The 225078-nt window shown below is 57.9% G+C and carries 237 protein-coding genes, 5 tRNA genes, 1 other RNA gene and 2 pseudogenes (1 of these 245 only partly in view); 138 read left to right on the plus strand and 107 right to left on the minus strand.

The annotated features are described in order from the left end of the window. Nucleotides 1–85 precede the first annotated feature (85 nt). Together argB and FZZ88_RS00880 are read right to left on the minus strand one after the other, a co-directional pair. Nucleotides 86–967, minus strand: coding sequence for an acetylglutamate kinase (argB, locus tag FZZ88_RS00875; protein WP_166017388.1), 882 nt, complete (start codon nt 965–967; stop codon nt 86–88). A gap of 3 nt (nt 968–970) precedes the next feature. Next, on the minus strand, nt 971–1513 hold the full coding sequence (locus FZZ88_RS00880; RefSeq protein ID WP_166017387.1) for a DUF2854 domain-containing protein: 543 nt from the start codon (nt 1511–1513) through the stop codon (nt 971–973). Between the two features lie 69 nt (nt 1514–1582). Here FZZ88_RS00880 and FZZ88_RS00885 point away from each other — a divergent pair, with 69 nt between their 5' ends. Next, nucleotides 1583–1771 carry a hypothetical protein gene (locus tag FZZ88_RS00885; protein WP_230332790.1) on the plus strand — a complete coding sequence of 63 codons (189 nt, stop codon included), beginning with the start codon at nt 1583–1585 and terminating at the stop codon, nt 1769–1771. A 29-nt stretch (nt 1772–1800) separates the two neighbouring features. Here the strand turns inward: FZZ88_RS00885 and FZZ88_RS00890 are convergent, their stop codons facing one another. After that, entirely contained in the window at nt 1801–2259 is a 459-nt protein-coding gene (locus FZZ88_RS00890; RefSeq protein ID WP_230332791.1) for a single-stranded DNA-binding protein, read from the minus strand. Nucleotides 2260–2288: 29 nt separating this feature from the next. Between FZZ88_RS00890 and FZZ88_RS00895 the strand changes: the two genes are divergently transcribed. Next, on the plus strand, nt 2289–3080 hold the full coding sequence (locus FZZ88_RS00895) for a precorrin-6A/cobalt-precorrin-6A reductase (protein WP_226426184.1): 792 nt from the start codon (nt 2289–2291) through the stop codon (nt 3078–3080). A gap of 10 nt (nt 3081–3090) precedes the next feature. Beyond that, complete coding sequence (gene cutA / locus FZZ88_RS00900) at nt 3091–3417, plus strand: divalent-cation tolerance protein CutA (RefSeq protein WP_166016968.1); 327 nt, start codon at nt 3091–3093, stop codon at nt 3415–3417. On the opposite strand, the gene FZZ88_RS00905 is transcribed toward cutA, so the two are convergent. The 4 genes from FZZ88_RS00905 to FZZ88_RS00920 form a co-directional block, all read right to left on the minus strand. Next, nucleotides 3386–4399: an adenosine kinase gene (locus FZZ88_RS00905; RefSeq protein ID WP_166016907.1), complete on the minus strand. Its 1014-nt coding sequence runs from the start codon at nt 4397–4399 to the stop codon at nt 3386–3388. The two genes, cutA and FZZ88_RS00905, sit on opposite strands and share 32 nt — an antisense overlap. A gap of 41 nt (nt 4400–4440) precedes the next feature. After that, nucleotides 4441–5760, minus strand: coding sequence for an adenylosuccinate synthase (locus tag FZZ88_RS00910; RefSeq protein WP_170952146.1), 1320 nt, complete (start codon nt 5758–5760; stop codon nt 4441–4443). A gap of 81 nt (nt 5761–5841) precedes the next feature. Then, a complete protein-coding gene (gene psb27 / locus FZZ88_RS00915) occupies nt 5842–6267 on the minus strand; it encodes a photosystem II protein Psb27 (protein ID WP_115023968.1) in 426 nt (141 codons plus the stop codon). A 24-nt stretch (nt 6268–6291) separates the two neighbouring features. After that, complete coding sequence (locus FZZ88_RS00920; protein ID WP_166016906.1) at nt 6292–8073, minus strand: proline--tRNA ligase; 1782 nt, start codon at nt 8071–8073, stop codon at nt 6292–6294. A gap of 207 nt (nt 8074–8280) precedes the next feature. On the opposite strand from FZZ88_RS00920, the gene FZZ88_RS00925 reads away from it, so the two are divergent. The 4 genes from FZZ88_RS00925 to FZZ88_RS00940 all read left to right on the plus strand — a co-directional run bounded on the left by FZZ88_RS00925 (nt 8281) and on the right by FZZ88_RS00940 (nt 10278). Further along, complete coding sequence (locus tag FZZ88_RS00925; protein WP_226423653.1) at nt 8281–8685, plus strand: resolvase; 405 nt, start codon at nt 8281–8283, stop codon at nt 8683–8685. A 289-nt stretch (nt 8686–8974) separates the two neighbouring features. Next, entirely contained in the window at nt 8975–9484 is a 510-nt protein-coding gene (locus FZZ88_RS00930; RefSeq protein WP_166016904.1) for an inorganic diphosphatase, read from the plus strand. Between the two features lie 69 nt (nt 9485–9553). Then, nucleotides 9554–9913 (plus strand): 2Fe-2S iron-sulfur cluster-binding protein, encoded by a 360-nt coding sequence (locus FZZ88_RS00935; RefSeq protein ID WP_166016903.1) that lies wholly within the window; start codon nt 9554–9556, stop codon nt 9911–9913. 2 nt (nt 9914–9915) lie between these two features. Continuing rightward, on the plus strand, nt 9916–10278 hold the full coding sequence (locus FZZ88_RS00940; RefSeq protein ID WP_166016902.1) for an arsenate reductase family protein: 363 nt from the start codon (nt 9916–9918) through the stop codon (nt 10276–10278). On the opposite strand, the gene FZZ88_RS00945 is transcribed toward FZZ88_RS00940, so the two are convergent. After that, nucleotides 10241–11746, minus strand: a complete 1506-nt coding sequence (locus FZZ88_RS00945) for a hypothetical protein (RefSeq protein ID WP_166016901.1) — start codon at nt 11744–11746, stop codon at nt 10241–10243. The two genes, FZZ88_RS00940 and FZZ88_RS00945, sit on opposite strands and share 38 nt — an antisense overlap. A 78-nt stretch (nt 11747–11824) precedes the next feature. Between FZZ88_RS00945 and lepB the strand changes: the two genes are divergently transcribed. Then, entirely contained in the window at nt 11825–12490 is a 666-nt protein-coding gene (gene lepB / locus FZZ88_RS00950; protein ID WP_166016967.1) for a signal peptidase I, read from the plus strand. On the opposite strand, the gene FZZ88_RS00955 is transcribed toward lepB, so the two are convergent. Next, nucleotides 12480–13745, minus strand: a complete 1266-nt coding sequence (locus FZZ88_RS00955) for a dihydroorotase (RefSeq protein ID WP_166016900.1) — start codon at nt 13743–13745, stop codon at nt 12480–12482. The two genes, lepB and FZZ88_RS00955, sit on opposite strands and share 11 nt — an antisense overlap. Before the next feature lie 4 nt (nt 13746–13749). Beyond that, nucleotides 13750–15078 (minus strand): histidine phosphatase family protein, encoded by a 1329-nt coding sequence (locus FZZ88_RS00960; RefSeq protein WP_166016899.1) that lies wholly within the window; start codon nt 15076–15078, stop codon nt 13750–13752. A gap of 82 nt (nt 15079–15160) precedes the next feature. Here FZZ88_RS00960 and FZZ88_RS00965 point away from each other — a divergent pair, with 82 nt between their 5' ends. The 7 genes from FZZ88_RS00965 to FZZ88_RS00995 all read left to right on the plus strand — a co-directional run bounded on the left by FZZ88_RS00965 (nt 15161) and on the right by FZZ88_RS00995 (nt 23391). After that, the gene (locus FZZ88_RS00965) at nt 15161–16423 is read left to right on the plus strand and encodes a CPBP family intramembrane glutamic endopeptidase (protein WP_166016898.1); all 1263 of its coding nucleotides are present in this window, start codon (nt 15161–15163) and stop codon (nt 16421–16423) included. 3 nt (nt 16424–16426) lie between these two features. After that, nucleotides 16427–16915, plus strand: coding sequence for a hypothetical protein (locus tag FZZ88_RS00970; RefSeq protein ID WP_115023954.1), 489 nt, complete (start codon nt 16427–16429; stop codon nt 16913–16915). After that, nucleotides 16915–18720, plus strand: a complete 1806-nt coding sequence (locus FZZ88_RS00975) for a penicillin-binding protein 2 (protein WP_166016897.1) — start codon at nt 16915–16917, stop codon at nt 18718–18720. The genes FZZ88_RS00970 and FZZ88_RS00975 overlap by 1 nt, the downstream gene beginning before the upstream one ends. Nucleotides 18721–18768: 48 nt before the next feature. After that, nucleotides 18769–19941 carry a transaldolase gene (locus tag FZZ88_RS00980; protein WP_166016896.1) on the plus strand — a complete coding sequence of 391 codons (1173 nt, stop codon included), beginning with the start codon at nt 18769–18771 and terminating at the stop codon, nt 19939–19941. Between the two features lie 87 nt (nt 19942–20028). After that, nucleotides 20029–20412 (plus strand): cyclic nucleotide-binding domain-containing protein, encoded by a 384-nt coding sequence (locus tag FZZ88_RS00985; protein ID WP_166016895.1) that lies wholly within the window; start codon nt 20029–20031, stop codon nt 20410–20412. A gap of 58 nt (nt 20413–20470) precedes the next feature. Continuing rightward, nucleotides 20471–21859 (plus strand): MFS transporter, encoded by a 1389-nt coding sequence (locus FZZ88_RS00990; protein WP_166016894.1) that lies wholly within the window; start codon nt 20471–20473, stop codon nt 21857–21859. 53 nt (nt 21860–21912) lie between these two features. Continuing rightward, nucleotides 21913–23391, plus strand: coding sequence for a deoxyribodipyrimidine photo-lyase (locus tag FZZ88_RS00995; RefSeq protein WP_166016893.1), 1479 nt, complete (start codon nt 21913–21915; stop codon nt 23389–23391). On the opposite strand, the gene FZZ88_RS01000 is transcribed toward FZZ88_RS00995, so the two are convergent. The 3 genes from FZZ88_RS01000 to pyrH are packed head-to-tail and all read right to left on the minus strand — an operon-like array spanning nt 23388 to nt 25831. Further along, a complete protein-coding gene (locus FZZ88_RS01000; protein ID WP_166016966.1) occupies nt 23388–24521 on the minus strand; it encodes an NAD(P)/FAD-dependent oxidoreductase in 1134 nt (377 codons plus the stop codon). The genes FZZ88_RS00995 and FZZ88_RS01000 overlap by 4 nt on opposite strands. Nucleotides 24522–24529: 8 nt before the next feature. Next, nucleotides 24530–25078 carry a ribosome recycling factor gene (gene frr, locus FZZ88_RS01005; protein WP_166016892.1) on the minus strand — a complete coding sequence of 183 codons (549 nt, stop codon included), beginning with the start codon at nt 25076–25078 and terminating at the stop codon, nt 24530–24532. A 39-nt stretch (nt 25079–25117) separates the two neighbouring features. Further along, nucleotides 25118–25831: a UMP kinase gene (gene pyrH, locus FZZ88_RS01010; RefSeq protein ID WP_115023942.1), complete on the minus strand. Its 714-nt coding sequence runs from the start codon at nt 25829–25831 to the stop codon at nt 25118–25120. An 83-nt stretch (nt 25832–25914) separates the two neighbouring features. Here pyrH and FZZ88_RS01015 point away from each other — a divergent pair, with 83 nt between their 5' ends. Continuing rightward, nucleotides 25915–26109 (plus strand): hypothetical protein, encoded by a 195-nt coding sequence (locus FZZ88_RS01015; RefSeq protein ID WP_166016891.1) that lies wholly within the window; start codon nt 25915–25917, stop codon nt 26107–26109. A gap of 17 nt (nt 26110–26126) precedes the next feature. Here the strand turns inward: FZZ88_RS01015 and cobO are convergent, their stop codons facing one another. The 4 genes from cobO to FZZ88_RS01035 all read right to left on the minus strand — a co-directional run bounded on the left by cobO (nt 26127) and on the right by FZZ88_RS01035 (nt 29881). After that, nucleotides 26127–26792, minus strand: coding sequence for a cob(I)yrinic acid a,c-diamide adenosyltransferase (gene cobO / locus FZZ88_RS01020; RefSeq protein ID WP_166016890.1), 666 nt, complete (start codon nt 26790–26792; stop codon nt 26127–26129). After that, on the minus strand, nt 26789–27448 hold the full coding sequence (locus FZZ88_RS01025; protein ID WP_166016889.1) for a class I SAM-dependent methyltransferase: 660 nt from the start codon (nt 27446–27448) through the stop codon (nt 26789–26791). Before FZZ88_RS01025 ends, cobO begins: the two co-directional genes overlap by 4 nt. Before the next feature lie 79 nt (nt 27449–27527). After that, nucleotides 27528–28730, minus strand: a complete 1203-nt coding sequence (locus FZZ88_RS01030) for a serine hydrolase (protein WP_166016888.1) — start codon at nt 28728–28730, stop codon at nt 27528–27530. After that, the gene (locus FZZ88_RS01035) at nt 28730–29881 is read right to left on the minus strand and encodes a site-specific integrase (RefSeq protein WP_166016965.1); all 1152 of its coding nucleotides are present in this window, start codon (nt 29879–29881) and stop codon (nt 28730–28732) included. Before FZZ88_RS01035 ends, FZZ88_RS01030 begins: the two co-directional genes overlap by 1 nt. Before the next feature lie 72 nt (nt 29882–29953). On the opposite strand from FZZ88_RS01035, the gene hemH reads away from it, so the two are divergent. From hemH to FZZ88_RS01065, 6 genes are read left to right on the plus strand one after another with little or no spacing between them, the layout of a single operon-like run. Further along, nucleotides 29954–31129, plus strand: a complete 1176-nt coding sequence (hemH, locus tag FZZ88_RS01040; RefSeq protein ID WP_166016887.1) for a ferrochelatase — start codon at nt 29954–29956, stop codon at nt 31127–31129. Between the two features lie 56 nt (nt 31130–31185). Further along, a complete protein-coding gene (gene ilvB, locus FZZ88_RS01045) occupies nt 31186–32973 on the plus strand; it encodes a biosynthetic-type acetolactate synthase large subunit (protein WP_166016886.1) in 1788 nt (595 codons plus the stop codon). Next, nucleotides 32970–33317, plus strand: coding sequence for a nuclease (locus FZZ88_RS01050; protein ID WP_166016885.1), 348 nt, complete (start codon nt 32970–32972; stop codon nt 33315–33317). The genes ilvB and FZZ88_RS01050 overlap by 4 nt, the downstream gene beginning before the upstream one ends. Beyond that, nucleotides 33310–33534, plus strand: coding sequence for a GIVxVP protein (locus FZZ88_RS01055; RefSeq protein WP_115095142.1), 225 nt, complete (start codon nt 33310–33312; stop codon nt 33532–33534). The genes FZZ88_RS01050 and FZZ88_RS01055 overlap by 8 nt, the downstream gene beginning before the upstream one ends. 33 nt (nt 33535–33567) lie before the next feature. Continuing rightward, nucleotides 33568–33858 (plus strand): hypothetical protein, encoded by a 291-nt coding sequence (locus FZZ88_RS01060; RefSeq protein ID WP_206339089.1) that lies wholly within the window; start codon nt 33568–33570, stop codon nt 33856–33858. A gap of 22 nt (nt 33859–33880) precedes the next feature. Then, a complete protein-coding gene (locus FZZ88_RS01065) occupies nt 33881–35548 on the plus strand; it encodes an NAD(P)/FAD-dependent oxidoreductase (protein WP_166016884.1) in 1668 nt (555 codons plus the stop codon). Nucleotides 35549–35692: 144 nt separating this feature from the next. Here FZZ88_RS01065 and FZZ88_RS01070 read toward each other — a convergent pair whose 3' ends face one another. The 4 genes from FZZ88_RS01070 to FZZ88_RS01085 form a co-directional block, all read right to left on the minus strand. Continuing rightward, entirely contained in the window at nt 35693–36313 is a 621-nt protein-coding gene (locus tag FZZ88_RS01070) for a hypothetical protein (protein ID WP_166016883.1), read from the minus strand. A gap of 84 nt (nt 36314–36397) precedes the next feature. Then, nucleotides 36398–37186 carry a peptidoglycan editing factor PgeF gene (pgeF, locus tag FZZ88_RS01075; protein WP_166016882.1) on the minus strand — a complete coding sequence of 263 codons (789 nt, stop codon included), beginning with the start codon at nt 37184–37186 and terminating at the stop codon, nt 36398–36400. 11 nt (nt 37187–37197) lie between these two features. Beyond that, the gene (locus tag FZZ88_RS01080) at nt 37198–38082 is read right to left on the minus strand and encodes a Tab2/Atab2 family RNA-binding protein (RefSeq protein WP_166016881.1); all 885 of its coding nucleotides are present in this window, start codon (nt 38080–38082) and stop codon (nt 37198–37200) included. Beyond that, on the minus strand, nt 38079–39326 hold the full coding sequence (locus FZZ88_RS01085; RefSeq protein ID WP_115023916.1) for a S1 RNA-binding domain-containing protein: 1248 nt from the start codon (nt 39324–39326) through the stop codon (nt 38079–38081). Before FZZ88_RS01085 ends, FZZ88_RS01080 begins: the two co-directional genes overlap by 4 nt. Nucleotides 39327–39400: 74 nt before the next feature. Here FZZ88_RS01085 and FZZ88_RS01090 point away from each other — a divergent pair, with 74 nt between their 5' ends. From FZZ88_RS01090 to folE, 6 genes are all read left to right on the plus strand, one after another. After that, nucleotides 39401–40243, plus strand: a complete 843-nt coding sequence (locus FZZ88_RS01090; protein ID WP_166016880.1) for a creatininase family protein — start codon at nt 39401–39403, stop codon at nt 40241–40243. 75 nt (nt 40244–40318) lie between these two features. Continuing rightward, a complete protein-coding gene (locus tag FZZ88_RS01095) occupies nt 40319–41038 on the plus strand; it encodes an aldehyde oxygenase (deformylating) (protein ID WP_166016879.1) in 720 nt (239 codons plus the stop codon). Nucleotides 41039–41151: 113 nt separating this feature from the next. Beyond that, entirely contained in the window at nt 41152–42192 is a 1041-nt protein-coding gene (locus FZZ88_RS01100) for a long-chain acyl-[acyl-carrier-protein] reductase (RefSeq protein WP_166016878.1), read from the plus strand. A 13-nt stretch (nt 42193–42205) separates the two neighbouring features. Next, nucleotides 42206–43195 carry an acetyl-CoA carboxylase carboxyltransferase subunit alpha gene (locus FZZ88_RS01105; RefSeq protein ID WP_115023910.1) on the plus strand — a complete coding sequence of 330 codons (990 nt, stop codon included), beginning with the start codon at nt 42206–42208 and terminating at the stop codon, nt 43193–43195. A 24-nt stretch (nt 43196–43219) separates the two neighbouring features. Next, the gene (locus FZZ88_RS01110; protein ID WP_166016877.1) at nt 43220–43927 is read left to right on the plus strand and encodes an SDR family oxidoreductase; all 708 of its coding nucleotides are present in this window, start codon (nt 43220–43222) and stop codon (nt 43925–43927) included. Nucleotides 43928–43936: 9 nt separating this feature from the next. After that, the gene (folE, locus tag FZZ88_RS01115) at nt 43937–44692 is read left to right on the plus strand and encodes a GTP cyclohydrolase I (RefSeq protein ID WP_166016876.1); all 756 of its coding nucleotides are present in this window, start codon (nt 43937–43939) and stop codon (nt 44690–44692) included. An 11-nt stretch (nt 44693–44703) separates the two neighbouring features. On the opposite strand, the gene FZZ88_RS01120 is transcribed toward folE, so the two are convergent. After that, nucleotides 44704–45366 carry a phosphoribosylanthranilate isomerase gene (locus FZZ88_RS01120; RefSeq protein WP_166016875.1) on the minus strand — a complete coding sequence of 221 codons (663 nt, stop codon included), beginning with the start codon at nt 45364–45366 and terminating at the stop codon, nt 44704–44706. A 71-nt stretch (nt 45367–45437) separates the two neighbouring features. On the opposite strand from FZZ88_RS01120, the gene FZZ88_RS01125 reads away from it, so the two are divergent. Beyond that, nucleotides 45438–46688 (plus strand): site-2 protease family protein, encoded by a 1251-nt coding sequence (locus tag FZZ88_RS01125; protein ID WP_166016963.1) that lies wholly within the window; start codon nt 45438–45440, stop codon nt 46686–46688. On the opposite strand, the gene FZZ88_RS01130 is transcribed toward FZZ88_RS01125, so the two are convergent. Then, the gene (locus FZZ88_RS01130; protein ID WP_166016964.1) at nt 46646–47362 is read right to left on the minus strand and encodes a lipoate--protein ligase family protein; all 717 of its coding nucleotides are present in this window, start codon (nt 47360–47362) and stop codon (nt 46646–46648) included. The two genes, FZZ88_RS01125 and FZZ88_RS01130, sit on opposite strands and share 43 nt — an antisense overlap. A 27-nt stretch (nt 47363–47389) precedes the next feature. Here FZZ88_RS01130 and FZZ88_RS01135 point away from each other — a divergent pair, with 27 nt between their 5' ends. Further along, complete coding sequence (locus tag FZZ88_RS01135) at nt 47390–48157, plus strand: sulfite exporter TauE/SafE family protein (RefSeq protein WP_166016874.1); 768 nt, start codon at nt 47390–47392, stop codon at nt 48155–48157. A gap of 20 nt (nt 48158–48177) precedes the next feature. On the opposite strand, the gene FZZ88_RS01140 is transcribed toward FZZ88_RS01135, so the two are convergent. Continuing rightward, nucleotides 48178–48648: a CRR6 family NdhI maturation factor gene (locus tag FZZ88_RS01140; protein ID WP_115023902.1), complete on the minus strand. Its 471-nt coding sequence runs from the start codon at nt 48646–48648 to the stop codon at nt 48178–48180. An 83-nt stretch (nt 48649–48731) separates the two neighbouring features. On the opposite strand from FZZ88_RS01140, the gene psaM reads away from it, so the two are divergent. The 3 genes from psaM (at nt 48732) to FZZ88_RS01155 (ending at nt 50302) form a co-directional block, all read left to right on the plus strand. Beyond that, entirely contained in the window at nt 48732–48836 is a 105-nt protein-coding gene (gene psaM / locus FZZ88_RS01145) for a photosystem I reaction center subunit XII (RefSeq protein WP_170951253.1), read from the plus strand. A gap of 140 nt (nt 48837–48976) precedes the next feature. Further along, complete coding sequence (locus tag FZZ88_RS01150) at nt 48977–49279, plus strand: hypothetical protein (RefSeq protein ID WP_166016962.1); 303 nt, start codon at nt 48977–48979, stop codon at nt 49277–49279. A 69-nt stretch (nt 49280–49348) separates the two neighbouring features. Further along, the gene (locus tag FZZ88_RS01155; RefSeq protein ID WP_166016961.1) at nt 49349–50302 is read left to right on the plus strand and encodes a protochlorophyllide reductase; all 954 of its coding nucleotides are present in this window, start codon (nt 49349–49351) and stop codon (nt 50300–50302) included. A gap of 217 nt (nt 50303–50519) precedes the next feature. Here the strand turns inward: FZZ88_RS01155 and bchL are convergent, their stop codons facing one another. The 4 genes from bchL to FZZ88_RS01175 all read right to left on the minus strand — a co-directional run bounded on the left by bchL (nt 50520) and on the right by FZZ88_RS01175 (nt 54906). After that, complete coding sequence (gene bchL / locus FZZ88_RS01160; RefSeq protein ID WP_115023898.1) at nt 50520–51410, minus strand: ferredoxin:protochlorophyllide reductase (ATP-dependent) iron-sulfur ATP-binding protein; 891 nt, start codon at nt 51408–51410, stop codon at nt 50520–50522. Nucleotides 51411–51560: 150 nt separating this feature from the next. After that, complete coding sequence (locus tag FZZ88_RS01165) at nt 51561–53135, minus strand: ferredoxin:protochlorophyllide reductase (ATP-dependent) subunit B (RefSeq protein ID WP_166016873.1); 1575 nt, start codon at nt 53133–53135, stop codon at nt 51561–51563. Nucleotides 53136–53139: 4 nt separating this feature from the next. Next, nucleotides 53140–54417, minus strand: a complete 1278-nt coding sequence (locus FZZ88_RS01170) for a ferredoxin:protochlorophyllide reductase (ATP-dependent) subunit N (protein ID WP_115023895.1) — start codon at nt 54415–54417, stop codon at nt 53140–53142. A 111-nt stretch (nt 54418–54528) separates the two neighbouring features. Then, complete coding sequence (locus tag FZZ88_RS01175; RefSeq protein ID WP_166016872.1) at nt 54529–54906, minus strand: hypothetical protein; 378 nt, start codon at nt 54904–54906, stop codon at nt 54529–54531. Between the two features lie 116 nt (nt 54907–55022). Between FZZ88_RS01175 and FZZ88_RS01180 the strand changes: the two genes are divergently transcribed. Beyond that, complete coding sequence (locus FZZ88_RS01180) at nt 55023–55808, plus strand: BMC domain-containing protein (protein WP_166016871.1); 786 nt, start codon at nt 55023–55025, stop codon at nt 55806–55808. Nucleotides 55809–55833: 25 nt separating this feature from the next. Here FZZ88_RS01180 and FZZ88_RS01185 read toward each other — a convergent pair whose 3' ends face one another. Continuing rightward, on the minus strand, nt 55834–56415 hold the full coding sequence (locus FZZ88_RS01185; protein WP_166016960.1) for a non-canonical purine NTP pyrophosphatase: 582 nt from the start codon (nt 56413–56415) through the stop codon (nt 55834–55836). Between the two features lie 356 nt (nt 56416–56771). Between FZZ88_RS01185 and FZZ88_RS01190 the strand changes: the two genes are divergently transcribed. The 13 genes from FZZ88_RS01190 to cbbX all read left to right on the plus strand — a co-directional run bounded on the left by FZZ88_RS01190 (nt 56772) and on the right by cbbX (nt 70125). Then, on the plus strand, nt 56772–57083 hold the full coding sequence (locus FZZ88_RS01190) for a BMC domain-containing protein (protein ID WP_006169870.1): 312 nt from the start codon (nt 56772–56774) through the stop codon (nt 57081–57083). Nucleotides 57084–57154: 71 nt separating this feature from the next. After that, nucleotides 57155–58570, plus strand: coding sequence for a form I ribulose bisphosphate carboxylase large subunit (locus FZZ88_RS01195; RefSeq protein WP_115023888.1), 1416 nt, complete (start codon nt 57155–57157; stop codon nt 58568–58570). Nucleotides 58571–58629: 59 nt separating this feature from the next. Beyond that, nucleotides 58630–58971 (plus strand): ribulose bisphosphate carboxylase small subunit, encoded by a 342-nt coding sequence (locus FZZ88_RS01200; protein WP_115023886.1) that lies wholly within the window; start codon nt 58630–58632, stop codon nt 58969–58971. 101 nt (nt 58972–59072) lie between these two features. Further along, entirely contained in the window at nt 59073–61442 is a 2370-nt protein-coding gene (locus tag FZZ88_RS01205) for a CsoS2 family carboxysome shell protein (protein WP_166016870.1), read from the plus strand. Between the two features lie 7 nt (nt 61443–61449). Further along, a complete protein-coding gene (locus FZZ88_RS01210) occupies nt 61450–63195 on the plus strand; it encodes a carboxysome shell carbonic anhydrase (RefSeq protein ID WP_166016869.1) in 1746 nt (581 codons plus the stop codon). A gap of 2 nt (nt 63196–63197) precedes the next feature. After that, a complete protein-coding gene (locus tag FZZ88_RS01215; RefSeq protein WP_166016868.1) occupies nt 63198–63512 on the plus strand; it encodes a carboxysome peptide A in 315 nt (104 codons plus the stop codon). Next, complete coding sequence (locus FZZ88_RS01220; RefSeq protein WP_115095164.1) at nt 63512–63763, plus strand: carboxysome peptide B; 252 nt, start codon at nt 63512–63514, stop codon at nt 63761–63763. The genes FZZ88_RS01215 and FZZ88_RS01220 overlap by 1 nt, the downstream gene beginning before the upstream one ends. 53 nt (nt 63764–63816) lie before the next feature. Next, nucleotides 63817–64356, plus strand: a complete 540-nt coding sequence (locus FZZ88_RS12210) for a BMC domain-containing protein (RefSeq protein WP_166016867.1) — start codon at nt 63817–63819, stop codon at nt 64354–64356. Between the two features lie 111 nt (nt 64357–64467). Then, nucleotides 64468–66312, plus strand: a complete 1845-nt coding sequence (locus FZZ88_RS01235) for an NAD(P)H-quinone oxidoreductase subunit F (RefSeq protein ID WP_166016866.1) — start codon at nt 64468–64470, stop codon at nt 66310–66312. Nucleotides 66313–66322: 10 nt separating this feature from the next. After that, nucleotides 66323–67813, plus strand: a complete 1491-nt coding sequence (locus FZZ88_RS01240; protein WP_166016865.1) for an NADH-quinone oxidoreductase subunit M — start codon at nt 66323–66325, stop codon at nt 67811–67813. Further along, the gene (locus tag FZZ88_RS01245; RefSeq protein WP_166016864.1) at nt 67810–68949 is read left to right on the plus strand and encodes a CO2 hydration protein; all 1140 of its coding nucleotides are present in this window, start codon (nt 67810–67812) and stop codon (nt 68947–68949) included. The genes FZZ88_RS01240 and FZZ88_RS01245 overlap by 4 nt, the downstream gene beginning before the upstream one ends. A 35-nt stretch (nt 68950–68984) precedes the next feature. After that, complete coding sequence (locus FZZ88_RS01250; RefSeq protein WP_166016863.1) at nt 68985–69236, plus strand: 4a-hydroxytetrahydrobiopterin dehydratase; 252 nt, start codon at nt 68985–68987, stop codon at nt 69234–69236. Further along, complete coding sequence (cbbX, locus tag FZZ88_RS01255; protein WP_166016862.1) at nt 69220–70125, plus strand: CbbX protein; 906 nt, start codon at nt 69220–69222, stop codon at nt 70123–70125. The genes FZZ88_RS01250 and cbbX overlap by 17 nt, the downstream gene beginning before the upstream one ends. Here cbbX and FZZ88_RS01260 read toward each other — a convergent pair. From FZZ88_RS01260 to FZZ88_RS01275, 4 genes are read right to left on the minus strand one after another with little or no spacing between them, the layout of a single operon-like run. Beyond that, nucleotides 70079–71302, minus strand: a complete 1224-nt coding sequence (locus FZZ88_RS01260) for a chloride channel protein (RefSeq protein WP_166016861.1) — start codon at nt 71300–71302, stop codon at nt 70079–70081. The two genes, cbbX and FZZ88_RS01260, sit on opposite strands and share 47 nt — an antisense overlap. After that, complete coding sequence (locus FZZ88_RS01265; RefSeq protein WP_166016860.1) at nt 71299–71538, minus strand: 2Fe-2S iron-sulfur cluster-binding protein; 240 nt, start codon at nt 71536–71538, stop codon at nt 71299–71301. The genes FZZ88_RS01260 and FZZ88_RS01265 overlap by 4 nt, the downstream gene beginning before the upstream one ends. Continuing rightward, the gene (locus tag FZZ88_RS01270; RefSeq protein WP_166016959.1) at nt 71535–73004 is read right to left on the minus strand and encodes a cobyric acid synthase; all 1470 of its coding nucleotides are present in this window, start codon (nt 73002–73004) and stop codon (nt 71535–71537) included. The genes FZZ88_RS01265 and FZZ88_RS01270 overlap by 4 nt, the downstream gene beginning before the upstream one ends. 23 nt (nt 73005–73027) lie before the next feature. Continuing rightward, complete coding sequence (locus tag FZZ88_RS01275) at nt 73028–73351, minus strand: Npun_F0494 family protein (protein ID WP_226423648.1); 324 nt, start codon at nt 73349–73351, stop codon at nt 73028–73030. A 112-nt stretch (nt 73352–73463) separates the two neighbouring features. Here FZZ88_RS01275 and FZZ88_RS01280 point away from each other — a divergent pair, with 112 nt between their 5' ends. From FZZ88_RS01280 to FZZ88_RS01290, 3 genes are all read left to right on the plus strand, one after another. Next, entirely contained in the window at nt 73464–74039 is a 576-nt protein-coding gene (locus FZZ88_RS01280) for a nucleoside triphosphate pyrophosphatase (RefSeq protein WP_166016957.1), read from the plus strand. Nucleotides 74040–74072: 33 nt separating this feature from the next. Continuing rightward, nucleotides 74073–75827, plus strand: coding sequence for a mechanosensitive ion channel domain-containing protein (locus tag FZZ88_RS01285; protein ID WP_226423647.1), 1755 nt, complete (start codon nt 74073–74075; stop codon nt 75825–75827). Nucleotides 75828–75929: 102 nt separating this feature from the next. Further along, nucleotides 75930–76160 carry a hypothetical protein gene (locus FZZ88_RS01290; RefSeq protein ID WP_166016859.1) on the plus strand — a complete coding sequence of 77 codons (231 nt, stop codon included), beginning with the start codon at nt 75930–75932 and terminating at the stop codon, nt 76158–76160. A 270-nt stretch (nt 76161–76430) separates the two neighbouring features. On the opposite strand, the gene FZZ88_RS01295 is transcribed toward FZZ88_RS01290, so the two are convergent. The 3 genes from FZZ88_RS01295 to rpsD all read right to left on the minus strand — a co-directional run bounded on the left by FZZ88_RS01295 (nt 76431) and on the right by rpsD (nt 78201). After that, a complete protein-coding gene (locus FZZ88_RS01295) occupies nt 76431–76565 on the minus strand; it encodes a high light inducible protein (RefSeq protein ID WP_114987765.1) in 135 nt (44 codons plus the stop codon). A 339-nt stretch (nt 76566–76904) separates the two neighbouring features. After that, nucleotides 76905–77543 (minus strand): DUF4079 domain-containing protein, encoded by a 639-nt coding sequence (locus FZZ88_RS01300; protein ID WP_226423646.1) that lies wholly within the window; start codon nt 77541–77543, stop codon nt 76905–76907. 49 nt (nt 77544–77592) lie between these two features. Beyond that, nucleotides 77593–78201: a 30S ribosomal protein S4 gene (rpsD, locus tag FZZ88_RS01305; protein ID WP_115023856.1), complete on the minus strand. Its 609-nt coding sequence runs from the start codon at nt 78199–78201 to the stop codon at nt 77593–77595. A 76-nt stretch (nt 78202–78277) separates the two neighbouring features. Here rpsD and yidD point away from each other — a divergent pair, with 76 nt between their 5' ends. From yidD to FZZ88_RS01320, 3 genes are read left to right on the plus strand one after another with little or no spacing between them, the layout of a single operon-like run. Beyond that, nucleotides 78278–78556 carry a membrane protein insertion efficiency factor YidD gene (yidD, locus tag FZZ88_RS01310; RefSeq protein WP_166016954.1) on the plus strand — a complete coding sequence of 93 codons (279 nt, stop codon included), beginning with the start codon at nt 78278–78280 and terminating at the stop codon, nt 78554–78556. Continuing rightward, complete coding sequence (locus FZZ88_RS01315) at nt 78556–78828, plus strand: glutaredoxin family protein (protein WP_166016857.1); 273 nt, start codon at nt 78556–78558, stop codon at nt 78826–78828. Before yidD ends, FZZ88_RS01315 begins: the two co-directional genes overlap by 1 nt. Nucleotides 78829–78864: 36 nt before the next feature. Then, entirely contained in the window at nt 78865–80370 is a 1506-nt protein-coding gene (locus FZZ88_RS01320) for a UDP-N-acetylmuramoyl-L-alanyl-D-glutamate--2,6-diaminopimelate ligase (protein ID WP_166016856.1), read from the plus strand. Nucleotides 80371–80389: 19 nt separating this feature from the next. On the opposite strand, the gene FZZ88_RS01325 is transcribed toward FZZ88_RS01320, so the two are convergent. The 3 genes from FZZ88_RS01325 to FZZ88_RS01330 all read right to left on the minus strand — a co-directional run bounded on the left by FZZ88_RS01325 (nt 80390) and on the right by FZZ88_RS01330 (nt 83013). Beyond that, a complete protein-coding gene (locus FZZ88_RS01325) occupies nt 80390–81556 on the minus strand; it encodes an aminotransferase class V-fold PLP-dependent enzyme (RefSeq protein ID WP_166016953.1) in 1167 nt (388 codons plus the stop codon). Nucleotides 81557–81969: 413 nt separating this feature from the next. Next, nucleotides 81970–82104, minus strand: coding sequence for a hypothetical protein (locus tag FZZ88_RS12110; RefSeq protein WP_255606422.1), 135 nt, complete (start codon nt 82102–82104; stop codon nt 81970–81972). Nucleotides 82105–82317: 213 nt separating this feature from the next. Then, nucleotides 82318–83013 carry a GAF domain-containing protein gene (locus tag FZZ88_RS01330; protein WP_115095181.1) on the minus strand — a complete coding sequence of 232 codons (696 nt, stop codon included), beginning with the start codon at nt 83011–83013 and terminating at the stop codon, nt 82318–82320. 205 nt (nt 83014–83218) lie between these two features. On the opposite strand from FZZ88_RS01330, the pseudogene FZZ88_RS01335 reads away from it, so the two are divergent. Beyond that, a pseudogene (locus tag FZZ88_RS01335) lies at nt 83219–83698 on the plus strand (DUF4079 domain-containing protein). A gap of 58 nt (nt 83699–83756) precedes the next feature. Here FZZ88_RS01335 and FZZ88_RS01340 read toward each other — a convergent pair. Together FZZ88_RS01340 and FZZ88_RS01345 are read right to left on the minus strand one after the other, a co-directional pair. Then, nucleotides 83757–84611: a hypothetical protein gene (locus FZZ88_RS01340; protein ID WP_166016854.1), complete on the minus strand. Its 855-nt coding sequence runs from the start codon at nt 84609–84611 to the stop codon at nt 83757–83759. Nucleotides 84612–84661: 50 nt separating this feature from the next. Then, nucleotides 84662–84907, minus strand: coding sequence for a NifU family protein (locus FZZ88_RS01345; protein ID WP_011128549.1), 246 nt, complete (start codon nt 84905–84907; stop codon nt 84662–84664). 80 nt (nt 84908–84987) lie between these two features. Between FZZ88_RS01345 and FZZ88_RS01350 the strand changes: the two genes are divergently transcribed. After that, entirely contained in the window at nt 84988–86496 is a 1509-nt protein-coding gene (locus FZZ88_RS01350; RefSeq protein WP_166016952.1) for a malate:quinone oxidoreductase, read from the plus strand. Nucleotides 86497–86499: 3 nt separating this feature from the next. Here FZZ88_RS01350 and FZZ88_RS01355 read toward each other — a convergent pair whose 3' ends face one another. From FZZ88_RS01355 to FZZ88_RS12215, 7 genes are read right to left on the minus strand one after another with little or no spacing between them, the layout of a single operon-like run. Further along, complete coding sequence (locus tag FZZ88_RS01355) at nt 86500–86820, minus strand: multidrug efflux SMR transporter (RefSeq protein ID WP_166016853.1); 321 nt, start codon at nt 86818–86820, stop codon at nt 86500–86502. 15 nt (nt 86821–86835) lie between these two features. Next, nucleotides 86836–88398, minus strand: a complete 1563-nt coding sequence (locus tag FZZ88_RS01360) for a vWA domain-containing protein (RefSeq protein WP_166016852.1) — start codon at nt 88396–88398, stop codon at nt 86836–86838. Between the two features lie 57 nt (nt 88399–88455). Continuing rightward, nucleotides 88456–89064 carry a prepilin-type N-terminal cleavage/methylation domain-containing protein gene (locus tag FZZ88_RS01365; RefSeq protein ID WP_226423659.1) on the minus strand — a complete coding sequence of 203 codons (609 nt, stop codon included), beginning with the start codon at nt 89062–89064 and terminating at the stop codon, nt 88456–88458. Nucleotide 89065: 1 nt separating this feature from the next. Beyond that, nucleotides 89066–89554 (minus strand): prepilin-type N-terminal cleavage/methylation domain-containing protein, encoded by a 489-nt coding sequence (locus tag FZZ88_RS01370; RefSeq protein ID WP_230332794.1) that lies wholly within the window; start codon nt 89552–89554, stop codon nt 89066–89068. A gap of 41 nt (nt 89555–89595) precedes the next feature. Further along, nucleotides 89596–91335, minus strand: coding sequence for a hypothetical protein (locus FZZ88_RS01375; RefSeq protein ID WP_166016849.1), 1740 nt, complete (start codon nt 91333–91335; stop codon nt 89596–89598). Further along, nucleotides 91332–91859: a type IV pilin protein gene (locus FZZ88_RS01380; protein ID WP_166016848.1), complete on the minus strand. Its 528-nt coding sequence runs from the start codon at nt 91857–91859 to the stop codon at nt 91332–91334. Before FZZ88_RS01380 ends, FZZ88_RS01375 begins: the two co-directional genes overlap by 4 nt. Nucleotides 91860–91895: 36 nt before the next feature. Further along, entirely contained in the window at nt 91896–92360 is a 465-nt protein-coding gene (locus FZZ88_RS12215; protein WP_166016847.1) for a type IV pilin protein, read from the minus strand. A gap of 355 nt (nt 92361–92715) precedes the next feature. On the opposite strand from FZZ88_RS12215, the gene lepA reads away from it, so the two are divergent. Further along, a complete protein-coding gene (lepA, locus tag FZZ88_RS01390; protein WP_166016846.1) occupies nt 92716–94536 on the plus strand; it encodes a translation elongation factor 4 in 1821 nt (606 codons plus the stop codon). 3 nt (nt 94537–94539) lie between these two features. Here the strand turns inward: lepA and FZZ88_RS01395 are convergent, their stop codons facing one another. The 6 genes from FZZ88_RS01395 to FZZ88_RS01420 all read right to left on the minus strand — a co-directional run bounded on the left by FZZ88_RS01395 (nt 94540) and on the right by FZZ88_RS01420 (nt 100448). After that, nucleotides 94540–96114, minus strand: coding sequence for a VWA domain-containing protein (locus FZZ88_RS01395; protein ID WP_230332795.1), 1575 nt, complete (start codon nt 96112–96114; stop codon nt 94540–94542). 112 nt (nt 96115–96226) lie between these two features. Further along, nucleotides 96227–96919, minus strand: a complete 693-nt coding sequence (locus FZZ88_RS01400) for a prepilin-type N-terminal cleavage/methylation domain-containing protein (RefSeq protein ID WP_226423645.1) — start codon at nt 96917–96919, stop codon at nt 96227–96229. Beyond that, nucleotides 96901–97401, minus strand: coding sequence for a type II secretion system protein (locus tag FZZ88_RS01405; protein ID WP_166016844.1), 501 nt, complete (start codon nt 97399–97401; stop codon nt 96901–96903). Before FZZ88_RS01405 ends, FZZ88_RS01400 begins: the two co-directional genes overlap by 19 nt. A gap of 293 nt (nt 97402–97694) precedes the next feature. Beyond that, nucleotides 97695–99278, minus strand: coding sequence for a hypothetical protein (locus tag FZZ88_RS01410; RefSeq protein WP_226423644.1), 1584 nt, complete (start codon nt 99276–99278; stop codon nt 97695–97697). A 69-nt stretch (nt 99279–99347) separates the two neighbouring features. Next, entirely contained in the window at nt 99348–99830 is a 483-nt protein-coding gene (locus tag FZZ88_RS01415) for a type II secretion system protein (RefSeq protein WP_166016842.1), read from the minus strand. Between the two features lie 171 nt (nt 99831–100001). Next, nucleotides 100002–100448: a type IV pilin protein gene (locus FZZ88_RS01420; RefSeq protein WP_166016841.1), complete on the minus strand. Its 447-nt coding sequence runs from the start codon at nt 100446–100448 to the stop codon at nt 100002–100004. A gap of 130 nt (nt 100449–100578) precedes the next feature. Between FZZ88_RS01420 and FZZ88_RS01425 the strand changes: the two genes are divergently transcribed. Continuing rightward, nucleotides 100579–101868, plus strand: a complete 1290-nt coding sequence (locus FZZ88_RS01425; protein ID WP_166016840.1) for a HAMP domain-containing sensor histidine kinase — start codon at nt 100579–100581, stop codon at nt 101866–101868. On the opposite strand, the gene FZZ88_RS01430 is transcribed toward FZZ88_RS01425, so the two are convergent. Then, a complete protein-coding gene (locus FZZ88_RS01430) occupies nt 101837–102550 on the minus strand; it encodes a response regulator transcription factor (protein WP_166016839.1) in 714 nt (237 codons plus the stop codon). The two genes, FZZ88_RS01425 and FZZ88_RS01430, sit on opposite strands and share 32 nt — an antisense overlap. 81 nt (nt 102551–102631) lie before the next feature. Between FZZ88_RS01430 and FZZ88_RS01435 the strand changes: the two genes are divergently transcribed. Genes FZZ88_RS01435 through FZZ88_RS01450 form a run of 4 tightly spaced genes read left to right on the plus strand, consistent with a single transcriptional unit; the run spans nt 102632 to nt 104498 of the window. Further along, nucleotides 102632–103039, plus strand: a complete 408-nt coding sequence (locus FZZ88_RS01435; protein ID WP_166016838.1) for a hypothetical protein — start codon at nt 102632–102634, stop codon at nt 103037–103039. After that, nucleotides 103036–103443, plus strand: a complete 408-nt coding sequence (locus FZZ88_RS01440) for a hypothetical protein (protein ID WP_166016837.1) — start codon at nt 103036–103038, stop codon at nt 103441–103443. The genes FZZ88_RS01435 and FZZ88_RS01440 overlap by 4 nt, the downstream gene beginning before the upstream one ends. Continuing rightward, entirely contained in the window at nt 103433–103960 is a 528-nt protein-coding gene (locus FZZ88_RS01445) for a Tfp pilus assembly protein FimT/FimU (RefSeq protein ID WP_166016836.1), read from the plus strand. Before FZZ88_RS01440 ends, FZZ88_RS01445 begins: the two co-directional genes overlap by 11 nt. Beyond that, entirely contained in the window at nt 103953–104498 is a 546-nt protein-coding gene (locus FZZ88_RS01450) for a type II secretion system protein J (protein ID WP_166016835.1), read from the plus strand. Before FZZ88_RS01445 ends, FZZ88_RS01450 begins: the two co-directional genes overlap by 8 nt. Here the strand turns inward: FZZ88_RS01450 and FZZ88_RS01455 are convergent. Next, on the minus strand, nt 104495–104848 hold the full coding sequence (locus tag FZZ88_RS01455) for a hypothetical protein (RefSeq protein WP_166016834.1): 354 nt from the start codon (nt 104846–104848) through the stop codon (nt 104495–104497). The two genes, FZZ88_RS01450 and FZZ88_RS01455, sit on opposite strands and share 4 nt — an antisense overlap. Further along, nucleotides 104845–106251 (minus strand): sensor histidine kinase KdpD, encoded by a 1407-nt coding sequence (locus FZZ88_RS01460; RefSeq protein ID WP_166016833.1) that lies wholly within the window; start codon nt 106249–106251, stop codon nt 104845–104847. Before FZZ88_RS01460 ends, FZZ88_RS01455 begins: the two co-directional genes overlap by 4 nt. A 29-nt stretch (nt 106252–106280) precedes the next feature. On the opposite strand from FZZ88_RS01460, the gene FZZ88_RS01465 reads away from it, so the two are divergent. Next, nucleotides 106281–107153, plus strand: coding sequence for an ABC transporter permease (locus FZZ88_RS01465; RefSeq protein WP_230332796.1), 873 nt, complete (start codon nt 106281–106283; stop codon nt 107151–107153). Nucleotides 107154–107172: 19 nt separating this feature from the next. Next, a complete protein-coding gene (locus tag FZZ88_RS01470) occupies nt 107173–107388 on the plus strand; it encodes a hypothetical protein (RefSeq protein WP_166016832.1) in 216 nt (71 codons plus the stop codon). 2 nt (nt 107389–107390) lie between these two features. Here FZZ88_RS01470 and FZZ88_RS01475 read toward each other — a convergent pair whose 3' ends face one another. Then, nucleotides 107391–107564, minus strand: a complete 174-nt coding sequence (locus FZZ88_RS01475) for a hypothetical protein (protein WP_166016831.1) — start codon at nt 107562–107564, stop codon at nt 107391–107393. A gap of 63 nt (nt 107565–107627) precedes the next feature. Next, a complete protein-coding gene (gene trmH / locus FZZ88_RS01480; RefSeq protein WP_166016830.1) occupies nt 107628–108317 on the minus strand; it encodes a tRNA (guanosine(18)-2'-O)-methyltransferase TrmH in 690 nt (229 codons plus the stop codon). A 198-nt stretch (nt 108318–108515) separates the two neighbouring features. On the opposite strand from trmH, the gene FZZ88_RS01485 reads away from it, so the two are divergent. Next, a complete protein-coding gene (locus FZZ88_RS01485; protein WP_166016829.1) occupies nt 108516–108857 on the plus strand; it encodes an MGMT family protein in 342 nt (113 codons plus the stop codon). Nucleotides 108858–108860: 3 nt separating this feature from the next. Continuing rightward, nucleotides 108861–110198 carry a 16S rRNA (cytosine(967)-C(5))-methyltransferase gene (locus FZZ88_RS01490; RefSeq protein ID WP_226423643.1) on the plus strand — a complete coding sequence of 446 codons (1338 nt, stop codon included), beginning with the start codon at nt 108861–108863 and terminating at the stop codon, nt 110196–110198. Between the two features lie 9 nt (nt 110199–110207). On the opposite strand, the gene FZZ88_RS01495 is transcribed toward FZZ88_RS01490, so the two are convergent. The 3 genes from FZZ88_RS01495 to FZZ88_RS01505 are packed head-to-tail and all read right to left on the minus strand — an operon-like array spanning nt 110208 to nt 113433. Then, nucleotides 110208–112256: a PBP1A family penicillin-binding protein gene (locus tag FZZ88_RS01495; protein ID WP_166016827.1), complete on the minus strand. Its 2049-nt coding sequence runs from the start codon at nt 112254–112256 to the stop codon at nt 110208–110210. Beyond that, nucleotides 112253–113206, minus strand: a complete 954-nt coding sequence (gene chlG, locus FZZ88_RS01500) for a chlorophyll synthase ChlG (RefSeq protein ID WP_166016826.1) — start codon at nt 113204–113206, stop codon at nt 112253–112255. Before chlG ends, FZZ88_RS01495 begins: the two co-directional genes overlap by 4 nt. Before the next feature lie 11 nt (nt 113207–113217). After that, entirely contained in the window at nt 113218–113433 is a 216-nt protein-coding gene (locus tag FZZ88_RS01505; RefSeq protein ID WP_115023814.1) for a DUF2862 domain-containing protein, read from the minus strand. 56 nt (nt 113434–113489) lie between these two features. Between FZZ88_RS01505 and hisF the strand changes: the two genes are divergently transcribed. From hisF to FZZ88_RS01560, 11 genes are all read left to right on the plus strand, one after another. Then, nucleotides 113490–114260 (plus strand): imidazole glycerol phosphate synthase subunit HisF, encoded by a 771-nt coding sequence (hisF, locus tag FZZ88_RS01510; RefSeq protein ID WP_166016825.1) that lies wholly within the window; start codon nt 113490–113492, stop codon nt 114258–114260. Next, a complete protein-coding gene (gene ubiE, locus FZZ88_RS01515) occupies nt 114257–114958 on the plus strand; it encodes a bifunctional demethylmenaquinone methyltransferase/2-methoxy-6-polyprenyl-1,4-benzoquinol methylase UbiE (protein ID WP_166016824.1) in 702 nt (233 codons plus the stop codon). The genes hisF and ubiE overlap by 4 nt, the downstream gene beginning before the upstream one ends. A gap of 79 nt (nt 114959–115037) precedes the next feature. After that, the gene (locus FZZ88_RS01520; RefSeq protein WP_166016823.1) at nt 115038–115388 is read left to right on the plus strand and encodes a hypothetical protein; all 351 of its coding nucleotides are present in this window, start codon (nt 115038–115040) and stop codon (nt 115386–115388) included. 42 nt (nt 115389–115430) lie between these two features. Then, nucleotides 115431–116321 carry a glycine--tRNA ligase subunit alpha gene (glyQ, locus tag FZZ88_RS01525; protein ID WP_166016822.1) on the plus strand — a complete coding sequence of 297 codons (891 nt, stop codon included), beginning with the start codon at nt 115431–115433 and terminating at the stop codon, nt 116319–116321. Between the two features lie 6 nt (nt 116322–116327). Further along, the gene (locus tag FZZ88_RS01530) at nt 116328–118223 is read left to right on the plus strand and encodes a ComEC/Rec2 family competence protein (protein ID WP_166016949.1); all 1896 of its coding nucleotides are present in this window, start codon (nt 116328–116330) and stop codon (nt 118221–118223) included. A gap of 25 nt (nt 118224–118248) precedes the next feature. Then, nucleotides 118249–118335: transfer RNA gene (locus FZZ88_RS01535), tRNA-Ser, on the plus strand. A gap of 718 nt (nt 118336–119053) precedes the next feature. After that, nucleotides 119054–120304 carry an MFS transporter gene (locus FZZ88_RS01540; RefSeq protein ID WP_166016821.1) on the plus strand — a complete coding sequence of 417 codons (1251 nt, stop codon included), beginning with the start codon at nt 119054–119056 and terminating at the stop codon, nt 120302–120304. A 125-nt stretch (nt 120305–120429) separates the two neighbouring features. Continuing rightward, nucleotides 120430–124812, plus strand: a complete 4383-nt coding sequence (locus FZZ88_RS01545; RefSeq protein WP_166016820.1) for a multicopper oxidase domain-containing protein — start codon at nt 120430–120432, stop codon at nt 124810–124812. Between the two features lie 84 nt (nt 124813–124896). Continuing rightward, nucleotides 124897–126444: a GMC family oxidoreductase gene (locus tag FZZ88_RS01550; protein ID WP_166016819.1), complete on the plus strand. Its 1548-nt coding sequence runs from the start codon at nt 124897–124899 to the stop codon at nt 126442–126444. Between the two features lie 40 nt (nt 126445–126484). Further along, entirely contained in the window at nt 126485–126862 is a 378-nt protein-coding gene (locus FZZ88_RS01555) for a hypothetical protein (RefSeq protein WP_226426166.1), read from the plus strand. A gap of 208 nt (nt 126863–127070) precedes the next feature. Beyond that, nucleotides 127071–127439, plus strand: a complete 369-nt coding sequence (locus tag FZZ88_RS01560) for a putative quinol monooxygenase (RefSeq protein WP_166016817.1) — start codon at nt 127071–127073, stop codon at nt 127437–127439. Nucleotides 127440–127502: 63 nt separating this feature from the next. Here the strand turns inward: FZZ88_RS01560 and FZZ88_RS01565 are convergent, their stop codons facing one another. The 3 genes from FZZ88_RS01565 to FZZ88_RS01575 all read right to left on the minus strand — a co-directional run bounded on the left by FZZ88_RS01565 (nt 127503) and on the right by FZZ88_RS01575 (nt 136421). Then, a complete protein-coding gene (locus tag FZZ88_RS01565) occupies nt 127503–131045 on the minus strand; it encodes a multicopper oxidase domain-containing protein (RefSeq protein WP_166016816.1) in 3543 nt (1180 codons plus the stop codon). A gap of 238 nt (nt 131046–131283) precedes the next feature. Further along, nucleotides 131284–134928 (minus strand): multicopper oxidase domain-containing protein, encoded by a 3645-nt coding sequence (locus FZZ88_RS01570; RefSeq protein WP_166016815.1) that lies wholly within the window; start codon nt 134926–134928, stop codon nt 131284–131286. A gap of 1223 nt (nt 134929–136151) precedes the next feature. Beyond that, entirely contained in the window at nt 136152–136421 is a 270-nt protein-coding gene (locus FZZ88_RS01575; RefSeq protein ID WP_166016948.1) for a hypothetical protein, read from the minus strand. A 65-nt stretch (nt 136422–136486) separates the two neighbouring features. Between FZZ88_RS01575 and FZZ88_RS01580 the strand changes: the two genes are divergently transcribed. Together FZZ88_RS01580 and FZZ88_RS01585 are read left to right on the plus strand one after the other, a co-directional pair. Then, nucleotides 136487–137716: a glycosyltransferase gene (locus FZZ88_RS01580; protein ID WP_166016814.1), complete on the plus strand. Its 1230-nt coding sequence runs from the start codon at nt 136487–136489 to the stop codon at nt 137714–137716. Nucleotides 137717–137747: 31 nt separating this feature from the next. Beyond that, on the plus strand, nt 137748–138506 hold the full coding sequence (locus FZZ88_RS01585; RefSeq protein WP_166016813.1) for a sugar transferase: 759 nt from the start codon (nt 137748–137750) through the stop codon (nt 138504–138506). A 7-nt stretch (nt 138507–138513) separates the two neighbouring features. Here the strand turns inward: FZZ88_RS01585 and cbiB are convergent, their stop codons facing one another. The 5 genes from cbiB to FZZ88_RS01610 form a co-directional block, all read right to left on the minus strand. After that, complete coding sequence (gene cbiB, locus FZZ88_RS01590) at nt 138514–139533, minus strand: adenosylcobinamide-phosphate synthase CbiB (RefSeq protein WP_226423642.1); 1020 nt, start codon at nt 139531–139533, stop codon at nt 138514–138516. Between the two features lie 116 nt (nt 139534–139649). After that, the gene (gene ilvC / locus FZZ88_RS01595; protein ID WP_166016812.1) at nt 139650–140645 is read right to left on the minus strand and encodes a ketol-acid reductoisomerase; all 996 of its coding nucleotides are present in this window, start codon (nt 140643–140645) and stop codon (nt 139650–139652) included. Between the two features lie 62 nt (nt 140646–140707). After that, nucleotides 140708–141310 (minus strand): ATP-dependent Clp protease proteolytic subunit, encoded by a 603-nt coding sequence (locus FZZ88_RS01600; protein WP_115023781.1) that lies wholly within the window; start codon nt 141308–141310, stop codon nt 140708–140710. 54 nt (nt 141311–141364) lie between these two features. Continuing rightward, complete coding sequence (locus FZZ88_RS01605; RefSeq protein WP_166016811.1) at nt 141365–142033, minus strand: ATP-dependent Clp protease proteolytic subunit; 669 nt, start codon at nt 142031–142033, stop codon at nt 141365–141367. 24 nt (nt 142034–142057) lie between these two features. After that, nucleotides 142058–143215 carry a PIN/TRAM domain-containing protein gene (locus tag FZZ88_RS01610; protein WP_166016810.1) on the minus strand — a complete coding sequence of 386 codons (1158 nt, stop codon included), beginning with the start codon at nt 143213–143215 and terminating at the stop codon, nt 142058–142060. 39 nt (nt 143216–143254) lie between these two features. Here FZZ88_RS01610 and hemW point away from each other — a divergent pair, with 39 nt between their 5' ends. Continuing rightward, nucleotides 143255–144466 carry a radical SAM family heme chaperone HemW gene (hemW, locus tag FZZ88_RS01615; protein ID WP_166016809.1) on the plus strand — a complete coding sequence of 404 codons (1212 nt, stop codon included), beginning with the start codon at nt 143255–143257 and terminating at the stop codon, nt 144464–144466. A gap of 475 nt (nt 144467–144941) precedes the next feature. Here hemW and FZZ88_RS01620 read toward each other — a convergent pair whose 3' ends face one another. Then, nucleotides 144942–145100: a hypothetical protein gene (locus tag FZZ88_RS01620; RefSeq protein WP_166016808.1), complete on the minus strand. Its 159-nt coding sequence runs from the start codon at nt 145098–145100 to the stop codon at nt 144942–144944. Between the two features lie 129 nt (nt 145101–145229). Between FZZ88_RS01620 and FZZ88_RS01625 the strand changes: the two genes are divergently transcribed. After that, nucleotides 145230–145520 (plus strand): DUF3104 domain-containing protein, encoded by a 291-nt coding sequence (locus FZZ88_RS01625; RefSeq protein WP_226423641.1) that lies wholly within the window; start codon nt 145230–145232, stop codon nt 145518–145520. A 482-nt stretch (nt 145521–146002) separates the two neighbouring features. Here the strand turns inward: FZZ88_RS01625 and panB are convergent, their stop codons facing one another. Next, nucleotides 146003–146812, minus strand: coding sequence for a 3-methyl-2-oxobutanoate hydroxymethyltransferase (gene panB, locus FZZ88_RS01630; protein WP_166016807.1), 810 nt, complete (start codon nt 146810–146812; stop codon nt 146003–146005). A 43-nt stretch (nt 146813–146855) separates the two neighbouring features. On the opposite strand from panB, the gene ffs reads away from it, so the two are divergent. Further along, an RNA gene (ffs, locus tag FZZ88_RS01635) (signal recognition particle sRNA small type) lies at nt 146856–146952 on the plus strand. Between the two features lie 42 nt (nt 146953–146994). Here the strand turns inward: ffs and ftsZ are convergent. The 5 genes from ftsZ to miaB all read right to left on the minus strand — a co-directional run bounded on the left by ftsZ (nt 146995) and on the right by miaB (nt 151987). Next, on the minus strand, nt 146995–148104 hold the full coding sequence (ftsZ, locus tag FZZ88_RS01640) for a cell division protein FtsZ (RefSeq protein ID WP_166016806.1): 1110 nt from the start codon (nt 148102–148104) through the stop codon (nt 146995–146997). Nucleotides 148105–148221: 117 nt separating this feature from the next. Beyond that, nucleotides 148222–149004 carry a cell division protein FtsQ/DivIB gene (locus FZZ88_RS01645; protein WP_226423640.1) on the minus strand — a complete coding sequence of 261 codons (783 nt, stop codon included), beginning with the start codon at nt 149002–149004 and terminating at the stop codon, nt 148222–148224. A 50-nt stretch (nt 149005–149054) separates the two neighbouring features. After that, nucleotides 149055–149465 carry a hypothetical protein gene (locus tag FZZ88_RS01650; protein WP_166016804.1) on the minus strand — a complete coding sequence of 137 codons (411 nt, stop codon included), beginning with the start codon at nt 149463–149465 and terminating at the stop codon, nt 149055–149057. 23 nt (nt 149466–149488) lie between these two features. Next, nucleotides 149489–150541, minus strand: a complete 1053-nt coding sequence (locus tag FZZ88_RS01655; RefSeq protein WP_166016803.1) for a D-alanine--D-alanine ligase family protein — start codon at nt 150539–150541, stop codon at nt 149489–149491. A 39-nt stretch (nt 150542–150580) separates the two neighbouring features. Next, nucleotides 150581–151987, minus strand: coding sequence for a tRNA (N6-isopentenyl adenosine(37)-C2)-methylthiotransferase MiaB (miaB, locus tag FZZ88_RS01660; RefSeq protein ID WP_166016802.1), 1407 nt, complete (start codon nt 151985–151987; stop codon nt 150581–150583). Nucleotides 151988–152061: 74 nt separating this feature from the next. On the opposite strand from miaB, the gene FZZ88_RS01665 reads away from it, so the two are divergent. Then, a complete protein-coding gene (locus FZZ88_RS01665; protein ID WP_166016945.1) occupies nt 152062–153147 on the plus strand; it encodes a dipeptide epimerase in 1086 nt (361 codons plus the stop codon). Between the two features lie 40 nt (nt 153148–153187). Next, nucleotides 153188–154270 carry a DUF1611 domain-containing protein gene (locus FZZ88_RS01670; RefSeq protein ID WP_166016801.1) on the plus strand — a complete coding sequence of 361 codons (1083 nt, stop codon included), beginning with the start codon at nt 153188–153190 and terminating at the stop codon, nt 154268–154270. A 5-nt stretch (nt 154271–154275) separates the two neighbouring features. Here FZZ88_RS01670 and FZZ88_RS01675 read toward each other — a convergent pair. Next, nucleotides 154276–154348, minus strand: a tRNA-His gene (locus FZZ88_RS01675). Nucleotides 154349–154453: 105 nt separating this feature from the next. On the opposite strand from FZZ88_RS01675, the gene FZZ88_RS01680 reads away from it, so the two are divergent. Genes FZZ88_RS01680 through FZZ88_RS01690 form a run of 3 tightly spaced genes read left to right on the plus strand, consistent with a single transcriptional unit; the run spans nt 154454 to nt 157467 of the window. Then, on the plus strand, nt 154454–154822 hold the full coding sequence (locus FZZ88_RS01680) for a DUF4359 domain-containing protein (RefSeq protein ID WP_166016944.1): 369 nt from the start codon (nt 154454–154456) through the stop codon (nt 154820–154822). Next, complete coding sequence (locus FZZ88_RS01685) at nt 154819–156099, plus strand: amidohydrolase family protein (RefSeq protein WP_166016800.1); 1281 nt, start codon at nt 154819–154821, stop codon at nt 156097–156099. The genes FZZ88_RS01680 and FZZ88_RS01685 overlap by 4 nt, the downstream gene beginning before the upstream one ends. An 18-nt stretch (nt 156100–156117) precedes the next feature. Next, entirely contained in the window at nt 156118–157467 is a 1350-nt protein-coding gene (locus tag FZZ88_RS01690; protein WP_166016799.1) for an FAD-binding oxidoreductase, read from the plus strand. Between the two features lie 3 nt (nt 157468–157470). Here FZZ88_RS01690 and FZZ88_RS01695 read toward each other — a convergent pair whose 3' ends face one another. The 5 genes from FZZ88_RS01695 to murA all read right to left on the minus strand — a co-directional run bounded on the left by FZZ88_RS01695 (nt 157471) and on the right by murA (nt 161840). Next, entirely contained in the window at nt 157471–157959 is a 489-nt protein-coding gene (locus FZZ88_RS01695) for a pentapeptide repeat-containing protein (RefSeq protein ID WP_166016798.1), read from the minus strand. A 53-nt stretch (nt 157960–158012) separates the two neighbouring features. After that, on the minus strand, nt 158013–159227 hold the full coding sequence (locus FZZ88_RS01700; RefSeq protein ID WP_166016797.1) for a Mur ligase family protein: 1215 nt from the start codon (nt 159225–159227) through the stop codon (nt 158013–158015). After that, nucleotides 159228–160409 carry an aspartate aminotransferase family protein gene (locus FZZ88_RS01705; RefSeq protein ID WP_166016796.1) on the minus strand — a complete coding sequence of 394 codons (1182 nt, stop codon included), beginning with the start codon at nt 160407–160409 and terminating at the stop codon, nt 159228–159230. 13 nt (nt 160410–160422) lie between these two features. After that, nucleotides 160423–160505, minus strand: a tRNA-Leu gene (locus FZZ88_RS01710). A gap of 33 nt (nt 160506–160538) precedes the next feature. Further along, entirely contained in the window at nt 160539–161840 is a 1302-nt protein-coding gene (gene murA, locus FZZ88_RS01715; RefSeq protein WP_166016795.1) for a UDP-N-acetylglucosamine 1-carboxyvinyltransferase, read from the minus strand. A 150-nt stretch (nt 161841–161990) separates the two neighbouring features. Here murA and FZZ88_RS01720 point away from each other — a divergent pair. From FZZ88_RS01720 to FZZ88_RS01745, 6 genes are all read left to right on the plus strand, one after another. Further along, a tRNA-Leu gene (locus FZZ88_RS01720) sits at nt 161991–162074 on the plus strand. A 35-nt stretch (nt 162075–162109) separates the two neighbouring features. Beyond that, nucleotides 162110–162358, plus strand: a complete 249-nt coding sequence (locus FZZ88_RS01725; protein ID WP_115024300.1) for a hypothetical protein — start codon at nt 162110–162112, stop codon at nt 162356–162358. Between the two features lie 50 nt (nt 162359–162408). Next, on the plus strand, nt 162409–163218 hold the full coding sequence (locus tag FZZ88_RS01730; RefSeq protein WP_226423639.1) for an RNA methyltransferase: 810 nt from the start codon (nt 162409–162411) through the stop codon (nt 163216–163218). Then, nucleotides 163215–164657 (plus strand): dihydrolipoyl dehydrogenase, encoded by a 1443-nt coding sequence (gene lpdA / locus FZZ88_RS01735; RefSeq protein WP_166016794.1) that lies wholly within the window; start codon nt 163215–163217, stop codon nt 164655–164657. The genes FZZ88_RS01730 and lpdA overlap by 4 nt, the downstream gene beginning before the upstream one ends. Nucleotides 164658–164697: 40 nt before the next feature. Then, nucleotides 164698–165582, plus strand: coding sequence for an indole-3-glycerol phosphate synthase TrpC (trpC, locus tag FZZ88_RS01740; protein ID WP_166016793.1), 885 nt, complete (start codon nt 164698–164700; stop codon nt 165580–165582). A gap of 56 nt (nt 165583–165638) precedes the next feature. Further along, entirely contained in the window at nt 165639–166307 is a 669-nt protein-coding gene (locus FZZ88_RS01745; RefSeq protein ID WP_166016792.1) for a hydantoin utilization protein A, read from the plus strand. Here the strand turns inward: FZZ88_RS01745 and sodX are convergent. From sodX to FZZ88_RS01765, 4 genes are read right to left on the minus strand one after another with little or no spacing between them, the layout of a single operon-like run. Continuing rightward, nucleotides 166290–166622, minus strand: a complete 333-nt coding sequence (sodX, locus tag FZZ88_RS01750) for a nickel-type superoxide dismutase maturation protease (protein ID WP_166016791.1) — start codon at nt 166620–166622, stop codon at nt 166290–166292. The genes FZZ88_RS01745 and sodX overlap by 18 nt on opposite strands. A gap of 50 nt (nt 166623–166672) precedes the next feature. Continuing rightward, a complete protein-coding gene (gene sodN / locus FZZ88_RS01755; protein ID WP_166016790.1) occupies nt 166673–167146 on the minus strand; it encodes a superoxide dismutase, Ni in 474 nt (157 codons plus the stop codon). A 42-nt stretch (nt 167147–167188) separates the two neighbouring features. Beyond that, nucleotides 167189–167788: an FKBP-type peptidyl-prolyl cis-trans isomerase gene (locus FZZ88_RS01760; RefSeq protein WP_166016942.1), complete on the minus strand. Its 600-nt coding sequence runs from the start codon at nt 167786–167788 to the stop codon at nt 167189–167191. Nucleotides 167789–167839: 51 nt separating this feature from the next. Beyond that, a complete protein-coding gene (locus tag FZZ88_RS01765; RefSeq protein WP_115023741.1) occupies nt 167840–168169 on the minus strand; it encodes a phasin family protein in 330 nt (109 codons plus the stop codon). 53 nt (nt 168170–168222) lie between these two features. Here FZZ88_RS01765 and lnt point away from each other — a divergent pair, with 53 nt between their 5' ends. Then, on the plus strand, nt 168223–169638 hold the full coding sequence (lnt, locus tag FZZ88_RS01770; RefSeq protein WP_166016789.1) for an apolipoprotein N-acyltransferase: 1416 nt from the start codon (nt 168223–168225) through the stop codon (nt 169636–169638). On the opposite strand, the gene mnmA is transcribed toward lnt, so the two are convergent. After that, on the minus strand, nt 169590–170741 hold the full coding sequence (mnmA, locus tag FZZ88_RS01775; protein ID WP_166016788.1) for a tRNA 2-thiouridine(34) synthase MnmA: 1152 nt from the start codon (nt 170739–170741) through the stop codon (nt 169590–169592). The two genes, lnt and mnmA, sit on opposite strands and share 49 nt — an antisense overlap. A 51-nt stretch (nt 170742–170792) precedes the next feature. On the opposite strand from mnmA, the gene FZZ88_RS01780 reads away from it, so the two are divergent. After that, nucleotides 170793–172316 (plus strand): NAD(P)H-hydrate dehydratase, encoded by a 1524-nt coding sequence (locus FZZ88_RS01780; RefSeq protein WP_166016787.1) that lies wholly within the window; start codon nt 170793–170795, stop codon nt 172314–172316. Between the two features lie 174 nt (nt 172317–172490). Further along, the gene (locus FZZ88_RS01785; protein ID WP_166016786.1) at nt 172491–173432 is read left to right on the plus strand and encodes an RpoD/SigA family RNA polymerase sigma factor; all 942 of its coding nucleotides are present in this window, start codon (nt 172491–172493) and stop codon (nt 173430–173432) included. Between the two features lie 46 nt (nt 173433–173478). Here FZZ88_RS01785 and pdhA read toward each other — a convergent pair whose 3' ends face one another. Next, nucleotides 173479–174564 (minus strand): pyruvate dehydrogenase (acetyl-transferring) E1 component subunit alpha, encoded by a 1086-nt coding sequence (pdhA, locus tag FZZ88_RS01790; RefSeq protein ID WP_166016785.1) that lies wholly within the window; start codon nt 174562–174564, stop codon nt 173479–173481. 101 nt (nt 174565–174665) lie between these two features. Between pdhA and FZZ88_RS01795 the strand changes: the two genes are divergently transcribed. From FZZ88_RS01795 to FZZ88_RS01815, 5 genes are all read left to right on the plus strand, one after another. After that, nucleotides 174666–176639, plus strand: coding sequence for an ARC6/PARC6 family protein (locus FZZ88_RS01795; protein WP_166016784.1), 1974 nt, complete (start codon nt 174666–174668; stop codon nt 176637–176639). 55 nt (nt 176640–176694) lie between these two features. Continuing rightward, nucleotides 176695–178155 (plus strand): signal recognition particle protein, encoded by a 1461-nt coding sequence (ffh, locus tag FZZ88_RS01800; protein WP_166016783.1) that lies wholly within the window; start codon nt 176695–176697, stop codon nt 178153–178155. Between the two features lie 79 nt (nt 178156–178234). After that, entirely contained in the window at nt 178235–178627 is a 393-nt protein-coding gene (rpsP, locus tag FZZ88_RS01805; protein ID WP_115023731.1) for a 30S ribosomal protein S16, read from the plus strand. 8 nt (nt 178628–178635) lie between these two features. Continuing rightward, complete coding sequence (locus FZZ88_RS01810; RefSeq protein WP_166016782.1) at nt 178636–179631, plus strand: PhoH family protein; 996 nt, start codon at nt 178636–178638, stop codon at nt 179629–179631. A gap of 68 nt (nt 179632–179699) precedes the next feature. Further along, nucleotides 179700–180431, plus strand: a complete 732-nt coding sequence (locus FZZ88_RS01815; protein WP_166016781.1) for a Bax inhibitor-1 family protein — start codon at nt 179700–179702, stop codon at nt 180429–180431. A gap of 53 nt (nt 180432–180484) precedes the next feature. Here the strand turns inward: FZZ88_RS01815 and FZZ88_RS01820 are convergent, their stop codons facing one another. Continuing rightward, complete coding sequence (locus FZZ88_RS01820) at nt 180485–181006, minus strand: hypothetical protein (protein WP_166016780.1); 522 nt, start codon at nt 181004–181006, stop codon at nt 180485–180487. Nucleotides 181007–181068: 62 nt separating this feature from the next. Here FZZ88_RS01820 and era point away from each other — a divergent pair, with 62 nt between their 5' ends. Continuing rightward, nucleotides 181069–182004 carry a GTPase Era gene (gene era / locus FZZ88_RS01825; protein WP_166016779.1) on the plus strand — a complete coding sequence of 312 codons (936 nt, stop codon included), beginning with the start codon at nt 181069–181071 and terminating at the stop codon, nt 182002–182004. Between the two features lie 158 nt (nt 182005–182162). Here the strand turns inward: era and FZZ88_RS01830 are convergent, their stop codons facing one another. Then, nucleotides 182163–182318 carry a hypothetical protein gene (locus FZZ88_RS01830; RefSeq protein WP_166016778.1) on the minus strand — a complete coding sequence of 52 codons (156 nt, stop codon included), beginning with the start codon at nt 182316–182318 and terminating at the stop codon, nt 182163–182165. A 473-nt stretch (nt 182319–182791) separates the two neighbouring features. Further along, the gene (locus FZZ88_RS12115; protein ID WP_255606424.1) at nt 182792–182926 is read right to left on the minus strand and encodes a hypothetical protein; all 135 of its coding nucleotides are present in this window, start codon (nt 182924–182926) and stop codon (nt 182792–182794) included. A 105-nt stretch (nt 182927–183031) separates the two neighbouring features. Between FZZ88_RS12115 and FZZ88_RS01835 the strand changes: the two genes are divergently transcribed. Genes FZZ88_RS01835 through larB form a run of 5 tightly spaced genes read left to right on the plus strand, consistent with a single transcriptional unit; the run spans nt 183032 to nt 186753 of the window. Then, nucleotides 183032–183934: a phytanoyl-CoA dioxygenase family protein gene (locus tag FZZ88_RS01835; protein ID WP_166016777.1), complete on the plus strand. Its 903-nt coding sequence runs from the start codon at nt 183032–183034 to the stop codon at nt 183932–183934. A 21-nt stretch (nt 183935–183955) separates the two neighbouring features. Next, nucleotides 183956–184417, plus strand: a complete 462-nt coding sequence (locus FZZ88_RS01840; RefSeq protein ID WP_166016776.1) for a phycobiliprotein lyase — start codon at nt 183956–183958, stop codon at nt 184415–184417. A 6-nt stretch (nt 184418–184423) separates the two neighbouring features. Further along, a complete protein-coding gene (trmD, locus tag FZZ88_RS01845) occupies nt 184424–185638 on the plus strand; it encodes a tRNA (guanosine(37)-N1)-methyltransferase TrmD (protein WP_166016775.1) in 1215 nt (404 codons plus the stop codon). Between the two features lie 48 nt (nt 185639–185686). Then, nucleotides 185687–186082: a TIGR03792 family protein gene (locus FZZ88_RS01850; RefSeq protein ID WP_226423637.1), complete on the plus strand. Its 396-nt coding sequence runs from the start codon at nt 185687–185689 to the stop codon at nt 186080–186082. Next, nucleotides 186079–186753, plus strand: coding sequence for a nickel pincer cofactor biosynthesis protein LarB (gene larB / locus FZZ88_RS01855; protein WP_166016774.1), 675 nt, complete (start codon nt 186079–186081; stop codon nt 186751–186753). Before FZZ88_RS01850 ends, larB begins: the two co-directional genes overlap by 4 nt. Nucleotides 186754–187014: 261 nt before the next feature. Here the strand turns inward: larB and FZZ88_RS01860 are convergent, their stop codons facing one another. From FZZ88_RS01860 to FZZ88_RS01875, 4 genes are all read right to left on the minus strand, one after another. Next, nucleotides 187015–187959: a DUF1517 domain-containing protein gene (locus FZZ88_RS01860; protein WP_226423636.1), complete on the minus strand. Its 945-nt coding sequence runs from the start codon at nt 187957–187959 to the stop codon at nt 187015–187017. 18 nt (nt 187960–187977) lie between these two features. Continuing rightward, complete coding sequence (gene thiS, locus FZZ88_RS01865) at nt 187978–188196, minus strand: sulfur carrier protein ThiS (protein WP_166016773.1); 219 nt, start codon at nt 188194–188196, stop codon at nt 187978–187980. A gap of 3 nt (nt 188197–188199) precedes the next feature. After that, nucleotides 188200–189258, minus strand: coding sequence for a thiamine phosphate synthase (locus FZZ88_RS01870; protein ID WP_166016772.1), 1059 nt, complete (start codon nt 189256–189258; stop codon nt 188200–188202). A gap of 134 nt (nt 189259–189392) precedes the next feature. Then, nucleotides 189393–190334, minus strand: coding sequence for a bifunctional riboflavin kinase/FAD synthetase (locus tag FZZ88_RS01875; protein ID WP_166016939.1), 942 nt, complete (start codon nt 190332–190334; stop codon nt 189393–189395). Between the two features lie 59 nt (nt 190335–190393). On the opposite strand from FZZ88_RS01875, the gene FZZ88_RS01880 reads away from it, so the two are divergent. Both FZZ88_RS01880 and FZZ88_RS01885 read left to right on the plus strand, forming a co-directional pair. Continuing rightward, complete coding sequence (locus FZZ88_RS01880; protein WP_166016771.1) at nt 190394–190954, plus strand: DUF3611 family protein; 561 nt, start codon at nt 190394–190396, stop codon at nt 190952–190954. A gap of 627 nt (nt 190955–191581) precedes the next feature. Then, complete coding sequence (locus tag FZZ88_RS01885; protein ID WP_226426170.1) at nt 191582–192328, plus strand: phycobilisome rod-core linker polypeptide; 747 nt, start codon at nt 191582–191584, stop codon at nt 192326–192328. Nucleotides 192329–192620: 292 nt separating this feature from the next. On the opposite strand, the gene surE is transcribed toward FZZ88_RS01885, so the two are convergent. Next, nucleotides 192621–193430 (minus strand): 5'/3'-nucleotidase SurE, encoded by an 810-nt coding sequence (gene surE / locus FZZ88_RS01890; RefSeq protein WP_166016769.1) that lies wholly within the window; start codon nt 193428–193430, stop codon nt 192621–192623. 71 nt (nt 193431–193501) lie between these two features. On the opposite strand from surE, the gene pheS reads away from it, so the two are divergent. Next, nucleotides 193502–194509: a phenylalanine--tRNA ligase subunit alpha gene (gene pheS, locus FZZ88_RS01895; RefSeq protein ID WP_166016768.1), complete on the plus strand. Its 1008-nt coding sequence runs from the start codon at nt 193502–193504 to the stop codon at nt 194507–194509. A 149-nt stretch (nt 194510–194658) separates the two neighbouring features. Then, nucleotides 194659–195270 carry a ferric reductase-like transmembrane domain-containing protein gene (locus tag FZZ88_RS01900; protein WP_166016767.1) on the plus strand — a complete coding sequence of 204 codons (612 nt, stop codon included), beginning with the start codon at nt 194659–194661 and terminating at the stop codon, nt 195268–195270. 26 nt (nt 195271–195296) lie between these two features. Here the strand turns inward: FZZ88_RS01900 and FZZ88_RS01905 are convergent, their stop codons facing one another. Both FZZ88_RS01905 and FZZ88_RS01910 read right to left on the minus strand, forming a co-directional pair. Further along, nucleotides 195297–196217 (minus strand): hypothetical protein, encoded by a 921-nt coding sequence (locus FZZ88_RS01905; protein ID WP_166016766.1) that lies wholly within the window; start codon nt 196215–196217, stop codon nt 195297–195299. 47 nt (nt 196218–196264) lie between these two features. After that, on the minus strand, nt 196265–198145 hold the full coding sequence (locus tag FZZ88_RS01910; RefSeq protein ID WP_370519994.1) for a hypothetical protein: 1881 nt from the start codon (nt 198143–198145) through the stop codon (nt 196265–196267). Between the two features lie 257 nt (nt 198146–198402). On the opposite strand from FZZ88_RS01910, the gene FZZ88_RS01915 reads away from it, so the two are divergent. Genes FZZ88_RS01915 through FZZ88_RS01925 form a run of 3 tightly spaced genes read left to right on the plus strand, consistent with a single transcriptional unit; the run spans nt 198403 to nt 200510 of the window. Next, the gene (locus FZZ88_RS01915; RefSeq protein WP_166016764.1) at nt 198403–199311 is read left to right on the plus strand and encodes an NAD(+) kinase; all 909 of its coding nucleotides are present in this window, start codon (nt 198403–198405) and stop codon (nt 199309–199311) included. Beyond that, nucleotides 199308–199985, plus strand: a complete 678-nt coding sequence (locus FZZ88_RS01920) for a response regulator transcription factor (protein WP_166016763.1) — start codon at nt 199308–199310, stop codon at nt 199983–199985. The genes FZZ88_RS01915 and FZZ88_RS01920 overlap by 4 nt, the downstream gene beginning before the upstream one ends. A 6-nt stretch (nt 199986–199991) precedes the next feature. Next, nucleotides 199992–200510 carry a DUF192 domain-containing protein gene (locus FZZ88_RS01925; protein WP_166016762.1) on the plus strand — a complete coding sequence of 173 codons (519 nt, stop codon included), beginning with the start codon at nt 199992–199994 and terminating at the stop codon, nt 200508–200510. Here FZZ88_RS01925 and cbiE read toward each other — a convergent pair. Beyond that, nucleotides 200442–201701, minus strand: a complete 1260-nt coding sequence (gene cbiE, locus FZZ88_RS01930) for a precorrin-6y C5,15-methyltransferase (decarboxylating) subunit CbiE (protein ID WP_166016761.1) — start codon at nt 201699–201701, stop codon at nt 200442–200444. The two genes, FZZ88_RS01925 and cbiE, sit on opposite strands and share 69 nt — an antisense overlap. Before the next feature lie 32 nt (nt 201702–201733). On the opposite strand from cbiE, the gene FZZ88_RS01935 reads away from it, so the two are divergent. The 3 genes from FZZ88_RS01935 to FZZ88_RS01945 are packed head-to-tail and all read left to right on the plus strand — an operon-like array spanning nt 201734 to nt 205604. After that, entirely contained in the window at nt 201734–202807 is a 1074-nt protein-coding gene (locus FZZ88_RS01935) for a sulfotransferase (protein WP_166016760.1), read from the plus strand. Next, a complete protein-coding gene (locus FZZ88_RS01940; RefSeq protein WP_115092861.1) occupies nt 202804–203046 on the plus strand; it encodes a hypothetical protein in 243 nt (80 codons plus the stop codon). The genes FZZ88_RS01935 and FZZ88_RS01940 overlap by 4 nt, the downstream gene beginning before the upstream one ends. A 59-nt stretch (nt 203047–203105) precedes the next feature. Then, complete coding sequence (locus FZZ88_RS01945) at nt 203106–205604, plus strand: GH116 family glycosyl hydrolase (protein ID WP_166016759.1); 2499 nt, start codon at nt 203106–203108, stop codon at nt 205602–205604. On the opposite strand, the gene FZZ88_RS01950 is transcribed toward FZZ88_RS01945, so the two are convergent. Further along, on the minus strand, nt 205523–206215 hold the full coding sequence (locus FZZ88_RS01950) for a helix-turn-helix domain-containing protein (protein ID WP_166016758.1): 693 nt from the start codon (nt 206213–206215) through the stop codon (nt 205523–205525). The genes FZZ88_RS01945 and FZZ88_RS01950 overlap by 82 nt on opposite strands. Before the next feature lie 33 nt (nt 206216–206248). Beyond that, nucleotides 206249–206407 carry a hypothetical protein gene (locus FZZ88_RS01955; RefSeq protein WP_166016757.1) on the minus strand — a complete coding sequence of 53 codons (159 nt, stop codon included), beginning with the start codon at nt 206405–206407 and terminating at the stop codon, nt 206249–206251. 71 nt (nt 206408–206478) lie between these two features. Between FZZ88_RS01955 and FZZ88_RS01960 the strand changes: the two genes are divergently transcribed. The 6 genes from FZZ88_RS01960 (at nt 206479) to FZZ88_RS01985 (ending at nt 210286) form a co-directional block, all read left to right on the plus strand. Next, a complete protein-coding gene (locus FZZ88_RS01960; protein WP_115092858.1) occupies nt 206479–206967 on the plus strand; it encodes a DUF3122 domain-containing protein in 489 nt (162 codons plus the stop codon). Next, nucleotides 206967–208031, plus strand: a complete 1065-nt coding sequence (gene ribD, locus FZZ88_RS01965) for a bifunctional diaminohydroxyphosphoribosylaminopyrimidine deaminase/5-amino-6-(5-phosphoribosylamino)uracil reductase RibD (protein ID WP_166016938.1) — start codon at nt 206967–206969, stop codon at nt 208029–208031. Before FZZ88_RS01960 ends, ribD begins: the two co-directional genes overlap by 1 nt. A gap of 111 nt (nt 208032–208142) precedes the next feature. Then, entirely contained in the window at nt 208143–208550 is a 408-nt protein-coding gene (locus tag FZZ88_RS01970; RefSeq protein ID WP_206339085.1) for a hypothetical protein, read from the plus strand. A gap of 69 nt (nt 208551–208619) precedes the next feature. Further along, on the plus strand, nt 208620–209066 hold the full coding sequence (locus FZZ88_RS01975; RefSeq protein ID WP_166016756.1) for an MAPEG family protein: 447 nt from the start codon (nt 208620–208622) through the stop codon (nt 209064–209066). 326 nt (nt 209067–209392) lie between these two features. After that, nucleotides 209393–209689 (plus strand): hypothetical protein, encoded by a 297-nt coding sequence (locus tag FZZ88_RS01980; RefSeq protein WP_166016937.1) that lies wholly within the window; start codon nt 209393–209395, stop codon nt 209687–209689. A 333-nt stretch (nt 209690–210022) separates the two neighbouring features. Next, entirely contained in the window at nt 210023–210286 is a 264-nt protein-coding gene (locus FZZ88_RS01985; RefSeq protein ID WP_226423634.1) for a hypothetical protein, read from the plus strand. 66 nt (nt 210287–210352) lie between these two features. Here FZZ88_RS01985 and FZZ88_RS01990 read toward each other — a convergent pair whose 3' ends face one another. After that, nucleotides 210353–210847 carry a DUF4912 domain-containing protein gene (locus FZZ88_RS01990; RefSeq protein WP_166016755.1) on the minus strand — a complete coding sequence of 165 codons (495 nt, stop codon included), beginning with the start codon at nt 210845–210847 and terminating at the stop codon, nt 210353–210355. Between the two features lie 228 nt (nt 210848–211075). Between FZZ88_RS01990 and FZZ88_RS01995 the strand changes: the two genes are divergently transcribed. From FZZ88_RS01995 to FZZ88_RS02020, 5 genes and pseudogenes are all read left to right on the plus strand, one after another. Next, complete coding sequence (locus FZZ88_RS01995) at nt 211076–211276, plus strand: hypothetical protein (protein ID WP_115023659.1); 201 nt, start codon at nt 211076–211078, stop codon at nt 211274–211276. Nucleotides 211277–211607: 331 nt separating this feature from the next. Beyond that, nucleotides 211608–211808, plus strand: coding sequence for a hypothetical protein (locus FZZ88_RS02000; protein WP_166016487.1), 201 nt, complete (start codon nt 211608–211610; stop codon nt 211806–211808). A gap of 940 nt (nt 211809–212748) precedes the next feature. Further along, nucleotides 212749–212907 (plus strand): annotated as a pseudogene (locus FZZ88_RS02010) (DUF3104 domain-containing protein); the annotation flags it as partial. Between the two features lie 234 nt (nt 212908–213141). Continuing rightward, nucleotides 213142–213651, plus strand: coding sequence for a hypothetical protein (locus tag FZZ88_RS02015; protein WP_166016752.1), 510 nt, complete (start codon nt 213142–213144; stop codon nt 213649–213651). Nucleotides 213652–213771: 120 nt separating this feature from the next. After that, on the plus strand, nt 213772–214071 hold the full coding sequence (locus FZZ88_RS02020) for a DUF3303 domain-containing protein (protein WP_166016751.1): 300 nt from the start codon (nt 213772–213774) through the stop codon (nt 214069–214071). A gap of 727 nt (nt 214072–214798) precedes the next feature. Here the strand turns inward: FZZ88_RS02020 and FZZ88_RS02025 are convergent. Both FZZ88_RS02025 and FZZ88_RS02030 read right to left on the minus strand, forming a co-directional pair. After that, nucleotides 214799–215518 carry a potassium channel family protein gene (locus FZZ88_RS02025; protein ID WP_370520001.1) on the minus strand — a complete coding sequence of 240 codons (720 nt, stop codon included), beginning with the start codon at nt 215516–215518 and terminating at the stop codon, nt 214799–214801. 81 nt (nt 215519–215599) lie between these two features. Then, nucleotides 215600–216256, minus strand: a complete 657-nt coding sequence (locus FZZ88_RS02030; protein WP_166016750.1) for an SOS response-associated peptidase — start codon at nt 216254–216256, stop codon at nt 215600–215602. Nucleotides 216257–216340: 84 nt separating this feature from the next. Between FZZ88_RS02030 and ftsH the strand changes: the two genes are divergently transcribed. The 11 genes from ftsH (at nt 216341) to FZZ88_RS02085 (ending at nt 223172) form a co-directional block, all read left to right on the plus strand. Continuing rightward, nucleotides 216341–218215, plus strand: coding sequence for an ATP-dependent zinc metalloprotease FtsH (ftsH, locus tag FZZ88_RS02035; protein WP_166016749.1), 1875 nt, complete (start codon nt 216341–216343; stop codon nt 218213–218215). A gap of 45 nt (nt 218216–218260) precedes the next feature. Then, nucleotides 218261–219217, plus strand: coding sequence for an ornithine carbamoyltransferase (gene argF / locus FZZ88_RS02040; protein ID WP_166016748.1), 957 nt, complete (start codon nt 218261–218263; stop codon nt 219215–219217). A gap of 29 nt (nt 219218–219246) precedes the next feature. Beyond that, on the plus strand, nt 219247–219531 hold the full coding sequence (locus FZZ88_RS02045) for a hypothetical protein (protein ID WP_166016747.1): 285 nt from the start codon (nt 219247–219249) through the stop codon (nt 219529–219531). A gap of 11 nt (nt 219532–219542) precedes the next feature. Next, a complete protein-coding gene (locus FZZ88_RS02050; protein ID WP_166016746.1) occupies nt 219543–219767 on the plus strand; it encodes a hypothetical protein in 225 nt (74 codons plus the stop codon). Nucleotides 219768–219833: 66 nt separating this feature from the next. Next, nucleotides 219834–220457 (plus strand): transcriptional repressor LexA, encoded by a 624-nt coding sequence (gene lexA, locus FZZ88_RS02055; protein WP_166016745.1) that lies wholly within the window; start codon nt 219834–219836, stop codon nt 220455–220457. Between the two features lie 59 nt (nt 220458–220516). Next, nucleotides 220517–220589: transfer RNA gene (locus FZZ88_RS02060), tRNA-Ala, on the plus strand. A 286-nt stretch (nt 220590–220875) separates the two neighbouring features. Further along, nucleotides 220876–221148, plus strand: coding sequence for a DUF1651 domain-containing protein (locus tag FZZ88_RS02065; RefSeq protein WP_166016744.1), 273 nt, complete (start codon nt 220876–220878; stop codon nt 221146–221148). A gap of 232 nt (nt 221149–221380) precedes the next feature. Next, a complete protein-coding gene (locus FZZ88_RS02070) occupies nt 221381–221443 on the plus strand; it encodes a hypothetical protein (RefSeq protein ID WP_230332801.1) in 63 nt (20 codons plus the stop codon). Between the two features lie 355 nt (nt 221444–221798). Beyond that, nucleotides 221799–222059, plus strand: coding sequence for a hypothetical protein (locus FZZ88_RS02075; protein WP_166016933.1), 261 nt, complete (start codon nt 221799–221801; stop codon nt 222057–222059). 420 nt (nt 222060–222479) lie between these two features. Next, a complete protein-coding gene (locus FZZ88_RS02080; protein ID WP_166016742.1) occupies nt 222480–222743 on the plus strand; it encodes a hypothetical protein in 264 nt (87 codons plus the stop codon). A 261-nt stretch (nt 222744–223004) separates the two neighbouring features. Continuing rightward, nucleotides 223005–223172, plus strand: coding sequence for a hypothetical protein (locus FZZ88_RS02085; protein ID WP_230332798.1), 168 nt, complete (start codon nt 223005–223007; stop codon nt 223170–223172). 897 nt (nt 223173–224069) lie between these two features. On the opposite strand, the gene FZZ88_RS02090 is transcribed toward FZZ88_RS02085, so the two are convergent. Continuing rightward, nucleotides 224070–224945, minus strand: coding sequence for an LOG family protein (locus FZZ88_RS02090; RefSeq protein ID WP_166016741.1), 876 nt, complete (start codon nt 224943–224945; stop codon nt 224070–224072). A gap of 31 nt (nt 224946–224976) precedes the next feature. Continuing rightward, nucleotides 224977–225078, minus strand: partial view of a PhoH family protein gene (locus FZZ88_RS02095; protein WP_166016740.1) — the final stretch only. 1287 nt of this gene lie beyond the right edge of the window; the window shows 102 of its 1389 coding nt (coding positions 1288–1389); its start codon lies beyond the right edge, outside the window; the stop codon is at nt 224977–224979.

Consider the following 225078-nt stretch of genomic DNA (forward strand, 5'->3'; position numbering starts at 1 on the left):
GATCCAGGCACTGTCCATAGTCCCCGCGCTCGAGGGCTGCCTCTGCTTCGGAAAGGTCCAGTCCTGAGTCTTGCTCGCTCACCCTTCAGCCGCGTCCCACAACCATGGTGCCGATGCCAGCGTCCGTAAAGACTTCGAGCAACAGGGCGTGGGGAACCCTGCCGTCAATGATGTGGGCGGCTGCCACGCCTTGCGCCAAGGCGCGGATGCAGCATTCCGTTTTTGGGGTCATGCCTCCTGCGACGCCGCCGTCTTCGATCAACTGTCTTGCCTCTGAGAGGCGCAGTTTGCGGATCAAGGAGTCAGCATCGTTTCGGTCCTTGAGGATGCCGGGGGTGTCGGTCAGCAGGATCAGTTTTTCGGCCTCCAGGGCCGCCGCCAGTTCTCCCGCAACTGTGTCGGCATTGATGTTGTGGGCTCTCCCGTCATCGGGGGTTGCGGCAACGCTGGATATGACGGGCACGTAGCCCTTCTCCAGCAGCGGTTCCAGCACGTCGGGATTGACGCGGGCAACGTCCCCCACTAGCCCATGGCTGCCATCCCCCCAGGGGCGAGCCTCGACCAGGCTTCCGTCACTTCCGCTCAAGCCAACGGCACGGGTGCCGAGCTGATTGAGCCCATTCACGATCTGTTTGTTGACGCGTCCCACCAGCACCATCTCCACCACATCCATGGTGTCGGCGTCAGTGACGCGCAATCCGTCGCGGAATTCGGCTGGAATTTCCAGACGCTGCAGCCACTGGTTGATTTCCGGCCCGCCGCCATGAACCACAACGGGTTGGACCCCAACACAGGCAAGCAGAGCCAGATCGCGAAAGACGGCAGCACGCAGTTCGGCATGGGCCATGGCGGCACCGCCGTACTTGATCACAATGCGTCGCCCGGCGAAACGCTGGATATAAGGAAGGGCTTCGCTGAGCACCGACACCCTGAGGGCGTCATCGTTGTTCTGGGCGGACTGGGCCATGGCTTATGCCTCACTCGCTGGAAGCAGAACAACATCCAGCCGCTGCTCATCCAGTTCCTTGAGTTCCGCTCGCATTCCTTTGGCGAAGAAACGCCCGAGACGCTCTTGCCGCTCTTGCCAGCGTTCGAGAGGAACGGCTCCCAGCAGAAAACGCAGCCGCAGGCCATAGCCAGCGTCGGAATGCAGCTCTTCGATCTCCTCCAACTGCGGCGGGGTGTCCTCGTCCCAGAGCTTGAGCGCTTCGAGCGACGACTCCAGATGGGCCTTCTGGCCGTAGCGCCAGCGCGTCACGTCGCCGAGCAGTTTGCCCAGTTCAGGGGCTGCTGCTTCCCGTTCTTTTTGGAAGGTCTTGATGGGTGTCACCCGGATAGCGGGTGGCAGCTCCGAAGATTTCAAGGCCAGGCCCCCCAACAAGATGGGAATTCCATAAAAAATTGTGGGCAGGCTGAGGTTGGCGCTTCCCGTCGCGTAAGCGGTGGCACCGATCACTGTCAGCACGCCTCCTGCGATGGTGACGAGGCTGCCGGGGGAGAAGAAATCCTTCATGAAGGCCTTGGCTTGATCGTCATTTTGACCTCTAGGCCATCAGGATGGAGATCCACTGCCTCGAGCTAGATGCCTGATCCATCGTCGATTGGCATGGACGATCTGCTCCAGCAGCTCGATCGCGATCGCAGCTGGTTGTTGCAGCAGATCGATGGCGGTCGTTGGCCTGAGCTCCGGCTTGACCTGGCGGCCCTCGAGCGAGAGCTCGGGCAACTGATCACCCGAGCTTCAGAGCTGCAGGACGAAGCGGGTCGCTAAGCGACCACGACCCGAAAGTGTCCTCTGATTCAGAACGGAATGTCGTCGGTGTCGGGAACCAGGGGCGCAGCATTCCAGCTGGCCGGTTCAGGCTCGTTCGCCACTGTGGTCGGCGCGGCCCCAGGGGCCTGGCGGCTGGGGGCCGGGGCTGAGGCGTTGCCGGAAGGAGCTGCACCCGTGGCTACCGCGCCGATCGGATGAAGCCGAGCCAGGGTGAATTCAGCCCTTTTTTCCTTCATGCCATCACCCCGGGGCATGGTGTTCATCCGCAGTCGGCCTTCGATCAGCAGCCGCTGCCCTGTCTGCACACGGTTCTGTAGCTCCTGGGCCAGGTTGCCCCAGCCAACCACTTTCAATTCGCCTGGCGGATCACCCTCCCGCAGGGGGTCAAAGCGCACGGCCATCTCCGCAATGGGAGTCTGGTTGTCTTGGGTGTATCGAACCGTCGGTGCGTCGATCACCTCCACTTCGAGCACGCAATGGTTCATGGCTTGAGCTGGTGTCGGCGCACATCCTGATGCAAGGGCCCGCGAATGACCAGCGTCGTGTCCTGTTGCTGGCTGGAACCGGTGAGGGGCCGCGCTTGGTGCAGGAGCTCTCCCGCTTCAACTGGCGTGTGAGCGTGAGCGTGGTGACCTCAAGTGCGGCGAAGGCTTACGCGGGACTGCCGCTGGAGCGGATCTCGATCGGTGCCCTGCAAGGTGTTGGCGGAATCATTGCCGCTCTGCAACAGGCCGGGCCGTTTCGTTGGGTGGTGGATGCCACGCATCCCTTTGCAGCTCAGATCAGCCATTCCCTGGTCACCGCCTGTGCTGCGGTGGACCAACCGCTGCTGCGTTATGAGCGTCGCCGCGAACCGCTTGGAGGTGCCTCCCTGGTGGCTGATGCCGAGGCATTGGCAGTGCAGCCGCTCCAGGGCCAGCACCTGCTGCTGGCTATTGGGGGTCGCCATCTTCCGGCGATGGCTGCTGCTGTACGCCGCGCTGGAGCCATCCCCTATGGCCGTGCGCTTCCGTCCCCTGATGGATTGCGAGCAGCCCTGCGGGCGGGTCTGCCCCCGGATCACCTCGCCGTGGTGCGTCCCCTGCAGGGGGAGGTGCCGGGGGCGATCGAGCGGGCCCTTTGCCAACGCTGGGGCATTGGCGTGGTGCTGTGCCGCCAGTCTGGTGGTGTGACGGAACAGCTCTGGCATCAACTCACAACAGAGCTGGGGCTGAACTTGGTGCTGTTGCGCCGTCCATCCCCCCCCGATGGCATGGCTTGTGTCGAGGATGTGAGAAGCCTTTTGGATCGGCTTGAGCGAGATTGAAGCGAGTGGGATGGTGCTTGCCCTCACCACGGAAGCGGACGCCGAGCGAGCCCAACAGCTGGCTGAGGTCTTGCTGGAGCGCCATCTTGTGGCGTGTGTCTCCATTCACCCCGTTCAGTCTTTCTACCGCTGGGAGGGGGTGCTGGAGCATTCCCATGAGGTCCAACTGCTGATGAAGACCTCCGCCCAACATCTGGAGGCGCTTCGCTTGGCCTTGTCAGAACTGCACAGCTACGACACACCCGAGTGGTTGAGCTGGCCGGTGACCGCTTCACCGGCCTATGGGGCTTGGGCCCTGGCTGAGCTCAGTTCAGATGCGTCGCCGCCAGCTGCTTGAGGGAGACCTGGGAGCGTGCCCCCAGTTGCGTCACGATTTGACCAGCGCAGAGAGCACCAAGCTGACCACAGCGTTCGAGGGACTCGCCCTGGGTGAAGCCATGCAGGAATCCCCCGGCATAGAGGTCGCCTGCTCCTGTGGTGTCCACCAGGTCGCCCAGGCCGAAGATGCCGATATCCCAGCGTTGGTCTCCACTCAGCACGACGGATCCCTGAGCTCCACGGGTGATTGCGATCACCGAGCAGCAGCCGCGGACCCGGTCGAGGGCCTGATCGAAATCCTCGGTTTCGTAGAGCGACTGAATCTCGACATCGTTGGCGAAAAGCACATCCACATGGCCATTGACCAGCTCGAGGAAACTCTCCCTGTGCCGATCCACGCAGAAGCCATCCGATAGGGAGAGGGCCACCTGCCCTCCTGATTCGCGGCAGGCTTCTGCGGCGGCGATGAAGGCTCGCTTGGCGGCTGGGCTGTCCCAGAGGTACCCCTCCAGATAGAGCACTTTGGCCTGCTTGACCATCGACAGATCGAGATCCTCCGGCTCCAGCTGCGTGGAGGCCCCTAGGAAGGTGCACATGGTCCGCTCCGCGTCGGGCGTGACGTAAATCAGGCAGCGCGCCGTTGTGGCTCCGCTTGTGGCGGCTGGGGTTTCAAAGCGTGCACCAACGGCTCGAATGTCGTGGCTGAAAATGGTTCCGAGCTGGTCGTCCCGGACACGACCGATGAAACCAGCGCGACCGCCGAGCTGGGCGATCCCGACCATGGTGTTGGCGACAGATCCACCGGAGGTCTCAAGGCCAGGACCGCTCGCCTTGTATAGGGTCTCGGCCTGTTGCTCATTGATTAACGCCATGCCTCCTTTCTGGAGGCCGTTGTCAGAGATGAAGCTGTCGTCCGTCTGGACCAGAACATCCACGATCGCGTTGCCGATGCCAACGACATCGAGATTGCAGGTGCTGGGGAAACGGGTTTCAGGCGACATCGGTGCTGTGAAGACAGCCCCGAAGTATGAACCTCAGAGGCTCAGGCGCTCAACAACGCGCGTTTCGGGCCATGGATCGGATCTTCCACAACGATGGTCTGATCACGGCTGGCACCAAGGGAGACGATGGCGATCGGCACTTCCATCAAATCCGCGAGGAAGCGCAGGTAATCCATGGCGGGTTTGGGGAGATCCTCAAGACTGCGGCATTCCTCCGTTGAGCATTGCCAGCCAGGCAGTGTTTTGAAGATGGGTTTGCACTGGGCGAAGTCCTCGGCACTGCTCGGGAAGTGCTCGATCCGCTCGCCGTTGAGCTCATAGGCCACGCAAACCTGGATCTCGTCGAGTTCATCCAGAACATCCAGCTTGGTCACGGCCAGACAGTCCAAACCGTTCACCTGCACGGCATAGCGACCGATCACACCGTCAAACCAGCCGCAGCGCCGCCGCCGGCCCGTGGTGGTTCCGAATTCCCCACCGCGTTCGGTGAGCTGATCATTCAGGCTCCCGCTCAGTTCCGTGGGGAAGGGGCCCTCACCCACGCGAGTGGTGTAGGCCTTGGCGACTCCGATAACACGGTCAATCAGAGTCGGACCGACGCCAGCACCGATGCAGGCCCCTCCGGAGACGGGATTGGACGAGGTGACGTAGGGGTAGGTGCCATGGTCAAGGTCCAACAGGGTGCCCTGGGCTCCTTCGAACAGGATGTTTTTGCGATCCCTGGCAGCCTGGTGAATGGCTTGGGTGCATTCCACAACGTGGGGTGCGAGGCGCTTCCCGTATTCCAGATATTCCTTGATGACATCCTCGGCATTCAGAGGAGCAACGCCGTAGATGGTTTCAAGAAGTTCGTTCTTTTCCTGCAGAGGCCCCTCAAGGCGTTCCCTGAGCCGTTGTTCGTCCAGCAGGTCGATCACCCGGATGCCGCTGCGCTGCGACTTGTCCGCGTATGTGGGGCCGATTCCGCGGCCAGTTGTTCCGATCCGACGCGCTCCGCGTTGCTTCTCCATGGCCTGATCGAGCAGGCGGTGGTACGGCATCGTCACGTGAGCCGTGGATGCCAAGCGCAGGCCAGAAATATCGATGTCATTGGCGATGAGCATGTCGAGCTCACCAAGCATCACCTTGGGATCCACGACCGTTCCTGACCCAATCAGGCAGATCGTGTCGGGATAGAGGATTCCAGAGGGAATGAGGTGCAATTTCAGGACACGTTCGTCAACGACGATCGTGTGGCCTGCATTCACACCACCCTGATAGCGCACCACCACATCGGCCGAGCGGCTGAGGAGATCGGTGATCTTTCCTTTTCCCTCGTCACCCCACTGCGCTCCGATGACGACAACGTTGGCCAAGAACACGGCGGCCCGAAGCCGCAGATCTGCACAATCCGCGAGTATCTCAGATCTCGGGTGGCCTAGTCAAAGCGTGTGTCCAGGGACTCAGCTGCCCCGGACCACAGACTTCTCGGCTTTGCTGAGTTCCTTGGCGATCCGGTCATGGAGTGCCTCAGGAAGGGGACGGTTGGCATAGGAGGTGTAGTGACCCGCCAGAGAGTTCAGTGCGGTCTGCATGGTTGTGAAGGAGCTGAGTCCGTTCACGCGCGGCTGAGGCCGGTAGCGGGACATGTAGTCATTGATCAGTGACCGAGCGTCCGCTTCGGCTTCGGCGTGGGTTGGATCGTCCTGGGGCAGGTCGATCACCGTTCTCAACGTGCGGGAGACCGCCACTGTGTCTTCCACGTAATTGCCGCTCAAACGGGCTTCAGCATCACCACTGCAGGCCGTTAGAAAAAGGCATAAGCCCAGGCCGAGGGCTACGGCAGCCCGGCTCAAGGGGCGAAGCAGGCGTGTCAGTGCGGAGAGCATGAAACCCTTGAGAATCTGCTGACTTTAGGGGTGGAGTGCCTTGATCAGGCAAGACAAGGCCTCTGCGTGGGGAAGCTTCTGTACCTCTCGGTTGCTGCGGCGAACCAGCTCAACGACGCCATCGGTTGCGTCGCGTCCCACCACGATCCGCCAGGGAATACCGATCAAATCCGCGTCTTTGAATTTGACGCCCGCTCGTTCCTTTCGGTCATCGATGAGCACGTCGACCTCTGCCTTCTGAAGTTCCTCATAGAGCGTTTCCCCCAGCTGGGCCTGGGTCTCGTCCTGGATGTTGGCGACGACCACAATCGCTTCGAATGGAGCGATTGTGGTTGGCCAGCAGATGCCACCGTCATCGTGATGCTGTTCGACGGCAGCCTGCGCCAGCCTGGAAACGCCGATTCCATAGCAACCCATCCAGAACGGTTCGGTCTTGCCGTTCTCGTTGGTGAACCGACTTTCCATGGCTTCGGAATATTTCCGGCCCAACTGAAAAATGTGGCCGACTTCGATGCCACGTTTTTCGCTCAGCCGTGAGTCCGCGTTGTGTCGACAGGCGTCGCCCGCCCGTCCATTGCGCAGATCCAACCTTGTCGGCTGTTGCTTGAGGGCGGTCCAGCTGGTGTTGAAACGGTGCTGATCTGGCGTATTTGCACCACACACAAAACGACTCAATTCAATGGCTGTTTCGTCTGCCAGGCGCAGGAAGGTTGGCTCCCAGGTCTTGGCTCCCTGCAGGACGTCATCGGACAAGTCAGGTCCGATGGATCCGAAGGGGATGGGATCGATGTCCTGGCGGTTTTGGTCGTCTGGCGTGATCGGGCGGCAATCGAGGACGCCCTTGCCCAGGATGCTGCTGACGGCGTTGACGACTTTGGTGGGGTTCAGGTCCTGGTCACCACGAAGGCTGACCAGGAGGGGTTGGAGCGTGTCGTCGTCCAAGGCCGCCACGAAAAGCAGCACCTTCACCACTTGGCTTGGATCCCAGCCTTTGGCGTCGCAGAGGCTCTCGATGCTCCCCAAACCAGGGGTCGGTATGCACTCCTCAGGGCCTTCGGGCAAGGGCGATGCCGCTGGGGCAATCGAAACAGCTTTCTCCTGATTGGCCGCGTATTGCCCGTCATCGCTGATCAGGATCAGGTCTTCCCCGGCATCCGCCGTCACCATGAACTCCTGGGAGGCCGCACCTCCGATCGCCCCGCTGTCGGCATCGACGGGGACGACATCGAGTCCGCAACGTTCAAAAATGCGGCGATAGGCCTGATCCATCAACCCGTAGGTCTCGCGAAGGTCCGCTTCGCTGGCATGAAAGGAGTAGGCGTCTTTCATGATGAATTCGCGACCTCGCATCAGACCGAAGCGAGGACGGATCTCGTCTCGGAATTTGGTCTGGATTTGATAAAGGTTCACCGGAAGCTGCCGGTACGACCTCAACAGTTCACCTGCCAGGTTCGTGATGACTTCTTCGTGGGTTGGTCCAAGCCCCAGCTCTCTGCCTTGCCGGTCTTCGAGGTGAAACATGATTCCCTCGCCAGCTGTGTAGCCCTGCCAGCGACCGCTTTTCTGCCAGAGCTCTGCAGGGTGCAGCTGTGGAAGCAGGGTCTCCTGGGCGCCGGCGCGGTTCATCTCCTCACGCACCACGGCTGTGATTTTTTGAAGCACCCTCCACATCAGAGGTAGATAGGCGTAAATCCCTGATCCAATGCGACGGATGTACCCAGCACGCAGAAGCAACTGATGCGAGGTGATCTCCGCTTCGGCGGGAACATCCCGAAGCGTCACCAGCAGCAGGCGGGAGACGCGCATCGATCGCAAGAAAACGAGATTTGGAAGCTATCACCGCTTCGGAAGCATGCCGATCGTAGAAGTGTCCGTTTTGCTGGGATTCCACTGTGCGCCCTGAGTCTCGGCTGCTACCGTCCAGCACAATCCAGCCTGTCCTAGGCCCGTCTCATGTTTCCTCGGTCCGTTGAATCTGTGGCGTCACACGTTCAACAACAGGCAGAACCTTCCATGGATTCAGCCCAAGCTTCCGCGCAGGCTGAGGCCTTGGTGGGAATTGACGACGTTCAGAAATCTCTCAATCGTTCTCGCGCATCGGTCTACCGCTACACCAATACAGACCCTCGAAACCTCAATCCTCCCTTTAACCCTCGCAAGCTGAATCCGGAGTACCGCAGCGATCAGAAAGATCCGCTGATGTTCCATCCCAACGAAGTTGCACGCTTCGCCAAGGACGTTTTGCGCATCAAGGAAGTCACTGTTGAGGTGCTGAACTCTCCGTCAACGGCGACGCAGCAGATTCTGGGATCAATCCTTGAAGAGCTCCGTGTGATCCGCACCCATCTCGAAGGCAGCGTGCAGCCACCTTCTGACCTAAGCGCACGTCTCGACCAGCAAGATCGTCCTGCTGCTTAATGATCCCTGCATCTGTCTTTGGGCAGTGACAGAATGAAGTGATCAACGTTGTGATGAGAAGAGGGAGCCCTTGTGACTCCCCGTTCTATGGCCTCAGATGCTTTCCTCCCGTCTGGCGATGACGCCATCGCGTCGTCCGAGACGGATGAGCCGTTTAGTCGTAGCGCCTCTTTGACGGCCGTAACTGGACTGCTGATTGCTGTTATTAGCTTCAGCGCTCCTCTTGTGGCTGTGATTACGGATCGAACGTTCTCCTCTCCGCGACTGATCCCAACCGCCTCGCATCGGAATGGATCTCCATCAGCTCCCCCCGTCTCCTTCGCAAGGATTGGTGAATCTCATCGTGGAGATTCCGGCAGGAAGCAGAAATAAATACGAATATCTGGCTGAGGCTGGCGTGATGATGCTCGACAGGGTGATGCACTCCTCGGTGCGCTACCCCTTCGACTACGGCTTCATTCCCAACACGCAGGCGGACGATGGATCTCCCCTGGATGCCATGGTCATCATGGCCGAGCCCACTTTTGCTGGCTGTCTGATCAAGGCCCGCCCTATCGGGGTTTTGGATCTGTACGACCTGGACGTCTACGACGGGAAGATCTTGTGTGTTCCCGATGCGGATCCCCGTCAAGACGAGATCCATAGCATTCGCCAGATTGCGGCATCACAGCTTGAGGAGGTCGCTGAATTTTTCAGGACCTACCGCACGCTGCAAGGAGGAGTTGTGTCGATTGATGGTTGGCGTGACATCGATGCGGTCCAGCCATTACTTGATTCTTGTATCAGCGCGGCCAACTGATCTCAGAAAAGGTCCGCTTGATTCGGCCAGATGCTTGTAAGTTGGTTCGCACTGAGATTCGCCGAAACTGTGCCCACCATCCGATTCGAGCAGGAAGGCCAGCAGGTTGGCTGCATCGAGGGCGCGAATCTGCGAAAAGCTGCACTTGATGCAGGCGTCAACCCGTACAAGAGCCTCAACAACCTCAACAACTGCAGTGGCGTTGGTCAGTGCGGCACCTGTGTGATGGAGGTGATCGAAGGTCAGGGCAATCTCTCGCCCCGCAGCGACGTCGAAGAGGTGTACCTCGCTGACCGTCCTGCGAACTTCCGCCTGAGCTGCCGCACCACCGTGAACGGTGATGTGACGGTTCGTACCCGTCCGGCCGAAGGTGTTGGCCGCGGCTCCAACAGCCTCGTTGGTGCGATCAAATCCCTGTTCGGCCGCTGATCTTGGCGGAGATTGTTCAGGTCTACAGCTATAACCGCTGCAGCACCTGTCGGAAGGCGTTGGCGTGGCTGTCTGAACGAGGAATCACCCATGACGTGCACGACATCACCCTGAGCCCACCCTCCAGCGAGCTGCTCTCGGCGGCTTATCAATTTTTAGGTGAGCGGAAGCTGTTGTTCAACACCAGTGGTCAGAGCTATCGAGCCATGGGAGCTGCATCAGTGAAGGCCCTCACCGATGACGAAGCACTCGATGCTCTGGCTGCCGACGGAAAACTGATCAAACGTCCGTTTGTGGTGGTGGATTCCTCCACGTTTCTGATCGGCTTTAAGCCTGATCTCTGGGAGTCGACGCTCCAGGGCTGAAATTCAATCCATCCAATTCGCTGATCAGGGCATCGACATCTCCCTGGTCACGGATCTGGCGGAAGCTGGAGCGTTTGATGTCTTCCAGCAGGGCCACGAGCAAGTCCTGACTTCGAGTCAATACAGGGCCTTGTTCAAGCATGTGTGCAAGTTCCTCCCACAGCCGATCGAGGGCCTCTGATCCCAGGGATTCGAGGACAGGGTCGCGCTGACCGATGCGGTTGCCGGCTCCCTTGGAGAGGTCGAGGACGGAGGTCACCATGCTTTCCGCCATCTGGCGGCTGAATTCCGATTCGGCGTTTTGCAGTCCCGGGAGCCGCCGCAAGGCGTCAGGCACCACGTTCCGGTCCAAACTCTGCTGCACCAGATGGCTGATCAAGGCTTGCAGTTGCGGGCGCATGGCTGGGCCAACACGCGTCAGCAGGAGTGGCAGCCATAACCGCAGCAACTCGACCACCTCCCGCTCATCATTTAGATCACTGCTTTGGTAACTGCACAGTCCGCGCACCCTCTCCGGCAGTTGCGGAGATCGGATCAATTGCTGGAGGGTGTCGACGAGTCGGATGGCGATGACCTCAAACAGCTCCACCGCTAACAGGGCCACCACGCCGCGGCTGATGACCGCACGAAGAGGTTCCAATTGCAGCAGCCCTGCTCCGCAAAGGCGCTCTGTGACAGGGATCACCCTGAGCCAGCGCGCAAATGGAAGCAGCAGTGGCAGGTCGATCCAGCGGCGTAACAGGGCGTCGCGCCAGCGGATCGCGGGGTAGCGCTGTTTCAGGCGCAGGGTCCGCAGAAGGATGTCGAGGAGGAACAGGAGTTGAAACGGAGTGTCGATGCGCCAGCTCAGATCGCTGGGGCGTCCGTTTTCGTCGATGCTTCGCCAGTAATTGCTTTCCACCAGGGGCACGATCTGCTGGCTCCAGAACTGACGCTCCTGGCTCCAGGGGGATTGCTCGAGATGCTCTGGGCTCAGTAGAAGGTTGGCCGATGCGCGAGCTGATTCCAGGCCGGTACGTGCTCGGAGTCGGTTCTTGAATTTCTCAAGCGCACCGGCATTGCCTGAACTGATGAATGGGTTGCTGTCCATCAGCCCCGTGGTTAGAGCCGCCTGCTGCTTCAGCAGATCGCTGCTTTCAGGTGTGCGCGAACCGTTTTTCAGGAGTGCTTGATCCAGGGCGCTATAGGCCTTGAGATAAGCCTCTGTGTCGCGATGGGGTTCGATGCCCTTTAAGGGGTCCAGAAGTGGGGTGATGTCTGGCAGCCAGGGCAGAGGGACCACCAGGGGCAGCGATGGGACCGGATAAAGATTGCGTTGAAGCCAGAACGTGCGCAGGGGGATGTAGGTGAGGTCAAGAGCGACCCAGCTGAGATTGATTGCGGCGATGACGGCAATGGCCTGGTCCCAGCGGCGCCAGCTGAGCAGGCCTCGATGGGGCTTGAGTGCTTGCCAGCGTGGACGGATCATGGGGCCTGCAGGCTCCCCCTATCGTGGGTCGAAAGATTGAGCCTGCCCACATTGAACGCGGAGAAAGGGCCTTCTGATGTGAAGGGCAGAGTGAGCGCGATTTGGGAGTTCTGGGCCCCGTTTCTGTTCACGGTCTCGCTGTATCTCTTGCTTCGGCAATTCGCCTTTGAAGCGCGTTACATCCCATCGGGATCGATGCTTCCTGGCCTGCAGGTTGGCGACAAGTTGATCGTTGAGAAACTTTCGTATCGGTCCCGCCCTCCCCAGCGTGGTGAGATCGTCGTGTTCAATTCCCCAAGTGCGTTTGATCCCGTCTGGAAATTGGAGTCGGGGCAACCGAATCCACTGAAGTGCGGCATCGTCACCTTCCCAGGCATCAGTTGGGTTGTCGATCGGGTCCTGGTGCAGCGCTACCCCGAATGTGAGGCCTGGATTAAACGGGTGGTCGGTGTTCCTGGCGATGTTGTTGAGGTCAACAGTCGCGGCGCTGTGAGCATCAACGGCACAGCCTTCAAAGAGCCTTACGTCACCAACTTCTGTTCGGATCGGGATGGAATGATCGGCTGCAAAGGTCTGTATGCCGTCGTCCCCAAAGGCAATGTTGTCGTTTTGGGTGACAACCGTCGCAACAGCCAGGATGCACGTCGTTGGCCCGGGGGGCCGTTCCTGCCCGACGATCAGATCATCGGGCGTGCTGTCTTCCGCTTCTGGCCGCCTGCGCGGATCGGTCCGCTCAGCAACTGAGTCCGCAGGCCACAACACTGCCCTGAAGTTCACGTCCCAGCCAGGGAATGTTGGCAGCGCGTGGAGCTCCAAGCGTGCTTCTCTCGACTGACCAGCGTTGCTCGGGATCGAACAGCAGCCAGCGCCGGCTGCCCTGCTCGAGCTGTTCAGGGGGCTGATCGATCAGGGCCGACGGCCCAAAGCTGAGGGCTTGCCAAAGATCTTCAACGGTCCAGCAGCCCGATTGCACCAGAGCATTCCAAAGCGCTGGCAGCACCAGATGGTGGCCGCTGAGGCCTGCCGGACGCTGGTCACCCGGCAACAGCATGTCCTCGGCATCCAGAGGCACAGCGTGGACAGCCACGGCAGTAATGATTCGCTGTTGAACGGCCTGGATCAACTGGTCACGATCCTCGGGACCCCCGAGAGAGGGGCAGACGCGCCAGCCTGGATCGCTGCTGGCCAGCATGCTGCGGTCGGTCAGGAGATGCCACCAGCTCACGCTGCTCAGGGGAGGGAACTCGCAGCCTGAAAGCTGCTGCACCGCTGCTGCCGTGGACAGGTTCATCAGCCGTAGTTGTCGTTCCGGATGGCGTTGATGCAGCAGTAGCAACTGGCTGAGCGGAAGGGTCTCGCTGGTGATCGGATCCGCTGGCCACCCGGCCCGCAGTGTTTCCACGCCTTCCCTCACCAGACCCTCCCCCTGCAGAGCGGGATCTCGGGGTGCCACGAGCACTGGGCATCCCCCCATCTCTCCGAGCAGCAGTCCCCGTTCCAGCAACGGGGTTGGAACCATGGCGTCATCGTCTGCCAGTCCGATGGCACCGTGTTCGAGCAGATCGCCATGGGGGGCAAGTTCATCCGCCTTGCCGCCGCGGCTGAAACCTCCCCAAAGGTGCAGGCGAACTGTTGCTGCTTGATCCTGATCGAAGCTGAATCCCTGGAGCTGATCTGGGCAATCGCGCCAGTTGTTGCTGCGGGGAAGCAGGGCAATCTGGCCGTAGCCCCCTGCGGCGGCACAGTGCCGCAGGCTCACGGCTGTTTCTTGATCCCCACTGAAGGGGGTCTCAAGGATGGAATGGGGATCAACCAGGCAGGGGGCGACCAGTTGATCCGGTGCTGGGCTGGCCTTGATGCCCAGGCCAAGGGCCTGCTGCCGGGCCTCGTCGTCAAAGCTGACGAGCACTCCCTGATCGATCAGGACTGCACCGAGCTGAACCGTGTGTCCGGGGCCACGCAGGACGCGCACCGGATCCAGCAGCAAGGTGTCGTTCATGACATCAGAGAGCGCCTGCTGCCGTTCGGTCAATCACGCTTCCGAAATGGGAGGTGAGGTTGAGGCAGGTCACCACTGCAGGCTGGCCTGGATCGGCGGCAATGTCGACCACTGTGACGCCACCGTTGCCCTGTTTAACGGCCCAGATGTCGGCCGGGGTCAGCCCCAACAGATCGCAGAGGATCGTCTTGTTGACGGCGTCGTGGGCCACCACCAGCACCGTTTCCTCAGGCTTCAGCTCACCAGCGATCTCTCCCCAGCTCCGGACGGAACGGGCCCACACGTCCTGGATGGTTTCCCCCTCAGGCATCTGCACGGTTTCTGGAGCACGCTTCCAGGTGTCCAGCAGCTCCGACCAGCCGTCTCTGATCTCGGATTCGAGCTTGCCTTCCCACAGTCCGTGTCCGATCTCCACCAGTCCATCGATCTGGGTCAGGGGCACATCGTGATGCGCCTCGAGAATGATCTGGGCCGTTTCGGTTGGGCGTGACAGTGTGCTGCTCCAGGCCCGATCGATGGGGATGTCTTTGAGGAAATCGCGGGCGGCCGCGGCTTGACGGCGACCGTTGCTGTTGAGCGGAATATCGATTTGGCCCTGGAAGCGGCCTTCCTTGTTCCAGTCGGTCTCGCCGTGCCGCACCAGGATCAGCCTGGCGTTCTTGCCCTTCTCTGGCAGAGGTTGCAGGTGTGTGGTGCTGTTCAGGCATTCGATCTGCACCTGGAAGCGATCAACACCGGGATGGAGGTTGAAGATCGAGAGGGATGTGTTGTCGACGCGGAGCCGCCGAAAACCATTGTCTGGTTCTCCCAGCAACACCAGCATCAGGCAGCGCAGGATGGCGTTGTGTGCCACCACCAGCACCGTGTCATTGCCATCGACGTGATGGCGCTGCAGCAGGTTGGAGATGAATCCACGCGCCTGCTCCATCAGCTCCGGCAGGGGCTTGTAAGACGAACCGTCCCGACGTTGAAGTTCCAACCTCATCGGTTGCTGTTTCCAGATGCTGTAAGCCTCTGGTGACCCTTCGATGAGCTCATCGATGGTTTGACCGGACCAGGGTTCCAGATCCACTTCCAGCAGGCCGTCATCGGGCACAACATCCGCTGCCTGACCGGCATGAGCCTCCAGCAGGCTTGCGGTTGTGGCGGCAGCCCGTTGCAACGGCGAGCTGTAGATGGCTTGGAAGCTCACCTCCTGCAGCGAGCGGCCTAGGGCCCTTGCCTGTTCATGACCCTCATCACTGAGGTTCGAAAGATCATCCCGACCCTGGATGCGCCGCTCCTTGTTGAAACTGCTGAGACCGTGGCGGACCAAAAGAAGACGAAGGGGCACGGTTCAGCTCAGCGTCAGGGCGCGGCCATCGTATGGAAGCGTCCTTGCGGGGGGGACAATCGTGGGCAGTTGACGCCAGCTGGTGCCCAGTTCCCCACGACCGGTTTCCCCGCGCTGGAAGGGGCTTCTGGCGGCCCTATCCCTGGCTCTGGCCGGTTTTATCTGGCTGTCGGGCTTGGTTGACAGCTTGTCCAGACCATCGGTGGCTCCGGCCCTGAGCCTTCAGCAGCAGGAGCTGACGCTCCTGGCGGAGCCAGCGGTGCCGTCCTCGTTGAGAGAAGCCTTGCTGGGGGAGTCGCCGCGGGATGCGCTGCTCAAAGCCCTGGAGGGGATCTCATCCGAGGATCGCAGTGAGCGGCAGCAACGGATGCTCCTTCTCTTGCAGGGCCAGACTCCTGCCTCTGCAGAGCTTGAACGCGAACCCGAAGATCCCCTGCTCCAGCAGCTGCTGTGCGAAGTCAGCGCGTCTGAGCCGGGGCTCTGCATTGATGGTGCAGCGGCGGGCCAAGCGGCGTTGCGTTTGGCGTTCAGCACGGTGCTGCCACTGGTGACTGCCCTGATCGGTGGTCTGCTGCTGATTGGCCAGGCCTGGCGGTTGGTACGGGGCCGTCTGATGGCCTGGCCCGCGGTTCAGGGGCCGGACCTGACTTTGATCGATATGGCCCTGCTGGTGGCGGGAGGCTTTGTCGTCATCAGTGCCGTTGGCGTCCCATTGGTGGCGTTCCCCTTGGTCGGTGCACTCACGGCTGGGCTTGCCAGTCCCCGCCGTGAAGCCGTGGGCGTGGTGATCAACTACGGCGTGATGGCCTTGCCAAGCCTGCTGATCCTCTGGCGGCAAGTGCGTTCGCTGCCCAAGGAGAGGGCACCGCTGGGCGGATGGATGCAGTGGCGGCTGCGGCCTTTGCTCTCCGCTCTGCTGGATGCAGTCGCGGGATGGTTGATGGTGACCCCCGTGGTGATGCTCACGGGATGGTTGCTCGTGCGCCTGGTGGGGGATCCAGGGGGGAGCAATCCGCTGCTGGAGTTGGTCCTGGGCAGCCATGATCCGATTGCTCTCGGCTTGCTCGCTCTCACAGCCGTTGTGCTGGCTCCGCTGTTCGAAGAGACCATTTTTCGCGGTGCTCTGCTCCCAGTTCTGGCGGCCCGGCTTGGCCCCCTTGCGGGTGTCTTGCTCAGTGGCCTGTTGTTTGCCATGGCCCATATCAGTGTTGGAGAGCTGGCACCCCTCACCGTGCTCGGGGTTGGGCTGGGGTTGGTGCGGCTCCGCAGCGGACGGCTGTGGCCTTCAGTGCTGATGCATGGGCTTTGGAATGCAGTGACGTTCCTGAATCTGTTGCTGCTCTGAGCCTTGCCCCGCCTTTCCACAGGTGGTTCACTGGCCTATTCGCCTGTGATCCCGGTGGTTGCCGCTCCGGAACAGCGTGCATCGACCACAGCTTTTGAGCTGATTCAAGGGTCCCTGTCCTCTGGACGGATTGCACGACGATCCCCTCTCCTGGGGGGACTCCATCGCTTGATGGACGGCACTCTGCTGGGGCTGATCGCGGCGGTTGCTGTTCTGGCGGGACTGACGTTGCACTGGCAGCATCGCTGGACACTGGCCTTCCGCCTTCTGGAGGCGACCAACACCCAGGCGCACCGATTGACGGAATCAACTGCTGTCATGGAACAGCATCTGCTCCAACGTTCCCAACAACCGAACACTCTTGTGCCCACCCAGGTGGCCAACCTGGTCCATCTCGATCGCCCCGCTCTGCATTCGCTCCAGCCGACCACTCCCTCTCCGATGGTTTCGTTTCAGGAGTTGGGAGATCAGCCCATTAGGTCGGGGTACTGATGACGCGGTTGTCAGGGCGTCGACCTGTTCGTTCGCGACGTTCCCGAGCACGGGTCGTTCCTCTGACGCAGGTTCCGCCGAAGCGGATGTGGATCATTTTCTGGATTCTGGCGGCAGGTTTGCTGGGCTTGATTGGTCGCATGGCATGGCTGCAGTTGGTGCAAGCTCCAGCTTTGGAGCAGCGTGCCCGTCAACTGCAGACGCAGCGCACCCAGCCTCTGGGGCAGCGGCGCCCGATCGTCGATCGCACCGGCCGCCTGGTCGCCATGGATGAAAAGCGGTTTCGGCTTTGGGCCCATCCCCGTTACTTCAACATGCCTGGAGATGCCCCCAATGCTGTCCGTCCTGTTGAGGATGTTGCAAAGGTGCTGGCTGATCCGTTGGCCCGCCCCGCGTCCGAGCTTCTAGAAGCGATGGGAACGCAGGTATCGGGGATCAAATTGGCCGAAGAGCTTGCTCCTGAGACCGCTGATCGCATCGGTGCTCTCGGAATCAGTGGCCTGGATCTGGAGCCCTATCCCCAGCGGGTTTATCCCCAGGCATCGTTGTTCGCCAACGTGGTCGGTTTTCTCAATGTGGAGCGGCAACCCCAAGCGGGCCTTGAGCAGAGCCGTGATGGCGATCTTGCCCGCCATGAGCAGACCCGATATCTCCGTCGAGGAGCAGATGGCACCCCTTTGCCGGCCAATCTGGATCCTGGATCTTTTTACGGCGACGACTTGCGTTTGCAGTTGACGCTGGATTCCAGGCTCCAGCAGGTGGCTCTGACCGCTCTGGCTGAGCAGGTCATGAAGTGGAAAGCGCAAAAGGGCGCCGCGATCGTGATGGATGCCACCAATGGTGAGCTGTTGGTGCTGGCATCGACACCTACTTATGACCCCAATCGTTACTGGGATTTCCCCACCGGGCGGTTTCGGGAATGGTCCGTTCAGGATCTCTATGAACCGGGATCAACGTTCAAGCCGATCAATCTGGCTCTGGCGCTCCAGGATGGCGCCATCCAGCCGACGGATCGGGTGAATGACGTCGGCCAGCTCACCATTGGTGGTTGGCCGATTTTTAATCACGACAAGCGGGCCAATGGCCTAGTCGATTTCGCCACCGTGCTGCAGGTGTCGAGCAATGTCGGCATGGTCCAGGCGATGCGCCGTCTTGACGACGACGCCTACTGGAACTGGATGCAGCGTCTCGGTATCAATGAGCGTCCCGACACTGACCTCCCCGGAGCGGTGGCTGGACAACTCAAGAGCAAGGAGCAGTTCACCAGCCAGCTCATTGAGCCAGCTACCACGGCATTTGGTCAGGGGTTTTCACTCACACCGCTCAAACTGGTGCAGCTCCACGCCATGCTGGCGAATGGCGGCAAGTTGATCAGTCCCCACATCACCCGCGGATTCCGCTCGGGTGATGCATTGGCTCCGGCGGCAGCGCCCAGTGGTCAGCAGCTGCTGAAGCCTGAAGTCACCCGCACGGTGCTGCAGTGGATGGAGTCGGTGGTGGACAAGGGCAGTGGCAAGGGTGTGAAAACACCGGGATACCGGATCGGCGGCAAAACAGGAACGGCGCAGAAGGCCTTGAATGGGATTTATCTCCCAGGCGCGAAAATCTGCAGCTTCGTGGCGACCTTGCCGATTGAAGATCCCCGCTACGTGGTGTTTGTGGTGGTGGATGAGCCCCAAGGTGAAAACGCCTATGGATCAACCGTGGCGGTTCCGGTCGCCAAACAAATCATTGATGCCCTGCTGGTTGTGGAGCGCATTGCGCCTTCAAAACCTGCTGAATTGAACAAGCTTTTGAGCAGCTGACGCACGAAAAAGCGCCGCTACGTTACTGGTAAAGAGCCGTCGTACATCATGGCCAGCCTTCTCGATCAGCTTTCAGAAATGACCGTGGTCGTTGCCGACACGGGTGATCTGGAGGCGATCCGTAAGTTCACCCCTCGGGATGCCACCACCAACCCATCATTAATCCTTGCTGCCGCTCAGATTCCGGCCTATCAGAGCCTGATTGATGAGGCCCTGCGGTCATCGCGCAAGTTGATGGGCAGCGATGCACCGGTGGAAGACGTGGTGCGGGAAGCCCTGGATGAAATCAGTGTGATCTTCGGCAAGGAGATTCTCAAAATCGTTCCCCGTCGTGTGTCGACGGAGGTGGATGCTCGCTTGAGTTTCGATACCGACGCCACGATTGAAAAAGGCCGAAAGCTGATTCGTCTGTACAACGATGCCGGCATCAGCAACGATCGCGTCCTGATCAAAATCGCCTCCACGTGGGAAGGCATCAAAGCCGCTGAGGTGCTGGAGAAAGAGGGGATTCACTGCAATCTCACCTTGCTGTTCGGTTTCGGTCAAGCGGTCGCTTGCGCCGAAGCCGGCGTCACCCTGATTTCCCCCTTCGTGGGGCGCATCCTGGATTGGTACAAGGCTGAGACCGGGCGCGATTCCTACCCCGGGCCGGAGGACCCTGGCGTCATTTCCGTGACCCAGATTTTCAACTACTACAAAACCCACGGCTACAGCACGGAGGTGATGGGGGCGAGCTTCCGCAACATCGATGAGATCACCGAGCTGGCCGGTTGTGATCTGCTCACGATTTCACCCAAGCTGTTGGATCAGCTCCGCGAAAGTGATGCGATCTTGACCCGAAAATTGGATGCAAACCATCCCAGCAGCAGTGAGGCCAAGATTCACGTTGATCGCGTCCGTTTCGATGCGCTGATGCAAGACGACCGGATGGCCACGGACAAACTCACTGAGGGCATCAAAGGTTTCAGTAAGGCGATTGAAACCCTGGAGCATCAACTGGCCCATCGCCTTGCAGAGTTGGAGGGCGGTTCCGCCTTCCGCCACGCCGTCTCTGAGATCTTCATGCTCAACGACATGAACGGCGATGGATCGATCACCCGTGATGAATGGCTCGGCAGTGATGCCATCTTTGATGCGCTGGATCAAGATCATGATGGTTTGATCTCCCAGGAAGACGTGCGCCAAGGCTTTGGTGCTGCTCTGGCACTGACCTCCGTCTGAGTTCATCGTTTGAGCTTTTGCTGGGGAGAAGCAAGCCATGCTTCTCCTCTCATTCACGTTTGATTTTTCGGTCAAGGATTCATTCCAATGCATGCGCTCGACACCATGCGCGCTTTGGCAAGCAAGGCCGAAGTGATCTATCTGAAGCAGGGGCAGATTCTGTTTCGCACGGGGGAAACCGGAACCTGCATGTATGGGTTACTGGAAGGATCCGTGCGTCTCACCTGGATCGATTCGACAGGCCATGAAGGGCATGAAGACATCCCTGTTGGCCATGTTTTTGGCGCAGGTGCCCTCGTGATGGAGGACCATGAGCGTCTGAGCACAGCCACGGCCACCACTGATTGCCGGCTGATTGCCATGAACCGCGACAAGTTTCTGTTTGCGGTTCAGGAGACACCGATGTTTGCGGTGCAGCTTCTCGCGTCGATCGATGCCCGTTTGCGGGACATCAAGTTGGCCGACGGATGAGCTCCGGGTCGCTTTTTATGCGAAAAGGGCATAATCCTGCAAGTTTTTGTATTGCTCGTTGCAAAGCCATCCCCTGCGTTTGGCTTTGCAACTGGGCTTGTTTCAGCTCAGTCTTGGGATTCTTGGTGTCCTGATCCTTGGCCTGCTGAACCGTCTCCTGATTCAAGACATCCAGTTGCCGGCGGTGCTGGCGGCCTTGGCCGTAGGTGGTCAGCAGCTGATGGGGTTCACCCGCGCCTGGTTCGGCCATCGCTCTGATCGCATCCCCCCCAGCCGGCTGCGTCGCACCCCTTTCATCGTCATCAGCTCGTTGGCGATTGCCTTGTTGTTCGGTGTGGTCTGTCAGCTGGTGCTGCGGTTGGCCACCAGCATGGAGGCCTCCGGCGGTGAGCTCAATGGGCTGCTGATTGGCCTGCTGATCCTCGTGTTTGTGGCGATTGGCACGGCCATTGCCGCTGGTGGAACAGCGTTTTCGGCCTTGATCGCTGATCGCACCACGGCAGCCGAGCGGCCGAGGGTGCTGTCGGTGGTGTGGGGGATGCGTCTTATGGGGGTGTTGCTGGGAAGTGTTCTGGTGAATCAGGTGTTCGGCAGTGCCTGCGCGGCCGATGCCAGCCGCACCGCTGTTCTGGCTGGACTGCAGCGGTTGTCGGTGGTGACGCCGTTGGTTCTGCTGGGGCTGGGGGTGGCGTCGGTGTTCGGCGTGGAACGCCGCATAACAGGCTTGATGGCGCCTGTGGGGTCGCCCCCCCCCGATGTTCCCCAGCGGTTGGCCTTGCCCCAATTGCTCTTGAAACTGCGGTCCATCCCCCAGGCCGGTCGTTTCCTTGGGGTGCTCTGCCTGTTCACCTTCAGCATGTTCCTCAACGATGCGGTGCTGGAGCCCTACGGCGCCGCCGTCTTTGGCATGAGTGTCTGCGCCACCACATCGCTGAATGTGTTGATCGCTCTGGGCTTCTTTGGTGGCTTGGGGCTCAGTGGTTTCTGGTTGATTGAGCGCGTCGGCAACATCTGCACCGCCCGGGTGGGTGCGGTGCTGGCCGCTTTTGCCTTGATGCTGATGTTGTTGGCCGGGGCTGAGCAGTCGATCCCCCTGTTGCGGGCAGGGGTGGCCCTGTTTGGTTTGTCGCTTGGGGTGTGCATGAATGCCTGCCTCACCTTGATGTTCAGTTTTGTGCAACCCGGGCGCACGGGCTTTCTTCTTGGCATCTGGGGTGCGGGCTATGCCTATTCCTGCGGCCTGGCCACCATCAGTGGCGGTGGGCTGCTCACCTTGTTCCAAGCCTTGAACGGTGGTGATTTGTTCGCGTCCTATGGCGGAGTGTTCGCTTTGCAGATGGTCTGTTTCCTGGGAGCCGCATTGATGACGCGCCGTTTGGATGTGGTCGGTTTCCGCAACACGGTGAAAACTCGCTTCAGCGACGTGATGGAGATGGCGGTGGATTGAACGTTGGATGAAGGGCCGGATCCACTAGAAACGGCTTCCTTGAATTGCAGTGAATGGCAGCGCTGCAGATCGTTTGGTTCAAGCGTGATCTGCGCAGCATTGATCACAAGCCCTTGGCGGCTGCCTCTGAGCGTGGTCCGGTGCTGCCGTTGTATGTAGTGGAGCCAGAGCTATGGCAGCAGCCCGACGCCTCCGAGCGGCAGTGGCATTTTTGCCGGGAGTCGCTTCTGGAGCTGCGTGAGGCTCTGGCTGATCTGGGGCAGCCATTGGTGGTGCGCTCAGGTGATGTGGTGCAGGTGCTGGAGCGGGCCCGGCGCCAGTTCGGCATCGATGGGCTGTGGAGCCATGAGGAAACCGGTAACGGCTGGACGTACCAGCGCGACAAACGCGTGGCGGCCTGGGCTCGTCAGCACGGCATCGCCTGGAGTGAAATCCCGCAGTTCGGCGTGACGCGCCGGATGCGCAGCCGCAATGGCTGGGCCAAGCGGTGGGAGGCGCAGATGGGGGAGACCATCACTCCAGCCCCTGCTGGCCTGCCCGCTTTGGAGGGCATTGATCCTGGGCTGATCCCCGAGCGCCCCTGTTCAGACCTGCCTTCGGATGCCTGTCCGCAGCGGCAGACCGGTGGGCGTTCGATCGGTCTGGGTGAGTGGAGCGATTTTCTGCAGCACCGCGCCCCGCGCTATCAACGGGCGATGTCGAGCCCCAACACGGCGTTCACGGGCTGTTCTCGCCTGTCGGCGTATCTCACCTGGGGCTGCCTTTCGATGCGGGAGGTGCTGCAGACCAGCCGCAGCCATAGCGGCCGCGGCGTCAGCAGCTTTGAATCACGGCTGCACTGGCACTGCCACTTCATTCAGAAGCTGGAGGATCAACCGGCGATTGAATTCAGCGATTTCCATCCGTTCATGCGGGGCATTCGCGAGGCGGACGCCGAGCGTTTGATGGCCTGGAGGGAAGGCTGCACCGGTGTTCCTTTTGTCGATGCCTGTATGCGCGCTCTGCGGGCCCACGGCTGGATCAATTTCCGCATGCGGGCGATGTTGATGTCGTTTGCCAGCTACAACCTCTGGCTGCCCTGGCGGGACAGCGGCTTGCACTTAGCGCGCCAGTTTGTCGATTACGAGCCCGGCATCCACTGGAGTCAGTGTCAGATGCAGTCGGGCAGCACCTCGATCAACACGATTCGGATCTACAACCCGATCAAGCAGGGCATGGACCACGATCCCCAGGGGCTGTTCATCCGTCAGTGGTGCCCGGAACTGAAGGACGTGCCCACGATTCACATCCATGAGCCCTGGATGCTCGGGGGCGGCAGGCCGGCTCCGATTGTTGATGTGACTGAATCGATGCAGCAGGCCAAAGACCGGATCTGGGGGATTCGCCGATCGGCCGGTTTTGAGCGCCATGCGGATGCGATTCAGCGCAAGCATGGCTCCCGCAAGGCCGGCTTAAAACCGGTGACCACCCGACGACGGCGCAGATCACAGCAGCCCGACAACGGCAGTCAGCAGCTCAGCCTGGAGTTTTAGTTGCGCTGCAGCAGCAGTCGTTTGATCACCCGCTGGGCGATGTCGCCATAGCCCATCTCGCCGGAGAGTATTTGAGCAATCCGTTGCGGTGCGGTGGGCCGTTTGATCCCCAGCTGATACCCCACACGAGGGAAGCGATAAAACACCTGCGAAATGCGCCGCCCCCAGGCCATCGATTCGCCCCAGCGCTCGCGCATCGCGCGGCTGTATCCCCGTAGATCGTTGCTCTCTCCTTTGAGCCATTGGCTGAGATGCCGTGCGGCTTCGTAACCACTCATCAGGGCGGGCCGAAGCCCTTCGGCCAGAAATGGGTCACAGAGCGAGGCCGCATCGCCCACCACAACAATGCCGTTGCCGTCCAGACGGTGATGGCCGTTCCACACCCGCAGTTGGCCGCGCTGACGAATGCCAGCATCGGCAGCGAAGCCCAGATCCGGCAGCAACTGAGCCAGCACCTGCTCTGGGTCAGCGTCCTGCCTGCCGATGAAGCTGCCCACGCCAATGTTCACGCCACCGGCAATTGGGAATGCCCAGGCAAAGCCCTGCTTCACCAGGCCGAATTCAAAGCGGGTGGTGCCATCGGCCAGGTTGCCTTGCCCTTCCAACCGCACCGACATGGTGGTGGCCATCTGTGGCTGTTTTGCGCCAAGACCAAGCCGTTGCGGCCAGGGTGATCCCGAACCATCGGCGATCACCACGGCCCGAGCGTTCCAACGGCGACCATCGGTTGCCGTTACGTGCCAGACGTCTCCATGACGACGGATGTCATTGACCTCAACGCCTGTAAGGCGTTCTGCGCCAGCCTGAATGGCCTGGTCTGAGAGCAGTTGATCGAGCCTTTCCCGGCGCACGATCCAGAACGGCGCATCGCCCGGCAGCTCAGCCACCACCGGATCTTTCAGGCACCAACTGAAGTCAACGCGGCGGATCACCTGTTCCACCGCGGGTTCCAGTGAAAACGGGAACCACTGCTGCACCGAAGCAGCCATGCCACCGCCGCAGGGTTTGATCCGAGGCTCAGCATCGCGTTCCAGCACGAGTACGTCGTGACCTGCTGCCGCTAGATGGGCCGCTGCGGCACCACCGGCTGCACCGGACCCGATGATCAGAACATCGCAGGTCCGATCCACTCCGTTGCTCACACCTTGAGGATGTCGGCTTCCTTGGTGGCCAGGTGCTTCTCGAGTTCAGCAATGAACTTGTCGAGCGTTTTCTGAACGCTGTCTTGCTCATCGCGGCTCTGGTCTTCGGAGAACTCGCCCTCCTTTTCCTGCTTCTTGATCTTGTCGATCGCGTCGCGGCGCAGGTTGCGCAGGGCTACTTTGCCTTCCTCGGCGTACTTGGATGCCAGCTTGCAGAACTCCTTGCGGCGTTCTTCCGTAAGAGGTGGCACGTTGATGCGGATGATCTTGCCGTCGTTGTTGGGGGTAAAGCCCAGCTCACTCATGGCGATCGCTTTCTCGATCGAGGCGAGGGCGCTGATGTCGAAGGGTTGGATCTGGATCGTCTGTGAATCTGGGGTCGACAGGGTGGCTAGCGATTTCAGCGGTGTTTCGGCGCCGTAGTACTCCACGCTGATTCGATCCAGAAGCGAGGAATTGGCCCGGCCGGTGCGAATGGTGTTGAAGTTGCGCTGGGTGGCCTCCAACGACTTGCGCATGCTGGCTTCGAGGTCCTGGGTCGACATGGTTGCTGAGGGTGGAGGCGTGCGTGCTTGGGTGCTTTGTCAGGCGGGGGCGCCGATGCGGGACCCGATCGGTTCCCCGGCCACGGCTCTGCCGATGTTGCCAGGTTCGAACAGGTTGAAAACAACAATCGGGATGTTGTTGTCTTTGCAGAGAGCGATGGCTGTGCTGTCCATCACGCCCAGTTCTCCGCTGAGCACATCCTGATAGTTGAGGTGCTCGTGTTTAACGGCGTCGGCATGTTTGGCAGGGTCTTTGTCGTAGACCCCATCCACTTTGGTGGCTTTGAACACCACATCGGCGTTGATCTCAGCAGCCCTGAGGGCGGCGGTGGTGTCGGTGGTGAAGAAAGGATTGCCGCAACCGGCGCCGAACACCACCACCCGGTTTTTTTCCAGGTGCCGGATGGCTTTACGGCGGATGTAGGGCTCCGCCACTTCTTGCATGGCAATGGCGGTCTGCACCCGGGTGGGCACGCCGGCTCTCTCCAGGCCGTCTTGGAGGGTGATGGCATTCATCACAGTGGCCAGCATGCCGACGTAGTCGGCTGTGGCCCGTTCCATGCCTGCTGCAGAACCCTTCAGCCCACGGAAAATGTTTCCACCGCCCACGACAATGGCTAGCTGAGTGCCATTGGCAACCACCTTGGCAACGTCGGAGGCGATTGACTGAACAATGGCGGGGTCAATTCCGTAGCCCTGAGATCCCATCAGAGCTTCGCCGCTGAGTTTCAGCAGGACGCGTGTGTAGGTCATCAACGGTCCAGATCCTTCTGACAGTAGCAAGCACTGGCACAGGCCTCAGATCACCGCTTGGATGGGTGAACCGCGGCTGCTTGATGCCAGAGACCGATGCCACCCAGAGCGGTGTGATGGCCCGTCTCACCCTCTCGGCCCTGGAACGCGCCAGCCAAGATCCCGACTGCTGGCGCGAACCCGTCGTGCATCGCGCCTTGTTGGTGAGTGGACTCTCCGTGCTCATCGCGGCGACCCGTTGCCTTCAGGACGATCTCGAGGCTGCTGAAGCGGCCTAAGGCGGGCTGACAACCCTTTAAAACTCGATGCCCGCCTGGGCTTTCACCCCCTGCTCGCGGAAGGGGTGGTGCACCAGGGTCATCTCCGTCACCAGATCGGCTCGCTCTACCAGTGCAGCCGGTGCTCCACGGCCGGTCACCGCCACGTGGGTGATGTCCGGTCGCTCGTTCAATCCGGCAATAACGGTGTCGGCATCGATGTATCCCAGCTTCAGGGCCACATTGAGCTCATCGAGCAGCACCAGTTTCACGCTGGCATTCCGTAGATAGCCGAGGGCTGTCTGCCAGGCCTCTCCCACCAGCTGTTGATCCCGCGCCCGGTCCTGGGTCTCCCAGGTGAATCCCTCCCCGAGGGCATGCCAGCTCACCTGTTCGCCGAAGGCCTTCAGCGCCCGCGCTTCGCCGGGCTCCCATCCTCCCTTGATGAACTGAACAACCGCCACCCGATCCCCATGCCCCAGGGTGCGTAACACCAGCCCCAGCCCGGCGGTTGTTTTCCCCTTGCCCTGGCCGGTGAACACCAGCACCAAGCCCTTTTCCTTGTTGCGCTCCTCTACCCGCTGTTTCTGCACCTGCTGCCGTCGTTCCATCCGTTTGCGATAGCCGGCGTCGTCCGCTTCGGGGGCCAGTTTCCCCCCCATCCCCAGCTCCGCGGCGGATTGATCGAGGTCGTGGTTGCTCATGGAAGGAGGGTGTTGATTGAGGCTGATCGAGGGCGAGTGGCGGTGATGCGCTGCAGGGCCCGTCCTGCCAGCAGTTCTTGGGTGACATGGTCGAACCCGAGTTGCTCTAGTTGGGCGGGGAGGTCGTCCTCCAGCATGGCGGTAGCGGTGTCGGTTTCAAACAGGGTGCAGAAGAGTTGTTGGGGGAGCTTCAGCCAGGGCCCAGCCGGATGCAGATCCACCACCACCAACCAGCCGCCGGGTTCCAGCAACCGCAGGGCACTGCGCAGCACCTGCTCCCGATCGCTGCGGGGAAATTCATGCAGGGCCACGCTCATTTGGATCGCGCTGAAGCTGCCATCGGCAAGCGGCGGATCTTCGGCCAGCCCCTCCACCCGCTGCAGGGCCGGGTGCCGTTGGGCGGCGAGATCCAGGGCTCGGGGGGAGATATCCAGGCCCGTTACGGCATACCCCGCCGCCAGCCAGGGGGCCGCTGCCTCGCCACTGCCGCAGCAGAGATCCAGCACCGCAGCTCCGGACTTGAGATGGGGTTGCAACGCATCGAGCCCTAGGCCCCGCAGTCGGTCCACCCCACCCACACTCAGCGACGACACCGCCGTGACCGTGTCGTAAATCCAGCGGTAGCGGTAGGCGAGTGGGCGCAGAAAAGATGTCATCAGCACCAGTGACAGGGCAGGTTGTTTCTTTCAACAACCATTCCCATCCTGTCGGCTACGGATTGGTCTTGATGGGGCACTAAGTAGGGAGGCAGCCGAGTCCTCGTTGCGGTCCAAAGCGGAATTCACCATTGGTCTCCAGCACATCCCAGTCGTAGGCCATCTGAATGCGTCGGCAAATCCTTTCAATCAATGGGAACCCACCATCGCTGTTGGTCATGACCACGAGTCCATAACCCTTGGCCATGTGACCGATCAAGAAACTCCTGTAGCCCTGATTGGCTCCCAAGTGGGCGAAATACCAACCTTCACCCTGTCGAAAGACATTGAATCCAGCGCTAAAGGATCCGATGCCGACAGGACTTAACAGCTCGCTTGCGGAGGCCTTGGTGAATGGCTTGATGTCTTGGCCCGCTTTGGTTTTCTGTAGTGAACTCACCAGTAGGGCCAGATCCGTCGGTGTGCTCCACAGGCCCGCCGCCGCCAGTGCTGGATAGACCTTCCAGGGCACGTTGAAACGTCGTCCCTTGCTGTCGTGGGCCAGGGCTGTATCGGCGTTGAGCTTGGCGCTTAGGGGCTGTTGATAAATGCTTTTCCCCATGCCGAGCGGCTTCAGCACCAGGCTCTGCATCAGCTCGGGGAAAGGCTTGCCCGTGGCATCCATTAGAAGCACCTGCATCACGACGCTCCCCCCACCGGAGTATCTGGACTTGGTCATCGGTGCCTGTCGGGCAACGATGGCTGGTGTTTTGGCAGGTGGTCTCCCCGTTAATAGGGCCAGAGCATCAGGTCGGGCTTCGGACGGTTCGTAACCCGGAAAGCCCAGGCCATCGTCGAGTCCGGACGTGTGGCTGAGCAGCATCCTGGGCGTGATCGGTTGACTGCCGGACTTCACGAGGCGAGGCAGTTCCCATGAGTGCAGACTCTGCCCAACGTCAGCATCGAGATCCAGCTGCCCCCTGTCCGCAAGAACCGCAGCTGCGACAGCCATCACCGGTTTGCTAATCGATGCAGCCTGAAACCGCGTTTCCGGTGTGACCGGCCGACTCGTAGCAGCATCCGCTATGCCAAAGGCATGGGACCAATGGATTTTGAAATCCTTGATCACGCTGATGCTCACCCCGGGAACCCTGGCTTCTTTCATCCAGGTCTGAAGCTCTGCCCTGGGCAGCACCTTGCTGATTTCGGCTTCCGTGGCTTCTGCGCTCATCCCGGCAGGGATCGGTCCGGCGATCAGCCCTGCAATTAGAAGAGCTGTTGATGTGATCGATCGCTTCGTCATCAGGCCGGTTGACGGGCGAGGGCTGCATCCACTGCCTGCTGCTGGTCACGCCGGGTGATCCAGTGGTGATAGGTGCGGGTGTGGATCGCCACCGAGTGGCCCATCATCCTGGCGGCGACGGTGTCCGGCAGGCCGACATGGATGGTGCGCACGGCCCAGGCATGGCGCAGGTCGTAGGGCGTAATCGGCAGGTCATAGCGGCGGAACTGTTCACTCACACGCCGTCCCACCTGCTGCAGGGTGGTGCGACGAAGATCGGTCTGGATCGCCGGCAGGGCGGCCGGGTTCTCTGCTAGCTCCCCTAGGCCGAAGCGTTCGACCCAGTCGGGGTGGAATGGCCAGCTCTGGTGTTCACCGGTTTTGGTGGTCGGCAGCACCCGCAACACCTGATCGCCGCCCGGGGCCAGGGAGGAGCAATCGCAGAAGAACACCTCGTGGTTGCGCAGGCCGTAGGTGGCCATCAAGGCAAAGGCCAGGCGCCACTGGAGATTGGGAATGCGGGCTGCGGCCTCAAGGATCTGAGGGTCGGTGGGCAGTTGGCGGAAGCGGGCCCGGTGCAGGCCATAGCCGCCGGCCTCCTGGCGCCAGTCCTCCGGTAAGGGCAGCTCCAGATGCCGGGCCAGGGCCGCTAGGGCTGTGGCGCATTGCTGGCGACTGCGGCTGCCGTCGTCGTAACTGGTCAGGGTCTGCATCAGCAGCGTCGGCTCCAGCTGCTGATCACCGCTCTGATGGGCCAGGCGCCGTAGGTAGGGCAGATAGGCGCTGGTCCAGGTGGTGCGGCTGCTCGCCGGGGAGCGGCGTCGACGCGGGTCGGTGAAAAATGCTGTTTCGAAGCTCTCGAGTGCGGCCTGAATTCCGATGGATCGGCTCTTGGTCTTGGTTGACGTCGGGGCCGACCAGAGCGTCCAATCAAAACTGCGCTGCTCCAATTGCAGTTGCACCAGGGCTGCGGTGCTGAGGGCCTGATTCAGCCCTGATGCATCTGCCGTCAGCCCAAGGCTGATCCGTTGCAAGCTGCTGCGGCTCGGATCCCCGCGTAGAGGCAGAGCCCCGCGCAGGTTCAGCCGTTGACCCCGCTGTTCGATGCGAAGGCGTGTCCCCCGTGCCGCCAGCTGCGTATTGGCGGTCTCCAGCGCCCTTTTGAGCTCCATAAATGTGTCGTCGACTTCAAGGATCGCGTCGATGGCCGCTACGCTCAACCCCCGAAAACCGTTCTGCTCGGTATGTCTCGCGTCGGTGTCGTCCTGTTGAACTTGGGTGGCCCGGAGCGTATCCAGGATGTTGGGCCTTTCCTCTACAACCTTTTCGCCGATCCGGAGATCATTCGGCTGCCCAGCCCTGCGCTGCAGAAGCCACTGGCCTGGTTGATCAGCACCCTGCGCAGTGGCAAGTCGCAGGAGGCCTATCGCTCCATCGGTGGTGGTTCACCGCTGCGGCGAATCACCGAGCAGCAGGCCCGAGAACTTCAGAGCTTGTTGCGGCAGCGCGGCATCGATGCCACCAGCTATGTAGCCATGCGCTACTGGCATCCGTTCACGGAATCTGCTGTAGCGGACATCAAGGCCGACGGTATGGATGAGGTGGTGGTTCTCCCCCTCTATCCCCACTTCTCGATCAGCACGAGTGGGTCCAGTTTCCGTGAGCTGCAGCGCCTGCGTCAGGCGGATCCCTCCTTTGAGAAGCTGCCGATTCGCTGCATCCGCAGTTGGTTCGATCACCCGGGCTATGTGAAAGCCATGGCCGAGCTGATCGCTGAAGAAGTCCGCAATAGCGATGATCCCGGAAAAGCTCACGTGTTCTTCAGCGCTCACGGTGTGCCGAAGAGCTACGTCGAAGAGGCTGGCGACCCTTATCAAAAAGAGATCGAAGCCTGCACGGGTTTGATCATGAAGGAACTGGCCGTTCAGATGGGTCACGACAACCCCTTCACCCTGGCCTATCAAAGCCGTGTGGGCCCGGTGGAATGGCTGAAGCCCTACACCGAAGAGGCGCTTGAAGAATTAGGCGAAGCCAAGACCAATGACCTCGTGGTGGTGCCGATCAGCTTCGTTAGCGAGCACATCGAGACGCTCGAAGAAATCGACATCGAATACCGGGAGCTGGCCACCGAGGCTGGCGTGGTGAATTTCCGCCGGGTACGGGCTCTTGATACCTATGCCCCCTTCATTGAAGGTCTTGCTGATTTGGTGAGCAGCAGCCTGCAGGGTCCTGAAGTGAGTCTGGATGCGGCGGCGGAACTGCCCACCAAGGTGAAGCTCTACCCACAGGAGAAGTGGGAATGGGGCTGGAACAACAGTTCGGAAGTCTGGAACGGCCGTCTGGCCATGGTTGGTTTTTCGGCTTTTCTGCTCGAGTTGATCAGTGGTCAAGGGCCGCTTCATGCCCTCGGATTGCTCTGATCAAGCCGGGGGCGCTTCCGGCCCTTAACCTTGAGGGTCATTGACCTGTCGCCCCTGTGACTCTCACCTCCGCGTCTTCGGCCGTCACCGGGCAGCAGGCAGGTAACGGTGGACAGAGAATGTCAGGGGCCACAGCCCTGATGGATGCCCTGCGACGTCACGGCGTCGACACGATCTTCGGCTACCCCGGCGGGGCGATTCTTCCCATCTATGACGCCCTCCATATCGCCGAGAGCGAGGGGTGGGTGAAGCACATCCTGGTGCGACATGAGCAGGCTGGAACCCATGCGGCCGATGCCTATGCCCGCGCCACCGGCAAGGTGGGCGTTTGCTTTGGCACATCCGGTCCCGGTGCAACCAACCTGGTTACCGGCATCGCCACCGCCCAGATGGACTCGGTGCCCATGGTGGTAATCACCGGTCAGGTGCCCCGTCCGGCGATCGGCACCGATGCCTTCCAGGAGACCGATATCTTTGGCATCACCCTGCCGATCGTGAAGCATTCCTGGGTGGTGCGGGATCCAGCGGATCTTGCGTCCATCGTTGCCCAGGCCTTTCTGATCGCAGCGAGTGGTCGTCCGGGTCCGGTCCTGATCGACGTCCCGAAGGATGTCGGTCAGGAGATGTTCGACTATGTGCCCGTTGATCCTGGGTCGATTGTTCCCCAGGGCTTTCGCAAGCCGCAGCCACCGCGGGATGAGCCGATCCTGTCAGCTCTTGAGCTGATCATGGAGGCGGAGCGCCCCCTGCTGTACGTGGGGGGTGGTGCAATCTCTGCTGGTGCTCACGACAGCCTTCGCGTCATCGCAGAGCGCTTCCAGATCCCCGTAACCAGCACCTTGATGGGCAAGGGTGTCTTCGATGAGAACGACCCCTTATCCGTAGGGATGCTCGGAATGCACGGTACGGCCTACGCCAACTTCGCCGTCACCGAATGCGATCTACTGATTGCAGTCGGCGCCCGCTTTGATGATCGGGTCACCGGCAAGCTCGATACCTTTGCCCCTCGGGCCCGGGTGATCCACTTTGAGATTGATCCGGCTGAGATCGGCAAGACCCGTCGTCCTGAGGTTGCGGTGCTGGGTGATCTGGGCCTGAGCGTGGCGCGGTTGGTGGAGCTGAGCCTGCAACAGCAGGTGCAACCACGCACCGCTCCCTGGCTTGCGCGCATTGCCGAGTGGAAACAGACCTATCCCCTCACCGTTCCTCCCGCTGAGGGAGCCCTGTTCCCCCAGGAGGTTCTGCTTGCCGTTCGGGACCTTGCGCCGAATGCCATCGTTACGACCGATGTGGGGCAGCACCAGATGTGGGCCGCCCAGTACCTACGCAATGGTCCCCGCGGCTGGATCAGCAGTGCCGGTCTCGGCACCATGGGTTTCGGCATGCCGGCCGCAATGGGCGCCCAGGTGGCTTGCCCCGATCGTCAAGTGGTGTGCATTGCCGGTGACGCCAGCATCCTGATGAACATTCAGGAGCTGGGAACACTGGCGGCCTACAGCCTCCCGGTGAAGGTGGTGATCGTCAACAACCATTGGCAGGGCATGGTGCGCCAATGGCAGGAGAGTTTCTACGACGAGCGCTATTCAGCTTCCGACATGCTCAATGGCATGCCGGACTTCGTTGCCCTCGCCCGCTCCTTCGGTGTGGACGGCGTGCACATCCGCGAGCGGGAGACCTTGCGCGTTGACCTGGAGGCCGCTTTGAAGGCCCCCGGCCCGATGCTGATTGATATCCACGTGCGCCGCGGTGAGAACTGTTATCCGATGGTTCCCCCCGGCAAAAGCAATGCTGAAATGGTGGGCCTCCCGGCCCCTATGCCGGTTCTCAATGCCACGACCCCTTGATTCGACTTGTCTTAACCGGATTGCTGCTGCTGCTTTGGGCAGTTCCGGTTCAGGCCGCTGAGGTGCTTCAGGTGCGCAGCAGCTCCCTGCTTCAGGTCGGCGATCACAACCGCACCTACACCGTTTCCCTGGCCTGCACATCCGTTGATGTGAGCCACGAAGCAGAAGCGACAGCCTGGTTGCGTAAGGAACTGCCGCGCCGGCGCAGGGTCAATCTCCGACCGGTCGGTTCCAGCGAGGGTCAGCTCATGGCTCGGGTGACGCCAATCGGTGCTGAGCGTGACCTCAGCAGTGGCTTGATTGCCGCCGGTTTGGCTGTCAACAGCTGTGGGGTCGATGGCTGATAACAGAGTCGCCCGAGGCATTGTGCTGGTGCCTTGCCTTCTGTTGGGCGGTGCTTTTCTGGCAACGGCCGTGTGGGGTCAGGGAGCCGCCGCCGAAAATCGCCCCCTGGCCATCGGACTCGGCGTTGGCTTGCTCTTGGCCGGTTGGTTGTCCCAGTTGGGAGGCGGGTCTGAGACCTCTGTGACAAAACCAGACGAGTCCGATCCCTCTCCCTAACTTGCGGGAATCGGGTTGCTTCCCTCCGATTCCATGTCGAAGCCTGAGTGGCGATGCTGGCCTTGGCTGTCGTGGTCTGTTGTTGCGGCGACGCTGATCGGATGCCAATCCATGGTCGCCAGTGGCCTCAATCGCCCACGGCTGGCGGTGCTGCTTCCGATGGGCCATCGCGATGCTGCATTGCGGCAGGACTTCTTGCAGGGCTTTCGTCTCGGCCAGTCTTCGGTGGAGGCCTGTGGTGAGTCTTTCCCCCCGGTGGCCTGGCATGGGCTGAACTCTGGCCAGGCTCCGTCAGGTCAGGCCATTGCCGGTCTGATCGAATGAGGTCTGGGGATACGACCACGAGATGCTGCGACTGAGTGAGTTGAAGCTGCCCCTGGATCACGGGGAGGAGGCCCTGCGGGAGGCGGTGCTGAAGCGCCTGCGGATTCCGCCGGATCAACTCCTAGGCCAGACCCTGGTGAAGCGCAGTGTCGATGCGCGTCGCCGCGATCGGATTCAGTTGATCTACAGCGTGGATGTGCAGGTGAAGGGTGAAGCTGCCTTGTTGCGGCGCATCGGCAACAAAGGACGGGTTCGTCTTGCGCCGGATACCCGCTATCGGTCTGTCGGCAATGCCCCTGATGGCTTCCCGTTGGATCCGGTCGATCGGCCGGTGGTGGTGGGAGCAGGCCCCTGCGGCTATTTCGCTGCCCTGCTTTTGGCGCAGATGGGTTTCCGGCCGCTGTTGCTGGAGCGGGGGCAGTCGGTGAAGCAGCGCACCCTGCAGACCTTCGGCTTCTGGCGAGGAACCAGCCCCTTCAACCCGGAATCCAACGCCCAATTCGGTGAGGGAGGCGCGGGCACCTTCTCGGACGGCAAGCTCTACAGCCAGGTGAGCGATCCTGAGCACTACGGGCGCAAGGTGCTGGAGGAGCTGGTGGCCTGTGGCGCCAGCGAGGAGATCTTGACGCTGCATCGGCCCCATATCGGCACGTTCAAGCTCGCCACCGTGGTGCGCGGTCTACGGGCTCGCATTGAAGCCCTGGGAGGCGAGGTGCGGTTCGACAGTCGCGTGACACGTCTCCAGCTCAGTGCCAGCGTCGCTGACAAGCCGCATCAACTTGAAGGATTGGTGCTGGCGGATGGCACGGAGATCCCCTGCCGCCATCTGGTGCTGGCTCCCGGTCATTCGGCGCGGGACTGCTTTGAAATGCTGGAAGAGATCGGCGTGCAACTTCAGCGCAAACCGTTTTCGGTCGGCGTGCGGATTGAGCATCCGCAGCACTTGATCGATGCAGCCCGATGGGGGGAGGCGGCCGGCCACCCTCGCCTCGGGGCCGCTGAGTACAAGTTGGTCCACCATGCAGAGAACGGACGCTGCGCTTACAGCTTCTGCATGTGTCCCGGTGGATTTGTCGTGGGTGCGACCTCTGAAGAGGGCAGGGTCGTGACCAACGGCATGAGCCAGCATTCCCGCAAAGAGCGCAATGCCAACAGTGGTTTGGTCGTTGCCTTGGAAGCAGACGACCTTGCACCGTTTGAACGTTTCCCCGGGGATCCGTTGGCGGGGATTGCCCTTCAACGTGACCTCGAAGAGCGTGCCTTTCGACTGGGGGGCAGAAGCTATGCCGCGCCGGCGCAGCGGCTGGAGGATTTCCTCGCTGACCGTCCGTCAACCCGCCTTGGCGCTATTCCAGCGTCCTATCAACCGGGTGTGCACCCGGCCGACCTGAACGATCTGCTGCCGGTTCCCATCGTTGAGGCCTTGCGGGAGGCGCTGCCAGCCTTTGCCCGCAAGCTGAAGGGCTACGACCACCCCGATGCCGTACTGACGGGCGTCGAAACCCGTACGTCATCGCCGGTGCGGATTCCCAGGGATGAGACGTTGGAATCGCTCAATGTGAGGGGGCTGGTGCCGGCGGGTGAAGGGGCGGGCTATGCCGGTGGCATCCTGTCGGCCGGAATCGATGGCATCCGGGCCGCTGAAGCGGTGGCTCGACAGCTGTTGATGGACAAAGTTGAGAGCTGCTAATGGCAACGAAGTTTCATTCAGATCTCTCGGATTCTGCATTCATCCGAGGAAGATACTGAGCTTGATACTTGCTGATATAGAAAAACCCGTTGTTGCCAACGGGTAGGAGTTTGCTTTTTGATTTGCCAAATATAGATTTTAACTTTACCAGGAATATGGGGATGATGAGTGGTGAACTGTTATGCGTAGGTTTCCGTCATCATCTCGAACATATGAAAAGGTTTTGTCGACTTTAGAAGTTGTTCCGTCTGCAGCTTCAAAATGCACCCAGCCCATCGAATTGGCTGTGTTACCAAATACTTGGATGGCAAAAATTTCTGGTGTGCACTTGACCCAAGGGCTCCTATTGCTCAAGTTAGGGTAATTCCCATCACCGTAAGATCCAATTCCAAATCCAGGGTCATTGTAATTTGGATCGTCACCGATGAAATATGACAAAGCACCGTCTTTTGTTGTGCGGAAGGTCTTTTCTCCATAAGCCCAAGTGGGTTTAAAAGCGACTGGTCCAAATTGATACGCATAGGCCGCGTCAATGATGTCGCTAGACAGCGGCTTGGATTTAGCGAGACCCCCTTCAGCGTGTGCTGTGCTGATGGCAACGAGAGCGCCACACCATGTGTCTTGTGCAGCTTTTACTTCGCCCACTCTGATGGTTTCCGACATCACCGACGGCTTGGCATCAGCGGCACCGGCACCGGCACAGGCGATCAGGGGAGCGAGGGAGACTGCACTCGCTAAACCGAGGCGAACGATCGATTGGAACATCGTGAAAGCTGAAATGCTTTCTTCAAATTGGCTCGTAGTTGGAAATTCGTCAGCATTTAGCCCTTTAGCCGTGATTGGCGTTGCTCAAGTTGGGGCTTGCGCCACGATTCCGCTCCATTGCACGGCTTTCACCTGATCCCGTCGCCAGGAATGGAACAGCTCGGGTTCACTGAAGGTGCAGAGCGGGCAGTGGGCGATCCGTTCGCCGGCGATTCCTGCGCTCTGGAGTTGCAGCCTGGCAGCGCTGCGGATGTCCAGGCGATGCCTTCCAGGCTGCTCATCCGGCAGGAGAGCTTCGCTCTCCTGGAGACCAGCATCCCCTGGAATTGCGGCAGTGATGGCCTCCACCACGTCTTCTCCCACCTGATAGCGCTTGCCGCTCACGGCAGGGCCCAGGGCAATGACCAGATCCTCTCGACGGGCTCCCAGCTCCAACAGCTGATCGAGGGCCGTCATCAGGATTCCAGCGGCCACCCCACGCCAGCCGGCATGACAGGCAGCGGCATGCCCGGTGCCGGGATCGGCGATCAGAACTGGCGTGCAGTCCGCACCGCACACCCAGAGGCTCTGGCCTCCGCGATCACTCACCAGGCCGTCGGCCTCGGGCCAGGGATCCTGACGAGCTTCGCTGGCCTTCAGAACGATTCCGCTATGGACCTGCTGGGGACGATGGACGCTGATGCCCGCGCTGATGTAGCCCGCCAGTTGGTCGGGCCCGCGGCCCTGCCAGAGCCGGGTGAAGAAGCCGTGCTCAAAGCCGTGCTCGTGCAGCAAATCGCTCTGGAGGTAGTAGCCCCCGTAACAACCGATCCAGGTCCAGTTCTTCAACGTGTTGAAGTGGCTGTCTGGTCGATCAAAAGGCCCGTCGTGCATCAGCCTTGCGATCAGGCCATCGGGATGTCCCGCAGCATCCAGAAGCCGCCAAAGGTCTGCTCCTCGGGGCTGGCCTGGATGGCGATGAATTGCAGGCCGCGCACCTGCTGTTGCGAGGTCATCAGGGCTTCGGCGATTTCAGTGGCAACAACCGATTCGAGGTCACTCACCAGCCAGCGGTCGTCCTGACCGGCTTCCAGCACCAGCTGCCGGTCTTCAACGACCATGCGCACCGGTTCGAGACCCCCTAACCAGCCCGCCATGGCAAGGGAGCGACTTTGGCTGAACAGGCGTAAACCCGGGACGGAAGCATCGGGATCGATGCCATCGGGAACTGGCAGAAGCCCACTGAAACTCATCGGCCATTCCGATGCCTCCAGCAGCAGGCTCGCCGGCAAGGCCGCCCAGCTCCAGGCATCCCCTTGAACCTCTTCCGGCAGGGGCACCGGTGGCGTCGTAACGGGGGCCGGTGGGGGTGCGAGTGGTCCTGCCATGAACCCCTCATCCTGTGGGTACACCTCCCTTTCGCGCTGCTGGAGCCAATCGAGCAGGGCGAAGGTGCGGCGACTTGGAATCACTTCCAGATCTTGTTCGGTGGCGGCCCGTTGCACCATCGTTCGCATTGAACTGCGCCAGCAACGCAGGCGCACGGGGGATCCCCAGCCCCCACTGGCGGACGCCTCCTTGGCTTCCGCTAGGGCTTGGCTTAACCACAGTGAATTCACCTCACCGGAGGGACAAACCTTGGCGAAGCGAAACGGTGGTGCGTCGCCGCTCACAGCAGGGGTGGAGGTGATCAGAAGTTCCCAGCGCTTTCGGCCATCGGCCTCCAGGATCGGTCGGGAATAGAAGTCAAGTTCCCAGTCCTCAGCGGCTGTCAGGGCAGCAGTGCTCATCCGGCGGATTGCTCCTGCTGCTTCAAAACGCTTTGTGCCCGGCTGGCGCGATCGGCTGCTTCAGCCATCACTTTGTCTTTTTCGATGAGTAGCTCTCCGGGGGGGCCTTCCAGCAGTGCTGTGTTGAGGCCGATGCGTCCCCGTCCCGGGTCCAGTTCTGTGATCAGGGCCGACACCCGATCACCCTGATCGAAGACCTCACGGATCGAGCGCAGGCTGCCATTGGTGATCGCCGATTGATGCAACAGACCGCTGATGCCTCCGAGATCAATGAACAGGCCATAGGGCTTGACCGCTGCAACCTGCCCTTCCACCAATTGCCCCACTTCCAAATCCTGGAACCGTTCAGCAACGGCAGCACGTTTCTCGGATAGCACCAGCTTGCGTGTCTCGGAATTGACCTCGATGAAGGCCACTCCCATGGTCTTGCCCACCAGCTCTTGATGGTTTTCACCGTCCTGGAGTTGTGAGCGGGGGATAAAGCCGCGCAGTCCTTCGAGATCGCAGGTGACACCACCGCGGTTGAAGCCATTCACAATGACCTGAACGACTTTCCCCTGCTTCTCCATCTCCTTCACCCGGTCCCAGCTCTTGCGCAGCTCCAGGGCGCGGCAGCTGATTGTGACCATCCCATCAGCGTTCTGCTCACGGGTCACCAGAACCTCTACTTCCAGGCCTTTCGGGAAGCGTTCCCGGAAGTTGGTCACAACGCCAAGGCCTGCCTCGCTCTTGGGCATGTAGCCAGGAGCTTTACCGCCGATATCGACATACACGCCATCGTTTTCGATACCGATCACCGTGCCCTTGATCACCTCCCCTGTCGTGCCCACTGGAGCGTTCTCGTCCAGAGCGGCGAGGAAGGCTTCTTCATCGAAATCGAAATCATCAACGCTGCGCGGTTGATTGCGCTGCTCCTTCTTGGGTTGCTGATCAGGCGCACCCATCAAGTCGGCCATGGTCATGCCTTCCATGGCACCCATGTCGAACCGGGCGTCATCGTCCGTACTGGGAGACGTTCTTCCGTCTTGTTGGGCCGGCTTTGGCGGCATGGCCAGACCAGCCCGCTCTTCCAGGATTCGTGCTTTTTCAGCCGCTGCTTCGGCTGCCGCGCGCGCTTCTGCTGCCTCCCGTGCGAGCTGTTCCTGCTCTTCACGGCGATTAATCTGCATCACCTGCAGCGGTTTGGTCGCTGCCGGCTTTGGTGCCTTGGGGCGGTTGGGCTGCGGACTGCCGGCTGCGGGCATGGACCATGGGGGTCATCGATCGACCATTTTGACAGGCTGGGATGGGATCAGCACCCCCATGCCTGTGCAACTCCATGGACCAGCTCCGAAAGCGATTTGATCAGCTGACATGGCCCGAGGCCAGAAATGCTGCCAGCCGGCCTGGTGCCACGGTGATCTGGCCATTCGGAGCCTGTGAGCAACACGGACCTCACCTGCCGCTGTCGACGGATGCCGTGTTCGCTGAAAGCATCCTTGATTCGGTTCTGCTCGGGCTTGATCCAGCTCTGCCGCTTTGGCGGCTGCCTTGTCAGGTCCTTGGCTTTTCCCCCGAGCACAAGAATTTCTCTGGCACTCTCAGCCTTTCGGCTCCTCTCATTCTGGAATTGGTCGACCAGGTGGGCATCCAATTGGCGGCGATGGGGATGCAACGCCTCGTTCTGTTCAATGCCCACGGCGGCCAAATCGGCTTGTTGCAGGTTGCGGCCCGACAGCTGCGGGCCCGCTGCCCGTCGCTGGCTGTTCTTCCCTGTTTCCTTTGGAGTGGTGTGGAAGGGTTGGCTGAACTGCTGCCAGAAGAGGAGTTGCTCCATGGTCTGCATGCCGGGCAAGCCGAAACCAGCTTGATGTTGCAGCTCGAGCCAGACCTGGTCGGTTCAGACCGCCCTGTGGATGGACTTGTATCGTCTGGCTCCTCCCCGGAGCCGCCGGAGGGGTGGAGCCTCGAAGGAGCGGCACCCTGCGCTTGGCTCACCGACGATCTCAGCGTGTCGGGAGTGATCGGGGATGCTCGTCCGGCATCGGTAGACCTGGGCCGACGCTTGGAGGAACGTCTTATTCGCCATTGGCAGGCGCGTTTTCAGACCCTTATGGCGAGTGACTGGCCCCCCTCCCAAAGCCTGCTCACCAACCCGTCCAACGGCGCGCCCAAGTCCTGAACTTTGGACGCATGTGTCCCCAACTCTTGGGGCTCTGGTTATTGTCGGTCCCACTGAAGTGGTAGCAAGCGTCCTATGACGACCCTCAACGCACCTGAAGCACCTGTGCTGGAGGGCCAAGATGGACTGCCCGATTTCACTACCGCTGCCTACAAGGACGCCTACAGCCGGATCAACGCCATCGTGATCGAGGGCGAGCAGGAAGCTCATGACAACTACATCTCTCTCGGGACGTTGATCCCCGACCAGGCTGAGGAGCTCAAGCGCCTGGCAAGGATGGAAATGAAACACATGAAGGGCTTCACCTCCTGCGGCCGGAACCTGGGTGTTGAAGCTGACCTGCCTTTCGCCAAGAAGTTCTTCGAACCGCTGCACGGCAACTTCCAAGCTGCGCTCAAGGAAGGCAAGGTCGTTACTTGCCTTTTGATCCAGGCTCTGTTGATCGAAGCGTTTGCCATTTCGGCGTATCACATCTATATCCCGGTTGCTGATCCTTTCGCTCGCAAGATCACTGAGGGTGTCGTTAAAGATGAGTACACCCATCTGAACTACGGCCAGGAATGGCTGAAGGCCAACTTCGAAACCAGCAAGGATGAGCTGTTCGAAGCAAACAAGGCCAACCTTCCCCTAATCCGCTCGATGCTGGAAGACGTGGCTGCTGACGCTGCCGTTCTCCACATGGAAAAGGAAGACCTGATCGAAGACTTCCTGATCGCCTACCAGGAAGCTTTGGGTGAAATCGGCTTCACCTCCCGTGATATCGCCCGGATGGCGGCGGCAGCTCTGGCCGTTTAGGCCAGTTCAGGACCCAATTAACGCCGGTTTTTCGACAGGCACGTTGCCGTCGATACCGGTTGGCGTGGGAGCATGGTCCCTCGAGGTGTTCTTTGAGACGTCAGCGGTAGTACATGTTTGGTCTGATCGGACATTCAACGAGTTTTGAGGCCGCTCGCCGCAAGGCAATGGAACTCGGGTTCGATCACATTTCGGACGGAGATCTCGATGTGTGGTGCAGCGCACCTCCGCAGCTTGTTGAGCACGTCGAAGTCACCAGTCCAACGGGCACGACCATTGAGGGTGCCTACATCGACTCTTGCTTCGTGCCCGAGATGCTGAGCCGTTTCAAGACGGCTCGGCGCAAGGTGCTCAACGCGATGGAACTTGCCCAGAAGAAGGGCATCAACATCACCGCCCTGGGCGGTTTTACCTCGATCATTTTCGAGAATTTCAATCTGCTGCAGCACCAGACGGTGCGCAGCACCACCCTGGATTGGCAGCGGTTCACCACAGGGAACACTCACACGGCCTGGGTGATTTGCCGCCAGGTGGAGAACAACGCGCCAACTCTCGGTATCGACCTAAGTAAGGCCAAGGTCGCCGTTGTTGGAGCGACCGGTGACATCGGTTCCGCCGTCTGCCGTTGGCTGCAGGCGCGGACCGGCGTCGAAGAACTGTTATTGGTGGCGCGTCAGCAGCAACCGTTGCTGGACCTGCAACAGGAACTCGGCGGTGGAAGGATCTTGACGCTCGATGAGGCTCTGCCGGAAGCTGATGTGGTGGTCTGGGTGGCGAGCATGCCCCGGACCCTTGAGATCGATCACAACAGTTTGAAGAAGCCTTGTTTGATGATTGACGGGGGCTACCCCAAGAATCTGAATACCAAGGTCGCTGGTGGCGGCATTCACGTCCTGAAGGGTGGAATCGTTGAGTTCTGCCGCGACATTGGTTGGTCGATGATGGCCATCGCCGAGATGGAGAAACCGCAGCGCCAGATGTTTGCTTGTTTCGCAGAGGCCATGCTGCTCGAGTTCGAGCGCTGTCACACCAACTTCAGCTGGGGGCGCAACAACATCACCCTCGAGAAGATGGATTTCATCGGTGCGGCATCGGTCCGCCATGGGTTCAGCACTCTGAACCTCCATCCCAACCTGCAGGCCACTGCCGCCTGACCCCCGGAGAGCCATGCCCCGTCGCCCCCTGCTTGAGTTCGAAAAACCGCTTGTCGAGCTGGAGCAGCAGATTGAGCAAATCCGCCAGTTGGCCAGGGATTCGGAAGTTGACGTGTCGCAGCAGCTGCAGCAGCTGGAGACCCTCGCAGCCCGTCGGCGTCAGGAGATCTTTCAGGGTCTGACTCCCGCCCAGAAGATTCAGGTCGCACGCCACCCGCATCGTCCGAGCACGCTGGATTTCATTCAGATGTTCTGTGACGACTGGGTCGAACTGCATGGAGACCGTCGTGGCAATGACGATCAGGCGTTGATTGGCGGCGTCGGAAGGGTGGGTGATCGACCGATCATGTTGATCGGCCATCAGAAAGGACGCGACACCAAGGAAAACGTCGCACGCAATTTCGGGATGGCCGCTCCGGGTGGCTACCGCAAAGCGATGCGGTTGATGGACCACGCCGATCGCTTTCGCTTGCCGATCCTCACTTTTATCGATACTCCTGGCGCCTATGCCGGACTCGAAGCGGAGGAGCAGGGTCAGGGTGAAGCAATCGCAGTCAACCTGCGGGAGATGTTCCGCTTACGCGTTCCGGTGATCGCCACTGTGATCGGCGAAGGCGGTTCCGGGGGTGCGTTGGGGATCGGGGTTGCGGACCGATTGCTGATGTTTGAGCACAGCGTTTACACCGTTGCCAGCCCTGAAGCCTGCGCCTCCATTCTCTGGCGTGATGCAGCGAAGGCGCCGGATGCAGCGGCGGCTTTGCGAATCACCGGCCGCGATTTATTGGAGCTGGGGGTGGTGGATGAGGTGCTCGAGGAGCCATCCGGTGGCAACAACTGGGCACCGTTGGAGGCCGGCGCAATTCTGCGGGCGGCGATTGATCGGCATCTCGATGAATTGTTGAGCCTGTCGGAACAGGAGCTCCGCGATGCGCGCTACTCCAAATTCAGGGCAATGGGGCGCTTTCTCGAAAAAACGTCACAGGATGTCGAGAAAGCGGCTTAAAGTATCGGGGTTTGCTAACGGTTTTTGCCAACGGCTCTAATTACGGGTGCGAGTCGAGGCATTGGTCGCCGCACAGCCGAACTTCTGGCTCAACAGGGTTGGGACCTTCTGCTGACGGCCCGTAGTGCCGATCAACTTGATCAGCTCGCTTCACAGCTCAGTGAGCAGGGCGTCTCTGTGGCGTTTGCCGCCATTGACCTGACCCAACCCGATGCGATCGCTGCGGCGATGGCTGATTTATTGCAGCGGGGGGCGACCCCTTCGGTGTTGATCAACAACGCGGGTGCCGCTTACACCGGCGACCTTCTGGCCATGCCGCTGGAGCGTTGGCAATGGCTGTTACAGCTGAATGTCACCAGCGTGATGCAAGTTTGTTCAGCAATTGTTCCCTCCATGCGTAAGCACGGCGGACTGGTGATCAACATCAGCAGCCATGCCGCCCGCAATGCCTTCCCCCAATGGGGCGCGTATTGCGTGACCAAGGCTGCTTTGGCCAGCTTCACCCGTTGTCTGGCCGAAGAAGAGCGTGGCCATGGCATTCGTGCCTGCACCCTCACTCTCGGAGCCGTCAACACTCCGCTGTGGGACGCGGAAACCGTACAAAGCGATTTCGATCGTCGTGCCATGCTCTCTGTCGATCAGGCAGCAGAAACACTGGCGAATCTGGCGATGCAACCCAGCAACCAGTTGATCGAAGACCTCACCCTTATGCCGGCCGCCGGCGCCTTCTGAGCGAACACCATGACCTCCACAGTCCCTTTCGTTTCCAACGGCGTCGCCAACGGCAACGGCAATGGCCGCAGCAGCTTGAGTCCAAAGATTTCAGCGCGGATTCGTGAACGCCTGAGAGAAGCAGGTGCGTCTTTCCTGGCCAATGACAACATTGCCGATCACCTCCTGCCTGGTGAATTGGATCAATTGCAGGTTGAAGTTGCAGACAAGGTTCGCGACCTGCTGCGCAGCTTGGTGATTGACATCGAGAACGATCACAACACTCACGAGACGGCGGAGCGGGTCGCCAAGATGTACCTGCAGGAAGTGTTCAAAGGGCGCTATCAGCAGCAACCCAAGGTGGCCAGCTTCCCGAATGTGAAGCAGCTGGATGAGATCTACACCGTTGGACCGATCACGGTCCGTTCCGCCTGTTCCCACCACCTGGTGCCGATCATGGGCAACTGCTGGATCGGAATCAAGCCTGGCTCCCGCGTAATCGGCCTTTCCAAGTTCACCCGCGTGGCTGATTGGGTGTTCTCCCGCCCCCACATTCAGGAGGAAGCGGTGATGATCCTTGCCGATGAAATTGAGAAGCTCTGCGAGCCTCAGGGCCTCGGAATCATCATCAAGGCGCAGCACTACTGCATGAAGTGGCGTGGAGTGAAGGAGCCACAAACCAGCATGGTGAACTCTGTGGTGCGCGGCGATTTCCGCCACGATCCAAGCCTCAAGCAGGAGTTCTTTGAGCTGGTGCGTCAGCAGCAAGCGCTGCTCAGCACCTGATCAGCTCTGAATCAATTCTTCTGTACTGCCTCGACAAGGGCTTGAACCTTGTCGAGGTTTTTCCATCCCGGCCGCTCCTCCAGCCTGCTTGATGCGTCCAGGCCTTGGGGGCTGACACGGCTGAGGAGTTCAGGAACCCACTCCGCACTTACCCCACCTGCCAGCCACCACGGCACCGAGAGCTCGGTTTCACTGAGCCAATCGAGGGGCAACCGGTGGCCGGTGCCGCCGAGTTGATCGGCGCTCCAGGCATCGAGGAGCAGGGCGTTCACGTGGGGGGCGTAGTGCTCCAGTTGCAGGAGATCCTCGGGTTCGCGCACCCGCAACGCTTTCCACCACTGGTGACGCGGATAGCGCTGTTTCAAGGTCTGGCAGCGCTCGCTGGATTCGCTGCCGTGCAGTTGCACCACGGAGGGCTGTCCAGTTCCGCTCAGCGCCTCCTCCAGGGCGGCATCGCCCGGATCGGCCACCACCCAAACCCGATTCAGTGGGGGATGCTGCTTCTCGAGCAACGTGAACAAGGCCCTGCGTTGGGATGGTTCGACATAGCGCGGGGTGTTTTCAACGCCGATCACGCCAATTGCTTGTACTCCCATGCGTGCAATGGCGACGGCTTGCTCAAGGTCGGTGATCCCGCAGATCTTGAGGTCTGGAGTGGGGCGGAGATCACGCAAGGGCTGCACCAATTGCTCTCCCTAGGATCGTGGATGACAGCCCGCGACAGCGGCACACGACGGAATTGGCAGTGGGAGAGGGCTGGCAGGTGCTCAAGATCGGCGGCATTCCACTGCGGCTGCAGCCCAGCTGGTTGTTTGCCGTAGCGATTTTCACCACGTTGTTCCAATCCCGTTATGCCGCCACGGCCTCTCAAACCGTCAGCTGGGGTTTGGGTTTACTGACCACCTTGCTGTTGTTCAGCTCCGTGCTGCTGCACGAATTGGGCCATGCGCTGATGGCCCTGCGGGAAGGGGTGAAGGTGTTGAGCATCACCCTGTTCCATCTGGGCGGTATTGCCCGGGTCGAGAAGGAATGCCCCACCGCCATGGGCAATCTGCGCATCGCGGCGGCTGGTCCGATCGTCAGTTTGTTGCTGGCCCTCGGGATGCTGCTGGGTGCTGCATCTCTTTCCGACACCCAGCCCTTGGCCACGCAGCTGTTGAGCCAGGTGGGGTTGCTCAACTTGATGCTGGGACTGTTCAACCTTTTGCCGGGGCTGCCCCTGGATGGTGGGTTGATCCTCAAGGCCTTGGTCTGGCAGGTCAGCGGCAGTCAGCAGAAAGGCGTTCAGGTGGCTTCGGCGTCCGGGCGGGCCTTGTCGATGCTGATGATCCTGATGGGCGGGGTCCTGCTCTGGCAGGGCTGGGGGATCAACGGAATCCTGTTGATGTTGATCGGCTGGTTCGGGCTGGGTGCCAACCGCAGTCAGACCCAGATGCTGCAATTGCAGAACGTGCTGCGGGAGTTGAAGGTGGAGGCCGCTGCGGGCCGACGCTTTCGCGTGCTGGAGGCGGATCAGACGTTGCGGCGCCTCAGCCAGCTGCGGCTAACCGCCAGCGAGGGGGAGGGACCCGCCGATTGGGTGCTCGTCTGTAAGAGCGGTCGTTGGGTGGGCTGGATTGACGATCAGCCATTGAAGCTCTTGCCGGTGCAGCAATGGGACCAGCAGCGACTCGAGGATCATCTGCGCCCCCTCTCTGAACTGCCCTCAATCGTGTGTTCCGCCTCTCTGGTGGAAGCGGTGCCGGCCGTTGAGAAGGCATCCCAGGGACGTCTTCTGGTGATGAGTGCTGCAGGCCTTCCCTCCGGCACTCTCGATCGTATGGATGTGGGGGATGCGGTGCTGAAGCGTCTGGGGGTGAGCCTCCCCTCCGCGATCCTTGAGGAGGCGCGCAAGCGCAATGGCTATCCCCTGGGGCTGGCGATGCTCCCTCAAATGGTCCAGACGATGCAGGCTCAGAGCTCCGACCAGGACGCCAGTTCGTCGTCCAAATCCTGAGCTTCTTGGGTGTTCAGGGGCTGCATTTGCCAACAGAAGTCAGGCCACGACTGAATCATGCTCTGGCGCAGCTGCTGATCCAGATCCAGTCGGCTGATCTGCGTCGGGGCTACTGCCGGTGCCGCTTCCCCAAACACCTCGGACCAAAGGTCGGCGGGCGGATCCAGCAGGATTTCTCCGTGCTGAAGCAGACGACCGTTCTGCCAGCGCTGGGCGCTGCCGACTCGTTTGACTCCAGATCCATCCACCAGGTCGGCCACCGTTGCACTGGCGAAACAGTTGCTGGCTTCGGCTCCAGCCGGGTCGGATCCGAAGTGCAGCGGTAGACCGAGTCCCTTGAAGCCATCAACCAACCACTGACAGGCCTGGCGGTAGGCCTCCTGGCGACGTCGTGGTGCATCAGGCCAGATCAAGGCGTAGGTGAGACCGCCGGCATGGAGCACCGCCCGACCGCCGCTGGGACGTCGCACCAGGCTGAGGCGGCCGCGACGGGCCAAATCATTCCAGTGGTCAGGCCATTGGCGTTGATGGCGTCCAAGTGAGAGCCAGGGCCCATCCCAGCGGTAAAAACGCAGCGCCGGACCATTGCTCCGCTTCAGAAGCAAGGCATCCAAGGCCATCTGGGTGTGTCCATCTGCTTGCTGGGTGGGAAGCAGGCGCCCGGTTGCGGGCATGCTGGAAGGAAGCATCGATCGCACGCCATGGTGCCCTGGTGGGATGTGCCGATCTTGATTGCCCTCGGTCTGCTGGCGGGGGGGCTGGCCGGGCTGTTGGGGATTGGCGGCGGCTTGATCTTTGCCCCGCTCCTGCTCTGGCTCGATCTCCCGCCCCATCAGGCCCTGGCCACAAGCAGTTTCGCCATTGTGCCCACGGCACTGGCGGGCACCATCACTCACCTGCGCCAAGGGCGGGTACCGACACGGCCCGGGCTCGCCATCGGCTTGGCGGCCTTTGGCTCGGCCCTGTTGTTCGGTGGCCTGGCTGGCTTTGCGGCGGGATGGATGCTGTTGGCGATGCAGACATTGATGTACATCGTGCTGGCGTTCTGCGTTCGGGAACGGGCCGAGGAAGATGCAAGCGACGACGTCGATGACAGCAGCGCACCGCAGTTGGCTGGTGTTGGTTGCATCGCCGGCTGGACCGCCGGGATGTTGGGCCTAGGCGGGGGGCTGGTGATGGTGCCGCTGATGAGCGGTCCGTTATCCGTACCGATTCATCAGGCCGTGCGGCTCAGCACGGTAGCGGTGCTCTGTTCAGCCAGCGCAGCGTCTCTGCAGTTCCTGCATGAGGGCCGCGGGGTTCCTCTGATGGGGTTGCTGCTGGGTGGGGTGGCGGCCATTGCCGCCCAGTGGGCAGCCAGCCGTCTCGATCAATTTGACGCAGCTCTTCTGGTGCGCTGCCTGAAGGGTCTCGCCATCATCCTGGCGATCGACAGCTCAAGGCGGGCCCTGCAGCTCTTGCTGAGCTGAATGGCCATCTGTTCATCAGTTCAGTTCAGTAACGACCAGAACCCTGCATCGAGTTCGTAACCCAGGGCTGCAGCCATCTGGGAGAGGTTGCCTCGCATCGGCCGTCCCAGCTGCTGTTGGCAGAGGTCGTCCAGCAGCATCAAGCGATGCGTCACCCAGAGCTCCAAGGCCTCAGGATCAAAACGCAGGCCTTCGCTGCGGCTGAAACTGTGGGGCACCACCAGGGCGACATGGCGGATCAGGCTGCCCTGGTCGCGTTCAAGCAACAGTGGCAGCCAAGGGAACCGTGCATCCGCCCGCAGGGCCCAGAGGCGAGGTTCCGGACATTCCGGTAGTTCGCGCGGGTCATCCTGGGCTCGGGGCCAGTCGAAACGGAGCTCGAGCACTGGCCCTTGGCCGAGCAGTGTGTTCAGCGGCTGATCGCTCCAGATCTCCAGCGGCCGCAGATCCAACGACCGGATTGCAGGGGCATCGATCAGAACCGAATCCATGGGCTGGTGTGACAGGCCTTTGCGAATGATGGCCTGCAGCCCCTCCCTCGGAGAAGAATGGGAGCGTTTGATGCATGGTTCCCATGGAAACCCTTCTCTCTGCACCTGAGGTGTTCATTGCCCTCGTGGTGGCTGCCCATGCCGCTGTTCTGGCCCTGCGTCTCTCCATCAGCCTCTACGAAGCCTGATTTCAATCGGCTCGTGATATCCACGGGCGTGGAGCTGGTCTTGGCACCGTCAACGGATTGCGTTAAAAGCGGATGTTCGTGCTGATGCGGTGACCGCCAGTCAGGCTCAAAGTTCAGCTCCTCGCACGGATGCAGCCACCATGGCTGCATCAATTCAGCGGCAGACCGACCAACAAGAACTGCAGTGCAGCCTTCTCGCCCTGGCTGCCAAGGCAGGGCTGGTTTTGTTGGGCTGTGTGAGCTTGATTCGCTTGTCGGTGGCCTATCAGGAACGGATGGACCGTCACAGTGAAATTTCGGCGGTGGTGTCCATCGAGACGGCCAAATTGGACGCGCTGCAGCAGCGGTTCGATCGTCTGTTCAGTATTGGAGGAGAGAAGCGCCTGATCAGCGAGCAGGATCAGTGGATCGGTCCCAATCGCTTACGTGTGATCTGGCGCTGAGATTCGTGACCAGCGGCGTTGGGATTGAGTGATGACCGGCAGACTGACAACCTTCCTGGCCCTGTCTTGATGTCCACGCCCGGCACCGTTCTGATCACCGGCACCACCTCAGGTGTCGGCCTGAATGCCACGCGCGCTCTGGTGAAGCGGGGCTGGACGGTGATCACTGCCAACCGCAGCCCGCAGCGAGCAGCGGCTGCCGCTGATGAGTTGGACCTTCCCAAAGAGCGGCTTAAGCACGTCTTGATGGATCTGGGTGATCTCGACAGTGTCCGTCGCGCGGTGGATGCCCTGCCGGAGCGTCTGGATGCTGTGGTCTGCAATGCGGCGGTCTACAAACCGAAACTGAAGCAGCCGGAGCGCTCTCCCCAGGGTTACGAGATCTCGATGGCCACCAACCATTTTGGCCATTTTCTGCTGGTGCAGCTGCTTTTGGGTCGGCTCAAGACGTCCACCCACCCCTCCAAGCGGGTGGTGATCCTGGGCACCGTGACCGCCAACTCCAAGGAACTGGGGGGCAAGATTCCCATCCCTGCGCCGGCGGATCTGGGGGATCTCTCCGGGTTTGAGGGCGGTTTCAAAGACCCCATCGCCATGGCCAGTGGAAAGCCGTTCAAGCCCGGCAAGGCTTACAAAGACAGCAAGCTCTGCAACATGATCACCACCCAGGAGCTGCACCGCCGCCTGCACGGAGACACGGGAATCACCTTCACCTCGCTCTACCCCGGCTGCGTGGCGGATACCCCGTTGTTCCGCAACACGCCCAAGGCCTTTCAGACGATCTTCCCCTGGTTCCAGAAGAACATCACCGGCGGCTACGTCTCCCAGGCTTTAGCCGGAGAACGGGTGGCAGATGTGGTGGCCAATCCGGACTTTGCTGAATCCGGTGTGCACTGGAGCTGGGGCAACCGCCAGAAGAAGGATGGTCAGCAGTTCAGCCAGGAACTATCCGACAAGGCCACCGATCCGGAGACGGCCCGGCGGGTTTGGGAGTTGTCCATGGCCTTGGTGGGTTTGGCCTGAGCCTGACCAGCAGGGGGCTAAAAGCTTGCTTGCTCGCATTGGCTCTCTATCCAGGCGATGAGCCTCGTAGCGCTGGTTTGATTGAGGTGGTAGTGGCCTAGAAATTCGATTTATTTCTCTGGAGTGCAATCACATTCAGGATCACACTCCAGGAAGGGCTGAAGTTAATGGCCAAGTTGGGCTAGTTTTATTTCTTCAGGACGCAGAAATAACCTCTTCAGTCGAAGCCCAGCAGGTCAAAGATTTCGCGGTCTTTGAGGGATACGGCCTCTAGGGGCTCTACCTTGTCGAGCATGTTCTGGGCTAACCGCAGGTATTCATTGCGCACAGCTTCCACTGCCTCATCGTCATCATCCATTTCAAAGATGGTGCATTTCTTCAGCCTCGACCGTCGAATTGCATCCACATCCCTGAAATGGGCCATGGTGCGCAGACCGGTGCGTTCGTTGAACTTGTCGATCTGATCAGTGTCAGCAGAGCGGTTCGCGACGACGCCGCCCAGCCTCACCTTGTAGTTCTTGGCTTTGGCCTGAATCGCCTGAACGATGCGATTCATCGCGAAGATCGAATCGAAATCATTGGCCGTCACGATCAGGCAGTAGTTGGCGTGTTGCAGCGGGGCGGCAAAGCCACCACACACCACATCGCCGAGTACATCGAAGATCACCACATCGGTGTCTTCCAGAAGGTGATGCTCCTTGAGCAGCTTCACGGTCTGTCCGGTGACGTAACCGCCGCAGCCCGTTCCTGCTGGTGGGCCACCACTCTCAACGCACTGCACACCATTGAAGCCAGTGAAGACGAAATCCTCCGGTCGCAGCTCTTCGCTGTGGAAGTCCACCTCCTCGAGGATGTCGATCACCGTCGGCACCATCTTGTGGGTGAGGGTGAAGGTGCTGTCGTGCTTGGGGTCGCAGCCGATCTGAAGCACCCGCTTGCCCAGTTTTGAGAAGGCGGCTGAAAGGTTCGATGAGGTGGTGGATTTGCCGATTCCACCTTTGCCGTAGACGGCAATCACCAGGGTCTCCTCCTGGATGTCCAGTGCTGGGTCCTGGTGGACCTGAACACTGCCTTCGCCGTCCGCCGGTCGCGTCAGAGTCGTGGTCATTCAGCGACCTGTGCAAGAGAAGTCATTTTCATTCAACAGCAGCAGATGTGCAGTGGTTGGTTTTCACTAAGAAATGAAAGATCTTGTCCCTGGCTGGGCAGCAAGCTCAGAATTTCTTTCAATTAAATAAAAAGAAATGAGTGCAATTGCTCATGCCTTGAAGTGGGCTTTGGCGTCATAGAGCGTTTCGCTGCTGATCTCCCGACAGCCCACATCGCGGGCGTAAGCCTCGGTGTTGCGACGCACCTTGCCCCGTACGAAGAAGGGGATCTTCTTCAGTTCGGCTTCCCCATCGGCTGTCCATTGCAGACAATCTTGGCCGTCCTCTGGGACGTCGCTCAATGCGGAGATGTCGGCTGCTCCGGCACCACCGGCATGGCCTAAATGGCTCTGGTGGCCATCCACGAATTCGAAGTCGTGGCGGAACATTCCGATCAGGTGTTCCTCTAGTCCCATCATCAGCGGATGCACCCAGTCGTCGAAGATCACGTTTGCCCCTTCCCAGCCCATTTGGGGGCTCATCCGGGCCGGCACGTCTTGAACATGCATCGGCGTGCTGATCACGGAGCAGGGAATCCCCAGCCGCTTGGCGCTGTGTCGTTCCATTTGTGTTCCGAGCACCAGTTCTGGCGCTGCCTCGGCCATGGCGGCTTCCACTTCTAGGTAGTCGTCACAGATCAAGGCCTCCAGACCCAGGGCCTTGGCGGCCGCCCGGACGGGCCTGGCCATCTCCCGGCTATAGGTTCCCAGCCCCACGACGCTGAAGCCCAGTTCCTGGCTGCAGATCCGTGCTGCTGCAATGGCATGGCTGCCGTCGCCGAAAATGAACACCCGCTTGCCGGTGAGGTAGGTGGAGTCCACAGACTCCGAATACCAAGGCAAGCGTGAGCGTTTATAGCCTTCGTCAGCAGCGGGTGCCTCGAGCCCCAGCAGGGTGTGCACTTCGACGAGGAAATCGTGGGTGGCGCCCACACCGATCGGTACCGTTCGACTGAAGGGCATGCCGAAGTTGCGCTCCAGCCAGCTGCAGGTGGATTCGGCCACCTCCGGATAAAGGCAAACGTTCAGATCGGCATCGGGGATGCGCTTCAGATCGTCCACCCCCGCACCGAGCGGTGCCACCACGCCCACATCGATGCCGTGCAAGGTGAGCAGCTTCTGCACCTCCAGCACGTCGTCGCGGCAGCGGAAACCGAGCAGAGACGGCCCCAGTAGGTTCACCCGGGGTCGACGGCCCTCCTGTTTCCATGCCTGGGGGGCATGGTTGATGTCTGTGGGGACCTGCGCCTTGAGCAGGTTGCGGATTAATTGATAGAAGGTCTCCGCAGCTCCCCAGTTCTCTTTCTTGCTGTAGGCCGGCAGCTCAAGATTCACGACCGGCATGGTCAGATCCATGCCCTGGGCCAGGGCGCCCGGTTGATCCTGAATCAACTCCGCGGTGCAACTCTCACCCACCAGCAGGGCATCGGGTTGGAAGCGGTCCACGGCTTCGCGCACATGCCGTTTCACCAGTTCTGCGGTGTCACCCCCGAGATCTCGGGCCTGGAAGGTGGTGTAGGTGACCGGCGGACGTTGCCCGCGCCGCTCAATCATCGTGAACAGCAGGTCGGCGTAGGTGTCCCCCTGGGGGGCATGGAGCACGTAGTGCACGCCGTGCATCGAGGCGGCGATGCGCATGGCCCCCACATGGGGTGGCCCTTCATAGGTCCAGAGCGTTAGTTGCATGGGATCAGGCGTGCACGGTTTGGTCGGGGTTGCTCGGATGTAGGCCGGGTCGAATCATTTGCCGGCGACGCAACGGTCTGGAAAACAGTTCCGCCAGGTCTCCAGCTTGGTCGATGCCGTGAATTGGGCTGAACACCAATTCGATCGACCATTTGGTGGCGATGCCTTCGGCCTCCAGCGGATTGGCGAGGCCCATGCCACAGACAACAAGGTCCGGTTGGCTGGCGCGCACCCGGTCCAGCTGTTGCTCCACGTGCTGCCCCTCCATCACTGGTGTGTCGTCGGGGAGCAACGCCAGCTCAGCGGCCATCTGTTCACGGTTCAGATAAGGCGTTCCCACCTCCACCAACTCCATGCCGCATTCGCGTTGTAGGAAGCGGGCTAGGGGCAGTTCGAGTTGGGATTCGGGGAGAAGAAAGATCCGCTTGCCCTCCAGCACGGCGCGGTGGCGGGCCAGGGCGCTTTGGGCCCGTTCCATCAACGGATCGAGCACTGCGGCGATCCGCTCGTCCGGGAGATGGAAGGCATTGGCAGCAGCCTCCATCCAACGGCGACTGCCTTCGGCTCCCAGGGGAAATGGGGCCGTGAGCACCGTGGCGCCGCGATCGCTCAGCAAGCGGGCGGTTTCGGTGAGAAAGGGTTGGGTGAGTAGCACCGTGGTTCCCGCTCCCACCCCAGGCAGGTCAGTCGATTGCCGCGGAGGCAGGCTGTGAATTGTCTCGATGCCCATCCGTTGGAACAGGTGAATCAGCCTGTCTTCCACGGCATCGGCGAGGGTGCCCACCAGTAGCAACTGCCGCTCGTCGCTAGCGGGGAGCAATGGAATCAGCGCCGCCAGCGCCCCGTCTTCTCCTTGGGTAAAGGTGGTTTCAATGCCGCTCCCGGAGTAATTCACCACCCTCACTCGGCCGGAGAGCTCGTCGTTCAGCCGTTCGGCGGCCCGGGCTAGATCCAGCTTGATCACTTCGCTGGGGCAAGAACCCACCAGGAAAAGCGTGCGGATCTCGGGACGGCGTTGCAGCAGTTCCTTGCAGACGCGATCAAGCTCGTCGTGGGCATCGGCGAGGCCGGCCAGGTCCCGTTCGTTGAGAATCGCAGTGCCGAAACGGGGTTCGGCAAAAATCATCACCCCAGCGGCGCTCTGGATCAGATGGGCGCAGGTGCGGGATCCCACCACTAGAAAGAAGGCATCTGGCATGCGCCGATGCAGCCAGACGATCGAGGTGAGACCACAGAACACCTCCCGTGGTCCTGATTCCTTTAAGAGGGTGGGCCCGGCCATGGCCGCTCCATGCGACGTTCACCCCTCAAGGTGCAAAAGATTGGGGCTTGGATGCCAAACCCAGCGCAAACTCTTCGGGATCAGGCCTGGCCGCCAGAGCTTGCTTTGCGATCAAAGGCGGCGGCGGAATCCGTCGTAACGCTCTGAACGGTCGCTCTCCTCTGTTTTGCTCAAACGCCAAACGTTGCGGCTGACCCGACGGGCAACGAGGCCGCCGCGTTCCGCCCGTTCCGTTCCCGGTCGGGCTCCAAGAAGCATGCTCACTTCCGCCGTGGTCAGGGGGGCACCTGTTTCGATGGCCAATGCAGTCAGCTCTAGGCGTTGACGCAGCTGACGCAGACGATCTCTGTCTTCATTGCCTGATGCCTCCAGCCAGGGCAGATCCACCTGCCCATCCTGCGCGAGGCGTTGCATCAGGCCGAAGCTCACCATCCCAAGGGCTTGATCAGCATTGAGATCAACTGGTTTTAAAGAAGACTGCTCAGTCATTGCAGGATCTCGAGAGGTTTTCTGGACGGTATCGGCTGTCTTTCAAGGTGCAAGACCGCTGGCCCTAACTCTTTGATGGACCGTTTGCCCCGGATTCGTCCGGTACACTCCCCGCCATGACCCGTTTTGCCAGCTTCGATGCTCGGGAGCGGCGACGCGGCGGTAGTGCTCTCGTCACCGGGACTGAGGTGACCTCCCAGCAGGGAGGGGCAAGTTGTGTTGTCACGACGGATTCTGAGTCTCCCCGGCTGCTTCGCCAAAACAGCCAAGTGCAGTCGATCGAACTGCGCACCCACGTGTTCATCGACTCGCTGCAACCCCAACTTGCGGCCTACATGGGGTCGGTGAGTCAAGGATTCCTGCCCATTCCTGGAGACGCCTGCCTCTGGATGGAGGTTTCTCCGGGCATGGCGGTTCACCGCGTCACCGACATTGCTCTGAAAGCCAGCAATGTTCGCCTCGGCCAGATGGTGGTGGAGCGGGCTTTTGGTTCGATGGCCCTCTATCACCGCGACCAGAGCACTGTTCTCCATTCCGGAGATGTGGTGCTGGAAGCGATTGGCAGCACCATTGAGCAGCGTTCTCCAGCAGAGGTGAGCTGGACCGAAGTCATTCGAGCGATCACGCCGGACCACGCCGTGTTGATCAATCGCCTGAACCGACGGGGTTCCATGATTGAGGCCGGGATGAGCATGTTCATCCTGGAGACTGAGCCGGCGGGGTATGTGCTGATTGCTGCCAACGAGGCTGAAAAATCCTCCAATATCACTTTGGTGGATGTGAAAGCGGTGGGTGCCTTTGGACGCCTCACCCTGGCGGGGCGTGAAGGTGATGTTGAGGAAGCGGCGGCAGCTGCGATGCGCGCCATCGACAATGTCAACCGCAACGCAAGATTGCGCTGACCGCTCTGCTCGCTAATCGTTGAACTCAGTTCAGGCCAAGAAGTTGGCGTAATTGAGGAGCCAGAGCCCGTGCTGCTTTGCCACGACTGCCCAGTCGGCTGAGTTGTGCCGGGTTCAGTTCGCCATAGGTGCAACGGGCTTCACGCACCCAGAGCAAGGATTCAAAACCGCCACCTGGGTAGGCCGGTGCGCTGAGGAGCTCCCCCCAGCAAATGCCCTCTGCCGCCGCTCTGCACGTCCCTGTGGGGTCGCTCAGCACCATCGTGCTGCGGAAGCAGGCGCTGCGATAAAGGGACGGGCCAAGCTCCGCAAGGATTCTCTGCACTTTGGCGTCGTTGCCTTCGGCATATCGGGCGGAGAACAGTCCAGGCGCGCACTGGAGTGAATCAACTTCAAGCCCTGAATCGTCTGCGAGGGCCCAACCTTGGGTTCGCAGTGCTGCTGCAGTGGCCTTGAGCTCGGCGTTTTCCCGGTATGTGCTTCCCGTTTCCTCAACGTCCAGATCGTCGGGTTGACGCTGAACATGAATGGGAAGTGGACCCAGCATGGCCTCAATTTCAGCAACCTTGGTGGGGTTACCCGTGGCAATGGTGAGCTGAAGCGACAAGGGGGCCAACAAATGAGGGCCTCCATTGTGCGGGCTGATTGGGGGGTAGGACTTAAAAATCTCTGGATTCGACCAAGCAACACGCATTTGGGTTGAACATTCCACCCCTCAGCAAGGCTTTGGGAGCGTGTCGCAGGGTGAAGCTATGGAGTTTCACCGCACTCGACAACGACTTGTGCGGATGTGATCACAGGAACCACCACAGCAGACCGGAACAGTGAGGCACTGCGTGATAAGCCAAGCTTATTTAGTTCACTATGGACAGTGATCAAGAAAGTCTTCCAAATCGCTTGACGGGAAGGGTTCCGGCAAAGCAATGTCCCGAGCGAACATTCCACCTCTTTTCCCGGTAGGCAATGGCTAACGAAACCATGGGCATCGCCCTCGGCATGATCGAGACCCGCGGTCTGGTCCCCGCCATCGAGGCAGCTGATGCCATGACCAAGGCTGCCGAAGTGCGCCTGATTGGTCGCGAGTTCGTCGGTGGCGGTTACGTCACCGTTCTGGTGCGCGGCGAAACCGGTGCTGTGAACGCTGCAGTGCGTGCTGGTGCTGATGCTTGCGAGCGCGTCGGTGACGGCCTGGTTGCTGCTCACATCATTGCCCGCCCCCACCGCGAAGTGGAGCCTGCACTGGGCAACGGCAACTTCCTTGGTCAGAAGGACTGAGATCTTCCGCTGAGCCTCTGACGAGGCACGCGAACGTCTCACCCTCTTCACCGACCTAACGGAGTTTTCCCATGAGCAAGAAGTACGACGCTGGGGTCAAGGAGTACAGGGATACCTACTGGACTCCTGATTACGTCCCCCTCGACACCGACCTGCTGGCCTGCTTCAAGTGCACCGGCCAAGAAGGTGTGCCCAAGGAAGAAGTTGCCGCTGCTGTGGCCGCTGAATCCTCCACCGGCACCTGGTCCACTGTGTGGTCCGAGCTCCTCACCGATCTCGACTTCTACAAGGGCCGTTGCTACCGCATCGAAGACGTCCCTGGTGACAAGGAGTCTTTCTATGCCTTCATCGCTTACCCCCTCGACCTGTTCGAAGAGGGTTCCATCACCAACGTTCTGACCTCCCTGGTCGGCAACGTCTTCGGTTTCAAGGCTCTCCGCCACCTCCGTCTGGAAGACATCCGCTTCCCGATGGCGTTCATCAAGAGCTGCTACGGCCCGCCGAACGGCATCCAGGTCGAGCGCGACCGGATGAACAAGTACGGCCGTCCCCTGCTGGGTTGCACCATCAAGCCGAAGCTCGGCCTGAGCGGTAAGAACTACGGCCGTGTTGTCTATGAGTGCCTGCGCGGCGGTCTGGACTTCACCAAGGACGACGAGAACATCAACTCCCAGCCCTTCCAGCGTTGGCAGAACCGCTTCGAATTCGTTGCGGAAGCTATCAAGCTGTCCGAGCAGGAGACCGGTGAGCGCAAAGGTCACTACCTCAACGTGACTGCCAACACTCCCGAGGAGATGTATGAGCGCGCTGAGTTCGCCAAAGAACTCGGTATGCCAATCGTCATGCACGACTTCATCACCGGTGGCTTCACAGCCAACACCGGTCTGTCGAAGTGGTGCCGCAAGAACGGCATGCTCTTGCACATCCACCGCGCCATGCACGCGGTGATCGACCGTCATCCCAAGCACGGCATTCACTTCCGCGTTCTCGCCAAGTGTCTGCGTCTGTCTGGTGGTGACCAGCTCCACACCGGCACCGTGGTCGGCAAGCTGGAAGGTGATCGTCAGACCACCCTCGGCTACATCGACCAGCTGCGCGAATCCTTCGTGCCCGAAGACCGCAGCCGCGGCAACTTCTTCGATCAGGACTGGGGTTCCATGCCTGGTGTGTTCGCCGTTGCTTCCGGCGGTATCCACGTCTGGCACATGCCCGCACTGGTCGCCATTTTCGGTGACGACTCCGTGCTGCAGTTCGGTGGTGGTACCCACGGTCACCCCTGGGGCTCCGCTGCAGGTGCTGCTGCCAACCGTGTGGCCCTCGAGGCCTGCGTCAAGGCACGCAATGCCGGTCGCGAGATCGAGAAGGAAAGCCGGGACATCCTCATGGAAGCCGGTAAGCACAGCCCTGAGCTGGCCATCGCTCTCGAGACCTGGAAGGAGATCAAGTTCGAGTTCGACACCGTCGACAAGCTCGACGTTCAGAACTGATCGTTTCTTCGGCCGGTTGATGGAACCGGCCACCCCTTTTTCTTAAACCCAGGATCCCCATGCCTTTCCAGAGCACCGTGGGTGACTATCAAACAGTCGCCACCCTGGAGACCTTCGGCTTCCTCCCGCCGATGACCCAGGACGAGATCTACGACCAGATCGCGTACATCATTGCCCAGGGTTGGAGCCCGCTCGTTGAGCACGTCCATCCCAGCAACTCCATGGCCATCTATTGGTCTTATTGGAAGCTCCCCTTCTTCGGTGAGAAGGATCTGAACGTTGTCGTCAGTGAGCTCGAGGCTTGCCACCGCGCATACCCCGATCACCACGTACGCATCGTCGGTTACGACGCCTACACCCAGAGCCAGGGTGCCTGCTTCGTGGTCTTCGAAGGACGCTGATCCTTCGGACCCATGGTTCTGAGCCCTGACCTGATCAGGGCTCCAGCTTTTTTCGGAGGGGCAAGTGCCCTTCCACCTCACGACGACTCCCTCGGGCGGACATGGCAAGACTCTCCAGTCGCGAACTCGCATTAGAACGCCGTAAGGCGCTGACCACTTCCGGTAAGAAGTCCTCAGCTGCAGCTGGTACTGGCGCCAACCGTGTTCGCACCGTTGATGACGCCCGTCCCACCCGCACGAACGTGGCTGCAGTTGCTGAACCTGCTTCCACACCTGTTGTTTCCGCTGCTGTAGCTCCGCAGCGAACAACTTCGTTCACAGCTGCTCCTTCCAGGCGCACTTCACAGGTCAAGCCCCATCGCGATGCCAGTCGTGATCTGGTGCTTGCACGACGTGAGGCCCTGTCCCGTCGCGGCAAAACCGCAGACACCAGCCGCGATCGCAACCGCGCTGATTTGGCCCGTCAAACCAAAGCTGCTCCAGCTCCTGCACCCGCTGAAACCACCAAGAGCTGTGGCTGCGGAGGTAAGCGCGCTGCCGAAAAGACTGCACTGACCTCATTCAGTGCATCAGCTCCCAAGCTTTCCGTGCGCACTGAACGTCGCGCATCGGCCCCTAAGCGTCGCGCTATCGAAAATCCCAGTCGCGCCCTCGTCTTGGCCCGCCGCGACGCCATGGCCAAGCACGGCAAAACCGCCGGTAAGCAGTCCACCAGTGCCGCTGCTGTTGCCCGTCAGGCCAACCCTGATCTCACCAGCCGTGAGCTGGCCCAGCAGGTACGCGAGTTGCGCACCAAGGCCGGTGCACGCAACAAGCAGAGTGCCGGTGTTACGCGCCCCACCGGTCCCAACCGCCATGGCGCCAAGCAGGCTGCTGCCGCTGATGCCCATTGGAAAGTTGGTGAAAGCACCACCACTGCTGGTCAAACAGTGACCGGCACCCAGGCCAACCGATCGGTCAAAACCACCGGTAACGAAGCCAGCACCTGCCGATCGATCACAGGTACGGAGTATCTGGGGGCTGAAGTCTTCCAGACCTTCTGTCAGACCGCTCCGGCTGCCACGACGCCAGCCAAAGTGCGTGTGACGGCCACCAGCCATGGCAACCGTGTCACCGGCAATGAAGTGGGCCGCTCTGAGAAGGTCACCGGTGATGAACCTGGCACCTGCAAGAGCGTGACCGGCACCGAGTACATCTCGGCCAACCAGTCTGCTGCCTACTGCGGTGGAGGTGTGAGTTCCCCCCGCAAGGTGGGTCACAGCCTCACGGAACAAGGTCGTCCCGTCAGTGGCGTGATGGTGGGTCGTTCCGCCAGTGTCACCGGCGACGAAGCCGGTGCAAGCCGCAGCCTCACGGGCGATCAATACCTCGGTTCTGATCCTCTTCCCGAAGGCCGTCCGGCAGCCAAGGTCGGTTTGTCCGGCACCCTGTCGGGCACGGGAGTTACTGGAACTTTGGTGGGTCGCTCCTCCCAGGTCACCGGTAATGAATTCGGCTCCTGCCACCGTGTGACAGGTGATCAATACATCAGTGCTGAGCAGGTCAATGCCTTTTGCGGCGGCAAGCCTGAGCCTGAAGCTGCCAAAGTTGGTTTCAGCGTCACCAACCGCAACCAGGTGGTAAGCGGAACCCGCACGGGCCGTTCGGAGCACGTCACAGGTGACGAGCCCGGTAGCTGCCAGGCCGTAACGGGAACTCCTTATGCAGGCCTAGAGCAGGCCGGCCAAAACTGCGGCACTCCCGCAGTCCAAGCCATTCGTGAGCGCACCCCTGTGCGTCCCGGAACCCCTTCCGCTGCGATGACTGGGATTCAACCCGGAGTCGGTGGTGTCATGACTGGGGACAAACGCGGCGCTTGTGAAGCGGTGACCGGCACTCCTTATGTCGGCGCTGATCAGTTGGCCGCTGCCTGTGGCGCTGATGCCCCTGCCGGCACCGATACCCACGGTCAATCCCCTGAGGGTGCTGCCTGGACCCGTTTCAGTGTGGTCTCTCCCGCCCGCGCTGCTCAGCAGCAGCGTGATGCACGCTCCGGTGTAACTGGCACGTCTTACGAGGAGGGGAATCGCATCACTGGCCCTTTTGACATGGCTGGCGGCAAGGTGACCGGTACCGAGCAGTTTCGCTTCGATAACCGCGAGTTCCAAAACCGCCAGCAACAACGTCAGTTCCAGCCCACCGTTGCTGTCGTCAGTGAGCCCACTGACAAGCCCGCATCGCGGGTCACCGGTGAAGGTTCTTCTACCAAGATCACAGGCGATGACTGGGATCGTGGGGAGCATGTGACTGGTACAGAGGGTGCATCTGCGCGCCGTCGTAATCCCAGCCGTCCTGGTCCGATGAGTGCCATGTCCTCTTTTGAGCGCAAGCGCAATGAAGAGACCGAATGGCCTGTTAGTCGGGTCACTGGTTCCAGCGGTAACACCGAGAAGGGGTCCCTGATCACCGTCTCCGGCGGCGCACGGGGCTGATTCATTGATGGTTCGCTCCAAGCCTTTCCGTGGCGGGCGACCTCAGGCCCCCTCGGCTCCAACCCGTCTCCAGCTTCAGCAGCTGGCCAACATCACTGATCCTGCAGAGATGGCTCCGGATATGGAGTCGTCGACCCGCCAGGCTGCTTTGCAAAGGCGTCGTGCCTTAACAACCTCTGGCAAAGCAGCGCAATTGGATCGTGGTTCGGTCGCTGCAGGCCGGATTCGCTCCAGTAACGACGCTCAGCGTCCTGCTCCGTCCCAGCCTGGTTGGGTGCGGCGCGAGAAAGCAGCCACCCGGTCTGTTCCTTTCAATCTGAGTCGTAGCTCACTGCCGATCACCCATCGGCGTCATCCGCTCACGGATGCAGCGGCCAATGGCCGTCTGCAGGCCTATGAGCAGGAGATCAAGGGACGTTTCGATCGGATCGTTCCCCTGCTTCAGCAGGTTTCAGCGTTGCAGCATGAAACCGATTTCATTCCCCAGGCCCAACGGCTTTGCAGGTCAGAACTCGGTTTCGACTTGCCGGATCACATCCTTCAGAGGGCTTGGGTGCGTCCTCTCGACATGCGCGCCCTGTTCGCGTGGTGTGTCTTTGAAAGCCATCGCTTGTTCAGCGACCGCTTTTTCCAGGACGACCCCCTGAGTGGAGCCACTGGCAGTGATGCCTCCAGAGAGTTTGAACAGTTCCTGCTCGACTGCGGCATTCATCTTCTTGACCTGACCCCCTGCGCTGACGGGCGCCTTGCGCACACCGTGGCCTACGCCCTGCGCATTCCCTTCAGCGCTGTGCGTCGACGCTCCCATGCCGGCGCCATGTTTGATGTGGAAAACACGGTGAATCGTTGGGTCAAAACAGAGCATCGCCGCTATCGCGAAGGCGCTCCGAATCCCTCCACCGAACCAACCCGCTATCTGAAGGTGGTGACTTACCACTTCAGTTCCCTCGACCCCTCCCACCAGGGCTGCGCTGCCCATGGCAGCAACGATGAATTGGCGGCTGCGGCTGGTCATCAGCGACTGCTGGATTTCCGTGAGTCAGTTGAAAACAGCTTCTGCTGCGGTGCTTCCGTTGATCTTCTCTTGATCGGCCTCGACACCGATACCGATGCGATCCGTGTTCATCCCCCGAGCCGTGACAGCGAAATGGTGCTCGACCGTTGGCTTTGCGCCAGGGAACTGCATGCAGCCACGGCATCCATGACTGCCGATCAGGCCATGGCTCAAATTGCTGAAGCCGTCGAAAGCTCCGCCCCTGCCCCCATGGATGCGGGGATGGTGGCCTTCCTGACCCGATTGATCGCCAACAACATTTCCCAGATCGATTACGTGCAGGATCTGCACGGTGGTCCCTATCCGGATGCTGGCCACGCGGAGCGTTTCATCGGCGTTGGTATCGGCTTTAAGGAGGTGCATCTGCGCAACCTCACCTACTTCGCTCACCTCGACACGGTTGAAGAGGGAGCTCCTGATCTCGACGTGGGGGTCAAAATTTTCAAGGGCCTGAATGTGGCGCGGGATCTTCCGATTCCGATCGTGGTGCGTTTCGACTACTCAGGCCGTGTCCCGGGAGCCCGAGAACGGGCCATCGCTGATTGCCAACGGGTGAATCAGGCCGTCGCCGATCGCTATGCAGCTCTCGTTAACGAGGGTTTGCTCCACACTTGTCTCACCATTCGCGACCGTAACCAGACGGCTCCGGCCGAGGTCGTCGGTTCCACGCTCGACCCGCAACTTCCGGAGGCTCACTGATCATGCTCATCGTCAAGGTCATCAAGCCGCTCGTCTCCACCAACCGGATCCCCGATTTCGAGCACAAACATCTCCAAGTGGTTCTCGATGGCAGCACCAAGAAGGTGGCCGTCGATGCTGTCGGTGCGAAACCTGGCGACTGGGTGATCTGCGTCAGCAGCTCAGCTGCCCGCGAAGCTGCCGGAAGCAAGTCGTACCCAAGTGACCTCACCATTGTGGGGATCATTGATCACTGGGAGCCCGATCCGCCGAAGACTGCGGCGCCCTCTCCTTCGCCCAGCCCTAGCAGCAATCCTGCAGGAGGCAAAGCCAGCTGATGGAAATCATGCAGGTGATGGGCACGTTGATCTGCTCCTACAGGGTTGCAGGGCTTGATCACATGCATCTGCGCATTCTGCGCAACAACAAGGGCAAGAAGCTGGTGGCCGTCGATCCCGTTGGTGCCCGTGAGGGCAACTGGGTATTCACCGCCAGCGGTTCGGCGGCACGGCATGCCTGCCCTGACAACACCGTCCTCACCGATCTGACCATCGGTGGAATCATCGATTTTTGGAATCCGGACGGATAGGGACCACCCATCTCCCTCCGCCGTTTCCGTTCCGTTTCCACACCTTCACAGCCATGGCTACTCCTTCCCCCACTCCCCGTCGTCGCACCACCACCCGTACTTCTGCTGCGGCGAACAAGACCGTGGATGTGAAGCCAGTGGCCAGCACTTCTGCAGCAGCATCCACCCCCGCCAAAGCTGCTCCTGCAACAACAACTTCTCGCGCGACCACGACTACGCGCCGCAGCAGTGGATCCAGCACGGGGTCAGGTGGCAGATCGGCGGTGGCTAAACCCGCTGCGACGCCTTCCCCCAAAGTCCCCGGTGTGGCCTTGGGCTTGATCGAAACCCGCGGGATGGTTCCTGCCATTGAGGCAGCCGATGCGATGACCAAGGCTGCGGAAGTCACCCTGATCTGCCGTGAATATGTGGGTGGTGGTTACGTCACGGTGATGGTGCGCGGTGAAACCGGTGCCGTGAATGCCGCTGTGCGTGCTGGTGCTGATGCATGCGAGCGGGTCGGTGACGGCCTCGTTGCTGCTCACATCATTGCCCGCCCCCACAACGAGGTGGAACCGGTGTTGGCCGGTAGTGGTGCAGCTCGCCGTAGCTGAGGGACAAAAAGCCACCTCATTGCCGTTCACAAAGAGCTCTTTTGCTGATGACCGGCTCTTAGATTCGCCGGCCATCTAGCGACACGCTCGATCATCATCCCGCTCGCTGTTTTGACTCCGGAGCTTTCGCTACCTCAGCAGATCGCCTGGTTGATCCCGCTCTACGGGTTCATCGGGATGTTGGTCTCTTTGCCGTGGGCCTGTGGCTGGTTCCGGCGTGATGCGCATCGACCGGCGGCGTATCTGAATATTTTTCTGACCCTGGTGGCCTTCGTTCACGGAAGCCTGATCCTGCAGGAGGTGTACCAATCAGGGCCAGTGGATCTGGCCTTCCCCTGGCTCACTGTGGCCGACCTGCAGCTGGATATCAGCTTCAGTCTTTCGCTCACCAATCTGGTGGCCCTCGAGTTGATTACGGGCCTCAGCCTGCTGTCTCAGGTGTATTCCCTGGGATACATGGATAAGGAATGGGCGTTGGCCCGTTTCTTTGCGCTGCTCGGGTTCTTTGAGGGGGCGATGAGCGGCGTTGTGCTCAGCGACTCCCTGTTCCAAAGCTATTTCCTGCTGGAGATGCTGACGCTCTCCACTTATCTGTTGGTGGGCTTCTGGTATGCCCAACCCCTTGTGGTGACCGCCGCACGGGATGCCTTCCTCACCAAGCGCGTTGGAGATGTGCTGCTGCTGATGGGTGTGGTGGCGCTCTGCAGCTACTCCGGCGTGATGGGGTTCAACGATCTCTATGCCTGGGCCGCCCAGGACACCCTCTCCCCGCTGGCGGCGACGTTGTTAGGCCTGGGTCTGGTCGCAGGCCCCACGGGCAAATGTGCCCAGTTCCCCATGCACCTCTGGCTGGACGAAGCCATGGAGGGCCCGAATCCCGCCTCGATTCTCCGCAATTCGGTTGTGGTGACCTGCGGCGCGATTGTGCTGTTGAAGGTGATGCCGATCCTGCAGCTCTCTCCCATCGCTATCGGCGTGATGCTCGTGATCGGCAGCATCAGTGCGATCGGTGGCTCCCTGGTGGCCCTGGCCCAGGTCGACATCAAACGAACGCTGTCGTACTCCACCACTGCTCATATGGGTCTGGTCTTCATCGCCATTGCGCTGCAGATCCCGGTGCTGGCCCTTTTGCTCCTGTTCACCCATGCCGTCTCCAAAGCTCTGCTCTCGATGAGCATCGGTGGGGTGATTGCCTCCACCAACTGCCAGGACATCACAGAGCTCGGTGGTCTGGGCAGCCGGATGCCTGCCACCACCACAGCCTTCCTGGTGGGGGGTGCCGGCCTGGTCGGGTTCCTTCCTCTGGGTGGTTTCCTGGCGCTTGCTCAGTCGATTGAGTTGCTGAGCGTGCGCTCCGTGCCGTTCATGGCCGTGTTCTTGCTCACCAATGCCCTCACTGCCGTTGGGCTGGTTCGGCTGTTCCGCCATGTGTTCATGGGTAATGCATTGATCAAGTCCCGCCGGGCTGCTGAGGTCAACTGGCAGATGGCCCTGCCGATGGTGGCGCTCACCGTGATTGTTCTGATCACGCCGCTGCTGCTGGTGCGGCTTGAGTCTCTCGATGGTTTGCTGGCCTTCCCCCTCTGGGCAGCAGCGCTTGTGGTGGGAAGTGGCCTGCTGGGACTGTTGGCCGGCGCGGTGCTCCCCCTGAGCAAGGCCTGGTCCCGTTCGCTCAATCCTCTGCTGCGCTGGTGGCAAGACCTCTTGGCCTACGACTTTTATACAGAGCGCTTCTATCGCCTCACCATCGTCAATGTGGTGGCTGGCTTCTCCCGGCTCGCCTCCTGGTTCGACCGAAATGTTGTAGATGGCCTGCTCAATGGGGTGGCTCGTTTCTCCCTGGCCAGCGCCGACAACCTCAAGCTCAGCGTCAGCGGCCAGAGCCAGTCCTATGTGCTCACGGTGCTTCTGGCCATCGTTCTTTTCCTCACCGCGGTGAGCTGGTTCCTCACCTGATCGCCTCGAGATGCTGCTTTCCCTTCTCCTCCTGATCCCCTTCCTCGGGGCCCTCATGTTGATCCTTTGGCCAGGATCGCCATCGAGCGCACGCTTGCGTGATGTCTCCATCGTTGTGCTGGTGGTTCAGTGCCTGGTGAGCTTTGCGCTGCTGTTGCCCTTTGACGCAGCCGATGCTGGCCTGCAGCTGGTGGAACAGGCCCGCTGGGTTCATGCCATTGGCCTGGATTACGCCCTGGCGCTGGATGGCCTGTCACTGCCTCTGGTTCTGATGAATGGGGTGCTTTGCCTGGTGGCCGCCATCGCGTCTCGCACGATCGAGAACCGCCCCCGTGTGTATTTCGCCCTGTTGTTGGTGATCTCAGGCGCCGTGAATGGAGCCTTCCTGGCCCAGAACCTGCTGCTCTTCTTCCTGTTCTACGAATTGGAACTCATCCCCCTGTGGATGCTGATCGCGGTCTGGGGCGGTGCCAATCGTGCCTATGCCGCCACCAAGTTTTTGATCGTGACGGCGGTCTCAGGGGTTCTGATCTTGGGGGCTTTCCTCGGCATCGCCCTGGTTACCGGGACCATGGACTTCAGCCTTCGCCCCATCCTGGCTGGTGAATTGGGCATGACGCCCCAGCTGATTCTCATGGGGGCTCTGCTGATCGGCTTTGGTATCAAAATTCCCCTCTTCCCTTTCCACACATGGCTTCCTGATGCCCACACCGAGGCGTCAACGCCGGTGTCGGTTCTCTTGGCTGGCGTTCTCCTGAAGCTTGGAACTTATGGTCTGCTCCGCTTCTGCCTCGGCTTGTTCCCGGAAGCCTGGCAGGTGGCTGCTCCATGGTTGGCGGGATGGGCGGCAATTTCCGTGCTTTACGGATCCCTGGCGGCGATCGCCCAGACCGACATGAAGCGAATGGTGGCTTACAGCTCCGTGGGCCACATGGGATATGTGCTGCTTGCCGCCGCCGCCGCCACACCGCTTGGCCTGATGGGTGCTCTCTTCCAGATGGTCAGCCATGGCCTGATCTCTGGGGTGCTGTTCCTCGTGGTGGGTGTCGTCTACGCCAAAACCGGGACCCGCGACCTCAATGTTCTCCGTGGCCTGTTGAATCCCCAGCGCGGACTGCCCCTTACAGGATCACTGATGATCATTGGCGTTATGGCGAGCGCCGGAATTCCGGGGATGGCGGGCTTCATCTCCGAATTCCTGATTTTCCGCGGCAGTCTCCAACCTTTCCCCCTGGCCACGTTGCTGTCGATGGTGGGGTCAGGCCTAACTGCTGTGTATTTCCTTTTGCTGGTGAACCGTGCCTTCTTCGGTCGCCTGGCGATTGCCCCCGGCGAGGTCGTGAATCCCCGTATCCTCAACCCCGTGGCGTTGCGGGAGCAGTTTCCGGCCATCGCCCTAAGCCTTGGTGTGCTGGTGCTTGGCCTCGCTCCCGAGCTGCTTTCGAACCTCAGTGAAGCGGCGACCACGGGCCTCAGCCTGATCACCGGAGATCTGTCATGACCCCGACATCCGTGTCCCCCGTTCAGCCCCCGGTTTTACCGGCTCAGGAGGAGTTGATCCGCCGGCTGCTCAGCGATACGCCGCTGCTCAAAGACACCCCCGATCATCTGCTTCAGGTGGTCAATGTCTTGGAGAGCTACGGCCTGGTTCTCGATGCTTACAGCAAGAACTTGGTGGACCAGGGCGAGAAGCAGATGCTCAACCCGTTCCCGGTGTTCCGCTTTTTCCATGAGGGGTTCAGCGTCAAGCGCCTCTGGAACCACCTAATGGGTGACCGGATCAATTTTGAGTACGCCGAGTACTGCCAGAAGGCGATGTTCTGGCACGGCACCGGGGGACTTGATGCCTACCTGGACACGCCCGAATTTGCAGAGGCCTGCCAGCGGGTCATCAAGCGCAAGTCGGCTCGAGATCCGCTACTTGCTCTGAACAACCGCCTCTATCCCGACTTCGCGCCTGAGGCCATTCGCTCGCTCACCACGATCTACTGCCTCGGCTTGTTTTGGCGGGTGATGAGTGACATTTTCATTGACCTGGCGCGTCGTTATGCGATTAAGGAAGTCACCTGCGTCAACGATGTGGTGCATCACATCCGTGACGGTTTGGTGGCGGCTGCGGGAAGCCCGATTGAATACAAGGTGTCGATCGGCGGTGAAGAGATCTGGGTGTTGCCGCCCGAAGCCGGCCTCACCTTCCTGATGGATGTGGCGGTGCCCTACGTGGAGGCTGTCTTTTTCCGAGGCATGCCCTTCTTGGGAACGGTGTCGTACAACGCCCAGGCACGACAGATCTCACCAGACATCAGTGATTTCAAGTACGGCGCCCTTTACGCCGATCCGATTCCGAGCATGGGTGCGGGGATTCCCCCCAGCCTCTGCATGCAGGACATGTACCGCCATCTGCCTGAGGAACTAAGCCTCTGGTACGACGACCACGGTCGGGGGCAGACCGATGTGCATGTGCAAATCTGCGTCAGCTTCCAGAAGTCGATGTTCTGCGTCACCAATGCCGCCATCACTGGAACGATGCCCCATCCGCTCGACAGCGATGATCCCGAGCAGCAGGCGGCCAATCGGGACTATGCGGAGTCCTGGGCCGGGCGCTTGATGGGCTGCCAGCGGGTGGCGCTCCTCTAGGTTTTCAACAGGTTCAGGCTGATTGGGGGGCTCTGATGAATCAGTGGCAGGAGCGGAAACGACCCGTGTGCCTTGAATGTCGCTTTGAGTTCGACAGCTACGACGCCACCCGCGACTTTCTCGACAGGCTTGGCGAGCACAGCGAGGCAACCCAACGCTTCCCCGACATCAGCTTCGGGCGCACCTACGTGAACATCACTCTTCGTCCTGAAGAGGACAGCCCCGATGCACAGCTGAGCGAGGCCGATCGCGTCTTTGCAGCTGAGATCGATGCCCTCCTCCGTTGATCTGGCATCGGCCTATGCCGATTCCGGGGTGGCTGAGGTGTTGGACCAACTCGATCGGGAGCTGATCGGACTCGCCCCTGTTAAGACGCGGATCCGTGAGATCGCTGCCCTGCTTCTGGTGGATCAGGCTCGTCAGCAATTGGATCTGCCCAGTACGGCACCCAGTTTGCACATGTCGTTCACCGGCCACCCCGGCACCGGTAAGACCACTGTGGCGCAGCGGATGTCGCAAATCCTGCACCGCCTGGGCTACCTGCGCAAAGGCCATGTGGTCACGGCCAGCCGTGACGATCTGGTGGGTCAGTACGTGGGCCATACCGCCCCCAAAACCAAAGAGATGCTCAAGCGGGCCCAGGGCGGTGTGCTGTTTATTGATGAGGCCTACTACCTCTACAAACCGGATAACGAACGCGACTACGGCGCCGAGGCGATTGAAATTCTTCTGCAGGAGATGGAGAGCCGGCGCAGCGACGTGGTGGTGATCTTTGCGGGCTACAAAGATCGGATGGAGACGTTCTATAGCTCCAATCCTGGTCTGTCCTCACGGGTGGCCCATCATCTGGATTTCCCTGATTACAGCGACGACGAGCTGATGGCGATCGCAGGCTTGCTTCTGGATGAACAGCATTACCAATTCAGCGCTGAGGCCGAAACAGCTTTCTGGGACTACGTGTCTCGCCGGCGTCAACTGCCCTTCTTTGCCAATGCGCGCTCGATTCGCAATGCCTTGGATCGGGCCCGTCTTCGTCAGGCCAACCGTTTGTTTTCGCGGATGGGGGAGCCCCTGACCAGGGGGGATCTCACCACGATTGAGGCGGCAGATATCCGGGCCAGTCGTGTGTTCAATGGCGAGGTCGAGGGCCACCATCCGGGGAAACATGAAGCCTGATCAGGTGCGCCATGCAGAGGCCAATGAGCAGGCCTGTCGCGCCGTGCCCCTGCAGTAGGGCGAGCCCCAGCACCAGAACAGCCAACGGCGCAGGAAGCACGTAGCGGTACAAGGCCCCGGTGAGTGCTCCACACCAGCTGCCAAGACTGCCCAGATCCGGGAGGAGCAGATGCAGTCCCATCCCGATCGCGCAGGCGACCAGGAAGAGGGGAAAAAACACCCCCCCGCGCCAACCGGTTTCCAGACACAGGCCCAGCATCAGCAGTTTCACCATCGCGGAGAGCAGCAGGAGCCAGGCCTCATTCGAGTTCTGGCCTTCCAGCAGGGGCCTCATCTGGTCTTCTCCTGCGAAGGGAACCAACGGCAGCCAATGCATGCAGGCCCCCAGCAGCAAACCGGTCAGCAGCGGCCACCAGGGCCAGTGGGCCAGGAGTTGGCGACGCTCGAGCCAGCCTCGCCAGCGCAGCAGCAGCCAACCCAGCCCGCAGCCGATCACTCCTCCCAGTGCGCCTGCGCTGAGGGTGCCGAGGTCTTCCCCCAGAGTGCTGGGCCAGATGTAGGGGAGCCGTTGGAGCGATCCGCCGCTGGCGGCACCGATGCCATGAAATGCAGCAAAACCAGCCAGGCCGCCGAGGCTTCCCGGCAGCCAGCGGTCGAGGAAAGTCTGTTTGCTGTGCTGGTTGGGCGCTTCCCCAATAACAGCACCCCCCAGGAGTGGTGCCCCGAACATCCCGAGGCTTCCCGCCACCGTTGCCGCCTGGAGTTTCTGGTCTCGCCCGCGCCAAATCCTTTGGCTGATCAGTGCTGCCATGCGGCTCATCAGGGCCTCCGGCCCTACGGCACCTCCACCGATCTGGGCCAAGGCCGCTCCAAGAAGACCACGGCCCTCATCGCGCTTTGGAGCCTGGTCGGGATGATTCAGATCGTTCAGGGTCTCCCGCAGCTCAGGCAGCAATGTGGTGGGGCCTGGTCGATGCAGCAGCGCCAAGATCAAGCCGCAGCCGCCGCAGATGAGCAGCGACCAGCCCAGGGGCAGGCCGCGGTCCAACCCTTCCAGAATTGCGTCTCCCCAGAGCAACCGGCTCAAGCTGTCGATCCAGCCCATACCAAGAGCGACACCGGCGCCGCTCAAGGCTCCGGTGAGCAGAGCCATCAGGCTGAGGCGAAATGGAGTCACCAGTGCGGGTCGGTGGCGAAGTCAACGGAGAGTTTCGCTGATTTCGAAGCGGGCACGGTGCTGATGCAGGCGCGCACCACCTTGCCGTTCACCTCGATCTCGCAAGCCCCACAGCTGCCCCCCAGGCAGCCGGTGGGAATGTTGATGCCTGCTCCATTGGCGGCCACCAACCAGTCCTGACCGATGCATTCCTGAGTTGTGCGGCCATCGGGCCAGCGCACGGGGATCAAGGTCATGGATGGAGCAATGGTGCAAGGTTCACATGCTGCTCGAAGGCGTCGGCCAAGCGATCCAGCAATAGGTCACGGTGCGCGTTGTGGTTCTTGGGCTCGTTGGGCAACGGCTGGAGACCACGCTGCCGGCGAAGGCTGTTGAGCCAGGCTCGTCTCCAGGGGCCATTGTCGAGAAGACCGTGTAGGTAGGTGCCCACCACGCTCGATTGCTTCGGGCCGGGAGCCCACCAACCCAAGCCAGGGTCGCTGCTCAGCGTCTGAAGACCGGGGTCTGGGGTGGTGGTTCCGTAATGCAGTTCAAATCCCGTCAGCTGCGTGTCCATGGGCCAAAGGCTTTGGATGGTGCGCTGGCGCAGGCTTTTCGTGCCGCTGAACGTGGTCACCAAGGGCAGGAGTCCCAATCCGCTCTGGGGCCCCATCTGATCCATGCCCTCAAGCCCCTCAGGATCGATCAATGTTTGGCCCAGCATCTGCATTCCGCCGCAGATGCCCAGGACGGAGCCACCAGCGCGGGCGTAAGTCTTGAGTTGGTCGCTGAGACCGCTGTTGGTCAATGCCTCCAGATCGCGCAGCGTCTGTTTGCTTCCTGGAAGTATCACCGCATTGGGCTCTCCCAGTGGTTCACCGGGCTGAATCCAGCGCAGACTCACGCTGGGTTCGGCCTCCAGAGGGTCGAGGTCGGAGAAATTGCTGATGGAGGGCAGCCGCAGCACAGCGATCTCCAGATCGGTGGCCCCGCGGTTGGGTTTGCGTTCCAGCAGATCGAGGGAGTCTTCTGGCGGGAAGAGATCATTGAGCCAGGGCATCACCCCCAGCACTGGAACCCCGGTGTTGGCTTCCAACCAGCGTCGACCCTCATCAAAAAGCTCTCGACGGCCGCGGAAGCGGTTGATCAGGATGCCCTTGATCAGGGGGCGCTCCACCGGTCGCAGTAGGGCGAGCGTGCCGACGACCTGGGCAAAGACTCCGCCGCGCTCAATGTCGGCCACCAGCAGGCAGTTGGCCCTTAGGTACTGGGCCAGGCGCAGGTTGGTGAGGTCGCGGCGCTGCAGATTCACCTCCACAGGGCTTCCCGCCCCCTCCAGCACCAGCCGGCCCTGGGGCCATTGCTGCTGGAGCTGCATCAGCCCGGTCCGGATGGCCTGCCAACCCGGGCGGAACCAGTCGCGGTAGTAGTGCTCTGCGCGGGCTGTCCCCACGCTCCGGCCCCCATGGATCACCTCACTGGTGCTGTCTCCCCGGGGTTTGAGCAGCACTGGATTCATGGCGCAGCAGGGCTCAAGACCGGCCGCCCAGGCCTGCATGGCCTGGGAGTAGGCCATCTCACCGCCATCGGCATCCACCCAGGCGTTGTTGCTCATGTTTTGCCCCTTGAAGGGCAGCGCCTGTTCTCCCCGTCGTTGGAGCACCCGGCATAACGCCGCCGTCATCAGTGATTTGCCAGCCCCGCTTGAGGTGCCAAGCACCATGAGAGGGCGAGGAGTGGTTTGCATTACAACGGCCAGTGCCGACGCAGGCTGTGACGCAGTCGATCCAGCACTGGGATCTGACGCTGCAGGATTGCAGGATCTTCATCCAGAAGCTGGCGACCCAGGGGGGTGAGCCTGAAGCGGCTGGTCAGCCCCTGCCCATCCACTTCCCGGCGAAGCACACCCACACTGATCAGCCAACGGAGATCGTCTTCGAGGGCCTCGCTGTTGCGGAACCAGCGCTCCTTGCGGCCGTAGCGGCTGGGTTCGCTCCAGAGGTCGCCGGCATCCAGGCCTTGCTGCTGAAGATCCCGGTAGAGGGCTTCAGAGAAGGGCAGGCATCCCATGGCCCGGCAAGCCCGGTCGCGGCTGCGTTGATCCAGCAGATCTGTGGGGTGAGCGATGGCGAAGCTTTCCGTCCCTGGCAGCCTACGGAGCGTTGTTCTGCGGTGTGTTCCCGTGCTCTTGCTTGCTTCCGCCTCGCCTGCGCGTCGCCGCTTGCTGGAGCAGGCGGGAGTTCCACATCGGGTGCGCGTCAGCGGTGTGGATGAAGACCAGATCCAGCATGCAGATCCAGCAGAGCTGGTGAAATTGCTGGCTCAGGCCAAGGCTGAGGCGGTGGCTCAGGCGCTTGATCCTGTTGGCGATGCCGAGATCACAGCGGTGTTGGGATGCGACTCCGTGCTCAGTTTTGAGGGACAAGTGTTCGGTAAACCCACGGGGCGAGGCGAAGCGATCGAGCGTTGGCAGCGGATGGCTGGTTGCTGTGGATCCCTGCTGACGGGCCATTGCCTGATGCGTCGTGGTCAGGCTGACGTGCTGGCGTGTGTGGAGACGGTGGTGCGGTTTGCGCCGCTGAATCAGGCCGAGATCGAGGCCTATGTGGCCAGTGGTGAACCTCTGCAATGTGCCGGTGGTTTTGCCCTCGAGGGCCGCGGCGGACTGTGTATTGATGGCTTGGAGGGTTGCTATTCGAACGTGATCGGCCTCAGCCTTCCTTGGCTCCGAACAGTCTTGGGACAACAGCTGGCGTAGTGCGCATCATGGGGTTCCACTGAGTTATTGCCCGTGGTGCGTTGGTTCCGGCGGCTGATCACTGTCGGATTGGCTTTGGTGCTGGCATTGCTGATCGGCCCTGTGGCCAGTCGAGCCTCCTTGATGGATTTGATGCCGCAGCTGGAAGGCCGGGGTTCGATCGAGGAGCAGCTCAACCAAACCTTGGAAGGCAAGTTTGAGCTCGCCAAAGTGCGCATTCTTGGAGTGCCGGCGATCAGTGTCGCCAGCCCGGTTCCTCTCGGTGGTCGCACCACCATCGCGGCATCCACACGAGCTCGGGTGATTGAAGGCAACCTTCGGGCCCTGTACGACCCCAATCAGCTGTGCAGTTTCAGCGAGCGCGTCAGCGAATGGATGCTGGATTCTCTCCTTCAGGTTGAAGATCAGATCTGCAGTGCTGGTCAGCGTTATGGCTTGGCCCGCTCGGGTGATCCTCTGAAGCTGGTGGTGCTGCGCGAAGGTCGAGGACCCTATGAACTGGCTGCGCTTCTGCCAGGTCGGGATCAGCCGTTCCCGTTGCTGACGGTCACCATCGCTGATGCCGAGATCAATGGTGCCAAGGAGCTAGCGCTGGCCCAGGCCTGGCGCGCACGTTTGGAGCAACGGCTGAACCATGCCCGAAGGGTGTATGCGCCGGCTCAGTTGATCCGCCGCTTCCGCATGGCGTTGGTGCTTGAGCTGCTGTTGGGGCTGCTGGTGGTGGCCACCACAATCCTTTGGAACCGGATGCGGCAAAGGATTACGCGCCTGCAGCGCGAGCTCTTGGAGAAGCGGCAGCGGTTAAAGCGGGTGGAGATTCGCCTTCATGCCGAGCAGGCGCTCACGATCGCTTTGCTGATGCTGATCATCACCGAATTGGTGTTGATGCTGGCGTTGGGCGTCAGTGCGATCCCCGGTCAGGTCCCTTTGGGGATTGAGTTGATGCTTCAGCCCTCCTTGGCGGTCGCCAAGCTGCTGGTCCTCACCTTGGCCACATTCCTCCTGCGCAGCCTCAGCATGTTTCTGCTGCGGCAGTGGATGGCCGATGTGGATGTGCCGCCGCAGGAGCAGGCCCGCCGTCAGCAGCGCTACCGGAGTCTGGTGCGGGTCACCCATCGCCTGATCGATGTGATGGGGGTGTTGTTGGTGAGCCTCTGGATCGTGCTGGATATTCCCGGTGTCCGCTCCACGTCGGCATCTCTTTTACTCGCTGGAGGTGCACTGCTGGGTGCACTGGCGTTCGTGTTTCAGGGCGTTCTGCGTGATTTTTCGGCTGGCCTGTTGATGCTGCTGGAGGACCGCTGTGCCATCGGCGATTGGGTGGAAGTGGATGGCATCGATGGGGAAGTGATCGATGTTGGCCTGTTCGGGACCCAGATCCGCTGCCTGGATCAGCGGGTCAACATCCTCAACAACGCATCCATCCTGCAGATGCGCAATCACACCAAGCTGCGATCCGGCAGCTTGGTGACGTTGTTGATTTCACATCGCCAGCCTGATCTGGAAGTGGTGTACCGCGTTCTCGACGCTGAGATTGACGCCTTCCGTCACGACCCAGTTTGGGGAAGTCGGTTGATCAGTGAGCCGGTGCTACGGGGGGTGAAGCGCACCTCTGCCCTCGGCGTGCATATGCAGGTGTTGTTGATCACCAAAGCAGGAGAGCAGTGGACCACTGAGCGTGAATTCCAACGCCGTGCCCTTCGGGCCTTGCATCGTCGTGGTGTTCTCCTGGCGGACGGTTTGGACCTTTCCTCGCTTTCAAGAGTTGTTGATCCCGGTACCCGTTAGTCCCACGCTTTAGCTGGCTTGGGTCGGTGCCCAGAGCTTGCACCGCTTTTTTAAGTCTCACCTTGCTGTAGCTGCATCCCCCTTTATTGATGCCCTAAGAGCGTGACCTGGCTGTTCAGTTTTGGATTGCTATCAAATGATGATATTTGCATTCATGCGATGAAGATTTTCTGGATTGTCCTATTGCTTTCTCCGCTGATGGCTGCTTGCAGTGGCGAAGGTCTGTCTCCTGAGCGCAAGGCTTGCTTGGAGAATGCCAAAACAGAGGCAGAGCGGATTGGATGCAATGACGCTGCAGCAATTAGGTCGGATCGAGAGGCTCAATCCGAGTGATTGATCCGCTCCCCCCTCTGGGTAGTAATCCACATCCCTGCCATTGCTGACGGGGATGTGGATTACTCAGCTGGTCAGCTACTGACCCTCGTTGGGGTGCTGAGGTTGAGCCCTAAAAAGCCACAGAAGACTGGGCTATGGCTAACCACAAGGAGTTGATCGCAGTGTTGCCTCCAACGCAAATAGCTCCCAGGAGCATCCCGAAGTAAAAGAGCTTGAAGTACCCAAGACGTGTCTCGGGCACCCAAACATCGATTTCGTCTTTGGGCATCAGCCCATTCCGATCTGAGAAAGGATCCCTTGTCCAGTGAGCAGCTCAGTCCCTAGACCAATGATGAATCCCATCATTGCGAGGCGACCGTTCCAGGTTTCAGCGAAAGAAGAGAAGCCGAACTTGCTATCCATAGCGGTGTTAAAAAACGTAACAACCATACAGGCGATCCAGGCCTTCTGGTGTACCAAATGCTGCAATCAGCTCCACCACGTCCAGCTCCTGCGTTGTTGTGAGATGTCGGAACGATGAGAATTCGATCCCCGCTTGGGGCGCTGAGGTTGCAGCCCGCCAACGTGTGGCAGTGCTGGTCGACGCCATAGCTGAAGTACTGCGGTACTCATTGCGGGTTGGTGGTTCTGGTAACGGGTTAGCTAGCGCTAGATGCGGGCAAGGCGGGCGTAACGGTGCATGTTTTTTCAAGCAGTCCTTTCTTGCGACCTCTCTTGCTATTCGCCCAGATAATGCAAGCGTCAGAACCCGTTCAGCAGCAGATTTCTTGTCCCCGAGATCGCTTGCATGGCCAGCAGCAAGGCCACCAGCAGATTGCTGCTGATGTGAAGGCGTCGCGCAGTCACGGAATGACCAATTAAGGGCTGCAGCGCTGTAGAGCTCAGCAACAGGCCAGTGAGCAACAGGCCCATCCAGAAATGGGATTGCCAGAACGAGGTGCTCCAGGGAACATCGCTGAACCGTTCCACGGCAGGTTGCAGTCCCAGCAGAAGCAGGCCGCCTGTACTGGCGGCAGCCCACAGCAAACGCTGCCAGACGATTCGGCTCGAGAGCAGGCGTCCGAAGCTGAACACCACAGCGCTTCCGGTCAGCAGCAGACCCAGGGGATGGGTGTCCCAGAGGCTGTGGCTCAGGCCGATCAGTACCGCCACCAGCACCCCGCCGGTCACCCAGGCCCCATGCTGCGCGTGCTCAACCGGCACCGTTTCGGCAATCGGGTTGATCTTCAACCTCTTCTCCCGCGCCAGGATGCCCAGCCGGATCGTGGCTCCCACCACTGGGTAGACAAACAGGATCATCAGCACCGGATGGATCAGTCCCAGCCAGTCGTGGCTGGTGAGTGCTTGCAGTGCTTGGGGATCAGCCAAAAAAAAACGCAACCCTGACCCCAGGGTTGCGCATCGTGGATCTTTGAGCCGTGGCTCTGGATCAGACCTTTCTGGAGTAGTACTCCACCACCAGCAGTTCGTTGATCTCAAGGGCAACCCACTCGCGTTCGCAGCGGGCGGTGACCTTGGCACTCAGCTTGGCTTTATCGAGCTCCAGGTGGGTCGGCACGTTGGCCAGGCCGGGGAACTCGAGGTTGGCTTCAGCCAGCTTCTTGCTGCACTTGCGCTCGCGGATGGCGATCACGTCGCCAGGCTTGCACTGGTAGCTGGCGATGTCAGTCACACGACCATTCACGGTGACGTGACCGTGGTTCACCAGCTGACGGGCGCCGGGCACGGTGGGACCGAAGCCGAGGCGGAAACAAACATTGTCGAGACGGTTCTCGAGCAGCTTGAGCAGGTTGGTTCCGGTGGAACCCTCCTGGGCGCGCGCTTTCTTCACGTAGCGCACGAGCTGACGCTCGGAGACGCCGTAGTTGAAGCGAAGCTTCTGCTTCTCTTCGAGACGGATCGCGTATTCAGAGCGCTTGCGACGGGCTTGGCCGTGCTGACCAGGGGGATAGGACCGTTTTGCGGCCTTCCGGGTGAGACCGGGGAGGTCTCCCAAGCGCCGCGTGATCCTCAGACGAGGGCCGCGGTAACGAGACATAAGTGGGAAGGTGTTTGTTGAGATCGTGCAGTTGTTGGGCATGCTGGAACCGAAACAGTCCCAGGCATCTCCCGCGATGCACGAATCGAGCACTCTATCTGGCGGACTCATCGACGACCTGCGACGGGCGATTAATCAGGCTCTCGCTGCTGTTCTCCTTGCCGGCATCGCCTTCTACCGCCGCTTCATCTCCCCGATGATCGGGCCCCGTTGCCGCTTCACGCCCACCTGCAGTGCCTATGGCCTGGAGGCCATCCAGAAGCATGGCCCTTGGAAGGGAGGCTGGCTCACCGTGAAACGGCTGCTGCGCTGCCATCCCTTCACTCCCTGTGGATGTGACCCGGTGCCCGATTGATGCATGAGCTCACGCTGTTCAGCCGCACAGGATGCTGTCTGTGTGAAGGCCTGGAATCCCGCTTGCGCGCCCTAGATCTTGTGGGGATGTCGATCACGTTGAAGGTGATTGATATCGATGCGCCAGGAACGCCCCAGGAACAAAGGGCGCGTTACGACCTCGAAGTGCCTGTGCTCGCGCTCGATGGTTGTGAGCTGCCCCGGGTTTCCCCGCGTCTTACTGGTGAGGGACTGTTGGATTGGTTGCAACGCTGCCTGTCCACGGCGCTCTGAACGGCTTAAAACTCCCTCAAGAACCGGGGAGAGGGGATGACTCAGGCGTTGCATGCCCTGTTGAGTGATGCAGGGATCGCGGTGCCGCAAGGCCTGGCCAATCCCACACTCGAAGCGATCACGACTGATTCACGCCGGGCCGGGCCAGGGAGTCTGTTTCTTGGGCTTCCAGGGGAGCAAGTCGATGGGGGGAAGTTCTGGGCCCAAGCACTCGAGGCAGGTGCTGCCGCAGCGGTAATTGGACCTGGGGCTGCTGCAGCGCACCCTCCTGGAGCTGATGACCCTGTGGTGGTGATTCAAGAGCCGGTGGCGCGCTGGATCGGTGAGATTGCTTCTGCGTACTGGGATCATCCTTGCCGCCGGATGGCCTTGATTGGTGTGACGGGCACCAATGGCAAAACGACCACGACCCATTTGATTGAGCATCTGGCCGCCTCGGCGGGCCAGCCCGTGGGCCTGTTCGGCACCTTGGTCAACCGCTGGCCCGGTCACAGCATCACGGCCATCCACACCACGGCATTTGCCGACCGTCTGCAGGAGCAACTTGCGGAGGCTGCCTCGGCGGGGTGCAACTTGGCCGCGATGGAAGTGAGTTCCCATGCCCTGGCCCAGCAGCGGGTGGCGGGCTGTCGCTTTGCCGGCGCCGTGTTCACCAACCTCACGCAGGATCACCTCGACTATCACGCCTCGATGGAGGACTACTTCGAGGCCAAAGCAACGCTTTTTGCCGATCCTCTGTTGCTTGATGGTGGGGGGCGCGCTGTCGTGAATAGCGATGACCCCTGGGGTGCACGCCTGGCCGAACGCCTGGGCTCCGCCTGTTGGCGCAGCTCGCTGGAGGATCCATCGGCTGAACTGCGCATGACCGAATTGCAGATGACGGGGGCTGGCGTGGAGGGACGCTTGATCAGCCCTGTGGGAGAGGGACGATTCCGTTCGCCCCTGTTGGGACGCTTCAACTTGATGAACCTGCTTCAAGCGGTAGGGGTGCTGCTTCAGCAGCAGTTGCCTTTGCCGGTGTTGCTGGAGGCCATCGGCCGTTTCGGCGGTGTGCCCGGCCGGATGGAGCGGGTGATCGTGGACGGGGTGAACGATGAAGTGCTGCCGCCGGTGTTGGTGGATTACGCCCATACCCCGGATGGCTTGGACAACGCTCTTTCAGCAGCACGTCCGTTCTGCACCGGCCGGCTGATCTGTGTGTTCGGTTGTGGTGGTGACCGCGATCGGGGCAAGCGTCCCCAAATGGCCGCGATTGCAGCCCGTCTGGCTGACCGCGTGGTGGTCACTTCCGATAACCCCCGTACCGAGGATCCTCTGCAGATCCTCGATGACGTGGTGGCTGGGATTCCGGCCGGTATTGATCTCGTTGTGGAGGGAGATCGGGCTAAGGCCATTGCCTTCGCTATTGCAGAGGCTGAGGCAGATGATCTGGTGCTGGTGGCCGGCAAGGGGCACGAGGACTACCAGATTCTCGGCACTGAGAAGGTGCACTTTGACGACCGCGAGGAAGCGGAACAAGCCCTGCGCCAGAAGTTGCTCTGAAGCGGTTGCTCTGAAGTGATCAAAGGGCGCTGATCGCTGCCACCAGAGCATTGATGTCGTCGCTCGTGGTGCTGATGTGGGTGCAAGCGCGGAGGCAACTGGGGTCCGCTAAATCGCGAATCCAAAGCCCTTGGGCACCCAACTGCTTCACATGCTCAGTGGGAGATACTTCGCCGTTGATCTGGAAGCTCACCAGTCCGCTAGCGGGCGCCGTCTTTAGCAATGGTTTCACGCGGTCCAGCCCTTGGAGTGCCTGCCAGAGGTTTCCGCTGAGTTTTCGAATGCTGTCCCAGCGTTGGTCGGCTGAGCCTTGTTTTTTCAATAGTTCAAGGGAGCAGCGCAGGCCAGCCATCAGGGGCACGCAGCTGGTGGCCACTTCAAAACGGCGGCTGTCGTGGTGAAACAGATCGCTGCCCTTCAGATCGGCCTTGCTTTCATCGCGCAGGCTGCGCCAGCCGATCACGGTCGGAGCGGCCTCGGCCACCACACGCTCTGAAAGTGCAACGCCTCCTAATCCTTCGGGGCCGCAGGCCCACTTGTGACCCGTGAAGGCATAGATATCGGCTGCGGCAGCAGCTTCTTCGACGGGAATCTGCCCGAAGCTTTGTGCTGCATCCACCAACAGAAAGGGTTGTTGTGGGTGTTGATTGAGTTGTTCGGCAACTGCGGCAATCGGCATCACCTGACCTGTGTTCCAGAGCAAATGACTCAGCACCACCAGCCGGGTGCGGGGGGTGAGAGCCTGTGCGATCGCTGCAATCGCGGCTGCATCGCAGTGGGCTTGATCACCACGCAGATGCTTCACCGGCAGGATGTCAATCGCAAGGTTCTGGCGCCTGGCCAACTCAACGCAGGCGCTGACCACACCTGGGTGTTCGCAGTCGCTGATCAGCAGTCGGTCGCCTTCAGCGAAGGGCAGTCCCCATAGGGGCAGCACGCAGCCGCTGGTGACGTTCTCCGTGAGGGCCAACCGATGGGCAGGGACGCCACAGCACTGGGCCAGAAGGCGTCGGGTGCTGTTGACCTCCGTGGCGATGAAGGGCCAAACATCTGCTGTGAACGGTCCCAACTCCTGAATGCGTAACCAGCTGGCCGTGATGGCATCCAGGGATGGGCTGGGCAACGGCCCCTGGCCGCCGTAGTTGAAGTACGTCTTGTTCTGCAGGGCAGGGCAGAGGTCGCGCATGGTCACCGCACTGGCGTGAGCCGAAGGATGGGTGCCACCACGTTGGCAAGACCATCGGGCCGTAGCCAGGCGCTAGACGCTGAGCCTGCTGCGTGATCGTTTCAGGGCTGGGTCAATGAATTCAGCACCACTTTTTTCTGAATTTTTTTTCCGCTGTTCGTTCCATCTGCCATCCAGACCAGCGTCGCCATTCGATCTCAGCTGCCGTCAGGCATTGATCGGCGAGCGATTCCTTTTGGTTCTTGGGTATGGCAAATCGGATGGGGCAAGCAGGACCAGCGTTCACCTCGTTATCCCGATGTGAACCAACCCTGTCTTTCAGGTTGGTTGCGTGATGGTTCTATTTGATACCGAATGCAATCGATCAGTATTTCAACTCACCTTGCATCGCAATCTTGTGGGCCTGGAAAGCTTCAGCTGGCCTTGAGGTATACCTTGCGACCTTTGGCGTCCACTTTGTATCGACCACCCCGAGGGCCGATGTGAATCACATCCGATAGCGATGTGTTGATTGGGGTCGGTGGTTCCAAGCGTTCTGATTCGACCACTGGAGTTGCGGAAATATCTGAGGTCTGCGTTTGCAGGTGTGGCGCAGCTTTGAAAATATTGAGCCCGAGCTTGCGATACAGAAAATCTGCAATTCGCATAACGCATCACCAGAACATCAAGTTTATTTTCCGGTGATGTCAAGTGTTCGTAGTGTTGCTTCTCTCAATCACTCATCTTCAATGGGCTCAACCGAGACTGTTCGAGGAATCGAGTCAGCTCGTTGGGACGTCTGGAAAGTGCTCGTTCATGCACTCGGGGCAGATGCCATGGCTGAAATTCAGCGTGCTGTGCTGCATCAGGAACCGTTCGATCGGTTGCCAGAATCCTTCGCTGTCGCGGATGGATTTGCAGTAGCTGCAGGTGGTGATCAAGCCCTGATGGTGATGCATCTGGCAGAACTCATCCATCAGGGCCAGTGAGCGGCGCCTGAGTTCCAAAAGAGTGGTGGCCTGGTCAGCCAGTCCTTCCATCACCTTGTATTGCGAATTGGTGAGTGATTTGGGAATGCGATCAATCACGCAAAGCGTTCCGATGCGGTGATTGATATCGGTTTTGAGGGGGAATCCTGCGTAGAGGCGGATGTGGGGTTCTTCCTGAACGAGGGGGTTGTCGCGGAATTTTTCGTGAAACAGTGCGTCCTCAACAACTAGCGGTTTGGAATCGAGAATCGTATGGGCGCAAAAGGAGATGTCCCGGTCTGTTTCGCTGGCCTCAAGTCCCACCTTTGATTTGAACCACTGACGTTTTTCGTCCACCAGAGAGATCAGGGCAATCGGCGACTGGCAAATCTCTGAGGCCATTCTGGTGATGTTGTCAAACGCCTTTTCAGGCTTTGTTCCCAGAATTCGATATTCACTGAGTGATCTCAGCCTGGCTGCTTCGTTGATCGGCTTGGGTGCTGTCCGCATTGGTTCAGCTCGCTAGGCATGCCTGTGGTCTAAGGCATTCATTTTTTATTTTCTGTAAATATGCAGTGCGATACTTTGCGCTTTGTTGATTTTAATTTGATCGATTAATTAAATTTGCAGGGCGGTTACTTGAGGCATCAAGGCTGCTCTGCTGCCGATGCTTGAGCTTTGAAGGGCATGGAAACGCACTTGTGACAACAACCTTGTGACGACAGCCGAATGGCTCTCGATTCCCCATCCCGCCCTGGCGGTTGTTCTGATGTATCCCTTGATTGGAATGGTGGTGCGTCTGGCTTGGCAGACGCGTCAGCGTCGCGTCGCCCAGGTGAAGCACCCACAGGTCGTGCCTCCCAGCTGCTCATCGTGCTTCCGGGGACGGTGGCAAGCCTCAGCTTCAGTCTGATTACCTGCATTGGTGTCTTGCCCCTGGGAGCGCAGCCTTAGGTTTGGCGTCTGTCGGTCGATCCCCTGTCGCCGGCGTTCTGGCAGTTCCATGACTGCCCTAGCGGCCCGGCCTGAGATCCTGCGAGACCTTCACCTGCGCCGTTTGCATGTCACGGCGTCGGTGCTGGCGGCTGTGTTGTTTCTCATGCAGGGCGTGACTGGCACGCGGGATCTGTTGGAGATTCCGCTGAGCTGGCAAAAACCAGCGGTGTATGAGTACGGAGCTGTCCGTAGAGCGTGATGACGTCCAGCAACAAGACAGAAGCCTTGCTTGGAACTCCACTTTGGAACGCATTGTTTTACTGGCCGATTTGCTGCTGAAGGCTCTCAAGCAAGGCCAGTACGGCCGGTTCATTGGCATGTTGTGCCAAAACCACCAGATGTTCGGTGTAGGTGTACGGCTCGAAGTTGTGATCCACCTGCCAGGGCAGTGGTTGAGCTACTCGCATCTCTGGGGTGAGATAAGCCAACTGGAAGCTTTGTCCCGAATGCCTTGACGGCCGCAGGGCCATGGTTGTGTGCCGCTCTGGCTGGTTGATCATGAGCAACTCCTCAAACCACTCTTGGGAGCGCTCGCGACAACTGGCGGGGAGGAAGGGCATCAGCTTCAGCTGCAGATTGCCCCTTTCCAAGCTCCATTGGAAACGATCCGCGAGGTCGCATTCGTTCTGATTGTTCCGGTTCAGAAGGGTGAGCTCGATCGGGCGGTTGTGCAGCTTAAGGATGAAGAGATCGTCGCGATCGTCGGGAATCTGCGTCGGCGTGGCCAGACAGGCGTCCAGGACGTGCTCTCTCAACAGCGTCACGGGATCTGTGCAGTTGAGGTCTGCTCGCTGCGGGTTCATTGTCCAGCCCTCGGGTGGAACAACGCCAGGACTGTTCTGAAGCCAGAAGGGAGCCTGGAGACGAAGGCCTGACCGACGTTTGAGTCGAGCTATCTGGTGCACTTGGCGTTCCAGATCGAGAAGCTGAAGGTCGCCTGAGACCTTCAACTCACGCTTGGTGCGTTTCAGTTCAATTCCGAATTGAATGAGAACCTTTTGGTGGCGCCGAGAAATCGTGCTCTGGTTCGAGAAATCAACTTCTGCTGCTCGCTCCGTCGAGCCCAGCCAGAGGGTCAGATCGAGGGCTGCAAGTTGTTCCTCGGTGACCATTGAGCCGAATTGACCTCTCTAAATTTATTCGGCTTTCACAGAAATGCTTCTCAGAGCACCTGCACCACTTCACTTACTTCGGGAATCGATTCGCGCATTTTGCGTTCAATGCCCATTTTCAGGGTCATCGTGCTGCTGGGGCAGCTGCCGCAGGCTCCCTGCAGACGCACCTTCACGATCGGGCCATCCAGTTCCACCACCTCAACGTTGCCGCCGTCGGCCATAAGGAAGGGGCGCAGTTCATCCAGCACCTTCTCCACGTTCTCCAGCGTGAGGGCCATGGTTTCAGTGCTCATTGGGATGAACCAGACATCAGGCTTCCAAGGTTACGGAGTGGCCCCATAGGGTGACGAGAGCGGTTAACCCTCCAGCTCCGGTGCAGCACGACGGTTCGTTCAACCCAGAGGCTCGTTACGACGCCGTGCTTGTGGGTGCCGGAATCATGAGCGCCACCCTGGCGGCCTTGCTGCACGAACTGGATCCGCAGCTGCGAATTCTTCTCGTCGAGCGGCTCGAAGCCCCTGCATTGGAAAGCAGCGCTGCGGTGAACAACGCCGGCACGGGCCATGCCGCCAACTGCGAACTCAATTACACCCCCCTCCAGGCGGATGGCAGCGTCGCCACCGCCAAGGCGGTGGCCATCAATGCGTCGTTTGAACGCAGCCTGGAGTTCTGGGGGTCGCTGCGGGAGCGGGGAGACCTTGATACCGGAAGCTTTCTGCAACAAGCGGCGCACATCAGCGCGGTGTGGACGCCAGAAAACATCGCGTTTCTGCGTCAGCGTTTCAGCCAACTGAAGGAGCTGCCGGCTTTTGCGCGGATGCGCTGGAGCGAGGAGCAAACCGAGCTCACCGAATGGATGCCCTTGGTGATGGCGGGGCGTGATCTCAAGCAGCCGGTGGCGGCGACGCGGATTGATCGGGGTACCGACGTTGATTTCGGGACTCTCACCCGGGCCTATCTGATGCCGCTGCAGCAGAGCGGAGCACTCACTGTTGTTTACGGCACTCAGGTGCAAGACCTCAAGCGCTTGCGCCGCAGCGACATGACCGAAGCCGACTGGCGCGTGGTGCTCAAGGGGCCCTCCGGCAAAACAGAGGTGCGTGCTCCCTTTGTCTTCCTTGGTGCCGGCGGGGGTGCTCTACCACTGTTGCAACGCTCCGGGATTCCAGAGGCGGCCGATTTTGCTGGCTTCCCAGTGAGTGGCCTTTGGCTGGTTTGCGGTGATGCGCAGCTGGCGGATCGTCAGCGCGCCAAGGTGTACGGCAAGGCGGCGGTGGGTGCTCCACCGATGTCGGTGCCCCACCTCGACACCCGTTGGATTGATGGCAAGCGGTCGCTGCTGTTCGGCCCCTTTGCCGGTTTCAGCAGCAAGTTCCTGAAGCAGGGATCCTTGCTGGATCTGCCCGCCTCCGTTCGCGCCACCAATCTGGTGCCGATGCTGCAGGTGGGTGCCACCAATTTCGAACTGGTGCAATACCTGATCAATCAGCTGCGCCAGAGTCCTGCGGAGCGGCATGAGGCCCTGCAGCAGTTCATGCCCACCGCCCGCGCAGAGGACTGGAGGCTTTCGGTGGCTGGCCAGCGGGTGCAGATCATCAAACGCAGCAAGCAAGGCGGTCGGCTGCAGCTGGGAACGGAGGTGGTGGCTTCCGTTGATGGCTCCCTGGCGGCGTTGTTGGGGGCCTCTCCGGGTGCGAGCACGGCGGTGACGATCATGTTGGAGGTGCTGCAGCGCTGCTTCAAGCAACGCCTCAACAGCGACGCTTGGCAGCAGCGTCTGCAAGCAGTGCTGCCAAGCATTCATGAGGACCCCCAGCAGGATCCACATGTGCTGCACAGGATGCGGGAGCGCAGCGATGCCTTGCTGGGGCTCACCCCCTGAAGCTCATTTCGCCAGATTCACCAAGACCACCCCGGCGGTGATCAGGCCGATGCCGATCAACTGCGCGGGCTGCAGCATTTGGCTGTAAGCAAAGCGCCCCACCAGCACGATCACCACAGTGCCGATGCCGCTCCAGAGGGCATAGGTGATGCCCAGGGGAATGCTGAGCACCACCTTGGAGAGCAAGGCCATCGCAATGGCGTAGGCGGTAAACACCAGGAAGGTGGGCAGCGGTCGGGTCATGCCTTCCGACAAGCGCAGGCAGGAGGTACCAATCACCTCAGCACTGATCGCCAGCAGCAGCAGGGTCCAGGGATTATTCAAATGACAAGTTGGGGTTCACTCTTGTGTTCTGTTACGCACGACTTTCTTGTTGATAAATAGGTAGTCGCCGGTGGTATTTTTTGATAGTTTTTTCATCCACTTGGATTTGTTCCCCAGAGCAATAGTATTAACTTTGAGGCTGATTTCACGTCTCTTGTTGAGGTTCGCGTAATGGTTGGGAGTGCTTCTTTGATCTAGGACATTCCAGCTTCCTCCATTGCGATCCTGTTCTGGTTCGCCGTCGGATAGAAAATACAGGGTGTCTGTTTCGTAGTCTGCGAAAGCCTCGTCAAGCCCTTCCCAGGGGCGAGTTCCACCCCATCGGTCTGCTCTGCCATCGTCAAGAGTATTTACGAAAGCAATCGCAGATTCTCTTGCTCCATTTAGGCCAAGCTTGGTGAGTCCTTGTGAGGAACGATTCCATATTCGATGATTCAGATAGTCAGGAGAGCTGAAAGATCGAATACTGATATATGTATTGTCAGGTAAATCTGCCAGCAACGAAATCAGATTGTGCTGGAGTGATTCCATACGCGTAAGAGCGCAAGTCCTGCGGCTCCAGGAGTATTCACTGCCGTCCCAGTAAATTTTCGGGCTTCCATATCCACTTCCCCATAAAATGCATGAACTCATGGAGCCTGAGCCGTCTACAAGAAAACGGACTCTCTTGCTGCTCACATTGCGGAAAAATATTCCATTCAAGATCTCGCTCTCCTCTAAGGCACTATCTATGCGCTTGTCGGCTCTTGCATAGGCAACAAAATATAGCGGGTGAGTTGTGATTTCCCGATTGACAGACTCTATTTTAAGGAAGCTCGTCTCAATGCTGTCTGACTCACTTGTTGGGTCAATGAATCGGATGAGCTTTCTGTTTTCATCTGTCATGATCCTTATGGCTGCTTCTCGTTCAGTTCGCTCAGGTGTTTTGTCTTCACTGAAGTTGAATCGGGTTGTCTCGGCGATTTCTCGGAGTGAAAGATTCTCGCGTTCCTTAGTGATTTTGCATTCAGGTTGATCTGAGTCACATCGAATGGCACCAATGTTGTCAAGAACCATTGCTAGGGTCTGTTGCCTTGTTTCGTTGTATCGACCATCCAGGCTCATGGCAGCTCCGCAACGCTGGATTGAGTAACCACGTCCTGTATTGCTTATGGAGAGTCCATAAAAAACAGGTTGGTTTAATTCTGCCATTTTGACGCCAAAAATAGGCTGAAATGCTTTGTTAGATTGTTCAGCTAGTGTGTTGCATTGGTTTAATGAGTTTTGATAGTCTGCATGGTTAATGTTGGTATGAGAGAGGTTCTCGTTAGGTGTTTTATCTGTATGAATGAGGAGATGAAGACTGCGCTCAACTTCTGCACGCATCAGTTTTTTCCCACTGGTGGTGTTCTGTTGTATTGCCGCCTTTTGGTCCATCTTGTTGATCAAACTTCCAGTCGACTGCAAGGCGAGTGTCGATGCTCCGATCAAGACAACACCAGCACTGGCTGCTACCAGAACTTCAGGCAAACTAAATCCATCCTGATGGACTGATTTTGTGGGGAAAGTTTTGCTGTTGTTGTTGGTGATGTTGAACATGATGTTGATTGCGTGTTGAGGTTGGAGCTAAGAAGTTTGGGATGGATCAGATGTCTGTCATCGCCTTCGACATCGTGATTGTTCCCATGTGCCTCGATGGAGATGGCCTGCTGTTGAAAGCTTCACGCAGCGAATCGGTAGTGGCCGCTTCGGATCGTCTTGCCAGTTTGCCGATCGAATGAGGATGATCAGCGGATTTTCATCTGTACTCATCCCTGGCGGTGAGAGTGTGTAGTTAGCCTTAGATAACTTGATTCCAACAGTCTTTGAACTTGCTGTCCCCTCACGATTGATCAGGCGATAGGGCGGATCCCATGAACACGATGTTGCATCACAACAACGAAGTCGTTTCACTCGTTCTTCGGGATTGAGATGACTTAATTCGAGTACTTTTGTGGGCTGACCAAAACCACCGCTTGTGCTGTCGATTCCGACAAAAGAAGGATCGGTGTTGATTTCGCAACTGGTCCCTTCGGCGGATTGCCTGGCACGCAGGCTGAACAGACCAGATTCAATTTGCTGGCTGTATTGATCCAATTGTTGCAGGGCTAGTCGCCTTTGATATTGCGGAACTGCCCAACTACTACCGAGCACGATGATCACGATGATGATCAAAAGCTCGAGAAGCGTGAATCCTTGCTTTGGTGGGGAATATAGTGTCTTCATTTTATTCAAGAATGCAGCGATTTTGGAAATTCGGATTGAGCTCTATAACCCGTCTTTCCTGGTCGATGGAATATTCTGGTGCTAAAAATGAGTAGGTTACAACTGTGATTCCAGGGCTTTCCCCGATTTCAATGGTTCGAGTAATGGGGTTCTTTCCATCGACTCCACTTACTACCGGCTTTGGAACTGAAGCGATTCCACTTTGTGTATCAAGTTTTTCTTTCAGATACTGGGCGGGATTCCGGCAAGCATCGCGTCTCTCATTGCTCGGCATTGATTCGAGAGTGAGCTTCGCATCGGCTTGTTGAAGCAGTTGGATGTTGTTGTGGATTGCTGCTTCGATGCGATCCCGCTCCATTCGATTGCGGCCGCTCGTGATTGATTGGACAGAAATCCTTGAAACACCAACCATCACCATGAGCAGGATGCTGCCGGCTACCAGCACTTCCACCAAGGTGAAGCCTGTTTTGATGGCCTTTCGCTGACCCACATGTCTAGAGATTGTTCTGCTGAAAAGGAGATTTATTTTCATCAGAATCTCTGGAATTGATCCAGGCCTGTGCCCCGGATTCCGCGCGTTGTTTTGCGTCCGTAACCGGTAAATCCTTTTCCACTCCAGTCCCAGAGAGCAGCTGCCGTTTGCAAGTAGCTGTCAGTGCCGAGCCCTCGACTCTGTCCGTTTAATTCCAGGCGGTGATTGTTTGAACAGAAGCTATGGGTCCAGATGATTCCGTTTAAAACTGAATCGTTAGCTAGGGAAACTGTGCCCTGGCGCATCAGTACCCAAGCGGCTGGAAGACTGTTCCCATTTAGAACCAATCGATGGTCACTGGAGTTACATCGATCAGGTGAGTTAGTAGCTTCCGTTGTGATAACGAGCCTTTCCGGTTTGTTGTTGCAGGTTGTTGAATTGACTTCAACACCGCAGATCAATGCGTTCGTCCCTAAGGAAATCGTCCCGGGTGCACTCGCCTGACCTGTGGTTTGGCCTTGCGCTGATCCCAACAGATGGATCACGACGGGGCGTGAACCGTTTTCAATGAACAGCGTTGATCGATTGAGATTGATTTGGTCGACATAGATATGGCAATCCCCTTGGCTCCCTCCGCAGATATCTTGTTCCCTTAATCGGATGGTTGCTGTTGGTTGCCATTGATTATTGACGCTGCGCCACCTGCGCGTGCTGTCGATGTTTGAGGGGCTGGTATAGGAACTTGCGTTGCTCGTTCGTTGACAGAGAACGCGCCACCTACAATCACCTTGAGGGTTGATGCTTGTATCGTCGATTCTCCACACACGAAGGTCTGACGGTTGGCCCGGAACACGATCTTTTGCACCCTCAGTTTTGAAGATGCTGGAGGGTGGTTGCTTTTGATCGATGACTGGCCAGATCTTTGAAGCCAGGTTGGATGTTGAACTGCGGTTCCCTCCCAGGCGTTCAATCATGCTCACCTGATTGCAGTCTCTCTGAATGGCTAGTGCTTCAGTTGGCTCAGCGTGCCAGAGGATTAGGCCTGGGTTGTTGAGTTGAATTGGCCCGAGTTCGTAATGGGTTGCAGCCAAAGCGGCCCAATCCTTGGAACGGTTGATATCAACCCAGCTCTGGATGTAAAGCGAACGTTCCAGCCTGCTTCGTGCTAGGTACGAATTAGGGTCAGCACCTCTGCGTCGGACAAGTCCCTCGATGATGAATTTAGCTTCGCCACTATCTGTGCTTCCTGATGTTCCAGGGCTGCTGTAACCCCTCAACCGATAAAAAGTTTCGATCTTTGATACTCCGTCCTCTCGCATGCTGGGACTATTCTCGTCATTCAGTGGAACTTCGGTGGTCGGCCAAACTGAATTTGCCTTTGAATCTGGATGCAGCGGAAGGCCAATGGATGTATCGAGGCATAGTGCAGACAATTGTGGTGGATTGTTTGTGTTCAGTCGCTCCCAATTGAAACCACTATTCGGTTCATTGATGTTTTCGCGATTATCTAAAGTGAATAAAAACCCTCTGTTTTTATCCGGTTCAGCGTTGTTCAGTTCGCCCAGGATTCGGTTTAGTCCGTTGTTGGCTGCCGCCTCAGCCATCTGTTGATAACTCTCTTTCGCGCTAAGTCGCCGAGACATCAGCTGTCGTGCGAGCAGTCCACTGACTCCCGCCATCATCACCATCCCCAGCAGTAGTGCCAAAACCAGGGCCATGCCGTCCTGGTCTTGCCGGGGAACCCGAAGCAGTGATTTCCAGCTGCCTTTGGCCTTTGAAGTGGGGATGGTTTTATTCATCCTGAGGCTCTGATGCAGCGCAGCTGATCAACAGTTGCTGCCTTTTGGTTGGTTCCCTTTTTGAGATCTGTGGCTCCGGTGCGTAAATCCAGGCATGCCACAACGTTGTATGCCGCAGCATCACTGTTTCTGGATCGGGCGTTCAGGGTGAAGATCTGATTGCGCTCCGATGCATCAACCTGGTAGCAGCCGTTTTGTTGGCTCTCCGTGCATCCTGCGCTGGCGAGGTTGATGGCCGAAAAGTTGGTTTGATTGGCTGGGCCCTTTGGTGTCATCAAGGGGGTGATTTTGTTCAGATCGTTCCAGCTCGCCGGCAGAAGTCCCATTTCATCTACAAAAGCCGCAATCGTGGTCTGAATTTGGGAGACCGTGGCTGCGGCTTCGTTTTGTCTGGTTTTTTGCACTTGGTTGAAGTACTGCGGCAAGGCCGCTGCTCCCAAGATTCCAAGGATGGCCACCGCAATCATCAATTCCGTCAATGAGAATCCTTGATCCGTTTTTATGGCTCGGATAGGTGATTTCATGACAAAGATGTAGGCAACAGCCAACTACAACCAGGTTCAGATGCCAGTGACGACGGGCTTGGAGAAGGTTCCGTCGGTGAGGTTTCCGGTGAATGTGACTACAACATTTTCGGTGTTGTCATTACCTTTTTTGCCAGTAGCAGTAACTACAAAGGCTGTTTTGGTTCCGCTGCATGCATAAGTGAAGTTTGTATTGTCAGTTATGATCGTCCCTGCATATGCAGTGCATTCCGTGTGGGCTTTATCGCTCGCTATTGCACCATTTTCTAAATAATAAGCGGCTGCCTGTTTGGCAATCGAAGAAGCTTGCTGTGTCCCCTCTGTCGCCGCGGCTTTTTTGGTTTGACTGAAGAACTGGGGGAGGGCAACTGCGCTGAGAATGCCAACAATCACAATGACGATCAGAAGTTCAACCAGGGTGAACCCACGTTGAAGAGCACCTGTCTTTTTGTTCAATCGTGAGGCCAGATCTTGAGCGAGTTTTGCTTGTAGGGAAGTCATTGGCCCAGTGAAGAAAAAGAAGTTTTCAGTGAAATTGGCCTAACAGAAGCTGAATACACTCATTGAATTCTGAGTTTGTACTCATGAACTTCTGGTCATTTCACCATAGGTGAGTAGACCAGGCATGCTCCCTGAGAGTTTTCTGAGAGCTATCTGAAAGGTGCATGATCATCCTTGCTGGCTTCAGGCTTGTTCCAGCCGCTCTAAGGAAAACTTCTGTCTCTTGAGCCTTGTGTCCTCCGCCTGAGGCGCATGACTCCATTGGCTTTGCGTGGGCTTCACCTCTCAGTGCTGGAGCGCCTCCTAGGATTGGGTCAAGACGACTCAAAGCCCCGAGACGGGAATCCAACGCTGCATGACCGACGCCCCCGTCTCACGGATCCGCAACTTCTGCATCATTGCCCACATCGACCACGGCAAGTCGACCTTGGCCGACCGCTTGTTGCAGGACACGGGCACCGTGGCCAACCGGGACATGCAGGAGCAGTTCCTGGACAACATGGATCTGGAACGGGAGCGGGGGATCACGATCAAGCTTCAGGCCGCCCGGATGAACTACACCGCGGCTGATGGCGAGGAGTACGTCCTCAACTTGATCGATACCCCTGGCCATGTCGACTTCTCTTATGAGGTGAGCCGCAGCCTGCAGGCCTGTGAAGGTGCGTTGTTGGTAGTTGATGCTAGCCAGGGCGTCGAGGCCCAGACCCTTGCCAACGTATATCTCGCGCTGGACAACGATCTCGAGATCATCCCGGTGCTCAACAAGATCGATCTTCCCGGTGCGGATCCCGATCGAATCAAGGAAGAGGTCGAGGCGATCATCGGTCTCGATTGCAGCAATGCCATCTCCTGCTCAGCCAAGACCGGCTTGGGTGTGCCCGAGATCCTGCAGGCCGTGGTCGACCGGGTGCCGCCTCCGGAGGATGCGGTGGAGGAACCCACCAAGGCGCTGATCTTCGACTCGTATTACGACCCCTACCGGGGCGTGATCGTTTATTTCCGGGTGATGAGTGGCCGGATCAACTGCAAAGACAAAGTGCTGTTGATGGCCAGCAAGAAGACCTATGAGCTCGATGAGATCGGGATCATGGCGCCGGATCAGAAGAAGGTGGATGAGCTCCACGCCGGTGAGGTGGGTTATCTGGCGGCTTCGATCAAGGCCGTGGCCGATGCCCGTGTTGGCGACACGATCACCCTGGTGAATGCGCCGGCGGATGAGGCCTTACCCGGATACACAGAGGCCAAGCCGATGGTGTTTTGCGGCCTGTTCCCCACTGAGGCTGATCAGTACCCCGATCTGCGCGATGCCCTCGACAAACTGCAGCTGTCTGATGCAGCGCTGAAGTACGAGCCGGAAACCAGCAGTGCCATGGGCTTTGGTTTCCGCTGCGGCTTCCTGGGCCTGCTCCATATGGAGATCGTGCAGGAGCGGCTTGAGCGCGAATACGACCTCGATCTGATCGTCACCGCGCCATCGGTGATCTACAAGGTGAACATGATCGATGGCTCAGAGGTGATGGTGGACAACCCCGCCACGCTTCCCGATCCGCAAAAGCGTGAGTCGATCGAAGAGCCCTACGTGAAGATGGAGATCTATGCACCGAATGAATACAACGGCGCGTTGATGGGCCTCTGCCAGGAAAGGCGTGGTGAATACATCGATATGAAGTACATCACCACCGATCGGGTCACGTTGATCTACGAATTGCCGCTGGCGGAAGTGGTGACCGACTTCTTCGATCAGATGAAGACGCGCACCCAGGGCTATGCCTCGATGGAATACAGCCTGATTGGTTATCGCAAGAATCAGTTAGTGCGCCTGGATGTGCTGATTAACGGGGATCGGGCCGATGCACTCACCACGATCGTTCATCAAGACAAGGCTTACAACGTGGGCAAGGCACTTGTGGAGAAATTGAAGGAACTGATCCCTCGCCAGCAGTTCAAGATTCCGATTCAGGCCTCCATCGGCAGCCGCATCATTGCCTCCACCAGCATCAGTGCCATCCGCAAAGATGTGTTGGCCAAGTGCTATGGCGGTGACATCTCCCGCAAGAAGAAACTGCTGAAGAAGCAGGCCAAGGGCAAGAAGCGAATGAAGGCCATGGGTAAGGTTGATGTGCCGCAGGAGGCCTTCATGGCGGTGTTGAAGCTGAACGATGGTGGGGGTAGCTGAGCCTCAGGTGTCTTCTTCTGAACTTTCGATTAGTGTTGTTTGATCAATTTGGTTGTAGTCACCTGCTGTGAGCTCAGATAGCTGTTCCATCCATGGAGAGCTCAATCCAAGAGATGTTGTATTGACTTTTAATTGAATATCTCGTTCGTTATTTTGGTCTGAATAGTATTTTGCAGTGGGTTCATAGTCGGCCTCTGTCCAGTAAAAGTTGTTCCTATCTCTGTTGGGTTTTCCGTCTGAAAGAAGGTACAGAGTGTCTACCTCGTCATCATCGAAGGCAGCCTGAATCGCATTCCATGGCTTTGTACCTCCCCAATTGCCTGGATAAGCTTCATCATCAAGTGAATTGACGAAAGCGATCGCTGAATCGCGCATTCCAGGCTCACCAATTGTGACCAACTTATTGGAAGATGGACCCCAGCTCTTGTTGTTCTTGCCGCCAGGAGTGCTGAAGGAGTGAAGACCAATTTTTGTTTCTCCTGAGAGATTGGTTAGTAGTGTTGTTAGTTCGTTCTGCATTGCTTCCATGCGCGTAAAAGCACAATTTTTCCTCTTTTGAACGTAGGCTCTCTTCGTTGGGTCGTAGAAATATCTCCTGTTCCCATAGCTTTCTCCCCACATCACGCACGCACTCATTGAGCCTGATCCATCAAGTACAAAACGCAATTTTTTGCTCGTTATGCTCTTAAAGAATGCTCCTGATAAAACACCGCTGTCACCATCGCCCCCGTTTCCATTGATCCTTTTGTCTGCTCTTGCGAATGCTGCAAAGTAAGTTGGAAGGATGGTTGTTGATTTGTTCAATGAGCCTACATTTTGTAGGTAGGCTGTTTTAATGTTGTCGTCATTGCCTGTTGGGTCAATAAATTTAATTAACTTGCTATTTTCATCTGTTTCGACGCGAAGAGCTGGTTCTGAAACTCTGCGAAGTGGTGTTTTCCCTTGAGTGAAGCTGAAGTTAACTCCCTGGGCTACTTCCTCTAGTGGCTTTGGCTCTGGGCATTCATTCCTGTCTACCAAGTCTTTGGAGCAGGGCAAGGCGGCCAGATTGTCGAGTACTGGCGAGACAAAGACCTTCTGATTCTCCTGATAGCGACCGTCTGTAGTCAGAGGGGCTCCGCAGCGTTGAAGACTGTATCCCCTCCCATTTTTTGTTGGTGTGATTCCATAAATGACCGGTTCGTTGAGTTCAATCATCTTGACACCAAAAATTGGTTTAAATGTTTGGTTTGCCAGGGTTTGGCATTCGTTTAGAACTCTTGTGTAGTCAGGATTTTTCATGTCTGTATGTTCGTTGCCGCTGCTTGTTCCCTCTGTCCGGTCCAGAACAAGATGCATGCTCCGTTCAATCTCTGAGCGCATCAGCCTCATTCCGTTGGTCGTGTTCTGCCGAAGTGTTGTTTTGCCTTCAGATTGATGAATGAGGTTCTGTGTGCTTTTAAGAGCGATGCCACTGCTCATTATGAGTAGGGAGCCAGCACCGATGCTCACCACCAACTCAGGCATGCTAAAACCGCGGCTCGATGTTATGTCTGATGAAACAGACAGTTTTCTAAGATTTTTGTTTGATTTTTTCACGGGTAAGAGACCCCGCAGGTCCATGCTTTACTTCTTTAATTGTTTCATCATCGGTTGGTTTTAAGTTCAGCTTTTGGTGAAATTGACCTTAGAGCTTCCTGAATCCAGTTCATTAAGGATTCTCTCCAAGCGTCATGCATTGGCCTGTCTTCAGATCTCCGTCCCAGGTTCCACTTAACAGATGGCCACTGCCTGAGATCTCGACACATCGAGTGCGAAGTGTATTGTCTTTTTCACTATCTAAGGAACGCACCATGAACGTTATTGGTTCGGTCCGTGCGCTTGTTCCTGGTGGTGTGAGCTCGTAGTTCGGGCGTGAGACGGCGACATAGACCCTTTTTGATTCCTGGCTGCCTTCGACGCGAATGAAGCGCAGTGATCCCTGCTCCCCTCCGGTTGAACTACTTGACGCTGACCCGCTGAGCAGGCTCCCGATCAATGGGCCGTCGTGACATTCATCAGTTACCTTGATTTTCTCAATCTGACTGTTGCAACAGCTCAGCCGATCTGTTTTGGCAAGTACACCGTTGTCTTGACGAAATTCGAGCAGGTCATTCGGTTTGACCCAGCTCTGCGCTTGCCCAAAATTAAGCTGGCAACTGGTTCGAGTCGTGCCCAATTCAGTGCGAAGATTATAGAAGCCAGCTTCAATGAATTGGGCATAGCGGTCCACTTCTCCCTGTCTAATAATCTTGAAGTAACTGGGAATAGCCCAAGCTGAAATGGCTGAAAGAATGGCTGCGGCGACCACCATTTCCAGTAGTGAAAAACCCTCTGAGGTTTTGTTTATAGGATTGTGTAGCATTGTGCTGAGAAGTTGGGGTTAAGCTCTATTACCCGATATTCCATTTCGATACCAGTTTCAGGGCCTTTGAATTTATAGCTTACTTCCACCACGTCTCCTGTATAACCTACGTCCATCTTTCGTTCTATTTGTCGTTGAGTTAATTCGTCGTTATTCACTTCATTCTTCAAGTAATTAATTAAGTAGCTGGTTGGATTTTGGCATGCTTCTCCTGCTTGCCCTGCCTTATCAAGATTGTTATAGGTGAGATATGAGTCTGCTTGTTGCAATAACTGGATGTCATTGCTGACAGCCGCTTCAATGCTGTTTCGCTTGGATAGATTCTTGCTCCCGGCCAGGGATGAAACGCTGATCTCTGCGACTGCTGACATGATGCTGATAAAGATAGCACCAGCAACGACAACTTCCACCAGCGTGAATCCATTATCTCTGTTATGAGATTGATTGCTGTAGTGAAGATTTTTCCTTTTGTTCCAAATCATGGTTGCCTTCTCGGTTGAGTTAGGCTGGTTCTATGAGATGCAAGTGTTGGTTCGACTGGCCTCCTTTGATCCAGATTGAATTAGAAGTTGTAGTCAATTAGCCTTCTTGTGTTGGTGTTTTCTTTTGGGCCTTTACCTGTTTGGTGAAATACTTGGCCTTCTGATTTGCTGGTTGAATTTGATCATTTAAATTGTTGATCTCTCCTACCAATTATGGTCGTTTGAAGGTACGACTAATGGTGAAGAGGCTTATATCTCTCTTGGAGTTGTCTGAGATGTGTTTTGCATGCTGTCTACCAGCGCCGGAATGTATCCAGACCTGTTCCGCGGATTCCGCGCACAACCATTTGGCCATAGCCTGGAAAACCATTTTTACTCCATTGCCATAAATCGTTCGCAGCTTCAACAACAGTTCTGTCACCAACTTTCGTCTCTAGGGAAAAGTCATTGCCTGAGGTGCAGATGTTCTGGGCCCAGATCATTCCGTGGAGTTTCGCGTTCGAAGACGGCCGAACCGTCCCTTTGCGTAGATGAATGATGGCATGCGGAAGACTGGATCCGCTGAAGTCAATGACGTGGCTTGTCGCATCACAGGACAGATCCTCCGTTCCTGCTGCGGCTGAGAGAACAAATCGTTCGGGTTGACCATTGCAGCTTGTTGAGCCGGTGTTGACCCCACAGAAGACGCTGTTTCCACTGAGCTTGATATTTCCCGACAAGTCGTTTATCCGTGCTGAATCCGGTTTTGGTAATTCAAGATGAATGACAACTGGGCGTGCCGACGATGAGCTGCCCGTTTCGACCAGAACTTTTGTTTTTCGGAGGTCCATGTGCTCGATATACATATGACATTCAAACGACTCTGACCCGGCACAAATATCATCTTCTTTGATCACGATCGTATCGGAATTGACGTTCATTTCTTCTGCTTCTTCAAAGCTGATGCTGTCTTCCTGGCGTACGCAAGTTATTTGGCTACAGCGGGGATTAAGGGGAAGCTCTGAATCATCAAAGCTCCATACACGGATTTTGGAAGATGTTGGCTTGATTGTGTCTCTTGCCTGGCCTCGTTCAAATAGGTTTGTTGTCGGTAAACCTCGATTCAATACAGGCCAGATCCGCGGGGCTATGGATTCATTGTTCATAGCCCCTACCTTGTTTAAGAGTGTTGATCGGCTGCAACCACTACTATTTTGGTAAGGTGCAGCATCATTTACATCCAGCAGGATCTTGCCATCTCCCGTGATATCGATATCTCCTAATTGCATGTAATAGCCGCCGAGCACAGCCCAATCTCCGGCACCTGCAACGCGTTGATCGATGTACAGCGAGCGTGTCAGAAGTGTCCGCGCGAGGTAGCTATTGTCGTTGTTTTGATCGGATGATCGCTGGACTATTCCTTCAATTTGAAAGGTTCCTTCATCAGCGCCACTGCCATTCCCTGATAATGCATAGCCCCGCAGTCTGTAGTACAACTGAATATTGTCTTTTCCATCCTCCCTTTGGCTTGCGATGGCATTATTTGCACTGCTCAGAAGCACTGGCTTTGCGGCCTCAGTGGAGTCGCTAAGTGGATCAGCCGTGAGACTTAGGCTGGTATCCGTGCATAGTTCGCTCAGTGGAAAATCTGTTGAATTTGGGTTTCTCCAGCCCCATCCCTGCTCATCATTCCGTAGGGTAAGAAAGTAACCTTTGTACTTGGTTTTATCATCGCGATTGACTTCGCCGAGGATGCGATTGAAGCCATTGATGGCAGCATTTTCGGCCATCTGTTGATAGCTTTCGGAGGCACCAAGTTTGCGAGCAATGATCTGGCGAATCATCAGCCCTGTGATGCCGCTGATTAGTATCATTCCCATGAATAATGTAAGAACCATGGTGATTCCATGCTCTTCTCTCTTTGTTGGAGACTGGACAATCCGATGTGATCGTATTGGTTTCATGGCTCAAGAGCAATCGACATTTGTTGCGGAATTATCTTTATTTCCGCTACTTACTTCGCTGGCACCATTGTTTAGATTCAGGCAGCCAATCACGTCGTAGTTGCTATTTGCGCTATCCCTTGGGATGCAATTAAAATTAAACGTTGATCCGCTGATCGTTGCGCTCATGCTGTAGTGACCGTTGCGCAGGTTGATTTTGTTGAAGTTCTGGTCTCCGCTTGCTGTGCCGCTTTCTTTTCGTATCGCGGCCATCGTATTTAAATCTGCCCAGCCAGATGGTGGCTCGCTGAACTCATCATTGAATGCCATTGTTGATGTCATGATTGTAGACATCGATGCGGCGCATTCCTTTTGATTTGTTGCTGTTAATTGTCGTAGGTAATTAGGGGTGCCGATCGATAGAAGGATCCCTATGACAGTTGTTGTCACAAGCAGCTCAGCCAATGAGAACCCCATTGATTTGTTGGCTTGGATTGGAGTCGTCATTGGCTTGATCGGCGAATTAATTCGTTTTGAATCCAGGTTGGCTTTTTGAGGTTTGTTGTTTATATATGCTTGCTACGTTTGATTGTGTGGGATAAGCCTCCGCGCTTGTTTGTATCGCAGAGGCTTTTGAGGGTTAGTCCTTTGCCTTTTGGCTAGATAGATGTTGTGTTATTAAACGTCCTCGGCTTCAATCTCCGTAGACATGTTTCCGGTGGCTACATCGAGGATAAAACTTTGATTTATGTCGGGAGACGCCAGGCCTGTTGTTGAGGAGCTGCATGCAGTTGGTGCTTCTCCTTCGTTTTGGGTAACGACACCCTTCCATACGAGTTTCCCAAATCTTTTCCCGTTTTCTGGGTGCAGGTTATCAGCAACGTTTTGTCCTTCAGAGACGCCCACCTTGCAAGCAGACATCAGGGCTTTCCCTTGTGCATTCGCTGCTGAAATGTCGGCCCTGTTTTTCTGGGCAATAAATCCTGGTACTGCCACAGAAGACAGTGTTCCAAGAATGACCACTGTGATCAGTAGTTCAATCAGTGTGAATCCTTTTTGCAGCGTGTTGCGGGCTTCCTTGCGGTTCAGCACTGCCAGCTGAAGTTTGGAATTGAGTGAAGTCATTGCTTAAAAGTGTTTGTTGTTGATGTGCACCGTTGGTGCCGACATGACAACCATGACTCGTTCCGTTGTCGTGCAAAGAAGCTTTGGCTAAAGCTTCCCTAAGAACGTTCTTAGTTTTTCTCTCAGATTCGTGGCGCTTCGCTCTTTTCCGTCTCTGCGGGTCTGGTTGCAATCCACCTCTTTGTTGGCAGTGGTGGCTGGTTATGCGGCTTTGTTTGCCTTTGGCACCTCTCTGGCTCAGGCGGAGCGGCTCCAGCGTCATCAGCGGCTGGTGGATCAGATCCGTCTTGGTTTGACCAATGGATCCCTTTCTCTGCCGCTGCCTCCAGGGTTTGGGGTTCAGGCGAATCTGGTGCCCTCTCGTCCATCTGCGCAAGTTCTGGCTGTACGCAAGATCGATGGAGCTTCGTTTTTGGTTAGCCGAAGCGTCTTGTCTCGTCGCGCTGCACCCGATGCTGAGCTGGTGGTGCGGCAGAACATCACGGCCTCGGTTCAGAGCCAACGGCGGGATCAGCTGCTGTTAATCGCAGCAGCAGGGATGTCCCTGCTGCTTGTTTCCTTGTTGTTCCGCGTGGTGTTGTGGCGAGGCCTGATCAAACCACTTCAGTCACTGAGCGATGAGCTATCTCGTCTTAGTGCTGACTCTTTAGGCCAGCAAACGCTTGATCCAGTCGGTCAGTCGCGCGAACTGCAGCCCATTGTTGAAGCCTTCAACCAGCTCCAATCTCGCTTGGCGGAGGCATGGCAGCGGGAACGTCGCTTTGTCGATGGTGTCGCCCATGAGCTGCGAACGCCAATCACGGTGATCTCGGGTCATGCCCAGAGCCTTCAAGATGAGCTGCCTGCAGCGAGCCCAGCCAAGGTGGCCCTGATTGCCGCTGAATCGGAGCGCCTGGGGGGGCTGGTCGCGGTCATGCTCGATCTGGCCCGCAGCGATGCCGGCAGGCTGAACTTGGTATTGGAATCTCTAAATCTCGAACTGGTTCTTGTGGATGCCTTTGAGCGGCTCCAAAGCCTGGCTCCCCACCGATTGCACCTGGCACCTCCTGCAAACGTGCAGATTCCGCGCATCACAGCCGATACCGAACGGCTGCAGCAGTGCCTTGCTGCTCTTGTCGACAACGCTTTGCGTTACTCCACTGGAGCGGTGCAACTAGCGGTATCGGCTTCAGACAACAGCGTGATTTTGCACGTGCTGGATCAAGGCCCAGGTATCCCTGAAGCTGAACGCAGCCTGGTGCTGCAGCGGTTTGTGCGCGGCAGCACCGCAATCGGCACCCGTGGCAGCGGCATCGGCTTGGCCACTGTCCATTTGTTGATGAACGCCATGCAGGGAGAGCTATTGATCGGTGATGCCCCGGGTGGTGGAGCTGATCTGAAACTTTGCTTCAGGATTTCGGATCCCCCACCCGTGCCATGAAGCCCACGCCGCGCACGGTGTGCAGCAGTTGCGGCTCTCCTATGGCTTCCACCTTCTTGCGCAGGTAGCCCATGTAGACGTCGAGGGTGTTGGGATCGCCAACGAAGGGCGCACCCCACACGGCATCCAAAATCGTTTGCCGCGATTGCACTTCATCGGCATTCCTCACCAGGAACAGCAGAACTTCAAACTCCCGCTGCGAGAGCGCAATGCTGCGTTCGCCCCGTTGAGCGCGGCGTTCAATTGGATCGAGCAGCAGATCACCGAGTCCAATGGCGCTTGCTTCTCCGCGCGCGTCTTGTTCATAGCCGCCGCGGCGCAGCCGGGCCCGCACCCGGGCATGGAGCTCCTTGAGGTTGAACGGCTTGGTCAGGTAGTCGTCCACGCCGGCGTCGAGGGCCTGAACCCGTTCGTCCACATCGTCGCGGGCGGTGAGCATCAACACCGGTGTGGTGTTGCCGCTGCTGCGCAGCCGGCGGCAGAGTTCTACGCCGGAGAAGTCGGGCAGCGTCCAGTCCAGCACCACCAGATCGAAGCTCTCCTGGCGCCAACGCAGCAGAGCGTCTTGGCCGTTGTCGCAGCCGATGCACTGATGGCCGGCGCCCCCGAGTTCCTCGATCAGGAACCGCAGCAGTTCCGGGTCGTCATCGACGATCAGCAGCCTGCTCGGCTCCGGACTCAAGGGCTGGATGCAATCACTCCAGGCTAAGTCGGCCCACCAGCGGGGAATGCTTCATCCAGTGTTCGTTGACGTTGGATGCGATTGCCTGATTCACAGCAACGGGGGTTTGCCCTGCCCCTGGCGATCACCACTTCGGCGCTGCTCTTGCTCAGCAGTTTGTCGTTGCAGACCCTGGCCTTGCACGCGCGCCAGCGCAGCCATCAGGCGCTGGCTACTGCCCAGACCCGCGATGCCGAGCGTTCGGTGGCAATGGCCTTTCAACAGCTCGCCACCGGTGCCCATGCCTGCCTTTTGGCGTTGCCCTCCTCGGACTGGGATGGATTGGCGGTGTGCCCTGGGGCGAATCCTGCAGCGCTCCAAGCCGGCCGCGTTGCCGATCGTGAGTGGCAACTGCTGCAGTGGCAACCTTATGGCGCGATGGCTGGAAGGCTGGAGCTGCATTGGAGTGATGGCCTTCAGAGCCGGTTGGATCTGGAGCTGCTGCCATGACGCTCACGGAAGTTGTCGTCTCCGCTGTGATCCTGGGGGTCAGCAGCCAGGTATCGCTCCAGGGTTGGTCGCGCACCAGCCAGGCCGCCACCACATCGGCCCGCACCGATCAACAGGTGTGGTTGCTCGAGCAACGGCTCCTGGCCAGTCATCGTGCCTTGGCCAGAGCGACCGTCGCTGATGCGGCTTGTCGTTGGGACCGTAAGGCGGTCGTTGCGGTTCTGGAGGGCTTGCCCAAAGACGCCGACCTTGAAACGACATGGCGTTTTGAACCTTCAGCGGATGGCCTCTGGCTCGTCGTCGAGCTGACGGATCCCGATGCTGCGATTCCGTTCAAGCGGAGCCAGTTGTTGACCCCTGCTGGGGTGGGGCATTGCCCGCCGGAGGCGACGGATGAGCTGTGATCCGATCCGCGGTCGTCGGGCCAATGGCTTCAGCCTGCTGGAGTGCCTGGTGGCGGTGGCGCTGCTGGGGATCCTTTCGACCTTGGTCATCCCCAGCTCCAATGCCGTGCAACGGCGCTTGGAACTGGACAGTGGTCTGCGCCGCTTGCGGGTGGGGCTGGATCGGGGCCGGATGGCCGCCGAACGGGATCGCCAGCCCTGTGCCCTGCAGCTCAGCGCGACCGGTTGGCAGCCGCCGCTGGCGGGCGATCTGCCGGCCTGCAGTGGGGGTGTGACGCCCTTGGTTGAAACAGGTGAAGGAGAGCTGGAGTTGCGCAGCAACCTGCCGGACGCCGTTCGCTTCAGCACTAATGGGTTGGTGCTCGATGGCGGCCTGGTGGTGTTGTCCCACCCCAGCCATGCTCAGGCGTTATGCCTGGTGATCGGCCTGCCCCTGGGCATCAGCCGCAGTGGTGTGTACCGCGGCGATCCCAGTGGCTCCCTGAACAGTGCCCTCTGCCTGCCGCGCGATGCGTAAGCCTCACCCTGATCAAGGTTTCACTCTGGTGGAGTTGATGCTTGTCGCCCTCCTGGGCTGTCTGATCTGCGGTGTTGCATTTCAGCTCTTGTTCGCAGAGACGCGTCAGGGGGGCTCTTTGGCAGAAAGCTTGCAGTTGAAGCAATGGCAACGGCGCACGCTTGAGCTGGTGAAGGGCGATCTGGAGCGCGCCTCCACCTGGCGGATCGATCCTGATGCTTCTGGCACTTGGCCCTGTGCTTTGGCCGGTCGGCAACCCAAGCTCGCCATCACACCCAGAGATGGCTCTGATCTTGTTCTGTACAGCTTGGGTACGGCGCCATCAGCGATCTGGCGTGGTTCGGTGTTGATGCGCTGCGGGCCTGCCTTTGATCTACAGGGCGGGATTCGTGCGGGCAGTCGTTATCAGAACCGCGTTGTCTTGGATGGCGTGGATCGCTTTGAGCTCCACCAGCCGCCGGGATTGCCGGTGTTGCAGATGGAGCTGGAACAACGCACTCGCCTTGGTGGCCGTGTTCACTCCCAGGGGGTGGGTTAGGGCTCCGTGATTGGCTCCGGCTCGGGCGCCATCAAGAAGAACACCGTCAACGCCACTTCCGACAGCGCCAGGAGCAGGTGATCCAGCCAGCCGAATTCCACGCCCATGCCCATGGCTGCAATCCAGCTGTTCACCACCACCATCACCGTCGCAAAGATCGCCAACACCAGCGCAGGTAGCGGCTGCAGCAGGCGTCGTTGTTCCCAAACGACCCACAGCAGAGGAATCAACACAACCGTGCAGACGCCATGGAGGATGCGCATCGACACATCGCTATGCATGTGCGGTGTGATTGCAGCCCAGAGGTTCACCGGGATCAGCAGGGAGCAGAACACCAGAAACGGAATCATGACGGCAGGATCACGGTGAAGCAGCTGCCTTCGCCGAGGCGGCTGTGCACCTCAATGCTGCCGCCCATTCCTTCAACTAGCAGCTTCACCACCGAAAGTCCTAAGCCGGAGCCTGTCTTTTTCGGAGCGTTGCTGCCGCGTTGAAAACGCTCAAACACTGTGTCCAATTCAGCCTCTGGGATGCCGATGCCTTGATCGATCACATCGATCAAGGCAGCACTGGTGGTGTGCCGCAGCACCAGGCGGATCGGTGTGTCCTCCGGCGAATACTTGTCGGCGTTTTCGATCAGATCCAGCAGCACCTGTCGCAGGCGGGCGGGGTCGGCCAACACCAGGGCGTCACGGCCGGCTGGATCATCGGGGAGCTCCACCCTCAGCGGACGCTTCAGGGTGTGATGGGCCAGATCTGCCGCCTGTTCAATTTGATCGACAAGTTGCACCTCTTCTCGACACAGGGCCAGTTTTCCTGAATCGCTGCGCGACAGGTCCAACAAGTCATCCATGAGGCGTCGCATGCGGATGCTTTCCTCTTCCGCGGTCTGCAGGCCTTTCACCTGATCGGGGCTGAGGTTGTTGGCTCGTTTAATGGTGCGGTGCAGATAGCCCTGCACGATGGTGAGGGGTGTGCGCAGTTCGTGGCTGACCGCACTCACGAACTGGCGTTGTTGACCCCAGGATTGGGCGAGGCGTTCCAGCAGTGCGTTGTAAGTGCGGCTGAGTTGGATCACTTCACTGGGGCCGTCGTCCAGATGAAGGCGGGCAGAGTTCAAGGTGTCGGCTGTCACCTGATCGGTGGCTGCACTTAATTGATCAAGCGGGCGAATGATGCGTTCGACAAACCAGCTCACTGATAACAACGTCACCGTGAGGCAAGCCCCCCAGATCAGAATCATTAGCCCCAGGTAGTCGCTCAGAGCCTCCTGATTGGATCCCACTTCGTGATTGATCCATAGCCTTGCGCCAGATGGATACTGCTCAACCAGTTCGCTCAGGTATTGCGTTTCGGCGCTGTCGATCAGCAGTTGCTGTCCTACAACCTTCCCTTGATTGGCACGCATGGAGGCTTGCATCGCCTCATTGGAGCGTGGGATGTAATCACTCTGGGGAATGATCAATGCGCCGTCGGGTTGCTCCAACCAGAGCGTTGTGCGATGGCTGGAATGGTCGTCAAGAACATCGCTTAGAAGGGCATCGTCTGATTGATCAGCAATGGCCTGCTGGCAGTACTCCGCACTGCGTCTCAACACCGAGATTTCTTGCTCGATCAAATTCCGTTGGCCAATCCATAGGCCCACCGATGAGGCTCCGGTGAACCCGATGAACACCATCAGATAGGTGGTCAGTTGCAGCTGGCCTTGGAGGCTTCCCAGCAGACGCTGTCGCCAGGGGTGTACAGGGGGCATGACTTCATTCTTCCGCGGTTCGGGAGACAATGCATCTGCCCGAGGCCAACTTGCCCGTGACCCGCAGCCTCTCGACCCGCATGGCCCGCTGGGGGCTGGTGATCGTGGGGATCTATTTGTTGGTGGCGTTGATCACGCCCGTGCTGGTGAGTGTTGGGATCCTTCCGGATGCCAATGCTGGCCTCGAGAACCCGATCTATTCAGGCCCCAGCTGGACCCATTGGTGCGGCACGGACCGCTTGGGCCGGGATGTGTGTGTGCGCACCATGGCCGGCAGTGGGGTCGCCCTTCAGGTGGTGCTGCTGGCGGTTGGCTTGGCCTTGGTGGGCGGTGTGCCCCTGGGGGTGGTGAGTGGTTACTTCGGTGGCGCTGTCGATCGTGTGATGGTCTTGTTGATGGACACGCTCTACACCCTGCCAGTGCTGTTGTTGTCGGTGGTGTTGGCGTTTCTGTTGGGCAAGGGAATTCCCAATGCCGCCGCCGCACTCTGTGTGGTCTACGTGCCGCAGTACTTCCGGGTGGTTCGCAACCAAACCGCCCAGGTGAAGAGCGAACTGTTTGTTGAAGCCGCCCAGAGCCTGGGGGCGGGGCCGCTCTGGATCCTGCGGCGTTATCTGTTCCGCAACGTCATCACCTCAGTGCCTGTGCTGCTCACCCTCAATGCCGCCGATGCGGTGCTGGTGCTGGGGGGGCTGGGATTTCTCGGCCTGGGCCTGCCGGAGACCGTGCCCGAATGGGGCGGTGATCTCAATCTGGCGCTGGCTGCGGTGCCCACTGGGGTGTGGTGGACCGCGCTGTTCCCAGGCCTGGCGATGTTTGTTCTTGTGCTTGGTCTGTCCTTCCTTGGGGAAGGCATTGAGGCTTGGGTGAGCGGCGGCGAAGCCCGCCCCGCGTCAGACTGACCACATCGGCACGGGTTTGATGGCCTGGTGGATCAGCCTGATTTTGCTGAGCATGGCTGCACTGCTCTGGAAGAAGAGCTGCGACAGCATGGACGATGTGATCGCTTTGCTCGAGCGGATTCTGGCCACCACCTTGGTGATGGTGGTGGTCCTGGTGAGCCGCAATTTGCTGCTGGAGGCAGCGGTGTTAATTGCTGCGATTCAGTTGCCTGGGGTGCCGCGGCGGCCGCGTTGAGCTCAGGCTTGTTTCGGGGCCTTCACCTCTCGGATCGAAATCCGGCAGGAGCTCGGGAAGATGGCGTGGGCTGCTTCCACGGCATGGCTGAGATCATCGGACTGGAGCATTTCCTCGCCCCACTCGTGGCCGCAGTGATACGTGACCGCGTACTGGTGCAGCTGTTTGTTGTCCATTGCTGACAATCCGCTGCTTTGGTTATGGCCCAGGGTTCGCGGAGATACAAGTGTTTTGTCGGATCAGCAGCGCAGCTTCACAGTCCGAGGCAGCTCTTCCATCAGTTCGCCTTCCTCACTCAGGGCGGGGTAAGGCCGTTGCTGCTCTTGGCACCAGCGGGCCACCTCGGGGTAAGACCATTCGAACAGCAATTGTTGGTACTGCTCCGGCTTGAGCCCTTCGCCTTGGGTCGGCGCCAGGCCAGCTGCCTGGCGTTGGCGCAGCGCCTCGAATAGCAGGGTGGCGGTGGCGACCGACACGTTCAGTGACTGCACCATGCCGCGCATGGGGATGAACAGCGCTTCATCCATCAGATCCCTGGCCTGATCGGTCAGCCCCCATTTCTCCGCCCCAAGTACGAAGGCTGTGGGCCCGGTGAAGTCGCACTCTCGGTAGTCCTTGGCATTGACCCCGAGATGGGTCCCGTAGAGGCGGAACCCCCGCTCTTTCAAGCAGCGGATTGCTGTTTCGGTATCGGGGTGGTCATGCAGAGGCACCCATTTCTGGCTGCCCTGGGCCGTGCTGTTGAAGGTTCGTGGGCGCCCGTCAAAACTCACCGCGTGGGCTTCCAGCGCTCCGACGGCATCACAGCTGCGCAGGATCGCGGACAGGTTGTGAGGTTTCTCCACGTGTTCAAGCAGCACGGTGAGATCCGCCATCCGGTGGTCCAGTACGGATTTCAGCCGCTCAAATCGTCGCGGCAGCAGGGGCATGGGCGATGACTCGGGTTAGAGCAATAGATGGGGGCCCTTCCATGCTTGGAAGCCTGGCAGGACAATCAAGAAGTCTGCGCTTCTGTCGTTATCCAGACCCCGCTTAAGGATCCCTCTGTTGAACCGTACGTCTCCGGCGGCACCGGAGAACGTCTGGGTTCTGATGCATGAAAGCTCCCATCAAAGCCCCGCAGATTGATGGAGTCGTCTTCATCCACATTTGATCAGCGTGTTTGGAGCGAGGTGGCTCGCATCCCCCACGGTCACTTGGCGACGTATGGCCAGATCGCTGATTTGATCGGTGCCTACGGCTGCGCGCGTCAGGTTGGCTGGGCGCTGCGTCGCCTCAAGCTCCCATCCCCTGTTCCCTGGCACCGCGTGGTGAATGCTCAGGGTCGGATCTCGATGAGCCTCAGCCGTGAGGGAAGTGACTGGATGCAGCGGGAGCTGCTGATGGCAGAAGGCATTCCGGTGGATGCGGAAGGACGCTTACCCCTACGCCAGTTCCTCTGGCACCCGGACACCCATGCTGGAGCTTGATGCGTGGTGTTCTTGTCTGATTCGGCTCCGATTGGACTGCTGCCGCGCCGCCTCGCCTGGGATGTATTGCAGGCAGTTGCGGCTGGGGCCTATGCCGATGTGGCGCTGGAGCGGTTGCTGCGGGAGCGGGATCTCAAACCCTCGGATCGAGGCTTGGTGACCGAGCTGGCTTATGGAGCAATCCGTCAACGCCGCTACCTCGATGCCTGGCTGGATCGGCTGGGCAAAGTCCCCGCGTCAAAGCAGCCGCCCAAGCTGCGCTGGCTGTTGCACGTGGGTCTCTATCAACTGCTGCTGATGGAGCGGATTCCAGATTCAGCAGCGGTGAACACCGCCGTTGAATTGGCCAAAACCAGCAAGGGTCTGGCACGGCTGGCGCCCGTGGTGAATGGGGTTCTGCGGGCGGCACTGCGGGCGCGGGATGCCGGCGAAACCCTTGAGCTGCCGAATGATGAGGCGGCACGGCTGGCCCAGGGCTATTCCCTTCCGGATTGGTTCACCCAGTTGTTGCTCGACTGGCGCGGTTCGGAGGGGGCCGCGGCGGTGGCGACCGCCTGCAACCGTGTGCCGGATCTGGATTTGCGGGTGAATCGGCTGCGCTCGAGCCCGCAGCAGGTGCAGCAGGCGCTTGCTGCGGCAGGAATCAGCAGTGAGCCCATCGTTGATTGTCCTGATGGCTTGCGCATTTCCGGGCACAGCGGCGACCTGCGCCACTGGCCCGGTTATGCCGAGGGCCATTGGTGTGTTCAGGATTGTTCGGCGCAATGGATTGCGCCTCTGCTGCAACCCCAGCCGGGGGACCGGATCCTGGATGCCTGCGCTGCGCCGGGGGGTAAAGCAACCCATTTGGCGGAATTGGTGGGAGATCAGGCTGAGATCTGGGCTGTGGATCGGTCGCCTGGACGGCTCAAGCGCGTCGCTGCCAATGCAGCTCGGCTAGGCCTTGCTTCCATTAATGCTCTTGCAGCGGATGCCACCAACTTGTTGGAAGAGCATCCCCAATGGCGTGAATCCTTCCAGCGGATCCTGATCGATGCGCCCTGCTCTGGGCTTGGGACCCTGGCCCGTCACCCCGATGCCCGTTGGCGGGTGACGCCGCAATCCATCCGTGGCCTTCTGCCCCAACAACAGGCTCTCCTGGATGGGCTTGTGCCGTTGCTGGCTCCCGCTGGATCGTTGGTTTATGCCACCTGCACCATTCATCCAGATGAAAATCAGGCTCAGGTGCATGCCTTGCTGAAGCGTCACCCCACGCTGCGATTGGAGGAGGAAAGCCAGCGCTGGCCTGATCAAGCCAGCGGGGGGGATGGGTTCTATTCCGCAGTGCTTCAGCGGGTCTAGGCCGTTGGATTAATCCCGGGTCCAGCGGCGTCCTTGGCGATCAACGTTGTCGTCTTGCGAGCGGTTTCTCCATAGGTAAGGCGTCTGGCGACGTGGAGGTGCCACGGGAGTGGGATTGCTCAGTTCCGTCTCTCCAGTCGGTTGAGGCGCTTCAGACTCGGAGGTGGCCTTCGGGTCTTGCTTGGGTTTTGTCTTGGGGGGTTTGGCGATCGTTTTTGGATCGACCGCCAGACGCATTTTTCGTTTCAGCTTGGGTTTGTCAGGGAAGGCGCGGACGGGAATCTCGTCCTTGATCTGAAGCATGAATTGTTTCCAAGCCCATGCCGCCTCGCCGCTCGTACTTTTGGTGGCTCGATCGTCGTCGTATCCGAACCAGACGCCAGTCGTGAGCTGAGGAATTGAACCGATGAACCAGAGATCGCGGGTGTTCTCTGACGTTCCTGTCTTTCCAGCAACCTGCCGATCATCGAGTTTCGCGGCGATGCCTGTGCCGCCGGTCACGACCCGTTGCAGCATCCAGTTCATGGTGTCCGCGACATCACTATCAACCGCTCGTCGTCCTCTGTTTCCACTCAATCGCCGACTCCAAAGAAGCTCATTCTTGGGGCCACGGATTTCCTCAAAGGGGCTGGGTGTGAAATACACACCGCGATTGGCCATGCCTGCATAAGCCGCAGTCATGTCGAGGATGGTTTGCTCGTAGGCACCAATAGCCATGGGGTAGTACTTGCCGAGAGGACGCTCGGTGCCGATGTTGAAGTTGTTGGCAATGTCAATGACGGCATCAAACCCAACGATGTCTTGAAGTTGAACAGCCACCGTGTTGAGTGAATTCTTCAGAGCATCGGCCAGGGAGATGTTGCCGTAGTACTTGTTGCCAAAGTTTTTGGGGCAGTAGCCATTCCAGCAACGCTTTGCGTCAAACACCTTTGTTTCGGGTTTCATCCCCCGATCAATGGCTGCTGCATAAGGAAAAAGCTTGAAGGTTGAACCTGGAGAGCGCAGCGCCAGGATGGTGCGGTTGAACTGACTCCTGGAGAAATCCTTCCCGCCCACCATCACTCTCACCAGTCCGTTGCCGGGATCGATCGAAACCATCGCGCCTTCAGTGTCGAATGGTGCATTGGCTCGAACAACCTGCTGAGCTTTTTTTTGCCAATCGAGATTGAGGCTGGTGCGAACTTTGACACCACCAACTTCAAGTTGTTCGGGAGTTAAAAGTTTGGGCAGTTCTTGGGCAATCCAAGTGGTGAAGTAGGGCGCTGCACTGTTGAAATATTTTGGTGTTGCAGGCTTAAGCCCCAGGGGGCTGTTGCGACCGCGCTCCGCTTCGCTGGTGGAGATGAACCCTGCTTGTGCCATCCGATCGAGAACGATCGAACGCTGTTCCGTCGCTAGATCAGGGTTGACCAGGGGGGAATAGATCGAAGGTGCCGGGGGTAGCCCAGCGATCATCGCCGCTTCCGGAACTGTGAGCTGATCTGGGGTTTTAGAGAAATAGATCCAGGCCGCATCGGCGACGCCATAGGCGCCGGATCCCAGGTAGACGTAATTGAGGTATTGCTCGAGGATCTGCTGCTTGCTCAGCTGACGTTCCAGCTTCATCGCCAGAGCCGCTTCCTTGAGTTTGCGTGTGATGGTGCGGTCTTGGCTCAGGAAGACAGTTCGGGCCAGCTGCTGCGTGATGGTGCTCGCCCCTTCCCGAACAGCGCCCTGGCGGACATTGGTGACGATGGCGCGGGCGATCCCCCAGCCATCCACGCCGTCATGCTGATAGAAACGCCGATCTTCCGCGGCGATGAAGGCTTCCGCCACCGTTTGCGGCATCGTGCCGGGCTTGACCTTCTCGCGGGTCGCTGGCCCCAGCTTCTGGATCACCTTGCCGTTGGTGGAAAGCAGGGTGATCGTTCCCGGTCGGTTGAAGCTGGCAATTCCCCGGGCATCTGGAAGAGTTGCATCCACAAGCTCAGTCAGAGCTCTCGTGCCCAGTGCAGCGCCCACGCCCACTGCAGCTGCAGTGCCAGCGATCAGAGCCCATTGCAGGCGGGAACGGTTCACATCACCTGGGTCAGGGTGCTGTGGCCCACAGCCAGGGCGGTTACAAGCATTCCGAGCACCAAGAACGGCTGGGCGCTGGCTTGATATTTGACGTCAAAGGCCACGGGGTCTCTCAACAACCAGATGTCTTGGAAGGTGATCTGAGGAACGATCAAGAGAACCAACAGAACCGCTGCGAAATGCTGGCCGATCCCAATCAAGACGGCAACCATCGCCAGCTGAAAAACATCAATCATTCCGGCGCTGATCCAACTGGCACGTTCGATCCCGAAGACCACAGGCAAGGATTGAAGGCCGAGCTCGCGGTCGCCTTCGACGCTCTTGAAGTCATTGACAACAGCGATGCCAAGTCCCGCCAGGCTGTAAGCGAGGGTCAGCAGCGCTGTGCCCCAGGTGAGTTGCCCAAACAGGGCCTGACCTGCCCACCAGGGAAGGGCGATGTAGCTGGCCCCGAGGGCGTAGTTCCCCAGCCAGCCGTTCTGCTTCAGCTTCAGCGGCGGAGCTGAGTAGATGTAGCTCACAAAGGAGCCACCCAAGGCCAGGAGAAAGACCACTGGGGTGTTGTGTCCTGCCCAACGGTCGAGTCCGTAGGAAACCGCCAGGCCTGCCAGCAGCAACACCCAGATCTGCAGCTTGACCTGACCCAGGGGGATCGCCCCCGATGGAATCGGCCGGTACGGCTCGTTGATCGCGTCGATCTCGCGGTCGTAGTAATCGTTGATGGTCTGGGTGAAGCCCGCCAGCAGGGGACCACTCATCAACATGCAGGCGAAAGCTGCCAGCACGTGATCCAAGCGCCATTGGTAGTTACCGCTGGCGGCCGCGCCACAGATCACTCCCCAGATCAAAGGGATCCAGGTGACCGGTTTCATCAGCTGCAGCCGCAGCTTCCAGATGTTGGTGGTGCCGGAGGCACCTTTCATCCCAAGCAGCTGACGCGCGTCGCTCACGGAGACTGTCCTCAGGAGGCGGCGATTTCGTCTTCGAAGAACCAGCTGGTGGATCCATCACTGAGCTCGACCACCACACCGATTCCCTTGCCGTCGACGGTGCGGAAATCCTTCACTGTGCCGTTGGCGTCCTTCTTGAGAAGGTCCACCATCGCCTGTGGAATGCGATCCCGCACGCGGGTCACGCGAACCTTGGAGCCGATCGAGATGACGTCACCCTGGGACATGGCCTGCGAGGCTTGGATAGTGGCGCAACCTTAACAGTCGCTTTTGCGCCGAATCGATGGTTGCTCTGCGTCTGATTCCCTGCCTGGATGTCGCCCGTGGACGGGTGGTGAAAGGTGTCAATTTTGTTGGCCTGCGCGATGCCGGTGATCCGGTGGAACTCGCCTGCCGTTACAGCCGTGCAGGGGCTGATGAGCTGGTTTTCCTCGATATCGCGGCCAGCCATGAGGGGCGCGGCACCCTGATCGACATGGTGCGTCGCACCGCTGAATCGGTCACGATTCCTTTCACAGTGGGCGGTGGGATCAGCACCGTTGAGGGGATCACCGAGCTGTTGCGGGCCGGTGCTGACAAGGTGAGCCTTAACTCTTCGGCGGTGCGTCGGCCTGAGTTGGTGCGGGAGGGGGCTGATCAGTTCGGCTGTCAGTGCATTGTTGTGGCCATTGATGCCCGTCGGCGCGATGCAGGTGGGTGGGACGTGTATGTGAAAGGAGGGCGTGAGAACACCGGTCTCGATGTTGTGGAGTGGGCGAAGAGGGTGGCGGGCCTCGGGGCCGGCGAGATCCTGCTGACGTCGATGGACGGCGATGGCACCCAGGCTGGATACGACCTCGCCTTGACCCGGGCCGTGGCGGATGCCGTCCCCATTCCGGTCATCGCCTCCGGAGGAGCTGGTTGCATGGATCACATCGCCGAAGCTCTGGATGTAGGCCCCGCGGGAGGGCATGCCTCTGCAGCGTTATTGGCTTCTCTTTTGCACGATGGCGTTCTCACGGTGGAACAGATCAAGCAGGATCTGCTCTCCCGTGGCCTGACGATTCGTCCATGAAGCCTGGTGATCCCGCGGCGGTTGAACAGCTGTTTGATGCGGTGGCTCCGCGCTACGACCGCCTGAACGATGTGCTCAGTTTCGGGCTGCATCGTCAGTGGAAACGTCAGCTGGTGCGGGCCCTCAAGCCAGTTGCTGGTGAACAGTGGCTGGACCTGTGCTGCGGAACAGGCGACCTGGCCTTGGAGCTGGGGCGCTGTGTGCGCCCAGGCGGCGCGGTGACCGGTTTGGATGCGGCCGCGGCTCCACTGGAGCGGGCCCGCCAGCGCCAACGGCAGCAGCCTTGGTTGCCGGTGTCCTTCCAGCAAGTGGATGCCCTGCAAACCGGATTGCCCAGTGCCTGTGCTGACGGCGCAGTAATGGCCTACGGGCTGCGCAATTTGGCGGACCCGTTGCAGGGGCTGAAGGAACTGCGACGGCTGCTGAAGCCAGGGGGACGCGCAGGGGTGCTGGATTTCAATCGATTGCCGGCGAGCGGAGCGGCGGCTGCCTTTCAGCGCTTCTATCTGCGTCGCCTGGTGGTGCCCGCCGCCGCTTCAGTGGGTTTGCGCGAGGAATACGCCTATCTGGAGAGAAGCCTTGAGCGCTTCCCTGATGGACCTGAGCAGGAGCGCTTGGCACAGGAGGCGGGATTTGCTGAAGCGATCCATCGCTCTGTTGTGGGAAGACAGATGGGGGTTTTGACTCTCAGGGCGTGAATCTTTGGCTGTGTCGCTTGCGACGCGCCCCGTTACTGACCTAGAAAAGCTAAAGAGAAAGTTAAGGGGAGGGTCCGGTTTGGCGTTTCCGCTGCCGAAGCTGCTGCCCCGTATCGAAGAGCTGCTTCAAGAGGTGGAGTGGCTGGATGGTCTGATCCTGATCACAGATTCCGATCGCGCCTGTTTCGTCTCCTTCTCTCAGGTGGATCCGCTGCTGCGCCGCCTGCGTCAGCGACCCAAGGGCCCGGAAGTGGCCGAAAAACTCTGCATGTCCCTGCTCGATTGCCACGGCAAGGGAGGGGCGAAGCCCGTTCTGGTCTTTCAAGGGGATGGCAGTTTCTGGCTCGGAATGATTGGCCCCAGCGGCAGCAATCCGCATCGCCATCACGCCATTGCGCACCTGCACCGTTGCTTGGCCTTGGAGGGCTGACCGGTCACTGGGCAGAATCGGAACTCAGGTAGCCCCGGCCCAGTGCATTTTCAGGACATCATCAGCACGCTTAACCGGTTCTGGGCGGATCAGGGGTGTTTGCTGCTGCAGCCCTACGACACGGAAAAGGGGGCCGGCACCATGAGCCCCCACACGGTGCTTCGTGCCATCGGCCCCGAACCCTGGGCCGTGGCCTATCCCGAACCCTGTCGCCGCCCCACCGACGGCCGCTATGGCGACAACCCCAACCGGGCTCAGCACTACTTCCAGTACCAGGTGCTGATCAAGCCGTCTCCCGATGGCATTCAGGAGACCTATCTGGCTTCACTCGAGGCGTTGGGCATCAAGGCTGCTGATCACGACATCCGTTTCGTCGAAGACAACTGGGAGTCCCCCACCCTTGGCGCCTGGGGTGTGGGCTGGGAAGTGTGGCTCGATGGCATGGAGGTCACCCAGTTCACTTATTTCCAGCAATGCGGAGGTATTGACTGCAAACCGGTTTCCATTGAGATCACCTATGGCCTGGAACGGCTGGCGATGTATCTCCAGGACGTGGAAAGCATCTGGGATTTGAGCTGGAACGGCAAACGCAGCTATGGCGAGATCTGGTTGCCGTTTGAAAAGGGCCAGTGCCACTTCAACTTCGAGGCTTCCAACCCGGAGCGGCTCAAGCAGTTGTTTGCCATCTATGAGGCGGAAGCTGCTGATTTGATCGAGAAGCAACTGCCGGCACCGGCCCTGGATTTTGTTCTGAAATGCAGCCACACCTTCAACCTGTTGGAGGCCCGTGGCGTGATTTCCGTGACTGAACGCACGGCCACCATCGGTCGTATTCGAAACCTGGCCCGCAAGGTGGCCGAAGGTTGGTTGGCTGAACGGGAGGCCCTGGGATTCCCGCTGCTGGAGGGGGGAACTCTCGAGACAGCGGCGTAATGGTTTCTGAGTCGACGTCTTTCCGTTGATGGCGTTGCCCTCTGCCTTCTGGTGCTCCTCGTGCTGCGAGGGGTGCTGTGGGGGGCACCAACGCCGAGCTCATCCGATCCATCTCGCTTGATTCAGACACCGTCGGCTGCGGTGGTGATGACTGGTCGATTGGTCGCTGATGTGCGGTCTTTCCCCTCAGGGTGTTCCGTCCTGCTGGAGGTGGACCGGGTCGAGGGGCGACGGGCAAGGGGGCGCACTGAGCTGCAGCTCGCTGACTGCTCTGCACTGCTGCAACAGGGCTGGCATGTCTGCGCAAGGGGGGAGCTGCGGCGTCCGATGCCTGGAGCTCATCCCTTGTTGCCGGGATCGGCGGAGCGTCTGGCACGGCAGGGCAGTTGGAGTCGACTCAGGGTCGACAGCATTGATGTGCTGAGGCGTCCATGGACGCCGTTGGCTGACCTTCGGCGCGATGTTGCTAAGCGGGTTCAACAGGCTGCGGGGCCGCGGCGCGGTGGCTTCTTGGCCGCTCTTGTGCTGGGCAGCGCCCAGGTGCAGCTCCCCGAAGACATACGCCAATCGTTCCGCATTGCCGGCCTGTCCCATGCGCTCGCTGCATCGGGCTTCCACTTGTCTGTGCTGCTGGGCAGTGTGCTGATGCTTGCCCGTCGTTGGCCTCCTTGCTTGCGGCTTCCCCTGGCTGGCATGGCGCTGCTGCTGTTTGTCTGTCTGGCCGGAGCCCAGCCATCGGTGGTGCGGGCAGTGCTGATGGCGGTGATTGCGCTGCTGATTCGTGAGTCAGGCCATCGCAGCCGTCCTTTGGGGGTGCTGGTGGTGACCCTCAGCGGCATGTTGCTGCTTCGTCCTGTCTGGGCTCAGTCAATCGGGTTTCAACTCAGTGCAGCGGCTACTGCAGGGTTAATCCTTACGGCGCCACGCTTGGAGCAGGCTCTTCAGCCATGCCTACCGGATCGCTGCCGGGGCATGGCTTCGGCTTTATCCATCCCAGTCGCGGCTCTTCTCTGGACGCTTCCCCTCCAGTTGTTGCACTTCGGTGCGATGCCGTTGTACGCCCTCCCCGCCAATCTCTTGGTCGCTCCGCTTTTGGCGCCTCTGACGCTGCTGGCCATGTTGTCGGCTCTGTTGGTTCTGCTGTTGCCTCCGTCAGTTCTGCCTGTGCTGCTCTGGCCGGTGCAGCAGATGGCGGGTTTGTTGATTGCCATCGCCTCCTGGATTGGTCACTGGCCTGGAGCCCAATTGCTCACCGGCCGACCACAGCTGTGGGTCGTTGCGCTGCTCGTGGTGGGCTTGTTGCCCTGGTTGCTGTGGGCAAAGGCCAGCAGCCGGAGCTGGGCACTGGTCCCCATGGCAAGTGCCCTGTTTTTCCACGGACTCGTTCAGTTCGGCGATGGACTGGTTGCGGTCAAGCGCTTCGGTCGCCACTGGTTATTGGCTCGCCATCTTGGGCGTGCTGCTCTGGTGAGCACCCATGGAGATGCGCGCAGCTGCCGGATGGCCCAGCGGATCGCCGCTGTGCATGGCCATGCCCGCCTGGATTGGGCCGTGCTTTTGGATCCCGTGGCAACCGACGTCCTTCCCTGTTGGCAAGAGCTTGCGCACCGCGTCGAGGCTCACCAGCAGGGCAGAGCCCCTATCGCCATGGGCCAGGTGCTGCGAAGTGATGGCTTGTCGTTGCAACGCCTGCAGCATCGCGCTGGATCACTGGTGTTGCGGGTGGGACCGCAACGCTGGCTGCTGCTGCCAATGCCCCAGGTGTTTTGGACTCTTCAGGCGCAGCAGGGATCAGGCTCCCAGCACGTCTTCGCTGGCATATGGCTTGGCTTCAAGCCTTCTGCACCGCAGCGCCGTTGGCTTCTGCAGCATTGGGCAGGCTCGCGGTTCATTGGCCTATAAAGTTCCCGTACGCTTTAGGGCGTGTGGAGAGGTGGCAGAGTCCGGTTGATCGCGCACGACTCGAAATCGTGTAGGGGTAACACCCTCGTGGGTTCGAATCCCACCCTCTCCGTTTTGAGCAGCTCCATAAGGGGGCTTTGAAGCCCGAGATTGAAGGCCATGAGGAGTTTCTCAAGGCTCAAAAACAGTGGTTTGGTCCTATGACACGTTGAGCCGGAGCAGTGTATCGAGCAGGCATGGTTGGGAATCAACGTGTTCGGCTAGGCATAGCTTTTGGTGAAATCTTTAGATGCCGTCATTTGATTCCGACTACATAAATCCGCACGTTTATCTATAAAAATAATATTTTATACCTGAAACTGTTTGGTCTGTGTCGGGATAAGTTTAAGTCTTAAAACTTCTGGATTTGACTTCTACTGTCTAGTTTTGAGTCGGTGCATTTATCGTGAATTACAAATATGATTTCCGGAGAGGCTTGCCATTGGCCTGGTTTCTTGTTGGTGCCTTCATTTGACAGCCAATCAATTCGTTTTTTATTTCTTCCTTTTTTGGGGGGGATTGAAAATGTATTGCCATCATTCTGCAAGACATCAGCTATTTGATTTTGAAGATCGCAATTCGATTCGAGCACACTCCTGCCAGGAGGCGTTGCGAAAATCCTGACATCTTATGCAATCCATTAATTAAATCTTTCCATGATTAATGCTCCATTCATGCGCTTCTGAATAGATTCAGAAGGCGTGATTTTGCTGCGGAATAAACTTCAGCATCTTAGGTGATGCATGAAGTATTCAAAACAAAATCTCCGATCATCTGATTCACTATTCTAGATGACTCATTCAGCCATCAACAAAGAGTTGTCCTACGACTACTTAGGCGTCATCGCAGCTTCATCTGCCTTAGCAATCGGGGTTGGACTTCAGAGAACAGAATTAGCTGTTCTTGGAAATATGATGGTCGAGTCTGATTGGATCACATCGGATAATATTGGGCAACTTGTAGGCCTCAATTTAGCTGGATATCTTGCCGGATGTGTGCATCAGACAAGATTAAAGAGAGAGGATCAATCTCTGAGGATGATACGAATTGCCTTAATTGTTTGTATCGTAACATTTTTCATTGAGCCACTTTTCCCTTCGATGGGATGGAATGCAATTTGGCGTTTAGTCTCTGGTTGGGGCTGTGCACACCTCGTTACTGGATTGCCCGGTTTTGGTACGCGCCGATTACATGCCGACCAAAAGCGATTGGCGATGGGAATTATCTTTGCAGGTGCTGGTATTGCACCTCTCTTGGATTCTGTATTACTGCCATTTTTTGTTAAAAGCTCTCCAGTAGCTGCATGGGATTTCACTGGCATTTTCTCTATTTTGTTTGCTGTTCCGATATGGATGTTAATTTCAAGAGGTCTATCGGAAGAGCGAGATTTAAAATTATCACATTCTTCAGCTCAAGGTATACCCAGCTCATCAACACAGGAAAATATCAGTGCTAAATCAACTGCACCGTCAACAATCAATTGGACTCCTGCGCTTAAAATATTTGCACTCACGACACTTCTTTATGGTGCCTCTCAAGTTTCAATTTTAACGTATCAACCTTTATATCTCACTTCAGTTTTTAAGGTCTCGAGCGAAGTGGCTAGCAGTTCATTCGCTTTGGTGGGATTTGGATACACCCTTGGAGCTGTCGTTGCAGGTTTAGTTCCGAAAAAAATTCCGACTGATTCGGTTCTTCTTGCGTCTGTGGTGATTGGCACTATCGGGACCTGTATCTTTGTTTTTTCCCCAATAATCGCAGTTGTTAATCTTGGAGCGTTTCTCTTTGCCTTCTGGAATGGCGCTTACATTGGATTAATCGTAGCTCGGCTTTCAGAAGTTGTTGGACCACGGCTCGTTCGTCCAGCATGGGCTTTGTTCAGCTTTCTTTTAAGCATTGGCTTTGTGGCAATGACGTTTATCGCTGGCTTCATATCAACCTTCTCTGTGACTATGATTTTTTACATCGGTCTGGCCCTTGTTGTTATTAACCTCATTCTCATGTCGTTGACTGCTACGGCATTTAAGAAGCAAAATATTTAGTCGACTAGTGAGTCACAAATTTGACCGTCTTGAATTGAACACATGCCATTCTTAAGTAGAGATTAAATCATTTTGCCACGCATCCACCATGGCTAATATCGATAGTGTCACGGTGGTTTTTGATTGTGAATCAGTTCCGTATTGGCTCTCTCTATCCCGTTGACAAAGATGGAGCACCAAACGTCTTCCTTTCATCAGGATATACTTTAGGGCAGGATAATAATGGCTATTTCGTTAGTGAAAATGGAACAAATAACGGCACGCTTAAGGCTACATTAGAAATTACAACAGATCCGGTTCAGATTAAAAATGTCAGCAAGTTTGTTGGTGATTGGCTGATCCCTCAACTGATCAACAAAGAGGATGAAAATAGCATCTTTAATCAATATCTAACATCTATTACTTCCTCCGTCTCTACAGGTAAAGGAGGATGGGGGGTTTATTCTAATAACCAATTGCTAGAGGCTCTTGGTTATATAGGGTATAGAGGTTACGGTTTTGATCAAGCCGCAAATCAAACCGGTGAATGGGCGGAAACATCCGTAGTTGGTAGCGATCTTCATACGGCAGTATTGAACAAGGATAACTATTATCCTGAGGATCTATGGAATAACGATAGAGGTATTGATACTATTTTATCTGACTTTGATTCCAATGCACTGCTCAAGAATTTAGCATCAATGAGTGGTGCCTCTGAGGACACAGCTCCTCTTTGGTATCCTTCAATGCTTTATACCTATGGTTTAGAGGGCAAAGGGACATCCTATCCAGGTCCTGTCTTAATGATGAAACCTGGTGAAACCTTAGAACTGGAATTTGATAACAACATCAGTATTGCCGGCCTTACTGGAAAGCAAGCCCAAATGGCTTCCATGGTTGAGAATAATTCCTATGGCCTCAATGGTGGTGCAATGGCCGGTGGCATGGACAGCACCAACTTCCATATGCATGGTGGTCATGTTGTTCCATCTGGATTCGGCGACAATGTCGTTAGTCGATACACAACTGGGCAAGATTGGACAACAATCATCGATATTCCAGATGATCACGGTGTTGGTTCTTACTGGTATCACCCCCATTATCACCCGGCTGTAAACACACAAGTTTATGGTGGTCTTTCAGGGTTCATGCAAGTTGGAGATCCCCTGAGCCTAATCCCTGCATTTAAAGACGTACCAAGAAACTTAGGCGTCATCAAAACGATGCAAGTTGGTATCGATAAGGATTCAGGAAATTATGAATTAGCTTCAGTCAACGGCAATATCCTAGGCACTGAAGGCCTTGCTGCTAATCGTGCAAGCATGTTTACGATTAATGGTGAATATCAACCAGAAGTAAATATGAATGCTGGCGGCTGGCAGTCATTTAGTTTTAGCAATCAAGACAATAACTATTACATGAATTTAGCAATACGTCATCAGCAAAGTAATGGCTCTTGGGTTATTTTGCCACTTTATATGTATGGTGAGGATGGTCACACTTATCCTCAGATTCAATCAGTCAAACAAGGTGTATTAGGTTTTTCTAATGATTCAAACTCATACGAACAAGCATCCAATCTGATCTCGTTGCCTTCTGGAAAGAGAATTGATTTGCTTGTGAATCTTCCTGCAGGCAAATCAGAGTTGATCAGTACCTACACCTTTGAAGGCAAAAATGGCCAGGAGTTTGATATTAACAATTTGCGCTGGCAACCTGATAAATATGCCGAACTTTCTACTGAAAATACAGATTTTTCTGATCCTAATTCAGGCCCAGGAGCAATAGCTACCTTTAATGTTAGTGGTGATTCTCCTTTTCTTGATAGTCAGACTCTGGATGACTACATTGAGGAGGTCAATCAACAAATCAATGTTCAGAAGATTACGCCACTAACCAGCAGTGAAGACTATTCACCCGATGCTATTCCCAGCGTAAATCTCTTTGAAGAGGGATGGAATCCTACACGTAAGCGTCAGTTAAATTACCAAATTTTATCATTAGTCGGTCCCGAAGACCAATGGGATATTCCAACTCAGAAGGCTATTGCTGCTCGTGCGAATACTGATAATGCTGTTACTAAGTATAAGTATATTCCCAGTGGTGATATTCCATGGCTTGGTTATGTGAACCCTGATTTGATTAATGATCATGTCTTTCCAAACGGGCCATTGATCATCGCTCAGCTTGGCACAATGGAAGAGTGGTCATTACGAAACTGGAATTGGGGCGGTATCGATGCGAACAAGGGCGGTTACTTTACATCCCATCCTTTTCATATTCATGTTAATGATTATCAGGTCAAGCAGAGTGATAATGAGTTGCCGAACAAGCGAAGCCTTGAAGATGTTACTCAGCTCAATTCATCCGGATACCATTATGTGGATGCGGATGGCGTAACTCACAAAAAAGACCCTCTTGTAGGTGATTTTGTGCCAATTGACGAAGCTCTGGATCCGTCAACTTCATCCGGTGTGAAAACAACTGGTTATAATGACACAACAATTAGGATGTTATTTCAGGATTTTCTCGGTACTTTTGTTCATCATTGCCATTTGCTAGAGCATGAAGATGCTGGCATGATGCAGGTTGTTTCGGTTATTGAAAATACTGATTCCAGCTGGCTTGTGCCTGCTGAGTCCTTTCGCCTCAACAAACAGGGTCTGGTTCTACGTGAAGCTGACTCTCTAGAAGAAGTGGTGCTGCCTTTAAGGCAAGTATTGAGAAAGAATGTGGCGAGAGCTCAGGTGGGAGACATTTCTAGCGACTTTGTTCAAGATATTATCTTGTCGTATAGCGGTCAGACTAGATCTTCAGGTCGTGTTCATATCTATGACGGTGCTTCTTTGCAAAATGATCAGGAAGCTGTTTTACTTTCTAATTTCACACCCTATGAGAATTCAACTGTTGCTCCTTGGGCTTTTAATAGCGATTTTACGGGTGATGGAAAGAGAGATCTTGTTACCGCTGGGTTTATTAAATCCCCTAATGGTCATAAGAGAGTTAAACTTTCAGATTTGGAATTGACTGGTTGGCAAGCACAGGACACTGACTTTGATTGGTTAAATCTTTATAGTTATCGCCCTTGGGAAAAAGTAGATAATGCAAGATCTCTTAAGCTTAAAAGCTCTTCAACTGCTGTTGGTGTTGGAGATTTTAATTTAGATAATTTTGATGATTATGCTTTTGCTTATGTTGATGATGGAACTTTGAGAATTCGAATCCTCGATGGTTCTTCTGTTTCTTTATTGAATCAGACTGGCCAATTTGAAGGAGGTTATTTACCTGATACAGACATCCTGTCTGACATTGAATATCAGTCATCGTGCTTCGATGATCTTGAATCACTATCAATAACATCCGGTTTCAATAGTTATTCGCAATCGGCAATTGAAAACTTAATTGTCACCGCTGAATCAGAAGCAGGTAATAGTCATGTTTTGACTTTTCAGCTCAATTCTGGACATTTTATTGCTACTGGTACAACAGACTCAGATGACACTCCTATGAGTGGGCATGGAATGAGCTCTGATAACGATCATGGTGATCATCAGGGCCATCAGATGTACAGCCCATCTCTAAATGGTGTTGATCATATTGGAGGTTCCTTCAAGCTGAGCTTAACGAATCATCAAAGTATCGAACCTGGTTTATCTTCAGCTACTCCTACTTTTGCCGGTGCTCTTGCAAATGGCTCTTTGATTATGGATGATTATTTGATTTTCAGCCAAGGGGCTTCTGACGGCGAATATCATATTGGTAATCCATCCAGTTCAGAGGATATATACAACAGCACACAGGATTTGTATATTAATCTTAAAGGCATTGATCGTGTAAATTCAGACGACTTGACTGGCATTAAACGGTCAAAAAAAGATCCATCATTACCGGATCTGAGTTTTTCATATTCTGCAGATGATGTTGATGAAAGAGTCAATCTTGCTCAACTGGCCTATCAAGCTTATACGAATACAATGATTAAGCCAAGTGATCTTGCAAAGCTTTCTGTTGCCAATCAAGGCTCCAAACTAACATCCCAAGAGCTGGTCATTAAAATTCTTGTTAATTATTCAGAGCAAGTTGAATCTTTCTTTGGAGGCAAGCTTGATGAGTTGTCTTCCGATGCTATTTCAAATAAGGTCTTCAATACTCTTTACGATAGAAGTCCTAATTCCAAGGAACTATCAACTTGGGCGTCTGCCGTGAATAATGGATTGTCTAAGTATGATTTGCCACTGGCTATTTTGCGTTCTACAAGCGGTCGCGACACCTACCGGGTTGGCTTATTAGCCGCTGCAAGCACATGGTCGCAAACACAGTGGGGCACCAATGCGGTCGTCGACGGTAACTTTGGCCAGGGTTTGCTTGCCAATGATTCTTCTTCTTCTTTTAATAAATTATCCGATTTTGTCCTTGAATCCGGACAAGTCAATAATTGGAAGGATGCCAATTCTATTTTTACAGAATACAGAGACGAGGTGCTGACGTCTTTGAGCGGTTCGCCGATTTCAGACACCGGCTTCTTCTGATTCATTCTAAAATAAATCTTCATTCTTGTTTGACTGATTTAGCGCCATGGCTAACGTTTAATTATAGATTCGCCTTGTCTCTTCATGTCTGCTTTTGATTATATAATTGTCGGTGCTGGAACAGCTGGTGCTGTCATTGCTGCCCGCCTAACTGAAGACGAAAATACAAAAGTTTTGCTTCTTGAGGCTGGTCCTCACTTCCCCTCCATTGAAGAAACTCCTCGTGATCTTTTGGATTCCCGTGCGGTTTCTGTTGAAGATCACGACTGGCATTACATCACGCAGGTAACCCCAGGGCGAGATTTTCCCTATGCACGGGGCAAGGTGAGTGGCGGTTGCTCTGCTGTTAATGGTGTGATTTCTCTGCGTGGTCTTCCGCAGGATTTCAGAGCATGGGCCGCAGCTGGTAACACTGGCTGGGACTGGGAAGATATCTTGCCCATGTACAAACGAATCGAGAATGATATTGATTTTGGGTATGCTTCTTATCACGGTAGTTCCGGCAAGATACCTATCCAACGTTTTAGGCCTGATCAGTATTCCCCAGTAGTTGGTGCGTTTAAGGAATCAGCTATGGCTGATGGTTATGCCTGGGTGCCAGATCACAATCACCCAAATGGTTATGACGGTGTAGGGCCCATCCCCATGAATCGTGCAGGAGATGGTTCACTGCGTGTTTCCAGCTCTATTGCTTACCTTTTGGATGCTCAATCCCGTCCGAATCTGACGATCAAGGATCGGACGATGGTCAATAAAGTTCTATTCTCTGGTAAAGATGCCATTGGCGTTGAGGTTGTTAATTCGGATAATTCTGTTGAAAGCCTATTTGGCGGAGAAGTGATTCTCAGCGCTGGCACCATTAATTCTCCTTCGATTCTTCTGCGTTCTGGTGTTGGTCCAATTGACGATATGCAGCGATTGAACATTAAGTGCGTCAATAATTTACAGGGTGTTGGCAGTAATCTGATCGACCACTCATTAGCGGTTGTCGCTGCTTATCCAAAACCCGGCATTGTGAATGAGACGGATGATGACGTCCAAATGGTTATTCATTACACCGCCCCCGGCAGCAGTCATATTAATGATATGCAAATCTATTGCCTTGGAAAACTGGGTGCTGAGCGTTTTCCAGGTGCAGATCCAACCCGAGGGTTGATGTTTGGTACTGGCATTGTGATCAATCGTCCTGAATCACGCGGGCGCGTCACCCTTCAATCTTCTGATCCGAATCAGCAACCCCGCATTGACCATCGTTTGAATTCTCACGCTGAAGACATGCGGAAGATGGTTGACGGTGTTCGACGAGGTTATGAGTTGCTTACTTCGGGCGCGCTCAAGGATATTTCTGAAGGAGTAGCAGTTTTAACAGAGGATATGATTAACGACACTCGGTTTATCGAGCAATATATTACTGATCGTTCTGCCACAATATGGCATGCGGTTGGTACTTGTAAAATGGGCCCCGCCACTGATAATCACGCTGTTGTTGATCAATATCTGAAAGTTCATGAGTGCACCTCCTTAAGAGTCGTTGATTGCTCAATCATTCCCGACCATGTATCTCGCAATCCTATGCTTACCTGTTATGCAATAGCTGAAAGACTTGTTGACCTGATTAGGGCTGGTCACTGATCCCCATTCCCTTCTTCTCCCTTAATTATTTATTTTTCTCATGACTCTCATCTCCGATTCCAACACGTGGGTTTCCTGGACAATCACCTGTTCCTGTAAGCCTGATTCATTCGAGCAAATCTCTGCTCTTGCCGCCAAGATGACTGAGTATTTTCAGTCCAATGAGCCTGATACCACTAACTTTGAGTTCAGTGTTAACTCTGCTCATGACGAAGTTCATGTGTATGAGCGTTACTCCAACTCCGCTCAGGCTCTTCTCCATATGAAGGCCTTCGGAGACTTGTTTGGTTCAGATTTTATGGGTCTCTTGACTCCTGTCAAAGTTGTCGCTTATGGTTTCCCGACTGAAGAGTTGTCGAATGCTCTTAGTGCCCTATCACCTGTAAAGATGGCTTCTTTCCAAGGTTTTTGTAGATAAACTTTGGTCTCTTTAACTCCTTTTGTCACCATCACATTGTTTTGGTGACTTTTTTATGCTTTTACTTCCGCTTACTTTGCATCCTTTGAACATTCTCTTTATCTACTATTAATTATTTGTTACGCGTTCTCTTTACTTAGTTATGATATCCACATGCATTGGCTTACCGTTATGTTTTGCCTAAAGTGATAGAAGCTACTCTCCTTCCATGAAGCGCATCGACTCTTTTATCAGTATCTACCCTCTTTTCCGTGTGAAAGATGGTCAAATGAATGCTATTAAAAAGATTACCGATGAAATTATTTCCCGAGGCCATGGCGAGGAAGGTACACTATTGTTCACTGCTGCTTTTAGTGACACACATTTGTTCCTAAGAGAAAGCTATGTTGATCACAAGGCTTTTCATGTCCATCTTGATACTGTGAAGGATATCCTGGATGATTTCTTCTCTTTGCTGGAATTAGAAAGTTTAGTTATCGTTGCCAGCGAAGATGATATTCAAAAAATGAAGGTTGAAATGAAAACTCTTGGCATGCAAGCCACTTATTGTGTCATCAACAATGGATTTTCAATCTAGCAGTCATTGCGTTCATACTCTTTAGTGGGCAGATCTTTATTTCGTATGTTCCTATGATTTACGTTAGGCCCAACTAAAGTAATCTGCGTTCAAAGTCCAAGTAGTGTATGACTTGTCCGTGCCGTCCAGACCCGTGAGCTGATGATATTCTGAGTCTTTCGTTAGGTGCATTAGCGTAGCGTCACCATCATCTTGGGTTAAAAGCAAGCTTCCCTGCCCCCTATTGTCTGCGTCTATATCAAAATATTGAAAATCTATATTTGTATATCTCTTGTCCAACGTGATTCTTTCACCATTCTGTATTAACTCACTACCTTTTTTGTTTGGGTTTTTTGGATTTTTCGTTGGATTGGTTATTTCATCCCCCATGTTCATCATACTATGACCACTATCATGATTATCACCACCATGACCAGCATGAGCACCTTCCGATGAATTAAGTAGCCAATTCTTGATTTCTGAGACTTTACCTTTTGAATTGGAAGGGACCACCATAGTTGACAGATTTGCCAAGTAGGTCTGGTTCATTCTCTCGTCTTTGAATTGATAATTTGCACCAGTTGGTTGCTCATCTGGAAGTGAATAACCAATTGCTATGCGTACGGCATTATCAGTATTGCCATGTGGATTAAAGTATGAAGGTTTTTCCCAAAGTTTAGCCATATTCGAGAGCTTCTCGTCTTCGCATCCCATAGCAGAATGATCTGTTAGTTTCTTTCCGTTGAAGCCATCTACGATTCCTTGCCCACCCTCTAGTTGGCTAACAATGATATCTGCAAAGTTATCACCGTTCATGTCTCCTACTGCAAGATCAATTCCATCGCTTTTTGCACCATCGAAGGGTGTTAAGCAATATAGCTCCTCATAATTCTCACCACTAAAGACATGAATTTTGGCATCGTAGTTCTTGCCTGAAATTCCAACGATGATGTCGTCATGACCATCCCCATTAATATCACCAACTGCCAAGGATGATTTTAGGTTTTTGCGGTTTCCCTTCCCTTCGGCGCTAATTGTCCACTCTTTTAGTTTTTCTAGTGTATCCAGTTTGGGATCATTCCCATTGAGTTTTTCTGAGTAAAAATCTTTCGCACTCTGACCATCGAAAATATTGATTTTGAATTTTCCTTTATTTGAAGACGTGGCTTCAATAACAGCAATATCTTCAATGTTATCGGTTACATGAACTGTTCTTGCTTCTGGACCGGGAACAAAGTTTACTGCATTGATATCACCACTTGCGATGTTCACTCCCTTTGAACGTGAATTCTCAAATGGTTTAAATTCAATCTTGTTTTCGCGGTTCGATCCAAGTGATATATCAACGCTGTTCTTACTTGTTGAACCATTCGTGATCCAGCTATCGTTGGTGTTGAGGATGGTCAGCACTGGTGCCATCATTCCTGAATCTTCATGGAATAACAAGTGGCAGTGATCTACATACAAGCCGGTGAAGTCTTCAAACCGAACCAAAATATCGGTTTTTGAGTTGGTGTAGTAGCCGTCAGGAGCTTCTCCATTGACTGTAGATCCCCAATTTTTCCCTTCTCCGTCAATATAGTTTCCGTCCTCATCCAGAATCATTGGTGTTCCATACGGATTTTCTGTTGTTGCAGTTCCCTTGGCATAAGCCGGTCCCATTTGGAAGACATCGATTACTGAATCTCCTACATATGCATCACCAACTTGATGTGTGTTGGGATCAATTCCTACATTCAGGCCATTAATTGTTTCGACAATGAATTCATTTTGATGCAGATGAAAAGGATGGGATTGCCCTATTTGTATCTGGTTTACTGGGGCTCCTTCAGGCCAATCTGCTCTTTTTTCTGATATTGAACCATTGACGAGTGACCATCGCTCCAATGTGTCCAACATTGCAATTGTTATTGTTGGACCCAGCTGTGGTTTGGTTGACCAATATTGTTGGTTAATTCTCCATAACCCTTCAAAAGCTACTGGTTCATTGTATCCAGGATCATCATATTCTTCGCCGTCAGGCCCTATTTTTGGCCCACTGCTCTCTTCCTCAAAAGGTCCGCTTGTCTTCCAAGTGAATGTTCTTGTTCGAGCTACCCCCGATGTTGCAGCTTCCTCCTTGAGTCCAATTGCATGGTCTCTCTGGCCATCCAGATAGTCCCAAGCATCAGGCTGATCAGAAGCTTGTACGGCCTCTCCTGTAATTTCTACTGTGGCTAAGACCTGAGATGGTGTAATTTGAAAGCCATCGTTGTATCCAAGATAAGTTTCGCTAGAATTTTTGTGTCTATTTGTTGTAATAGGCGCTAAATCTCCGAGTACTTCTTCGCTAGCATTGCTAATAAAGTAGTAATCGCCTGGTTTGTTAAAGGAATGCTGGATTGTTACTCTTCCACCCGGTGATATCAACGGTAATGTTGACACAGAGGTGTCGTATTCCGAAGACCATCGCGAAATGTCTGAATCGATACCCAATAAGTTTGGCGATTCTAAGCTTATGTTTCCGTCATCATCAACACGAATCAATTGGATTACATGACTGGAATTTAATGAGAAATTCAGAAAGCCAAATGTGACCCACTCACCTGTATTGGCTTTAATTGTTGGATTGTATTGCCCATTGACTGTGTGTATTAGATTCTCTGTTGCTTCTGCTGCTACAGCGGATCCATATGAATTACTTGGATTTAGTGGCTGGGTATTGTGGCCGTTGAAGGGTGCAGATGCATACTTGTAAAAGCTAGTTCCGTTGTCATCAAATATCCTTGCGGGCATTTGTTTTGTTTTTTCCCAGTTGTCTTTCTCTTGCACAGCATTGGGATTGATCTTTTGTTCAACCGCCCATGATTGCAAACTTAATAGGTGAATATTTTCTTTTGTTGGATCATATCCACTTAGATTGTTTGTATCTTCCGAATCTGGCAAGATGAATACAGGTAATGCTGCGCCCCCGGCCAATGATAATGATGTTGAACCATGTAGATGTGGATGCATCCAAAGCAATCCACTGGGATGATTTTCTGGAATTTTGTATTCATATTCTCTGCTATCACCATTCCCCACGTTAATCATTACGTTATCACTATATCCTTGAGGTGATACGTGGGAGCCGTGCAAATGGAGGTTAGTACCATCTACTACTCCATTCCACTCTTTTGTTTGCGCATCTATACCAAGGTTGTTTGTTAATTTTACTTTTATAGTGTCTCCTGGATCCGCGATGATGACAGGCCCTGGCGTCTGACCGTTGTAAAGCCAGAATTCATTGTCATAAACGCTCTGTGAGAATTCTTCTCTGACTCTTATTTCACCAAAACCATCTATCGTAATCTTGTTGTGTGATGCCAGTGATAAGTCAATATTCACTTCATCAAACTCTGTTCCCCAACTCGAATAGAACGTTCCATCCTGATTTGTTCTTTCATATTTGCCCTGACCGTGTTCAATATTTGCATTTTGCCAATCCAGCCACCCACTGGCTATCTCGATATCCTTTTGATGCTGTGGAAGCACATTGAAATATGCGCTGTCTTGAGCAACTCCCGTTAACCCTGCATTGCTCGACCATTTCTCAAAATTCTTCTGACCGATCGTTTTTGCATTACGCAGGTCGTTGAGCTTGGCCAAAACACATTTTCTTTCCCCTAATTTTAGGAGCTCTACTTTTAAGGGCTCTTCCCTTTAACGTTTATTTGTTTTTGTGTCTGCGTGTAGTTGTTTATTCATTCATAATGTGAAAGCTGAATTAAAAATTATCGGTATGCATGCTACTTGTTTGTCATCAATATTGGAATTTCAATCTACCACTCATCGTTCAGGTTCTTATGCGAACAAACTTTCATCTCGTATGTTTCTATGATTCACGTTATGCCCAACTAAAGTAATCAGATTCCAAATGCCATGTAGCTTGCCTTTTATCTCCCACACCATGATATACGGCATCTTTGGTTAGGTGCATTAGTGTTGCGTCTCCATCATCTTGCGTTAACAGCAAGCTTCCCTGCCCCCTATTGTCTGCGTCAATATCAAAATATTGAAAATCTATATCTGTGTATCTCTGGTCCAATGTGATTTCTCCATTCATTATTAATTCAGTGACTTTGCTGCCTTTGTGGTTCGTGGTCTTCGTTGGATTGATTATCTCATCCCCCATACTCATCATGTTATTTACTTCATTATCGTTACCCATATCCATCATGTTACCCGCTTCACTTTTACTCTCCATCTTCATCATGCTATGCCCATCATCACCACCATGACCAGCATGAGCACCCTCGGATGAATTAAGAAGCCAGTTCTTTAATTCCGAAGTTTTACCTTTTGATTTTGAATCGACCATCATTGTTGAAAGATTTGCCAAGTAGGTCTGGTTATACTTCTCATGGGCGAAATTATAATTTTCACCATCAGGTGCTTGTGGTTGCTCATCCGGAAGTGAATAACCAATTGCTATTCGTACGGCATTATCAGTATTACCATGTGGATTAAAATATGATGGTCGACCCCAGAGCTTTGCCATATTCGATAGCTTCTCGTCTTTGCACCCCATCGCAGAATGATCTGTTAGTTTCTTTCCGTTGAAGCCATCTACCATTCCTTGCCCACCCTCTAGTTGGCTAACAATAATATCTGCATAGTTATCGCCGTTCATGTCTCCTACTGCAAGATCAATTCCATCGCTTTTCGCACCATCGAAGGGTGTTAAGCAATATAGCTCCTCATAATTCGACCCACTAAAGACACGAATTTTGGCATCGTAGTTCTTGCCTGAAATTCCAACGATGATGTCGTCATAACCATCCCCATTAATATCACCAACTGCCAAGGATGATTTTAAGTTTTTGCGGTTTCCTTTTCCTTCGGCGCTAATTGTCAACTCTTTTAGTTTTTCTAGTGTATCCAGCTTGGGATCATTCCCATTGAGTTTTTCCGAGTAAAAATCTTTTGTACTCTGCCCGTCGAAAATATTGAGTTTGAACCTTCCTTTATTTGAAGACCTGGCTTCAATGACGGCAATATCTTCAATGTTGTCGGTTACATGGACTGTTCTTGCTTCTGGTCCGGGTACAAAGTTCAATGCATTGATATCGCCACTTGCGATGTTGACCCCCCTTGATCGTGAACTCTCAAATGGCTGAAATTGAATCTTGTTTTCACGGTTCGATCCAAGTGATATATCAACACTGTTCTTTGTTCTTGAACCCTTCGTGATCCAACTGTCATTGGTGTTGAGGATGGTTAATACCGGCACCATCATTCCTCCATCTTCATGGAACAACAAGTGGCAGTGATCTACATACAAGCCTGTGAAGTCTTCAAAGCGAACTAAAATATCGGTTTTTGAGTTTTCTAAATAACCTTCTGGTGCTGCTCCATAGGCTCTCGACTCGGATCCCCAATTCTTCCCATTGCCGTCTATGTAGTTACCCTCTCCGTCCAGAATCATTGGAGTTCCAAATGGATTCTCTGTTGTTGCAGTTCCCTTCGCATAGGCTGGTGCCATTTGGTAGACATCGACCAGCGAATCGCCTATGTACGCATCTCCAACTTGATGTGTGCTGGGATCTATTCCTACATTCAGTCCATTAATTGTTTCGACAATGAATTCATTTTGGTGCAGGTGAAATGGATGGGATTGACCTACTTGTATCTGTGTTGGCGGGTTGTCCTTCGGCCATGTATCTCTTTTAGTAGATGTTGAACTATTAACTAAGGACCATCGCTCTAATGTGTCCAACATGGCAATTGATATCGTTGGACTGTAATCTGGTTCATGTGTCCAATATTGTTGATTGATTGTCCATACCCCTTCCCAACTTACTGGATCGTTGTATCCAGGATCAATATATTCTTCGCCGTCAGGCCCTATTTCCGTCCCACGCTCTATCTCTCTATCGATTTTCCCCGCGTTTGTGTACCAATTAAATTCTCTTTCTCGAGCTACCCCTGTCGTTGCTGCTTCTTCTTTTAGCCCGAGTGCATGAGCTCTCTGATCATCTAGGTAGTTCCAAGCATCAGGCTGATCAGAACCTTGCACCGCATTTCCTGTTACTTCTACGGTGGCTAAGACCTGAGATGGAGTAATTTGAAAGCCATCGTTATACCCAAGATAATTTTCACTAGAATTCTTGGCTCTATTTGTTTCTTTAGGTGCTAAATCTCCGAGTACTTCTTCGCTTGCATTGCTAATAAAGTAATAATCTCCTGGTTTGTCAAAGGAATGCTGTATTGTAACTCTTCCGCCCGGTGATATTCCAGGCAGTGTTGAAACAGAGGTGTCGTATTCCGACGCCCATCGTGAAATATCGGAATCTATACCCAATAAGTTTGGCGACTCCAAACTTATGTTTCCGTCATCATCAACACGAATCAACTGGATAACATGACTGGAATTCAATGAGAAATTCAGAAAGCCAAACGTGACCCATTCACCTGTATTGGCTTTGATCGTGGGATTGTATTGTCCATTGACTGTGTGTATTAAATTCTCTGTTGTTTCGGCTGCTACATAGTCTGCATATGTTGAACCTTTTCCTTCTCTCCCCCACCAAGGATTATCTATAAAGTGTGCTAATGGCTGGTAGTTGTTTCCGTTGAAGGGTGAAGAGCTGTATTTGTAATAATTGCCTTCGTCGTCGCTGAATACCCTCGCAGGCATTTGTTTTGTTTTTTCCCAGTTATGCTCTTCCTGCTCAAAATTAGGATTAACCTCTTGTTCAACCGCCCATGATTGCAAACTTAATAGGTGAATATTTTCTTTTGTTGGGTCATATCCGCTTAGATTGTTTGTATCTTCCGAGTCTGGCAAAATGAATACAGGTAGCGCCGCGCCACCTGCCAATGACAATGATGTTGAACCATGTAGATGTGGATGCATCCAAAGCAATCCACTCGGATGATTTTCAGGAATTTTGTATTCATATTCTTGGCTATCACCATTTTCCACGGCAATCATGACATTATCACTTTTTCCCTGTGGTGATACGTGGGAGCCATGCAAATGAAGATTAGTACGTTCTACTGTTCCATTCCATTCCTTTGTTTGAGCATCTATGCCAAGATTGTTTGTTAATTTGACTTTTATAGTGTCTCCTGGATCCGCGATGATGACAGGCCCCGGCGTCTGACCGTTATAAAGCCAGAATTCATTGTCATAGATGCTCTCTGAGAACTCCTCCCTGACTCTTATTTCACCAAAACCATCTACCGTAATTTTTTTGTGTGATGCAAGTGATAAGTCAATATTGACTTCATCAAATTCTGGTCCCCAACTTGAATAGAATGTTCCATCCTCATTTGTTCTTTCATATTTGCCCTGGCTGTGTCCAATATTTGCTTTTTGCCAATCAAGCCACCCACTGGCTATGTCGATATCCCCTTGATGCTGTGGAAGCACATTGAAAAATGCGCTGTCTTGAGCAATTAACGTTAACTCTGCATTGCTCGACCACTTCTCGAAATTTTTCTGACCAATCGTCTTTGCATTCTGCAGGGCTTCCAGGTTTGCCACGATGCGTTTTCAGTTCTTTCCAATTTTAGGAGCTGTACTTTTATTGGCCTTTCTTTTTATGCTTTATTCGTTTTTCTCTCTTGCTTCCCATTTCTCATTCCCTTCGCATTGATTTTCGCTCATTTTCTTCCCTGGTTTCTGCACTATTTTTATTAGAGGTTGTTCGTTTTGACCATCTTTCGCCTTCTTCCAGTTTTTGTGTTTTTTAGCTGATCGCCGTTGAATGCCTTGCACTTCAATATTTCTATATTCAATCCATTCATCATTTGTTTCTTCTCTGTCTTTTCTCGTCTGGTGATTGAATGGAGGATGCTGTGGCCCTTGATTTGGGAAGGAATAGTTTATTTTTTTGTCTGGCGTTCTCTGATGATGATTGTTGTTTATCTGCTGGCCTGGGGGATTGAGGTAAGAATTGTTTTGTCAAATGTATTGATTATTGTACTCTTCTTGCATCTTAGTTGTTCCAGGCCGTTCAGCCACTTAGTGTATTCTCTGTGATATAGCGTGTCCGATAGTTTTTTGTTTATCCTCGTTGTTAGGGCAATTATCGCAGCCCGCATTGAAGGTTCATCCTCTGTGTGCAGTCTATTAAATATTCGTTGGCGCCATTCTTTTGGTGATGTGTATAGGGTGATGATGTCGACCCTTTTGGTGCGTTTGGATATTTTGCGTAATAGCTTCAAATTGCTCTTGTGATTGATGCTTGTCAGATCGATGTGGACCAATAAGCAGTATTTTAGCTTTCTGGTTTTTCGCTTCTTGAAATTCGCTGGATCCATTAACCGTTGCATGCGTTCCACCGTTGACCGTTTCAGTCTTTGATTCGGATCACAGTCCAATTGTTTTAGTACTTTTAAGCTAAAAGGATCATGCGGTTTCTGGCTTAATTTGCGAATTAACTGGCTTTTGCCTGTGCCAGATGCACCTGCGATCACGATCACGTGTCGAGCTCGCTTCCCTTTGGTTTTCTGTCTCATCGTGCCCTTTGTGTTGCCGTTCCGATTGATTGGTGTTTTCTGTCCATCGCTTTTTTATTTTGCTTTGATGCATTAAGTGGTCTATGCCTTTGTGATCTTTGCCCATGGCCTGGTTTGCTTACCCCATGCGGTTTTAGTTCTGTTAACGATACATTTCTCCTTGTCTTGGAGTTCCTCGATCTATGTATCACTTCGTGGCTTGTCTGGTTTCTCTTTGATAGTAGTTACCAGCGATCGCTTCATCCCTTAGGAGTGAAACAAGAGAACCAATCCTTGTTCCACTTGATGGAACTCTCGTTCTTCTCTGCTCAGATCGAGCCCCACATTGAGCCCTTCTTTGACTGCATCCTCAAAAGGGGGTGTTGATGGCGGAGCGCTGTCGATGCAGAGCGCAGCAATTCCCACTGCCGTGGCATGCCATCGGAAACGGCTTGTGGTGCCGATGTCCGGTTCGTTCAACGCCTCTTCCAGGAGGATGTTGATGGTGAGGTTCGTACTGGACATGTGGACCAGCATCGTGACCTCGGCAGGGTCCTGCAATCAGCTGAGAGACTTCGTATCGTTCGCATCATTGTGGCTGGATGCCCTCGGCTTCGGACCAATTCCCGCAGCGCATCGCTCTGGTTCACGAGTGGTTCTCACCACGCTCGGTCGGTGGTGCTGAACGTGTTGTTGAGGCGATTGATTCCCTGCTGCAAAGCCGCGGCTGCGAACCACAGCTGGCTGCCCTTATTGATGCCGAATCCTGCCGGACTGGCAGTTGGTTGCATGGCCGATCTGTCTTGACCAGCCCGATTCAAGGCCTGCCTTGGGGTCGCAGCCATGTGCAGCAGTACCTGCCTTTGTTGCCGTTTGCTGTGGAACAGATCGACCTCGGCGCAGCAGAGCTGGTGATCAGCAGCAGTCATCTTGTGGCCAAGGGCGTGCTGACGAGTCCGGAGCAGTTGCACATCAGTTATGTGCATACACCGGTTCGTTACGCCTGGGATCAGATGCACGCTTATCTAGAGCGTTCAGCCCTCGCGAGGCGTGGCCTCGGGCCTTTGATTCGCTGGCAGCTGCATGCCCTGCGCCAGTGGGATCAGCTCAGTGCTCAGAGGGTGGATCATCTCATTGCTAATTCCCGTTTCACGGCGCGCCGTATTCGTAAGTATTGGGGGCGTGATGCCTCCGTGATCCATCCCCCTGTGGAGGTCAACCGCTTCCGCTGGAATTCAGCACGAGACGACGTTTACCTCTGCCTTTGTCGTTTGGTTCCTTACAAGCGAGTCGACTTGGTGGTGCAAGCCTTTAATCGATTGGGCCTGCCCCTGCTAGTAGTCGGGGATGGGCCTGAGCGTGCTCGGCTTGAGTCTCTGGCAGGGCCAACCGTCACTTTGCTTGGCCGACAGTCTGGGCAACAGGTGGAGGAGCTGTTGGCCCGATGTCGCGCTTTTGTTTATGCAGGCCTCGAGGATTTCGGCATTGCTCCTGTGGAAGCGATGGCCGCTGGGGCTCCCGTGATCGGCCTTGGCCGTGGAGGTTTATTGGACACGGTGCGCTGTGCAACGGCCGGGTTGCGAGAGCCCACTGGGGTTCTTTTCCCGGAACAGAGTGTGGAGTCTCTTGTTCAGGCTGTGGAGTGGTTTGAGCAAGGCCGGATCTGGCGTTCCTTTGATTCGGAAGCCATCCGTCAGTGGGCCGAGCGGTTTAGCCCAGAAGCATTCGCCGCGCGCTTTGAATCTGCTCTGCAAACCGCCTGGCAGGCCCATCGACGCGGCTGTGACGTTGCAGCGAGTGACCCCGCCGAGATGTCAGGACTCCGCCTGTGACGTTGAGTGTGCTGAGTCCCAGGTTGAGCCTTTGACCTCGGCCTCTCGGCCATCCTTGCTTCAGACCGCTGGTCTTGCTGCTCGCCGTGGCAAGTACAAGCCCCACCTTGCGCTGATCTCAGCCCCCCCCTCGGAGCTGCCGGCTCTCGCTCTGATTCGCCATCAGAACCGATGGGGCAGGGTGTTCAAGCGAACTGGCGACATCGCGTTTTCCCTGACCGTTCTCGGCCTTGGTTCACCGGTGCTCCTTCTCCTTGCTGGATTGGTCAAGCTCAGTTCACCGGGGCCGATTTTTTACACCCAGCGTCGGGTGGGCCGGGGTTACCAACGGTTCGGTTGCATCAAGTTCCGCACCATGCGTGCCGACGCCGATGTTGTTTTGTCCCGTGTCCTGGAGGCTGACCCATCGCTGCGGGCTGAATTCGAGCGTGACTTCAAGCTCAAGCGTGATCCCAGGATCACTCCGCTGGGTCGTTTCCTCCGCCGTTCGAGTCTTGATGAGCTGCCGCAGTTTTTGAATGTGCTCCGCGGCGAGATGAGCGTGGTGGGCCCACGCCCGATTGTCGATAAGGAGCTTGTTCGTTATGGCCCTTATATGGATGAAGTTGCCTCTGTTCGCCCAGGCTTGACAGGGCTCTGGCAAGTGAGTGGTCGGAATAACCTGAGTTACAAGAAACGCGTCAAGCTCGATCTGGCCTACGCCCGTGGCCGCTCGTTCAGCCTGGATTTCGCGATCATTCTGCGCACCTTTGGTGTGTTGCTTCTGCCGATGGACCGTGGTGCCTACTGATTGGTCTTCAGTGGATGATGGCCAGTTGAATCATCAGAAGAGCACTGATCCAGAGGAGTTCCAATCGACTTGATGCGTTCAGAACACGTCTGACAAGCCCAAGGCTGGCTGTCGGTTGATCAGCTCCCAGAACCGGTTTCTGCACAACTCGTTCTCCGTAACGGTTCTCACCACCGAGTTGGATCCCGATGCAGTGGGCGTAGATCGCTTCTGATCGACCTGCATTGGGCGATGGATCTGTGGCCCCATCCCGTTCTGCGGCCTGCACCCGTTGCGCCCAGCGTGACCATGGCGGGCAGACCAAAGGCAGCGTCAGCATCACTAGACGGCAGGGCAGCCACGTAAGCAGATCATCCAGGCGTGCGCCAGCCGTCCCCAGCCAGCGCAGGCGCCCTGTGCGATAGCCGAGCATGGAATCGAGCGTGCTGCTGGCCTTGAAGGCCCAGGCCAGAGCGAGTGGGCCAGGGCCTGCGGGCATGACCATCCAGAGCAACGCACCGATGCCCATCCAGAACAAGGGTGCGAAAACGCCATCTACAGCATTTTCTGAGGCTGTCTCGGCAGCAGCTCTGAGCAGTCCAGCTTGATCCAAGCTCTGCACGTCTCGTCCAACGATCCTGCTCAGCTTCCGGCGTGCCGTCTCGAGGTCGCCTTCGTCCCTTGCCGGGAGCGCTTCCAGCACCGCCAAAACGCTGTCAGTCAGGCTGCGGGCCGCCAGGGCACTGGCTAAGCCCACGGTCAGGATCGCAACTCCCAGCCACTGCCACGGAGTTGGCAGCCACAACAGTCGCTCAAGGCACCAACCGGCTATGGCGCTTCCGAGCACCAGGATCAGGCTGATCAGGCCACCTCCGCAGCGCAGCTTCGTGGGATGGTCACCGGCCCATTGCTCGACCCTGCACCGCAGCTGCCGGATCCACCACCCCATCACCACAACGGGATGGAGGATCCGAATCGGGTCACCGATCAGCTGATCGAGCAGTGCTGCTCCAAGGATCAGCAGGCTTCCCATCTCTCCTGAAGTCATTGGCGGTGACGACCCAGGATCCAACAAAAAGCCCCGCTCAGCGCCCCAAGGGCAGCAGAGCGGGGTTTGTGGTGAGTGATGGAGGATTCCACCGGGCGTTTAGGTTTCGCGCTGAATCAGGCGTCCTTCAACCAGCTGAACATCGAGCGCAGTCCCTTGCCCACCTTCTCGATCGGATGCTGAGAGTCGCGGTCGCGAACTTTCTTCATTTCCGGCTTGCCTGCTTCGCACTCGGCAACGAAGTTCTTCGCGAAGGTGCCGTCCTGGATGTCAGCCAGAACGCGTTTCATCTCGGCTTTGGTGTCGGCGGTGATCAGCCGGGGGCCGCTGACGTAGTCGCCGTATTCCGCGGTGTTGGAGATCGAATCGCGCATGGAGGTCAGTCCTCCCTTCACCATCAGATCCACGATCAGCTTCACCTCGTGCATGCACTCGAAGTAAGCCAGTTCGGGCTGGTATCCAGCTTCCACAAGGGTTTCGAAGCCAGCCTTGACCAGTTCGGACAGACCGCCGCAGAGCACAGCCTGCTCACCGAACAAATCTGTTTCGGTCTCTTCCTTGAAGTTGGTTTCCAGGATGCCGGCACGGGTGCCGCCGATGCCTTTGGCGTAGGCCATGGCCAGGCCCCGTGCGTTACCGGACGCGTCTTGTTCGATCGCGAACAGGGCAGGAACGCCCTGACCGTTCTGATATTCCCAGCGCACGGTGTGGCCAGGGCCCTTCGGGGCGATCATCACCACGTCCACATCTGCAGGGGGTTTGATCAGCTCGAAGCGGATGTTGAAGCCGTGAGCGAAGCTGAGCACCTTGCCTGAAGTGAGGTGGGGTGAGATTTCCTTCTCGTAGACGTCCTTCTGGAACTCGTCAGGCAGCAAGACCATGATCCAGTCGGCCTTGGCAGAAGCATCGGCCACGCTCAAAACCTCAAGCCCATCGGCCTTGGCTTTCTCTGCTGATCGGCTGCCGTCATACAGGCCCACAACCACATCGACCCCTGAGTCCTTCAAGTTCAGGGCATGGGCATGACCCTGGGAGCCATAACCAATGATGGCCACGGTCTTGCCATTCAGCAGACCGAGATCGGCGTCGGAGTCGTAGAAAAGCTGGGCCATCCGGGGCGGGCTTGCGCAACAGTGCAGTGGACGAGCTTACGCAGCGGCCTGCCCCGTTCCGTTCAGGCTTCGTTGGGATGTGAAATCACCCGGTCGATAAGTCCGTACTCCTTGGCCTCCTCTGCACTGAGGAAGTAGTCCCTGTCGGTATCTTTTTCGATTTTTTCGAAACTCTGCCCACTCATGTCGGCCAAGGATTGGTTGAGCATCTCCTTCATGCGCAGGATCTCTCGTGCCTCGATTTCGATGTCACTGGCCTGGCGCCGGCTGGTGCCGCCGAGGGGCTGGTGAATCATGATCCTGCTGTGGGGCAAGGCAACACGTTTGCCTTTCGTTCCGGCTGCCAGGAGGAAGGCACCCATGGATGCGGCGAGGCCCACGCAGATGGTGACCACCTCGCTTTTGACGTACTGGATGGTGTCGTAGATCGCCAGACCAGCCGTGACAGAGCCACCGGGGGAGTTGATGTACAGGTAAATCGGCTTGCTGCTGTCTTCTGAGTCGAGGTAAAGCATCTGGGCCACCAGGCTGTTGGCGATGCCGTCATTGACTTCAGAGCCAAGGAAGAGGATCCGCTCCACCCCAAGACGGGTGTAAATGTCGACCCAGCGCTCCATCTGGCTGCCTGGGAGGCGGTAGGGAACGCTGGGAGTACCGATCGGCATGGTTCAGGACGTTGAGAAGAAAAGTGCAGGAGGGGCGGATTCAGATGCCGCTGGTCAGACGGAGGTATTGCCGGGCAGTTCTTTGCGGCTGCTGAGCACACGGTCGATGAGTCCGTACTCAACGGCTTGTTGGGGTGTCAGGTAGCTCATCCGGTCGGAGTCGTTGCTTAGCTCCTCCACGGACCGTCCGGTGTTGGTGGAAAGGATTTCAAGCATGGCCTGCTTGTTGTGCAGCACTTCCTTGGCCCGGATCTGGATGTCCGTGGCTTGGCCGCGGGCACCGCTGCGGGGTTGATGCAGAACGATGGAGGAGTGGGGCAGGGCAGCCCGTTGACCTTTTGTTCCTGCTGAAAGGATCACCGCTGCGGTTCCCATGGCTTGACCGATGCAGATGGTGTGCACCGGTGGTTTGACGTAGCGGAGGGTGTCGCAGATGGCAAAGGCTTCGGTCTCAAAGCCGATTGCTTCGCCGGAGTACCAGCTGGTTCCAGTCGAGTTGATGTAGAAGTAAATCGGCTTTTCTGGGTTGTCGAACTCCAGAAAGAGCAACTGAGCAATGATCAGCTCAGTGACATCGATTCCCATCTGACGCTTGGCATCGTCGTCAGAGAACAAGGGCAAGCCCAAGTACACGATCCGCTCCTTGAGTAGGAGGGACGGAAGGTCGGGAGGTGGTGTGCGCATCACGGCGCTGTCGCCGTAGTACGGGGCCGAAGTTGTCATCTCCACCATCGCGGTGAGGCGAGCCTAGCCGGGGTCAGCGGGCTTGCGGTGGCTGGTTTTGGCCGGTTTTCCCTGACTTTTCGATTTGGTTGAAGTCTTGGTGTCGGTTGTTGCATCTTTGGAGTCCAGGCGGGCGAACACCATCCGGCCTGTTGGGGTTTGCAGCGCACCGGTCACCACCACAGGCTTGCGTTGGCCGATTAGTGATTTCGCATCGTTCACCACCACCATCGTTCCGTCGTCGAGATAGCCGACGCCCTGGCTCTCCTCCTTGCCCTCACGCACGATCTTGAGTTTGAGTTCATCGCCGGGTTGCACCTCAGGCCGCAACGCGATCACCAGCTCACTCAGATTCATCACCTTGAGCTCTTTCACCTGGGCGACCTGCGCCAGGTTGAAGTCCGCTGTTACCAGTGTCCCGCCCGTGTCAGAGGCCAGCTGCAGCAAGCGGTCGTCCGTTCCCTTGCCGTCGTAACGGGTGCTGTTGATCACAAGCCGTCGCCCGTAAGTCTCCCGGAGATCTTTCAGCAGCTTCAATCCGCGCCGGCCCTTGGCCCGTTTCTCAACATTGGTGGAATCCGACAGCTGCTGCATTTCCTCGATGACTGATTCAGCGACGATCACCTGTCCTTCCAGCAAGCCGCACGCAAGCATTCCTCGGATCCGACCATCGATGATCACGCTGGTATCGAGGATCTTGGCCGTGGCTGGGGTGAGCACCCCATCGGCCACCAGCAGGGCTTCCGTGCTGGCGGGATTAAACAGGCGCAGCAGCGTGCGGCCATGCACCTCCGCCAGGTTGCTTCCCAGAATTCCGAAAAAGACATTGCTCACCACTGCCAGCAGCGGTTTGAGCAGGGCAATTCCCCCGGAGAACGGAAGCAGTAGAACGGGCAACAGCAGCAGATTGGCGACCAGCAGCCCGAGGATCAGGCCGACAGCCCGGCTCACCAAAAGATCGGTGGGCATGGTGCGCACTTGCTGCATCAAGCGCACCCGGAGCCTTTGAAACACCAAGCCGGCAATGACTCCGATGCCGCCTCCCGATCCGCTGAGAATCAGCCGGAGTCGTTCGGCATCAGTGGTTTCGGTGACCAGTCCGTCAGGAAGCAGATGAACTCCCATCCATCCGGCGGCTGCACCGGAGACCACAAACAGAAGAAGGATGAGCGGATCCACCATGGGTTCAGGTCGTGGCAGCTCAATCCAGATGCCAGAAGCATGCCCTATCCCATCTCTCCCCGCAGCGCCTATCTCCACATTCCCTTCTGCCACCGGCGCTGTTTCTACTGCGATTTCGCGGTTGTTCCCTTGGGGGATCAAGCCCGTGCCGACCAGGGGCCTGGCAGTCGCTCCATCCGCGAGTACCTGAGCCTTCTGCATCGCGAAATCGCTTCTGCCCCAGTCGGTCCGCCCCTTTCCACGGTCTACATCGGTGGCGGGACGCCATCGCTCTTGTGTCCGGATCAGATCGCTGCACTGCTCGATGCCTTGGCGGAAAAGTTCGGGCTTCAACCCGGTGCGGAAATCACCCTGGAAATGGATCCGGCCACCTTTGACTGTGCCCAGTTGTCTTCGGTTCTCGCCCTTGGGGTGAATCGCATCAGCTTGGGGGGGCAGAGCTTTGACGACTCGGTGCTCGAACAGCTGGGGCGGCGGCATCGGCATCACGACCTTCTGGCGTCGATCGACTGGCTGGTGCAGGCCAGGCGCGACGGAGTCCTCCAGTCCTGGAGTCTTGACCTCATTCAGAACCTGCCGGGTCAGACCGTGGCCGCGTGGGAGTCGCAGTTGGATCAGGCCATTGCCAGTCAGGCCCCCCATCTCTCGATCTACGACCTTTCGGTGGAACCGGGCACCGTGTTTGATCGCCAACGCACGCTTGGCGCGCTGAAACTTCCGGATGACGACCTCGCCGTTGCGCTGATGGACCTAACCACGCAACGGCTGGCTGCTGCAGGCCTCAGCCGTTACGAAATTTCCAACCATGCCCGGCCTGGCCATGCCTCACGTCATAACCGGGTGTATTGGAGCGGTGCCGGTTGGTGGGGATTTGGGATGGGAGCGACATCAGCGCCCTGGGGGGAGCGCTTGGCGCGACCACGCACACGGGCTGCCTATGCGGCATGGCTCGACAGCCCTCCTGAGGAAACCGTCGTCGAGGCTGGTCTTCCACTGGATGACCAATTGTTGGTAGGGCTGCGGCGCCGGGAAGGGGTGACGCTGCATGGCTTTGATGCCGATGCACTGGTCCGTCGCTTGCAGCCGTTCGTTGAGCGTGGATGGCTGCAGCAGCGGGCAGGGCGTTGGTGCCTCACCGACCCCGAGGGAATGGCTGTCAGCAATCAGGTGCTGATTGAGGTGATTCTGTGGTGGGAAGAGGTCTTGGAGAGGACTGGTAAGGCCAAAACCCAATCACAGCAATCGATCTGATCAACAAGCGGCTGCTGTCGCGACTGGTATCAGCGACTTGGGCGAGACACGTGTGTATGACTGCTTCGCGCAGCATGCTCACAAAAAAAGAGGTAGGCCCCTCAGCCCACCCCCAAACGACGTATTGAAGGCACCACTGCCTTCGAAGCAATCTTCGCTGACAGGCGACCCCTCGCTGGGTATCAAATGCAGCGAATTAGGCATTAATTACTAGCCAGATCTCCTCAAGTTGGCTGTGAAGATGAATTTGGCGCCAGCACCACTGCAAGCGCTTGGGAGGCGGAATGTTCGCGGGTTCCCTCGCCCGCGTCTCCCCAAACGCTTAAATCAGCCGAATCAGGTCTCGATAACAGTCTCCTATGAGTAGTAGCTGACCTCCATCGGAAGTCACCGGTCAGCGGTTCCGCTTGAGAAAAATTTCGACTGTTTCCCATCTTTTGCCTGGCGTTGCAGTGCATCACTTTGATCAGGCAGATCAAGAGGGATCGGTCATCAACTCTGAAATATTGGGCATGGGATCCGCCTTCCCGTCAGCAATTGCGCGAGCGCGGAGGTAAAACCAACTCTCCGTATCGCCCTTGGCTTCCATGCTCTCCGCGATGGATATCCAATTGTTGATTTCAGCTTGATCCATAGGGATGCAAATAAAAAAATCTCCGGAACCCCTCAGAACCGGAGATAGTCCAACGGTCTGGTGGCAGCATTGCTTTCAGACGCCTGAAGCTTAAAAATCAAGAGCAGGCAACGGAGGTACGGATGACCGTTGCCACCGCCCCATGAGTCGTGGCTGTTTGTACGGCCGTACCAAAGGGGTTCGGTGTTCGTGGATCCCAGCAACCTCGTCGTCAAGCTTGCAGCCCTCTTCCTCCGCGTCCGTCGCCGGCACTTCTTGATCGTTGGCGGCGATCATGTTGAGCAGGGGGACTGGTGGATGGGGCGGCTGATCTCCCTGTTTCAGGAGGATGACGTCGATACCAGCGTCATCACATGGATCAACGCCGATCAGGTGACAGATGTGATTTGGTCAATGGATTGCTGGTCCACGAGGCACTGAGGACCTCAACCTTCAATGTCGATCCAGGGTTTGAAATGAGTCATCTGACGGATAGGCCGGCTTGCATCTCCTGCCTATCAAGGAACAAGTTCCCACAGGATCATGGACATGATGTTTTTCATTGGAATGAACATCGCTCTGCTCGGGTTGCTCGTCTATGGCCTCCTTACAGCCAGGGAGAAAATCAAGGCTGGCCGTAAAGAGATCATCTGAAATATCAGCCCACTGACTGATATTTCCCGGGCTGAAAAGACCTGGCGTTTTTGCCGGCATCCCTTAGTCCACAACGGTGTCGGTCCCTTGCTTCACCATCGGTGCGGCACCACCACCACGGCTGGCTGGCGGTACTGAGGCTGAGCGAATGTCTCGTTTGCAATTCATTTGCAACCACATCGATTCTTCTGATAACTCAGCCACTCCTCTCCAGGCTTCGCATCAGTCAAAGCCGTTGTGGTGCAGTGATTTTTAGGCTCTGATTGGAATTATTGATTGTTCTGGGTGTTTCCTGTGATGCGAGGTGTTTGGTTCCGGGTCTGGTTGACCCACCCCTTCAACGCCTCAATGAACAGTTGGCGCCCATCCACCAGGGCCGGGCTGAACGGAGGTTGTTTGGTAGTTAGGCCCAGCAGGTCTGCCGTGACGCGCACCTGGCCATCGCAGCTCTCACCAGCTCCGATGCCGATCACGGGAATGCTCAGGGCTTGTTGCACCTTGCTCGCTAGCTCTGACGGGACATGTTCCAGCACCAGAGAGAAGCAGCCCTTCTGTTCCAGCGTGCGCGCCTGATCCAGCAGGCGCTCTTGGCTGCTGGTATCCGTGGCCTGACGGCGGTAGCCCAGACGATGAACGGCCTGTGGGGTGAGACCCAGGTGCCCCATCACAGGAATGCCCATCCGCACCAGCCGGTCGATCACGGTCACGACCTCAGGCTCCGCTCCCTCCAGCTTCACTGCGGCAGCACTGGACTCCTTCAGCAGTCGGCCTGCAGCCGCCACGGCGCGGTCTTCTCCGCACTGGTAGCTGAGAAAGGGGAGGTCACAGACCAACAGGGGTTGATCGGCTGGCATGGCAGTCAATCCCCGCGCCACCGCCTGGGTGTGATGGAGCATCTGATCCAGGCTCACGGGGAGTGTTGTGGCATGGCCCAGCGCCACCATCGCCAGTGAATCGCCAATCAGCACCACATCAGCACCGGCTGCTTCTGCGAGAGACGCAGAGAGGCTGTCCCATGCGGTGAGCACGGCGATGGGGTGGCCCTTCTGCTTGAAGCGGGTCAGATCAGAAGGACGCATGCAGCTTGAGAACCCCTCGGGGGCTCATTGCTAGCATTCTGCCGACTCGGACCCATGCGGCTCCGACGCCCAAATCTGGTCAGAACCGGAAGGGAGCAGCCACACGGGATGCTCAGGGCAGGCGTGGATTCCGGGTCACCACTTTCAGACAGCTTGATTGAGAGTCCGATTCCTCGAGACTCTTAATCCGATCTATCGTTCTGCTGCTGACGGCGACGAAGGAATTCAGGGATTCTGGCCCCGTTCTCTTCGGGTTCCGCGCGGGTCGCCATGCCAGGCATGGAGCGGCTGCGCTCGCTGCGGTAGGGCTGCTTGTTCTCGAAGCCTGTGGCAATCACCGTGACGTGAATCTCTCCTTCGAGCGCTTCATCCACCACCGCGCCCACGATGATGTTCGCCTCCGGATCAACGACGTCGTAGATCACTTCTGAAGCGGTGGTCATGTCCTCCAGGGTCATGTCCTTGCCGCCGCTGATGTTGATCACACAGCCTTTGGCCCCATCGATGCGTTCCGTTTCCAGTAGTGGACTTGCGATCGCGGCTTGGGCTGCCTCCACGGCTCTGGACCGGCCAGAACCGATGCCGATGCCCAGCAGTGCTGTACCCGCTTCGGTCATCACGGAACGAACGTCCGCGAAGTCAACGTTCACCAGGCCGGGACAAGTGATGATGTCACTGATGCCTTTGACGCCCATGCGAAGGACATCATCTGCACTGCGGAATGCCTCTTGAAGAGGTGCTCCGCCAATGGCCTCTCGCAGGCGGTCATTGGGGATCACGATCAAGGTGTCCACATGCTCTGCCAAGCGAGTGATCCCCTCGTCGGCCTGGCGCATGCGACGGCGGCCCTCGAAACTGAATGGTTTGGTCACGATGCCGACAGTGAGAGCCCCGACTTCCCGGGCTACTTCAGCAACCACCGGTGCGGCTCCAGTTCCGGTTCCACCGCCCATGCCTGCGGCGATGAACACCAAATCTGCTCCCTGCAGTGCGTCGTGCAGATCAGTGCGGGATTCTTCGGCTGCCTTCTGACCGATGGTGGGGTTGCCACCGGCGCCGAGTCCCCTGGTCAGGGTTTGCCCGAGCTGTAGGCGTTGCTGGGCCTGCGACTGGATCAGGGCCTGGGCATCCGTGTTCAGAACGCGATAGCCAACGCCCTCAAGATCGCTAAGAATCATGCGGTTGACAGCATTACTGCCGCCCCCACCAACGCCGATGACCTCGATGCGGGCGGATTGGCTGGGCTGGATTCCAGCTGCCGTATAAGACCCTGAGCCGCTCACCATCTCCATCGTCGAGGCTGAACCAGTTGGTTGCGTTGCATTATGTCCCTGAAGCCCTGTCCTGGCTTCAATAGATCACAAACCAGGCGCTGAGGTTGTGGTCTCCAGATTTTCAACCCTCTGGTCTCAGGGTTGCGATTTGGCGTTCTTGGGGACCGGTGGATTCGGTAGCTGCAGTTCAGGACGGTCGGGATCGCTGAGATCAAGACTGCTTTTCTGGGCTTGGCGCAGGTGCTCCGGCAACGTGTTGTTGAGGTGGATGATCGTCTCGATCTGGGTGTTGAGCAGGGCTGGTTCACCTCCAAGATCAATCCTGCCCAGGCTCGTGGTGACCAGACTGATGTCGCCGTCAGGGTGAACCACGATGGTTTTCAGCATCCCCTCGAAGCGATCCCGTTGTTGCAGCAGCTCAGCGACATAGCCGCGTTGCTGTTCGTTCCAGCCGCGCACCCAGATTGGTGTGAGCGGCTGCGGTGATGCGTCAGTCAGGTTGATCCACTGCCCTTTGGCGTCCAATAGGCCCCGTTCCCGTCCAGAGGGACCCTGACGCTCGGCCCTAGCGACTGGGATCTGTGGCTTCAGGTTGACGATGAGGCGAGCGGGCAGCATCTGGCGCTCAACCTGAGCACTCCGCACCGGTAGGGCGCTGATCAGCTGCTGTTCAAGCGTTCGGGGGCCGACCTCCAGCAGGGGTTGGGGGAAGCGCAGATTGGCCGCCTCGACGACTTGGTCCTTCTCAAGGGCAGTGTCACCCTGAAGGATCACCGCCTCAGGGCCAGGCAGGGTCCAGCCATGGCGAAGCAGGATCCAAGCGAATCCACCGCTCAGAACAAGCATGGCCATCAGGCGCCAAAGCTGCACCAAAAGGGTCTGGCGCCGTTGACGGCGCAATTCCCTCCGACGGGCCATCTGGGCTGAGATGGGCCGTTCAGATGCTTTGTGTTTGGTCGTAACCCGGCTCAAAGGTCGCACCGGGCCCGTGCCATCAGTTGCTCACCCCAGTTGCGAGCGCGGTCGGCATCAGAAAAGGGCACATCCATCTGCAACCCTTTGCCGATGAGCCGCAGGCGACAGCGGCCCTGGGATTCATCGGTCAGGGGCGCATCACCGGAGGCCAGTGACATCAGTTCCACAAGCTCGAGCCTGCAGACATCGAAAGAGCCCTGATCCTGAAATTTGCCAGCCTCGAAGCTGCTCCACTGCAGTTCACCGTCTTTCAAACGGGCACCACCGCATCCGTCGAGTTTGGCCAGCTCTGAGCCCTCGGCCCAGGTTCGAAACAGGTTTTGGCGTCGCCGTTCCAGCCATCCAAGCGAGGCCAGCAGCACAAAGGCCAGCAAAAGTGGAAACCAGAGCAGTCCGTGGCTCATGGGTTAGGCGAAGGACGCTGTGTTCATTCTCCTGCTGTTTGGATCAGTTGGTGAACCAACTGCTCGAGTGTTACGCCACTGGCCTCCCAAAGCATGGGGAACATGCTCTGGGCCGTGAAGCCCGGCAGGGTGTTGATTTCATTGATCCACAGCTGATCCGTTGCGTCGTCGTAGAAAAAATCAACCCGTGCCATGCCGTTGACGCCTACGGCATCGCAGGCCTGCAAGGCCTGAGAGCGGATGCGTCCACTGACTTGATCCGGCAAGGGGGCTGGGATGAATGTTGAGCTGCGCCCAGCGGTGTATTTGGTCTCGTAGTCGTACCAGTCCGCATCGAAACGCACCTCGCCGACCACGGACGCTTCCAAGCTGCGGCCTCCTAGCACTGCACATTCCACTTCCCTGGCGTTGACGCCTTGCTCCACCACAACCCTGGGGTCGAGCGCTGCTGCCTGGTGGAGGCCAGCCTCCAGTTCCGTGCGCGAACGGACTTTGCTGATGCCCACAGAGGAACCAAGATTGGCGGGCTTCACGAAGCAGGGGTAATCCAGTTCCGTTTCAATCCGATCCAGGAGAGCGGATCGACTGCTGGGCTCCTCGAGCTCGGATGCCAGAAGCGACACATAGGGCACCTGAGCCAGCCCGGAGCTGGCAAACGCGGACTTCATCGCCTGTTTGTCCATGCTCACGGCTGAGCCCAGAACTCCGGCACCCACGAAGGGTTTTCCGGTCAGCTTGAACAACCCCTGAATGGTTCCGTCCTCTCCATTGGGACCATGCAAGACCGGATACCAGATATCGACCGCATCGCAACCTTCCGGGAATCCTTGGAATCCTGAAGGCTGCGGTGGAGAGTTGAGGTCCGGTGCTGTTTCGGAGGCCAAGGTCGTCTCGGCCAGATCCTTTCCCCACCAGCGACCATCCCGGTCGATGTAAATCGCCAGCACGGAGTATCGGTCTGTGTTTCGTCCGCTGCGCAGGCCGCGAACGACGGTCGCCGCGGATCGGATTGACACGTCGTGTTCTCCAGAGCGGCCTCCAAAGACGAGCCCGACCGTGATGGGACTGGACGGCATGGCTGCTGCGACCCCTGAGCAGTGGGAGCGCCAAAGGTATCAGCGTTGTGCTCCGTGGGGCAGGGGGCTGCCGCTGAGTGAAAAGGAGCGAACTGCATCGATGCGCACCTGCACGAGATCGCCGGCTCTGTAGGCGTGACCATCTGGTCCGGTGGCGCTGAAGAAGGTGAGGCGATTGGTTCGGGTTCGCCCCATGAGTTGCGATGGGTCCTTGGGGTTGATGCCTTCCGCCAGCACCTCCTCGGTGCGTCCGGCGTAGCGCGCATTGCGTTCGCGGGCACAGGTTTCCACCAAGGCATTGATCTCGCGCAATCGTTCCACCTTCACAGCTTCCGGCAGCTGGTTGTCCCAATCGGCAGCGGGGGTGTTGGGCCGTGGGGAATAGGCCGCCGTGTTCACCTGGTCGAACCCGATCTCCTTGATGAGATCCATGGTGCGCCGGAACTGAGCATCGGTTTCGCCAGGGAAGGCGACGATCACATCAGCGCTGAGGGAGGCATCGGGCATGCGCTCACGGATGCGGTCGATGATGCGCCGGTAGCGCTCCACGGTGTAACCCCGGGCCATGGCCTGCAGAACGTCGTTGTCGCCGCTCTGGAAGGGAATGTGGAAGTGTTCGCAGAGCTTGGGTAGGTCGGCACAGGCATCGATCAGTCGCTCGGTGAAGTAGCGCGGATGGCTGGTGGCAAAACGGATCCGTTCAAGGCCCTCCACGTCGTGGACGTGGTGGAGCAGATCGGTGAGGGTGTGCTGGCGGCGACCTTCTGGGGTGATGCCCGGTAGATCCCGGCCGTAGGCATCGATGTTTTGCCCCAGCAGGGTGATCTCCTTGTAGCCCTGGGCAGCGAGACCCTCCATCTCCAGCTTGATCGCCTGGGGCAGCCGCGATTGTTCCTTGCCTCGCACCGAAGGCACCACGCAGTAGGTGCAGCGTTCGTTGCAGCCGTAGATCACGTTCACCCAGCCGCAGATGGTGCTGTCCCGTCGCGCGGTGGTGATGTCTTCAAGGATGTGATGGTCCTCGGTGGCGACCACCTGCTGGCCGCTGTCCACCTGAAGCAGCAGGGTCTCGAGTCGATTCGCGTGCTGCGGACCCATCACTAGATCGAGCTCCGGCACCCGCCTGAGCAGTGATTCGCCCTCTTGCTGGGCGACACAGCCCGCCACTATCAGGGTGAGATTGGGGTTGCTGCGCTTCCGCTGGGCTTGTCTGCCGAGGTAGCTGTAAACCTTCTGCTCGGCGTTATCGCGGATCGTGCAGGTGTTGTAGAGCACCAGGTCGGCATCGAGTTCGGCAGGTGCCTCCCTGTAGCCCATCGATTCCAGAATTCCGGCCATCCGTTCGGAATCCGCCTTGTTCATCTGGCAGCCGAAGGTGGTGATCCAGTAGCTGCCCCGCTGGGAATGGGCGGTGGCGTCAGTGGTGAGGGGGGCGGAGGCGACCAAGACTCTGGCTCAAGCCTTCTCAGTGTGAGCTACAGCGGTGTTGTGTCAGTTTGGGGATTGGCGCTCGGGTGTTGATGGGCTGGGCCCTCAGGCGGTTTTCGCTCACCAAGGCTGTGCCCCTCACGATCAGCCGGGGCACCACAGCATCCGTGGTGCGCTTGGAGCTCAGGCTGGACCGGGATGGGCTGATCGGTCGCGGCGAGACGGGTGGATTCGAGACCGGTCATCGTGCCTTTGCGCTCGAGGCGGTGGAAGAGGAACTGCTTGCGCTGCTGCCGCAGCTGGATGCTTTCGATCCCGATCGTCCGCAACAGTTCGACCCCCTGCTGGCGGCCTTGAGTCCGCCGGCCCGTTGTGCCATTGACCTGGCCCTGTGGGACTGGCATGGGCAACGGCTCGGCCATCCGCTATGGCGGCTCTGGGGATTGGATGCGGCCGAGGGTGTTGCGACAAGCGTCACCCTGGGACTGGCCTCTGTGACTGCTGTGCTGGAGCGTCTGACGCGCTGGTGGACGCAGCTGCCGGCAACGCGGGTGAAGCTCAAACTGGGGAGCCCCGATGGGTTGGACCACGACCGGAGCCTGCTGAAGGCTGTGGCCGAGGCCATCACGGACCATTCCCAGCGGCAGGGCGTGGCGATTGAACTCCAGGTGGATGCCAACGGTGGCTGGACCTTGGATCAGACCAGGCGGATGCTTGAGCCTCTGGCATCACATCAAGTGGTGCTGCTGGAACAACCCCTGGCTCCCGATCTGGACCCTGTGCGCGACACAGCAGGGTTCGCGGCGCTGCACCCGCACTGTCCGATGCCGTTGGTGGCGGATGAAAGCTGCTGGGATTTCGAGGATCTGCTGCGTTTGGCTCCGGTGGTGGATGGTGTGAATCTCAAGCTTTTGAAGACTGGGGGGCTCAGTCAGGCCCTGCTGATGGCCCAGGTGGCGCAGCGGAAGGGGTTGGACCTGATGGTGGGCTGTTATTCCGACAGCTCACTGCTGAACGGTGCAGCGGCCCAGTTGCTGCCCCTGATTCGTTGGCCCGATCTCGACAGCCATCTCAACTTGGTTGACGATCCATTCGCTGGTCTGGTTCTGCAGGACGATCGCTTGCGACCTTCATCGACGTCTGGATTGGGGATTCGCCCCGCGGCAGTCAGGCCTTGAGCTGCGCTGCTATCGGTGTGCGTGAAAGCACAGCAGCTTTATGAGCGGGATTCAGGCGCCGCCAGGATTTCGAGAGATGCGCTTGGTGCTGCTCCAGCACGGCGGTTTGGCCAGTCTCACCGGTAAGACCGGACTGGCCATGCTGCGCCACCGTGCCGGCCCGATCGTTGCGGTGATTGATCCAGACCATGCCGGCCATCCCCTGCAGCAGATCACCGGCATCGAGCGAGACGTGCCGGTGGTGGCGGATTTAGCCGCGGCGCTTCCTTACAAGCCGGAGGCAGCTGTGGTTGGCTTGGCTCCCTCTGGAGGGCGACTGCCGGATCCTGTTCGCCACGATGCCCTGGCGGCGTTGCGCTCAGGACTCCACCTCGCCAGTGGACTCCATACCCGTCTGGCCGATGATCCGGTATTGGCAGAAGCCTGCTGGCCAGACCGCTGGATCTGGGATCTCCGCCGGGAGCCGGAGGATCTCAACATCGGTCAGGCAAGGGCTGCGGAGCTTCCCTGTCGACGCCTTTTGGCGGTTGGAACCGATATGGCTGTGGGCAAGATGAGCGCATGCCTGGCTCTGCTGGAAGCGGCCCAGCAATCAGGGATTCCCGTGCGATTTGTTGGGACGGGGCAGGCGGGAATTCTGATCAGTGGCGAAGGGGTTGCCCTCGATGCTGTTCGGGTGGATTACGCCGCGGGTGCAGTGGAGGCGGCGGTGCTTCGGGCGGCGGATGCTCTGCCCGAGCAGGGCCTTGTGCTGGTTGAAGGACAGGGTTCGCTGTGTCACCCCGCTTCAACAGCCACCCTGCCCCTGCTGCGCGGAACCCAGCCGACCGCCCTCTTGTTGGTGCATCGGGCCGGCCAGCAGAGCATCGATCGGTTGCCTCAGATTCCTCTCCCCGACCTCGCAACCTTGGTGAGCACCACAGAGGCCTTAGCCAGTTGGGCACGGCCTGATGGCGCGGGTGCCCCAGCCAAGGTGGCTGCCGTCGCCCTCAACACGGCACGCCTTGATGAGCATCAGGCGATGGTCGAGATTGATCGGGTGAGTCAAGTTCTGGGTTTGCCCTGCACCGATCCCATTCGCTGGGGTGCCGAACCTCTGCTGAGAGCCTTGGTCGATCGTTGAAAAAGGGCGAGCGAGGGGATTCGAACCCCCGAATAGCGGCGCCACAAGCCGCTGCCTTAACCACTTGGCGACGCCCGCCGCGTCCGTGAGAATCTACCAACACGAGCCGCAGCCTGCCTGGTGTCCCCTTCATCGCGTCCGCAACGTGTGCCTGCACTGGCGCTGTTGACGGGGGGTGTCGCCATGGCCGGTGTGCTGTCGCTGGTGTTCTCCAATCCGTCCATGGACGATTACGAGGCCCATGCCGGAGCCCAGTTGGTCAAGTTGGGCACCCAGGAACTGTGCGAGGCACCGAACCTGCCCATGGTGCTGCGTCTTTGGATTCGCAATTGCCCTGAGTTGATTGCCTCTCAGCGGGATTCTCTGGCGGCGCTGGCCGGTCAGTTCACCACCCGTCGCAACCTAGGGGTGGCCAGCTTGTATTCCACCCGCATGGAAGGGAAGGAGTTGTTGCCGGGGCTGCGTCTGCCCGGCTTCGATGTGCTGAGCCTTGGTGTGGCAGGTCGTTTTGTGATCCTTAGAACCGACGCCATCAACGGTGCAGAGGAGTGACGGATGCCCAGTCGCTCCAGTCACAGTCTGGGAATGGTGTCCTTGAGGCTTGGGTTCCTCTGGGGCTGGTTGACTTCGGCCCTGCGACGCCCCTGCCAGCAATCCAGAAACAGGGGCTGACGCCTGTGCGGCTCGCCTGGCATCAGGGACGTCTGCTTGAGCCCAGGCCCCTGACGGCTGATCAGTCGCCACCATCGCGGATGGTGCTGCCGCGATTGGTGGACTGCCATGTTCATTTGGACAAGGCCTACACCTGGCAGGAGCACCCCAACCTCAGCGGCAGCTACGGAGGTGCCCTGGACGCCAACCTGCAGGAGCACAACACCCGAACCGTGGCATCCGTTCTCCAGCGCGGGGAGCGAGCGTTGGAGAGGGCATTCGGACATGGGCTGCGTGCCATGCGTAGTCATGTCGATAGTGGTGGTCCCGGTGCCGAGCCCAGCTGGGAGGCACTGCTCACCCTTCAGCAGCGCTGGCGCAGCCGCATCGATCTTCAGCTGGTGGCGCTTGTTCCCCTGGAGTTCTGGTGTTCAGCTGAAGCGGAGGCTTTGGCACGTCGCGTCGCCGCCAGTGGTGGCTGCCTCGGCGGTGTTCTCACCCCTCCCTGTGGATCGGCTGCGGTGACTCATCAGCTGGAGGAGTTGTTGCGCCTTGCCGATCGCCACAGCTGCGGCGTTGATTTGCACATTGATGAGGCCGACCATGGCCCGGCCGAGGGCATGGGTCAGCTGCTGAAGGCTCTGCGGCGCGTGCCCGTCCAGGTTCCTGTCACCTGCAGCCATGCCAGCAGTCTTTCTCTGCTGTCGCCTCCAGGCTTGGCGCGGTTGGGAGAGCGCATGGCGGCAGCACAGCTCCGCGTGATCGCACTACCCCTCACCAATGCCTGGTTGCTAGCGCGATCGGACGACGCCACCCCGCTTCAGCGTCCGCAAGCCCCGATCCGTCAGTTGCAACGCTGTGGCGTCACTGTGGCGGTGGCGGGTGACAACGTGGCCGACCCCTGGTTCCCCGGAGGCGATTTCGATCCATTGGCCCTGCTGGCCGCGTCGATGCCGTTGACCCAGTTGTTGCCGTGGCAGCGCCTGGGCCTGGCCCCCTTCACGACGGCACCGCCGGCCATTCTTCAACTGGAATGGGATGGGGTGCTGCGGGCTGGTGCTCCTGCGGATCTGATCTGCATGGAGGGCCAGGGATGGTCGGATCTGATGCGATGTCCCCCGCAGCGCCAGGTTCTCGTGAACGGCCACTGGGTGTCGTCTCCGGGCGCTAGACCCTGACCAGAGTTCAGCAACGTCATGGGTCGCGCCGAAGCCTTAATCGCCCTGCGGCAAGCCCTCAGCGCTGTCCCTGATCTTGAGCTGTTGGCTGAACCAGCAGACCTTCTGCGTCATTCCCGGGATGCCTTCGAGTACTCCCCGGTTTTGACTCCAAGACTGGAACCATGCCGTGCTGACTTGGTGGCCCGGCCTCGCACTGTGGAGGCCGTTGAACGGCTTGCCTCAGCCTGCGCCGAGCATCAGGTTCCCCTGACCCTGCGCGGGTCCGGTACGGGGAATTACGGCCAATGTGTGCCCCTGCAAGGAGGCGTGGTGATGCTCACCACATCCCTGCGTCAGATCCGATCAATCGATGCGGCGACGGGGGTGGTCACCGTGGAACCGGGGTGTGTGATGCGCGATCTGGATCAGGAGCTGCGCAGGCATGGGCGCCAGCTGCGCTTGATGCCGAGCACCTGGCGCAGCGCCACCATTGGCGGCTTCGTTGCTGGGGGCTCCGGTGGCATCGGTTCGTTGCGCTGGGGCTTTTTGCGTGATCCAGGCCATTTGCTCGGGATGGAGGTCGTACCGCTCCGTCCCGATGCCCAACGCCATCAGATCGGCGAGGTGGATGCCGAAGCGTTGAACCATGCCTACGGCACGAACGGCATCATTACGGCCCTCAGATTGGCCACCGCTCCAGTGGTCAACTGGCAACAGGTGAGTGTGGACTGCGAGCGTTGGGAGCAGGCGATTGAGTTGATGCACAGGGTCGCGGCATCCGCCTTGGATCTTCATCTAGGAACCCTGCTTGAACAGCCGCTGCTGTCGCGGATGCCCAGTTGGGGAGGTCCTGCCGTATCTGCGCACAGGTTGCTGTTGCTCGTCGCGCCGGATGGGCTCACCAGCCTGCAACGGATGGTGCAGTCAGCCGGGGCCACCCTGCGGGATCTCGGGCCTGAAGATCTCTCAGGGGGCAATGGATTGCGTGAGCTGAGCTGGAATCACACCACCCTGCATGTGCGGGCCTCAGAGCCGGGATGGACCTACCTGCAGATGCTGTTGCCGCAGCCGGAGGCTCCAGCAATTGCAGCGTTGAGGCAGCGGTGGGGAGACGACCTGATCTGGCATCTCGAGCTTGTGCGCCAGCAGGGCTGTCCACGCTTGGCCGCCCTGCCGCTGGTGCGGTGGCGGGGGGCTGAGCAGCTGGACCGATTGATGGACGACTGCAGGGCAGTGGGTGCCGTGCTGTTCAACCCCCATGTGATCACGGTGGAGGATGGCGGCCTTGGCGTCATCGACGCTGATCAGGTGGCGGCCAAGCACCGCTTTGATCCCGCTGGCCTGCTCAATCCAGGCAAGCTGCGGGGCTGGGAGGAGCGCCTCTGACGATCAGCATCCGAGGCTGTCGAAGGTGGCGACTCCAGTGCTGGGGTTGATGCCCTCCGCCTCCCGACAAAGCCGGCGTTGATCATCACGATCGAGCAGGGCGTCGGTGAAATCAGCCCCCTCGATCTGGGCATTACTGAAGCTGCTGCCTGACGCGATGATCCCCGTGAGCACAGCGTTGCGTAGATCGGTGTCCACGAAGTCGGCGCGATCCATCAATGCATCGGAGAGATCAGCATCGCGGAAATCAGCTTCGGCAAAGGCCCCCTGGGTGAGGATCGCCCCATGGAGGTTGGCGCCTTGGAAATTCGCGCTGCGGCCAATGGCTCCTGCAAAGGATGTGTTGGCCAGGTTCTGTCCCTGGAAATCTCCGTTGCTTTGGTTGGTGAGCGTGTAATCCACCTTTTCCTGGAACAAGGCCCTGTCCTGCAACCCCACCCCGGCGGAGGTGTCCAGGGCTTGGGCCGGAGCTCCCATCAACAGGAGGGGCATGAGAAGGCTCAGCAGCCAGGAAATTCGCAGCACAGTCCACGCGCAAGCTGCGTTCACTCTGCCGTTACAACGCCGCGAGCGAACAGGTCCCCGATCAGATACAGCGATCCGGCAACAATTGGCATCGGCGTTGGCCATCCATCGCTGTTGAGTTGGTTCAGCACCGTTTCAAGGCTGTCGGCCTCTTGCAACTGGTTGCCGCGGTCTGGGAGTTCTTTGAGGAGGGCCGCTCGGCACCAGCTCTTGTGGCCCGGCACTGGAAGAATCCAGGCTTGGTCCAGGGGATGCAGCAAGGCCTGCAGCATGGCGGCAGCATCCTTGTGGGCCTGAATGGCCAGGATCCAGACCACACCCATGCATGCGTTGCTCCAATGAACCCGTTCCTCGGCCAGTTGCACCGCAGCGGGTGGATTGTGAGCTCCGTCAAGGCGAAGCAGGTGCTCCCTCCAACGCACGGTCTGCAGACGACCGGGCCAGCGGGCTTTTGCGAACCCCTCATGGATCAGTGCTTCAGGCAGGTTCCATCCCAAGCTTGATAAGGCCTTTAAAGCCCCAAGGGCTACAGCGGCGTTGCTTCGCTGGATTTCTCCTGCCAGGCCCAGCTGACAGGATGATTCCAGGGGCTTGACCCACTGAAGCTTGGCCTGCTGCGCTCGGCAGGTCTCCTCCAGGACGGCCTGCACAGCGGGATCTTGTGCACCACTAATCACGGTGGAGTGAGAAGGGATCGCTGCTGCCTTCTCCATCGCGATGGCGGTGAGGTTGTTCCCCAGGTGTTCGCAGTGATCCAGTCCGATGCTGGCGACTGCAATCACAGGCCGGTGGGGATGCGCTGTGGTCGCGTCAAGCCGTCCCCCCAGCCCTACTTCCAGCACCAGGAGTTCACAGGCGTGCCGCTGAAAGTCCAAAAAAGCCGCAGTCACTAGTAATTCAAAGGGGGTCAGCCGATGCCGTTCATTAAGGGGTTGGAGAGCCTGCAACTGGGATCGCAGCGTTTCAACTGCAATGGGTTCTCCCTGGATCCGAATGCGTTCGCACCAGCTCACCAGGTGTGGGGAGGTGGTGACACCGCAGCGGAGTCCTGCGGTACAGAGGGCTGATTCCAGAAAGCTGACGATGGACCCCTTCCCGTTGGTGCCGATCACCTGAATCGCGGGAACTGACTGACATGGATGGTCAAGGTCGTGGAGGGCCGCATGCATGCGATCCAACTGCAGATCCATGCCACGCAGGTCGAAGCGCGGGATCAGATCAGAGAGGTCATCCACTCAGCTGAGGCTGGAGAGGGTCGCCGCCAAACGGCGCAGCAGTTCGCGGATCTCGCGCTTGTTGATGGTCAGAGGGGGCACCATGCGAAGCACTGAGGGCCCGGCCGCTACGAGAAGAAGACCGTGACCAATGGCAGCTTGAGCCAGCTGAGGAGCCTTCCAGCTGCTGCTCTCACGGATCACGATGCCTTGCAGTAGGCCCCAACCCCTCACGGTTTCGAGGTGCTCTGGGAAACACTTCACCAGTTCTTGGAGTCCGTCGCGCAGCTGTTCACCTCGTGCTGTGACGTTGTTGAGTAACCCCCGTCGTTCGATCTCGGTCGCCACCGTCAACCCGGCCCGGCAGGCGAAGGGATTGCCTCCGAAAGTGCTGGCGTGGTCTCCGGGTTCGAACACATCAGCTGATGCGTTCACCAGCAGGGCACCGATGGCATGCCCCCCCCCCAGCCCCTTGGCCAGGGTGAAGGCATCAGGGGTGATCCCCAGTTGCTCGTAGCCCCACAAGCGGCCGCTCCGCCCCATGCCCACCTGCACCTCGTCGAGGATCAGCAGGATGTTCCGTTGCGTGCAGATCTCGCGCAAGCGTGAAAAGAACGCGCGGTTTCCTGGATTCACGCCACCTTCACCTTGCAGGGGTTCGACCAGTACAGCCGCGATGGAGGGCCCGGCTTGTTCATGGCGGTTGATCAGGGCTTCTAGAGCCGAGAAATCGTTGTAGGGGAAGTAGTCAAACCCGGCCACCATGGGTTCAAAACCCTTGTGGTACTTGGGTTGCCCCGTGGCGGTGACAGCAGCGAGGGTGCGGCCATGGAAGCTGGCTGCCGCCGTGAGGATCACGGGCTGTTCAATGCCTCGACGTTGATGGCCATGTTTGCGGGCCAGTTTGATCGCGGCTTCATTGGCTTCGGCGCCGGAATTGCAGAAGAACACGCTGTCGGCACAGCTGTGGTTTACAAGCCAGCTCGCCAGCTGCTCCTGTTCGGGAATCTGATAGAGATTCGACACGTGCTGGAGTCGTCCCAGCTGTCTGCGCAGAGCGCGATGCATTGCCCTGTCGCTGTGGCCCAGCGTGCAGGTCGCGATGCCAGCGACCGCATCGAGGTATCGACGCCCTTGCGTGTCTTTGACCCAACAACCCTTCCCTTTGGCCAAAGCCAGAGGAAAACGGCCGTAGGTGTTCATCACAGCGGATGGATGGGAGCCGGGGGACTTGAACCCCCAAGACCAGTGGCCGGCTGATTTTGAGTCAGCTGCGTCTACCAATTCCGCCAGGCTCCCGCACAGGGATTGTATTGATTGAAGGGCCCCGCTTCAGGGGATGTTGCGCTTCACCTCAGCACCCACAGCGCTGAGCTTGCTTTCGAGGTCGTCGTAACCCCGGTCGAGGTGTTTCAGGCCAGACACCTCGGTGATGCCTTTGGCTGAAAGGCCTGCCAGAACCATGGCAGCGGCTGCACGAAGGTCGGTGCCGGTGACCGGCGCAGCACTGAGCTGAGCCACCCCCTCAACAATGGCGGTGCTGCCCTTGAGACGAATGGACGCTCCCATGCGCTGAAGTTCGGCAACATGCTGCAGACGGTTTTCGTAGATCTTTTCGCTGATCACACTTGTTCCTTTGGCCGTGCACATCAGGGCCATGAACGGTGCCTGAAGATCGGTTGGGAACCCTGGGAAAGGTTGGGTGGTGATATCTACCGCGGAGATTTCACCTGGTGTGATCGTGACGCTCCTCCCATTGATGTCGATGGAGCAGCCGGAATCTCGGAGTTTTTGGATCACAGCGCTGAGATGCTCCGGAATGACGGGCTCCACGACCAGTTGTGAGCGCGTGATCGCTGCAGCCATCAGAAAAGTTCCGGCTTCAATTCGGTCAGGAATGACCGGATAGTTGCTGCATCCACTGAGCTGTTCCACTCCTTCAACGGTGATCACCGGGCCACCGGCACCGGTCACGCGAGCTCCCATGGTGTTGAGCAGGTTGGCCAGGTCCTGCACTTCCGGCTCCTGGGCGGCATTTTCAATCGTTGAGACGCCTTCCGCTAAGACAGCGGCCATCAGGATGGTTTCCGTGGCTCCGACGCTGGGGCAGTCGAGCACGATCTGCGCACCTGACAGGCGTTTTCTGCTGCCAGGAATGGATGACGTGACGATCCCATGCTCCACATTGACAATGGCGCCGAGGGCTTTCAGGCCGCGGATGTGTTCGACGACAGGACGTGCCCCGATGCGGCATCCCCCTGGAAGGGGAACCCGAGCATGTCCCAGCCGTCCCAGAAGAGGTCCGATGCTGAAGAAACTGGCGCGCAGGCTGTTGACCAGTTCATAGGGGGGAGCTGAACCGTTCAGCTCGGCGGCGGTGAGGCGAATGCGGTCAGAGGCTCGATCAACCTGAACCCCCAGCGATTCAAGGATGGCGCTCATGCCATCGATGTCCGTCAGAGCAGGAATATTGGTGAGTTCAATCGTCTCTTGGCTCAAGAGGCTGGCCGTCATCAGCACCAAGGCGGAGTTCTTCGCGCCGCTGACGTGAAGCGTGCCGTTCAATCCGTGACCACCGCTGACGTTCAGGCGTCGCTTGAGACTCTCCTGAGACGCTTCTGCAACAGCCATCATCAATTGCCTGATCCCCTATGACAGGATTTTGCCAACACTCTCTGAGACCGTCTAGACGGCCGGCGTTCAAACTGGACAGTTTGGTTTCAGGGTGTTGGATCTAGGGATCGTCGATGCCCTATGTTCATCCGGTCGAATCTCGACACGCCAGCGGATGTGGCGGAATTGGTAGACGCGCTAGTTTCAGGTACTAGTGGTGGCAACATCGTGGGAGTTCAAGTCTCCCCATCCGCACTAGTTTGTCGGAAGTCAAGCTTCTCCCGGCAACAATGATCGTTCTCAAGATCTCCAACGCCTCGGAGGTGGTTGCTTCCAAGGTTGGAAAGTTTATTGAGCTTCTAACCCCCGACTCCATCGACCACACGACTGTGGAAGATCAGGTTATTAAAAAGCTGATTGAAAATCTTGCGGCGGAAGGGATTAAGGGCGAAATCGCAGCCATTAATGGGCTTGAGCTCGAAGGCGAAAATCTCAGCGTTCACAAAGGCTTGAACGTGCGTAAACACGCAGAGTTCTGATTCGTTCTCTGGATTCCTTCTCCCCCCTGATCAGCAGCCGACGCAATCCTTTGGTCAAGCGTCTTAAAGGCTTGGCCACGCGTGTTGGTCGTGAGGCCGAAGGATTGCTGCTCCTGGAGGGCACCCACCTCTTGCAAGAGCTTCTGGCGCGAGGAAAGGCGCCGGAAGAAATTATCGCGACTGAGGTCTGGCTGGAGCGTCATCAGGAGCTCGCCGAACATTGTTCCCAGGTGCGATGGCGGATTGTCACCGACGAGGTGTTGAGGGCAGCGCTAACAACGGTCACTCCCGATGGCGTCGCCTGCCTGAGCCCATTGGATGGGCTACCCCCCGTCCCCTCAGCGTTGGACTTTGTCCTGGTTCTGGATCGCATTCAGGATCCGGGCAATCTGGGCACGTTGTTGAGGACGGCGCTTGCCGCTGATGTGAACGCAGTCTGGATGGGCGGTGGTGTCGACCCCCTGGGGACGAAAGTTCTACGGGCGTCTGCTGGTGCTCTGCTTCAACTGCCGCATCAACGCTTTGGCCCCAGCGAAGAGATGGCGATCCAGCTGCTTCAGCAGCAATTGCAGAAGCTGGTTGCGTCGGGATTGCAGGTCGTCGCCACCCTGGTGCCGGATCCGACGAAAGGTGATCCCCCATCTCCCTACTGGGATCTCGACTGGAGACGGCCGACGGCGCTGGTGCTGGGAACCGAGGGTGCAGGTCTGCATCCGGATCTGCAGGCCTGCTGTACCCATGCCGTCACGCTTCCCCACAGCTCACGCGTTGAATCCTTGAATGTGGCGTCTGCCGCGGTTCCTCTCCTCCTGGAGCGGCGAAGAGCGACAATGACCGCCACATCGCAGCAGTTCGGGTGAGCGACGCCAGCTTCGACTTCGACGTCATTGTTATTGGTGCCGGCTATGGCGGCTTCGATGCCGCCAAACATGCCGCCGACCATGGCCTGAAGACGGCGATTGTTGAATCCCGCGACATGGGAGGCACCTGTGTGAACAGGGGCTGTGTTCCCTCCAAGGCGTTGCTTGCCGCCAGCGGAAAGGTGCGGGAGCTGGCTGACGACAAGCACCTATCGAGCTTCGGCATTCATGCCGCTCCAGTGCGTTTCGAGCGGCAAAAGATCGCCGACCACGCCAATCAGCTTGTTCAAACCATTCGGACCAACCTCACCAAGACCCTGGAACGGGCTGGGGTGACGATCCTCAGGGGGCATGGCCGTCTCGAGGGCAGCCAGAGAGTCGGGCTGCGGGAACCCAGCGGCGTCGACAGGGTTCTGACCGCTAAGGACGTGATCATCGCCACGGGGTCTGATCCCTTTGTGCCGCCGGGCATCGAAACCGATGGCCGCACGGTTTTCACCAGTGACGAGGCCATCAACCTGGAATGGCTGCCCCGCTGGATCGCGATCATCGGCAGCGGTTACATCGGCCTTGAATTCGCTGATGTGTACACCGCCCTCGGTTGCGAAGTGACGATGATCGAGGCCATGGACAAGGTGATGCCCACCTTTGATCCCGACATCGCCAAGATCGCTGGGCGTCATCTGATTGATGGTCGCGATATCGATGCACGTTCCGGTCTGCTGGCCCGCAAGGTCACCCCAGGCTGTCCGGTGCAGATCGAACTGGCTGATTTCAACAGCCGTGAATTGGTGGAGACCCTTGAGGTTGATGCCGTTCTGGTGGCGACAGGGCGTGTTCCCAGCAGCAAGGGCCTCAACTTGGAGTCGCTGAATGTGGAGACGAACCGCGGCTTCGTCCCGATCGACGACGCCATGCGGGTCTTGGTCAACGACCAGCCTGTTCCCCATCTCTGGGCCGTTGGAGATGTGACAGGCAAGCTGATGCTGGCCCACACCGCCGCTGCCCAAGGCACCGTTGCCGTGGACAACATCCTTGGCCATGCGCGCGAGATCGATTACCGCAGCATTCCGGCAGCCACCTTCACCCATCCCGAGATCAGCTCTGTTGGCCTGACCGAGGCGGATGCCAAAGCTTTAGCGGAGAAGGATGGCTTCCAGCTCGGTTCCGTTCGCAGCTACTTCAAGGCCAATTCCAAAGCTTTGGCTGAGCTGGACAGTGACGGCCTGATGAAGCTGCTGTTCAACAAGTCCAGTGGTGAAGTGCTGGGGGCCCACATCTATGGCCTTCACGCCGCCGATCTGATCCAGGAGGTGGCCAATGCCGTTGCCCGCCGTCAGAGCGTGCGTCAGCTCGCTACCGAAGTCCACACCCACCCGACCCTCAGCGAGGTGGTGGAGGTTGCTTACAAGCAGGCTGCCGCCCAAGTGGCTGCCTGATCCCGCGCACCCGTTTCTCGTTCAAGCTTTGCCCAGATCCATGGAGTTTCGCCGTCGTCCCCCCAATCCCAAGGTGCGGGTTGCTCATCTCGAATATGCGGTGCCTCACGATGAAGAGGAGCCGCGTCACATCCTCGAGAAAATTGTCTGGGAAAAAGACCGTGAGATTGATGCGGCCCGCGACAAGGTCCCCCTGGACAAGCTGAAGCAGCAGATTGCCAAGCTGCCTCCTACGAAGGATTTCCTGGGAGCGCTGAAGGCGGCCGCCAAGAAACCGGCGGTGATTGCTGAGGTGAAAAAAGCGAGTCCCAGCAAAGGGGTGATCCGTGAGGATTTCGACCCGGTGGCGATCGCCAAGGCCTACGCCGCTGGCGGTGCAAGCTGCCTCTCGGTGCTCACCGACAAGACCTTTTTCCAGGGGGGCTTTGATGTTTTGGTGGAGGTTCGCCGGGCCGTCGACCTTCCTCTGCTCTGCAAGGAGTTTGTGCTCAGTCCGTATCAGTTGTTTCAGGCCAGGGCAGCGGGGGCTGATGCGGTGCTGCTGATCGCTGCCATCCTGTCGGACCAGGATCTTCGCTATCTGAACAAGGCCGCAGCGGCTCTGGACCTCACGGTGCTGGTGGAAGTCCACGACGCCACTGAACTGGACCGGGTGCTCAACATTGGCGGGTTCCACTTGATTGGGATCAACAATCGCGATCTCACCAGCTTCGAGACGGATCTGGGTACGACTGAGCGTCTGCTCAACGAATTCGATGACCGGTTGAAGCAAACGGAGGCGCTGCTTGTGAGTGAGTCGGGTCTGTTCAGCCGTGCCGATCTCGATCGGGTTCAGTCCGCCGGTGCCGGTGCGGTGCTTGTGGGGGAAGCTCTCATGAGGCAGCCGGATATTGAGGCGGGTCTGGTGCAGCTGATCCAGGCTTAATAACGCCGATGGCTTCTTACTGCTGATGCAGAATTGAGACATTCAGGCGGTTCTTTGTGCTGATTAGCCTTTTGACCGGCATTGCCGCCGGGGCCGTGCATGTGGTGGGTGGTGCAGATCACCTGGTGGCGATGGCGCCCTTCTCGCTGAACAAGCCTCTGTCGGCCTTTCGGCATGCCATGGCCTGGGGGGCCGGTCACTCCGCCGGAGTCGTGGTTCTGGCCCTGATCGCCATCGGCCTCAAAGACCTTGCCCACGTTGAGGCCATGTCGTCTTGGGCGGAATTTCTGGTGGGTGTGGCCCTGCTGGTGGTGGGTGCTCTGGCGGTCCGCACCGCCTTTGGGCTTGAACTGCACACCCATGATCATCTTCATGATGGTGCCCATGAGCATCGTCACCTCCATCTGCATGTGCGCGGTGCCAGCAACCACCGCCGTCACGTCCATGCCTCCTCAGGGCTGGGCTTGCTGCATGGCCTGGCGGGGGCCAGTCACCTGCTGGCGGTGATCCCAGCTTTGGCGCTGCCGCCCCATGCGGCAGTGGGCTATTTGGTGGCTTATCTGCTGGGATCCCTCGGCGCCATGGTGGCCGTGGTGTCGGTGGTGTCCTTCCTCACCCTGCGCAGTGGTGCCCGGCTGATGCCTTTCCTGGTGGGTGGCACCGGAGCTCTTTCGATCATCACCGGAGCCATCTGGCTCCAGAAGACCTCACCGGTCTTGTTCTGACCCTCTGGTGGGTAGACGAGCCACCACCTCCCCGATTAGCAAGCTTGTCGCCACTGGTCCCAGTTGGCGGCTGTCGGTGCTTTCGGCTTTGTTATCTCCCAGCAACCACAGTCCGGTGGATTCAAGTCTCATCAGGCGTTTGATCAGACGAATGTCCGATCGCTGCGGATGCCATGTCACGAGCACGGATCCCACGCGGAGGGTTGGGTTCGAGCCCAGGTGCCTGACCAGAACACGGTCTCCCGGTTGAAGGGTGGGATGCATCGATCGCCCTTCGATGCGTAGCAGCAGCCGACGCCCACAAAAAAACAGCAACAGGTCCCGAAGGCCTGCTGCTGCGATAGGGGTATTGGACTTGTTCGAACTCAGGATGCGGTGACCCAGGCGTCGGAACGGCCCTTGGACTGCCAGAACATGCCGTGGATTTTTTCAACGGCGGCCATCAGCTCCTCTGCTTTGGCCTGATCGATGTTCACCTTGCAGGCGCTGCAGAGTTTGGCTGCTTTCCAGAAGGTGTCGTGCAGATCAGGGAAGGTCGCGAGATGGTCGGGCTTGAAGTAGTCGGTCCAGAGGATCAACAGTTCTTTCTTGGTCTTCTGTGCTTCCTCTTCCTTGATGGCCACGAAGCGACCGAAGGTGTTATTGTAGGCGGCCAAGGCAGCCGCGTCACCAGCGGCGGGGGCCTCAAGAGCCTTCAGCTTCTTGGTCATGGACAGCACTGCTTCAGCTGCCACACGAGCAGAAGCCGGGTCGTAAACACCACAAGGACCGTCGCAATGGGCTTCTGCCACGGGGGCAGGAAGGGCATATGCAATGGCGGAAAGGGCCGTGCGCAGCATCGGTTCAGAGCGGAATTGGCTTGAGTTGAGCCTAGCTTCCGCTCACTTCTTTACGTCGAGCAGTTCCACCTCGAAGATCAAGGTTGCATTGGGGGGGATCACGCCACCGGCGCCGCGGCTTCCGTAGGCCAGGTCGGAGGGGATCACCAGCTTGCGTTTGCCGCCCACTTTCATTCCGGCGACACCTTCATCCCATCCTTTGATCACCCGGCCAGCACCAAGGGGGAAGCTGAAGGGGGTGCCCCTGTCGTAGCTGGCATCGAACTGCTGTCCGTCCTCCAGGGTGCCGCGGTAGTGCACCACCACCGTCTGGCCTGGACTTGCCTCCTCACCTGTGCCCACCTCCAGCTCAGTGATTTTCAGACCACTGGCTGTGATGGTGGTGTCAGGGGCATCGAGCGGGCCGCCGAGGGACGAAGCGTCGGCGCGAGCGGAATCGTTGGCCATGACAAACAGGGTCGGATTGGGGTCGTCGGGGTCGAGTTCGAAGCTCAAGGCCCGTTGTGGTTTCGAAGCCTCGGACCGAACGGCAGCGGGCTGTACGGGGGCTGCGTCAACGGTGGAGGGGGCCACGATCTGACTGACCAATGCCAGGAGAAGGCAGGCCACGCAGACCGTTGTGCTGATGATGATGTCGCGCACGGCAAGGCTTCTGTTGCTCTGATTCTGGCCTCTGGTCCGCATCGGCGGTGCTCACTCAGGCCGGTTCATCTGCCGCAGCTGCTGCTCGAGCCGATCAATGCGTCCTCTCAGTTCATCCACTTCTTTCTGACTGGGAACGCCAAAGTCCTGGAGCAGGTTGTCGCGATTTCTTTCCAGGTTGCGTCCCATCTGCTGCTCCAGCTCGGGCGTTTCACCGCGGAGTGCTTTTAGAACGTCGTCCACCAGGGCAGAGGCTTCATTCGGATCAAGCCGGCCACTGCTGACCCAGTTCTGGGTGACGCCTCGCAGACGTTCAGCAACAAGGGTGGTCGTCCCCAGGCCGCGGAGCAGCAACTGCTGAAGAGGATTCGCGGGATCCATAGCGACAGGCGGGCGGGTCCGATCCAGGATGCCCCCGGCCGGGACTGCTGACCATGGGCAATCACCAACTGCATCCCGGATGGCGCGCTCTGCTCGGGGGTGTTCTGGCTGGAGTGGCTCCATCCCTGGGCGGGCCGCTGCTGATGGTTCCTGCCCTTGCGCTGCTCTGGTCGGTGGCTGAGCGCCCCCGATGGGCGGCTTTTTGGGCCCTGCTGGCCGTTGTGATCAGCCACCGCTGGTTGCTGGCCTTGCATCCCCTCACCTGGATGGGTGTCCCTACCTGGCTCAGCCTTCCTGTGGCGCTGTCCCTCTGGCTGGCCTGCGGCGTCCTTGCCGCCCTGCTCGTCGCCGGGTGGTCTGTTCTGGCGCGACTGTTACCTCGCCGCTGGCCATGGTTTTGGCGGCTGATGCTGCTTGCTGGGCTCTGGGCTCTGGCCGAACTGGTGTTGTCAGGTTCGCCGCTGTTCTGGATCGGTATCGGCGGTTCCACCCTGCCCTGGGACCGCCCCTTGGCTGGGGTGGCCCGCTGGTTTGGTTCCGGAGGGCTCACTTTGCTCCAGCTGTGTTGGGGGCGTTGCTTGTTGGCGCTGTTCCAGCAGCCCGCGGCTTGGCGTCGCTGGGGTCTGATCGGATTGGCCAGCGTGCTGCTGGCCCATGGGTTAGGGAGCTTGCTGTTGTGGGCGACTCCGCCGTCGGTCGGTTCCGTTGCGATGGGGCTCTGGCAGCCCGCTGTTCCGACACGAGAAAAATTCAATCTGGAGCGTCAACAGGCGTTGCCCACGCGGCTGGTGGATGCGATGCGTCAGCTGGAGAAGAACGACGTTGTTGCTGTGGTGGCTCCAGAAGGGGCTCTGCCTGCCAATTTTCTGGTGCCGACCGAGGCTCCAGACATTCCTCTGATCAGTGGTGGATTCCGTTGGGTGCGGGGTCAGCAACGCAGTTCTTTGATGCTTTACGAGCCGCCGGACCGGTTTCCCGTCCCCCTGGCGGATAAGCATCGTTTGGTGCCGATCGGGGAATGGATGCCCCCGCTGCCTGCCGGCCTGACGGCTGGACTGTCCGCGGTGGGTGGCTTGGCCCCTGGCCCGGCTCCCCGCAGGATGGACGTGGTTGAGCCCCCGGCTGCTGTGGCCATTTGTTATGAGATTGCTGATGGTCTGGCACTGGCACGCGCCGCTGCAGATGGCGCTACGTGGCTCCTAGCGATTGCCAACCTCGACCCTTATCCCCGTCAGTTGCAGAAGCAGTTCCTGGCTCTGGCGCAGTTAAGGGCGATCGAGAGCGGACGCGATTTGCTCAGCGTTGGCAACACGGGTCCGAGTGCGCTGATTTCGGCTGATGGAAGGGTGGAATGGTTGCTTCCACCTGAGGCCCCCGGCGTGGCGCAGACCGTCATTCAGGTTCGTAAGCGCGCCACGGCTTACTCCCGTTGGATCAGCCCCCCACCGAGCACGACTTCACCGTCGTAGAAGACGGCAGCCTGTCCTGGGGTGATGGAGAACTGCTCCTCTTCAAAGGTCAAACGGCAGCGGTGAGGCCGCTCCCTTTGCTGATCCGCCTCGGTGGCCTCCAGGGGGACCAGCTCCGCAGGCACCGGTGCACTGCGATAACGCACCTGAACCTCAATGTTCTGTGGGGCCTGGATGGGGTCGATTGAGACCCAGTTCACCGCGCCCACCACGCAGCTGTCTCGGCCCGCTTCGGAGCGAGGAGCAACGACCACCCGATTCATCGGAGCGTCAAGGCGGATGACGTGCAGCGGCTCTCGCCAGGCCACACCCAGACCCTTGCGCTGCCCAATGGTGAAGTGTTCGATGCCGTCGTGCTCGCCCACAACGGTTCCATCGGCCAGCACGATCTCCCCTTGGCGGGGTGGCAGATAGGCATCCAGGAAAGCCCGCATGGATCCGTGGTGATCCGCCAGGCATAAATCCTGGCTTTCTGGTTTCTCTGCAGTACGCAGATCGTGTCCGGCGGCTTCAAGCCGCGTGTCGGGCTTCGTTAGTTCTCCCAAAGGAAAAACGATGCGTCCCAAGACCTCCTGGGGAAGGTCGTAGAGGAAATAGCTCTGGTCCTTGCGACCGTCGAGGCCCCGCAGCAACTGATGACGCTGTTGATCACCCCCATGACGGATCCGGGCGTAGTGGCCGGTGGCGATGCGGGGCAGATTCCGCTCCTGGAGGGCCCAATTGAGCATCGGTCCAAATTTCACCGACCGATTGCATTGAGAGCAGGGCAGTGGCGTGATCCCATCGCGGTAGCCGTCCACCAGCCGTTGGACGATCTCCTGTTGGAACGTCTCCCGCGTGTCCACCACGTGGTGGGGAATGCCCAGCTGTTCACAGATGCCGGCCGCATCCACCAGCCCTTCAGCGCAACAGGCTCCTTTACCGCTCATCAGCCAAAGGGTCAGGCCTTCTACCTCCCAACCCGCTTCCACTAGCAGCGCCGCTGTTAGAGAACTGTCGACACCGCCGGAGAGACCAACGGCCACGCGATGCTCTCCAGGCCACTGCCTGAGACGCTCAAGAGCGGCCTCACCAGCTCGGGTTGTGGTGGATCCGATGGCCATGGGCGGCGCAGGGAGTTCTCTCCATAGTGAGGTCCCGGCAACCTGAGACTGGTGTGGCCTCCCGCTGATTCCGATCATCTGCTCGTGGATGCCTCGTCCATGCGGGGTCTGGAACAGAGCCTGTTCGACAGCGGAATGCCCGTCGCCGCGTTGATGGAGAAGGTGGGGCTTGCGATGGCTTCTTGGCTGCTGGAGCGCCGGGATCTGCTGCGGAATGGAGTGTTGGTTTTGGTCGGGCCGGGCCACAACGGTGGCGATGGCCTGGTGGTGGCCAGGGAGTTGCATCTGGCTGGCATTGAGGTCTCGCTTTGGTGTCCTCTCGCCATTCGCAAGCAACTCACCGCTGATCATCTGCGCCATGGGGAGTGGCTCGGTCTTCGGCGCCTGCATCAAGACCCGGATCCAGCCGACGCAGCGCTGTGGCTGGACGCGATCTTTGGGCTCGGCCAGAGCAGGGCGCTGCCCGACTGCTTGGCAGATCTGTTTCGGCGCCGACAGCAGTTGCAGCCTGGTGCGCTGATCAGCCTGGATGTGCCGTCAGGTCTTTGTTCGGATCACGGAACTGTGTTGGGGGAGCAGGCGGCCTGTGCGTCGGTCACCCTCAGCGTCGGCTGGTTGAAGCGCGGGTTGTGTCTGGACCCAGCCCGTCCTTGGGTTGGGGCGTTGGTGCGGATTGATCTGGGGTTGCCGCCTGTGGTGATGTGCAACGCCGCTGCGGTCTTGCCGCGCAGCCTGCCGGTTGGAGAGGCCTGTACGGCCCCGTTACCAGCGCTGCCGCCCACAGCGATGAAGTACGAACGGGGCCGCTGTCTGGTGGTGGCGGGCAGTGATCGCTACCCCGGCGCAGCACATCTCGCGCTGCGGGGGGCTATGGCCAGTGGCTGCGGCTGCGTTCAGGCCGTTGTGCCGCCCTGTCTTCAATCGAATTTGTGGCAGGTGTTGCCGGAGGTGATGCAACTGGAGGAGGGGGTGATTCCAGACCGGCTGGATGCGGTGTTGGTCGGTCCCGGGCTTGGCAACCCGTCTCGGTGGTGGAACCAGTGGTCGGAGCAACTGCGCACCGTCGCTGGTTTGCTGGTGCTCGATGCAGATGGGATCAATGCCCTGGCATCCAGTCCGGAGGGGTGGCGCTGGCTGTTACAGCGTCAGGGTCCAACCTGGCTGACACCCCACGCTGCTGAGTTCGCGCGTTTGTTTCCTGATTGTGGCGAGGGTGACGCGCTGGAGAGGGTGATCGCAGCAGCACGCTGCAGCCGTTGTTGCATTTTGCTGAAGGGTGCGCATTCGGTGCTGGCGGATTCATCGGGTGCGGCGGTTGTGCTGACAGGCACGTCTCCTCGGGTTGCTCGCACTGGACTCGGCGACCTGCTGGCCGGTTTTGTGACTGGTTGGGGTGCTCAGGTCGTCGCGGCACAGCAGCAGCCAGGGCTTGAAAGCTTTGTTGCCAGCACGGCTTTGCATGGTTTGGCGGCACGTCGTGCTCAATCAAGTGATGCTTCGGCGATTGCGGATTGTTTGAAAATCCTTGCAGCGCGGTGTCAGAAAAAGCAAACAACGATGTTCAACAAAGTCTGAACAAATGACTCTTTTTGTTCATTCGGCTTGCTTGTGTCCACAGAGCTTTTGCTGGTTTTAAATCTTTCGCAAATCTGAAATGTTTCGATTTGCTGTTCTGAATCTGAAGGGTTGCTGAAAACACATCGACATTCTTTCTGTTCGTAGGAAAGTCATCACACTTCCGCAGCACCCATGGTGTCCACCGCATCCAAGCCGCTGGAGACTCAACGTCGGCGCAGCAGCGACCCTGTCAGTTGGTACCTCGCCACCATTGGCAGAATCCCTCTTCTCACACCAGCCGAGGAAATCGAGCTGGGCAATCAGGTGCAAGCCATGATGGCCCTCACCGAAGACGGCTCCCGCGAGTTTGCGGATGGAGAACTCACGACGCCCCAGCGTCGTCTCCTGAGGATCGGTCGGCGCGCCAAAGAGCGGATGATGAAGGCCAACCTTCGTTTAGTTGTCAGTGTTGCCAAGAAATATCAGGGCAAGGGTCTTGAATTGCTCGATCTGATTCAGGAGGGCTCCCTCGGCCTGGAGCGTGCTGTTGAAAAATTCGATCCAACCCGGGGTTACAAATTTTCCACGTATGCCTTCTGGTGGATCCGCCAGAGCATGACCCGAGCCATTGCTTGTCAGTCGCGCACGATTCGACTGCCGGTTCATCTGAGTGAGCGGCTCACCACGATCCGCAAGGTCAGTCTTGATCTCGCTCACAAGCTGGGCGCCATGCCCAGCCGCGTGGAGATCGCTGAAGCCATGGATATTCCATTGGATGAGCTGGATTCGCTGCTGCGCCAAGCCCTCACCACCAGCAGCTTGGACGCTCCCGTCAACGGCGAGGAGGGCCGCAGCTTCCTCGGTGATCTGATCGCTGATTCATCTCTCGATGAACCTCTCGACATCGTTGAGCAGCGGATTCACCATGAACAACTGGGCCGCTGGCTGAGTCACTTGAGCGAGCAAGAACAACACGTTCTGCGCATGCGCTTCGGGCTTGAGGGCAATGAACGTCACACCCTCGCTGAAATCGGACGTCTCATGGAAGTGTCCAGGGAGCGTGTCCGTCAAGTTGAACTCAAGGCCTTGCGGAAGCTGCGCAATCTCACCCGTCGACTTCCGAGTGGCATCTGAGCCGGCTCGGAGCCGGCTTTTTAAAAACTGAACCCGTTCAGCTGAATCAGTCTTCAGCCCAGATGTAGCGCGTGAGTTCCGATGGGTCGGGTTCTGGTGCTGAGAGGGCGAAGTCAACACAGTCCTGAACGATTCCGTCGATCTCCTTCTCGATCGCGCGCAGTTCATCGCTGTTCACCAGGCCTGTGTCTGTCAGATCCCGTTCCAGAGCTTTGAGGGGATCACGCTTGGCCCAGAACTGCTTTTCCTCCTCCGCGCGGAGTTCGTCTGGATCAGCGAGGGAGTGCCCACGGAAGCGATAGGTCAAGCATTCCAACAGGGTCGGCCCTTCGCCGGCCCTGGCCCGTTCCACGGCCCGTTGAGCTGCTGCCCGCACCGCCAGAACGTCCATTCCATCCACTTCCTCGCCGGCCATCCCGAAGGAGCTTGCCTTGCGCCAGATCTCTGGATCACTGGTGGCCCGGTCGTGGGACATGCCAATGGCCCACTTGTTGTTTTCGACCACGAAAATGATCGGCAGCTTCCACAACTGCGCCATGTTCATGCACTCGAAAAACTGACCGTTATTGCAGGTTCCATCACCGAAGAACGCAGCCGTCACTGCGTTGCTGGAGGCATCGCCGAGGGCATCGCGTTTGTACCGGCTGGTGAAGGCCGACCCGAGCGCCACGGGGATCCCTTCAGCGATGAAGGCAAAACCACCAAGCAGGTGATGCTCCTTGGAAAAGAGGTGCATCGAACCGCCGCGACCTTTGCTGCAACCGGTCTCTTTGCCGAAGAGTTCGCTCATGACCTCGCGGGCGGGTACGCCGGCGCTCAAGGCATGGACGTGATCGCGGTAGGTGCTGCAGAACCAGTCGTGCTGACGCTTCATGGCACCGATCACGCCGGTGCTGACAGCTTCCTGACCGTTGTACAGATGAACGAAGCCAAACATCTTGCCCCGGTAGTACATCTCGGCGCATTTGTCCTCGAAGCGCCTGCCCAAGGTCATGTCTCTGTAGAGATCAAGGCCCGTGTCCCGGTCAACGCTGGCCCGTTGTGCTGTGACCAGTTTTGAGAGCCGTTCGGCGTGGGGACCAGCAGTCGCAGTGCCAATCGGAGCGGAATCGACAGCGAGGTCCTGACCCATGTCCACCTAATGGTTTGAGATCAACTTTAAGGGCCAGCCGATGAGCGATGGGCAAAACCCCAGACACTGACTAAGATCCGCGTCTCCTCGCAGCATTGCTGTTGGATCTGCCCATTGATCATTTCCGACTCCTGGGCGTCAGTCCATCGGCAGAGCCTGAAACGATTCTGCGCCGGTTGCAAACCCGTTGCGACAGTCCACCGGACCAGGGATTCACCCACGAAGCACTGCTCCAGCGGGCCGACCTCCTGCGTCGATCCGCCGATCTGCTCACCGACCCCTCCGACAGGGCTGACTACGAAGCAGCCTTGTTACGCCTCAGTGAATCCCATCCGAACGGAACAGTGGGGTTGGATCTCCCCACCAGCAGCGAGGTGGCGGGTCTGATTCTGCTCTGGGAGGCCCACGGAGCTGTTGAGGCTTTTCAACTGGCACGGCAGGGGCTCCAGCCTCCTCAGGCACCGGCCCTTGGTAGTGGCCGTGAAGCGGATCTGACTCTCCTGGCTGCCGTGGCCTGTCGCGATGCCGCGGTGGAAGAGCAGGAGCAACGTCGTTATGAGTCGGCTGCTCAACTGCTGATCGACGGAATCCAGCTCCAACAACGGATGGGCAAGCTGCCCGATCAGCAGCGCCTGCTTGAAGACGCGTTGCAGGCGCTCATACCCTTCCGGATCCTGGATCTGCTGAGCCGTGATCTTGGTGATCAGGACTCACACCAACGGGGCTTGACCTTGCTGGATGAGTTGGTCGTGGCCCGTGGTGGTCTGGAGGCTGCCGACGTTGATGGCGATCACCCAGGAAGCCTGAATCAGGACGATTTCGAATCGTTTTTTCACCAGATCCGTCGCTTTTTGACGGTTCAGGAGCAGATCGATCTGTTCAGTCGCTGGTTTGAGGGAGGCGCTGCTGATGCTGGGTTCCTCACGGTTCTGGCGCTGACCGCCGCTGGTTTCTCGCGGCGTAAGCCCGAGTTCCTCGAGCAGGCGCGCGAGCGGATGCAAACGCTGGCCAATGCCGACCTTGACCCCATGCCGCTGCTGGGCTGTCTGGATCTGCTGTTGGGCAACGTCAAGGACGCCGAGCGGCACTTCGCCGTTCTGCGTGATGCAGACCTGCAGGCCTGGTTCCTGAACCATCCCGGTGATCGCCTCGCTGCGCAGTGTGAGTACTGCCGCGCTTGGCTTGAGCGCGATGTCTTGCCCGGGTATCGCGATGTCGACGCATCGGTTGCTGACCTGGATGCCTGGTTTGCCGATCGTGATGTGCAGGGTTACGTCGATCGTCTCGATCGCAAGGCCTCGCGTCAGCCCGGTACTGAAGAGAGTCCCCTGGACTGGTCAACAGCAGGGACGGCATCTCTCGATTCCTCGTTCGACCTGGGTGAACCGGATCCGGATGCTGAGTCCGAAGACGTGGCCGTGCCTCTGCCGTTCTGGCAACAACGTTGGCTTCGTCCAGCTGCTGTGGCTCTTGCTCTGGTCGGGATCGCCGTTGGTGGCATCGCCCTCGTCAGACGCAACTTGGATTACGCGCCACTGGTACCGGAAACGGCTTCGGAAACCACGGAGGTTGAAGAGCAAAAACAGGTTGAAGAACAAGCAGAGGTCGACGCTTCTCCAATGCCGCCAGCCGATGAGCCCGTCGCGAGCCTGAAGCCGGACCTAAGGCCCTCCGCTCCTTCCGAACCGCTTGTTAGCGATGCGCCGACGGAAGCGGAGCTGCAGGCTTTGGTGCAGGGATGGCTCGATGCCAAGGCTTTGATTTTGTCCGGCCAGGCTGCGGACCTCTCCGTGGTGGCGAGGGAACCCCTGTTGAAGCGCGTGGAGCGTGAACGGGCAATTGATGCCGCCGCAGGGAGGTCCAAATCGATTGATGCCTCAATTACCAGCATCGAGGTGTTGGACCGAAAACCTCTGAGAATTGAGCTGCGGGCCCAGGTGGCCTACAGCGATCGTCTCCAGGGTGCTGATGGTGGTGTCATCGAAGAGACAGCACCGAGTGATTTCAGCGTGACCTATGTGCTCGGCAGGGACGGAACCCAATGGCGTTTGCATGACTACATGCCGGGATCCTGAGTAGCAGGACCGTCGCTTTTTACGATCACTTCATTGATCCAGGGGCTTTACGCCGATGTTCGACGAGCTTTCAGCCCGTTTTGAGGATGCGGTCAAGGGGCTGCGGGGACAGGACACGATCAGCGAGAGCAACGTCGATGGGGCGCTGAAGGACGTCCGTCGGGCGTTGCTTGAAGCGGATGTGAGCCTGCCGGTGGTGAAGGACTTCGTTGCTGAGGTCCGCGACAAAGCCGTCGGCGCTGAAGTGGTGCGAGGGGTCAACCCGGATCAAAAGTTCATCCAGGTGGTCCATGAGCAGCTGGTGGAGGTCATGGGGGGTGATAACGCTCCTCTGGCCAAGGCGGCCGAGGCTCCCACCGTCGTGCTGATGGCTGGCCTTCAAGGTGCGGGTAAGACCACCGCCACGGCCAAGCTTGGTCTGCACCTCAAGGACCAGGGACGTCGAGCCCTGATGGTGGGTGCCGACGTCTATCGACCAGCTGCTATCGAGCAGCTCAAGACGTTGGGTGCCCAGATCGATGTGGAGGTGTTCAGCCTCGGAGCTGAAGCCAAGCCAGAGGACATCGCAGCGGCTGGCTTGGCCAAAGCGAAGCAGGAGGGGTTCGACACCCTCCTGGTGGACACCGCGGGCCGTCTCCAGATCGACACCGAGATGATGGAGGAGATGGTGCGGATCCGTTCCGCCGTGCAGCCCGATGAGGTGCTGCTGGTGGTGGATTCGATGATTGGCCAGGAGGCAGCCGAGCTCACCCGTGCCTTCCACGATCAGGTGGGCATCACTGGAGCAGTTCTCACCAAACTGGACGGTGATTCCCGCGGCGGTGCGGCCCTCTCGATCCGCAAGGTGAGCGGTCAGCCGATCAAGTTCATCGGCACTGGCGAGAAGGTGGAGGCGCTGCAGCCGTTCCATCCCGAACGGATGGCCAGTCGCATCCTCGGCATGGGTGATGTGCTGACGCTGGTGGAGAAGGCCCAGAAGGAGGTCGAACTCGCCGACGTCGAGAAGATGCAGAAGAAGCTTCAGGAGGCGACGTTTGACTTTTCGGACTTCGTGAAGCAGATGCGCTTGATCAAGCGCATGGGTTCGCTCGGTGGCCTGATGAAAATGATCCCGGGCATGAACAAAATCGATGACGGCATGCTCAAGCAGGGAGAGCAGCAGCTGAAGCGCATCGAGGCCATGATCGGTTCGATGACACAGCAGGAGCGGGAAAACCCCGACTTGCTAGCGAGTCAACCCTCAAGACGTCGGCGGATTGCCAGCGGCAGCGGTCATCAGCCCGCTGATGTGGACAAGGTGCTGGCCGACTTCCAGAAAATGCGCGGTTTCATGCAGCAGATGAGTCAGGGCGGCATGCCAGGGATGGGCGGCATGCCAGGAATGCCAGGAATGGGTGGCATGCCAGGAATGCCAGGAATGGGTGGCATGCCTGCTGGCGGTGGTCGCCCCGGTCGCGGCGGACCGCCCAAGCGGCAGCGACCGGCCAAGAAGAAGAAGGGCTTCGGAGATCTGTGAAGGCGGAACGGTATGGTGGTTGTTTGGCGGGCGTTTAGGCGCCGCCGGACCACCTCTTTTCCTTCATTCCAGGGCCACGATGATCAAGCTCCGCCTGAAGCGGTTTGGCAAGAAGCGGGAAGCGAGCTTCCGCCTCGTGGCCTGTAACAGCACCTCTCGTCGGGACGGTCGTCCCCTCCAGGAGCTGGGCTTCTACAACCCGCGGACGAAGGAAACGCGTCTCGATACCGAGGCCATCCGTGAGCGTTTGGGTCAGGGTGCCCAGCCCACCGATGTCGTGCGCACGCTGCTCGAGCGCGGCGGTCTTCTTGAAAAGACCGTGCGTTCTGCAGAAACTGTCGGTAAGGCCAAGCAAGCGGCCAAGCGTGAGGCTGATGCCAAGCAGGCCGCTAAGGATGCTGCTGATGCCAAGGCTGCTGAAGCTGAAGCGGCTGCTTCCGATTCCGCTGAAGCCGAATCCACCGAGGGCTGATCATTCCGGTGTCTGACGACGGCGAACGCGGCCGTTTCGTTCTCGACCTGCCTGATTCCGATGCTGCATTGGCTTTGGCCGGTGAAGCAGAAACAACCCTGCATCGCCTCGAAGCTCTGACAGGAGCTTCCATGGTGTTGCGGGGTCTTCAATTGGTGATCACCGGGCGGCCGACGCAGATTGAACGGGCTGCTGCGGTTGTGGAACTGGTGCGCCCGATCTGGCAGGAGGGTCAGTCGGTCTCTCCGGTGGATCTTCAGTCGGCTCTTGGAGCGCTCAACACAGGCCGCGGCGATGACCACGCCGCCATGGGTGAGCAGGTGTTGGCAAAGAGCCAAAAGGGCAATCTGCTGCGTCCGCGCACCCTGCGACAGAAGAAATATGTGGATGCAATGGAGCGCCACGACCTCACCTTTGCGCTCGGGCCTGCGGGCACAGGAAAAACCTTTTTGGCCACAGTTCTTGCTGTTCGGATGCTCACCGAACGCAAGGTGGAGCGTTTGATTCTTACCAGGCCGGCTGTCGAGGCTGGGGAGCGCCTGGGGTTCCTGCCGGGCGACCTTCAGCAGAAGGTGGATCCCTATCTGCGCCCGCTCTATGACGCCTTGCATTCCCTACTCGGAGCGGAGAAAACAAGCGTGCTGTTGGAGAAGGGGGTGATTGAGGTCGCTCCGCTGGCCTACATGCGGGGCCGCACCCTCAGCGATGCCTTTGTGATCCTTGATGAAGCGCAGAACACAACGCCTGCCCAGATGCGCATGGTGCTCACCCGTCTCGGAGAGCGTTCTCGGATGGTGGTGACGGGCGACATCACACAAGTGGATCTTCCAGCCACCGTGCAGAGCGGTTTGGTGGAGGCCTCCGACGTTTTGGATGGTGTGGAAGGCGTGTCTGTCTGTCGTCTCACCTCGGCCGATGTGGTGCGTCACCCCCTTGTCCAGCGGGTGGTTGAGGCCTATGCCCGACGGGACGAACGCAAAACAGCCAAGCCTCAGCGTCGATAGGGACATCCACACTCCAATCCCTTGCCATCGCTGGCAGGATATGTGGAGTCTTTGGTGACCTGGTCGACATGCCAGCAAGCAGCAATTTCCAGGAGGCGATCCGCCAGGCGCAATCCAGCGCCCTTGTCGGGCCCAACGTTGTCAATAAAGCGCTGCCCTACGTCGGTGGCGGCATGGTGCTCACCTCTATCGGGGTGATCGGTGGTCTTTCGATGATGGCCACCCCGCTGTTCATGCCCCTGTTCTGGGTGGCAGTGATCGGCAACCTGGTTCTGTTCTTCGTCGCGCAGAACGTCGCGATGAAAGGGAACAACGCGACAGCCTTGCCGCTGTTGTCGATCTACAGCCTGATCACAGGATTCACCCTGAGTGGTCTAGTGGCCTTCGCTGGAGCTGTCGCCGGCATTGGTGCGGTCGGCACAGCTGCTCTCGCCACAGGCATCACCTTTGTGATTGCGTCTATCGTTGGCCGTCGCATGAGCGATTCCGTTGGTCAGGCCCTCTCCGGCGTGGTTGGCCTCGGCTTGATCGGCCTGATCTTGGCGATGCTCGTCCAGTTCATTGGCGGCATCTTTGCCCCCACCATCTTTCATGGCACCAGCTTTGAATTGATGATCGCAGGCTTTGGCACCGTGCTGTTCGTTGGCGCTGCTTTCGTCGACTTCTACACGATGCCCCGCTCCTACAGGGATGACCAATACCTGGCAGGTGCCCTGAGCATGTACCTCACCTACATCAACCTGTTCATCTTCATCCTGCGCCTGATCATCGTGCTCAACGGCGGTGGTCGTCGCGACTGAGGTTTTGACCGAATGTCTTCTTCGCCCCGGCTTGTCCGGGGCTTTTTTGTGGCTCAGCCCTCTGCCACGGCATAAACGCTGTCTCCGATGGCTTGCTTCTGCTCGGCGTCATATCCCCACTTCTTCAGGAAGGCGACGTCCTCACCGCGGTTGTCGAGGGCTGCGGCCAGCAGTTGCTCCAGGCGCTCTTTCACGTCTGCCGGCTCCAGCAGCTTGAGCAGTTCGATGCAGCGGCTGGTGACCCGCTCCGAACCGGCCTGCTGAGCTGCATCCCCCGAGCGTCGGTGCTGAACGGCCATGGCGGTGCTCATGGCCAGATTGCGGACGCTCAGATCAACCACTCCATCACCAGCGCTGCGCAGTTGCCCGACAACGGCGTCGGGCAACCGATCCATCAGCACACTGTCTCCCGCAAGGCTCACCACAAAAAATCCCCGGGCGCCATCGCGGCTGGCCACCATTTCACCGATGCGGTCGGCCAGCACTTCATCACTGATCTCCTCGTTGTCCCATTGCTGCAGCCAAGCCGCAGTGATCTCCATGGCCTGCTGGAAGGTGGGCTGCTGGTCCGCCATGGCCCGCTCGAAATCCTCCCCTCAGGCTATTGAACGATTCAACGGCGGCGCAGACTTGGAGTATGCACCCAACTCCGCTGCCAGAGGATTACCGCTCTGGCTTTATCGCACTGATTGGTCGCCCGAACGTGGGCAAATCCACCCTGTTGAATCAGCTGGTGGGGGAAAAAGTGGCAATCACCTCCCCTGTGGCTCAGACCACACGAAACCGCCTGAGGGCGATCCTCACCACTGAGATGGCTCAGATGGTTCTGGTGGATACCCCTGGTATCCACAAACCCCACCATCTGCTTGGGGAACGACTGGTGAAGAGTGCTCGCAGTGCCATCGGTGAGGTGGACCTGGTGGTGTTGCTTTTGGAGGGGTGCGAGCGCCCGGGGCGGGGTGATGCCTTCATCGTGAATCTGCTGCAGCAGCAGTCCTTGCCGGTGTTGGTGGCCCTCAATAAGTGGGACAAGGTGGCGGAGGGGCATCAGTCCGAGGCGGAGGAGGCTTACAACGCCCTTCTGCAGGAGACCAACTGGCCGGTGCATCGCTGCAGCGCCCTGTCAGGAGACGGTTGCGCCGAGCTCACAGCAGCGATGGCAGCTCAGTTGCCCTTGGGACCACAGCTCTATCCGCCTGAGATGGTTTGCGATCAACCGGAGCGGGTGCTGCTGGGTGAACTCATTCGTGAGCAGGTGCTTCTCCATACGCGAGAAGAGGTGCCCCACAGCGTCGCCGTCACGATTGATCGAATCGAGGAGATGCCGGCCAAGGGCAAAGGAACGGGGCGGACCGCAGTACTCGCCACGGTTCTGGTGGAACGCAAGAGTCAGAAGGGCATCCTGATCGGTAAAGGCGGGGCGATGCTTAAAACGATCGGTCAGGGGGCGCGTCTTCAGATGCAGGTGCTGATCGATGGCCCGGTGTATCTGGAGCTGTTCGTCAAGGTGGTGCCGGATTGGCGAAGCAAACCTGCTCGTTTGGCTGAACTTGGGTACACGGGTTCTCAGTAGTGGCAACAAGGTCGCAGCTCACTTTTCGCGCGAAATCAGCTGAACGCGTCCTTCTCTAGGCGGTGCCAGTGCAGAGACCACTGTTCAGGGCTCTCCGTGTGCTCTGAGAGCAAGCAAGAGCACGACACCAGCACTGCAGACACCTTCAAATCATGCGTTCATTGGTCAGCCTCGATGACCTTGAAGAACATGGCGACGGGCACAGCCACCAGAAAGAATGAGCCAAAAGCTGCATGCCCAATCGCGATAAAAAACGATGCGCCGAGAAGTGCGCAAAACATGCACCCCACAAACCACTCGCGGTCCTTAAGCATCCGACCTTGTCGACTGAGTTCAGCATTCCCGGAGTGATGGAATTCCACATCCCTCAGATGAGTGGTTCTTGCTGGCTACTCACTCCCCTGAATGAGTGACGCGGATGTCGCCTTATGCGGATGTCGCATATTGCTCGCCGATGTTCTCTAAAAATGCCCCTTGGAAATCATTATTTGGTTGTCAGGAGCACGTCTGTCCTGAAAGCCGGGTAGAGCGAGGCCCGACGAGAGGGGTTGAACCGTCCAATTCCCCCGTGTGGATTGGGCGGCCTCTTCTTTGCTCACCGCCTTCAGCTGGCATCTCCGTGCCGCGCGAGTAGAGCTTTTGCGGACTCTGTCGCGTTGCTTCGTTGTTCAACGACCCAAAAGTGCCGTTTCCCGATTTGTCGCTTCTGGCGCCTAGTTAGCGGAGCAAACCGGGACGCTTGGTTGGGCTGAACTCTTGGGTACTCCGGGAACCACTGAACGCCCACCTAGAGCTGGCCGATGTATCCGGGGATCAGGAATGCATTGACCAGATCCAGGAAAAAGGCAGACACCAGGGGAACGATCAGAAAGGTCCGCGTCGAGGTTCCGTATTGCTGCGTCACAGCCGTCATGTTGGCCATGGCCGTTGGTGGTGGAAACCAGCGGCGAAAGTTCAATCACAGCAAAGGAATCGACCTTTCAACTTCAATGCATGGACGAAAGCATGAGCGCGTAATGTCGCGCTCATGCTTTCGTTGCTGACCCGCACCAAGACCTTTAAAGATCCGTGGGTGGGTCACCCTGGCCTGAACCGGCGTTGGCAGCTGCATCGACACCGCGTCCAGCTGGCGGAGACGCTTTGCCGCTGGAGACGTCTGCTTCGCCCGGTGCAGCTGGCCAGCCTGGAGCGGGATGGCTTTGTGGTCCTGGAGAACTTTCTGCCGCAGCACGACTTTGATGCCTTGCGTGACGAGGTGGAGGCTGTGGTCAGTTGCGCGTCTCGCTCCCATCCAGCACCAGACAACACCCGGCCTGGCTTTCGCCCGAAACAACCCTTCCCTGGAGGTTTTGACCGTTTTGATGGTGGAACCCTCAACCGTTTTCTTCACATCGACCCCGAGCAGATGCCGCGGGCCGCTGCCTTTTCCGGCGATCAGCGGCTCCATGAGGGATCGCGCCAGATCATTGGGCTGCCCATGAATCCGCGCAAGCTGGACATCTACCTGACGGTGCATGGCGAGGAGACCCGGACGCACGATTTGCAGAAGGATCTGCATCGCGACACGTTCTTTCGTGCTCTCAAGTTTTGGTTTTTTCTACGGCCGGTTCAACGCCAGGACGGACCTTTCGAATACGTGCCGGGCAGCCATCGTCTCGATGCACCGCGCCTGCGTTGGGAGCAGGCCACGGCCACCGCTGCCGCTGAACAACGGCGGCAGCCGGATGTCTCTGGATCGTTCCGCATTCGTGAAGAGTCCCTGGCAGAGCTGGGGCTGCCCAACCCCGTTGCCTTGACCTGCCCAGCGAACAGCCTGGTGCTTGCGGATGTCTTCGGCTTTCACCGTCGTGGTGCCGCCGCCCAGGGACAGCAGCGGCTTGCGCTTTATGGCTGGAACCGCCCTTATCCCTTTCTCCCCATCAGCTGGTGAGCCGGCTGAGAAGATGGTCTGATGAGCGAACAAGCCTTTCCCCCGGAAGACCCTGCCTCCTTTCTGAAGCTCTGCGACGGTGAGTGGATGAGCCTTCGCAGCTGTTTTGAGCTGGCTGCCGGAGGTGATGACGACTGGCACAGCAGCGAGCGGGGTGAACTCACTGTCCGCTGCATGGCAGAGCAGGGGGCTCTCGGTCAACTGCAGGTTCAGGCCCCTGGAGGGACCTGCAGCACCCTCACGTTTGCCGCTGATGGAAAGCTGATCCTGGATGGTGATGCCCCTGGTAACTGGAGGTTCTGGCCCGACGGCAGCATGGAGTTGAACCTCAGCCGGGCCGACGGGGTGTGTGTTCAGGAGAGGATCTGGTTCACGCGGGTCAACCTGCGCCTGCGCAGCACCACAGCCGTTGATGGGCAGGGAACACCGGTTCAGGGCAGTTTCTGCACGGACATCCGAAGGGTGTCCAAACCCGCGGCCTGAGGCGGCATGGCGCCCTATCGCCTTGATGTGGTGAGTCTGGCGCCGCAGGCGTTTGCCCCTCTGCTGGAGCTGGGGGTAATTGGGCGTGCCTTCAAGGCAGGAATTGCTGAGTTGCACCTGCACAATCCCCGGGACTTCGCCACGGATCGCCATCGCAAGGTGGATGACGAGCCCTACGGCGGCGGTGCCGGCATGGTGCTCAAGCCGGAACCGGTGTTCGCCGCGATGGAAGCGATCCCCCGTAGCTCCCGCAGCCGGGTGCTGTTGATGTCACCACAGGGGCGTCCCCTGCAGCAGCAGGATTTGCAACGCTGGTCCACCGACCACGATCAACTGGTCTTCCTCTGCGGACACTACGAGGGGTTCGATGAGCGCATTCGCGGCTTGGCGGATGAGGAGGTGTCGATGGGTGACTTCGTCCTCACCGGCGGTGAGCTTCCGGCGATGACGGTGATCAACGGTGTTGTTCGCCTACTTCCCGGCACGGTGGGGACGGCTGATTCGCTGGTGGAGGAAAGCCACAGTGCACTCCTCCTCGAACACCCGCATTACACCCGCCCCGCTGACTTTCGCGGCATGACGGTTCCCGACGTGCTGCGTAGTGGTGATCACGGTGCCATCGCCCGATGGCGTCAGGAGCAGCGGGAGCAGCGGACCCGCGAACGGCGGCCCGACCTGTTCGCCCGCTGGCAGGCCGCAACAATGGATGTCCCTTTCGACCCCCTAGACCCCGGCATGGAGCTGCGCATCGGCAACGGATACGACATCCATCGGCTGGTGCCCGGACGGGCCCTCATCCTCGGTGGCGTGAGCCTGGAGCATCCCGACGGTCTTGGTCTTGATGGTCACAGTGATGCCGATGTGCTGGTGCATGCCGTGATGGATGCGTTGCTCGGGGCCCTCGCCCTTGGCGATATCGGCAAGTACTTCCCACCGACCGATCCCCAATGGAAAGGAGCCGACAGCTTGAAGCTGCTGGATCAAGTGGTGAAGCTGGTCAAAGAGCGTGGCTGGTCGGTGGTGAATGTCGATGCAGTTGTGATTGCCGAGCGCCCGAAGCTCAAACCGCATATCGCGGCGATGAGCAGCACAATGGCGTCAATCATCGGAATTGCCGCTGACGCTGTGGGTGTGAAGGCCACCACGAACGAAGGCTTGGGTCCAGAGGGACGGGAAGAGGGCATCAGTTGCCAAGCTGTGGCACTCCTGCAGAGGAGCTGAATCGTGCATCGACTCAGGCTTGTTTTGCTTAGGGTCGTCGGACCTTGTTTGGCGCTGGTTCTGTTGTTGGGAGGGATTTCGGAGGCACGGGATCAGGCATGGGCCGACCCTCAAGTTGGTGACAAGGTGGCCGTGATTGAGCACCTGCGGCTGAAGGTGCCCCAGGAGAGTCGTGAGGATTGGATGGTTGCGGAACGCGGCAGCTGGGAGCCTTGGCTGAAGCACCAGTCTGGATTTCTCGGTCGTGATCTGTTCTGGGATCCGGCAACTGAGGAGGGGACGCTGTTGATTCGTTGGAGCAGCCGTGAGGCTTGGAAATCCATTCCTCCTGCGGAGGTGGAGCGGGTTCAGGCGCGCTTCGAGATGCTGGCCTGTGAGCAAACGGGACAGAACCAGGGCAACCCCTTTCCCCTTGTGTTTGAGGGAGAACTGTTGCCGCAGTGAACACCCCTGACGCTCGTCTTGATCTGCTCCGCCGCCAGCGGTTGGGCATGGTCGAGGCCGTCTGGGGGGAACACAAAACGGCCGATCAGATCATCGCCATCCTCGAGACCTTTGCCTCAGCAGGAGAGTTGGGGCTCGTGACCCGGGTGGATGCCAACAAGGCGGCACGGGTGTTCGAGATGTTGCCGGAGGTGGACGTTCACCCTGATGCCCGCTGCCTGACCTTGGGCTCTCTGCCTCCTGCACCACCGCCTCCTGCTGAGGTGGTGGTGCTGAGTGGAGGCAGCAGTGATCGCACTGTGGTTGCTGAAGCCGCTCTTGCCCTGCGTTGCCATGGCATCAGCGTTGACCTTGTAATGGATGTTGGCGTTGCCGGATTGCATCGCCTTCTCGATCAACTTCCCCGTTTGGCAACGGCTCGGATCCTGATCGCCTGCGCGGGGATGGAGGGTGCTCTCCCGACGGTGCTGGCCGGTCTTGTCTCCCAGCCCGTCATTGGCGTACCGGTCTCTGTTGGTTACGGGATCAGCGCAGGGGGGCGGACCGCTTTGGAAGGCATGCTCGCCAGCTGTTCCCCCGGGTTGACGGTGGTGAATATCGACAATGGCTACGGTGCAGCGATGGCTGCATTGCGGATTCTCAGAGGATTCGAGTCCGCTGAAATGGGCTGATTGTTCTGGCAGCAGCAGGTGGATCAATCTGGCCCAGTCGCTGGAGCTCGGCAGAGTTGTGGTCGCACTCCACGCGCGTCAGTGCATTTACAAGAGCATCAAGATCAGCCCGAGCCAGCTCACCATCCTGTTGCCATTCCATGGAGCGGGGGTCGGGAGCCAACGCCGGAAGTCCAAATTTGGTTATCAGCAAATTAAGACTGATTCCTGAGAAGGAATACCCAGAAATCCTGGAAATCGGCGAAGAAAATCTTTAGTTCTTCAGAGGTGCTGCAGGTTGGGGTAGGCGGTGACGAGGTCGTTGGCGCTGAGCACATCACCTCGACCCTCCGGTTGCCAGATCACTTCGAGGGCCATGAGTTCTGTGGAGGCGGTGGAACCAAGGATTCGCAGGGTCTGGCGCAGATCTTCCCCGGTGTCAGCACCACCGAGCTTGGCCGTTGCCGTTGAGGCAACGAGAAGCGTCACGACGATGAATTCGTTGGTGGCATCTGCCTCGCCAGCGCTGCTGGTGGTGTCGCTCATCCGTTGACCACCGACATTGCTGGTGAGCTCAGCATCCAATTTGCTGCGCTCGTTCATGGAGAGGCGATTGAAGGTCGATTCAGCCGAGCTGAACGGAACACTTCCACTCTCAGCATTGGCGTAGACCCAGAGGTCCGGTTGGCGCAGCAGGGCCAGGGTGGTTTCCTGAAGCAACCTTTGTAGTCCGGCTGAACTGCTGGTGTTGGAGGAGGCAGCCAAAGAGCGCAGATCGTCCTGCAGGGATTTGGCACTGGCCAGCAGCCCTACCTGCACCTGAATCATGTTCACGTTGCGCGGCATGGCTGGTGCTGCAGCACCACCGATGGCGGGAGCACCGCCGCCGCCCCGTACGGCGTTCACCAGCACACCCGCGATGGCCATCAGGATCAGCAGCCCGAACAGACCACCGCCACCGAAGCCAAAGATCGGAATGATGAAAGGAAAGCCCATTCCCCCGCCGCGGTAACCACCTCCGCGGTATCCACCGCCGTAGCCACCGCCGCTGGATCGGGGCATCGAGGGGGCTCGGAAACTACCCCCTCCCATGCGTCCACCGCGGGCAGCATCAGCTGGTTGTGCCTGGAACAGACAGAGCCCCACAAGCACAACAGGCAGCAGCAGTGATGCGAGCAGTCGTCGGGGTCGTGTCAACAGTCGGGGGGTGGCCACAGCAGCGCCCACAGCATCAGTGAGGCGACTCTAGGAACCACCACCCACGATGGTGACGATCTCAAGGGTGTCGTCATCCTTCACCAGGATGCTGTCCCAACGGCTGCGGGAAGCGATGACGCCGTTGTGCTCGGCGACCACCAGCTGGGGGTTGTTGGCCAGCTGTGCAACAACGGCTGCCAGGGTTGCGGGTGCCGGCGCTGGATCCAGCACGCGGGTTTCACCGTTGACTTTCAGGGTGAGAGACATAGCTCAGAACGTGGCATGGTCCAGGTGCTGGAGCAGTTGCCGACAGGCCTGCCCGACGTCATCTGCATGCATGATTGCGCCGATCACCGCCACGCGCTGGCCACCAGCCGCAATCAAAGCCGGCAGGTTGGTGGAGGTGATCCCACCAATGGCGAAGACGGGGCGTTGGCTGGTCGCCGTGGCATCACGCACCGACTCCAGGCCAACAGCGGATCGCTCGGGTTTGACCGCCGTGCAGTGGATGGGGCCGAAGCCGAGGTAGTCGATCGGCTCCTGCTGAGCTTGATGAACCTGATCGATGCTGTGGGTGCTGCGGCCCAGCAGACGCGCGGCACCCAGCAGAGCGCGTGCCACCTCGCTGGGCATGTCCTCCTGGCCCAGGTGCACCCCATCTGCATCGACCGCCAGGGCCAGATCAACACGGTCGTTGATGATCAGCAGCGCCCCGAATCGGGTGCAGAGCTGCCGGAGATGCTGGGCCTCTTGCAGGCGTTCGCGATCGTTCCCCGCTTTGCAGCGGTACTGCACCATGCTCACCCCGTTCTGCAGGGCGGCCTGCACCCGATCGCTCAGGTCATCGCAGGGGGTTGTAATCAGGCAGAGGCGACAGTCCTGAAGCTTGGTGCGTCGCCTGGCCCGCAGGGTGGCGTTGAGGCAGGCCACCTCCAGGTCGTAAAGGCCGTAGCGGATCACAGCGGCTTCAGCGGCCAGGGCAGGGTCGATGTTGCGTCCGTACTCCTCCAGCACACGCAGCGCTTCCTGCACCCGAGCGCAGTTGGCCGCCACCACATGGTCGGGGCTATGGCGGTCTAGCTGAGCTGGATGCTCCAGGCCAGCACCGGTGTCGGTGCTGGTGGAGCGGGCCTGTTTGTAGCTGTCGTGATGGAGCCGTCCCAGCCGTTGTCGCCAATCCTTGATGCGCACCACCAGATCCTGCTGCTCCAGCCCGAAACGGCACCAGTCCTCGACAACCCTCAGGCCTTCCCGGGCACGGTCGAGGTTGGCATCGATCAGGCGTGCCACCCGGGTGTCCAGGGATGTCTCGCTAGGGGTCGGATTCATGGCACCCTGTGGGCAACGGTTTCTGCGTCGGTCATGGAGAACGGTGGTTCTGAGAGCTCCATGCACGTTCTGGTCTGGGGAATCGTTCTTCTCGGTGGCATCGGCGTGTTCATCGTCTGGGGCCTGGTGAATGCCTATCCGACCGTGGCCTGAGAGCCTGTCTGAAGGATCTCGCGGGCTTGGGCTGCGTCGCGGCCGATCTGGCTGCTGAGCTCCTCGAGACCACTGAATTTGGTCTGGCCGCGCAGGCGCTGCACGGGCTCGACGCCCAGGTGCCGCCCCTCCAGCTCCAGGCTCTGATCCAGCAGGTGCACCTCCACGGCAGAGGGAGATGTGGGATCGATCGTGGGTTGGGGGCCGAGGTTCATCACGGCTGGCAGGCGATCGCCTGCCCCATCCAGTTGGGCCCAGGCGGCGTAGACACCGAGCCCTGGAAGTGCTTTGCGGCCATCCACCTGGAGATTGGCGGTGGGCCAGCCCAGTTCTCGCCCCAGGCCTCGGCCCCGCACCACCCGGCCCTGAAAGCGGTAGGCCCTGCCAAGCAAGCCTTTGGCTGCCTCTAGATCTCCCTGCTCGAGGGCCGCGCGGATTCTGCTGCTGCTCATCCTGCCCTCACGGTCTTCAACGATGGGCACGACCTTCACCTCAACGCCCCCGCGAGCGGCTAGCCGTTCCAGCATCTCGGCGTCACCCCGCCGCTGATGGCCGAAGCGGAAGTTTGTGCCCACCGCAATCCGCCTGGCCTGAAGGGTGCTCAATAGGACGGTTTTAACGAACTCTTCCGCACTCAGCTGAGCGAGCTCCCGGGTGAAGGGCACCAGCACGAGCTGCTGGATGCCAAGGGGTTCAAGCAGGGCAAGTTTTTCGCTCGGCAGATCCAGCCTCAGGCGTGCTTCGCCGAACAGCACCTCACGGGGATGGGGCCAGAAGCTCACCACCGAGGGAACGGCCTCTCGTGGGATGCCCTGGATGGCCTCATTGATCACACGACGATGGCCCGCGTGTAGGCCATCAAAACTCCCCAGCGCGAGCGCCGTTGGCCGTCGGGCCTCCTCAGGGGAACAGAGGGGAATCAAGAGGCTGTGCACGTTGCGCAATCAGGTGGCAAGTTTGAACGACCACGCCCCGCCCGTGCATGCCCGACCGCTTTGATTTCCAGATGCTGTCCGCTGGGCTGCGGCGGATGGGCTGGATTCGCTTTTGGATTCAGGTTGTTCTTGGCGTCGTTGTGCTCGGCGTTCTGCTGTTCACGGCGGTGGGCGGAAGTCTGGCTAGGAATGCTGAGCGTGCTGTCGGGCTCGGGCCAGGGATTTCGCTCACCACCTTGGCGTTTTTTGTTCTGCTCTACAGCCTCTGGCAGGGCTGGTTGATCGTGAGGACGGGCCGGGCCTTGAACAGCGAGGCCAAACCAACCCGCGGAGAGACCTCACGGTTAATCAAACGTGGCCTCATCGCTGATCTGTTTGGGCTGGTCTTGGCTGCAGTCGGTTACCAGGCTTTGGTGGGGCCGCTGTTCATCCAGGCGTCGATGCAGACGCAGGGTTTGGCCGTGATCGGACAGGGGACGGCTGACAACCTGCCGATCACCTCCCTGGAAATCCTTTCGGTGCTGAGCAACACCCAGGTGTTGTTCGCCCATCTGATCGGGCTGATCCTTTCGCTCTGGTTGCTGCAGCGCGTTTACCGCACCCAATGACTCGGTGTCTTCGGCTCCGGTAGACCATCAATTAGTGATTTAAAGCCTTAATCCATTTTCGTATTTCTGATCTGGGCAGAGAGGGTCACGTCCAGCCTCGATGATTTGGTTTGGTTGCGATCCATAACTTTTTGCCAGATTTTTCCATGCGTAGACCTTTCTGAGCTGTTGAAGGATGAATTTGCTTGCGTCCAGGACTGTTTGGATCTTTAAAGCAGCCGCTTCTCTGTGCTGCTGCAAGGCTTTCTCGCCACTCTCGCCTGGCTTTATGAAACTAAAGATAACTAATTATTCTTTAATTTAATTTTTTTTCGTGTTCAGAGGAAATTGTTGTTTCACAACTAAGTTTTCAATGCGCTCCAATTGGGCTTGCGCCGTCAACGGTCTTTCGTGCTCGCAATTGCTTGGCAAAGGCTTTTAGTAATTCTGCTTTAAATGAACGCTTCCCTCTCACCCAAGTTCAGGTTCGGCGCTGAGTCCAAGTCAATGGACGTTAGTTTTGCGTCGTCTCAGGCCCGCAGGGGGATGAGTCCAGCCGCTCTGACGAATGCCGAATATCTGAGCCAATCGTGTGCACAGATGCGTATTGGTGTCGGCCCAAGAGACCATGTTGAGTGTCCGCATCGGGTGACGTTTGATCGTTTTTCCCCGTCAGATGGAGAGGCTCTGCGTGAGTGTATTGATGCCGCATACCGGCAGGTTCTGGGTAATGCACATGTCATGGCCTATGAGCGTTGTGATTCGCTGGAAGCAGAATTCGCCGACGGACGTCTTTGTGCTCGTGAATTTGTTCGTCATCTCGCTAAGAGTGAGTTGTATAAATCCCGTTATTTCTTTAAAGTTTCTGCTTACAGAGGGATTGAGTTGAATTTCAAGCATTTGCTTGGCCGACCACCTCTTAATCAGCAAGAAATAATTAGTTCAGCTGCAATTCAGTCTGAGCATGGGTTCGATGGTCTGATCGACTCCATTATTGATTCTGCGGAGTATGCAGAAGTTTTTGGTGATCATACGATTCCTTATGTCCGATCGTTCACGTCCGCCAGTGGAATGGCAATGCTGAACTTCGTTCGCATTGCTGCTCTTGAACAAAGTTTTGCAAGCAGTGATCGATCCAAAGGGAGCGATAGCTTGCTGCGTAGCAATCTTGCAGGTGGGGCCTCTATGGCAATTCATGTACCGCCGGCCCCAGAATATGCACAAACCTCTGCTGCGTGGGTTGGAGGCAAGCCGCCTGCCGATTATGAAAAGCTATGGCGTGGTTTGGCCCTCGTGGGTGGTGCTCACCTGGCTGGAATGCTGGTGAATGTGGTGTCTCAAATGCTTGGTATCCACGCTCTCGACCGTATTCCGGCAATGTTCCTAGGCCTTTGATCGGTCCTAGGTTTTAGAGCATTGGTGCAAGCCAATCACATGGCTTGCACCCGTGCAAATTCCCAGGCCAGGCTGGTTCCCGAGGTTCGACTCTAGTTTTTGGAGATTCGTTCTGGAAGTAAGAAAGGTTTGGTAAGAATGAATGAATTGAATGCGTTACTCCTCTCTCCGATAACTGGAAATTGGTTTAAGTAACGTGGATCGAATCTTTGGGTTAAAAACACATGAAATCTTCCTTCTTGCAGGCATCTTGAATTGCCGGCTGCAAGTCAATGATTTTGTCTGAGACGATTTAACGCACCAGCTGATCGTTGAGCTTGAGATTTGGGAGGCCGCTGAGTGGCCCGCGCCAGAACAGGTCAGGCTGGATTGGCGTGAGCGAGGGCGAATTGGCATGAATCTGGGCCACATCACTGGGCCAATCCCGGGGGCCTTCACCGGCGGATTCCAAATCCTGCACCGCTTCCCCGGCCAGCCAGTAGTAAGCGCGGCCACGGGGGTCTTCCCGGCGGCTGAATTGCTCGTCGTATCGCCGAATCGAGAGACGGGTCCAGCGAAGTGCCCCCATCTCCTCCCTCGCGCAGGGGGGGATGTTGAGATTGAGCAGAAGGTTGTCGGGCCACTGGTCCTCGATGGCCTGTTCACTCACGTCCAGGGCGAGATCTGCGGCAGCTTGGAACTGACGCCACTGGAAGCAGGCGCTGCTCACGGCCAGCGAACGAATGCCTTCCAGGGTTCCTTCCATGGCTGCTGCAACGGTGCCGGAGCAGAACACATCCGTTCCCAGGTTGGGGCCGTGATTGATGCCGGATAGCACCAGATCTGGTTTCTCCTTCACCAATTCGAACAGGGCCAGCTTCATGCAGTCGGCAGGAGTGCCGCTGCAGGCCCAGGCGGTGACTCCTGGAGCAAACAATTCGTCGGCTCGCTCGGCGCGGATGGGGGTCTGCAGGGTGAGCCCATGGCCGGTGGCGGACCGTTCCTGATCCGGGCAGACCACCGTCACCTGATGGCCGCGGGCTGCCGCTGCAGCGGCCAGGGTTCGGATGCCGTCGGCGAAGACCCCATCGTCATTGCTGATCAGGATCCGCAGCGGGGTCATGGTGGCAATTGCACTGGGATGAACCTAAGCGGCTTGGCTGCTTACAGTCGGCAGCTGTCAGACACGTTCCTGTGAGCGCACCGGTCACCCTGCAGCAGCTCACCGATCAACTCGATGCCCTCGAGCAGCAGGCTGCGGCCGAGATCGCCGAGGCGGCCGATGCCGCTGCGCTTGAGCAGCTGCGGGTCGGGCTCCTGGGCAAGAAAGGCCGCATTTCCGGTGTGATGGGTGCCATGGGCAAGTTGCCCGGTCAGGAGCGCCCCCTGGTGGGTCAGCGCGCCAATGTGCTGAAAACGCAGGTTCAGACGCTGTTGGGTGAGCGGCTTGAAGCCGTGAAGCAGGTGGCCATGGCGGAGCGGATTGCCAAGGAAAGCCTGGATGTCACCGCTCCGGCTTCAGGGGTGCCGATGGGGCATCGCCATCCCCTAATCACCACTACAGAAGAGATCGTCGATCTGTTCCTGGGCCTTGGCTACAGCCTGGCTGAGGGGCCTGAGGTGGAGCAGGACCACTACAACTTCACCGCGTTGAACATCCCCGAGGATCATCCAGCCCGGGACATGCAGGACACCTTTTATCTCGGGGCTGACCTGCTGATGCGGACCCACACCTCACCCGTGCAGATCCGCCATCTCGAACAGAATCCGCCGCCGGTGCGCATCGTCGCTCCCGGGCGCGTGTATCGCCGGGACGCCGTCGATGCCACCCACTCGCCGGTGTTCCACCAGGTGGAGGTGCTGGCGATCGATGAAGGCCTGGATTTCAGTCATCTGCGCGGCACCGTTATGGCCTTTCTCAAGGCCTTCTTCGGCGACCTGCCGGTGCGCTTCCGGGCCAGCTACTTCCCCTTCACTGAGCCCTCAGCTGAGGTGGATGTGCAGTGGCGCGGCCGCTGGCTGGAGGTGATGGGATGCGGCATGGTCGATCCCGCTGTGCTGGAGGGCCTTGGGCTGGACCCTGAGCGCTACAGCGGTTTCGCCGCGGGCTTGGGTGTGGAGCGGTTCTGCATGGTGCGTCACGGCATCGATGACATCCGCCGGCTTTACACCAGCGATCTGCGTTTCCTGGAGCAGTTCTGAGGGGCAAATCCTGTTTTTCAGAGGCGCTGACTTTGAAGCTTGAACAGATCCAAGCGTCTCTCCGCTCCCTGCTCTCCTCGGTGGTGTCTTCGACTTGCCGTTGGCAACGCTGAACAGCGTGTTTAAAAAAGAGATTTAGGGGAGAGTCGATGGCACGTCTTGGGTGGCGACTGACCGCCTTGGCGACGCTCGCGATTGTGGCGGGTCTGGCGCTGCATTTCGGCGTCTCTGGTTGGACGTCAACGTCAGTCGCGGCAGGCATCGATGCAACGGGACGTAGCTCCCTGGTTCTCTTTTCGATGGCCTTTGTGGCTTCGAGTGTGCAACGCCTCTGGCCGTCATCCCTGAGTCAGTGGATGCTTCAAAATAGGCGCTGGATCGGGTTGAGTTTCGCGTCGTCCCACGCGATTCATCTGGCCTTGATCCTTGCGATGTCGCTGGATTTTCCGGATCCATTCCTGAGTGAGCAGCCCGCAGGGAAGTGGCTGGTTGGGGGTGTGGCATATCTGTTGATTGCCTTGATGGCCCTGACGTCGACGAATGCGGCCCAGCGATGGATGGGTATGAAGCACTGGAAGCGATTGCACGTGATTGGCTCCTATTGGATTTGGGCAGAATTCGCCCTCACGTATGTGAGCCATGTGAAGAAAGGGCCAGCTGATTTCTATGCACCTTTTCTTGTGTTCACCCTGGTTCTCCTGGTGATCCGCTGGGTTGGCCACATCAAACCCAAAAGCCCATTAAGCCCCGTGAGTGGATAAGCACTCAGGTCTCCCTGGATAAAAGCTCAGTCAAACAACCAGCGGAATCCCATCGAGACGCCGTTTTGTGTCGACGAGTAGGCGTCGCGTCCGTTGTGGGCGGAGTAGTCGATCCCGAAGTAGCGATAGGCCAGGGAAATCTGGGCGGAATTGCCCAGGGCGTAGGCCACACCCGCCTCGATGGTTCCTGACAGATCCTGTTTGCCATTCAGCCCAAACCCACCGGCATCCATGGCCAAGAAGGCTTGCCAGTCTTCGCCCAGAGCAAGGGTGGTGTTCATGCCAACGAGGGGCTGCACCCAGGTGTTGTGCCACGTCTCACTAGCTGCATCGGCAATGTCGCGTTGAAGCTGCCTTGAGGGAAGGATTCCCTCGACGGTGACGTCGTCTTTGAACGACACGTCCATGTCCAATGAGGCGTCGATCAATCGCATCCCTGCAAAGCCAATGAAGCTGACCGAACCTGGCGTCATCTTTGGCTTTTGAATCTCACCAGCGCGGTAGCGCAGGGCTAGATCAAAAATGGTTTGCTCGGTGTCGGTGACCGACTTAATCGTTCCCTTGGAGTTGACCCTCCGCTCCGGCAGGAGCGGGTGGCGTTCGTTCTGAATGGGGTTCGAGCTGTTCCAGGCTGAGACCGTCTCGGATGTGCTGAAGCTGAGATGGTCCAGTCCTGCTTGCAGGCCAAAGCGACCTTTCTCAACAGCCACCTTGCCGCTGAACACACCGGTGAGCATGTCCAACACATCGCTGAGATCCAGCGTTTCTTTGGTGCTGTTGTTGTCCAGTGTGGTTTTGGAGTGGGTTTCCAGAGGGAAGAACCCGTAGGCCTCCACATACACGCGGGTGTCGTTGTCCTTGTCTGCGGCTTCTTCTGCGGTAGACGGCAGTGCAAGCGGAGCAAGTAAACAGGCAGTGGCGAGGCCAAGCAGGCGGTTGAGACGCATCGGGGTTTGGAACGGAAGAAATCTGACGATTGAGGCCAACGAAGCCATCAGCGTGGCTTGCGCACAGGACCCATTAGGGGGTTTTGAACCGGTCCGGCAACGCCATAGGTCACAACGAATCCCTGGCCCCCTCCAAATGTGGAGGTGCGTCCCCTGTAGGTGGGGTTGATCACGACTTGACCGTCGAACCAGTTGTTGGCGCTCCAGAGATTTCCAGCGTCATCAACGATCACATCGGTGGTCATTTGAATAACGCCGCTTTGGTAGTTGTGAATCACATCCCCAGTGGTTTTTCCTGCGGGGCATTTGGCGGGATTGACGCCGCAGATGTGAGTCAAGCTTTGACCATATAAATTGCCAACCCAGACATTGTCATTGCCGTCGATTGTCACACCCCAGGGGATATAAGCGGTGCCTTTGGCGATGTCTTGTTGGATGACTTCCATGTCGGGTGAAATCAACCCAACCATGCCAGTTTGCGTGATGTTGGGGTTGGTCAAAAGGTATTCAGCACCGGCCTCAAATTCCTCCATGATGGTCTTGGGTTGTGGTGCATTGGCGGGGATGTTGGGCGGCATTTTCGCGCCTGGAGGTAGTGCTCCTTGAGGAGAATTGGATTGCTGGGCAATCCACACGTGCCCTGTTGAGTCAACGGCAACACCACGTGCCCCAAGGTTCACTTCGATCGTTTTGGCCTGATCAGGAGCGTCCCCTGGGAACACGGTGAGTTTGTTGTTGTAACTGCTGCTCACCCACACTCTGTTCTGCGCGTCAACGGCAACACCAAAGGGTGCTTGGAGCCCATTGATTGTGATTCGTTCTCCCTGGGTGTAATCGCCACCTGGGAAATGAATCATGTGGTTTGCGGTGTTGTCAGCAATCCATACATCTCCGTTGGCGGCTGTGGCGACGCCCTGAAGCTGACCCACTTCACCATCAATGGTGGCTGGCCCGAGGGCTTTGCCGTCTTTGAGGTCGAACACCCCGACCATGTTGTTGAACGCACCAACCCAGGCATATTTTTCTGAGACGCCGGTCCCCCAGCCCACACCGTTGATGCCTTGACCGTTGTAACCGCTAATCGCTGGTGAGAGGGGTGTGCCACCTGGGCCGAAGTGGGTCACACCTCCGCCGATGTTGTTCACCACGCCGGATTGAGATCCCGGCATCCAGTTGGTTCCACTCCACATGCTTCCTTTGCCGTCAAACATCAACTTCCCGAGCCCTAAAGCACCGCCACCGTTAAAAACCAGGGAGAGGGAAAAGCTTTTAGGTTGAAACAGCAAATAGGGAGCGGTTGCAGTTGTGCGCAGCTGTGTCGCTTTGTTGACCGGGTAAGAGCTTTGGAATAGCTGATAGAGCGCTCCGGCGTTCTTCCAGGGTTGTTGGGCGATGGATGTCATCGCCGATAATGTGTTCTCTGAATTTGTCAGTGCTAGCAGCTGATCGCATGCTCGAGATTGCGTCGGTTGCCCGCACAGAGCAATCAGATCTGAGAGCACATTCATCCGAGCTGCAGTCTCAGAATTCAGCAGGTTGGTGCTCTTCAGCAACGTCGCGCCAAAGCGTCCTGTGCTCTGGTCCACCAGGTTTTCCACTTGGCTCGATCCGGTCGCTAAGGCGCTTTGGCTCCCTTCCAAAGCTGTGCCTTCAAGCAGCTGAGCATTGGGCCAAACCGAACCAACGGTAGTGAGCTCGTTGATGGCCACCTGCTGATGCTCATCTCCGCCGAGCACCGTGAGCATGGTGAGTTGGTCGGCGCTGGATCCGCCGATGTCGCCCCCCTGGGCCACGAGATAGTGGACGACCCCTTGCGTTGCTCGAACCTTGACACTGAACGCACCGCTTTTGTTCGAGCGATGGGTGCTCAGTTGTTTGGGGGATTGCCCGGCTTGGGTTTGCCAGAGGGTGATGGATGAGTCGCTCACGGGCTGACCCTTCAACGAGATCTGCCCGTTCAAGGTTGAATGCCCTCGGGCTTCGACAGATCCAGTTGCGGTCCCAAGAGCCAGTGCACTCAGGGCGAGGACCTGTCCAAGCGTTTTGAAGGCTTTCATGGACGTCAATACGTTTTTTTTGGTCTAGGGAGAAAAAGAAATTTGCGCAGCGTTTCGATCCAGATCACGGACGGATGGGCGCATGCCAAGTCCCATAAGCTGAACCTGTTCTTTACAGGCTGCGATCAGTGCCCCGGATCGGACTGATCGTCAATGACGGCAAGCCGCTGGCGGTGCAGACGGCGGACACCATTCAGCAGCGCCTGGAGGCAGCCGGCCATGCCGTGGAGCGGGCCAGCAGCTCTGGGGGCATGGTTGGCTTTGCCAATCCCGATCAGCATCTACGTCTGAGGGGCTACGGCGCCTGCGTGCCTCAGGGCTTCGACCAATCGATGGTGTTGGCCATCGTGCTCGGTGGTGACGGCACGGTTCTCTCCGCAGCGCGTCAGACCGCCCCTGTCGGGATCCCGATTCTCACGATCAATACAGGTCATCTGGGATTTCTGGCGGAGGCCTATCTCGACGATCTCGACCGGGCCCTCGATGTGGTGCTCACCCAGCAATGGACGATTGAAGAACGCAGCAACCTCGTGGTGAGTGTGATGCGGGGTGATCAGCGCCGCTGGGAGGCGCTGTCCCTCAACGAAATGGCGCTGCATCGTGAGCCGCTTACAAGCATGTGTCATTTCGAGATCGCCATTGGTCGTCATGCCCCGGTGGACATTGCTGCCGATGGTGTGATCCTCTCCACGCCGACGGGTTCAACGGCCTATGCCCTCAGTTCTGGAGGGCCGGTGATCACGCCGGATTGTCCGGTGCTGCAACTCACCCCGATCGCGCCCCATTCCCTGGCGTCCCGCGCTCTGGTGTTCAGTGACCGTGAACCCGTCACAGTGTTTCCGGCCACGCCGGAGCGCCTGATGATGGTGGTGGATGGAAGTGCTGGTTGCTATGTCTGGCCTGAAGATCGGGTGTTAATCCGTCGTAGCGACAATCCCGTGCGCTTTGTGCGCCTCGCCGACCATGAGTTCTTCCAGGTGCTGCGCAACAAACTGGGTTGGGGTCTGCCCCACATCGCCAAACCTGAGCGGGAATGAACGCTGATCCCCTGTTGTTGTTGGCAGGCCCGTCGGCGATATCCCTGGCGCCCCGTCTGGCTGCATCCGGCTACGCCACCCTCGACTGGCTCAGTTCCGGACCTTCGGCCCATGCCCCTGAACCGGGTGAATCCCCTGTGGCTGCCGTGCTGGCGGCCGATCAGGCCGCTTTGATTCAGGATCTGCGCAACCGTTTCGGGGCCATGCCGATCCTGCTGGACCTGGAACGCGACAGCGTTGAAGCGCGCGCCGCCTGCCTGGGATCCGGCGCGGACGATTTCTGGCTGTCGGAGATCGGGCCCAGCGATCTACTGCTGCGTCTGCGCCTGCACCGCACGATCCAGCAGCGGTCGGGTCAGCGACCGGTGCTGCTTCAGATCGATGATCTCAGCGTTGATCCCACCACCCGAACGGTGCGCCGGGGAGGGCGTGTGGTGGCGTTGACGGCCCGTGAATTCATGCTTCTGCAGGTGCTGTTGCGGCGGCGTGGCCAGGTGTTGAGTCGCGACGCGTTGCTCCGGGAGGTCTGGCAAGGGGAGCGGTCCAGCAGCAATGTCGTTGAGGTGTACGTGCGTTATCTGCGCCAGAAGCTGGAGGCCGGCGGTGAGCGCCGTCTGCTACACACCGTGCGCGGCCGGGGTTACTGCCTTGGCCAGGTGTTGCCGGAGGCTTGAGCGGCCATGGATGCTCTGCCCCCTGAGCCGCCCCCACAGTGGCTGCCGATCGCCGCCCGCTGGTGTGTGGAGAACCAGCGCTGCATCGATCTCGAGGTGGCCCGCGGCCCTGATCAACAGCGGCTGGGGTTGATGCGGCGGCCTGCCCTGCCTCCCTTGCGTGGGATGTGGTTCCCCTTTTCCACCCCGCAGCCGCAGCGTTTCTGGATGTTCAACACCATTGCGCCTCTCGACATGATTTTTGTTCGCGACGGACGCGTGCTCGATCTGGTCCGTGCTGTTCCAGCTTGCGCTGCACTGCCTTGTCGGTCCTATTCCGCAGATGCGGATGGCAACGGTCGAGCCGATTTTGTCGATGCGGTGATCGAAATCGGTGCAGGGGAGGCTCAACGCCTTGGGATTGACATCGGAGATCCGGTTCGGATTGAGCCGTTATGTCTTCGGACTGAGGCTGCTTCAGCTCCGCTTCGTTCCAGTCACGATCAAGGTTGGGTTCATCGGAGCCAGGCGTGTGCCGTCCCCTAGTGGTTGTCCTCGCCAGGCCTGCAGCTGTTGCACGCGCACCTCTAATCCGGCGTTCTCGAGCAGGGGCCGAACGCTGGCTAACGCCTCCAGGCTGGCCAGGGGAATCACGACAACGCCTCCAGACCGCAGACGCTCTAGAACCTGCTGCAGCAAGCGCTCCCGTTGCGCCCCTCCGCCTCCGAGCAGAACACGATCTGGATGGCTGAGCTCCGCGGGGAGGGCGCCGTTCATGACCTGGATGGCGTCTGCTTCCAGCACTGCTGAGGGGCTGACGCCGAGCCGTTGCGCATTGCGCTGGATCAGTTGAGCGCCACCGGCGCGCCGTTCCACTGCCAGCAGTTGCAGCCGTGGGCGCAGGCGCAGAGCTTCCAGTCCGACGCTGCCGGTACCCGCCCCCAGATCCCAGAGCACGCCGTGCTCAGGCAAGGCGAGTTCGGCCAGCAGTTGGACGCGCACCTCACGCTTGGTCATCAGTCCGGGGTGATCGCTGTGCTGCAGGTAGAGCCCGTCATCGAGCCCGAACAACGGCAGCTCATGCAGATCCGGTACGGCGGGTTCCCGGGCGATGAGCAGTGCAATCAGCAGCGGATGCAGATCCTCCGGCAGGGCCGTGCCTGGGGTGATCAGCTGCACCTGCTCATCGGCGTGCCCGAGGTTTTCGCAGAGCCACAGGTCTGTGCTGGCTTCAAGGCCGCTGCTGCGCAACATGCGTTGCACGGTGCTAGCGCCACCCTGGTTGGGGTCCGTCAACACCGCCAGGGCCGCCGGTCGTTTTTGCAAGGCGCTGGCCAGGATCTCGGGGTCCCGTCCATGCAGGCTGACCCAGTCGGCGTCCTGCCAGGGACGACCGATGCGGGCGAAGGCCAGTTGCAGCGATGTGGGGGCGGGATGAAACTGAAGCCGCTCCGCACCGATGCGGTCGCAAAGGATGCGCCCTAGGCCGAACCAGAGCGGATCACCGCTGGCGAGCACCACCATAGGTTGTGCCGCCGGTCTTGATTGCAGGCTGCTCACGAGAGCCCGCGGGTCGTCGCTGCTGATCAGTTCCTGCAGGTCGTCCCCCAGCCACTCCCTCACAGCGGCTTGCAACCGTTGTGGCGCAGCAATCAGCGCGGCAGCCCGCAGCAGTTTCTGCTGTGGAGCGGGCAGAGAGGCTGGAGCCCCCGCGTCGGTACCGATTACATCGATCATCCCGTCATTCTGGTGTGAGGGTTTGTGGGGCTATGGCACGGGGGGGGGTGCTGGTCGATCGCTTGGTGGCTGGCGGTTTCGTCCGCCCTGCGGTGCTGCTTCGAGGCTTGCAGCTTCGTCGCCCGGCACTCTCCTGCTGGAGGGTGAGCTTGCTCATGGGGATCAGTGGGCTGATGGTTGAGCCCCTGGCTTGGGTGCAGTCATGGCTTTTTGCACGCCGTTTGCACAAGGCTGAACTTCCGGATGATCCGATTGTGGTGATTGGTCACTGGCGCAGTGGCACGACGTATCTGCATCAATTGCTGGCCTGTGATCCCACGCTGGCGACGGCGCGCAATTGCCTCACCACGGCGCCGCAGGTGGCATTACTGCTGAAACCCTGGATTCGTTCGGTACTCAAAGCGTTCATGACGCGGCAGCGGCCGATCGATGCGGTGCCCTGGGGACCGGACGATCCCCAGGAAGATGAGGTCGGTCTGGCACGACTCACCATGGACACCAACATGGCGGGGATGGCTTTCCCTCAGGCCTACACATGGTTTTTCCGTCGCAACGTTCTGGGGTTGTCCCGTGCGTTTGAGCGAGAGTGGCTGCTCTTCACCAAGCTCACCTGGCTCCACGACGGCCCGGGCAAGACTGGTCTGCTGATCAAGAACAGTGCTCATTCCGCCCGGGTGGAGCTGGTGCTGCGGCATTTCCCCAAGGCGCGGTTCGTGGTGCTGTGTCGTGATCCGCAGGCTTCGATCCGTTCGCTGGTTCGGGTGAAGCAGCGATTGGGTGGCTTGGTGGGGCTCCAGCCCGTGCCCGATGCTGTGACCCAGGTGGAGGAAACGGTGTCGGCCCATCGCCAGCTGCTCCAGGCCTTTGAGGCGTCTCGGCATCGGATCCCTCAGGGTCAGTTGATTGAGCTGCCGTACGACGCGCTGGTCAGCCACCCCCTTGCGGCGGTGAAGCGGATTTATGACGAACTTGGGCTCAGCAGTTGGTTCGTGGCGGAGGCACCGATTCAGGCTCGGATTGCCCAAGCTCGGAGCTACATCGCTGATCCTGTGACCCTGCCCGTTGAAGCGCAACAGCGCCTGCACGACTTGATGGAGGAGGCATGACCCCATCCCACGATCGCCGTCAGCGTTTGCATGAACTTGTGATCGCCCTGATTGCGCGGGAGGACGATCTTCCCTTGCTCGATCCTGATCAGCCCGACCTTGAGGGGGCGGCCCCCGGTCGTTGGCTGGATCAGAACCGGCGCAGCCTCCAGCGTTACCAATCCTTGGTTCGCACGGCGGTCACGCTGGATGCCCTGCTCGACGCCGAGGACAATCCATCACCCTTGTCCACGGGCTGATCTGAACCGCTGGCTGATCGCGGTAAACCTGGCAATCTGGGGCGACTCTCGGCCCCTGCATGGCTTCGTTCGGTTGGTCCGCTCTGAACTCCCTGCTGGGCCGCGGCGCCAAAACCTCCATTTGGCAACCACCGGAGGCCAGCTGGAGCCATCCCTTCGGCCTGGGCTGGGATAAGCCCTACACGGTTCGCTACGCCAGCAACCTCGATGACGGGCCCAACCACGGCATGCCGCTTGGGGGCTTCGGGGCCGGTTGCTTCGGGCGGGCGCCAGACGGCAACATCAACCTCTGGCACCTTGATGGCGGGGAGCACTGGTTTGGGGTGCTGCCCGATTGCCAGTTCGCTCTGTTTGAGGGGAATGGCCGCGGCAAGCGGGCTCATGCCCTGGCGGTTCAGCCCCATCAGGATGCGTCGCGTCCGGAGGCTGGCCAGCCCCTTAAGGCCTGGGAGTGGTATCCGGCCAGCACTCCGGATCGCAGCACCGGCACCTACGCCGCCCGTTACCCGCTGAGTTGGACCAGCTACGAGGGGGTTTATGACGCCGAGGTGCGATGTGAGGCCTTCAGCCCGATCCTGCCTGGGGACTATCAGCGCACCAGTTATCCGGTCGCGGTGTTCGTCTGGACGCTGCGCAATCCCACCGACCAGCCTCTGGATTTGTCGTTGTTGTTGAGTTGGCGCAACACCACGGGCTGGTTCACCAACACCGATGCCTCGGCCGAGGTTCACTTCCGCGATGACGGAAGCCCCGAGCACAATTACGCCCCGGCCATTGGCATGACCAACGGTCAGCGCAATCGTTTCGTTGAGGATGGTTCCCTCAAGGGAGTGGTGCTGGAGGGCAACGTCTCTCAACCCGTAGCCGAAGGCGAGGGGCAGTGGTGCATTGCCACGGCCGAGCAGCCTGGTGTGACCGTCCAGCGCTGCAGCCGATGGAATCCCAGCGGCGATGGCCGTGAGTTGTGGGACAGCTTCAGTGCCGATGGCTCCATTCCCGAGAGCAACAACGATCGACGCAGCGGATCTGATGATCCCCTCAGCGCGGCTTTGGCGGTGCAATGTCAGCTGGCTCCCGGGCAGAGCATCGAGATTCCGGTGGTGATCAGCTGGGATCTTCCCGTGACGGCTTTTGCAACCGGCAGCCAGGCTCTGCGCCGCTATACCGACTTCTTCGGTGCTGATGGCAATCAGGCGGTTGCTATTGCCGCTGAGGCGCTTCGCGACTGGCAGACGTGGCGCCAGCAGATTGAGGCCTGGCAGCAGCCGGTGCTGCAACGCAAGGACCTGCCGGAACCGCTGCGGATGGCTCTGTTCAATGAGCTCTATGACCTCTGCAGTGGCGGCAGTCTCTGGAGCGCGGCTTCAGTCGATGATCCCCACGGCCGCTTTGGCGTTTTGGAGTGCCTCGACTACGCCTGGTACGAGAGCCTCGATGTTCGTCTGTATGGATCCTTTGCATTGCTGCAGCTCTGGCCCGAGCTCGACAAGACCGTGTTGCGCAGTTTTGCCCGGGCGATTCCGGCGGCGGACGCCACCCAGCGGCCGATCGGTTGGTATTTCACCCAGGGCAAAGGCCGGGTGGAGGCAGACCGCAAGGTGAAAGGAGCCACGCCCCATGATCTGGGGGCTCCCAACGAGATTCCCTGGGATGCAACCAACTACACCGCTTATCAGGACTGCAACCTCTGGAAAGATCTCGGCAGTGATTTTGTCCTGCAGGTTTGGCGCACGTTCAAGCTGGCGCCCAGTGGTGAAGACATTCGTTTCTTGGCCGACTGCTGGCCGGCGGCTGTAGAGGCTCTCCGCTACCTCAAGACCTTCGACGTCAACGATGATGGCTTGCCCGACAACGGCGGTGCTCCAGATCAGACCTTCGATGACTGGCCTCTGAAGGGGGTGAGTGCCTATTGCGGTGCCCTCTGGATCGCTGCTCTCGAGGCTGCTCTTGCCATTGCTCAGACTCTTCAGCTCAAGACAGGTCTTGATACCTCAGCAGAGCAGAAGGAATTCAGCGGTTGGTTGGAGCAATCCCGTGGCAACTTCGACAAGTTGCTCTGGAACGGCGAGTACTACGACATCGATGCCGAGAGCGGCACGCCGGTGGTCATGGCCGATCAGCTTTGCGGAGATTTCTACGCACGTTTGTTAGATCTTCCGCCGGTGGTGAGTGACATCAACAGTCGCAGCACCCTGAAGGCCGTCAAAGAGGCTTGTTTCGAGGCCTTTGATGGCGGATCCCTTGGCGTAGCCAACGGCTTACGCCGGGATGGCACTCCGTTGGATCCCAATGGCACCCACCCCCTGGAGGTGTGGACGGGGATCAACTTCGGGATTGCCAGCTACTACCGATTGATGGGCGAGAAGCAGACGGCGGAAGCCATCTGCTCTGCGGTGGTCGAGCAGGTGTATGCCGGCGGCTTGCAGTTCCGCACCCCTGAAGCCATCACTGCTGTGAACACCTACCGGGCCTGTCATTACCTCCGGGCCATGGCGATCTGGGGACTCTGGGCGACCGAGACTGACTGGAGTCCAATCCCCGGATCGGATGCCCGTTGAAGTGTCGCTCTTGGGGATTCTCCGAATTGGTTGCAGTAATCCCGAGCGAAGTGATTGCGACTTTGAAAGCCGTAATGGGAGGCAACTTCTTGCACCGTTCGGCAGCGGATGGCGTGTTGCACGTCCTTCTCGCCCAGGGCGTGCTGCACCTGTGCGAGCCGGATCTGTTTGAGCAGCGCCATGGGACCGTTACCGAAGGTCTGACGACAGTGCTGAACGATGGAGGAGCGTGAGGCGAAGATCGTCGCGCTTAGATCGTCAAGCGTGATGGCCTGGCGGCTGTTCTCGAACTCCCCTCTGACCAGATCCTCCTGGCCAACTCCCATCAGTTGGTCCTGGATTAACGCGCTGATTTCTTGAAACCGTTGGGGGTGGAGGTTGGCTGAATTGGAACCATGGACGACCTCGAGTGTCTGGTGATCGGAGGTCGTGGTGGCGAGCTGTTCAAACCGCGTCTGCGAGACGAGCGCCACCTGGATGTGAGCCCTTGAGGGAAGCAGACAAAACGTGTCTTTCAGGCCTGCATGAAAACCATGAAGGGAGCCTGGATGAGTTTCCTCGCCGCAAACCACCGGCTGCTGATCGGTGGTGTTCAAGCTGATGGGCAACATCCCCGGGCGCCTGTTGCCGTGAAGCACTAGGTCTTAATTGGTCTGGATCGACAAGACCGGCAGCTGCCGCGAACCACCCAGGTGGAAGACTCCATCGAGAGCGCCCTGGCTCAATTGAGCCACATCCATCTCAAAGCCGAGTGTTTGGAGGGTCGCGCTGAGGCCCCGAGCTGAGTTGAAGTCGAGCTTCATTGGTCAATTGTTGGTCAAACTCACCTCTTGGGATGATTCCTTGTGAGAATTCTCTGATTGATTTTTAAGGTATGCGCCGTCTCCTGTGTTGTCTGATGGCCGCTCTAGGGCTGTTATTGCTCACGCCAGGGATGGCCTGGGCCCAGGTTCACCAACACGAGAGTGAGACCGGCGTCGCCATGGTGCGCTCTCTGGAGAGCCTGCGGGATCTCGATTACGACAGCTGGCAGGCGGTGGCCTATCGCGAGGGGCCTCCCGGTCAGCCAGTTGTATTGCGCGTTGTGGGCTACCCCGGAAGATTGCGTCTGGATCACCCGGTGGGTCTTCAGGTGCTGGCGGGTCGGCGCGAATGGCTGCTGGATGACATCACCATGGCCAATCCGGTGCTGGCCACGGATGGTCGTGAGGCGGCGGCTGAATTTGCCCTCGATCCCTTGCTGAACGATCTCAGCAACAACCGGCCGCTTCGCTTGGCGTTGCCGGGAGTCTTCACCGAGTTGCCCGTACCTCCTTACGTCGTTGGTGAATGGCGCTCGCTGCAGGAACTTCCCCTCAGCTGATGTGGGAGATCTGGATGCGGCGGGCGCTGGCCCTGGCTGCCCTTGCCCAAGGTCACACCAGCCCCAATCCCCTGGTGGGGGCTGTGGTTCTGGACCGGGATGGGCGTCTCGTGGGGGAGGGCTTTCATGCGCGGGCTGGTGAAGCCCATGCCGAGGTGGGTGCCCTGCTGCAAGCCGGCGCTGCGGCCCGTGGAGGGACCCTTGTGGTGACCTTGGAACCCTGCTGTCATCACGGCCGCACTCCCCCCTGCAGTGAGGCGGTGGTGCAAGCCGGTATCCGTCGTGTTGTGGTTGCTCTTGAGGATCCAGACCCTCGTGTGGATGGGGGGGGGATTCGCCAGCTGCGTGAGGCTGGCCTGGAGGTGATCAGCGGAGTGCTGCGCGAAGAGGCCCTGCAGCAGAACAGGACTTTCCTGCATCGCGTTCGTACCGGCAGGCCTTTCGGGATTCTGAAGTGGGCCATGAGCCTGGATGGCCGCACCGCCTTGCCCAATGGCGCTAGCCAATGGATCAGCGGCCCACCCGCCCGCGATTGGGTGCATCAGCTGCGCAGTGGCATGGATGCTGTGATCGTGGGGGGCGGCACGGTTCGCTCCGATGATCCGCTGCTCACCAGCCGTGGCAGACGTTCACCGGAACCGCTGCGGGTGGTCCTGAGCCGCAGTTTGGATTTACCGGATCAGGCGCAGCTCTGGGACACCGCGGTGGCGCCGACTCTGGTGGCCCACGGGCCTGATGCTGATCCCCAGCGTCTGCCATCCGGCCTTGAAGGTCTTGGGCTTTCGGTCTGTGATCCGTTGCAGCTGATGGAGGCGCTGGCGCAGCGCGGTTTTAACCAGGTGCTGTGGGAATGCGGCCCCGAGTTGGCGGCCGCGGCGATCCGACAAGGCTGTGTGCAGGAGATTGCGGCGGTGGTGGCACCGAAGCTGATGGGGGGCGTAGCAGCCCGCACCCCCCTGGGAGATCTTGACTTCAGCGCCATGGATGAGGTGCTTCAGGGGGGATGGCACCAGTGCGAGCCGCTTGGGCAGGACTGGTTGCTGCGTTGGCGCAGCAGCTCCTGAATCCATTCCTCTTCAGTGAGTCTTCCTCTCAGGTGATGAACAACTTTGGGTCTCTAGTTCAGGGAAAGATCGGATTGTTCTCGAACGATGCAGCTGTGCAATGTGATCTGCATGCATAATTCGGCATCAGCGCTCAGAATGAAATTTGAATTAGATGAATGTATGAAGGGCACTCAGGCCATGGCCTACGCCATGGGAACAATATTTATCCTTGGAGAAACAGCGCGTCGAGGCCTTGATTACTTTGCGATCAATGCAACAACGATGCTTGAGGATTATGGGTCGGGAGTTTTACTGATCCTTGCTGCTGCTGCATGTACTGCCAAGCTTGCACAGTCCACGATTTATTTGGCTGGTGCTTGGGGGTATTCGGCAGGAGGAATGTTCGTGCCCTTCTTCGCGCACCTAGAAGCATATCTTCGTGGGGCAACTTTTCGGCCAGATCATCCCATTGAAGATATTAATGGGATTATTGTTAAAGGAGTGTTGCGTGGCGGCGTTTATCGCAAGCCTTCGTGAGACATCAAATTAAGTTGCTTTTGAGCCTAAAGTCTTTAACATTGAAGAAGACTTGATTTGTGAATGTTGATGTCAGATTTGTCGCAGTCGACTGTTTCGAGTGCCGCGCCTTATCTGTGGTCGTTGGTGCTGTCGTTCGCCACGCTGCTGATCAGCATCCTCCTCCTCTACATCGCTCGATTCAGCGCAAGGCTTGAAATCAAGGATCTGGCCGCTCTTCGCTCCATGTTTGATCGCTTTCCGGCGTGGGGAAAGCGTGCTAGTTGGGCACAGCAAAACAGTTTTGAAGCCTTCACGATCCATGCACCTGCGGCACTGCTTTCTGTTGTTGCTGTTTTGAACGGACAACCCCTTCCGTCCATCACCGTTGCGGTTGCTTTGGCGCATCCAGCGCTACGTGTTGCTTACATCAGTGCCTATCTCTTCAATGTGCCCATCGCTCGATCCGTGGCTTGGCTCCTGGGTCTGCTGTGCAGTGGAATTCTTTATGGCGTGGGATTGGCAGCGCTTGTGTAGCGATCGATGTTGATAGCTCTTGAGGTGATTGAGGTGGATGTCTTTTGACTGGGTCTTGTATGTGAGTCCACTGTCTGAGTTTCAGGTTGATTCCTTTTTGTTTTGTTTGCCAGCATTCAATGCTTTGGGCATAGCGGCCTTATTGTCTAGTTATTGCAGCTGATCTTTCGGAGTTTGTGCGCAGATCTGTGCGCATAGCTGAAGCATCGGTTGCTCTTCCGTACGCACGCGCCAGATCTCCAGCAGCAGGTCGCGTTCCCGGTTAAGAGCGCACGACGCACGGTAGGCGTCGAAGTCCGCAAAGATGTTTGGAAACACCTGTCGATATGGCACCCACCAAAAGAGAGATCCTCGCCGCATCCGCAGGCTGGGTGGCCGTCACCTTGAACGTGGTGCCGGGTTTAGGCGCCGGGTACTTGTACCAGCGCCGCTGGAAGGCCTACTGGATTACATCTGCTCTGGCCACTGCCTGGTTCGTGCTTGGGGCAGTGCTTGGGCAAGGAGCAGAGGATGCTCAGGATATCCAAAACCAATTGGTTGGACTGGTTGGGTTCATCGCTCTGGCGGCTGGAACAGCGGTTGAAGCCGGCTTAGCCGTGAAAAAATCTCGTGAAGAGTACTGAGAAGCTTTTGACGCGGCTTGCTGAGCACAAGCCAGTAATGGAGTGGAAGATCCTCAATAACTAACTCGTTTGGGGAAGATTTGCTTCTAAGTCAGTAAGTGAAAAGAGTGAAGGTTCAAAATGTGACTTCAAGTTCAAGCCATATGAATGCAGAAGTGATGCCTGCTTGGGAGAAGGTTACGCAATTAAAAGTGGGCAGAACTGAGTTCAGTGATGACATTTCAAGAATGTGCAGGGTTTAGGCGAGTTGATTCACGGAAAATGAAATTAATATAAGATCAGAGATAGATAGATGCTGAAGTTGGATCCAGTTGGTAGCATTAGTGATCTGGCTTGAAAGAGTTGAACTCTGGCACCATTCGACGCCTCATTCTCACGCTGGCTACAGGGTATCTAACTGTATTTGGTGTTAAACAAATTCCTTACGAATTTCAGAACGAATGGCTAGTTCTTGTTCCAGCGCTCATCCTTGTTTATGCGTTAACGGTTTGGGTTGAAGGTAAGATATTCAAGGATAATGCACTTGATATATCAAAAAGTAATAAGCCTAAGCCTCAGATCAGCAAAGCCCCCAAGAAAGGGTTTGGTTCTGACTGACTCCCAAGCGCTTGCACGCGGTTGCCATGGCGTGGTTTCGCATGGTCATGGTTATTGGCCGGTGGTTTACTGATCGACTCGTATTCGCTCGGATCCGCCAAGTGTTGCCCCTCGGGTCGCTAAGTCGTACATTTCTTGGTGGATATTCTTTGATTCATTTGTAAACCAATTCGTTAATTCTGGCGTCGTGTATTTTTTAGGTCCAAGGTCTAGGAATGTATATTCAAGGGTAATGAAGTCTCCTCCCGGTGTTTTGTAGCCAAGCTCGAGAAGGATTAGGCCATGGGGAAAAGGGGTGTTGATCTGGGCTTGCGTGGAATGACGTCCAATTTCAATGGATTTGTTAGCAGTAGTTCCATCGCCTGATGCATCCCTAATTCTTATCATTAACGTCGTGCCTTGGTTCTGACTTATTAATTGCTGCGTCTGCTTCCTCAGGCCCCATTCGCAATTAATTGTATTGGACTTGGTCGAGGCCTTAATAAAGGAGAGGTCTCTCTTCAAGGTTTGGGTGTTTTTTTCTTGTCTTAACAGCCCTAGCTTTGAGAGAAGCCACTTCATGTCGCCTATTTTTGGTGAGACTGTTTTTAGCTCATTTACTGGTGCCACTAAGAAATTCTTCTCAATGCTTAACTTGAGTATCTATTGTTACCAATGGTTCGCAGAATTCTCTTCCTCGCACGTATGGGGCTGGTCTCCATAGGCTGCAAAATTCTCGAACTGTGAGCGTTGTAACGCCATGGCTTTGATGATTGAAGCCATGACAAAGGGGCTTTCTTGGCAAGTTCAATGGCTTCGGAAGATCTGATTGCTCAGACCCCGCGAGGTTCGTCCATTCAAAGAATCGACGACGGTAAGTTTTTGGTGTGTAATAGCGAGAACTTGTGCTTCTTCACCCGCAGCCTTTATCTGGCTGAAGAACAATTGGAGGAGATGGAGCTTGGCTACCGCTTCCCTTACTCAACCAACTTCCGTGAGGTGAAAGTATGACTGATGTAAGCAAGTTGGCTGGCTCCATTGATTCCAGTGGGGAAGAGAAATGGGTTGAATGCACGTTTTGCATTCACGCTTCACCCCGTCGAAAGATGGGGTTTTTCAATGGTCACTGGATTGGTGGTGAAGAGCGCCACAACTCTCCTGCAGCTCATTTGGTCGCTGTCAGTGACTCATTTGTACGGTGCTGTCCCCTTGGCAGCATTCATGTTGGCTCTGGAGTCCCCAAGACCTCCATCCAATGGATCCACAGCCATTGGGCGCTGGACACCACTGACTCCCTTCTGACGATGCAGGGAGTCAGATCAGCGTTGAACTGCTTTTAGAGATGCTGATGTCCATTCCAAAAGAACCTGCGCGGGTTGAGCTGTTGAGCTACACGCAACCGGACGGTGAAGAACTCGTTGGCCTCGCTGTGGAATTAGGCCAAGAACCCAATGGTGGCGTACAAGTACGGGTACTAATTGATTCAAATGTCGTCAACGACGTAACAGTGATCCCCTTGCATCAAGGCGGCTGCTGCGAATAATTGGCTATCGCCATAGCGAGAGCAAGATTTGTTATTCCTGTCAAGACCATCAGCACAGGATTGGGAGCAATAAATCTTCCCGTCTTTGTTCAAGGATTGTTCTGGGACAGCACGATGGCTACAAGGCTCACCAGGCATCCCCAGCCGACCGGCTTCTCTGTCGGGGTATTTGTATTTGTGGCGTCGTCCATGCGTGGCATGGCGTGCAGTCTGACGACGTATTTGCCTCGTCAGTGTTGACCGGAAACTGGGCTTGGCACGCCATCCCCACAATCGGTGGATCAGCCTCAGAAGGCAATGAGCACGACAGCTGATTGCCAGAGATTGCACCGCTGACGAGAGTGTGTGCATTGAGATCGGAGGAGCCCATGACGGCCGACACTCCACCGCAGCAAAACGCAGAAGTCGCCTGACTTTTCAAGCCACTGCATCACAAGTTTTCTCACCATCCACGGGCTTGCCCAAAATCCCGGCACCGTCTCGTCGGGGGGCACTCACCAGAGTCAGAGAGTCCACTACCTGGAACCTTGGCCCCAGACGCTTGAAGAGCCCGACACTTCGCCTCTCGCCAGTAATGGCATGCGGCATGGCCCCTGTCTTGGGAAAGCGGGGGTGTCGGAAGCGAGCAATAGGAGAGGTCACCCCATTCCTGTCGTAGGTGGGCTGGCCTCTCAACTCCTGATCTAATCAAGGGTTCAACATGAAAAAACGAGCGAGCTAGGCCGTCTTTCCATCGGGAAGGGCGGCCTTCCTTTTTGAGGAGGATTTAGGCATTAAGCCTTAGCCATCGGCGAGAGAAAAAACAGCAGACTCTTACAACCCACAGAGGCTGCATGAAAGGACTTCACACGAACGTTGCTTACTTCAGTGGCACCGTTGCGATTGCAGTTCTTGTTATGGCTTTTGTCGTCAAAGCAACGGCTTAAGAGCCTTCGACCTTGACACGGAAGGTGCTTGGCGCATGGCTGATGTGATTTGGGTCGATGGTGGTGCCAGAGACCCCAATGTTCCAACGTTGTTCCAAGTGGCTGATGTCGATACCGGCGTCATTAACTGGGTCAACGCTGACCTGGTGACCCACATCGTTCCCAGGCTTTGACGTTGCAGATACATAAGCTTTGATTGGCTCAGCTTTCTTGTGAGCTATGGCCTTGATCAAAGCGTTTCGCAACTGGCTGGATTCTTGGAAGAGTCAGCCAATATCCGAGCCAATCGAATCCAGCTCCAGCAGTCAGGAGCGCGATAGCGGGATCACCATTTTGGGTTGACCCACATCGTTCCAAGGGTCTGAATCGCTACCGCTGACATCCTTGGCCTAGGCCTTAATTGGCGAATGAGAAGGCGTTACTGGATTCCCTCGGCTCTGCTTGTCACTCTGGGTGGCCTAGGAGCTCGGGGCTACTACAGCCAAGCAGACGCATTTCTCCCAACAGAGTCGGCTGGAAATGACGCTGCTTCTTCGGCTGTAACCGACAAGCAGGGCAAAGCCCACTTTGATTTCAAGAGCTCAGGGATCATCTCTGACTACAAGAGGTGCGACTGGACCCGTGCCCAGCTCAACAAGGCTGAACCGGGCACAGGAGACGACCATTTCAAATGCGAAGAGCTCAAGTCTTATGTGCAGCCTGTTGAAAGGTTGAAGGCTGCTTCGCGTCAGGACTTGGTTCAAAGCTGTGAGCAGGCAATCAAAGCTGCTCTCTGGGATCCAGGGAGCTATGTCTTCGTAGATCACCTGTACGTCGCCAACAAATTCAACGGTGTCGATGTTCGTTTGACCTACTTGGAAAACGACGGTTATGGCGGTCGTGATCAGTGGCAAGCAACCTGCAGTTACCAGTTGTGATCAGACGTTGATCACGTTGGGCGTTCCAAGGGTCTGATCGACACCGCTATTGGGGTAACCAGCACGACATCGCTTTTGTACTTGGCGTCCCAAAGTCGTGCGGAATTTGAGCGCTTTCGGATGGCCCGCTTCATGATCCATTGGTGCGCCCCCGATCCCACCAACGAGAAGTACACGCAGGCGATCGTTGACTACATCAAAGGCGGAAAGCCCATGGATGAGTACGCGGGCTTCAAGGTGTTGGCACGTCAGATCCACCCTCACCTCGGTGGTGGCTGTCTTTTGGTAGAAGCCGACAACCTCGTAAAAGTCCAGAAGCACACATACCCCTGGACCAAGGGTCTCGGCATTACCGCGACGATCACTCCTGGTCTCAGCGATGAGGAGTATGTCGAGCTCGAAGAAAGCATGAGCAGCTGAGTTGTTTCAACCGAAAATCCCGTTGATTAGACCTCGATCACGTTGGGCGTTCCAGTTCAACAATGCCTTGTTTTTGGCCCTGCTCTAGTGGGCTAACGCAACCAGGCAGCACCCTCCAGGGCCTAACGGCTCCTGAGGAAGGGAGGCTACTGAGGCCGCGAGAAGAACTCTGTCCTTCCCGAGCGATGCGGCATCGGTGATTGCAAGTTCGCCGCGCTACTTAGTTTCTCTACGAACGCACCAACTTTCTTCGGAATTCCGTTGCACAGAACAGTGTCTCCGGCGATCGCTCACGCAGGAGACAGGGGTTCTGCCAGCTCTCGGATCGCTCTTCCGAGGCCGTCGCGTGTGGAGGAACTCCCCATGTCCGCGCAGAGCAAATATGGGGGCAAGCAGCGTGATCGGCAACACGTCATTTGATCATTTTTCGATTTCAGAAAATCTCCCGTGAAGACCTGTGATCCTTGTAACCTCCAACACCGACGGAATGTCTCTCGTCCGCCCAAATCACTGATTGCGACTGACTTCTCATAAGGACGGATGATGTGGGTCATCAGCTATGGCCAACCATCAAACGTCGATCACGTTGGGCGTTCCACCCTCCAACTGATCCGGCGACCCACATCGTCCCTCGCTGTTGAAAACTCTCAGCGGGGCCTCATATCCAATACGAATAACGGTCTTATGAGTGAAGGGTCCAAGCAACGAGGCACGACCCAGGCGACGCTCACACCTGGGTTTTTTCTTGTACTGCCTTGTCTTCGAGCTTGTGCTCGAGGCTGCTGGCGTAGCGGCCGATCAGCACGCCCATCACTGCTGCGAGGTAGAGCGGTCCGGCGACGCTCGTGGCCACACTCACCATTCGAGCGAGGGGCAGCACCGGACTGATGTCTCCGAAACCGACGGTGGTGAGGCAGACGAAGGCGAAGTAGTTGATCGCTGAAAAGATGCGGGCGCTGGCCAGAACGCTGGTATCGCTGAAATTGGTCAGTTCCAGGGGTTCGAAGCTGCCGGGCTGGATGGTCTCCAGGGCACTCATCACAAGCCCTGCGGTGAGGCCGATGTGCAGATACCCCGCGGTGGCGCCCATCAGCAGCGCTTCGGTAACGCGTTTTGTGCTGGCGAGGCGTGTCACCAGGCGGATCACGCTCCAGCCCACCAGCACGCTCCAGCTCAGGGCCAGCGGCATGCCGCTGTAGATCAGCTCCAGGGGTGTGAGGAGCCAGAGCCACATCGTGGCAACTGCGAACAGTCCCAGACCGCGATACAGAGCATCACTCCAATCCGGAGCGTTGCTGCTCCCCACCATGACCTGCGTAAGCAGTAAGGCAATCAGGGTGTAGCCGATGTATGTCGCCCAGTCCAAGCGAGGAAAGGCGAAGCCAACGGTGGCGATCAGGGTGCAGAGCAGCAGCAATTTCAGCTGCGTGCCATCGCGCAGCAGGATTCGCTGAACCAGTCCCACCAGCACTTTGGCAACTGCGGCTGCCCCCAGGGTCGGCAGCAAGCGACGGCTGTCAAGCGCTGTTCAGTCCAGGAGGGACAGTTGCTGGTGGTTGTGCTTGCTGGATGCTGGCTTCAGCGTTAGGCATTCCCATGAGTCAGGTGGCGATGGCGTGAGCATCGGCTCGAGGGCGCGACGGTGGGCCCCGTCTCCAGGTTCGAGCCAGATACTTTCCAACCCGTCGGGAATGATCACAGGCATCCGATCGTGCAACGGCTTCAACATGCTGTTCGGACGTGTCGTGATCACGCAGCACGTCTCCACTTCACTGCCATCGGGTCCAATCCATCTGTCCCAGATGCCGGCCAGCCAGAACAGCTGCCGGTCTTTGCGACGGATCAGATGCCCCTTCTCAAAAAAACCCGTGCTGGGAAGAAGGCAGCGGTGATGACGCCATGGACCTCGGAAGGAGGCTTTTTCCGCAATGGTTTCTGCGCGGGCATTGATCGGTCGTGGAGCCTGAAGCGGGTCCTTGACCCAGCCCGGCAGCAGACCCCAAAGCATGTGGGAGAGGCGCTCTTCGCCATGCTCACGCCGTACGGCAAGCACCGGCTCCTGGGGGCGGATCAAGTCGCGGGGGGCGTAGTGGGCCAGCCATGCGCTGTCGTCCGGCCGAAGCCAGCTGTTCAACACCCGCTGCAGTTCAGCGCGAGGCGTTTCGAGGCAATAGCGACCGCACATCGCCAGAACCTAGGTGCCGTTCGGTTCTCACACCCATTGATTGCAAGAGATCCCTCGTAGCGTGTCTGGACTTTCAGGTCATCCATGCCGATCCGCCAGGACGACAACCAGCCGAACCGTCGCTTCGGGATCATCAACCTGGTGCTGATTGGCTTCGGTGTGTTGTTGCTGCTCAGCAGCTTCATCCCCAGCAATGGCATGCAGCAGGTGCCCCGGGTGCCCTATTCGCTGTTCATTGACCAAGTCAATGACGGTGCAGTGAAGCGGGCGTTCATTACCCAGGACCAGATTCGCTACGAGCTCAGTGATCCAGAGGAGGGCACGCCTCCAGTGCTGGCCACGACGCCGATCTTCGATATGGATTTGCCGCAGCGCCTGGAAACCAAAGGCGTTGAATTCGCTGCAGCACCCCCGAAGAAGCCCAATATTTTCACCACCATCTTGAGCTGGGTGGTGCCTCCACTGATCTTCATCCTGGTGCTCCAGTTCTTCGCCCGTCGCTCAATGGGGGGTGGGGCGCAGGGCGCTTTGAGCTTTACCAAGAGCAAAGCCAAGGTGTATGTGCCTGATGAAGAATCGCGAATCACTTTCGCTGACGTTGCAGGCGTTGATGAGGCGAAGCAAGAACTTACGGAGATCGTCGACTTTCTCAAGCGGCCTGAGCGCTACACAGAGATCGGTGCCCGTATTCCCAAGGGTGTGCTGCTCGTCGGCCCCCCTGGCACCGGCAAGACCCTTCTCTCCAAGGCCGTCGCCGGTGAAGCGGAGGTGCCGTTCTTCATTATTTCCGGCTCGGAGTTCGTTGAGCTCTTCGTTGGTGCAGGTGCCGCCCGGGTGCGCGACCTCTTTGAAGAAGCGAAGAAGAAGGCGCCCTGCATCATCTTTATTGACGAACTCGATGCCATCGGCAAGAGCCGTTCGGGCTCCATGGGTGTCGTCGGAGGCAATGACGAACGGGAGCAAACCCTCAACCAGCTGCTCACCGAGATGGATGGTTTCGCCGCTCAGGACAAGCCGGTGATCGTGCTGGCTGCCACCAACCAGCCAGAGGTGCTCGATGCAGCCTTGCTGCGTCCAGGTCGTTTTGACCGTCAGGTTCTGGTGGATCGTCCGGATCTGTCTGGACGGAAAACCATCCTTGAGATCTATGCCAAGAAGGTGAAGCTGGCCTCCGGCGTTGACCTCGACAGCGTGGCCCAAGCCACCAGCGGTTTTGCAGGTGCTGATCTCGCCAACCTGGTCAACGAAGCCGCTTTGTTAGCAGCTCGGGCACAGCGCACCAGCGTTGAGCAGCAAGATCTGGGTGAGGCGATTGAGCGTGTCGTGGCAGGGCTTGAGAAGAAGAGCCGCGTCCTGCAGGACGATGAAAAGAAGGTGGTCGCTTATCACGAAGTTGGCCACGCGATCGTGGGTCATCTCATGCCAGGTGGCAGCAAAGTGGCCAAGATCTCGATCGTGCCCCGCGGTATGAGCGCTCTCGGTTACACCTTGCAGTTGCCGACGGAGGAACGCTTCCTCAATTCCAAGGAGGAACTTCAGGGTCAGATTGCCACCCTGCTGGGAGGTCGCTCCGCCGAGGAGATTGTGTTCGGCAAGATCACCACAGGGGCTGCCAATGACCTGCAGCGAGCCACTGATCTGGCTGAGCAGATGGTGGGCACCTACGGCATGAGCGACACCCTTGGGCCGCTTGCCTACGACAAGCAGGGCGGTGGTCGTTTCCTGGGGGGTGGCAACAACCCGAGGCGTTCCGTGAGCGACGCCACTGCTCAGGCCATCGATAAGGAGGTTCGCGGGCTCGTGGACCAGGCCCATGACGATGCCCTGGCGATCCTGAGGGAGAACATGGCGTTGCTGGAAACGATCGCTCAGAAGATCCTTGAAAAAGAGGTCATTGAGGGGGATGACCTTAAGCACATGCTCGAGGCGAGTGTGCTGCCTTCAGGCGTGACCGCTTGACGGCAGCGGGCCTCATCCCCGATAACTGTCCTTTGAACCGTTGCGATGGCTACCGCTCCTGCGGGTGTTGCTGCTGTCCTCTCTCCGCTCTACGGCCGTGATTTCCTGTCATCGGCGGACTTCTCCGCCAATGAAACAGCGGCGTTGCTGGATCTGGCTGCACAACTGAAGAGCGGTGATCGTCGGATCGATCTCGGCAACCGTGTGCTGGGTTTGATCTTCAGCAAGGCGTCCACCCGAACCCGCGTCAGTTTTCAGGTGGCCATGGCCCGCCTCGGTGGTCAAACGGTTGACCTCAATCCTTCTTTGACGCAGCTCGGCCGCGGGGAGCCCCTGGAGGACACCTCCAGGGTGCTTAGTCGTTACTGCGACGTGTTGGCGATTCGAACCTTCGCCCAGCAGGAACTGGTGGACTACGCCCACTGGGCCACGGTGCCGGTGATCAATGCCCTCACCGATCTGGAGCATCCCTGCCAGGCTTTGGCTGACTTCCTCACCATGCAGGAAGCTCATGGAGCGCTTCCCGGGCAGACCCTTGCCTATGTGGGCGATGGGAACAATGTGGCCCACTCCTTGATGCTGTGCGGTGCACTGCTGGGAGTGAATGTGCGGATTGGTTGTCCGGAGGGTTTCGAGCCTCTGCCGGGTGTTCTCGAACAGGCCCGATCTTTGGCGCAGCAGGGGGCATCGATTGATGTGGTGACCGATCCCCGCGAGGCTGTAGCCGGTGCCCAAGCCGTTTACACCGACGTCTGGGCCTCGATGGGCCAGGAAGCTGAGCAGATGCAGCGTGAGCAGGCCTTTGCAGGCTTCTGCGTGGATCAAGCCTTGATGGACCTGGCGTCCTCGGAAGCGATCGTTCTGCACTGCCTGCCAGCCCACCGTGGTGAGGAGATCAGTGCCGAAGTGATGGAGGGAACGGCAAGCCGCATCTTCGATCAAGCGGAAAACCGCCTGCATGCACAACAGGCTCTTTTGGCGGTGTTAATGGGAGGTCTTTGAAGGTGTTGCGGTGTCTTTTGCTGCTCTTGATGTTCACGGCTAGTGCGGCTTCAGCGGTACAGGCCACCAGCAAAAAACAGCAGAGCACCATTGCCCGATGGACAGGAGAGAAGATCTGCGAGATGGGCGTGGATGCTTTTTATGCGTTGCCAGACCCTGAGCTCAAAGCGTTATTTGAGCGAGACACGTCGATGAGCTATGAGGACATTCCCGCCTCTCCCAATGAGCAGGAGCGGGCCCGGATCACGGGTCAGTTGATGGGTTATCTGATGGCTGCGTGCCCGCAACAGCTTGAGAACTACAAAAACCGCTGAAGAGCCTCGTGATGCGCAAGGAACGTTGTTGGGTCTGGTTCAAAGGTGGCCTGTCTGAAGAGGGGCAGTGGATGTCCGGCTGGGTGGCGACCCAAACCGATCAACCGGGTTTGGTAATTGAACATCCCGGTTACGTGACCTGTCGGGTCCCTGAATGGCGCGTTGTCTTTAAGGAACCCCAAGATCTCAACGTGGCGCCAAACATCCCAGAATCTGCTTTGTGGAAGCTGGTCTGACCTGAACCAGCGGTTGCGGAGCCGGGTCGGGAGCGGTACAAATGTATTGCCCGAACTTTTTCTGCGGTGACCCCTGCCCTTCAGGAGCCTCTCACCTCTGCTCAGCAAGAGCTTTACGACTGGCTTGCTGATTACATCGGCACGCATCGACACAGTCCATCGATTCGCCAGATGATGCAGGCGATGGGGCTTCGCTCGCCCGCTCCGATCCAAAGCCGGTTGCGTCATCTCCAGCAGAAAGGATGGATCACCTGGCAAGAGGGCCAGGCACGTACGTTGCAGCTGTTGGGTGAGATGGTGGGGGCAGCAGGGATCCCTGTTCTTGGGGCCGTCGCCGCCGGTGGCCTGGTCACAGCTTTTGATGACGTTCAGGAGCACTTGGACCTGGCGCCTGTGCTGGAGACCCGTGGTCTGTTTGCGCTGACGGTCAATGGCGATTCGATGGTCGACTCTCACATCGCTGATGGAGATGTGGTGCTGATGGAGCCTGTTCAGGATCCCCAGCGGCTACGCAACGGCACGGTGGTTAGTGCTCTGGTGGCCGGCAGCGGCACCACGCTTAAGCACTTCCATCGTCAGGGCGCGACGGTAGTTCTCGAAGCAGCCAATCCTGCTTATCAACCGATTGAGCTCCCAGCCGAGCAGGTGGAGGTGCAAGGTCGCCTCGTTGCTGTCTGGCGTCAGGTCTGAGGCCTTTGCGGTGTAAGCTCTGATACGACGGCGGTCGCACGAAGCTTCCACGTCGCAATGGGGCCATAGCTCAGCTGGTAGAGCACCTGCATGGCATGCAGGGGGTCAGGAGTTCGAATCTCCTTGGCTCCACTAGGTTTTCACTGAGTGGATCAACCCAGGTAGTGCAAAACCAAGTGCAAAAGGGCACTAGGTCAGGCGCTTTGCACTATTTCTTGCACTAACTCCACCAGTACGGACTCCAGGATTAGATCCCTCTGGAGTAGGTGCAGTCCCGCGCCCATCGTTGAGATAGCAGCGCTCAGATCGTGCTCAGCCATGCAGGCGCAGCATCTCGCGATCGTCAGGTGGTCTGCCCACATCAATGCTTTCCCCGCACCAGATCAGTGTGCCGAGGGTTTTAGACAGACTCCACCCCATGGCGAATAAGGACCGCGCTACCAACCCCCCGCCGGAAAAACCGGGCGGTGAAGGTTGGCTGGTGAGTCCTGAACAGCAACTGCTTTGTCAGTTCAACCCCGACTCAGCAACGGTCTATGCGCAGTGGGTTGCGGTGCGCACCTATCGCTGGGTTCCGCCTCGCCCACCAGTGCCTCAGACCCGCAGACGAATGCTGCGCCACAACGCCATCGAGGCGTGGGACAAGATGCTTAAAACAGGTTGGCGGCGGTGTTCACCACCAGTGAGATAAACGGTGTCAGGTGACGCACCAACTGCTCAAAACGGTTCGCTAGACCTAGTCAGTCAGTGGAGAAATCATGGAAATCCACATCGCACACTCTCAACCAATTGGCGCACTCATCTTTGACGGCAAGCACAAGCCATTTCATGCCTTGGCCTGTCCATTGCGGCGTTCAATATCCAATAGGAACAGCAAGCGAGGCTGAATCACGATCGTTCCTGTAATCACCAGGCACAACGCCATCGAGGCGTGGGACAAGATGCTCAGAACAGGCTGGCGGCGGTGCAGGCCGCCGGTGCGGTGAGTCTCTTGATCAAAGTTGATCGCGGGTAGGCACATCCCAGTCGAAGCATTCATGTGCCCCGACGAGATGACGAAGGCAATACGACAAGCCTGAGGTCTTGCTGGATGTGTTCTTGAATCCCCGTTCGCGGCACTCAGTGATGGCAGCGGCTTTACCGGTCTCCCGGTCACGCTCCAGCTGCCATTCCTGCAGCCGAGATAGAGCCGAACCAGGCTTCCGTACTGTCTTTAAATGAACAAAAGATCTCAATTGCAATGCTTTTGCTTTTGGGTTATCTATATGTATTGGTGCATCTAATGCCTTGAGAAGTTTTAACAAAAGAATCGCTATTTGGGTTACGGAGAAGGTGGGAACGATGTGGTTTGCTTATGCATTTTGCTTGTTGGCGTTGATCTCGCTACCTGAAGCGCTGGCTTCAGAAGATCCTTTGAAGATAGTGGCATGGACAGCACAGACGTTTCTTCAGCTTGTACTGCTGCCGATTATTATCGTTGGTCAAAATATTCAAAGTGAGATTGCTGAACGGCAGGCGGATACGGACAGCAACACATTGATCGCGATCAGGCAACTTGCAGAAGAAATCCACGAAGTGACTTACAAATCACAGGGGTTTTAGCTTTTGCGCACTTGCAGCTCGGCACTATCACGTCTACCTACCTCAAAACCGCAGGCGAATGCTTCGGCACAATGCCATTGAGGTGTTGGACAAGATGTGCAAACTAGGCTGGCGGTCTTGCCCAGCACCAGTGGAATATCGCTGTGATGGAGAAGAGGAGGCGGTTTTTGGAACATCTCCTAATGGTTGTGGATAACCATCAGACAGGGCTTTTGGGAACTTCCGAATACTTGATGATTTCGACCTAGGGCACACCGCCGATCCAATGAGGCAGTGGACAACTGGTCAGTGCATCGGCCATAAAAAACGCACCCTCCCGAAATGCCGTATGCGAAGCCCTGAAATCGGGCAGAACAATCAACCGGAGGGAGCTACCTTCTAAAGCAAACAGCGATTCTCACCACAACACAGAACCAACAAATGGAATCGGTCATCAACGAAATCGAGTTCCACTTCGACCAGACCGTCAGCATCCGAACTGACGTGAAGCTGAGCAAGGAAGATGTGAAGCAGATCGTCTCAGAAGCTCCCGAAGAGACGTTGGAGGAGATCGTCTATCAAAGTCTGGTGACCGACGAGTTGTACCTGAGAGCAAGAGCAAAGGAGATCGTCGCCAAGCTGAAGCAAGAAGACCTGGAAGTGAAAAGGATCGAGTACTGGAACGACGAAGGACATAAGGTCTGAGCCTGTAAGCGGGCTGAAGCCAGTCAAACTCTCGGCTGAGCCTCAGAAAAGATCTGAAGAAGGCTTTTTTAAATAGAAGGGCAGCGAGGGCATAAATCACCCGATTCAGGCGCCCTGCCTCCCCGCCTGGCTTTTTTATTGCTTCAGCTCAACGGGGCAGCACTCAGGTGGTCACGTTTGAACTATGCCCCGCGACATCCGCATTAACCCCACCGGGTTGACAAAGGTTGCATGATGAACATGTTCACTATGAACTTTTCCATGGCAAATGTCCGCGAGATGGTCAACGTCCATCTGCCCGTCGTGCTCAAGGTCATCAACAGCGCCGCATTGGTCGCTATTGCTTTGTCCAGTCTCTGCGCAGCAGAGTCACTGAAAGAGATGGCCGGCCAGGGTGCTGCTCCAGCAGAGATTATCGAGACGGACTGAACCTCTCATAAAGAAGGGGGCGTTTTGTCGCCCCTTTGACGTCCTTGAGGCATGGTGTTCGGATCTATCGGTCTCTGCATCCCCTGAAAAGACGCATCAGAGGAGATAGGAATGAGCGGAACTACTGCTTGAACACCACCGTGAAAGTGTCCTTGATCTTCTAGTTGGATAGGGTCAGCTACCTAAGGAAGCGGTGCAAACTCTTCGCTCTGACCTGGAAGAGGTGATTGGGCCGGGTACCTGAAGAGAGGTAAAGCCTGGTTGCTTTTGTAGCGATACGCTACAGACTTCATTTGTACGGTGCAGAGACCGTGCGCTGGAGGGTCGGGGGTGGTGCCTCGGCCTTTTTCTTTGATCGGTCTGCCGAGTGGTTAGGGAACATTTCAGGCAATACGTCTGAACCATGCCTCAACAGCTGCCATTCCATTGCCCTGCTCCCCCTGCGCAAGCGGTGGATGTGTAGTGGCATCACAGGCCTTGGTAACCCGTGGCCACGGAACGGTTACTCGGCAAGATTGACTCGTTACTGACAGCAGCGGAGCAGGACAGGCTCCTGAATTGGCTCCTGGGTGTGCACCTTTAACCAGTTGGTGGAGGTGCTTTTCAACCGATACGGCGAGGGTTGATTCAGAGAGAACAAGATCAATACTCCTTATCGAACTCGCCATTGCCGCTGTCATCTGGACCCCGGCCAATGTCTTTGCTTGCAAGTGGCTTGCTGATGCCTAATCAGCTTTGTCGGGAAGCCTGATGCTTGAGCCTTAAGGTCGTTTTTCCTGCAAGCTGAAAGTAATGCAAGACCCGCAAGAAATAAGAAGGGGGGTGTAGTGATTGTCGCTGTTCATCTCCCGACAAAACCTTACACACTCCAACCCGTAACCAATGGCGGGGTTTTTGTTAAGTGGCTGATACTGTGTGGCTTCGTATGTAGTCCCAGGCCTCTTCTGGAGTGTCGGAAAAATGAATTAATTTCAAGTCATCACTTGAAATTAAGCCTGTCTCGCCAAGGTATTCAAAATTCACAAGCCGATTCCAGAAGTCTGTCCCAAATAGGACAATTGGCATGCTTCCTTTTGTGCCAACTTGCCTCAAGGTTAGTAGCTCAAAAAGTTCATCTAGTGTGCCAAATCCACCTGGAAAGAGAATGGCTCCGATAGAGCGCATCACAAAATGGAATTTCCGAAGAGAGAAGTAATTAAAGTTAAAGCAAAGGTCTGGGCTGATGTAGGGATTTGGATGTTGCTCAAACGGTAGGGAGATGTTGAGTCCGATCGATCGGCATCCGGCTTCAAAGGCACCTCGGTTCGCTGCTTCCATGATTCCTGGTCCACCACCGGTCACGATCACGTGTGATGAGCAGCCATTGCCTTTCCCCTTGTTGCCTTGGCCATGCTGTGATGCCAACAGGGCGAATTGACGGGCTGAATCATAAAAATGAGAGAGCTCCACTAAATGTTGATCACGAATCACCTGTCTTTTTAGGGTTGACGAACCCGGGTTTTCGCTTAGGCGTTGTTCTGCTTCCTGCAGTCTCTGTGTGGCAGTTTCCCTGTCGACGATTCTTGCTCCACCAAAAACAATGATGGTTGATTCAATGCCGGCTGTTTGCAGATGAAGATCTGGTTTGGTGATCTCAAGTAGCATCCTCACACCGCGCATGGCGCTGCTGTTCAGTAATTCTGGATCTTCATGGGCAATTCTGTAGGTTGTTGATTTCAGAATGGCATCCAGATTTGTTTGCTCGGGTTTTGAGTAATTAGCAAATTGAGTCATGGTGATGAGTGCTTGGTTATGTCGTCATGAATCAGAGGATGTTTGCGGCTAGCTCAGCAAGTTCACTGCGCTCTCCCTTCGTGAGGGTCATGTGTCCCACTAGGGGCTGACCTTTGAGCTTTTCGACCAGCCA

This window comes from Synechococcus sp. PH41509 (assembly GCF_020514285.1).
GTDB lineage: Bacteria > Cyanobacteriota > Cyanobacteriia > PCC-6307 > Cyanobiaceae > Parasynechococcus.

Coding starts and splice junctions, on each gene's coding strand:
- FZZ88_RS01950 (WP_166016758.1), bottom strand. CDS start 206,215: ATGTTGCCCATCAGCTTGAACACCACCGATCAGCAGCCGGTGGTTTGC.
- mnmA (WP_166016788.1), bottom strand. CDS start 170,741: ATGGCCATCGGATCCACCACAACCCGAGCTGGTGAGGCCGCTCTTGAG.
- FZZ88_RS02090 (WP_166016741.1), bottom strand. CDS start 224,945: ATGACTCAATTTGCTAATTACTCAAAACCCGAGCAAACAAATCTGGAT.
- FZZ88_RS02065 (WP_166016744.1), top strand. CDS start 220,876: ATGGCGAATAAGGACCGCGCTACCAACCCCCCGCCGGAAAAACCGGGC.
- FZZ88_RS01080 (WP_166016881.1), bottom strand. CDS start 38,082: ATGAGCACTGCTGCCCTGACAGCCGCTGAGGACTGGGAACTTGACTTC.
- FZZ88_RS01575 (WP_166016948.1), bottom strand. CDS start 136,421: ATGCTGGTCCACATGTCCAGTACGAACCTCACCATCAACATCCTCCTG.
- FZZ88_RS01785 (WP_166016786.1), top strand. CDS start 172,491: ATGGTGTCCACCGCATCCAAGCCGCTGGAGACTCAACGTCGGCGCAGC.
- FZZ88_RS01450 (WP_166016835.1), top strand. CDS start 103,953: ATGCGTAAGCCTCACCCTGATCAAGGTTTCACTCTGGTGGAGTTGATG.
- cbiE (WP_166016761.1), bottom strand. CDS start 201,701: ATGATCGATGTAATCGGTACCGACGCGGGGGCTCCAGCCTCTCTGCCC.
- FZZ88_RS01015 (WP_166016891.1), top strand. CDS start 25,915: ATGCCAGAGACCGATGCCACCCAGAGCGGTGTGATGGCCCGTCTCACC.
- FZZ88_RS01605 (WP_166016811.1), bottom strand. CDS start 142,033: ATGACAACTTCGGCCCCGTACTACGGCGACAGCGCCGTGATGCGCACA.
- FZZ88_RS02080 (WP_166016742.1), top strand. CDS start 222,480: ATGGAATCGGTCATCAACGAAATCGAGTTCCACTTCGACCAGACCGTC.
- FZZ88_RS12115 (WP_255606424.1), bottom strand. CDS start 182,926: ATGGCCAACATGACGGCTGTGACGCAGCAATACGGAACCTCGACGCGG.
- FZZ88_RS01295 (WP_114987765.1), bottom strand. CDS start 76,565: ATGGATAGCAAGTTCGGCTTCTCTTCTTTCGCTGAAACCTGGAACGGT.
- sodN (WP_166016790.1), bottom strand. CDS start 167,146: ATGCTGCGCACGGCCCTTTCCGCCATTGCATATGCCCTTCCTGCCCCC.
- FZZ88_RS02045 (WP_166016747.1), top strand. CDS start 219,247: ATGTTCACGGCTAGTGCGGCTTCAGCGGTACAGGCCACCAGCAAAAAA.
- FZZ88_RS01665 (WP_166016945.1), top strand. CDS start 152,062: ATGGGCTGGGCCCTCAGGCGGTTTTCGCTCACCAAGGCTGTGCCCCTC.
- ubiE (WP_166016824.1), top strand. CDS start 114,257: ATGAAGCCTGGTGATCCCGCGGCGGTTGAACAGCTGTTTGATGCGGTG.
- FZZ88_RS01315 (WP_166016857.1), top strand. CDS start 78,556: ATGCATGAGCTCACGCTGTTCAGCCGCACAGGATGCTGTCTGTGTGAA.
- FZZ88_RS01690 (WP_166016799.1), top strand. CDS start 156,118: ATGGGTCGCGCCGAAGCCTTAATCGCCCTGCGGCAAGCCCTCAGCGCT.
- FZZ88_RS12210 (WP_166016867.1), top strand. CDS start 63,817: ATGGCTACTCCTTCCCCCACTCCCCGTCGTCGCACCACCACCCGTACT.
- FZZ88_RS01095 (WP_166016879.1), top strand. CDS start 40,319: ATGACGACCCTCAACGCACCTGAAGCACCTGTGCTGGAGGGCCAAGAT.
- FZZ88_RS01835 (WP_166016777.1), top strand. CDS start 183,032: ATGCTTTCGTTGCTGACCCGCACCAAGACCTTTAAAGATCCGTGGGTG.
- FZZ88_RS01995 (WP_115023659.1), top strand. CDS start 211,076: ATGGCTTCGGAAGATCTGATTGCTCAGACCCCGCGAGGTTCGTCCATT.
- FZZ88_RS01975 (WP_166016756.1), top strand. CDS start 208,620: ATGTCAGATTTGTCGCAGTCGACTGTTTCGAGTGCCGCGCCTTATCTG.
- FZZ88_RS00945 (WP_166016901.1), bottom strand. CDS start 11,746: ATGATCCGTCCACGCTGGCAAGCACTCAAGCCCCATCGAGGCCTGCTC.
- pyrH (WP_115023942.1), bottom strand. CDS start 25,831: ATGACCTACACACGCGTCCTGCTGAAACTCAGCGGCGAAGCTCTGATG.
- lepA (WP_166016846.1), top strand. CDS start 92,716: ATGACCGACGCCCCCGTCTCACGGATCCGCAACTTCTGCATCATTGCC.
- FZZ88_RS01200 (WP_115023886.1), top strand. CDS start 58,630: ATGCCTTTCCAGAGCACCGTGGGTGACTATCAAACAGTCGCCACCCTG.
- bchL (WP_115023898.1), bottom strand. CDS start 51,410: ATGACCACGACTCTGACGCGACCGGCGGACGGCGAAGGCAGTGTTCAG.
- FZZ88_RS01195 (WP_115023888.1), top strand. CDS start 57,155: ATGAGCAAGAAGTACGACGCTGGGGTCAAGGAGTACAGGGATACCTAC.
- FZZ88_RS01100 (WP_166016878.1), top strand. CDS start 41,152: ATGTTTGGTCTGATCGGACATTCAACGAGTTTTGAGGCCGCTCGCCGC.
- FZZ88_RS01580 (WP_166016814.1), top strand. CDS start 136,487: ATGCCCTCGGCTTCGGACCAATTCCCGCAGCGCATCGCTCTGGTTCAC.
- argF (WP_166016748.1), top strand. CDS start 218,261: ATGGCTACCGCTCCTGCGGGTGTTGCTGCTGTCCTCTCTCCGCTCTAC.
- FZZ88_RS01955 (WP_166016757.1), bottom strand. CDS start 206,407: ATGAAGCTCGACTTCAACTCAGCTCGGGGCCTCAGCGCGACCCTCCAA.
- FZZ88_RS01940 (WP_115092861.1), top strand. CDS start 202,804: ATGACCCCATCCCACGATCGCCGTCAGCGTTTGCATGAACTTGTGATC.
- FZZ88_RS01140 (WP_115023902.1), bottom strand. CDS start 48,648: ATGGATTCGGTTCTGATCGATGCCCCTGCAATCCGGTCGTTGGATCTG.
- FZZ88_RS12215 (WP_166016847.1), bottom strand. CDS start 92,360: ATGACTTCCCTACAAGCAAAACTCGCTCAAGATCTGGCCTCACGATTG.
- FZZ88_RS01340 (WP_166016854.1), bottom strand. CDS start 84,611: ATGGTCACCGAGGAACAACTTGCAGCCCTCGATCTGACCCTCTGGCTG.
- FZZ88_RS00890 (WP_230332791.1), bottom strand. CDS start 2,259: ATGAACCATTGCGTGCTCGAAGTGGAGGTGATCGACGCACCGACGGTT.
- FZZ88_RS01970 (WP_206339085.1), top strand. CDS start 208,143: ATGCATAATTCGGCATCAGCGCTCAGAATGAAATTTGAATTAGATGAA.
- ribD (WP_166016938.1), top strand. CDS start 206,967: ATGTGGGAGATCTGGATGCGGCGGGCGCTGGCCCTGGCTGCCCTTGCC.
- FZZ88_RS01270 (WP_166016959.1), bottom strand. CDS start 73,004: ATGGTGCTTGGCACCTCAAGCGGGGCTGGCAAATCACTGATGACGGCG.
- FZZ88_RS01400 (WP_226423645.1), bottom strand. CDS start 96,919: ATGCTACACAATCCTATAAACAAAACCTCAGAGGGTTTTTCACTACTG.
- FZZ88_RS01375 (WP_166016849.1), bottom strand. CDS start 91,335: ATGAATAAAACCATCCCCACTTCAAAGGCCAAAGGCAGCTGGAAATCA.
- FZZ88_RS01325 (WP_166016953.1), bottom strand. CDS start 81,556: ATGCGCGACCTCTGCCCTGCCCTGCAGAACAAGACGTACTTCAACTAC.
- murA (WP_166016795.1), bottom strand. CDS start 161,840: ATGATGGCTGTTGCAGAAGCGTCTCAGGAGAGTCTCAAGCGACGCCTG.
- FZZ88_RS01175 (WP_166016872.1), bottom strand. CDS start 54,906: ATGACTGAGCAGTCTTCTTTAAAACCAGTTGATCTCAATGCTGATCAA.
- frr (WP_166016892.1), bottom strand. CDS start 25,078: ATGTCGACCCAGGACCTCGAAGCCAGCATGCGCAAGTCGTTGGAGGCC.
- FZZ88_RS01445 (WP_166016836.1), top strand. CDS start 103,433: ATGAGCTGTGATCCGATCCGCGGTCGTCGGGCCAATGGCTTCAGCCTG.
- FZZ88_RS01205 (WP_166016870.1), top strand. CDS start 59,073: ATGGCAAGACTCTCCAGTCGCGAACTCGCATTAGAACGCCGTAAGGCG.
- FZZ88_RS01420 (WP_166016841.1), bottom strand. CDS start 100,448: ATGACTTCACTCAATTCCAAACTTCAGCTGGCAGTGCTGAACCGCAAG.
- FZZ88_RS01765 (WP_115023741.1), bottom strand. CDS start 168,169: ATGGATCCCGCGAATCCTCTTCAGCAGTTGCTGCTCCGCGGCCTGGGG.
- psb27 (WP_115023968.1), bottom strand. CDS start 6,267: ATGCTCTCCGCACTGACACGCCTGCTTCGCCCCTTGAGCCGGGCTGCC.
- folE (WP_166016876.1), top strand. CDS start 43,937: ATGACCTCCACAGTCCCTTTCGTTTCCAACGGCGTCGCCAACGGCAAC.
- FZZ88_RS01460 (WP_166016833.1), bottom strand. CDS start 106,251: ATGCCCCCTGTACACCCCTGGCGACAGCGTCTGCTGGGAAGCCTCCAA.
- FZZ88_RS01470 (WP_166016832.1), top strand. CDS start 107,173: ATGGCCTGGTGGATCAGCCTGATTTTGCTGAGCATGGCTGCACTGCTC.
- FZZ88_RS00895 (WP_226426184.1), top strand. CDS start 2,289: ATGCAAGGGCCCGCGAATGACCAGCGTCGTGTCCTGTTGCTGGCTGGA.
- FZZ88_RS01405 (WP_166016844.1), bottom strand. CDS start 97,401: ATGATTTGGAACAAAAGGAAAAATCTTCACTACAGCAATCAATCTCAT.
- FZZ88_RS01170 (WP_115023895.1), bottom strand. CDS start 54,417: ATGGCCGGGCCCACCCTCTTAAAGGAATCAGGACCACGGGAGGTGTTC.
- thiS (WP_166016773.1), bottom strand. CDS start 188,196: ATGTCTCTCACCCTGAAAGTCAACGGTGAAACCCGCGTGCTGGATCCA.
- FZZ88_RS01870 (WP_166016772.1), bottom strand. CDS start 189,258: ATGAATCCGACCCCTAGCGAGACATCCCTGGACACCCGGGTGGCACGC.
- trpC (WP_166016793.1), top strand. CDS start 164,698: ATGGAGTTTCGCCGTCGTCCCCCCAATCCCAAGGTGCGGGTTGCTCAT.
- FZZ88_RS01055 (WP_115095142.1), top strand. CDS start 33,310: ATGGCTGATAACAGAGTCGCCCGAGGCATTGTGCTGGTGCCTTGCCTT.
- cobO (WP_166016890.1), bottom strand. CDS start 26,792: ATGAGCAACCACGACCTCGATCAATCCGCCGCGGAGCTGGGGATGGGG.
- yidD (WP_166016954.1), top strand. CDS start 78,278: ATGCACGAATCGAGCACTCTATCTGGCGGACTCATCGACGACCTGCGA.
- FZZ88_RS01645 (WP_226423640.1), bottom strand. CDS start 149,004: ATGGCCCGTCGGAGGGAATTGCGCCGTCAACGGCGCCAGACCCTTTTG.
- FZZ88_RS01905 (WP_166016766.1), bottom strand. CDS start 196,217: ATGCGTCTCAACCGCCTGCTTGGCCTCGCCACTGCCTGTTTACTTGCT.
- FZZ88_RS01725 (WP_115024300.1), top strand. CDS start 162,110: ATGATCGTTCTCAAGATCTCCAACGCCTCGGAGGTGGTTGCTTCCAAG.
- FZZ88_RS01620 (WP_166016808.1), bottom strand. CDS start 145,100: ATGGATCAAGCTGAAATCAACAATTGGATATCCATCGCGGAGAGCATG.
- FZZ88_RS01165 (WP_166016873.1), bottom strand. CDS start 53,135: ATGCAACTAACGCTCTGGACCTATGAAGGGCCACCCCATGTGGGGGCC.
- FZZ88_RS01815 (WP_166016781.1), top strand. CDS start 179,700: ATGCCAGCAAGCAGCAATTTCCAGGAGGCGATCCGCCAGGCGCAATCC.
- FZZ88_RS01250 (WP_166016863.1), top strand. CDS start 68,985: ATGAATCAGTGGCAGGAGCGGAAACGACCCGTGTGCCTTGAATGTCGC.
- FZZ88_RS01600 (WP_115023781.1), bottom strand. CDS start 141,310: ATGCCGATCGGTACTCCCAGCGTTCCCTACCGCCTCCCAGGCAGCCAG.
- FZZ88_RS00995 (WP_166016893.1), top strand. CDS start 21,913: ATGGCAGCGCTGCAGATCGTTTGGTTCAAGCGTGATCTGCGCAGCATT.
- FZZ88_RS01030 (WP_166016888.1), bottom strand. CDS start 28,730: ATGACGAAGCGATCGATCACATCAACAGCTCTTCTAATTGCAGGGCTG.
- FZZ88_RS01920 (WP_166016763.1), top strand. CDS start 199,308: ATGAACGCTGATCCCCTGTTGTTGTTGGCAGGCCCGTCGGCGATATCC.
- FZZ88_RS01240 (WP_166016865.1), top strand. CDS start 66,323: ATGCTGCTTTCCCTTCTCCTCCTGATCCCCTTCCTCGGGGCCCTCATG.
- FZZ88_RS01935 (WP_166016760.1), top strand. CDS start 201,734: ATGGCACGGGGGGGGGTGCTGGTCGATCGCTTGGTGGCTGGCGGTTTC.
- FZZ88_RS01360 (WP_166016852.1), bottom strand. CDS start 88,398: ATGTTCAACATCACCAACAACAACAGCAAAACTTTCCCCACAAAATCA.
- FZZ88_RS01540 (WP_166016821.1), top strand. CDS start 119,054: ATGACTCATTCAGCCATCAACAAAGAGTTGTCCTACGACTACTTAGGC.
- FZZ88_RS01550 (WP_166016819.1), top strand. CDS start 124,897: ATGTCTGCTTTTGATTATATAATTGTCGGTGCTGGAACAGCTGGTGCT.
- FZZ88_RS01130 (WP_166016964.1), bottom strand. CDS start 47,362: ATGCCCGCAACCGGGCGCCTGCTTCCCACCCAGCAAGCAGATGGACAC.
- hisF (WP_166016825.1), top strand. CDS start 113,490: ATGGTTGCTCTGCGTCTGATTCCCTGCCTGGATGTCGCCCGTGGACGG.
- FZZ88_RS01820 (WP_166016780.1), bottom strand. CDS start 181,006: ATGGCGGACCAGCAGCCCACCTTCCAGCAGGCCATGGAGATCACTGCG.
- FZZ88_RS01025 (WP_166016889.1), bottom strand. CDS start 27,448: ATGACATCTTTTCTGCGCCCACTCGCCTACCGCTACCGCTGGATTTAC.
- FZZ88_RS01085 (WP_115023916.1), bottom strand. CDS start 39,326: ATGCCCGCAGCCGGCAGTCCGCAGCCCAACCGCCCCAAGGCACCAAAG.
- FZZ88_RS01415 (WP_166016842.1), bottom strand. CDS start 99,830: ATGACGACTCCAATCCAAGCCAACAAATCAATGGGGTTCTCATTGGCT.
- FZZ88_RS01105 (WP_115023910.1), top strand. CDS start 42,206: ATGCCCCGTCGCCCCCTGCTTGAGTTCGAAAAACCGCTTGTCGAGCTG.
- FZZ88_RS01070 (WP_166016883.1), bottom strand. CDS start 36,313: ATGTTCCAATCGATCGTTCGCCTCGGTTTAGCGAGTGCAGTCTCCCTC.
- trmH (WP_166016830.1), bottom strand. CDS start 108,317: ATGCCCCTGCTGCCGCGACGATTTGAGCGGCTGAAATCCGTACTGGAC.
- FZZ88_RS01380 (WP_166016848.1), bottom strand. CDS start 91,859: ATGAAATCACCTATCCGAGCCATAAAAACGGATCAAGGATTCTCATTG.
- FZZ88_RS01180 (WP_166016871.1), top strand. CDS start 55,023: ATGACCCGTTTTGCCAGCTTCGATGCTCGGGAGCGGCGACGCGGCGGT.
- FZZ88_RS01365 (WP_226423659.1), bottom strand. CDS start 89,064: ATGAAGACACTATATTCCCCACCAAAGCAAGGATTCACGCTTCTCGAG.
- FZZ88_RS01960 (WP_115092858.1), top strand. CDS start 206,479: ATGCGCCGTCTCCTGTGTTGTCTGATGGCCGCTCTAGGGCTGTTATTG.
- FZZ88_RS02000 (WP_166016487.1), top strand. CDS start 211,608: ATGCTGATGTCCATTCCAAAAGAACCTGCGCGGGTTGAGCTGTTGAGC.
- FZZ88_RS01135 (WP_166016874.1), top strand. CDS start 47,390: ATGGTGCCCTGGTGGGATGTGCCGATCTTGATTGCCCTCGGTCTGCTG.
- FZZ88_RS02020 (WP_166016751.1), top strand. CDS start 213,772: ATGGCCCGCTTCATGATCCATTGGTGCGCCCCCGATCCCACCAACGAG.
- hemH (WP_166016887.1), top strand. CDS start 29,954: ATGTCTCGCGTCGGTGTCGTCCTGTTGAACTTGGGTGGCCCGGAGCGT.
- FZZ88_RS01900 (WP_166016767.1), top strand. CDS start 194,659: ATGGCACGTCTTGGGTGGCGACTGACCGCCTTGGCGACGCTCGCGATT.
- FZZ88_RS00955 (WP_166016900.1), bottom strand. CDS start 13,745: ATGAACGACACCTTGCTGCTGGATCCGGTGCGCGTCCTGCGTGGCCCC.
- FZZ88_RS01345 (WP_011128549.1), bottom strand. CDS start 84,907: ATGAGCACTGAAACCATGGCCCTCACGCTGGAGAACGTGGAGAAGGTG.
- FZZ88_RS01650 (WP_166016804.1), bottom strand. CDS start 149,465: ATGAGCCACGGACTGCTCTGGTTTCCACTTTTGCTGGCCTTTGTGCTG.
- FZZ88_RS01065 (WP_166016884.1), top strand. CDS start 33,881: ATGCTGCGACTGAGTGAGTTGAAGCTGCCCCTGGATCACGGGGAGGAG.
- FZZ88_RS01560 (WP_166016817.1), top strand. CDS start 127,071: ATGAAGCGCATCGACTCTTTTATCAGTATCTACCCTCTTTTCCGTGTG.
- ffh (WP_166016783.1), top strand. CDS start 176,695: ATGTTCGACGAGCTTTCAGCCCGTTTTGAGGATGCGGTCAAGGGGCTG.
- FZZ88_RS01150 (WP_166016962.1), top strand. CDS start 48,977: ATGGCTGCATCAATTCAGCGGCAGACCGACCAACAAGAACTGCAGTGC.
- cbiB (WP_226423642.1), bottom strand. CDS start 139,533: ATGACTTCAGGAGAGATGGGAAGCCTGCTGATCCTTGGAGCAGCACTG.
- ftsH (WP_166016749.1), top strand. CDS start 216,341: ATGCCGATCCGCCAGGACGACAACCAGCCGAACCGTCGCTTCGGGATC.
- FZZ88_RS02075 (WP_166016933.1), top strand. CDS start 221,799: ATGTGGTTTGCTTATGCATTTTGCTTGTTGGCGTTGATCTCGCTACCT.
- rpsD (WP_115023856.1), bottom strand. CDS start 78,201: ATGTCTCGTTACCGCGGCCCTCGTCTGAGGATCACGCGGCGCTTGGGA.
- FZZ88_RS01440 (WP_166016837.1), top strand. CDS start 103,036: ATGACGCTCACGGAAGTTGTCGTCTCCGCTGTGATCCTGGGGGTCAGC.
- FZZ88_RS01090 (WP_166016880.1), top strand. CDS start 39,401: ATGGACCAGCTCCGAAAGCGATTTGATCAGCTGACATGGCCCGAGGCC.
- FZZ88_RS01410 (WP_226423644.1), bottom strand. CDS start 99,278: ATGGTTCTTACATTATTCATGGGAATGATACTAATCAGCGGCATCACA.
- trmD (WP_166016775.1), top strand. CDS start 184,424: ATGGCGCCCTATCGCCTTGATGTGGTGAGTCTGGCGCCGCAGGCGTTT.
- pdhA (WP_166016785.1), bottom strand. CDS start 174,564: ATGGGTCAGGACCTCGCTGTCGATTCCGCTCCGATTGGCACTGCGACT.
- FZZ88_RS01275 (WP_226423648.1), bottom strand. CDS start 73,351: ATGGGATGCCTGCCCTTCTCTGAAGCCCTCTACCGGGATCTTCAGCAG.
- FZZ88_RS01220 (WP_115095164.1), top strand. CDS start 63,512: ATGGAAATCATGCAGGTGATGGGCACGTTGATCTGCTCCTACAGGGTT.
- FZZ88_RS00985 (WP_166016895.1), top strand. CDS start 20,029: ATGCATGCGCTCGACACCATGCGCGCTTTGGCAAGCAAGGCCGAAGTG.
- FZZ88_RS02050 (WP_166016746.1), top strand. CDS start 219,543: ATGCGCAAGGAACGTTGTTGGGTCTGGTTCAAAGGTGGCCTGTCTGAA.
- ilvC (WP_166016812.1), bottom strand. CDS start 140,645: ATGGCCCAGCTTTTCTACGACTCCGACGCCGATCTCGGTCTGCTGAAT.
- FZZ88_RS01655 (WP_166016803.1), bottom strand. CDS start 150,541: ATGCCGTCCAGTCCCATCACGGTCGGGCTCGTCTTTGGAGGCCGCTCT.
- FZZ88_RS00975 (WP_166016897.1), top strand. CDS start 16,915: ATGACGCGGTTGTCAGGGCGTCGACCTGTTCGTTCGCGACGTTCCCGA.
- FZZ88_RS00930 (WP_166016904.1), top strand. CDS start 8,975: ATGGATCTCCATCAGCTCCCCCCGTCTCCTTCGCAAGGATTGGTGAAT.
- FZZ88_RS02085 (WP_230332798.1), top strand. CDS start 223,005: ATGGCAAATGTCCGCGAGATGGTCAACGTCCATCTGCCCGTCGTGCTC.
- surE (WP_166016769.1), bottom strand. CDS start 193,430: ATGACCCCGCTGCGGATCCTGATCAGCAATGACGATGGGGTCTTCGCC.
- FZZ88_RS00885 (WP_230332790.1), top strand. CDS start 1,583: ATGCCTGATCCATCGTCGATTGGCATGGACGATCTGCTCCAGCAGCTC.
- FZZ88_RS01320 (WP_166016856.1), top strand. CDS start 78,865: ATGACTCAGGCGTTGCATGCCCTGTTGAGTGATGCAGGGATCGCGGTG.
- FZZ88_RS01330 (WP_115095181.1), bottom strand. CDS start 83,013: ATGCGGACAGCACCCAAGCCGATCAACGAAGCAGCCAGGCTGAGATCA.
- ftsZ (WP_166016806.1), bottom strand. CDS start 148,104: ATGGAGATGGTGAGCGGCTCAGGGTCTTATACGGCAGCTGGAATCCAG.
- FZZ88_RS00905 (WP_166016907.1), bottom strand. CDS start 4,399: ATGTCGCCTGAAACCCGTTTCCCCAGCACCTGCAATCTCGATGTCGTT.
- FZZ88_RS00980 (WP_166016896.1), top strand. CDS start 18,769: ATGGCCAGCCTTCTCGATCAGCTTTCAGAAATGACCGTGGTCGTTGCC.
- FZZ88_RS01670 (WP_166016801.1), top strand. CDS start 153,188: ATGAGCGGGATTCAGGCGCCGCCAGGATTTCGAGAGATGCGCTTGGTG.
- hemW (WP_166016809.1), top strand. CDS start 143,255: ATGCCCTATCCCATCTCTCCCCGCAGCGCCTATCTCCACATTCCCTTC.
- FZZ88_RS01680 (WP_166016944.1), top strand. CDS start 154,454: ATGGCCGGTGTGCTGTCGCTGGTGTTCTCCAATCCGTCCATGGACGAT.
- FZZ88_RS02030 (WP_166016750.1), bottom strand. CDS start 216,256: ATGTGCGGTCGCTATTGCCTCGAAACGCCTCGCGCTGAACTGCAGCGG.
- cbbX (WP_166016862.1), top strand. CDS start 69,220: ATGCCCTCCTCCGTTGATCTGGCATCGGCCTATGCCGATTCCGGGGTG.
- FZZ88_RS02015 (WP_166016752.1), top strand. CDS start 213,142: ATGAGAAGGCGTTACTGGATTCCCTCGGCTCTGCTTGTCACTCTGGGT.
- FZZ88_RS01035 (WP_166016965.1), bottom strand. CDS start 29,881: ATGGAGCTCAAAAGGGCGCTGGAGACCGCCAATACGCAGCTGGCGGCA.
- cutA (WP_166016968.1), top strand. CDS start 3,091: ATGGTGCTTGCCCTCACCACGGAAGCGGACGCCGAGCGAGCCCAACAG.
- FZZ88_RS01245 (WP_166016864.1), top strand. CDS start 67,810: ATGACCCCGACATCCGTGTCCCCCGTTCAGCCCCCGGTTTTACCGGCT.
- FZZ88_RS01265 (WP_166016860.1), bottom strand. CDS start 71,538: ATGACCTTGATCCCCGTGCGCTGGCCCGATGGCCGCACAACTCAGGAA.
- FZZ88_RS01210 (WP_166016869.1), top strand. CDS start 61,450: ATGGTTCGCTCCAAGCCTTTCCGTGGCGGGCGACCTCAGGCCCCCTCG.
- FZZ88_RS01215 (WP_166016868.1), top strand. CDS start 63,198: ATGCTCATCGTCAAGGTCATCAAGCCGCTCGTCTCCACCAACCGGATC.
- FZZ88_RS01705 (WP_166016796.1), bottom strand. CDS start 160,409: ATGAACACCTACGGCCGTTTTCCTCTGGCTTTGGCCAAAGGGAAGGGT.
- pgeF (WP_166016882.1), bottom strand. CDS start 37,186: ATGCACGACGGGCCTTTTGATCGACCAGACAGCCACTTCAACACGTTG.
- panB (WP_166016807.1), bottom strand. CDS start 146,812: ATGCGTCCTTCTGATCTGACCCGCTTCAAGCAGAAGGGCCACCCCATC.
- FZZ88_RS01945 (WP_166016759.1), top strand. CDS start 203,106: ATGGCTTCGTTCGGTTGGTCCGCTCTGAACTCCCTGCTGGGCCGCGGC.
- FZZ88_RS00880 (WP_166017387.1), bottom strand. CDS start 1,513: ATGAAGGATTTCTTCTCCCCCGGCAGCCTCGTCACCATCGCAGGAGGC.
- FZZ88_RS01485 (WP_166016829.1), top strand. CDS start 108,516: ATGGAGTCGTCTTCATCCACATTTGATCAGCGTGTTTGGAGCGAGGTG.
- FZZ88_RS01465 (WP_230332796.1), top strand. CDS start 106,281: ATGCATCTGCCCGAGGCCAACTTGCCCGTGACCCGCAGCCTCTCGACC.
- psaM (WP_170951253.1), top strand. CDS start 48,732: ATGGAAACCCTTCTCTCTGCACCTGAGGTGTTCATTGCCCTCGTGGTG.
- FZZ88_RS01610 (WP_166016810.1), bottom strand. CDS start 143,215: ATGGTGGATCCGCTCATCCTTCTTCTGTTTGTGGTCTCCGGTGCAGCC.
- FZZ88_RS01990 (WP_166016755.1), bottom strand. CDS start 210,847: ATGAAGTGGCTTCTCTCAAAGCTAGGGCTGTTAAGACAAGAAAAAAAC.
- FZZ88_RS01925 (WP_166016762.1), top strand. CDS start 199,992: ATGGATGCTCTGCCCCCTGAGCCGCCCCCACAGTGGCTGCCGATCGCC.
- FZZ88_RS01475 (WP_166016831.1), bottom strand. CDS start 107,564: ATGGACAACAAACAGCTGCACCAGTACGCGGTCACGTATCACTGCGGC.
- FZZ88_RS01880 (WP_166016771.1), top strand. CDS start 190,394: ATGCCCGACCGCTTTGATTTCCAGATGCTGTCCGCTGGGCTGCGGCGG.
- FZZ88_RS01505 (WP_115023814.1), bottom strand. CDS start 113,433: ATGTCCCAGGGTGACGTCATCTCGATCGGCTCCAAGGTTCGCGTGACC.
- rpsP (WP_115023731.1), top strand. CDS start 178,235: ATGATCAAGCTCCGCCTGAAGCGGTTTGGCAAGAAGCGGGAAGCGAGC.
- FZZ88_RS00920 (WP_166016906.1), bottom strand. CDS start 8,073: ATGCGCGTCTCCCGCCTGCTGCTGGTGACGCTTCGGGATGTTCCCGCC.
- FZZ88_RS01830 (WP_166016778.1), bottom strand. CDS start 182,318: ATGCTTAAGGACCGCGAGTGGTTTGTGGGGTGCATGTTTTGCGCACTT.
- argB (WP_166017388.1), bottom strand. CDS start 967: ATGGCCCAGTCCGCCCAGAACAACGATGACGCCCTCAGGGTGTCGGTG.
- FZZ88_RS01455 (WP_166016834.1), bottom strand. CDS start 104,848: ATGATTCCGTTTCTGGTGTTCTGCTCCCTGCTGATCCCGGTGAACCTC.
- FZZ88_RS01695 (WP_166016798.1), bottom strand. CDS start 157,959: ATGCCCCTCCTGTTGATGGGAGCTCCGGCCCAAGCCCTGGACACCTCC.
- FZZ88_RS01190 (WP_006169870.1), top strand. CDS start 56,772: ATGGCTAACGAAACCATGGGCATCGCCCTCGGCATGATCGAGACCCGC.
- FZZ88_RS00925 (WP_226423653.1), top strand. CDS start 8,281: ATGGATTCAGCCCAAGCTTCCGCGCAGGCTGAGGCCTTGGTGGGAATT.
- FZZ88_RS01155 (WP_166016961.1), top strand. CDS start 49,349: ATGTCCACGCCCGGCACCGTTCTGATCACCGGCACCACCTCAGGTGTC.
- lnt (WP_166016789.1), top strand. CDS start 168,223: ATGGGCAATCACCAACTGCATCCCGGATGGCGCGCTCTGCTCGGGGGT.
- FZZ88_RS01555 (WP_226426166.1), top strand. CDS start 126,485: ATGACTCTCATCTCCGATTCCAACACGTGGGTTTCCTGGACAATCACC.
- FZZ88_RS01060 (WP_206339089.1), top strand. CDS start 33,568: ATGTCGAAGCCTGAGTGGCGATGCTGGCCTTGGCTGTCGTGGTCTGTT.
- era (WP_166016779.1), top strand. CDS start 181,069: ATGCACCCAACTCCGCTGCCAGAGGATTACCGCTCTGGCTTTATCGCA.
- FZZ88_RS01980 (WP_166016937.1), top strand. CDS start 209,393: ATGGCACCCACCAAAAGAGAGATCCTCGCCGCATCCGCAGGCTGGGTG.
- FZZ88_RS01840 (WP_166016776.1), top strand. CDS start 183,956: ATGAGCGAACAAGCCTTTCCCCCGGAAGACCCTGCCTCCTTTCTGAAG.